This is a genomic window from Ensifer oleiphilus (assembly GCF_013371465.1).
Taxonomy (GTDB): domain Bacteria; phylum Pseudomonadota; class Alphaproteobacteria; order Rhizobiales; family Rhizobiaceae; genus Ensifer; species Ensifer oleiphilus.
Window position 1 is genome coordinate 1 of record NZ_JABWDU010000004.1, and the last position, 230,686, is coordinate 230,686.

Consider the following 230,686-nt stretch of genomic DNA (forward strand, 5'->3'; position numbering starts at 1 on the left):
AGCCCCTTCGGCAGGCCGGCACGTTCGGCAAGAATGGCGATCGCAATGGCCGAGAACGGCGTCTGTGCCGCTGGCTTCAGCACCATGGCGCAGCCGGCGGCAAAGGCCGGACCCGCCTTGCGGGTGATCATCGCATTGGGAAAGTTCCAGGGCGTGATCGCGGCGACGACGCCGATCGGCTGCTTCATTACCATGATGCGCTTGTCCGGCTGGTGGCCGGGGATCAGATCGCCATAGATGCGGCGCCCCTCTTCGGCGAACCACTCGACGAAGCTGGCGCCATAGACGATTTCGCCGGTCGCCTCGGCGAGCGGCTTGCCCTGTTCAAGCGTGAGGATGCGGCCGAGATCGTCCTTGTTCTCGATCATCAACTCGAACCAGCGGCGAAGCACGCCGGCGCGGTCCTTGGCGGTGCGAGCAGCCCAGCCCTTCTGCGCCAGACGCGCCGCTTCGATCGCAGCCTTCGTCTCTTTGCCTCCAAGCTTCGGCACGCGCCCGACAAGTTCGCCCGTCGCCGGGTTGGTTACATCGATCGCATTGGCGGCATCCGCTTCGATCCATTCGCCACCAATCAGGGCAGCCTGGCGAAACAGTGACGGGTCCTTAAAAGTCATCGCACGTCCTCTCTCCGAAAAATCTACAGAACTTATACAACTTTTTTATCAAACTCGACAATCACCCGAAACACCGTTTCTGCATATTCCGTTATCAAGTAGCGGATCGAGCCGGAAAAACGATCAACGGTGCCGGCGCAAAGCCGGTTTCATCGGCGCATGAACCCATGTAGCGTCGGCCGCGAATCTCGCCAACCGCCTCGCTTTGCCGCCCGGTCGTCGTCAATGGCAGCGCTCCTCCCACGGGATTCCCGACACGATAAAAGAGGTATGTTCATGACGGAAAGCAACCATAGAACCGCCGACCACCCGATCGACACCATGTTCCTGAAACGCTGGTCGCCACGTGCGTTGACCCAGGAAGAAATCAGCGAGAAAGACTTGCTCTCACTGCTCGAAGCCGCCCGCTGGGCGCCGTCTGCGAGCAACAACCAGCCCTGGCGATTCGTCTATGCCCGCCGCGGGACGGAGCATTTCGCGCGCCTGCTGGATATCTTGAACGAGAGCAACCAGCGCTGGGCCAAGCATGCCGCCGCGCTGGTGATCGTCATCTCCAAGACCCACACCCAGGCGGCCACAGGCGAAATGCGGGCCGCCTACACCCATGCCTTCGACACCGGCGCCGCATGGTTCAGCCTTGCGCTGCAGACGACCGTTTCCGGCTGGCACGCACACGCGATGGCCGGCATCGATCGTGACAAGGCAATGATCACCCTCGGCGTCCCCGAGCACCATCGGGTCGAAGCCGCGGTGGCCATCGGCCGGCTTGCCGACCCCTCGACGCTGCCGGACGATCTGCGCGAACGGGAGAAGCCGAGCCAGCGCAAACCGCTTGCGGAACTCGCCTTCGAAGGCCGCTTCAAGGCGGAATAGACAAAAAAGACCCCGGTGCCTTGCGGCACCGGGGTCTCAAGATATCGAAGATCGTGTCTCGATCAGATGTCGAGGTTGGCCACGTTCAGTGCGTTTTCCTGGATAAAGTCGCGGCGCGGCTCGACCTCGTCGCCCATCAGACGCGAGAACAGTCCATCGGCGTCGGTCGCATCGTTCACCCGGACCTGCAGCAGCGAGCGCACGTTCGGATCGAGCGTCGTTTCCCAAAGCTGCTCGGCATTCATTTCGCCCAGCCCCTTGTAGCGCTGCATCGAAAGCCCCTTGCGGCCTGCCGCGAAGATCGCATCCAGAAGCGCGCGCGGGCCGCTGATGTCCTGTGCGCCATCTCGGCGGCGAAGCACAGGGGGCGCGGAGTAGATTTCCTTGAGCCTCGACGTCAGCTGATCAATGTGACGGGCATCGGACGAGCCGATCAGAGCCATGTCGAGGACGGCAACTTCCTTGACGCCGCGAACCATACGCTCGAGCTTGAGGCCGCCTTCGGCCGTAACCGCTCCGATCCAGCCGCGTTCGGTCTCTTCGGCGATGACGTCGAGCCTGCGAGCCACTTCGATCGCGACCTGCGCGTATTGTTCACGCTGACCGTTCAGTTCGACGTTCAAGGCGCCGGCAATTGCCGCCTGCTCGACAATGGAGCGATTGTAGCGCGAGTGAAGACCATCCATCAGGTTGCGCACGCGAAGCGCATCGTTGATGACTTCGCGCAGGTCCTGGCCGGCGCGAACTTCACCTGACGCAAGCTGGAGCGTCGCTTCTTCGAGACCCATGGAGATCAGGTAGTCTTCCAGTGCCTGCTCATTCTTCAGGTATTGCGCCGACTTGCCGCGCGTCACCTTATAGAGCGGCGGCTGGGCGATATAGAGATGACCGCGTTCGATCAACTCCGGCATCTGCCGGAAGAAGAAGGTGAGCAGCAGGGTGCGGATATGGGCGCCATCGACGTCAGCGTCCGTCATGATGATGATCTTGTGATAGCGCAGCTTGTCGGCGTTGAACTCGTCCTTGCCGATCGATGTGCCGAGCGCGGTGATCAGCGTGCCGATTTCCTGGCTCGAAAGCATCTTGTCGAAGCGCGCGCGTTCGACGTTGAGGATCTTGCCGCGCAGCGGCAGGATCGCCTGGTTTTCGCGCGAGCGTCCCTGCTTGGCCGAGCCACCTGCCGAATCGCCCTCCACCAGGAAGACTTCGGACTTTGCCGGATCGCGTTCGGAGCAGTCGGCCAGCTTGCCCGGCAGCGAGGAAATGTCGAGTGCGCCCTTGCGACGTGTCAGTTCGCGTGCCTTGCGCGCTGCCTCGCGTGCGGCGGCCGCTTCGACGACCTTGCCGACCAGGATCTTGGCGTCGGAAGGATGTTCCTCCAGCCAGGTGCTCAAGGCTTCGTTGACGAGGCTTTCGACAACAGGACGGACTTCCGAGGAAACCAGCTTGTCCTTGGTCTGCGACGAGAATTTCGGATCCGGTACCTTGACCGAGAGAACGGCGGTCAAGCCTTCGCGGCAGTCATCGCCGGTCAGCGTCACCTTTTCCTTCTTGGTGATGCCGGATGTTTCGCCATAGGAGGTGATCTGCCGGGTCAGCGCGCCACGAAAGCCGGCCATATGCGTGCCGCCGTCGCGCTGCGGAATGTTGTTGGTGAAGCAGAGCACATTCTCGTGATAGCTGTCGTTCCACCACATAGCGACTTCGACGGTGATGCCGTCCTTTTCGCCGCGGATCGAAACCGGCTTCTGCACCAGCGGCTTCTTGGCGCGGTCGAGATAGGCGACGAAGGCCTCGAGGCCGCCGTCGTACATCATCTCGTCCTGGCGCACGTCCGAATGGCGCTTGTCGGTCAAGACGATGCGCACGCCGGAATTGAGGAAGGCGAGTTCGCGCAGGCGGTGTTCAAGCGTGCCGTAGTCGAAGTCCGTCTTGGTAAAGGTTTCCGTGCTCGGCAGGAACGTCACCTCGGTGCCCGTATCGCTGCCGGCGTCGCCGATCACCTTCAGCGGAGCGTCTGCGACACCATGGGTAAAGCTCATCTCGTGGATCTTGCCCGCGCGGCGGATCTTCAGCCGCAGCATGACGGACAGGGCGTTGACCACGGAAACACCGACGCCGTGCAGGCCGCCGGAAACCTTGTAGGAGTTCTGGTCGAACTTACCGCCGGCGTGGAGCTGCGTCATGATGACCTCAGCCGCCGAGACGCCCTCTTCCTTGTGGATGTCGGTCGGGATGCCGCGGCCGTTGTCGGTGACCGTCACCGAGCCATCCGCATTGAGCGTCACCGTGACGATATCGGCGTGTCCCGCCAGCGCCTCGTCGATCGCGTTGTCGACCACCTCATAGACCATGTGGTGCAGACCGGAGCCGTCGTCGGTGTCACCGATATACATGCCCGGCCGCTTGCGCACGGCATCCAGGCCCTTCAACACCTTGATGGAGTCGGCACCATATTCGGCGGCGGCGCCGGTATCGGTTTCAGGAATATCGGTCATTCGGCTTCGGGTCTTTCCAGGTTCTTCGGACGTGGTGATTCGTTGCGAATCACGTCTCGGACGCCTCGCGGACTATAGAAAATTTGTCCACGGTTCCAAATCCCGGACCGCGCGGAGCGGCCGGAAAACAGCTGTTCATCCCCTGTCATTAGCAGGAAATGTGGCTTTTTCCAAAACATCTTCCAGGGCGCGTATCGTGTCGACGGACAAATCGCGGATTTGTCCGCTCAAGCGGTTGGCAAAGGCGGTATATTCGGGCGCCAGTCCCGACGTATCCAGCACCACCTTCGGGGCGGAGACATGGGCGATCTGGAACAGTTCCTCCGCCTCGTCCCAGATGACGTTGAAATAGCCCGCCACCCTTTGCAGGAAATCGAAGCTCGGAGCGCCGCGTTTTCCATGCTCGAGCGCTGAGAGATAGGCGGCCGACACGCCAATCGCCGCGGCCATCTGTTTCTGCGACACGCCCTTCTTGCGCCGCAAATCTCGCACCGCCGCGCCGAAGGGGGTCACGTCGCGCTCCCTTTGCGTGCCAGGCGGACATAAAGAGCGCCATCGCCACCATGGTTGCGCGCAGCCGGCTCGTAGCTCGAGATCAACGAACGGAACTCCGGCAGCGAGAACCAGAGCGGAACGGCGCGTTTCAAGGCGCCATCGCTGCCGATCGACGTTCCCTTGCCGGTGATAACAAGAACATGGCGCAGCCCGCGCTCATGGGCTCTCAGAAGAAAATGCAGGAGGAAGCCATGGGCCTGGCTCTGGATCATGCCATGCAGATCGATCCGCGCTTCGAGCGCCAGATGCCCCTTCGACAGCTTGCGCTTGACCGGTTTCTCCAACGGGTAGTGGTGTCGGCCATTCGGAGTGTTGCTGAGAGCAATTCCCTGCTGTTCTTCGGCAGCGCCAGCGGGGGCTGCGACTTGCGGCTTTGGCAGTTCGTCCTTGGGCGAGACAGGCGCATCCTCACCGAGAAACTCCCGGAGATCGTCGAGGCGGCCGGGCATGGGCCTGGTCGTGCGTGCGACCTTTCCCCACAGTATCCGCTCTTCGGCTGAAAGCTTCTTGCCCCTAGCCATTGCCGTATCTTGCCGCAGCCGCACGGGGAATGAAGATGTAAAAATCGGCGTCGTTGCGAACGGCACCCGCAAGCTCGCCTGCCGCGTCGCCCGATCCGGTGAAGATGTCGCCGCGAGCCGGGCCGACGATCGCCGATCCGGTGTCGAGCGCCAGCATCAGGTGCCTGAACGGCTGCCCGGCATCAAGACGCGTCAGGCTGTCACTGGAGATGAAGAACGGTACTCCGAATGTATGGATCAGCCGATCCACGGCAAGCGAGCGCCCCGGTTCCAGCGAAACCTTGGCGGCAGCGACCGGTCCCAGCCGCTCGTCATGCACATCAGCCTCGCGGAAGAAGATGAAGGAGCGATTGTGCCAAAGCACCTCGTCGACCTGATCCGGATGGGCAGCCAGCCAACCGCGGATGCTCATCATTGAAACGGTGGCGGCATCGATCTCGCCGCGATCGATCAGCAGCTTGCCGATGGGGGAAAAATAATGGCCGGTCTTGGCGGCATAGGTAATGCGCCGGCGCGAACCGTCGGGATAGACGAGCCGGGCCGCTCCCTGAACATGCACGAAAAACACATCGACCTTGGATCTGGCATAGGCGATTTCCAGACCGCGTCCCGCCAGAAAACCCTGCTCGATCGCGGGGCGATCGGGATACTCGCCGACCACTCCATCATGCAGGCGACCGAAGGCGAAATAGGGATCCATGTCCGTGGGCCGGTTGGTATCGTCGATATCGACGAGATCAATCGGACGGCGGTAGATCGGGTATCGGAAGACATCGTCAGGTGTCGCCTGCACCTCGATCTCGGGCTCGTAGAACGCGGTCACGAAACCGGTCTTGCCCGTTTCAGGCCGGATCCTGAAGGCGACGAACTGTTGCTCGAAAAATGCACGCGCCGAAGCAGCATCGGCTACGTTCACGCTCGCAGCCGAAAATGCCGGCATCAAATCATCGACGGAAATGCCAAGCGAACCAGTGCGATACGGCTTTGCCGTGGAGACATGGTGATGACAGCGGCGTAGCGCTTCAATCACCGCAGTCGGATCGTCGTCCTGCCACCCCGGTACATCGGAGAAGGTGACAGGCTCAAGTCGAAGCGTCATGGTCGCCCCTTCCGATCAGTTTTCGGATTCGGTCGCGATCAGCTTCCAGTTCGGGTCCCGCGAGCGAATGTCGCGCGAGAAGGTCCAGAGATCGTTGACTTCGGCCACCGACTCCGCGTCGCCATCGATGATGGCGCCTTGCTTGTCGTAGGTCGCCGAGATCAGCTGGCTGACGATCCGGATCGTGATGTTTTCTTCACTGTCCCTGACTTCGGCGTGGACGATGTCGGCCTTCTCGATGCCGACGAAGGTGGATTTCACCACTTCGCCCTTGCGCTCGCGCTCGGCAATCGCGGCGTCGAAGCCTTCATAGACCTCGCGCGACAGAAGGTTTTTCAGCGTCTTGCGGTCGCCGTCGGCAAAAGCCATGACGATCATCTCGTAGGCCATCTTCGCGCCGTTGACGAACTCTTTCGGGTCGAAGCCATTGTCGGCGTCAGTCAGCGAACGGAGCTGATCGTTGAGCGGCGTTCCCGCCTTGGCGAAGGCGTCGATCGCTGCGTAGCGCGCCGAATCATCCTCGACATTGTCGCGGCGCGGCAGTTGGACGACCTTGCCATTGTCGGCCTTTTCCGGCCCTTGGCTCATGTCCCGCGGAGAATAGGGATCAAACGGTGGCCGCTCGCTGCCGGTCCGGCGACCGAGAACGCTGCGCAACTGCAGGAAAATGACCACTGCGGCGATCAAGAAAAAAAACGTGATGAAGTCGAAAGAGCCCATTTCCACCTGAAACCGCTGTTAGAATTTCTCGTAGCCATTCCATATAGTCCGCAAGGATAGATCATTCAAACTGCGTTGTCGCACCCTTAGATCGGAGGTGACGATGCGAAGACCCTTTCAGGCACCGATAATGCGCTCAATTTTCATTCCCCTGGTCATTCTTGGACTGCCCCTTGCCGAGATTGCCGGCTTCGTCATCGTCGGCCGCGAGATCGGTCTCGCCATGACGCTTTTGCTCGTCCTGTTGAGCGCGATTGCCGGGGTCATTCTGCTTCGCTTTCAGGGCTTTGCCGTGATCAGGCGTGTTCAGGAAGCAACGCGCACCGGCAGCGATCCCGGACGCGAGGTCATCAGCGGCGCCTTGATGTTCGTCGCGGCACTTTTGCTCATGGTGCCGGGCTTCATCAGCGACATCTTCGGTCTACTTCTGTTCGTGCCACCAGTCCGGCAGGCGATCGCCGGCTATCTCCGGTCAAGAATGACTGTCGTGACCGCCGCTTCGAGCCAGTCGTGGCGCGGGCCGAGCCATGCGCCGCAGGAGCGCAGCCAACCACGCGTCATCGACCTTGGCGAGGGCGAGTTCTCAAGGGCCGACGACGACGAAACCAACCCCTCCGAAGAGCGCCGGCAGCAATAGCAAAGGCCTGTGGCGCAGGGTTGTAAGCCCTATGACGAAATGCTAGATGGCCTCACCGAATTGAAGTCGAGGAAACCCTTATGACGACTGATACCGCATCCAACGGCAACGGCAGCGCGCAGCAGAGCCCGTCGCTCAACATCCTCGCCCAGTATGTCAAGGATCTCTCTTTCGAGAACCCGGGCGCACCGCGTTCGCTGCAGGCCCGCGACAACGCACCGTCGATCAACATCAACGTCAACGTCAACGCCAACCCGCTTGCCGAGAACGATTTCGACGTCGTGCTTTCGCTGAACGCGGAAGCCAAGGATGGCGAGCGCGTCCTGTTCAACGTCGAGCTTTCCTACGGCGGCGTTTTCCGTGTTGCCGGCTTCCCGCAGGAACACATGCTGCCGCTGCTCTTCATCGAGTGCCCGCGTCTGCTGTTCCCGTTCGCGCGCCAGATCGTTGCCGACGCGACCCGCAACGGCGGCTTCCCGCCGCTGATGATCGACCCGATCGATTTCGCTCAGATGTTCGCCCAGCGCATGGCCGAAGAAAAGGTCCGCTCGCAGGTGGCAAACGCCAATGAGACCGCCAACTGATCTCTCTTCAGTCTGGATCGTCATCAGGAAAAAGCCCGGAAAAACCGGGCTTTTTTCATTTCGGCGGGTCGTATTTGGCCCAGATCGCCTTGGCCCCCATCTTGGCGACCAGCGCGGCATGCGCCGCTTCATCGGCCTGCGACAGACGGTTGGGCAATGGCCGCGGGCGTTGCGCGATGGCGATCGGCGCATCGTCGTGCTCGACGGTTTGTCCCACCACCTTGTTGCTCGACACCAGGCCGAGGGCCGCCTGGCGACCGCCGAGCATCTCGATATAAACTTCCGCAAGAAGCTCTGAGTCGAGAAGCGCGCCGTGCTTGGCGCGATGGGAATTGTCGATACCGTAACGCCGGCAGAGCGCATCGAGCGAGTTCGGGCCCATCGGGTTTTTGCGCCGGGCAAGTGCCAGCGTATCCGTCACCCGGTCGCCGGCAATGGCGGGAAGCCCGATGCGGCCGAATTCGGCATTGATGAAGCCCATGTCGAAGGTCGCATTGTGCGCCACCCAGCGGGCATCACCAAAGAAGTCGATGATCTGCTGGGCCACATCGGCAAAAGGCGGCTTGTCCTTCAGGAACTCGTCCGTGATGCCGTGAATGGCAAGCGCATCCGGATGAACCTTGCGATTGCCGGGATTGATGAAGATGTGCAGCGTGCGGCCGGTCGGAAACTGGTTTTCCAGCTCGACGCCCCCGATTTCGATCACCCTGTCCTCGCGGTTGTCGAGGCCGGTCGTTTCCGTATCGAAGATGATCTCACGCATCGAGCGCTCCATTTTTGGTGAGATCGTCGACGACTGCCCTCACCTGTTGGCGTGTGTTGTCGAAGCTGTGGCTGGTATCGACGATGTAATCGGCGCGTTCGCGCTTCTGGCTGTCCGGCACCTGACGCGCCAGGATCATGGCAAATTTCTCTTCGGTCATCCCTGGACGTTTCATCGCCCGCTCTCTTTGAAGGTCGGGTGCGCAGCTGACCACGACCACCCGATCGACACGCGCCTCGGCCCCCGTCTCAAACAACAGGGGAATATCGAGCACGACAAAGGGGACATTGGCCGCGGCATTCCTGTCAAGGAACTCGCGTTCCTTCTGACGAACAAGTGGGTGCACGATGCTTTCGAGCTCGCGCAGCCTTTCCGGTGTTGCCAGGAGCTGACGTGACAGCTCGGCCCTATCGATCGCCCCATCCTTCACTGTTCCCGGAAAAGCTGCCTCGACAGGAGCAACGGCCTCATCACGATAGAGCGCATGCACCACTTCATCGGCGTCGTTGACCGGCACCCCGAACTCGCGAAACATCTGCGCCGTCGTCGACTTGCCCATGGCGATCGATCCGGTCAGGCCGACGATCATCATGCGTGCGACCCCATGTCATCGATGACGAGTTGGCGAAGGTTGGCGTCGACGACAGGCCGGCGGCCGAACCAGAGTTCGAAGCCGGGCACTGCCTGGTGCAGCAACATGCCAAGCCCATCGACGATGGCAAAGCCCTGTTGCTCGGCCTGGCGAAGCAAAGGCGTCTTCAACGGCACATAGACGATATCGGTGACCACGGCATCGCTCGCCATGACGGTGAAATCGATCTGCGGCGCTTCCTGTCCGTCCATGCCGAGCGATGTTGTGTTGATGAAGAGGCCGGCGCCCCTCATCACTTCGCCCAATGCCTCCATTGGATGGGCGTGCACGGTCGATCCAAAACGGTCGGACAGCTCTTTCGCCCTTGCCACCGTACGGTTGACGACATGGATCGTCTTGACGCCCCGGTCGCGCACGGCCTGGATGACGGCGCGGCTGGCGCCGCCGGCGCCGAGCACCACCGCGGTCGAACAGTGGTCCCAACGATCAGCGCGCTCGTCGAGATTGGCGACGAACCCGCGGCCATCGGTATTGGTCGCGTGAACTTGGCCGGCTTCGATCCACAGCGTGTTGGCAGCGCCGAGTTCCAGACAGAGATCATCGGGGCGGTCAGCCAGGCGATGGGCAACTTCCTTGTGCGGAATGGTGACGTTGCCGCCGCAAAAGCCTGACGTGCCTTGTTTCAACTCCGCGATGAAGGCGGAAAAATCTTCCGGCTTCACTTCATGTGCGCGATAGCTGCCCTCGATCCCGAGCTGTTTCAGCCAATAACCATGGATCAGCGGCGACCTCGAATGCTTGACCGGGTAACCGGTGACGAAGGCGTGGTTAACAAATGTTTCACGTGAATCACGCATCGATCGTTCCCAATTCCCGGAGTTTTGCGAGCAGCGGCAGCATCGGAAGACCGAGGATGGTGAAGTAGTCGCCGTCGATCTTTTCGAACAACTGGATGCCCTCGCCCTCCAATTGATAGGCGCCGACGCTGGACAAGGCCTTGATGCCGACACGCTGCAGATGGCGATCGACGAATTCCGGCGTCAGCGCGCGCACAGACATCTGTGCTGACGAGACGTGGCGCCAGAGAACCGCGTCGTCGCGGATGAGGACGACCGCACTGTTCAGGCGATGGGTCTTGCCCGAAAGCGACAGGAGATGTTGTCCGGCTTCCGCCATGTCCTTCGGCTTGTGGTAGACCCTTTGGCCCAGAGACATGGTCTGGTCGGAGCCGATCACCAATGCTCCGGGGAAATGCCCGGCGACATCTCTCGCCTTGGCTTCGGCGAGACGCATCGCCACCTCTTCAGGTGCAGAACCCGCTTCCTCGAGTGGCTTTTCAAGCGCGCGCTCGTCAATCTCGGCAGCGCGTGCGGCAAAAACCAACCCTGCATTTTCCAGAAGCGCGCGACGGAACGGGCTTGCCGAAGCCAGGACGAGTGAAGGTGTCATCATCGAAGTTCCCGAATTGTTCGGATTCGCTCTATCGCAGCCGCGGACGCAGGGCAACAATGGCAGCGGCGGTTTCCTCGATCGAGCGTCGGGTCACGTCGATCAGCGGCCAGTTGTTGCGCGCGCAGAGCGCGCGAGCATATTTCAGCTCTTCGGCGATGGCGGCCCGATCCGTATATTGATCGCCGTGAAAGCCCTGCGTGGTGCCCAGCACCCGATGTTGACGAACCTGCGAAATGCGATCGGCGGTCGCGATCAGGCCGACGACCAAAGGCTTGGTGGCCGCCAACAGTCGATCGGGAAGCGGCACGCCCGGAACGATCGGAATGTTGGCCGTCTTGATGCCGCGGTTGGCCAGATAGATCGATGTCGGTGTCTTCGAGGTGCGGCTGATGCCGATCAGGACCACATCGGCGTCATCGAAGTCGGCCGGCAGCTGACCGTCGTCATGATCCATGGTGAAATTCAAAGCGTCGATCCGCGCGAAGTAATCGGCGTCCATCACATGCTGCGCGCCGGAACGGCGCCGCGACGGCGAGCCGAGATAGGACTGGAACAGTTCGATGATCGGATCGAGCACCGACACGCACGGCACGCCCATCTCACGGCAGCGCTGGTCAATGATGCCGGCCAGCTCGCGATCGACGATCGTGTAGAGCACAATGCCGGGGGCTCCATCGATGGCGTCGAGAACCTGCAGCAGCTGTCGGCGATTTCTGATCAGCGGATAGACGTGTTCGAGCGCATGCGACGCCTGGAATTGCGCGGCGGCCGCGCGCCCCGCGGCGATCAACGTCTCCCCTGTCGAATCGGAGATCAGATGCAGGTGGAAGTAGTTTTTCTTGTTCTCCACGCTATTCTCCGGGTGCTGTTGATAAACCGGGATAAGAACCGCCGATGACGCGCCGTCGGCTCCGGCGACGGGAAAACCTCTGACTTATTCACAATTGGTCCAGCGCGGAAGAAAGCTTCGCGGAGCTTGTGGACAAGACTCATGGCGATGACAAAGTGTCACGTGTTTCCGTTCGTTGTCCACAGGTATGCGCACTTTTTCGAACGCAGCAATCGCCTGATTCCCATCGGCTTTTTGTACTTATCCACGAGATGCGGGCGGCTGTGCGGTACTGGCTCCCGCCCGGCTCTCTCCGATCGGGTCGCCGTGGATGACGTGTGGTCATCTTTTAATCCTTGATACCCACCGACTCTAAGAAATAGAAAGAGTCTAAATACCTTTGTTTATATATTGGGAGAGACCATCCGTGGCCGAGACACGAAGGAAAGTTCTGGAGGTTTTGGACGGGAAGACAGTCAGTCCCCCTCCCATCTGGCTCATGCGCCAGGCCGGTCGCTACCTTCCGGAATATCGGGCAACGCGCGCGGTTGCGGGAAGCTTCCTCGATCTCTGTTATACGCCGGATCTGGCCGTCGAAGTGACGCTGCAGCCGATCCGACGTTATGCTTTTGATGCAGCCATTCTCTTTTCCGATATCCTCGTGATCCCAGATGCCCTGAAGCGGAATGTTCGCTTTGAAGAGGGTCACGGACCGAAGATGGATCCGATCGATGTCGACGGCATCAGGGCTCTGAAGGCTGACGGTATCTCCAATTATCTGAAACCGGTGTTCGAAACGGTGTCCCGTTTGCGCGCCGAACTCCCGCGGGAAACGACGCTGCTCGGTTTCTGCGGTGCCCCCTGGACGGTCGCGACATACATGATCGCCGGTCATGGAACGCCCGACCAGGCCCCTGCCCGGCTGTTCGCCTATCGGAACCCGGAAGCCTTCCAACGGCTTTTGACGTTCCTCGCCGAGGTGTCCGCCGACTATCTGGTCGAACAGATCGATGCCGGCGCCGACGCGGTGCAGATTTTCGATTCCTGGGCCGGGGTTCTCGGCGAGGAGGAATTCGAGCGTTTTGCGGTCAAGCCCGTCGCCCGAATGATTGCGTCGGTGAGAGCACGACGTCCACAGGCGAAGATAATCGCCTTTGCCAAGGGCGCAGGGCTTCTCCTGAAGCAGTATCGCCAGAAAACGGGTGCCGACGCCATCGGCCTCGATTGGACCGTCCCCTTGTCCTTCGCTGTCGATTTGCAGAAGGACGGACCGGTGCAGGGCAATCTCGATCCGATGCGGGTCGTTTCCGGCGGCGCTGCGCTGGATCAGGGGATCGATCGTATTCTCGATGCGCTCGGCAATGGGCCGCTGATTTTCAACCTTGGACACGGGATTACGCCGCAGGCTGATCCGGAAAACGTCTCGGCCCTTGTGTCGCGGGTTCGCGGGGAACCCTGATGAGCGAACGCCAGACGGATAGCGCTCCCGGAAACAGGGCGCGGCTGAGGGCGATGATCGCGCTTGGCGGTTTTACCGCGCTGCTCGTCGGGCTTTTCGTCTGGCAGCCGGAGAGCCTCTACCTCTGGATCAAGGCGCTGCACGTGATTGCGGTGATGTCGTGGATGGCAGCGCTGCTCTACATGCCGCGGCTGTTCATCTACCACACTGACGCAGCGCCTGGATCGGAACAGTCCGAGACGTTCAAGATGATGGAACAGCGTCTGCTGAAGGTCATCATGAACCCAGCGATGATGATTTCCTGGGTGCTCGGGCTCTACCTCGCCTGGAGCGTCTATGGTTTTCAGGGCGGCTGGCTTCACGCCAAACTCCTGTTCGTGGTGATGCTGACCGTGGTCCATGTGGGCTTCAGCCGGGCGGTGCGGACCTTCCAGAGGGATGAGAATCGTCGCACTGCACGGTATTGGCGCTTGATGAACGAGGCCCCGACGCTGCTGATGATCCTGATCGTCATCATGGTCGTGGTGAAGCCGTTTTGAATTTTATCGATTGCTAATTGTAAGAGTTGTCGCTAATTTTCGACAACCCCTTGCGGCGTTTCACGTGAATCGCTATTTTCTGCCATCTCCTCTTCATGGCTTGTGACAAAGACCAGAGCCTGCCCCCTGCCGCAGCTCCCTTCAGAAAACACGCCGTCTTCCCATTCCCGTACGAAACATGGATCCTTCATGGCTGAAATGAAGCTACAAGAACTTAAGAACAAGACGCCGACCGATCTTCTGGCATTTGCCGAAGAGCTCGAGGTGGAAAACGCCAGCACCATGCGCAAGCAGGAGCTGATGTTCGCCATCCTCAAGATGCTCGCGGCTCAGGATATCGAGATCATCGGTGAAGGCGTCGTCGAGGTTCTGCAGGACGGTTTCGGCTTTCTGCGTTCTGCCAATGCCAACTACCTGCCCGGTCCTGATGATATCTACATCTCGCCTTCGCAGATCCGCCGCTTCTCGCTGAAGACCGGCGACACGGTCGAGGGACCGATCCGCGGACCGAAGGAAGGCGAACGCTACTTCGCACTGCTCAAGGTCAACACGATCAATTTCGACGATCCGGAAAAGATCCGTCACAAGGTTCACTTCGACAACCTGACGCCGCTCTATCCGAACGAGCGTTTCAAGATGGAACTCGAGATCCCGACGTCGAAGGATCTGTCTGCCCGGGTCATCGACCTGGTCGCCCCGCTCGGAAAGGGCCAGCGCGGTCTGATCGTCGCTCCTCCGCGCACCGGTAAGACGGTTCTCCTGCAGAACATCGCCCACTCGATCACCGCCAATCACCCTGAATGTTATCTGATCGTTCTCTTGATCGACGAGCGCCCGGAAGAAGTGACCGACATGCAGCGCTCGGTTAAGGGCGAAGTTGTCTCCTCCACCTTCGACGAGCCGGCGACGCGCCACGTTCAGGTTGCCGAAATGGTGATCGAGAAGGCGAAGCGCCTGGTCGAGCACGGCCGTGACGTCGTCATCCTGCTCGATAGCATCACCCGCCTCGGCCGCGCCTACAACACCGTCGTTCCGTCATCGGGCAAGGTCCTGACGGGTGGTGTCGACGCCAACGCCCTGCAGCGTCCGAAGCGCTTCTTCGGTGCCGCCCGTAACATCGAGGAAGGCGGATCGCTGACGATCATCGCGACCGCGCTGATCGACACCGGCAGCCGCATGGACGAAGTCATCTTCGAAGAGTTCAAGGGCACCGGCAACTCGGAAATCGTGCTCGACCGGAAGGTCGCTGACAAGCGCATCTTCCCGGCCATGGACATTCTCAAGTCCGGGACGCGTAAGGAAGACCTGCTGGTTCCGCGCCAGGATCTGCAGAAGATCTTCGTTCTTCGCCGGATTCTGGCTCCGATGGGAACGACCGACGCTATCGAGTTCCTCATCGACAAGCTGAAGCAGACGAAAAACAACGGCGACTTCTTCGACTCGATGAACACCTGATACGGTCAGGCTACCTCATGACAATCAAGACCGGGCAATCAGCTTGCCCGGTTTTTTCGTTTCTACCGACTATTTCATTAGCCGGATTCGCTCGACGACGGCCGGTCAGAACGCGATTTTTGATTCGCCATCGCAACGATTTTGAGCGGCTCGTCTCGAGGCCATCTGGCTGTGTTTGGTGATTCACGTGAAACACAATCGCCGAGCGGCCTCAGACTTGATCTTTCCATGACTATTCGGCATAAGCTCGCAACCGCTCTTAACCTCTGCGCTTTCGGGGAACGCGACTGTCGCGTCTCATCCCGCTACCGACAAAGAGGGTCAGAAGAACACGCCTGAACCATTTCCGGGGCCGGGCGTGCACAGAGCGATCAGTCTCATTTGGGCCCAGGTGAAAACAATGCCATCCGTGGATACGATCTATGCGCTTTCCAGTGGGGCGTTGCCGGCAGGCGTGGCGGTCATCCGCATCAGTGGAACACGGACGATAGAAGTCGTCGAGTCCTTGTGTGGCGCAGTTCCGGCGCCGCGCGTTGCGTCATTGAAACCGATTCGGGCCCGCAACGGTTTGACGATCGACAGCGGCCTGGTCATCTACTTCAGCGGCCCTGCCTCCTTTACCGGCGAAGATTGCGCCGAACTGCAGGTCCATGGCAGCCGTGCCGTCGTCCAAATGCTGTTGCACGAATTGTCCGGCTTCCATGGCTTGCGTCACGCGGAGGCTGGAGAGTTTTCACGGCGTGCCTTCCAGAACGGGAAGATGGATCTCGTCGAAATCGAGGGCTTGTCGGACCTCATCGTTGCCGAGACGGAAATGCAGCGTCGTTTGGCGCTGGAGCATTCCGAGGGTGGCCAGTCGAAGGTCTATGACGGTTGGGCGAAGCGCTTGATCCACGCGCGGGCGATGATCGAAGCGGAGCTCGATTTCGCTGACGAGGAAGATGTCCCGGGCTCGGTCAGTGAACGGATCTGGAACGACATGGAACTGCTGCGCGATGAGATCGACGCCCATATCGCCCAGGCGCCTATCGGCGAGATTATTCGCGACGGCCTGAAGATCGTTATTGCCGGCGAACCCAATGCGGGCAAATCCAGTTTGCTCAATGCACTGGCAAAACGGGATATCGCCATCGTCACCGAAATTGCCGGGACCACGCGCGACGTGCTTTCGGTCGATCTTTCCTTAGCCGGATTCTCTGTCAAGTTGTTCGACACTGCCGGCCTGCGCGAGACTGACGAGACGGTTGAGCGCGAGGGCATTCGCCGTGCCCGCGACGTGATCTCGCGGGCCGACCTCGTTCTTCTCCTGTCGGAAACGAAGATGGGCTTTGATACTCTGCAGGAACTCAATCTGGCCGAGATTCCAGTATTGAAGGTTGCAACGAAGTCTGACAGGGAAGACATCGATAGCGATGTCGGCGCCGATGTCGCGATTTCGACCAGGACTGGCGCGGGAATGGACCATCTCTTGCATGCTATTGCCAGTTATCTCCCTGATTTATCTGGTGTAACGGCGCTTTCCATCCCCTCACGGCGCAGGCATGTGGATGCCCTGCGCCAAGCCAGTATCGCGCTATCGGACAGCCTGACACTCGACCAGCACGGACTGGACATACGTGCGGAGCTGCTCCGCGTCGCCGGGGATGCGATCGGCCGCATCACTGGCCGAGTGGATGTTGAAAACCTGTTGGATGTGATATTTTCCGAATTCTGTATCGGTAAATGACGCCTGACTAAAACAATGCAACGCTAGCGAGTCATGCGACGTGTTTCACGTGAAACGATTCGAAGCCGGAATGCGTTTGATCGGAGAGTGCAACAATGGTCCATTTTGACGTCATCGTCATTGGTGGTGGTCACGCCGGCTGCGAGGCTGCAGCCGCTTCCGCGCGTCTTGGAGCACGAACCGCTCTGATCACACACAAGGCATCGACGATCGGCGTGATGTCCTGCAATCCCGCGATCGGTGGACTTGGCAAGGGGCATCTCGTGCGTGAGATCGATGCGCTTGACGGTCTCATGGGGCGGATGGCAGATGCTGCCGGTATCCAGTTTCGCCTGCTCAATCGACGCAAGGGTCCTGCCGTTCGCGGCCCTCGCACCCAGGCCGACCGCAAACTCTATCGCGAAGCCATGCAGCGCGAGATTGCGGTTACGGAAAACCTGAGCGTGATCGAGGGTGACGCCTTCGATCTCATAGAGCAGAACGGACAGATTGCCGGCGTCGTCATGAAGGACGGTCGGTCCTTCAGCGCCACCGGCGTGGTGCTGACAACAGGCACCTTTCTGAAAGGGCTGATCCATATTGGCGATCAAAAGATACCGGCTGGCCGTGTCGGTGAAGAGCCATCCCTTGGTCTCTCCGCCACCCTAGCGCGCTTTGGTCTTCGCTTGGGACGACTGAAGACCGGGACCCCGGCGCGCTTGGACGGCAAGACAATCGATTGGGATCGTGTCGGCCGGCAGGGTCCGGATGAGGATCCGGTGCCCTTCTCCTTCATGACCGATCGGATCACCAACCGGCAGATCGATTGTGGCGTCACGCGCACGACAGACGCGACACACAAGATTATCGCCGATAACATCGGCAAGTCGGCGATGTATTCCGGGCAGATTGAAGGGGTCGGTCCGCGCTATTGTCCTTCGATCGAAGACAAGATCGTTCGCTTCGGCGAACGAGACGGCCATCAGATCTTCCTTGAGCCGGAAGGCCTGGATGACGACACGGTCTACCCAAATGGTATTTCAACGTCTTTGCCGGCGGATGTCCAGGATGCGTTCATCCGGACAATCCCTGGTCTCGAGGATGTGTCGATCCTGCAACCGGGTTACGCGATCGAATATGACCATGTCGATCCACGTGAACTGGATGCGACACTGGCGGTGCGCAAGATGCCGGGTCTGTTCCTCGCAGGCCAGATCAATGGCACCACCGGCTATGAGGAGGCTGGCGCTCAAGGTCTGGTCGCTGGCCTGAATGCCGCAAAAGCCGCGATGGGACGCGAGGCGGTCTTATTCAGTCGTACCGATTCCTACATCGGTGTGATGGTCGACGACCTGACCTCGCGAGGCATCACCGAGCCCTATCGGATGTTTACGTCGCGAGCCGAATACCGCTTGTCACTGCGGGCCGACAATGCGGACATGCGCCTGACGCCCAAGGCGATCGAGATCGGTTGTGTCTCTGAAGCGCGACGGGAACGCTTTGAAGAATGGAAAACACAGTTTGACAGCGGACGAGCGTTGCTCAAGCAATTGTCCGTCACGCCCGCCGAAGGAAACCGCCACGGGCTCAAGCTGAACCAGGATGGCCAGCGGCGAACCGCGTTTGAGATCCTGTCCTACCCGGACCAGACAATCGATGCGCTCATGCCGCTGTGGCCCGAGCTGAAGGACATTCCGCGTGCGGTGGTCGAACCACTCGAAATCGATGCAGCCTACGCCGTCTACATGGATCGCCAGACATCGGACATTGCTGGGATCCGTCGCGAGGAGACGATGGTCATTCCTGCGGATTTTGACTTTGCATCCCTCGCTGGCCTGTCGAATGAACTGAAGCAGAAGCTGACGTTGCACGCGCCACGAAACCTGGCACAAGCGCTCAAGGTCGACGGAATGACCCCCGCCGCGGCCTCGTTGATCTTGGCTTGGTTGAAACGAATGAACCGCTCAGCGGGACGAGACGAGAAGGTAAGTGCGCAATGAAAACGAGTCCTTTCGTTGGCTTGAACGGACTGCGTGTTTCACGTGAAACGCATGAACGTCTTGAGCACTTCGCTATGCTGTTCCAGAAGTGGGCGAAGTCGATCAATCTCATTGCCCCCTCGACCCTCGATGACCTATGGCGTCGCCACATCGTCGATAGCCTTCAGCTGGTGCAGCTGTCGCCGGGTCCGAAGACCTGGGTCGACCTTGGCAGCGGTGGCGGATTTCCTGGTGTCATTACGGCCATCTATCTTTCCGATTTTTCCGACGGCTGGGTGCATCTGATCGAGAGCAACAACAAGAAGGCTGCATTCTTGCGTGTCGCGCTGATGGAAACCGGTGCGCGCGGGTCCGTTCATCCGATTCGAATCGAAGACGCGAGTTCCGTTGCGCCGAAATGTGATGCGATTTCGGCGCGTGCGCTGGCTGACCTCAGCCTGTTGCTTGACTATTCGTCGCCCTGGATGATGGCCGAAGGCGGCAAAACAGTCGCTTACTTCCATAAAGGGCGGGATTACCAGCGCGAGATCGACAAAGCCGTTGGCCGCTACGACTTTGATCTGGTAAAACACCCAAGCATTGTCGAGCCAGATTCTGTCGTGCTCGAGATCGCAAATCTTTCGCGAAGAACTCAGTGATTGGCGAGCGGAAACATGTTTGGCGCAAAAAACCGGATCATCACGATAGCAAACCAGAAGGGTGGTGTCGGCAAAACGACGACCGCGATCAATCTGGCAACCGCTCTGGCGGCCATTGGCGAGAAGGTTCTGATCGTTGACCTGGACCCGCAGGGCAATGCGAGCACGGGTCTCGGCATTCAGCGCCGCGACCGCCATCTTTCGTCCTATGAGCTGATGGTCGGATCGCATTCGATCGCCGAGATCGTTCAGCAGACAGCCGTGCCGAACCTAGCTATCGTTCCGTCGACGATGGACTTGCTCGGCGTCGAGATGGAGATCTCAAAGGAAGCCGATCGCGCCTTTCGTTTGCGCAAGGCCTTGGCCAGCCCGGAGGCGCTGGAATACTCCTACGTTCTCGTCGACTGCCCGCCGTCGTTCAACCTCCTGACGATGAACGCCATGGCGGCCGCGCATTCGGTGCTGGTGCCGCTGCAGTGTGAGTTCTTCGCACTGGAAGGCCTTAGCCAACTGCTGGAGACGGTCGATCAGGTGCGCAGAACCGTCAATCCCAGCCTCGATATCCAGGGCATCGTCCTGACGATGTTCGATTCGCGTAACAATCTGGCGCAGCAGGTGGTGAGCGATGTTCGCACCCACCTTGGGGATAAGGTCTACCACACGCTCATTCCGCGCAATGTTCGTGTCTCCGAGGCGCCATCTTATGGTAAGCCGGCCATCCTTTACGATCTGAAATGCGCCGGTAGCCAGGCTTATCTTCAGTTGGCATCGGAAGTGATCCAGCGCGAGCGGCAGCGCAAGGCTGCATAATTGTTTCGGTACCGGAATTAAAATCGGGTGATACTATGAACGACGATAGCTCGAAGAGACGGCTTGGTCGCGGACTGGCTGCATTGATCGGCGAGATGGACCAACCGATCCAGGCGGGCGCTGCCCCTGCCCCAGTCAACCCTGATCGGCGGGTGCCGATCGAGTTCGTGTCGCGAAACCCGAGAAACCCCCGTCGGCAGTTCGATGAAGGTGAGTTGCAGGACCTCGCCAACTCTATCCGGCAGCACGGCATCGTTCAGCCGGTCGTTGCCCGCACGATTGGCACGGACCGCTACGAGATCATCGCCGGCGAACGCCGTTGGCGCGCAGCGCAGCTGGCGGGCTTTACCGAAATCCCGGTTATTATCCGCGATGTTGACGATCGGACGGCGCTGGAGATCGCCATCGTCGAGAACGTGCAGCGCTCAGACCTCAATCCACTCGATGAAGCGCTTGGCTACGAGCAACTGATTGCCGAGCACGGCTACACACAGAACGATCTCGGTGAGATCATCGGCAAGAGCCGCAGCCATGTGGCCAACAGCCTGCGGCTGTTGAAGCTGCCCGAGCCCGTGCGCGACATGCTGTCCGAAGGAAGCCTTTCGGCCGGCCATGCGCGCGCATTGATCCCGACATCGGACCCTGCAACGCTGGCCCGCAACATCGTCGCAAAGGGCCTTTCGGTCCGCGACGCGGAACGACTGGCGCAGAACGATATTCGTGCCCAGAACGACCCCAACTACGCCAAGGCCGCGCGCCGGGACGAGAAGGACGCCGATACGCTGGCGCTTGAGCGGACGTTGTCCGATAGCCTCGGGCTCGAAGTCACTGTCAGCCACAAGGCTTCCGGGGGCCACCTCAGGATTTCCTACAAGACCCTTGATCAGCTCGAAGAGATCTGCCGGCTGCTTGAACGCCGCTGAGCGCGCGCAGCTTCTACAGGCAACGATCATTTTTCCATGAAGGTGTTGACCCGCGGATGCGCGCGCTCAACGTCTGGCTGACTGCACGGCGATCGCCATCAGGTTCTGCAGCACCATGCTCTCCTCTAGGCTCTGGCGGGTGCGGCTCTGAAAAATCGTATTCTGCAACCGCGTCAGCTCGCGGCGGATCGCCGGCGAAGACCAATGCCGAAGCGCTGCCTCGATGATGGGTTTGCGGCGAAAGTGCAGGTGCCGACCCATGGTCGCGATCACCTGACCGGCCTGCTGGCGCGATGAATCCATCTCGGCGCGCATCAGATCGAGCTGCTGAAACTGCCGCAAGCACCCTTGCAAAACAAGGAAAGCCGGTGTTTTCGACGTGGTAATCTTCTGCATTGCGTGCAGAAGGCCGTCAAGATCACCTTTCAACACGGCATCGACCGCATCATCAACGGAGATAGCGCTGGCATCGCCAACGATGTCGGTGACATCCGATTCATCGACGGTCGTCTTGCCTCGGCAATAGAGCGCCAGCTTGCGGACTTCGTTGCGCGAGGCCAGCCGGTCACCGCCCAGCGCCTCCATCAGTCTTTCGCGTGCAGCCGGTGTTATGCCGAGCTTTTCCTCGCCGAGTTCCTTGTCGATCAGGGTCTGCAGACTGCGGGCATCGTCGCTATAACAGGCGATGGTCGCGATGGAACGGGCGGTCTCGGCGACCTTGCGCAGCGCCGATCCCTTCTTGAGATCCCCCGCTTCGACGAGGACGTAGCTACCGGTGGGAAGTTCGCCGGCCAGGATCTGCAACGCATCGACGAGCGCCTTCTCGTTGGCGGCTCCGCGCACCCAGACGAGCTTTTCACCGCCGAATAGGCCGATCGAGTTGACCTCGTCGAGAAGACGGCCGGGGCTCTGCTGCAGATCCCCGGCGTCGAGCTTGGTGATTGAGAAAGGGTCGTCGAGCGGAACGCCGCTGAGCGACGCGATCGCCCCTGCCCGCTCCGAGACCAGACCGCGGTCCGGACCGTAGAGGACAAAGAGGCGATAGAGGCCCGCTGACTTCTGAAGGAAAGAGTCGAACTCGTGCGACTTGACTTCGCTCATTCCAGCACCGCCTAGCGGCTGAGGGCCGCGGCGATGTCAGCCCGGATCAGCTCTGCCAGTTCCTTTGCAGCGCGGTTTTCGCCGTCGCGCACGGCGCGAACCTTGGCGAACTCCTGCACCGGGAAGTCGACAAGTGCGACAGCGGTGCGATTGCCCGACTTAATGGTCTCGCCGGTTCCGATCTTGGAGAGATTGTAGTCGGCCTTGACGACGATACGGCCAGCTCCTGCCCGATCCCGCGCCTGATCGTAGAGTACGCCCATAGTGCGGCTCGTAACCGTCAACGCCAGATGATACTGCGGGTTGACCGGTTCTCCCTGGCCGCCGGCGACGAGGAAGATCAGGGCATTGCGCACTTCCTGCTCGACGCGCTCTTCGGCGTCGGAGATTTCGATCGACGCCAGCGCCGCGGGTGTGCCGACTGCATCGGAATAAAGCGGCCTGACCTGGCAGCCGGCGAGCGCGGTCAACATAAGAACACCAGCCAGCATCGGGATCGACCGGATGCGGGAGCCAGCTCTATCAGACAACGACATTGACGATCCTCTGAGGCACGACGATGATTTTCTTGGGGCTGCTGCCGTTGAGTATGGTCTTGACGGCATCGAGAGCGAGAACTGCATTTTCGATTGCAGTCTGATCTGCATCGCGCGCGATTGTCAAATCCGCGCGCTTCTTGCCGTTGACCTGAACCGGGAGCGTGACTTCATTCTCGACGACGAGCGCGGCATCGAATTTCGGCCAGCCGCTTTCAGCGATCAGGCCCTTGCCGCCGATCGCCTGCCAGCACTCCTCGGCCAGGTGCGGCATCATCGGCGCGATCAGGCTGATCAGGATCGACGTTGCATCCTTCGCCGCACCGGCGAGCGCTGCATCGGCCTTGCCGGTGGCGACCTGGGTCAGCGGGGCTGCAAGCACGTTGACGAGTTCATAGATGCGCGCCACGGCCTTGTTGAAGGCCAGCTTGTCGTAATCGGCCTCGACAGCGCGCAGCGTCCGGTGGGCCGCCTGCGAGACCGCCAGGCCGGCACCGTCATGTGCCGGTGCTGCCTCGAACGTGCGAAGCGTGTCCGCCGCCTCGCCGATCAGGCGCCAGACGCGCTGAACGAAGCGATGGGCACCTTCGACACCGGCCTCGGACCAGATGACGTCGCGGTCGGGCGGTGAGTCGGACAGCACGAAGAAGCGTGCCGTGTCGGCGCCGTAGGAGGCGATGATATCGTCGGGATCGACGACATTCTTCTTCGACTTCGACATCTTCTCGATCGAGCCGATGGTGATGTCCTCGCCGGTTTCGAGCAGCACGGCGCGGCGCTGTCCATCGACTTCGTCGATGCGGATTTCCGCCGGCGTGATCCACTCGCGCTGGGCGCCCTCGCCACGGCTGTAGGTCTCGTGCACGACCATGCCTTGCGTGAACAGGCCCTTGAACGGCTCGTCCAGCGCAACGTGACCGGTCGCCCTCATCGCGCGGGTGAAGAAGCGCGAATAGAGCAGGTGCAGGATCGCGTGCTCGATGCCGCCGATATACTGATCGACGGGCAGCCAGTGGTTGGCCGCCTTCGGATCGGTGGGGTTGTCCTCCCAAGGTGCTGTGAAGCGCGTGAAGTACCAGGACGAATCGACGAAGGTGTCCATGGTGTCGGTTTCGCGACGGGCGTCCTTGCCGCAATGCGGGCAGGCCACGTGCCGCCAGGTCGGATGGCGGTCGAGCGGGTTGCCCGGCTTGTCGAAGGTGACATCCGGCGGCAGGACGACCGGCAGGTCGGCCTTGGGAACGGGAACGACGCCGCAGTCATCGCAATGAATGACCGGGATAGGGCAGCCCCAATAGCGCTGACGGGAAATGCCCCAGTCGCGCAGGCGGAAATTGACCTTGCGTTCGGCGCGCGGCGAACCGGCCAGCTGTTCTTTCTCCAGCTTCGACGCCACTTTTTCGAAGGCGTCTTCCGTTGACAGGCCATCGAGGTCGCGCGAATTGATCATCACGCCGTCGCCGATATAGGCCTCGTCGCCGATCGCAAAGCTCGCCGCGTCGCCGTCGCGCGGCATGACCACCGGAACGACCGGAAGGCCATACTTGCGGGCGAAGTCGAGGTCGCGCTGGTCGCCGGACGGGCAGCCGAAGATCGCACCCGTGCCGTAGTCCATCAGCACGAAGTTGGCGACGTAAACCGGCAGTTCCCAGCTCTCGTCGAGCGGGTGTCTGGCGCGGATGCCGGTGTCCATGCCCTTCTTTTCAGCGGTCTCGAGCGCTGCGAGCGACGTGCCGGCGCGGCGGCACTCCTCGCAGAATGCTTCGATTGCCGGATCCTTTGCCGCAGCCTGACGGGCCAGCGGGTGATCGGCGGAAATCGCCAGGAACGACGCGCCGAACAGCGTGTCCGGACGGGTCGTGTAAACAGTCAGCTCGGTGGCATCCGCGTCGGCGGTGCCTTCGACGATCTGCCAGCGGATGGACAGGCCCTCCGAGCGGCCGATCCAGTTCTTCTGCATCAGACGGACTTTTTCCGGCCACTGGTCGAGCGTATCCAGGGCGTCCAGCAGCTCCTGGCTGAAGTCGGTAATGCGGAAGAACCATTGTGTCAGCTCGCGCTGTTCAACGAGCGCGCCGGAACGCCAGCCGCGGCCATCGATGACCTGCTCGTTTGCGAGAACGGTGTTGTCGACCGGGTCCCAATTGACCTTGGATTGCTTGCGATAGACCAGGCCCTTCTCGAGGAAATCGATGAACAGGTGCTGCTGGCGCTGGTAGTATTCAGGATCGCAGGTCGCAAATTCGCGGTTCCAGTCGAGCGACAGGCCCATGACCTTCAGCTGCGCCTTCATCGAGGCAATGTTCTGGTAGGTCCAGGTCGCCGGATGTACGCCGCGCTCCATGGCGGCGTTTTCCGCCGGCATGCCGAAGGCATCCCATCCCATCGGGTGAAGCACGTTGAAACCGCGGGCCCGCTTGTAGCGGGCAACGACGTCGCCCATCGTGTAGTTGCGCACATGGCCCATGTGGATGCGCCCGGACGGATAGGGAAACATCTCGAGCACGTAATATTTTTCGCGCGGGTCGTCGTTCTCGGTCTGGAAGACCTGGCCGTTTTCCCATTCCTGCTGCCAACGCGGCTCGGCATCACGCGGATTATATCGTTCGGTAGACATGTCTTTTAGGTGTTCCGGAAGTTCTGCGGGGCAAGGAAGCGCCCTCATGATAGTTGGGGTGACCTTCATCATGAAACCGCTTGATGGTCAAGTTTTCGAAGGGTTTGGCGCGACACTTTGGCGGATTTGAGCCGGGGCGTGCGGTGATGGCCTTGGCAAGGCGCCCAAGTTTGCCTAATCCGCTAGATATCGTCCGAAAGGTCGTCATGTCGGAGAATAGGTCAATGGAAGTTCAAGAGCGGTTGCAGGATGTCGTGAGCCGGATTCACGCGGCGGAGAAGGCGGCAAAGCGTCCGAAACATGCCGTCAGCCTCGTTGCCGTTTCCAAGACATTCGACGCGGATGCGATCCGTCCGGTAATCGAGGCCGGCCAACGTGTGTTTGGCGAGAACCGCGTGCAGGAAGCCCAGGGCAAGTGGCCGTCGCTGAAGAGCGAAACGTCGGATCTCGTGCTGCATCTGATCGGGCCGTTGCAGTCCAACAAGGCGGCCGAAGCCGTTGCCCTTTTTGACGTGATCGAGACCGTCGACCGCGAGAAGATTGCCCGGGCGATCTCGGCGGAAATGAAGCGTCAAGGCAAAACGCTTCGTCTCTATGTCCAGGTCAACACCGGGCTGGAGCCGCAGAAGGCCGGCATTGCGCCCAAGGAAACCGTTTCCTTCGTGACCTTCTGCCGTGAAGAACTCGATATGGCGATCGACGGGCTGATGTGCATTCCGCCGGTCGAGGAGAATCCCGGCCCGCATTTTGCGCTGCTGGCGAAGCTTGGCCGCGAGTGCAAACTCGACCGGCTTTCGATGGGCATGTCCGGGGATTTCGAAACGGCGGTGCAGTTCGGCGCCACCAGTGTTCGGGTCGGCTCGGCGATCTTCGGCTCGCGTTGAGGGCGAAAACGCCGCATTACGCTTTCGTCGGGGTTCACCTTCGTTCTCATTAGCCTATCCTTGTGCATGAGGAGGCCGGGCATTGCCTGGCATGCATTGGGAGGAGAACGGATATGGCGAGCCGCTATTCCGAAGTGTACGGCGCGTGGAAGACGGATCCGGAGAGGTTCTGGTCAGAGGCGGCCGAGGCGATCGACTGGTTCGAGAGGCCCGAGCGGGCTTTCGACGCAGAACGCGGCATCTATGGCCAATGGTTTCCCGATGGGCTGACCAACAGCTGCTACAACTGCCTCGACCGGCATGTCGAATCCGGTCGCGGCGAGCAGACAGCCTTCATTTACGACAGCCCGGTGACCAACACCATCGAGCACATCTCCTATGGTGCGCTGCTCGACGACGTTAAGGCATTGGCGGCGGTCTACCGCAAGCTCGGCATCGACAAGGGCGACCGCATCATTATCTACATGCCGATGATCCCGCAGGCGGCCGTCGCGATGCTCGCGGCCGCGCGCATCGGCGCTGTGCATTCGGTGGTGTTTGGCGGCTTTGCCGCCAATGAACTTGCCGTTCGCATCGAGGATTGCCGCGCCAAGCTCATCGTTTCCGCCAGTTGCGGCATCGAGCCCGGCCGGACGGTCGCCTACAAGCCACTGCTCGACGCCGCGATAACGATCGCCGAACACAAGCCGGCGCATTGCCTCGTTTACCAGCGCGACATGCTCACGGCCGAGATGGTGCCGGTGCGCGACATCGACTACGCCGCAGCCCTTACGGCGGCGAAGGAGGCCGGCGACGAAGCCGGCTGCACGCCTGTGGCCTCCACCGATCCGCTTTACGTTCTCTATACGTCAGGCACCACCGGCCAGCCTAAGGGCGTGGTGCGCGACAATGGCGGCCATATGGTTGCGCTGAAATGGTCCATGCAGAATTTCTTCGGCGTTCAGCCGGGTGAGGTGTTCTGGGCCGCATCCGACATCGGCTGGGTCGTGGGGCATTCCTTCATCGTCTACGGCCCGCTTCTCAACGGCAATACCTCCATCCTGTTCGAAGGCAAGCCCGTCGGTACGCCGGATCCCGGCACCTACTGGCGCATCATTGCGGAGCACGGCGTGTCCGTGATGTTCACGGCGCCGACGGCGCTGCGCGCTATCCGCAAGGAAGATCCAGACGCGGCGCTGGTGGCGAAATATGATCTTTCCGGCTTTCGCGCATTGTTTCTCGCTGGTGAGCGCGCCAATCCCGATACGATCCGCTGGGCCGAGAAGGCTCTGGGCGTTCCGATCATCGACCATTGGTGGCAAACGGAAACGGGGTGGCCGGTCGCCGGCAATCCACTCGGGCTCGGGCTTTTGCCAGTAAAGTATGGCTCTCCCGCCGTGCCGTTACCCGGCTACGATGTTCAAATCCTCGACGACGCCGGTCACCCGGTCGAGGCGGAGATACTGGGCAATGTCGTGGTCAAGCTGCCCCTGCCCCCCGGATGCCTGCCGACGCTGTGGAATGCCGATCACCGCTTTCGTGCCGCCTATCTCGACGAATTTCCCGGCTACTACAAGACGGCCGATGCCGGCTATCTCGACGAAGATGGTTATGTGTTCATCATGGCGCGCACTGACGACATCATCAATGTCGCCGGCCACAGGCTATCGACGGGCGCCATGGAGGAAGTCTGCGCCAGCCACCCGGATGTGGCGGAATGCGCCGTCATCGGCATCGCCGATGCGCTGAAGGGCCAGATCCCGGCCGGATTTCTGGTCATCAACTCGAATGTTTCACGGGAAACATCCGAGATCGAGCGGGAGGTGATCAGCCTCGTGCGTGATCGTATCGGCCCGGTTGCCGCATTCCGAACGGCCATGTGCGTCAAGCGGCTGCCGAAGACTCGATCCGGCAAGATCCTGCGCGCCACGATCCAGAAGATTGCCGATCGCCAGCCCTGGAAGATGCCGGCCACGATCGACGATCCCGCGATCCTCGACGAGATCGCGGCCGTACTTCACGCCAAGGGCATCGGCATCTGAACGCGCCGACCGGGTGCTTTTGTCGAACCAGCGTCCAGGCCGGTTCCACCACAAACAAAAAAGCCCGGATCGAGCGATCCGGGCTTTTCATCATCTCATGACAAGGCGATCAATACTGATCGTCTTCGTCCTCGTCCTTGCGATCCGACTTAAGTGACTTGAGCTTGGCGAAGACGGCATCGGCATCGATTTCCTTCTCTTCTTCGCGCTCGTAGCTGAAGTTGAGCTTTTCGGTCTCCTGTGCGGCTTCGAGCGTCGCGCCGAGTTCGGCGGCTGTCGGCAGCGGGCGGCCCTTGGCAGCGCGTTCGACCTCGAGGTCGAGATCGATCTGCGAGCACAGGCCGAGCGTAACCGGATCCATCGGTGTCAGGTTGGTCGAGTTCCAGTGGGTGCGCTCGCGGATCTGCTCGATCGTCGACTTGGTGGTGCCGACAAGACGGGAGATCTGCGCGTCCTTCAGCTCGGGATGGTTGCGAACCAGCCAGAGAATGGCGTTCGGGCGATCCTGGCGCTTGGAGACCGGCGTGTAGCGCGGGCCCTTGCGCTTGCTGTCAGGCACACGGACCTTCGGCTCCGAAAGCTTCAGCTTGTGGTTCGGATTTCCCTCTGCGCGGGCGATCTCGTCGCGCGAAAGCTGACCGGTTGCGATCGGATCTAGACCCTTGATGCCCTGCGCCGATTCACCGTCGGCAATCGCCTTCACTTCGAGCGGGTGCAGCTTGCAGAATGTGGCAATCTGTTCGAACGAGAGTGCGGTATTGTCAACGAGCCAGACGGCTGTTGCCTTGGGCATAAGCAGTTGCTGAGCCATGGATATAGTCCTTTTGTCCGCCGCGCCGGTGTCGCGGGCCGTGGAGTCTACCACTGATTTCCGGGAATTGAGCGCCTCTATAACGTCGTTGTCTCAAAATTGCAATTCTCCAGTTCCAAATGTCCTTTTGTCTAATTGCGGCGTGGCTTTGACCTGCTATGTATCGTCGCCGAGGCGGGGTGACCCGGAGGGAACCCCAGACAGGAATGCGCAGGGAGGAAAGAATGTCCGCCAAGATCTATCCGGTGTTGAAGTCTGCCAAGAGCCGGACGCTGCTCGACAACACGACCTATCTGAAGTGGTACGAGGAGAGCGTCTCCGACCCCGCCAAGTTCTGGGGTAAACACGGCAAACGGATCGACTGGTTCAAGCCCTATACCAAGGTCAAGAACACCTCCTTCAAGGGCAAGGTCTCGATAAAGTGGTATGAGGACGGCCTCACCAACGTCTCCTACAACTGCATCGACCGCCACCTGAAGACGCACGGCGAAAAGACGGCGATCATCTGGGAAGGCGACAACCCCTATATCGACAAGAAAATCACCTACAACCAGCTTTACGAGCAAGTTTGTCGCCTGGCCAACGTGCTGAAGAAGCACGGCGTCAAGAAGGGCGATCGCGTCACCATCTACATGCCGATGATCCCGGAAGCATCCTATGCGATGCTGGCCTGTGCGCGCATCGGCGCCATCCATTCGGTCGTCTTCGGCGGCTTCTCGCCGGACGCGCTTGCCGGCCGCATCGTCGACTGCGAGAGCACTTTCGTCATCACTTGTGACGAGGGCGTGCGCGGCGGCAAGCCGGTGCCGCTGAAGGAAAACACCGACACAGCCATCGATATCGCCGCCAAGCAGCACGTGATCGTCAACAAGGTTCTGGTCGTGCGCCGTACCGGCGGCAAGACCGCCTGGGCCCCCGGCCGCGACCTCTGGTATCACCAGGAAATCGCCACCGTGAAGCCGCATTGCGAGCCGGCGAAGATGAAGGCGGAAGACCCGCTGTTCATCCTCTACACCTCTGGTTCCACCGGCAAGCCGAAGGGCGTGCTGCACACCACCGGCGGCTACCTCGTCTACGCCTCGATGACCCACGAATACGTCTTCGACTATCGCGACGGCGATATCTATTGGTGCACGGCGGATGTGGGCTGGGTGACCGGCCATTCCTACATCGTCTATGGTCCGCTCGCCAATGCGGCGACCACAGTGATGTTCGAGGGCGTGCCGAATTTCCCCGACGCCGGCCGCTTCTGGGAAGTCATCGACAAGCACAAGGTCAATGTCTTCTACACCGCGCCAACCGCGATTCGCTCGCTGATGGGCGCCGGTGACGATTTCGTCAAGCGCGCTTCGCGCTCGTCGCTGCGCCTGCTCGGCTCGGTCGGCGAACCGATCAATCCCGAAGCCTGGGAGTGGTACTACAACGTCGTCGGTGATCAGAAATCGCCGATCGTCGATACTTGGTGGCAGACGGAAACCGGCGGTATCCTGATCACGCCGCTGCCGGGCGCGACCGACCTGAAGCCCGGTTCGGCAACCCGTCCCTTCTTCGGCGTCCAGCCACAGCTGGTCGACAACGAAGGCAACGTGCTCGAAGGGGCGGCCGACGGCAATCTCTGCATCATCGATAGCTGGCCGGGCCAGATGCGCACGATCTATGGCGATCATGCGCGCTTCGGCCAGACCTACTTCGCCACCTACAAGGGCAAGTACTTTACCGGCGACGGCTGCCGCCGCGACGAGGACGGCTACTACTGGATCACCGGCCGCGTCGACGACGTGCTCAACGTTTCGGGCCATCGCCTCGGCACAGCCGAAGTCGAATCGGCGCTGGTCTCGCACCATCTGGTGTCGGAAGCCGCCGTCGTCGGCTATCCGCATCCGATCAAGGGGCAGGGCATCTATTGCTACGTTTCGCTGATGGCGGGTGAAGTCGGAAACGACGAGCTGCGCCAGGCCCTGGTCAAGCACGTCCGCTCGGAAATCGGACCGATCGCCACGCCGGACAAGATCCAGTTTGCCCCAGGCCTGCCGAAGACGCGTTCGGGCAAGATCATGCGCCGCATCCTGCGCAAGATCGCCGAGGACGATTTCGGCGCGCTCGGTGACACCTCCACGCTCGCCGATCCGGCGGTTGTGGACGACCTGATCGCCAACCGGCAGAACAAGGCTTAACAAGCGACAGATTGCGAAAAGGGCGGCATCGGCCGCCCTTTTTGATTCATGCTCTCTTCCGACCGCGGCCTTGAACGCGGCCGAAGATCAAATCACCGCTCGACTTTCTGAGCCGGATTCCAATTACAAATGTCGAACGAAAACAGGCGTGCGTTGCGGCAGGCATTGTCTGCCTGCGGGCAGAAGAAGGAAAATATTCCACAAGCCTAAACCGGCGAGATTTCAGAAATCGATCGCCCGTCCCTTGATTTCCCAGTCGCCGAAGCGTGCCGGGTCGGCGCCGCCGCGGCCGCCGATTTCTGTCGGCAGCACCTTATCCGCTTCTGCCTGCCGCCGTTCCTCGGCTTCCTTCAGCGCGCGCAGGGCAGCGGCCGGTAGCGGCTTTTTCGGGCGGTCGGTGGCATTGTCGTTGTCGTTCTGCATCTCGCCAGTATCCGGATTCGTGCATCTGTATTGAAGAACGGGGCATTTGCACCCATCATATAAGGCGCCGTTGCCTCAACGGAAACCCTGATTCACGTGAAACGTAGACGACCCGGAGCCCACCATGAACCTCGTTCGCACCGCCATGCTGCTCGCAGTGATGACCGCTTTGTTCATGGCGGTCGGCTTTGCCATCGGCGGACGTGGCGGCATGATGATTGCCTTCGTCATGGCGGCCGGTATGAATTTTTTCTCCTACTGGAATTCCGACCGCATGGTGCTGCGCATGTACCGGGCGCAGGAAGTCGATGAACGCAGCGCGCCGGAATACTACGGCATCGTGCGCGATCTCGCCGCCAATGCCGGCCTGCCGATGCCCCGGGTCTATGTGATCGACAGCCCGCAGCCGAACGCCTTTGCCACCGGGCGCAACCCGGAGAATGCCGCCGTTGCCGCCTCGACCGGCCTGCTCCAGGCCCTTAACTATGACGAGGTAGCAGGCGTCATGGCGCATGAACTGGCGCACGTCCAGAACCGCGACACCCTGACGATGACGTTGACGGCGACACTTGCCGGCGCGATCTCGATGCTCGGCAATTTCGCCTTCCTGTTCAGCGGCAATCGCGAAAACAACAATAATCCTCTGGGGTTCGTCGGCGTGCTGATCGCGATGATCGTCGCGCCGATTGCGGCCATGCTGGTGCAGATGGCGATCAGCCGCACGCGAGAGTATTCCGCCGACCGCCGTGGCGCCGAGATTTGCGGCAAGCCTTTGGCTCTGGCTTCGGCTTTGCAGAAAATCGCCGGCGCCGCGCACCGGATTCACAATGACGATGCTGAGCGCAACCCGGCGACTGCCCATATGTTCATCATCAATCCGCTCTCCGGTGAGCGCATGGACAACCTGTTTTCCACCCATCCGGACACCGAAAACCGGATCGCCGCCCTGCAACAGATGGCCCAGGACATGTCCATGGGGTCGACGCCGCCGGTTCGGGCTGATAATCCCGTGCGCAAATCGCGCTCTGTTCCCTCTACCGGTTGGGGTCGCGGTGGTTCCGAACCGCCGAAAGGTCCCTGGTCCTGATGTCTGCCGAAAACAACAACGATTCACGTCCGAAACAAAACCGCTCGCACAAGCAGCCGGTCAGGTCGAAAAGGCCTGCACAACAGGAGCGCGGCCCTGAAAAGCCCGGTCTGCGTACGCGGCAGGCGGCAGCCAAGATTCTCGGCGCGGTCGTCGATCGCAAGACCTCGCTCGATGGCATGCTCGATCATGAGCACGGAAATCCGGCCTATCGCGAGTTGAACGAGGCCGATCGGGCGTTGGTGCGCGCCATTCTCAATTCCGCATTGCGCCACCTGCCACGCATCCAGGCGGCAATCGGTTCGATGCTGCAGACCCCCCTTCCGGAAGGCGCACGCGCTCTCGACCATGTTCTGGCGGTGGCTGCCGCACAGATCCTCTATCTCGACGTTCCCGACCATTCCGCCGTCGACCTTGCGGTCGAGCAGGCGCAGGCCGACCCGCGCAACCGTCGTTTTGCCAATCTGGTCAATGCGGTGCTACGCCGCCTGTCGCGGGAGAAGGATGCAATCCTCGAAAGCCAGCGCACCCTTCCAGCAATGCCGGACTGGTTCTTCGACAGGTTGGTCGAGCGTTATGGGCGCGAGCAGGCCAATCTTATCGCCGAAGCGCAACTGACGCCGGCGGCGATCGACCTCACTGTCAAGTCGGACGCCAACGGCTGGGCTGCCCGGCTTGGCGGGACGGTCCTGCCGACAGGGTCTGTCCGCCTTGCCGAATTCTCCGGCTCTATCCCTTCCTTAGCCGGATTCTCCGATGGCGAATGGTGGGTTCAGGACGCGGCCGCATCGATCCCGGCCCGCCTGTTCGGATCGCTTGCCGGCAAGAGTGTCGTCGATCTCTGTGCCGCGCCCGGTGGCAAGACGGCGCAACTCATCCTGGCCGGCGCCAACGTCATGGCGCTTGATCAGTCCTCAAGCCGCCTGAGACGCCTGAAGGGCAATCTCGAGCGTCTGGGCCTGGAGGCACAGACGAAGGAAACCAACATGGCCGACTTCCGGCCGGACGAACTCTTCGATGCCGCCTTGCTCGATGCTCCCTGTTCGTCGACCGGAACGACCCGCCGCCACCCGGACGTGCTTTGGACCAAGGGGCCGGAAGACATCGAGAAGCTCGCGCTTCTGCAGGAGCGTTTGCTGCGCCACGCGCTGACGGTGGTCAAGCCTGACGGCATCGTCGTCTTCTCAAATTGCTCGCTTGACCCGCGCGAAGGCGAGGAAGTGGTTGCCCGGGTGGTTGGGGCCGGCGCTGACTATGAACGTGTTCCGGTTCTGGCCAAGGATTGGCCGGGGCTGGAAGATGCGATCACGCCGCTCGGTGAGGTGCGCACCACTCCGTCGATGTTCCCGCTCGATCCGCCTTTCGCCGGTGGGCTCGACGGTTTCTACGCCGCCGTGATTCGCCGCAAATAAGTCTGCAAAAGTGGAATTGCCTTCCGGAATGCCTCGGATGCAGGCTGTTTTGTCGCGTCAATTGACGCTTTAAGGCCACAAGCCTATCAAAGGCGACATAATTGATAAAAGTTTAATGATCTTTCCGGCACCATACGGAGTTGACGCTGAGCGCCGCCTGACCATTGGGACAGACAAAGACGCTCTGACATTTTGAAACGGCGCATGGTGCGTCCCGAAAATCGAACACGGATCTTCGGGAGGCGCTTGCGTTATCGATACTGGCGCGAAGCCGACGCATCCGTTCGACGAACTCGCACGGCTTGCTTCAGGAATGAGGAAACCGGCGGGCGTTGATGGTGTTTTCCGGCAGGCGAAGGCTTTCCTATCTGTATGCGCGTGAGGGTTGGCGCCGCGTGTCGCGCCGGCTTTCGGTCGGCCGCGTCTCGTCGCTGCGCTTTACCGGTTCGACGCCCAGCCGCCTGATCGTCGCACCGACGGACCTCAGGGCTGTCGATCCCTTCGTTGCCGAAGAGATCCTCGAGGGCCGTTTTCCGCTGGCCGGCCGCGTGCTCGACACTGAAGGTGAATCGCCTTTTGAAATCGATCTGCCGTCGCTTGAATTCGCCGTCCGGCTGCATTCGTTCGGCTGGCTCCGGCATTTGCGGGCAATCCGGGAAGATGCCGGCTTTGTGCGCCTGCGACAGATCGTTGACGACTGGATCGCCACTCACGGTCGCAACTTGGGCGGCATTGCCTGGGATGCCGATGTCATTGCCCAGCGCATCATCGCGTGGCTCTCGCACTCGCCGGTGGTCCTGCGCAATGCGGAGCATGGCTTCTATCGCCGTTTCCTGAAAAGCCTGGCTTTCCAGGTCCGTTATCTCCGCCACATTGCCGAAACGGTCAGCGATGGCGAGGCGCGCCTGCGTGTCCGGATGGCGCTTGCCATGGCGTCGGTCTCGATGCCGTCGACGCCCTCGGCCATTCGCAAGGCGTCGCGCCATCTCGATTTCGAACTCGACCGGCAGATCCTTGCCGATGGCAGTCATTTCTCGCGCAGCCCGCGCGCCGGGCTCGAACTGCTGCTCGACCTGCTGCCGCTGCGCCAGACCTATGTCAATCTCGGACATGACGTGCCGTCGCGCCTCATTCCCTGCATCGACCGGATGTATCCGGCCTTGCGCTTCTTCCGCCACCAGGGCGGCGAACTGGCGCTTTTCAACGGTGCGACCTCGGTGTTGGCGCATGAACTGGCTTCGGTGCTGCGCTACGACGAAACAGCCGGCGAGCCGTTCCGTTCACTGCCGCTTGCCCATTACGAGCGCCTGTCGATCGAAAATACCGTCGTCATCGTCGATACCGGTCGGCCGCTTTCGGTCGATCTGTCGCGCAGCGCTCATGCGGGTTGCCTTTCGTTCGAAATGTCCTCCGGCAAGACGCGGTTCGTGATCAATTCGGGCGCGCCGAAGTTTGCCGGCGAACGATTCCGCCAGATGGCGCGGATGACTGCCGCACACTCCACCGTCACCGTCAACGACACGTCGTCCTCGCGCTTTTCGCAGTCACGGTTTCTGGGACCGATCATGACCAGCGGCGTCTCGCGCGTCGTGGTCGAGCGGAAGGACGAACCGGGGCGCCTCGAATCCGTCACGGCAAATCATGACGGTTATCTCGCGTCGTTCGGGCTCCTGCATGAGCGCGACATCGGTGTGCTGAACGGCGGCCGGATGATCCGCGGGCGCGACCGGCTTTCGCGCGCCGACGGCAGCGATCCCGAGGAAACCAACACGGCCGTGGCTGTCGCCCGCTTCCATATCCACCCGGCCGTCACTATTCGCCAGAACAATGGTCGCGAGATCTACCTCACCGCACCCGATGGCGAGGTCTGGCTGTTTGCCTGCCAGGACGGCGAGCTGGCGGTCGAGGAAGACATCTTCTTTGCCGATCCCTCGGGCATCCGCGCCTCGTCACAGCTGACGGTCACCTTTGCCGTTGCCAGGCAGCCCGAGATCCAGTGGACCTTCTCGCGCACAAACTGAGCTTATTTTAGGATGTGGGCTTACCGAGGTTTCTTCGGCCGGCAAGCTATGCTAACGGGCAGCCATCCCAATGCCGGAGCATCCTCCCCGCGCGTCCGGCGCCGCCACAGGAGCATGGTTGATGGCTGTCGCCTCCAAGAAAATTCCCGCCCCGAACGAGGTTCCAGTTCGGACCGCCCTCCTCTCCGTGTCCGACAAGACGGGCGTCGTCGAGCTTGCCCGGGCGCTGCATGAAAAAGGCGTACGCCTGGTTTCGACCGGCGGCACGCACAAGGCGCTGGCGCAGGCAGGCCTTCCGGTCAGCGACGTTTCGGAGCTGACGGGCTTCCCCGAGGTCATGGACGGTCGGGTCAAGACCCTTCACCCGGGTGTCCACGGCGGCCTGTTGGCGATCCGCGACGATGCCGAGCACCAGGCGGCGATGTCGGCGCACGGCATTACCGCGATCGATCTGGCGGTGATCAATCTCTATCCCTTCGAGGAAGTTCGCGCGCAGGGCGGTGACTATCCGACGACGGTCGAAAACATCGATATCGGCGGCCCGGCCATGATCCGCGCATCGGCCAAGAACCACGCCTATGTCACGATCGTCACCGATCCGGCGGATTATCCGGTCCTCATCGAAGAGTTGGCGTCGGGTACCACGACCTACGCGTTCCGCCAGAAGATGGCTGCCAAGGCCTATGCCCGCACGTCCGCCTATGACGCTGCCATCTCCAATTGGTTTGCCGAGGCGCTCGACACGCCCATGCCGCGTCACCGCGTTCTCGGCGGCGTCTTGAAGGAAGAGATGCGCTACGGCGAAAACCCGCACCAGAAGGCGGGGTTCTACGTCACCGGCGAAAACCGCCCGGGTGTTGCCACCGCTCAACTGCTGCAGGGCAAGCAGCTTTCGTACAACAACATCAACGACACCGATGCAGCTTTCGAACTGGTGGCCGAGTTCCTGCCGGAAAAGGCACCGGCCGTTGCCATCATCAAGCATGCCAACCCGTGCGGTGTAGCGACGGCCCCGACGCTGGTGGAGGCCTATCGGCGGGCGCTTGCCTGTGATTCCACCTCCGCCTTCGGCGGCATCATCGCGCTCAACCAGATGCTCGATGCCGAGACCGCCGAAGAGATCGTCAAGCTCTTCACCGAGGTCATCATCGCGCCTGAGGTCAGTGACGAGGCGAAGGCGGTTATTGCACGCAAGCCGAACCTGCGGCTGTTGACCACCGGCGCCCTGCCCGATCCGCGCATCCCCGGCCTGTCGGCCAAGACCGTGTCGGGCGGTCTTCTCGTCCAGACCCGCGACAACGGCATGGTCGAGGACCTGGAGCTGAAGGTGGTGACCAAGCGCGCACCGACCGCACAGGAACTGGAAGACATGAAGTTTGCCTTCAAGGTGGCAAAACATGTGAAGTCGAACGCCGTCGTCTACGCCAAGGACGGCCAGACGGCCGGTATCGGCGCCGGACAGATGAGCCGCGTCGATTCCGCCCGCATCGCCGCGATCAAGGCGGAAGAAGCTGCCAAGGCGCTGGGCCTGGCAACGCCGCTGACGCGCGGCTCGGCCGTCGCCTCCGAAGCTTTCCTGCCGTTTGCCGATGGATTGCTCTCGGCGATTGCTGCAGGCGCCACCGCCGTGATCCAGCCGGGTGGCTCAATGCGCGACGAGGAGGTCATTGCCGCCGCCGACGCTCATGGCGTTGCCATGGTGTTTACCGGCATGCGCCACTTCCGCCACTAGCATAGTCCGGGACGGGCGCTTCACGCCGGTCCCGGTTTTCAAAGCGGACCTGAGACTATCAGAAGCCGTCGCGTCCCCAGGATGCGGCGGCTTTTTTGCGCCCGTCATCCGCCGGATAAGGCGTGCGCAGCAGGATCAGGAGGCCGACGACCAGAAAGGCGATAAGCGCCATCATGCCGATGCGTGCCGAACCGGTGGCAAGCGTGATCGTAGCGACCGATGCAGGCGCAAGGAACGATGTCGCCCGACCCGAAAGCGCATAGAGCCCAAAATAGCGGCCGGCCTCGTCAAGGCTGACGCTGCGGGCGAGATAGGAGCGCGATGAGGCCTGAACCGGGCCGAAGGCGATGCCGACCAGCAGACCGTAGAGGATGTATGCCTTCTCGGCAGCGGTGCCGAACAGCCCGCCGGAATCGTCTGTCGATAGCGGCATGAGGCCGAACAGAGTGAAACCCGGTCCGGTCGAGACGATGCCGATGGTGGCCAGTGTCAGGCAGACCAGGCTGGCGGTGACGATGACCTTGGAGCCGAGACGCGTGTCGAGCCGGCTTGCATAGAGGCAGCCGCCGATGGCGACGACGTTGAGGATAATGCCGTAGATGCCCAGTTCCAGGGTTCGCCAACCGAACATGGCCGCGGCGAAGGTGCCGCCGAGCGCCAGCAGTCCGTTGACGCCGTCCTGGAAGATCATGCGCGCGATCAGGAAGCGCAGGATGCCCAATCTTTCCTTGAGTTCGCCGAGTGTGCCTTTCAGTTCGCGAAGACCGGTGACGGTCGCCTTTCGCAGCGACATGGTCGCCTTGGTGGCGTCGGGTGTGAAGAGGAACATCGGAATGATGAAGATGAAGTACCAGAGCGCCGATATCGGCCCGGTGATGCGCGCATCTTCGCCCTTGGCGGGATCGAGGCCGAAGAGCGGGTCGATGCCTGCGGCAGTCTTGCCGGTTTCCGGATTTGCAGCCAGAAGCGCCACAACGGCGATCAGCACGATCATGCCGCCGAGATAACCGAGCCCCCAGGCAACGTTGGAAATGCGGCCGACATCCTTCTCGTCCACCAGCCGCGTCATCATCGAATCATTGAAGACGATCGAAAACTCGGCGGCGACCGTCGCCAGCACGATGAAAAAGGCGGCGTAGATGATCGGCGATCCGGGGGCGGCAAACCAGAGCATCGCCAGCGAGATGATCTTGATGACGGCGAAAAAGCCGATCCAGGGTTTACGCGGCCCGGTGGCGTCGGCGATCGAGCCAAGAACGGGCGAGAGAATGGCGATGATGATGCCGGAAACGGTCAGCGTATAGCCCCACATCGCCTGGCCGACGGCATGGTCCTCCGTCAGTCGCGAGACAAAATAGGGTCCGAAGATGAAGGTGGTGATGACCGTGAAGAAGGGTTGCGCCGCCCAGTCGAACAGCATCCAGCCGGCAATGCCCGCGCGCGACACGCGCGGCCGTTCGTCAGTCCTGTCGGCTGAAATCTGCAAGTGCCCCTCCCGAAAAAGACTGCGCCGCGCATCCCCTCGAACGCGCGGCGCAGACTATCTTCATTCCGATCGATTCCAAAAGGCCCGGAGCGACACACGGGCGAAAAAACTGCCCGCATGTTGCTGCCTACTGTCGATCAATTCCGCAACAAGAGCTCACCTCGCCCTTCCGCGTGCCAGGTCGTTCAGAAGGCCCGCGGCAACCGTGATCTTGGCAAGTGTCGTCTCGCCCTTCTCGGTCAACAGGCGCAACTGGCTCGTTGCCTGCGCGACGCGCTCGCGCTCGTTTTCCTCCCAGGCCGCGACCGGATTGCGTTCCTTCTTCTGCTCGCGCAGCGCTGCCGCGGTGATATCGCGCCGGGCGGCGGCGATATCGGAGACGGCCCGCGAAAGAGCCATCGCTTCGAACTGCTCGGTTGCCGGCACACGATCGGAGGCGGCGAGCAGCCGGTTGATCCGAAGCGTGTCGGTGACGGCAAAGTAGCCCTGCGCAGTGCGGCTCAGCGTCTCGCCGGTTTCGGCGGATATCTGCATGATTTCCGGCACCAGCGTCATCAGCGCCAGTTCAGAAATCTCCTCGGCGAGCTTGGCCGGCACGCCACCCTCGACGAAGGCAGCGGTCTTCAGCTGTGCCTCGTCGGCGCTCTCGCCGGACACGGCAGTCCGCATCGTGCCGCGCAACTTCTGTAGACCGTCGCGCAGCCGCGACACGGCTTCGGAAACCGAGCCGGTTGCAGCATGGGTGCGCAGCGCCCGCTCGGTCACGAGCGTGAAGATGCGGCCGACCTCCTGGTAGAGGACGTTCTGCAGGCCGCCGCCAATCTTGTTGTCGAGCGCGTCGATCTCGTCATAGATCCGCGGCAGATCGAAGCCGTCAAGCGCCAGAACCGCCGCCTTGACCACGTCAGCCGAGAGGAAGCCCGTCGCATCCGTCAAGGTCGAGACGAAGGCAGGGCCGCCACGGTTGATGACCTCGTTGGCAAGGATGGTCGCGATGATCTCGCGGCGCAGCCGGTGGCCATGGATATCGCCGGCATAGGTCTTGCGCATCTTGCCGGGGAAGTAGCGCTCCAGTGTTGCCGTGAAATACGGGTCATCGGGAAGCTCGCTGGCGATCAGCTCGTCGAACAGAACCAGCTTGGAGTAGGAGAGCAGCACGCCGATTTCCGCGCGGGTCAAGGGCTTGCCCGCCTGGTAACGCTCGGTCATCGCCTGGTCTGTCGGCAGCGTCTCGACCTTGCGGTTGAGATGACCGTCCGCCTCCAGCCGCGTCATCAGTCGGCCAAGCGTCGTGCGATTGCCGGCTCCCTGCATGGCGGTCAGCGAGATCGCCAGGGACTGCTCGTAGTTGTTGCGCAGGACGAGATGGCCGACTTCTTCGGTCATCGACGCCAGCAACGTATTGCGCTTCGGCCGGGTCAGGCGGCCGTCGCGCATGGCAGACGCCAGCGCGATCTTGATGTTGACCTCGACGTCGGACGAGTTGACGCCCGCCGAGTTGTCGATGGCGTCGGAGTTGCAGCGACCGCCGTTGAGGCCGAAGCCGATGCGGCCCTTTTGGGTGACGCCCAGGTTTGCGCCCTCGCCGATGACACGGGCGCGGACCTCTTCGGCGGCGACGCGGATCGCGTCATTGGCGCGGTCGCCGACTTCGGCATCCGTCTCATTGCTGCCGCGCACATAGGTGCCGATGCCGCCGAACCAGAGCAGATCCACCTGGCTCTTCAAGATCGCGTTCATGATCTCGAACGGCGTCGCCTTCTGCTTGTCGATGCCGATCGCCGCCATCGCTTCCGGCGTCAGCGTCACCGATTTTTCGGCGCGGGAAATGATCATGCCGCCTTCCGACAGCGTCTTGCGGTCGTAATCCTGCCAGCTCGAACGCGGCAGCGCGAACATGCGCTTGCGCTCGGCGAAGGACACGTCGGTATCCGGATTGGGATCGATGAAGATGTCGCGGTGGTCGAAGGCTGCAAGCAGTCGGATCTTTTCCGACAGCAGCATGCCGTTGCCGAAGACGTCACCCGACATGTCGCCGACGCCGGCGACGGTGAAGGGGGTCGTCTGGATGTCGATGTCCATCTCGCGGAAGTGGCGCTTGGCTGTTTCCCAGGCGCCGCGGGCGGTGATGCCCATCTTCTTGTGGTCGTAACCGGCCGATCCGCCCGACGCGAACGCGTCGTCAAGCCAGAAGCCGGCTTCCTGGGCAAGGCCATTGGCGGTGTCGGAGAACGTCGCCGTGCCCTTGTCGGCGGCGACAACGAAGTAGGGATCGTCACCGTCGCGGCGCAGCGTGTCCACCGGCGGCACGACATCCTGGCCGACAATGTTGTCGGTGACCGACAGCATGGTACGGATGAAGGTCTTGTAGGCTTCGGTACCGGCCTTGAACACCTCGTCGCGATTGCCGCCGACCGGCAGCTGTTTCGGATAGAAGCCGCCCTTGGCGCCGACGGGCACGATGACGGCGTTCTTGACCTGCTGTGCCTTTACCAGACCGAGCACTTCGGTGCGGTAGTCCTGTGCCCGGTCGGACCAGCGAAGACCGCCGCGCGCGACCTTGCCGAAGCGCAGGTGCACGCCTTCGACCTCGGTGCCGTAGACGAAGATTTCGCGGAACGGACGCGGCTCGGGGAGGCCCTCGAGCTGCTTGGGGTCGAGCTTGAGGGCAAGCACCGCACGCGGCTTTCCGTCGGCGTCCTTCTGGAAGTAGTTGGTCCTGAGCGTCGCCTCGATGGCGTTGACGTAACGGCGCAGGATCCGGTCCTCGTCGAGACTCGGGACAGAGGACAGCGCGGTCTCGATCGAGGCGATGAGCGTGTTGCACTTCTTGGCCCGTGGCTTCTCTTCGAGCGCCGGGTCCATGCGGGTGACGAACAGCTTGAAGATATCGGCGGCAATCGCCGGATACTTGTTCAGCGTGTCGGCGATGTACCCTTGAGAATAGGTGATGCCGGCCTGGCGGAGGTAGCGGGCATAGGCGCGCAGCACCGTCACTTCGCGGGCGTTGAGGCCCGAAAGCAGGATCAGCCGGTTGAAGTTGTCGTCCTCGATCGTGCCGTTCCAGGCGGCGAGGAAGGCTTCTTCGAGTGCTGCACCCGACTTGTCGAGATTGAGCGCAAGGCCGTCGCGATGGATCAGCTCCATGTCGTGCAGCACGACGCGGTGCTTGTCTTCGCCGTGCTTGCCGACATTGAGGTCGTAAGTCTGTTCGCTGATGACGCGGAAACCGAGGTTTTCGAGCAGCGGCACGCGGCGCGACAGCGACACGGGCTCGCCGGCATGGAAGATCTTCAGCTCGGCCGTGTCCGGACGGTTGATCGGGCGGTTGTAGTTGTAGAACGAGATCCGGATCGGATCTTCCGCCTTGCAGGCAGCGATGTCAGCGAGGTCCGCATAGGCTTCGGCCGGCGTGAAGAACGATTGGTAGGCGCCGTCGACATCAAGCTCGATGCCGTCCTTGCGGGCAAGCAGGTCGAACCGATCGATCCAGCGCGTGACGATGCCGCGCACGGCTTCTTCGAGCTTGGCCTGCGGGATGCGCGGGGTCTTGCCGCTGGTGCGGCCGATGATGAAGTGCACGCGCGCCAGACCGCCTTCCGGGAACGCCGGGTAGTAGGCCGAAACGCGGCCGTCATAGGCCGTCTTCAGGTAATCGCCGATCTTTTCGCGCACGTCGGAATCGTATTGTTCGCGCGGCACGAAGACTATGACCGAAACGAAACGGTCGAAATGGTCGATGCGCGGCAGCACGCGGATGCGCGGGCGGTCGCCCAGCTCGTTGATCTGTTCGCAGAAGGCGGCCAGCAGTCCGACATCGATCTGGAAGAGATCGTCTCGCGGGTAGGATTCGAGCGTGTTATCCAGCATCTTGCCGGAGTGGCTCTGCGGATCGTAGCCGAAGTGGTCGACGATCTTCTCGATCTTGTGGCGCAGCAGCGGGATTTCCGCGGCCTGGCGGGTATAGGCCGACGAGGTGAACAGGCCGACGATGCGCAGCTCGCCGGCGACATTGCCGTCGGCATCGAAACGCTTAACGCCGATATAGTCCATATAGGCGCGGCGGTGCACTACCGATTTCACGTTGGCCTTGGTGACGATCAGGAAATCCGGGCTTTCGAGGAAGGCCAGAATTTCCGGAGTCGTCAGAACCGCGTCCTTGCCCTGGCGCAGTACGCGCACATCGGGGTTGGAAAGGATGCCGAGGCCCCTGCCTGTGCCGCGCTCGACGGAGGCTTTCCCGCCCTTGCCCGAATAGGTGTACTCGCGCATGCCGAGGAAGGTGAAGTTGTTGTCCCGGAGCCAGCGGAGGAAGGCGAGCGCTTCGTCGCGGTCGCTTTTCTTGCGCGAGGCATTGTAGTCCTCGAGTTCCTGCATCGCCTGATCGAGCAGCGTCGTCATCGCCGGCCAGTCGTGCACGGCCTGATGAACCTGCTCCAGAACGTCGCGGATACGGTTGCTCAGCGACTGCGCCTCGACCGGCGTCAACTTGTCCAGGTGGATCTGGATATGGCTGACCCGGTGCGCCGGGTCGCTCGGTTCGTCTGGATCGAACAGCTTGGCGGGCTTGCCCGGCTCCTGGACCAGAATGGGATGGATCGCGAGATGGATGTCGCGGTGCGTGCTTGTCACTTCGCCCATGACCGAATCATAGAGGAACGGCATGTTGTGTTCGGTGACGGCGATGATCGAAACCTCCGTGCCGCCAGGCGCGACGCCGGGCACGATTTCGACCGAAACCTGAGGTTTTCCGCCGTCCCAGCGTGCGAGTTCGCTTCTCGCATGGGCCGCAGTCAGTGCCAGCATGTCCGCCGAATAGAGATCGAGGTCGTCGTTGCTGGCCCCGCCGAAGAGGATCTCCGGCGCCAGCGCGTCGGTGCCCAGTTTGATGGCGGCCGCCTTCGCTGCGTCGATGTGTCTGTCCCGCTTCGGATTGTATTTCACGCCCATGAAGTTTCTCCCATTCATGATAGGCTAGACCCTATCAGAACCATGGCTAATGGCGACCGCTTTTTATGACGATTTCGGCAAAAACGAGCCCAAAATCGGAGAATCTCACGCGAAAACAGCTTAAATCCATTTAAATCGAAGGCAAATTGGCGAAAATTGCTCGAATTTCGATGAAAAAGCACGAAAACGCCAGCGGCTTGTGCGGAACCTGTCTGGCATAGGCTGTTGACATGGCGGTGACAGTCGGTGATCAGAGGTCAAATCGAAGGATTGGACTGGCCGATGCCCGAAATGCCCTCCTTGCCTGGTGCCGTCATCGTCATTTCCAGTCACGTGGTGCGTGGTACCGTCGGCAATCGGGCGGTTGTCTTCGCCCTGGAGACGCTTGGGCATCCCGTATGGGCGCTGCCGACCGTCATCCTGCCCTGGCATCCCGGCCATGGCCGCTCGACCCGTATCACCATCCCCGATGCCGAATTCCAGTCGGTCATCGACGATCTCGCTCAGGCGCCTTGGGCCTGCGAGGTCCGGGCGGTGCTCTCAGGCTATCTTGGCTCGGCGGGACAGGCGGACGGCGTTGCCCGGCTGGTGACTGCGCTTCGCGCCCGCAACCCCGATCTCGTCTATGCCTGCGATCCTGTTATCGGCGACGCCGAAGGGCTCTATGTGCCAGAAGCGACGGCTTCTGCCATCCGTGACCGACTGCTGCCGCTGGCAAGCCTTGCCACGCCCAACCGCTTCGAACTGGCCTGGCTCGCCGGCGCTGCGCTCGAGACGAACGCGGCCATCCTCGACGCGGCGCTCGGGCTTGGCCCATCACGAATGTTGGTGACATCGGCAATCCCGATGATGAATGGCGGCACGGGAAACCTGTATCTCTCCGGCAACCATGCGCTTCTTGCCGAACATCGGCTGATCGAGAACCCGCCGAACGGCACGGGCGATCTGCTGACGGCGGTGTTCCTGGCGCGATTGCTCGAAGGGCTTTCGGAGGAGCGTGCGCTGCAGATGGCGACGGCCAGCGTCTTTGAAATCATCGCACGCACGGTGAAGCGCGGTGCCGATGAGCTGACGCTGGAACAGGATGCGTCGAGCCTCTCGACGCCGATGGCGATGGTCCAGATGCGGCGCTTGCTGCATCCGAGCCAGATGCGCCGGAAATAGAAGAAGCTGTTCACGGCTTGCCGTCGAATGGCTTGGTGGATTGAAATCTCGACAACAGCGGGGTAACCGATGGATATGCAGCGTTTTCCGGACCACCTTCTGAACGGCTATCATAACTTCATGAATGGCCGCTTCAGCGAACAGCAGCAACGTTACAAGACATTGGCCGACAGCGGGCAGAAGCCCAAGACCATGGTCATTGCCTGTTGCGATTCCCGGGCAGCCCCCGAGACGATCTTCGACAGCGGCCCCGGCGAACTTTTTGTCGTGCGCAACGTCGCCAATCTGATGCCACCCTACGAACCGGACGGCCATTATCATTCGACCTCGGCAGCCCTCGAATTTGCCGTGCAGTCGCTGCGCGTCACCGACATCGTCGTCATGGGGCATGGACGCTGCGGCGGCATCAAGGCGGCACTCGATCTCGACGCCGAACCCTTGTCGCCGGGCGATTTCATCGGCCGCTGGATGCACCTCTTGAAGCCTTCGGCCGAGCAGATCCAGAGCAACGAGGTGATGACCCAGGCCGAGCGTCAGCGGGCGCTGGAACGCGTCTCCATCCGCAACTCGATCGCCAATCTGCGCACCTTTCCCTGTGTCCAGATCCTCGAAGCGAAGGGCAAGCTCAACCTGCACGGTGCATGGTTCGACATTTCGACCGGCGAGCTCTGGGTGATGGATCCGAAGACCGGCGATTTTGCCCGACCCGGCATGTGACGGCAGCCACAGCAAAAAGCCCGGTCCTTTCGAACCGGGCTTCCAAATCTGCAGTCTTGTAACGGTCGCGATCAGTCGCCGTCGATTTCTGCGCCGATGATGGCGATTGCCTGCTGGTAGACGCTGGCGGCGTTCCAGCCCTGGATCGCGCCAAAATTCGCCTGTCCCTGCTGGTATCCGGCGCCCGGCTGCCAGCCGTGGCCACGCAGGAAGTTTGCGGTCGACGCAAGCGCGTCGGCCTTCGAGCGGACCATGTCGACGTGGCCGTTGCCGTCGCCGTCGACGCCGTACTTCAAGACGTTTGCCGGAAGGAACTGGGTCTGTCCGATTTCGCCATGGGCAGCGCCGCGCGCGTCCGGGCTCAGGTCGCCGCGCTGGACGAGCTGGAGTGCGGCGTAGAGCTGGTTGGTGAAGTAGTCGGAACGGCGGCAGTCATAGGCGAGCGTCGAAACGGCAGAGAGCGTGTGCTCCTTGCCCATGAAGCCGCCGAAGCCGGTTTCCATGCCCCAGATGGCAATCAGCGGGCCGGCCGGCACGCCATAGCGCTGCTCGATGCTGTTGAAGAGCGCCGCGTTCTGGGCCTTCATCTTCTTGCCGCGCGAAATGATCGTCTGGCCGCCACGCTTCTGCATGAACTGGCTGAGTGAAAGCTTGAAGCTCTTCTGGCCGCGGTCGGCGCGGATCGTCGCCTTGTTGTAGGAAACGTTAGAGAGCGCCTTGTTCAGCACCGCAGGGCTGATGCCGTTGCCGGCGGCTTCCTGCTTGAACTGCGTCATCCAGGCGGCAAAGCCGCTGCCGTCGTTGCCGCACTGTGCCGCGGAAGCAGTCGCCGGAAGGACTGCCGTTGAAATCAGGGCCGCAAGCCCAATAGCTACGCACTTTGCCGTGTGCATGAAAAACCCCGTGATTGCCCGAATCTGGTTGCCGTTACAAAGATGCCAGCCTTTGCCGGCACTGTCACCCGCCACTCAATGGCGGAAAATACCTAACGGTTTCACGTGAATCCGATCAATTCTTCACACGGATCCGTGAAACAGCAAACCCCGCAGGCCGATAACGGGCCAGGCGGGGTTCTTATTTGTGTCTTACCGTCTGTTTGTTCAGGCGGCCTGCTTCTTGGCGCGGATCAGGCCGCGGTTGATGAGCAGCTCGGCGATCTGGATCGCGTTGAGTGCCGCACCCTTGCGCAAGTTGTCGGAAACGACCCAGATGTTGAGGCCGTTCTCGACCGTTGCGTCTTCGCGGATGCGCGAGATGTAGGTGGCATCTTCGCCGGCGCACTCGTATGGCGTGACGTAGCCGCCGTTCTCGTGCTTGTCGACAACCAGGCAACCCGGCGCTTCGCGCAGGATATCGCGCGCCTCGTCAGCGGTGATCTCGTTTTCGAACTCGATGTTGACCGATTCCGAATGGCCGATGAAGACGGGAACGCGCACGGCCGTGCAGGTCACCTTGATCTTCGGATCGAGCATCTTCTTGGTCTCGGCCAGAACCTTCCACTCTTCCTTGGTGTAGCCGTCTTCCATGAAGACGTCGATATGCGGAATGACGTTGAAGGCGATGCGCTTGGTGAACTTCTTCGATTCGATCGGGTCGGCAACAAAGACTGCCCGGGTCTGGTTGAAGAGTTCGTCCATGCCGTCCTTGCCGGCGCCGGAAACCGACTGGTAGGTCGACACGACGACGCGCTTGATCTTGGCGTAGTCATGCAGCGGCTTCAGCGCGACGACGAGCTGCGCGGTCGAGCAATTCGGGTTGGCGATGATGTTCTTCTTGGTGAAGAGCGAGATCGCGTCGGGGTTCACTTCCGGCACGATCAGCGGCACTTCGGAATCGTAGCGCCAGGCCGAGGAGTTGTCGATGACGACGCAACCCTGCTGGCCGATCTTCGGCGAATACTTCAGCGAAACCGCGCCGCCGGCCGACATCAGGCAGATATCGGTGTCGGAGAAGTCGTAGTTTTCGAGGTTCTTGACCTTGAGCGTCTTGTCGCCGAAGGAAACTTCCGTGCCCTGGGAACGGGCGGAAGCAAGGGCGACCACCTCATCGGCGGGAAAGCCGCGTTCCGAAAGGATGTTCAGCATCTCCCGGCCGACATTGCCGGTAGCGCCTGCGACTGCAATCTTGAAACCCATGATCTAAGCTCTCTTTTCTGTCTCTCCTCGTCGGGTGGAGGGGGAAACCGCGCGATCCGCCGCGAGGGTTCCTGTCCCCGGCCAAACCGGGGAGAGAGCGGAGGGCCAGAGACGTCAGACGGTTTTCGTCGTCGTTTTGGCCGTTGTTTTGAAGGAAGCTGGGAAACGCATATTCCGCCCGGCGATTTCTGCCAGGATGCTGCTGTCAGCGAAGTTATGTTCGCGGCGAAGCATGGAATGCCTTCCTTTCCGAGGCTCCTAATAATTGTTTCTATCGGCGAGTCAAGCGTACGATGCTCGGCGCCCGCAAACGTGATCGTTATGTCACGTCGCTGTCATCGCCGGGCGTTAGGACCGCGACATCCGACACCTCAAAGGGACGATCGCCATGCGCACGCTTCTTGTAACCCTCTTTGCCACAACGGTTCTGGCCCAGGCAGCCCAGGCTGCGGACGTCTATCCGATTGATCGTGCAACGATTCTCGCCGGCTCGCCGTTTGATTTCAAGGTCGAGCTGAAGGGAGCCGTGAAGGCGGAAGACATCACGGTGACCGTCAACGGTCAGGACTACAAGGCAGCGCTCGGCTCCGAGGCCACCTATGTCGCGATGGAAAAGGGCAAGGAAGACAAGGACCTCGGTTCGGCCCTGCTCTTGCGCAATGCCGTCATCGGCGCGCCGGGCAGCTACGAGGTCAGGGTGACGGCGGGCGAACAGACGAAGACCGTGACCTGGGACGTCTTTGCCACCGCTGAACAGCCGAAGGCCAAGAATATTATCTTCCTGCTTGGCGATGGCCTTTCGGTCGCCCATCGCACCGCTGCGCGCATCATGTCGAAGGGCATGACCGAGGGGAAGGCCAATGGCCGCCTCAACATGGACGATCTCGAGCGCATGGCCTTTATCGGCACGTCGGCCACCAACTCGATCGATACCGACAGCGCCAACACCATGTCGGCCTATATGACTGGCCACAAGACCGTGATCAACGCCGTCGGCGTCTATGGCGACCGCACGCCCGACAGCCTCGATGATCCGCGTGTCGAAACCATTGCCGAAGCGCTGCGCCGCCAGACGCAGAAGTCGATCGGCCTCGTCACCACCTCGGAAATCGAGGATGCGACGCCTGCCGCCGTCGTCTCCCACACCCGCAACCGCAACGACAAGGCCGAAATCGTCGGCATGATCTACGACGTCAAGCCGGAGGTGATCCTTGGCGGCGGCTCGGCCTATTTCCTCGGCAAGGAGACGCCCGGCTCCAAGCGAAAGGACAATCAGGACTATATAAAGCTGTTCCAGAACGCCGGCTACGCGCTTGCCACCGACAAGACCGAGCTTGCCAATGCACCTGCCGACGGCAAGCTTCTCGGCCTGTTCCACACCGGCAACATGGACGTGACGCTCGACCGTGAGTTCCTGAAGAAGGGCACGGCCGAAAAGTTCCCGGGCCAGCCCGGGCTCGTCGAGATGACCAAGACGGCGCTCGACCGGCTGTCCAAGAACGAAAACGGCTTCTTCCTGATGGTCGAGGGTGCCTCGATCGACAAGATGAGCCATCCGCTCGACATGGAGCGCGCCGTGGTCGAGACCATCGAGTTCGACCAGGCGATCGGCGTTGCCCGCGAATTTGCCAAGAACAACGCGGATACGCTTGTTGTCGTCACCGGCGACCATACCCACGGCGTCTCGCTGCTCGGCATCATCGACGACACGGTCGAGGGCAAGGAAGGCCGCGACAAGGTCAAGACAGGCGCTTCGGCAGGCTTCCCGAACTACACCGACGAAAACAAGGACGGCTTCCCCGACAAGATCGATGCCAGCCGCCGTCTGGCGATGTTCGTCTCCAATTTCCCCGACTACTACGAAACCTTCAGCCCCAAGCTGGATGGCCCGTTCGAGCCGGCGGTGAAGAACGAGAAGGACGAGTATGTCGCCAACGAAGCCTACAAGGACATGCCGGGCGCCGTGTTGCGTGTCGGCATCCTGCCGAAGGACGAAAGCACCGGCCAGCACACGGTCGATGATGTCGTGCTGCAGTCGGAAGGTCCTGGCAGTGAAGGCTTCAGGGGCTATATGGAGCAGAGCGACGTCTATCGCGTTCTCGTCGACGCGCTCGCTCTCGGCGTGAAGCAGACCAACTGATGGCTCGAAATCTGCCTCCTCCCTGCAAAGGGGAGGAGGCATCGCGCTGACGTTTCTTCCCGGCCTTTTGCCGATGCGCTGCCGGGATACCAAATAGCGATAAGACGATGTCCCTATCGAGCCCCATCTCCCTCAGTCGACGCGCCCTGCTTGGCCTGATCGCCGGCGCGGCCGTTGCGATCGACGGGCGTGTTGCCCAGGCGGACGCCAGCCTCACCTTCGATGAGCTTTATGGCAAGGTCAGTGTACTCGGTCTCGAATTCTCGCAGAAGGCAAAGAGCCTTGCCGGCCAGAAGGTGCGCATGCGCGGCTTCATGGCGCCGCCGCTCAAAGCCGAGGCTGCCTTCTTCGTCCTGACGGAAATTCCGATGGCGCTTTGCCCATTTTGTTCGTCGGATTCCGATTGGCCTGATAACATCGTCGTCGTCTATCTCGGCGAGAAGCAGACCTTCGTACCGCCCGGCCAGACGATCGAGGTGCGCGGGACGCTGGAGATCGGCTCCTGGACTGATCCGGAGACCGGTTTTGTCAGCCTGCTGCGCCTTAGGTCATCCGAGTTTTATACGGTCTAGCCAATGCTCGGTCTTCAGCTTCAAGGGATCGACGTGCGCTTCCCCGGATTGGCCGCCCCTGCCCTTGCGATCGACAACCTCAGTATCGCCGCCGGCAGCCGCGTGGCGCTCACCGGTGCGTCCGGATCCGGCAAGAGCACGCTGATCAGTATCCTGACCGGGCTGGAACGGGTCGGACAGGGCCGCGTGCTTTGGGGCGATATCGACATCTGCACGCTCTCCGAAGGCGGTCGTGACCGTTGGCGTGGCGCCAATATCGGCCTCGTCCTCCAGGATTTTCATCTCTTTCCCGGTTTGAGCGCGCTGGAAAACGTGCTGCTGCCGGCAAGGCTTGCCGGCGCCCTGACCCGCGACATCGGCGCCCGAGCGCTGGATCTGCTGTTGCGCGTCGGACTTGCCCGGCCAACGCAGATGATCGAGACCATGTCGCGCGGCGAGATGCAGCGCGTGGCGATTGCCCGGGCGCTCTTGCGCCGGCCCGGCGTGGTCATTGCCGATGAGCCGACCGCCAGTCTCGACAGCGAGGCCGGCGATGCCGTTGGCGACCTGCTGCTTGAGCTTTCCCGCGAAAGCGGCTGCACGCTTGTTGTGGCGACGCATGACCTGGCGCTCTCGCGGCGTCTGGACCGCCGCATCCGGCTTGCCGCCGGGCGCATCGTCGAAGACGGGACGATTGCGGAGCGCGCGGCATGATCGGCTTTATCCTTGCGGATCTGCGGCGTCTGTGGGCCGGCTCGCTCGTCGTCGTGCTCTTGGTGGCGCTGGCAACGGCGCTCGGCGTTGCCGTCACCTTGCAGGAGCGCGCGCTGCGACTTGGCAGCGCACGCGCTGCCGACAAGTTCGATCTCGTGATCGGCGCCCCCGGCAGCGAGACGCAGCTCGTGTTGTCCTCGATCTTTCTGCAGCCCTCGCCGCTGCCGTTGATGGCCGGTACGGTTCTGCCGCGTCTTCTTGCCGATCCGCGCGTCGCCTCCGCTGCACCCGTCGGCTTCGGCGACAGTTTTGGCGGCTATGCCGTGGTCGGCACGTCCACGGGCATGGTCCGCGAACTTGAACAGCTTTCCGAGGGCCGCGTCTTTACCGTCCTCGGCGAGGCGGTTGTCGGTTCTGCCGTCGATCTGCCGCTCGGCTATGCGGTGAAGCCGACCCATGGGCTTGCCGAACTCGGCGGCCACGCCCACACGGAGCTCGCCTACCGCATCGTCGGGCGCCTCAAGCCGACCGGCACCGCCTGGGACCGCGCCATTCTCGTGCCGATGCAGGCCGTCTGGGCGCTGCATGGAATGGAAGTCGAGCACGACGAGGCCGAGGCACGCCACGACCACGCTCATGACGAGGCGGCATCCGGTGGCGAAGCCGGTCCTAAGCATATCGATGCGGATGCGGCGCTGAACGAGGATTGGAGCAAAGTCACGCCCGGCCTGCCGGCGATCCTCGTCAGACCGAAATCGATCGCCGACGCCTACAAGCTCCGGCAGGATTATCGCGATAGTACGACGCTGGCGGTTTTTCCGGGCGAGGTGCTGACGAACCTCTATGCCACGCTCGGTGATGCCAAGCGGGTGCTCGTCGGCGTGACGACAGGCGCCCAGGTTCTGGTCGCAGCCGCGATCCTGCTCGTCACCATCCTGCATGTCGGCCAGCGCCGGCGGCAGATCGGGGCGCTTCGGGCCTTCGGGGCACCGCGCAGGGCGGTGTTCATCATCGTGTGGAGCGAATTGTTTGCGCTGATCGCATCCGGCGTGCTTGTCGGTTTCGGGCTCGGCTTCGCTGCCGCGAAATTCATAGCTGGATATCTTTCCGGCGAGAGTGGTGTTGCCATGCCGGTGACGGTCGCGGCGGGCGATGGACTCCTTGTCTCCATTCTTCTTACTTTTGCCGCCGGTCTTGCCGTTCTTCCGGCCATGCTTGCCTACATGCAATCGCCGGCAGCAGCGCTTCGCGCCTGAGATCCCGGGCTTTCTTAGACGAAAGTCATAAGCCCAAAGCATCCCTGCCTGCGGCCCTTGTTTTCTGACATCCTGTGATCAGGCGCACCACGTTCGAACGTTCTTGGGAGGAATGTCCGAGCCAGCCAATGGGCGCTCCAATGGGCTGTTTTGGAGTGGAGGATAAACAAAATGGCAAATGTCGCGACTGCGGACGACGCAAAAACGCGTCCGATGACCGGCGAGGAGAAGAAGGTCATCTTCGCCTCGTCGCTTGGTACCGTCTTCGAATGGTACGATTTCTATCTCTACGGTTCGCTCGCCGTTTACATCGGCGCGACCTTCTTCAGTTCCTACCCGGAAACGACGCGGAACATCTTCGCGCTTCTGGCATTTGCCGCGGGCTTCCTGGTTCGCCCGTTCGGCGCTCTGGTCTTCGGTCGCCTGGGTGACCTCGTCGGCCGCAAGTACACCTTCCTGGTGACCATCCTGATCATGGGTCTGTCGACCTTCCTGGTCGGCATCCTGCCCGGCGCTGCCCAGATCGGCATTGCCGCACCGATCCTGCTCATCGTCCTGCGCATGCTGCAGGGCCTGGCGCTCGGCGGTGAATACGGCGGTGCTGCCACCTACGTGGCTGAACATGCGCCAAACGGGCGCCGCGGCTACTTCACCTCCTGGATCCAGACCACGGCGACGCTCGGTCTGTTCCTGTCGCTGGTGGTGATCCTGCTCGTGCAGTTCGCTCTCGGCAAGGAAGCCTTTGCGGCCTGGGGCTGGCGCATTCCGTTCCTGCTGTCGTGCGTGCTTCTCGGCATTTCCGTCTGGATCCGCCTGAAGATGAACGAATCGCCGGCCTTCAAGAAGATGAAGGAAGAGGGCAAGGGGTCCAAGGCTCCGCTGAAGGAAGCCTTCGGCCAGTGGAAGAACGCCAAGATCGCGCTTCTGGCACTGTTCGGCGCCGTCGTCGGTCAGGCCGTCGTCTGGTACTCGGGCCAGTTCTACGCCCTGTTCTTCCTGACGGGCGTGCTCAAGGTGGATGGTCAATCGGCCAACATCATGGTCGCCATTTCGCTGCTGCTCGGCACCGGCTTCTTCGTGTTCTTTGGCTGGCTCTCCGACAAGATCGGCCGCAAGCCGATCATCATGGCCGGCCTGCTGCTTGCCATGCTGACCTACTTCCCGCTGTTCAAGGCGCTGACCTGGGCCGGTAACCCGGCACTCGCACAGGCCCAGGCAACGGTACGGGCAACCGTGACCGCCGCACCCGATGACTGCAAGTTCCAGTTCAACCCGACCGGCACGGCGAAGTTCACGACCTCGTGCGACATCGCAACCGCGTTCCTCACCAGGAACTCGGTTCCCTATGACGTCGTCACGACGGCCGCCGCCGGTACCCCGGCAACGGTCAAGATCGGCGAAGCCACGATCAACAGTTACGATGCCATCGCTGCCGGTGATGGCGCCAAGGCTGCCGGCGCCGCCTTCGAAAAGCAGACCAACATGGCGCTTCACGATGCCGGCTACCCGCTGGTTCGTGGCGCGGCAAAGGTTCCTGAATCCAAGCTTGACGGCTTCGTTGCCGCCAACCCGGAACTGGCCCTTGATGCTGCCGCCGTTCGCGGTGGTGAAAAGACCGTGGTTCCGGCCGACAAGCTCATCGCCGACAAGCTCCTGACGAAGGATGAAGTCGGCGCTGCCACCGAAATGGCGGTCTATACGATCGCTGGTGGCGGTACCTACGCAATGGTGGCGGATCCCGCCAACGTCAACTGGACGACGATCATCGCGGTCCTGACCGTTCTCGTCATCTACGTGACGATGGTCTACGGCCCGATCGCAGCCCTGCTGGTCGAAATGTTCCCGACTCGCATCCGCTACACCGGCATGTCCCTGCCCTACCATATCGGCAACGGTTGGTTCGGCGGTCTGCTGCCGGCAACGGCCTTCGCGATGAGCGCGGCCCAGGGCGATATCTACTACGGTCTTTGGTACCCGATCATCTTCGCGGGCATCACCCTTGTGATCGGCATGCTGTTCCTGCCGGAAACGAAGGATCGCGACATCCACGCGATGGACTAAAAACTTCCCCGAGAGGCATCACGGCTCTCCTGACTCCGGCGCGGTCTTCCGCGCCGGCTTTTTTATGGGCGGGTGCCCGAGCGTTTGGGGATCGGCCAGCCCCCCTCGTCGGCGCGGAAAAGCCAACCGCGCTTGGCGAACAGAAACGCCACCATGAGCGAGGTCCACAGGCCCAGCAGCAGCCCGGCGGCAACGTCGCTCGGATAGTGGGCGCCGACGATGACACGCGAGATCCCGATCACCAGCGCCAAAGCGAAAAAGACCGGACGAAGCCTGGGTAACAGCATGGCAAAGACGCCGAAGAAGGCGCCGGCTGCGGTCGAATGGCCCGACGGAAAACTCTCGAACAGATTGTCGCCGGTAAACGGCGTCAGGCTGTAGGCGCCGAGATCGACCAGAAGTTCGGGCCTTGCCCGTCCGATCAGGAATTTTAGCGCATGCACGAGCACGCTGGCGGTGCCGATCGTCAGCAGGAAATAGGCGGCAAGATTGCGCACCGTGCGAGCCCTGCGCTGAAGTGGCGCCTGGCGAACGAAGCGCCGCAGGATGAAGGCGCTGGCGAGCACCAACCCTGAGAGATAGATCATCCACCCGAAGGTGCCGAAGTCGGTGATCAGGCGGTTGAACTCGACGACGCTTTCCGGCAGGGCCTGCGCCCGTGTCGAAAGAAACGGATCGAGCGGGATGAAGGCGAGCACGAGGATCAGCGTCGTGACAAGGATCCATCCGGTTGATGCGAGCGGTCGATTCATGTTTGCCTTTCCAAGCGGTCTGCATGCGCAAATGCGCCTCGACGTGGCGCGGTCCTTCTCCACACCGATGGCTCGCGGCGGATTTGCCTGCATGTGTCGGTTCGGCGGCCAAATTCAAGGCCGCCGAACGCAAAACACCTCCGGATCGCTCCGGAGGTGTCGTAAAAAATGCGCCGCCCGTGGGCGCGCGCCCTTCGCAGGTCAGGCCGAAAGTGCCTTGAACTCTGTGAGGATGGCTTCGCCCATCTCGATGGTTCCGACCTGGCGGGCGCCTTCGGCCATGATGTCGCCGGTGCGGATGCCCTTGTCGAGCACGGTGGCGATCGCCTTTTCCAGATTGTCGGCTTCCTTCGTAAGGTTGAAGGAGTAGCGCAGGCACATGGCAAAGGAGGCGATCATGGCGATCGGGTTGGCGATGCCCTTGCCGGCAATGTCGGGCGCCGAGCCGTGCACCGGCTCATAGAGCGCCTTGCGCTTGCCGGTAACGGCATCCGGTGCCCCGAGCGAGGCCGAAGGCAGCATGCCGAGCGAGCCGGTCAGCATCGCCGCCACGTCCGACAGCATGTCGCCGAACAGGTTGTCGGTGACGATGACGTCGAACTGCTTGGGTTGGCGCACCAGCTGCATGCCGCCGGCGTCCGCCAGCATATGCTCGAGCTGAACGTCGGAGTATTTTGCCTTGTGGGTCTCGGTCACTACCTGGTTCCACAACACGCCCGACTTCATGACGTTGCGCTTTTCCATCGAGCAGACGCGGTTGTTGCGGGTGCGCGCCAGTTCGAAGGCAACACCGGCGATGCGCTCGATCTCGTAGGTATCGTAGACTTGGGTATCGATGCCGCGCTTCTGGCCGTTGCCGAGGTCGATGATTTCTTTCGGCTCGCCGAAATAGACGCCGCCGGTCAGCTCGCGCACGATCAGGATGTCGAGGCCCTCGACCAGTTCGGGTTTGAGCGACGATGCGGCGGAAAGGGCGGGGTAGCAGATCGCCGGGCGCAGGTTTGCGAAGAGCTGCAGGTCCTTGCGCAGCCGGAGAAGGCCGGCTTCGGGGCGAACCTCGTAAGGAACGGCATCCCACTTCGGACCACCGACGGCGCCGAACAGCACGGCGTCGGCGGCAAGCGCCTTTGCCATGTCCCCTTCCGAAATCGCCTGGCCGTGGGCATCATAGGCCGAGCCGCCGACAAGGCCTTCGTCCGTCACGAAGCCGGCGCCAAGCTCGGCGTTCATGTAGGCAATGATTTTGCGGACTTCCGCCATGGCTTCCGGGCCGATGCCGTCGCCGGGCAGAAGGAAGAGATTGCGCACTGTCATGGAAAGTCCTTCTCGCGGGGAAAACTCGCGCGCGTCTTAGCGCAACTTCGTATCGAGGGAAATGATCGCAACGAAAGAATTGTGCGTCGCCGTCTCTGTCCTGCGCCCGTTACCGGAGAAACAGCACGCAGACCGAAAGGATGGAATTCTCACATCCACGGCCTGAAGCCGCCAACGCCGAACACCCGGCCCTAACACCCGGAAGGACCTGGACCATGCGTACTTTCACTCACGAGATCACCGCACTTCTCGGCGCCAGCATCAACACCCTTATCTTCGGCAACCGCCGGAAGGAGGCCCTCCATCGCTGACGCTGTTTCTTCGCGCGGCCACTCTTCGGACGAAGCCCATTTTCGTTTCGACATTCGCCAACGCCTTGCCTTTCCGCTTGACGGAATCGATGGCGGGGGATCGAATGGCCGCTGAAACAATCGGGGACCTGCCATGTCCGAGACGCTGTTGATCGGTGCCTTTCTCGCCGCCCTTTCCTATACGCTCATTCCCGGGCCGGCCTTTCTCGCCTTGCTCGGCATCGGCGCTGGCCAAGGGCGCAAGGCAGGGGCGCTGTTCATGGGTGGGCACCTCGCCGGCGACATCCTCTGGTCGGGGCTGGCGCTGGTCGCCATCATTGGCGCGCGTTCCGTCGGCACGACGGTCTTCGATATTCTCGGCCTCTTCTGCGGCCTCTATCTCGGGTGTATCGGCTGGACCGCCCTGCGTGCCCGGCCGAAAGCCGATAACCGGGCGCTGATCACCGTAGAAAAGCCGCTTCGGCGCGGGCTGATCTTCGGCCTGACCAATCCCAAGGGATATCCGGTGGCGCTCGCCACCTTCACCGCCCTGCTCGCAGGCTCGGCCAACGCCTTGGAATTCGACGCCCTGCCGATGCTGCTCGGTGTCTCGCTCGTCGGCTTTCTCGTCGCCGACCTGATCCTGATCGTCATCATCGGTGCTTCCGTCGTCAGGCGCTTCTACCGTCGGCATGAGCTGGCCATCGTCCGGCTGTCGGGCCTGCTGTTCATCGGCTTTGCCGTCCAGGCCGTGTGGCATGCCGCGCCCGGTCTTCTCGGTTTGCGCAAGCCCTGACGTCAATGCCTTGACGCCCAAGCCCTGACACTCGAGCCTTGACGGCGGGGCCGTCAGCGACCACCTCAAGCTCTTCCGCCTGACATGCCCGACAGCTTTTCAGGCGCTTCCCTCCCCGGCCTTGGGCCGGCATCCCCATGCGAAAGGATCCTTGATGACCGCCAGCACCCCGCTCAATCCTGCCCTGACGACCTGGACCGGGCATGAGGGCTTGCCCCGCTTCGATCTGGTGAAGGACACGGATTTCGCGCCGGCCTTCGAAGCTGCCTTCAAGGCGCATGAGGCGGAGATCGACGAAATCGCTGCAAACCATGAGGCGCCGACCTTCGACAACACCGTGATTGCGCTCGAGATCGCCGGCGACGCGCTGTCGCGCATTTCCTCGATCTTCTGGAACAAGGCCGGTGCAGACACCAACGAAACCATCCAGGCGCTGGAACGCGACATCGCACCAAAAATGTCGCGGCATTATTCGAAGATCGGGATGAATGCGGCACTGTTCAAGCGGATCGACACGCTCTGGGAAAACCGCGACAGCCTCGGTCTCGACCTCGAGGCGACGCGTGTCCTTGAGCGGCACTGGAAGGGTTTCGTCAAATCCGGCGCCAAGCTTGCCAAGGACGATCAGGAGCGGCTGGCGGCGATCAACGAGACGCTCGCCGGCCTCGGCGCCAAGTTCGGCCAGAACGTGCTTGCCGACGAGAAGAGCTGGGCGCTGTTCCTTCAGAGCGAAGAGGATCTGGCCGGCGTTCCCGATTTCCTGCGCGACGCGATGGCCGCTGCCGCCAGCGACCGTGGCGAAAAGGGCAAATACGCGGTGACGCTGTCGCGCTCGATCATCGAGCCGTTCCTCACCTTCTCCGACAATCGCGAGCTTCGGGAAAAGGCCTTCCGCGCCTGGATCGCCCGTGGCGAGAATGGCGGCGAAACCGACAATCGCGGCCTCATTGCGGAAACTCTGGCGCTCAGGGCCGAGAAGGCCAAGCTGCTCGGCTATGCCAACTACGCGGCGCTGAAACTCGACAATACCATGGCCAAGACGCCGGAAGCGGTGAACGGACTGTTGATGCAGGTCTGGGAAAAAGCCGCTGCCCGCGCCCGGGAGGAAGAGGCCGATCTTGCCAAGCTGGTTGCCGCCGAGGGGCGCAATCACGACGTCATGCCTTGGGATTGGCGCCACTATGCAGAGAAGCTGCGCGCCGAAAAGTTCAATTTCTCCGAAGGCGAACTCAAGCCCTACCTGCAGCTCGAAAAGATCATCGATGCCTGCTTCGATGTCGCCCAGCGGCTGTTCGGTATCACCGCGACCGAGAAGAAGGGCATTGCCGGCTATCATCCTGACGTGCGCGTCTTCGAGATCCGCGATGCCGGCGGAAAGTTGGTGGCACTGTTCCTCGGTGATTACTTCGCACGGTCGTCGAAGCGTTCCGGCGCCTGGATGAGCGCCTTCCAGTCGCAGCACAAGCTGACGCTGAAGAACGGTGCCGTCGGCGAGCTGCCGATCATCTACAACGTCTGCAACTTTGCCAAACCCGCCGAAGGCAAGCCGGCGCTGCTGTCGCTGGACGACGCGCGCACCCTCTTCCACGAGTTCGGGCATGCGTTGCATGGCATGCTATCCAACGTCACCTACCCCTCGGTCTCCGGAACGGGCGTGTCGCGCGATTTCGTCGAACTGCCGTCGCAGCTCTACGAACACTGGCTGACGGTGCCGGATATCCTGAAGCGCTATGCGGTGCACTATCAGACCGGCGAACCGATGCCCGAGGCGTTGCTCGACAAGGTGCTTGCCGCGCGCACCTTCAACTCCGGCTTTGCGACCGTCGAGTTCACCTCGTCTGCCCTGGTCGATATGGCCTATCATACGGCTGAAACGCAGAGCGAGCCGATGGCGCTCGAAGCGGCGACGCTTGAAAAGATCGGCATGCCCCAGTCGATCGTCATGCGCCACCGCAGCCCGCATTTCCTGCATGTGTTCTCCGGCGACGGCTACTCCGCCGGCTACTATTCCTACATGTGGTCGGAAGTTCTGGATGCGGATGCGTTCGCTGCCTTCGAGGAGACGGGCAATCCGTTCGATCCCGGTATGGCGCAGAAGCTCAAGGACAATGTCTATTCGGTCGGCGGTTCGATCGATCCGGAAGACGCCTACAAGGGGTTCCGCGGCAAGCTGCCGAGCCCGGATGCCATGCTCGCCAAGAAGGGGCTGGCGGCCTGAGCTTCGTCGAAAGGTTTATCGCGCCATCTGGCGCGAGCGGCCTGTCCAAAGCGCCCGCGCCGCCTCGCAGGCGGTCTCGAAGTCAGAGGTATTGCCCAGGCTGAGAAGGGCTGCGGCTGTCGTGGTGAGGATCGTCGTCTCGGCACGTTCGTCGCGGGCCGCCCCGGTCCAGACCGCCTCCCAATATTCGCGGGTACTGAGGCCTGTGCGTGCCTCGGCGGGTGGTGTCGGCAAGGCGGGAACGACGAGGTCGGCGGGCTCGCCGCCGACCAGGCGAAACAAGGGCGTCTGGCGATAGGGCGTGAACTCCGCATGGTCGCGGGTGTTGCCGAGGATCGTCAGATCCTTCACCCCCAGCAAAAGCGCAATGTCCCGGCTCAGCGTCCGGGCAGCTGAGTTCGCGACCCCAAGCAGGCTCGTGCGTGCGCCTAAGGGATTGATCAGATGCACGGCGGAACCGAGCGGGATGCGCATCTCCATCAACCCGTAAAGACCGAGCAGTCGGAAGATTTGCGGCGACAGTGCCGGTAACGGCAGATAGGCGATCCCGGTCCTTGCCAGCACCGCGTTGGCATCCTCAAGCGATGCGCAGACGGTGATCCCGTTGCGTGCGGCGGCGATTTCGAGCTTGCCGCGCTCGGCGCTCTCCTGGCCATAATGTCCATGCAGCATCACGCGGTAGCCCGCACGTGCCACCAGCCTTGCCGCGTGCAGGAACCATGGCGCGGTCTTCAGTTTCGGCGAGAGATAACACGGCCAGTCGAGATCTGCCGCACCGCTGCCGGCGGCCACTGCGCCGACATGGCGACGGATCGCGCGCACGAAGCCGGCGATCTCGACCGCGGTCGCACCGCGATATTGCAGCGCCGCCATCAGGGCGCCGATCTGCACCGGATCCGCCTCACCGGCAAGGATGATCGTCAAGGCATCTTCGGCTTCCGCCTCGCTCAAGGGGCGGCTGCGGCCGGCGCCGGTGCCGATGGTCGCGATGCTGCGGGCAAGCCGGCGTTGCGGGGCGGCATCGTCGCCGATGCGCGCCAGCTTGGCGGCAAAGGCTTCCGGTGTCGGTTCGCCGTCCAGCATCAGGCTCGGTCGAACGGCGAGCGGCGGCGCTGCGATCAGCCCTGCCCCCTCCCAGCCGCTAGGCTCCTGCGGATTGGCCGCTGTGGCCGGACCTGTTCGTTCGAAAAGCGCCTCCGTCTCTGCGGCAAGGGCGCGCACCCGCAGTCTCAGCGTTTCGGCAAAAGGCGTTGGGCGCAGGCCGTGTCCTGTGCGCAGGAACAGCGGGTCGCCATATTCTTCGCGCAGCTGGGACAGCAGCCGGCTCATTGCGGAGGGCTGCAGGCCGACGCTTGCAGCGGCCCGGCTGACGCTGTTTTCGCGCAACAGCGTATCGAGCGCCAGCAGCAGGCGCAGCCTGCCCATATCGGTCTGCCGTTCGTGCGGGGGTAAAGACGCTTGCGCTTGAACCTTCATCGCTGCCGTCCCCTCAATCAAGGCTCCGGCATATTCGAAACCTGTGTTTTGCGCTCATTCACATTTAGAGCAGTTCTAAAACAGTGTCGTTGTCACCCATGCCGCCAATAACTAAGTGGATCAAAATACTCAAGTTATTTGTGGGGACAGAAATGAGCATTGAGGCACGCGGCCTGGTGGATAAAGGCACTGAGCGACACACATTCGCGTTACCGGTTGGGCGCAAGTCCGCGCAGCGCTCGTCGGAGCGTCGTCGGCACTTCGTCTACGCCTGCCTGGCGGGCGCGGCGCTGACGGTGCCGATGGAAGCGCAGGCGCAGAAAGCCAAGGACAAGGAGAAAGACACCGAGCTGGAACAGATCGTCGTCACCGCGACCGGCTTCGAGCAGAACGTCAAGGATGCGCCGGCCAGCATCACCGTGGTGACCGGTGAAGAACTGGAAAAAGGCTCGTTCCGCGACCTGACCGACGCGCTACGCGATGCTCAAGGTGTGGCGGTAACGGGCGTTGCCAACGAGCGCGACATCTTCATCCGCGGCCTGCCCGGCTCCTACACGCTGATCCTCGTCGACGGAAAGCGCCAGAGCACGCGCGACGCCCGCACCAATGGCAATTCCGGCTTCGAGCAGAGTTTCGTGCCGCCGGCCGCCGCAATCGAGCGCATCGAAATCGTGCGCGGGCCGATGTCGTCGCTCTATGGCTCGGATGCGATGGGCGGCGTCATCAACATCATCACCCGCAAGGTCTCCGATACCTGGAACGGCTCGATCACCACCGACGCGACGGTGCAGCAGCATCAGCGTTACGGCAATTCCGGCCAGCTGTCGTTCTATGCCAACGGCCCAATCCTGAAGGACACGCTCGGCATGCAGATCTGGGGGCGTGGGCTGAAGCGCGGTGAGGATAAGTTCCTGTCCGGCATCACCGGCGCGCGCGAGCATGACCTCACCGCGCGGCTTGCCTATACGCCGAACGAGGACCACGACTTCTACCTCGAGGGCGGAACGGCGAGGCTGCGGCGCGAGGCCAATGTCGGCAAGACGATCGAAACAGGTCCAAGGGCCGTCAGCACCTACAACGACAATGATCGCGACCACTGGTCGTTTTCCCACACCGGCCGCTGGGGACCGACCACATCCGATTTCTCGATCCTGCAGGAATGGGCAGAGCGCCGGAACTACAACTACAATGCAGCGCAAGGCCGCTTCGAAAAGCAGGCCCGGGCGCCCGAGGTTCGCAACACAGTGATCGATGGCAAGTTCACGACGCCGTTCGACCTCGGCGGCAGCCACACACTGGTAACGGGCGGCCAATTCTTCGAAGCGCGTCTGTCAGACCAGAACCCCGGACGGCGCACCGGTCTCACCGAAAAATTCTCGGCGACACAGTGGGCGCTGTTTGCCGAGGACGAATGGCGCATGATCGACACCTTCGCATTGACGGGCGGCCTGCGCCTCGATCATCACGAAGAATATGGCTATCACCTCAGCCCACGCCTCTACGGTGTCTGGAATGCAACCGACAGCCTGACGGTCAAGGGCGGCATCTCCACCGGCTTCCGCGCGCCAGACATCCGCAGCATTGCGCCGGGCTATGCCTACACGACGGGCGGCGGCGGTTGCTCCTATGGCCCGGCCGGTACCTGCGGCGTGATCATCGCCGACCCGAACCTCAAGGCAGAATCGAGCACGAGTTATGAAATCGGCGCCGTCTGGGACAATGGTGACGTCATCCTGGGCGGCACCTATTTCTACACCGACTTCAAGGACAAGATCTCAAACTCGCTCGTGCTCGACGCGGCAGGAAATCCGGTGCGCTGGAGCGAGGATCCGAACTATCGGCTCTGGTACAACTACAATATCGACGATGCCGTCATCCAGGGCGTCGAACTGACGGCGACCTGGAACGCGACCGCCGACCTGACGCTTCGTGGCAGCTACACCTACACGCAGTCCGAACAGATGACCGGAACCTATGCCGGCTTCCCCTTGGCGCGCACGCCGGAACATATGGCCAATCTCAGGGCCGACTGGTTCACGCCGGTCGAAGGTTTGGAAGCCTGGGCCTCGGTGAATTATCATGGTGAAGAGATCGCCGCGGGCGCACGTATCGGCACCAACGGCAAGCCGGTGACGATCAACGGCCAGCAGGGGCGGAAATACGACGCCTACACCACCGTAGACATCGGCACGAAATATGCGCTCGGCGAAGGCCTGACGTTGAATGCGGCCGTCTATAACCTTCTCGACAAGACGGTCGAGCAGACCGACTTCAACACGGTGATGGAAGGTCGCCGTTTCTGGATGAGCCTGACGGCGACGTTCTGAGGCAAGTCGGCAAGGTCTCTGCCCCGGCTATCGACGGCGCCCCTTGCGGGCGCCGTTTTTTGACTAACCGGGCTGTTCGACGCCGAGGGTCGCGAGCAGGCTCTGCATCCGTTTTAAGGCAAGGTCCGGTCGATCAAGCACATTGGCCTTGTCGGCCAGCCGGAAGATGTCGGCATAATGAAGAAGGCCACGGGCGGATTGCATGCCCGCCGGCATGGTGAAATGGTTCTGGTGGCCGTTCAGCCAGGCAAGGAAGACGACGCCGGCCTTGTAATACTGCGTCGGCGCCTCGAAGATCTTGCGCGACAGCGGCACCGTCGGCTCGATGACGCCGCGGAAGGTGGCGACGTCGCCCTTGGCCAGGGCGGCAAGTGCCTTCGAGGCGGAGGGCGCGACCGCATCGAAGATGCCGAGCAGCGCGTGGCTGTATTTTTCCCCGTCGCCCTCGATCAGCTCCGCATAGTTGAAGTCGTCGCCGGTAAAGCAGAGCACGCCTTCCGGCAGACGGTTGCGCAGCGCGACTTCCCTGGCGTTGTCGAGCAGCGAGATCTTGATGCCTTCGACCTTGTCGCGGTTGGCCGCGATGATCGACAGCACCGCGTCGAGCGCCTCGTCGAAATCGTCCGATCCCCAATAACCTTTCAGCTGTGGATCGAACATGTCGCCGAGCCAGTGCAGCACCACCTTGTCCTTGGTCTGGCGCAGGATATGACCGTAGACGTGGCGATAATCGTCGGGCGAGCGGGCGACGCGGGCAAGTGCCCGGCTTGCCATCATGATGGCCCGGCCGCCCTCGCCCTCGACGAAGCCGACCTGCTCCTCATAGGCGGTAATGACGTCATCGAGGGACCGGGCATCAGCTGGCGAAAGGTGATCGGTGCCGGCGCCGCAGGCAAGATCGGCGCCTGGCACGGTTCGCGCCTCGGCCAGCGAGCGGCGGATCAACTGCTGCGCGCCCGGCCAGGCCAGGCCCATGCCGCGCTGAGCGGTATCCATCGCCTCGGCAATCTTGAAGCCCAGGCTCCAGAGATGGTGGCGGAAGGCCATCGTCTGATCCCAGTCGATGGCGGCGTTGCCCCAGGGGTCGGCATCGCGAAGCGGATCGGAGACCACATGGGCGGCCGCATAGGCGATGCGATTGAAGGTCGGCGCCGCGTGGGGTCGCTCGATCGGTGTGCCGGTCAGCCGGTATTGCTCGAGTGAACCATCGTGGTGTGGCAACGTCAGGCTTGTCATCGGCTTTCGTCTCCTCCTCGGACCGTTGCATTCGAATAATTTAGATCGTTCCAAATTTCAAGCGACAATTCTTCGTTTCGACCCGTAAGGCTCGGTGTTCGTCAAGTGCGTGGGGCGCCAATTGCATCTTAAGTGCATGTAATTAAAGAAAACTGACTTGCGGTAATATGCGATATGCTCACCGTTTATCTCTTGAAATTCGCCGACGGAGTCCATGCCCAGCATCGTCGAAATCAAAATGTGAACGAAAAGCTCTTGACGAATTTGGATCGTTCCAATTATGAATGAGGAAATTAAAGCGCCTTTGGGAGGATACTGTGGTCAAGGAGCGGGTAACGGTGGTGGATATCGCACGCGCAGCCGGCGTGTCGAAGTCGACCGTGTCGCTCGTCCTGCAGGGCAGCTCGTTGGTCAACGAGGTCACGCGCGCCAAGGTCAATGCGACGATTCGCGAGCTTGGCTATGTCTACAATCGCAGCGCTGCCAATCTGCGCCAATCGAAATCAAAGATCATCGGCATCGTCGTCAACGACCTCACCAACAGCTTCTTCGCCGAGCTGGCGGTCGGCGTCGATACCGTCGTGCAGTCGGCCGGCTTCGTCCAGTTTCTCGCCAACACCAGCGAAAAGATCGAGCGCCAGCGCGAGGTGGTGGCCTCCATGCGCGAGCATGGGGTGTCCGGGCTGATCATTTCCCCGGCGCGCGGCACCGAGGCTGCCGATCTGGCGCCGCTGGTCGAGAGCGGCATTCCCGTCGTGCTCGTCGTTCGCGATATCGCCGATGCCGGCGTGTCCTCACTGACATCGGACAATCATGCCGGCGCCATGGCGGCCGTGCGGCACCTGATCGAGCGCGGTCATCGTCGCATCGCCTTCCTCGGCGGCTTCCCGGATACGGCAGTATTCGAGGCGCGCATGCGCGGATACCGCGACGCCTTGCTTGAGGCGGGGCTCGACGCGGCGGACGGGCTCGTCATCGGTTCGGCGCCATCGCGTGCCGGCGGCGTGACCGCCATCGAGCAGGCGATGATGCTTTCCGAGCGACCGACGGCAGCGCTGTGTTTCAACGATGCGGTCGCCTTTGGCGTCTGCGACGGTCTGCGCGCGCGGCGGCTGGAGCCGGGCGCGGACTTTGCCGTGATCGGCTTCGACGACGTGATCGAGGCGAAAACGGCGGTGCCGGCGCTGACCACCGTGTCGGTCGATCCGCAAGGCATGGGGCAGAGGGCAGCGGAATTGCTGCTGAAGCAGATCAATGCGGGCAAGGCGGAGGCGGAATCGATTATCGGTTCGGTGCGTCTCGTCGTTCGCCAGAGTTGCGGTGCTGCGATCGAGCGCAGAACGAGGGAGGCATTGTCATGACGGGATGGGGGCTGATCGGCGCGAGCACGATCGCGCGCGAATGGGTGATCGGCGCAATCCGCGCGACGGGTGGCGAGGTTATCTCGGTGATGAGCACCAGCGCCGAGCGCGGCGCGCTCTACGCCACGGAAAACGATATCGGCAAATCGGTAACTTCGGTCGAGGAACTGGTCGGCGATCCCGACGTCAAAGCCGTCTATGTCTCGACCACCAACGAGCTGCACCGCGAGCAGACGCTGGCTGCCATCCGCGCCGGCAAGCATGTGCTGTGCGAAAAGCCACTGGCGATGACGCTGGAGGATGCGCGCGACATGGTGGTCGCTGCGCGCGAAGCCGGCGTGGTTCTCGCCACCAATCATCACCTGCGCAACGCCGCCGCCCACCGGGCGATGCGCGACGCCATTGCCGAAGGCCGGATCGGCCGGCCGATCGCGGCGCGGGTTTTTCATGCCGTCTATCTGCCGCCGCATCTGCAGGGCTGGCGGCTGGAACGGCCAGAAGCCGGGGGTGGCGTCATTCTCGACATTACCGTGCACGACGCCGATACCTTGCGCTTCGTGCTCAACGACGATCCGGCCGAAGCCGTGGCCATCAGCCACAGCGCCGGCATGGGCAAGGCGGGGCTGGAGGATGGCGTCATGGGTGTGCTGCGTTTCCGTTCCGGCGTGATCGCCCAGTTCCACGACGCCTTCACCACCAAATTTGCCGAAACCGGTTTCGAGGTGCACGGCACGGAAGGATCGCTGATCGGCCGCAATGTCATGACGCAGAAGCCTGTCGGCACAGTGACCCTGCGCAATGCCGAGGGCGAAAGCCTGCTGCCGCTCGATGCGGGCAATCTCTATGAGACGGCGCTCACCGCCTTCCATGCCGCGGTCGAAGGCAACGGCCAGCCGTCGGCGACCGGCGAAGATGGCGTCTGGTCGCTGGCAACCGGCCTTGCCGTCGTCAAGGCTGCGGCGACCGGCCAGGCGGTTGCGATCGAAACGGGACTTTGAGTTGATGTCGATGAACAAGCATATTTCACCCGCCGACGCCGCCGCGCTGATCCCGGATGGGGCCGTCGTTTCGGTCTCGTCCTCGAGCGGCCTTGGCTGCCCGGACCTGATGCTGAAGGCAATCGGCGAGCGGTTCGAGACGACCGGCCACCCGCGCGACCTGACGACGCTTCATCCGATCGCTGCCGGCGACATGAGCGGTATCAAGGGTGTCGACTACATCGCCAGGAAGGGCCTCCTGAAAAAGATCATCGGCGGATCCTATCCCTCGGGTCCGTCGAGCGCCGAGCCGCCCCTGATCTGGCAGATGATCGGCGCCGACGAGGTGGCCGCCTATAACGTACCCTCCGGCATTCTCTTCGACATGCACCGCGAGGCGGCGGCCAAGCGTCCCGGCGTGATGACCAAGGTCGGGCTCGACACCTTCGTCGATCCCTCGCGCGAAGGCTGCGCCATGAATGCGTCGGCTGCAGCCGAACCTGTGGTCAAGAAGGTCTCGTTCGAGGGCGAGGACTGGCTCTATTTCAGGGCAATCGCGCCTCAGGTGGCGATCATCCGCGCGACCACGGCCGACGAGCGCGGCAATCTCACCTATGAGCACGAGGGCGCCTATCTCGGCGGTCTCGACCAGGCGCTGGCCGCCCGCAACAATGGCGGCATCGTCATTGCCCAGGTCAAGCGCATTACCAAGGAAGGCTCGCTGAAACCCCACGACGTGCGGGTGCCCGGCGTGCTCGTCGATTATGTCGTCGTTGATCCCGACCAGAAGCAAACGACGCAGACGCTCTACGACCCCGCCATCTCCGGCGAAATCTTCCGGCCGCTCGACAGTTTCCGCGTGCCTGAGTTCAACATCCAGAAGGTGATTGCCCGCCGGGTGGCACAGGAGCTGCAATCGGGCAGCGCCGTCAATCTCGGCTTCGGTATTTCGGCCAACGTGCCACGCATCCTGCTGGAAGAAGGCCTGCATGGCGCGGTCACCTGGGTGATCGAACAGGGTGCCGTCGGTGGCGTGCCGCTCTTGGATTTTGCCTTCGGCTGTGCCTCGAACGCTGATGCCTTCATGCCGTCGCCCTATCAGTTCACCTATTTCCAGGGCGCGGGCTTCGATGCCTCGCTGCTCTCCTTCCTCGAAATCGACCGCAATGGTTCCGTCAATGTCTCGAAGCTTTCCTTCCGGCCGCACGTGACGGCCGGTGCCGGCGGCTTCGTCGACATCACCGCGCGGGCGAAGAAGATCGTCTTTTCCGGCATGTTCAATGCCGGCGCCAAGCTTGCCGTCGAAGGCGGCAGGCTGGTGATAGAGAAGGAAGGCAAGCTGAAGAAGCTGGTCAACGAGGTCGAACACGTCACCTTCTCCGGCCGTCGCGGCATCGAGCAGGGCCAGGACATCACCTATGTCACCGAGCGCTGCGTGATGAAGCTGACGCCTGAAGGCGTGATGCTGACCGAGATTGCGCCGGGCGTCGACCTGCAGGCGCATATTCTCGATCAATCCGAGTTTCCGCTGATCGTGTCCGATCGGTTGAAGACGATGGATGCGGCGCTGTTCCACGAAGCGCCGATCGGCCTGGCTTTGCCGGCAAAGACTGCCCGTACGCTTGGTGGAGGCGCCCGTGTCTGAGGATCGCATCCGGATCGAAGTCGACGGCGCGGTCGCAACAATGACCGTCGCCCGTCCGGAAAAGCTCAATGCCTTCGACATCGACATGCTGAAGGCGCTGTCTGCGGCCTGCGACAACGTCGAGATGATGCGCGAGGTTCGCGTGCTGATCCTGACGGGTGAGGGCAAGGCGTTTTCGGCCGGCGGCGACATCAAGGCCTGGGGCGGCATGGATGCGGCCGCCTTCGGTCATGACTGGGTGCGCTTCGGCCATCGCGTGTTCGAGCGGCTGGCAACCCTCAGAATGCCCGTCATCGCGGCGCTCAACGGTCATGCGCTCGGCGGCGGCCTGGAACTGGCCGCCGCGGCCGACATCCGCATCGCCGAAAGCCAGATCAAGATCGGCCTGCCGGAAACGAGCCTCGGCATGGTTCCCGGCTGGTCGGGCACGCAGCGGCTTGTCACCCGGTTCGGCGCGCAGATCGTGCGCCGCATGGTGCTCGGCGGCGAGATGTTTTCGGCCGAAACCGCGAAGGCCGAAGGCCTGGTCGATGCCGTTGTCGAGACCGGTACGGTGATGCAGGCGGCGCGGGACTATGCAGCGCGGGTTGCCAAGCGCGGCCCGGCCGCACTCGAAATTTCAAAGCTGATGATCGCTTGCGCTGATGGCGAGGACAAGGGGGCTGCGGTCGAAGCGCTCGGCTCCATCCTCGTCGCCAAGACCGGCGATCTCAGGGAAGGTGTCGCGGCTTTTACCGAAAAGCGCGAAGCCCAGTTCAAGGGAGAATGGTAATGACGGTTCTGATGAGGCCCAAGGCACTCAGCGATCACAAGGTGCGCACGTACCAGATGCTGATCGACGGCAAATGGCTCGACAGTCAAGATGGGCGCACGCTCGAACGTGTTGCCCCCGGTCACGGCGTCGTCGTCAGCCGCTATCAGGCGGCCTCCGGCGTCGATGCCGAACGGGCGATTGCCGCTGCCCGACGTGCTTTCGACGCCGGCCCCTGGCCGCGCATGACGGCATCCGAGCGCTCGCTGATCCTGCTCAAGGCGGCCGACATGATTGCCGCGCGCGCCGACGAGCTCGCCTTCCTCGATGCCATCGAATCCGGAAAGCCGATCAGCCAGGCCAAGGGCGAGCTCGGCGGGGCTGCCGATATCTGGCGCTATGCGGCAGCTCTTGCCCGTGATCTTCACGGCGAAAGCTACAATACGCTGGGCGATGGCACGCTCGGTGTCGTCCTGCGTGAAGCAATCGGCGTCGTTTCGATCATCACGCCGTGGAACTTCCCGTTCCTGATCGTCAGCCAGAAGCTGCCTTTTGCGCTTGCTGCCGGATGCACCACTGTGGTCAAGCCTTCGGAGCTGACCTCCGCCTCGACGCTGGTTCTCGGCGAAATTCTCGAAGCCGCCGGCGTGCCGGCGGGTGTCGTCAACATTCTCACCGGCACCGGTCCCGAGGTCGGCGCGCCGATGACGACGCATGGCGATGTCGACATGATCTCGTTTACCGGTTCGACCGGCGTCGGCCGCCTGACGATGGCCAATGCCGCCCGGACCTTGAAGAAGGTCTCGCTCGAGCTCGGCGGCAAGAACCCGCAGATCGTCTTTCCCGATGCCAATCTCGAAGAGTTCATCGATGCCGCCGTCTTCGGCGCCTATTTCAATGCTGGCGAATGCTGCAATGCCGGATCGCGGCTGATCCTTCATCGCGATATCGCCGAAGAGGTGACGGCGCGCATCGCGGCGCTCTCGGCCAAGGTGAAGGTCGGCGATCCGCTCGATCCGGAAACCCAGGTCGGTGCGATCATCACGCCGCAGCACCTGGAAAAGATTGCCAGCTATGTTTCTGCCGCATCGAAGGATGGTGCCGCGGTCGCTCATGGCGGCGAAGCCCTCGATCTCGGCATGGGCCAGTTCATGGCGCCGACCATTCTTTCTCAGGTCCGGCCCGACATGGCCGTCGCCTGCGAGGAAGTCTTTGGGCCTGTGCTGTCAGTGTTGACCTTCGAGACCACCGACGAGGCGATCCGTATTGCCAACTCCATCGACTACGGTCTGTCGGCCGGCGTCTGGAGCCGCGACTTCGACACGTGCCTCACGATCGGCCGCCGCGTGCGCGCCGGCACCGTCTGGATGAACACCTTCATGGATGGCGCGTCCGAGTTGCCGTTCGGGGGCTATCGCCAGTCCGGTCTCGGCCGTGAACTCGGCCGCCATGCGGTCGAGGACTATACCGAAACCAAGACGCTCAACATGCATATCGGCGCGCGCACCGGTTGGTGGATGCCGCGCTAATTGCGGGATGTGAGGAGACGGATGATGAGGGCAGGGATCGCAACAACGAAACGGGACGAGGCGCCATCGCGCGCCGCGGGCCTGCCGTCGTTGTGCGCCTCGGCACGGTATCTACCAGTTGGCGGGAATCTGCGGAGAAAGCAGCAGCTGCAACTTGCTGACGTCGGTTTCGCCGCCGATACGCTGCAGCAGCACGTGGCCCATGTCTTCGCCGGTAGCCGTCAGGTCCTCGTAGATCGTCTCCACCTGGGGCTGGATTGCGCCCAGCAGGTGCGACGTCTGCTTGGCGACGATGTCGTACTCGCGCCCAAGCGTGAGGCCGCAATCGCTCATGCCGGTGATGGTGGCGAGCGCGCAGACTTCGCCGCCGCACATGAAGCTGTCAGGCGGATGGGGCTCGGTGTAGCGCTGGCGCACACGGTCGCGAATGTCGCCGGCGGGGCTGTCGAGATCGATGCCGGTGAGGATTTCATAGGCGCAGCCCGCCTCGCGCACGGCGGTCATGAAGCCGTGCTGCAGATGGCCGGCGAAGGTGAAGTCGGCCGGACCGCTGATCAGCGCTGGCTTGCGACGTCCCTTGGCGATCAGCCGGCGCGTCGCTTGGTACGAGAAGGTGAAGTTGTCGTAGTCGACATAGGCGTGAGGCGTCGAAAGCTCGGTGCGCCCGTGGGTCACGAACGGAAAGCCGATCTCCGAAAGCAGCATGACGCGCTGATCGAGCGGTTCGGTGCGCGAGAAGATCACGCCGTCCGCCATGCTGTTGCGGGTGATGTAATTCACCGCCTCGACATTGGTCGTGTTGAGGAAGTTCGGCATGACGATCACATGGTAGGAGGTGCCCTGCAGCGCCTTGGATATGCCGCTCATGATCGAGGTGCCGTAGCCGAGGATTTCCTCGTGCGGGTCGAGCAGAACGGCAATGACGTTGGTGCGCCCGGTCTTCAACCGTTGGGCGGCGCGGTCGGGCGAATAGCCGATCTCGATCGCCACCTCGCGCACCCGTCTGCGCGTCTCGGCGGAAATCTGCGGCGCTTCGGCAAGCGCGCGCGAAACGGTGGTGACCGCAAGCCCGGTGATCTCGGCGATCGTGCGAAGGGTCGGCTTGCCGCGTCTGGCGGTCAGGCCATTGTCTTCGGAGCGGGCGGGCTTGGAGGGATCGGCCAATGCTAGTCATCCTCAAGGCGGTCAGGAGCGGTTTTTGTAACGTGGCACGAACGCTTAAGCAATCGAATCATGAAAACGTTTTAAATCTCGCTTTGCGGCATGATTTGCTGCACTGCGGAAGACATGAAGTTGCATATAATTCAGCAAATTCAATTGCTTCTTGAGGTGAAGAAGCGCACGCGTGCGGAATGCTTGACTTGCTGAATTTATAACGTTTTAAATTGGGCCAGCCGCCGCCTTAGGCGGTGCGATATCCGAGGCGGGAGGAGGTTCCGCTTCGATAACTTGCAAACGGGAGGATAACGATGCGCAAGTTGATGACGACGACGGCTGTTGTGGCGCTGATGATGGCGGCCACTGCCGCGCGCGCAGCAGAGAACGTGGAAGTTCTGCACTGGTGGACATCCGGCGGTGAAGCCGCGGCACTCGACGTCCTGAAGAAGGATCTCGAAGGCAAGGGTATTTCCTGGACCGACATGCCGGTCGCCGGCGGCGGCGGCACGGAAGCCATGACCGTGCTTCGCGCCCGCGTCACCTCGGGCAACGCCCCGACCGCTGTGCAGATGCTCGGCTTCGACATTCTCGACTGGGCCAAGGAAGGCGCGCTCGGCAACCTGGACGAAACCGCATCCAAGGAAGGCTGGGACAAGGTCATCCCGACGGCCCTGCAGCAGTTCTCGAAGTTTGACGGTCACTGGATCGCCGCGCCGGTCAACGTCCACTCGACGAACTGGGTTTGGATCAACAAGGCCGCCCTCGACAAGGCCGGCGGCAAGGAGCCGACGAACTGGGAAGAGCTCATCGTCCTTCTCGACAACTTCAAGGCTCAGGGCATCACGCCGATCGCCCATGGCGGCCAGCCGTGGCAGGATGCGACGATCTTCGACGCCGTCGTGCTGTCGCTCGGCAACGACTTCTACAAGCAGGCCTTCATCGATCTCGACCCGGCAGCGCTCGGCGGCGACAAGATGAAGGAAGCCTTCGATCGCATGACGAAGCTGCGTTCCTATGTCGACGACAACTTCTCCGGCCGCGACTGGAACCTTGCTTCGGCAATGGTCATCGAGAACAAGGCCGGCATGCAGTTTATGGGCGACTGGGCCAAGGGTGAGTTCCTGAAGGCGAAGAAGGTGCCCGGCACCGATTTCGTCTGCATGCGCTACCCAGGCACGCAGGGCTCCGTTACCTTCAACTCCGACCAGTTCGCGATGTTCAAGGTTGCTGACGACAAAGTGCCGGCACAGCTCGCCATGGCATCGGCGATCGAAAGCCCGACCTTCCAGTCGGCCTTCAACGTCGTCAAGGGATCGGTTCCGGCCCGCACCGACGTTCCGGACACGGACTTCGACGCTTGCGGCAAGAAGGGCATCAAGGATCTCGCCGAAGCCAACACCAACGGCACGCTGTTTGGCTCCATGGCCCATGGCCACGCCAACCCGGCCGCCGTCAAGAACGCGATCTACGACGTCGTGACGCGCGAGTTCAACGGTGAACTGACCTCCGACGAGGCCGTCAAGGAACTCGTCGCCGCCGTCGCGGCTGCGAAGTAACGGGCAAGACCCGGTCCGGGACGCGAAACAGGCGTCCCGGACACCCATTCTGACATGCAAGCGTCTTTCAAGCGCCGCGTTTCATCGCGGACGCAGCGAAGCCTTTTGATACCAAGAACCTGCGTGGATGCCGTACCGGGGAGGGTCCCTCACGGCTGAGCGCCAGAAGTGGTGAACGTTCATGGATAACCGCAGTCGCCTGCAGGACCTGATACCGAAACTGGTCCTTGCCCCGAGCTTCGTTATCGTCCTGATCTTTGTTTATGGCTTCATCGCCTATACCGGCTTCCTGTCGATGACGGACAGCAAGATGCTGCCGTCCTACAATTTTGTCGGGTTCAGCAATTATCAGAAGCTCTGGGCCTTGCCGCACTGGTGGCGGGCGGTGAGCAATCTGGCGATCTTCGCCTCGCTCTACATCGCCATCTGCTCGGTGCTGGGGCTCGCCCTTGCGATCCTGCTCGACCAGAAGATCCGGGCGGAAGGGTTTCTGCGGCCGATCTATCTCTATCCGATGGCACTGTCGTTCATTGTCACCGGCACGGCCTGGAAGTGGTTTCTCGATCCCGGCATCGGCCTTGAAAACACGATGCACCTCTGGGGCTGGGAGAGCTTTTCGTTCAACTGGATCAAGGACCGCAACTACGCGATCTACTGTGTGGTGATCGCGGCCGTGTGGCAATCGACCGGCTTCATCATGGCGATGTTCCTTGCGGGCCTTCGCGGCGTCGACAACGAGATCATCAAGGCGGCGCAGATCGATGGTGCGCCGACGGCGACGATCTACCGGCGGATCATCATTCCGCTGATGCGGCCGGTGTTTCTCTCCGCCTTCGTCGTTCTCGCGCATCTCGCGATCAAGGCCTACGACCTGATCATCGCGCTGACGGGCGGCGGGCCGGGGCAGGCCACCGAACTGCCGGCGACCTTCATGTATTCCTACACCTTCACCCGCAACCAGATGGGCATCGGCGCCTCGTCGGCCATCATCATGCTGGTGATGATCTTCTCGATCATCGTTCCCTATCTCTACTCCGAAATCCGCGGAGGAAAACGCTCATGAGCGCCCCCAGCCCAGACAATGTCATCTCGCACAACCGCCTGATGCGGGCGCTGATCTACACGATCCTGATCGTCTTTGCGCTCTATTCGCTGCTGCCGCTCTACGTGATGCTGGCCAACTCGCTGAAGCCGCTTGACGAGATCCGCCAGGGCGGCATGCTCAACCTGCCGCAGACGCTGACGTTCGAGCCCTGGCTCCAGGCCTGGTCGACGGCGCAGATCGGCGTGCAGCCGACGGGCCTGAAGCCGTTCTTCATCAACTCCATCCTCATGGTGGTGCCGGCTGTCGCGATCTCGACGATCATCGGCGCGCTCAATGGCTATGTGCTGACCAAGTGGCGTTTCCCCGGTGCCAACATCTTCTTCGGCATGCTGCTTCTGTCGTGCTTCATCCCGTTCCAGATCGTGCTAATCCCGATGGCGCGCGTGCTGGGCATCACCGGCCTTGCCGGCTCGATCTGGGGCCTGATCTTCGTCCACGTGATCTACGGTCTCGGCTTCACCACGCTCTATTTCCGCAACTACTACGAGGCCTTCCCGACCGAGCTGGTGCGCGCCGCCCAGATTGACGGCGCCAGCTTCTTCCAGATCTTCTGGCGCATCATGCTGCCGTCGTCAGGCCCGATCATCGTCGTCTCGGTCATCTGGCAATTCACCAACATCTGGAACGACTTCCTGTTCGGGGCGTCCTTCTCCGGCGCGTCCTCGACGCCGATGACGGTGGCGCTCAACAACCTCGTTTCGTCGTCGACCGGCGTCAAGGAATACAACGTTCACTTCGCGGGCGCGATCCTCGCCGCCCTGCCAACGCTCATCGTCTACATCGTGTCCGGCCGCTACTTCGTGCGCGGGCTGATGTCCGGCGCCGTGAAAGGATAAGCCCATGTCTTTCCTCAAAATCAGCAACCTGCGCAAATCCTACGGCTCGCTCGAGATCCTGAAGGACATCAACCTGGAAATCGACGAAGGCGGCTTCCTCGTGCTCGTCGGCCCGTCGGGCTGCGGCAAGTCCACGCTGCTCAACACCATTGCCGGGCTCGAGCCGATCACCTCGGGCGAGATCGCCATCAATGGCCGTTCGGTCGCCGATCTGCACCCTTCCAAGCGCGACATCGCCATGGTGTTCCAGTCCTACGCGCTCTATCCGAACATGACGGTCGCCGGCAACATCGCCTTCGGCATGGAAATCCGCGGCGTTCCGAAGGACGAGCGCGAAAAGGCGATCAAGCAGGTCGCCGACATGCTGCAGATCGGCCATCTGCTCGATCGTAAACCCAGCCAGCTGTCCGGCGGCCAGCGCCAGCGCGTCGCCATGGGCCGCGCGCTCGTGCGCAATCCGCAGGTGTTCCTGTTCGACGAGCCGCTGTCGAACCTCGACGCCAAGCTGCGCGTCGACATGCGCACCGAGATCAAGCGTCTGCACCACCGGATGAAGACGACCATCGTCTACGTCACCCACGACCAGATCGAGGCGATGACGTTGGCGACCAAGATCGCCGTCCTCAAGGACGGCGTGCTGCAGCAGTTCGGAACGCCGGCCGAGATCTACAACAATCCGTCCAACATGTTTGTCGCCGATTTCATGGGATCGCCGGCCATGAATCTTTTGACCGCGCGGATCGAAAAGAACGGCGCCGATGTTGCCGTCACCCTGGCGCGCCCGAACGCCGAGCCGATGAAGCTGACGGTGCCGCATGCCAGCGGCGCACTCTCCGGCTATGCCGGCAAGGACGTCGTCTTCGGCATTCGTCCGGAAGCGCTGACCGACCCTGATGGAGCCGACCGCAATGCCAAGGCGATCGTCGAGGGCGAATGCCTGATCGAGGTGGTCGAGCCTGCCGGTTCGGACACGTTTGCGGTCACCCGGCTGGGCGGCAAGGAAGTCGTTGCCCGCCTGCGTGCCGATGCGCGCATCGCGCCCGGGCAGACGTCGCAGCTCGCCTTCAATCTCGACAAGGCGGTGTTCTTCGACCCTCAGACGCAGCAGCGGATCGCGTAACGAACGATGCAGCAGCCGGATATCGTCATCATCGGGTCGGGCATTGGCGGTTCCACCGTGGCGGCGGGGCTTGCCGGCTCCGGCGCGCGCATCGTCATCCTCGAGCGCGGCGAACGCCTGCCCGACACGCCGGAAGCGCGTAGCTACAGCTCGATCTTCGTCAAGGGCCATTTCCGCCCGAAGGAGATGTGGCGCGAAGCTGACGGCACCGAGTTCAATCCGGGGAATTTCTATTTCGTCGGCGGCAATTCCAAACTGTTCGGCGCGGTGCTCCTGCGCTACCGCGCCGAGGACTTCACCGAGATGCAGCATCTTGGCGGCGTCTCGCCCGCCTGGCCTTTCCCCTATGACGAGCTGGAGCCGTGGTACGGCAAGGCCGAGCAATTGTTCGAAGTGCGTGGCGAACTGGGCGACGACCCGACGGAGCCGTTCCATGCCTCGCCCTATCCTCACGGCCCCGTGCCGGACGAGCCGGCCATTGCCCGCGCCCGCGCCGAGCTGAAGGCGCAGGGGCTCCATCCGGCGACGCTGCCGCTCGGCGTCGACATCGACACTTGGCTCGCCGGTGGGCGCACGCCCTGGGACGGGTTTCCCAACACCGGCAAGGGCAAGAAGGACGCCGAGACGGCGTCGCTCGCCGCCGCGCTGAGCGACCCCAATATCGAACTGATCACGTCTGCGCATGTCGACACGCTGGAGGCAGGTCCGGGCGGCCGGATCGAGGCGATCAACTACACTGAGAGGGGCGAGAAGAAGCGGCTGACGCCCAAGCTGGTGATCCTGTCGGCGGGCGCGATCAACTCGGCCGCACTCCTGCTGCGCTCCGGCGACGGCAAGGGGCTCGCCAACGCTTCCGACCAAGTCGGTCGCAATTTCATGAACCACAATTGCAGCGCCATGCTGGCGATCAATCCGTTCCGGCGCAACGACAGCATCTACCAGAAGACGCTGATGCTGAACGATTATTACCTGACCGGTGGCAGGGACGGCCTGCCGCTCGGCAATGTGCAACTGCTCGGCAAGATCAACGGCGACATCCTCAAGGCCAATGCGCCGAAGTGGGCACCGCGTTTCGCTTTGGACTTCATGGCCGGCCACGCGGTTGACTGGTACATGATGACGGAGGACCTGCCGAACCCGGAAAGCCGCATCATGGTCGACGGCCGCGGCATCATCATGCAGTGGCGGCGCTCGAACATGGAGGCGCTGTCTGGGCTCGAAGCCAAGATGCGCGGGCACTTCAAGGCCGCAGGCTATCCGATCGTGCTGTCCCAGGCCTTCGACAAGCGTACGCCGTCGCACCAGTGCGGCACGGTGCGAATGGGCACCGATCCGGCACAGGCGCCGCTCGACGTCTATTGCCGTGCCTTCGACCATCAAAACCTCTTTGTCGTCGACGCCGGCTTCCTGCCGACCTCGGCCGCCGTCAACCCGGCGCTGACGGTCGCGGCGCAGGCGCTCCGCGTCGCCGACCATATCGTTGCCAAGGAGCTGAGCGCATGACGACACCCAAGCGTCCCGTGGCGATCGTGACCGGCGGCCGGCGCGGCATCGGCCTTGGTGTTGCCCGCGCGCTGGCGCGCGACGGCTTCGATATCGCCCTGACCGGGCTTGGTGCCGCGGACCAGACGACGGAAGCGACAGTTGACGAGCTGTCGGCGCAGGGTGGACGTGCGATCTATCTCGAGGCCAATCTCGCCGAGGTCGGCGCCCATGCGCAAACCGTCGAGCGTATCCGCAAGGAACTGGGGCCGATCTGCTGCCTCGTCAACAATGCCGGCATCGCCTCGGTGGTGCGCGGCGACTTCCTCGATCTCCAGCCGGAGAATTTCGACACGATCGTCGCCACGAACCTGCGCGGCACGGTGTTCTTCACGCAAGCGGTGCTGCGCTCGATGCTGGCCGACGAGCCCGGCGCGGCGGCACGCTCGATCATCAATATCACCTCGGTTTCGGCGGCCATGAGTTCGCCCGAGCGGCTCGACTATTGCATGAGCAAGGCCGGTCTTGCCGCCTTCAGCCAGGGACTTGCCCTGCGATTGGCCGACACCGGCATCGCCGTCTTCGAGATCCGGCCGGGCATCATCCGGTCCGACATGACCGCCGGCGTTTCGGCGAAGTACGACGCCCTGATCGACGGTGGCCTGGTTCCGATGAAGCGATGGGGTGAACCCGAGGACATCGGCAATATCGCCGCCAGCCTTGCCGGCGGAAAATTCGGTTTTGCCACCGGCTCGGTCATCCAGGCGGATGGCGGCCTGTCGATCGGAAGACTCTAGGAAAAGTGCAGTCATTCATCAGCTCGCACGGGCGAGCAAAGTTCGGGTTTGTCACGTCGGAAATTTGGATCGTTCCAAATGGTCGGGCCGTGGAGGAAGACAGCAAATGACATACGACTACATCATTACCGGCGCCGGCCCCGCGGGCTGCGTTCTCGCCAACCGCCTTTCCGAGGATCCGTCCGTGCGCGTGCTGTTGCTGGAGGCGGGCGGCGGTGACTGGAACCCGCTGTTTCATATGCCGGCCGGTTTTGCCAAGATGACTAAGGGCGTTGCCAGCTGGGGCTGGGAGACCGTGCCGCAGAAGCACATGAAGGGTAGGGTGCTGCGCTATACGCAGGCCAAGGTCATCGGCGGCGGCTCGTCGATCAATGCCCAGCTCTATACCCGCGGCAATGCCGCCGATTACGACCTCTGGGCGTCGGAAGACGGGTGCACCGGCTGGGACTACCGCAGCGTTCTCCCCTATTTCAAGCGCGCCGAAGACAACCAGCGTTTTGCCGACGATTATCATTCCTATGGCGGGCCGCTCGGCGTCTCGATGCCCGTGGCGACACTGCCGATCTGCGACGCCTATATCCGCGCCGGCCAGGAGCTCGGCATTCCCTACAATCACGATTTTAACGGTCGCCAGCAGGCGGGCGTCGGCTTCTACCAGCTGACGCAGCGCAATCGCCGCCGGTCGAGCGCGTCGCTTGCCTATCTCTCGCCGATCAAGGATCGTCGCAATCTGACGGTGCGCACCGGCGCGCGCGTCGCCCGGATCGTGCTGGAGGGCACCCGTGCCGTCGGCGTCGAGGTTGTAACGGCCAAGGGTAGCGAAACCATTCGGGCGGAGCGCGAGGTCCTGGTCACCTCCGGCGCGATCGGCTCGCCGAAGCTGCTCTTGCAGTCGGGTATCGGGCCTGCGGATCACCTGAAATCGGTGGGGGTTGGCGTCAAGCACGACCTGCCGGGTGTCGGTGGCAATCTGCAGGATCACCTCGATCTGTTCGTGATTTCCGAGTGCACCGGCGATCACACCTATGATGGCGTCGCGAAACTTCATCGTACGCTATGGGCAGGTCTGCAATATGTGCTCTTCCGCTCGGGCCCTGTGGCATCCTCGCTCTTCGAGACCGGCGGCTTCTGGTACGCCGATCCAGACGCCCGCTCGCCGGATATCCAGTTCCATCTCGGACTCGGCTCCGGCATCGAGGCCGGCGTCGAAAAGCTGAAGAACGCTGGCGTGACCTTGAACTCCGCCTATCTGCATCCGCGCTCGCGCGGCACCGTCAGGCTCTCCGCAGCCGACCCGGCCGCAGCCCCGCTGATCGACCCCAATTACTGGGAAAACCCGCACGATCGGAAGATGTCGATCGAAGGGCTTAAGCTCGCCCGTGAGATCATGCAGCAGGCGGCACTCAAGCCGTTCGTGCTGGCCGAACGCTTGCCGGGCAATAGCGTCGTCTCCGATGAGCAGTTCTTCGATTACGGCTGCGCCAATGCCAAGACCGACCACCATCCCGTCGGCACCTGCAAGATGGGCACCGACGCCATGGCCGTCGTCGGGCTCGATCTGAAGGTGCGTGGGCTCGACGGTCTTCGCGTCTGCGACAGTTCGGTCATGCCGCGCGTTCCCTCTTGCAACACCAATGGGCCGACGATCATGATGGGCGAAAAGGGCGCCGACATCATTCGCGAGCGCCAGCCCCTGCCGCCGGCGATCTTCGCCCATGAACGAAACGATATCAGGCCGCGTGCCCGCGCCGAAATCCGCTGAGGAAAATCATGATCCGCCACTGTGTCTTCATTCGCTTCCGTCCGGAAATTTCGGCGGAGGAGAAAACGTCGATCTTCGCCGAGATCGCCGGGCTGAAAAGCCGGCTTCCTGGCCTTCTTGCGACCCATGAGGGTGCCAATGTCAGCCCGGAGATCGGTATGGACAAGGGCTATGCCGAAGGCTTCATCGTCGACTTCGCCGATGCCGGCGCGCGCGATGCCTATCTCGCCGATCCGGAGCACCAAAAGACCGGCGCGAAGATCGTTGCAGCCGCAGAGGGCGGCATCGACGGCATCTTCGTCTACGACCTCGAAATCCCGGATTGACGGATATGGCAGATTTCGATGCGCGTGCCTTTCTCACCACTCTTTTCGAGGCGGCCGTGCGTGCTGCCGACCCTTATGAGGCGATCCGTGCGCATCTGCCGGAAAAACCGAAGGGGAGAACGGTCGTCGTCGGGGCTGGCAAGGCCGCAAGCCAGATGGCGGCGGCCTTCGAGAAACTGTGGGATCACCCGCTGACAGGCACTGTCGTTGCCCGCCACGGGCCGATCGAGCCCTGCGAGCGCATTCGCGTGCTGCAGTCGGCCCATCCGGTGCCGGATGAGGCGGGCTTGCGGGCGTCTGAAGAACTGCTGAAGCTGGTGGAAGGCTTGACCGCAGACGATTTGGTCGTTGCGCTGATCTCAGGCGGTGGGTCGTCGCTGCTGCCGGCGCCGCCGGAGGGCATGACGCTTGCCGACGAGATCGCCGTCAACCGGGCGCTGCTTGCCTCCGGCGCGCCGATCTCGGCGATGAACGTCGTGCGCAAGCATGTGTCGCGCATCAAGGGTGGGCGCCTGGCTGTAGCCGCCGGTCCGGCCCTTCTCGTCACCCTCGTCGTCTCCGACGTGCCCGGCGACAATCCCGCTTTCGTCGCCTCCGGCCCGACGGTGGCGGACGGCTCGACAGTGAAGGAAGCGCTTGAGATCGTCGATCGCTATGGCATGGTCCTTCCCGAAGGCGTGATGGCGCATCTGCGATCCGAACGAGCGCATGCGCCCGATCCATCGGATGCGATTTTCCGCAGGCACGAATGCCATGTGATCGCTTCGGCGAGCGTCTCGCTGCAGGCGGCCGCGGGCAGGGCTAGAGAGTTGGGCGTCGAGGCCCGCATTCTGTCGGATGCCATCGAAGGCGAGGCGCGGGATATCGGCCGCATGCATGCCGCTCTGGCGCGTGAAGTCGCGCTGCGCAATCGGCCGTTCGAAAAGCCGGTCGTGCTCCTGTCCGGCGGCGAGACCACGGTGACGATAACAGGCAAGGACTACGGCAAGGGCGGCCGCAACAGCGAATTGCTGCTGTCGCTGGCGCTCGACATCGAGGGGCTCGACGGGGTCGACGCTCTTGCAGCGGACACCGATGGCATCGACGGCTCGGAGGACAATGCCGGTGCCTTTGCCGATGGCAAAAGCGTTGCCCGCATGCGGGCTGCGGGCGCCGATCCGCGCGCGCATCTGGCCCGCCACGACGCCTGGTCGGCATTTTCGGCGAGCGGCGATCTGTTCGTACCCGGCCCGACCGGAACCAACGTCAATGATTTCAGGGCAATGCTGATCCGTTAGAGCATCTGCTCTCAGGTGTTAGCTTTGAATGCAGATAAGAAGCTCCAGCAGCAACGACCGAAAACGCCATGCATTCGGACGAACGCATGGCGTTTTACGAAAATAGATTAGCCGGATTCTCGCGCAGCGACGACATTGCGACGCAGCCGCCGAGGTCTTCGGCGGCTGTGTCTTTTTTGCGTTACTTGGCGCGCTTCAGCGCATCGCCGAGGATCGAGACGATTTCGCCGAAGTGATTTTCGTCGGCAATCAGCGGCGGCGAGAAGGCGATGATGTCGCCTGTCACGCGGATCAGCAGGCCCTTTTCGAAGCAATCGACGAAGACGTCATAGGCGCGGGCGCCGATGGCGCCGTCGCGCGACTGCAGCTCGATGCCGGCGATCAGGCCGATGGTGCGGATGTCGATGACATAGGGCAGGCCCTTCAGCGAATGCATGGCGTCGTGCCAGGCGTCCTGCAGCTCGGCGGCGCGGGTCATCAGGCCCTCGTCGCGGTAGATGTCGAGCGTCGCGATACCGGCGGCGCACGCGGCCGGGTGGCCGGAGTAGGTATAGCCGTGGAACAGCTCGATCGCATTTTCCGGGCCGTGCATCAGCGCGTCGTGCACCTTGCGGCTGGCAAAGACGGCGCCCATCGGGATCGCGCCGTTGGTCAGCCCCTTGGCCGCCGTCACCATGTCGGGCGTGACGCTGAAGAAGTCGGTGGCAAAGGGGGCGCCGAGGCGGCCGAAACCGGTGATGACTTCATCGAAGATCAGCAGGATGCCGTGTTTGTCGCAGATGGCGCGCAGGCGTTCGAGATAACCCTTCGGCGGGATGAGCACGCCGGTCGAACCGGCAACCGGCTCGACGATGCAGGCGGCGATCGTCTCGGCGCCATGCAGTGCCACCAGCCGCTCGAGATCGTCGGCAAGCTCGGCGCCGTGCTCCGGCTGGCCCTTCACGAAGGCATTCTTGGCGGGGTCGTGGGTGTGACGCAGGTGGTCGGAACCGGGAAGCTGCGGGAAGACGCGGCGGTTGTTGAGGATGCCGCCGACGGAAATGCCGCCGAAGCCGACGCCGTGATAGCCGCGCTCGCGGCCGATCAAGCGCGTGCGCGTGCCCTGGCCGATCGCGCGCTGATAGGCGATCGCCATCTTCAGGGCGGTGTCGACCGATTCCGAGCCCGAGCCGGTGAAGAAGACGCGGTCGAGCTTCTGGCCGTCCGGTCCCGGTGCAATCTCGGCGAGGCGCTCGGCAAAGTCGAAGGCGATCGGGTGGCCCATCTGGAAGGACGGCGCGAAATCCATCGTCGTCAGCTGGCGTTCGACCGCAGAGGCAATCTGTCGGCGGCCGTGGCCGGCGTTGACGCACCAGAGGCCGGCGGTGCCGTCGAGGATCGTGCGACCATCGGTGCTGGTGTAGTGCATGCCCTCGGCCGAGGCGAGCAGGCGCGGGGCCGCCTTGAACTGCCTGTTGGCGGTAAAGGGCATCCAGTAGCTGTCGAGTACGGGGGCGTTGGGCTTGGTGTGCTGGTTCATGGCGTCCTCCTGAGGTCGGCGATTGACGCCATGATTTGATTTGCCAAACAAGTCCTTTTCTGCTGTCGTTCAAGTCATTGAATTCTATACAATGAAAGTTTCAAAGTTGCGGTATTTCGAACAACCTGAACACTGGAATGGACAGCCATGAGCGTCGACATCGGAAACCGGCTGCGTCACCTCCGGCTGATGCACAATCTCTCGCAGCGCGAACTGGCGAAGCGCGCGGGCGTGACCAACTCGACGATCTCGCTGATCGAATCGAATGCCTCCAATCCTTCCGTCGGCGCGTTGAAGCGCATCCTCGACGGCATTCCGATCGGGCTTGCGGAATTCTTCTCCTTCGAGCCTGAGCGGCCGCGCAAGGCGTTCTATGCGGCGGAGGAACTGGTCGAGATCGGCAAGGGCCCGATCTCCTATCGCCAGATCGGCGAAAACCTCTTCGGCCGCAGCCTGCAGATCCTGAAGGAGTGTTACCAGCCGGGCGCGGACACCGGGAAAGTGCCGCTTGTGCATGACGGCGAGGAGGGCGGCATCGTGCTGTCGGGGCGCATCGAGGTTACCGTCGACGACGAGCGGCGGATCCTCGGGCCGGGGGATGCCTACTATTTCGAAAGCCGCAGGCCACATCGGTTTCGCTGCGTTGGGCCGGTGCCTTGCGAAGTGATCAGCGCCTGCACGCCGCCAACGTTTTGAGTGGGTATGGCAGAACCGAGATCGGAAAAGCCCCTCATCCCGCTGCCGCGACCTTCTCCCCGCAGGCGGGGCGAAGGGACATGCGGCGTGCTCCGTGATCCCTCTCAACTTTCTCAGAGGTTTCGGGGATGCGCCGTGCGAAGCGACGGCGATTGGAAAAGGTGTCATTGCAGGCGGAAAGGGGCGTTGCAGCGGACTCGACGCTGTCCCCTCGCCCCGGGTGCGGGGAGAGGGCTAGGGTGAGGGGCCTACCGCCGAGTTACGAAAGCCGCGCGCAGGCGTCGGCGATGCGCGTCAGCGCTTCCTTCAGTTCCGCTTCCGATGTCGCGTAGGAGATGCGGAAGAACGGCGACAGGCCGAAGGCCGAGCCGGGGACGACGGCTACATGGGCATCGTCGAGCAGGTAGGCGCAGAAGTCCGTGTCCGTCTCGATGGTCTTGCCAGATGGCGTGACCTTGCCGAGCATGCCGGCGCAGCCGGAGAAGGTGTAGAAGGCCCCTTCCGGAACGCGGCAGTCGAGACCGTCGATGGCGTTGAGGCCGTTGACGACCAGATCGCGGCGGCGCTGGAAGCTGGCCGTGCGTTCCTTCAGGAACTCCTGCGGGCCGGTCAGCGCTGCCACCGAGGCGGCCTGGCTGACTGACGAAGGGCAGGAGGTCGCCTGGCTCTGGACGACGGCCATAGCCTTGATCAGGTCGCGCGGGCCGCCGGCATAGCCGATGCGCCAGCCGGTCATGGCATAGGCCTTGGAGACGCCGTTGACCGTCAGGGTGCGGTCTTTCAGGCGCGGCTCCAGCTGGGCCGGCGTGACGAAGCGGAAGCCGTCATAGACGATGTGCTCGTACATGTCGTCGACCAGCAGCCACACATGCGGATGGCGCAAGAGCACGTCGAGCAGCGGCCGATAATCGTCGGCGCTGTAGGCGGCGCCCGAAGGGTTGGACGGCGAGTTCAGGAGCACCCAGCGCGTCCTAGGCGTGATCGCCGCTTCGAGCTTATCGGCTGTCAGGCGAAAACCCGAGGCCGCGTCGCAAGGGATCAGTACCGGCTTGCCTTCGCAGATCTGGACGATATCCGAATAGGACGTCCAGTAGGGCGTGGGGATGACGACTTCGTCGCCGGCATCGATCGTCGCCATCATGGCGTTGAACAGGATCTGCTTGGCGCCGGTGGCAACCGTGATCTCGTCCTGCTCGTAGGCAAGGCCGTTCTCGCGCTGGAACTTTTCGCGGATCGCCTTCTTCAGTTCCGGGGTGCCGTCGAGTGCCGTGTACTTGGTTTCGCCGCGCTTTATCGCCGCGCAGGCGGCATCCTTGACGGTGTCAGGCGTGTCGAAGTCCGGCTCGCCGGCGCCCAGAATGATGACCGGCTTGCCTTCGCGCTTCATGGCTTGCGCGCGCGCGCCGATTTTCAGGATTTCGGATACCCCGATCGAGGAGATCCGCGAGGCGGGCTTGAAGCCCGCCTCCTTGACCGTTGCGTTGATGGTCATCGCTTGTGTCCTACTCGATGTCGCCGGTTATTCGATGTCGAACGAAACGCCCTGCGCCAGCGGCAGAGCCTTCGAGTAGTTCACGGTATTGGTGGCGCGGCGCATATAGGCCTTCCAGGAATCGGAACCCGATTCGCGGCCGCCGCCGGTTTCCTTTTCGCCACCGAACGCGCCGCCGATTTCAGCGCCCGAGGTGCCGATGTTGACGTTGGCGATACCGCAGTCCGAGCCGTCGACGGCCAGGAACCGTTCGGATTCCTGCATGTCGCGGGTGAAGATCGACGAGGACAGGCCGGCTGCGACCGCATTGTGGTCGGCAACGACGGCGTCGAAATCGCTATACTTCATCACGTAGAGGATCGGCGCGAAGGTTTCCTCGAGAACCGGGCCTGCCTGCTTGGGCATTTCGACCAAAGCGGGCTTGGCGTAGTAGCCGTTGGCATAACCGAGCTCGACGCGTTCGCCGCCGGTGACGGTGCCGCCATGGGCCTTGGCTTCGTCTATTGCCTTCTGCATGCCGTCGAAAGCGGCCTTGTCGACCAGCGGGCCGACGAGGGCGGTGGATTCGAGAGGGTTGCCGACGGAAACCGAACCATAGGCCTTCTTCAGGCGCGGAACGAGCTGGTCGTAGACGCTTTCATGCACGAACAGGCGGCGCATGGTGGTGCAGCGCTGGCCGGCGGTGCCCATGGCGCCGAAGGCGATGGCGCGCAGCGCCATGTCGAGATCGGCCGACGGGCAGACGATACCGGCATTGTTGCCGCCGAGTTCGAGGATCGCGCGGGCAAAACGCTTGGCAAGGCGCGGGCCGACGTCGCGACCCATGCGGGTGGAACCGGTTGCCGAGACCAGCGGGACCTTCGGGTTGTCGACGAGCACTTCACCGACGGTGCGGTCGCCGATCAGAACCTGCGACAGGCCTTCCGGCGCATCGCCGAAGCGGGCGAGGGCGCGCTCGAAGATAGCCTGCGATGCAAGCGCGGTGAGCGGGGTCTTTTCCGACGGCTTCCACACAACGGAGTTGCCGCAGACGAGCGCCAGCGCCGTGTTCCACGACCAGACGGCAACCGGGAAGTTGAAGGCGGAGATGACGCCGACGACGCCGAGCGGATGCCAGGTTTCCATCATGCGGTGGCCGGGGCGCTCGGTGGCGATCGTGAGACCATAGAGCTGGCGGGACAGGCCAACTGCGAAATCGCAGATGTCGATCATTTCCTGGACTTCGCCGAGACCTTCGGAGGTGATCTTGCCGGCTTCGATCGAAACCAGGCGGCCGAGGTCGGCCTTGAAGGCGCGCAGCTCTTCGCCGAGCAGGCGGATCAGTTCGCCGCGCTTCGGCGCCGGAACCAGACGCCAGGCCTTGAAGGCTTCATGGGCCTGGTCGATCTTGGCGGCCGCTTCTGCGGCCGAAACCGTCTTCAGGCTGGCGATCTGCTCGCCGGTGACCGGGCTGAAGGACGGCATGTCGCCGCCGGTGTAGAGTTCCTTGGCGACGCCCATCTTTTCGAGAAGCGCTGCGGCTTCCTTGGTCACGTCGACTTTCTTAGTTGCGATGTTCATGGTCTGACTCCCGTTTTATTGGCTTAGATCATTCGCTGGACTGGAATGCGGGCGGAAAACCGCACACACTTTTGCTCATTCCGCTCTGGCCTTACCCGAAGCGCACGCTGCCGAGTTTTCCCGGTGAGGTGAGCGTCTTCAAGCCTTTGGCCATGTCCTTGAGTTTGTCGGTTGTATAAAGGTCGTAATAGGCCTGGTTGCGGCGGCCGATCGCATGTTCCGCGCTGAAACTGCCGTGATACTCCTCGACGGCCACGGCGAAAACCCATTCTCTCAAACGCGGCTCGAATGTCGGATCGCCAAGAAGCGGGCTGTCCTTCGCCACCACGAGATTGAAGTGTACACCACCATCGCCGATATGGCCGAAGTCACAGACGGTGACACCGGGAAACTTCGCCGGCATTTCGGCTTTCATATGGTCGCAGAAGGCCATGATGTCACCCCGGTTGAAGGAGACGTCGAAGGCGATCAGCTTGCCGAGGTGTTTCACGCCCTCCGAAAGCGCGTGGCGCAGCGCCCAGATTTCATGCGGCGGGCCGACGAAGGCGTCAGCAAGCGGTGCCGTTTCCATCTCCCAGATCTCTGCCAGCACCGTTTCGAGCACGGCGTCGAGCGATTGCTCGCCTTCGCGCGGTGCCCAGGTGCGGCTGATCTCGGTGAGAATGACGTAATCCGGGACATGTCCGCCCTGGAACGGGTTCTTCAGCGAAGGCACATGCGCGAACGCCGCCTTGACGGCGTTGCTCGACATGCCCTCAAAGGCCGAGAGATAGGCGCCGAGCCGCTCTTCCATGGCGCGCAGCAGCGGCATCACATGGGCGCCGCTTGCCGGCACCAGCAGCGCCGTCGCCGTCTGCTGCGGCAGGCGCTCCAGATTGAGTACGCAATCGGTGACGACGCCGAAGGCGCCCGACGTGCCGACAAAGAGCTGCTTCCAGTCGACGCCGGTGTTGTTCTTGCGCAGGTCGCACTGAAGATTGAGCACGGTGCCGTCTTCATCGGCGAGAACCACCGTCATGCCCAGCACATTGCGGCGCACGTCGCCGTACTTCAGGAAGCGCGAGCCGCCGGTGTTGGTGGCGATCATGCCGCCGATGCGCGGATCCGCGCCGAGATCGATCGGGAAGAACAGGCCGTGTTCTTCCAGCCGGCGGTTGAGATCGGAAAGCCGGAAGCCGGCATCGACCCGCACCGACCGGTTGTCGAGATCGAGTTCGAAGGTTTTCGTCAGACGGTCGAGGCTGAGGATCGCCTCGGTGCCGGACGCGTCGGGCGTCGAGCCGGAGACAAGTCCGGTGTTGCCCGACTGTGGGATCAGGGTGATGCCGTGGCGCACGCAATAGGCGACCGTCGTGGACGTTTCTGCCGTCGTTGCCGGCCGCAGCACGACCGAGGCCAAGCCGTGATCGTAGCGGGCGCCGGTCTCGTAGGCTTGCCTGTCTTCAGCGCGCGTGACCACACCCTTGTCGCCAAGGATGCCGGTCAGCGCGTCGATGTGTGCCTGTTCGATCATCGGGACGACATCATTCCGCAGCGATGGCTGCGGTCAAGGCCCGCAGGCAGCTTTCGATCGATGCCGCTTCGATGCCGGCATAGTGATCGAACTCGTTGAGCACGGTGGCGCCGAGGTCGATCTCGAAACGCTTCTGGTTCGGGCTTGCGACAAAGTCCTGCTGCGCGCCGTCGCCGAGATTGGATTGGAAGATGCCGGCGGCGCTGACCGGCAGGAAGTCTTCGTAGACGATGGCGTCGAACTGAACGAGGCCGTCGGCGATCAGAGCGTCGACATCGCGGCGGTCGGAGATTCTGGTCTTCAGGCCCTTCTCGGTCAGCGAGTAGCTGAAATAGCCGAGACCGGCTTCGCGAATTCCTGCCCAGGTATCCGGGAAGCTTTCGAAGGCCTTGGCAAGAGCTGCCTCGTATTCGCGGGCGTTGGAGCCGTCGGCCGCGGGGCGGACGATCTTGCGCGAGGCTTCCAAGAGTTCGTCATAGAGCGCGCGGCCCTTGGGGGTCAGCGCAATGCCGCGCTGCTCGATCTCGCCGAAGCGGGCGGTGTGCGAGCCGGCCTTCCACTCGCCATCGGCATCGCGGTAGGAGACGGCTTCTTCCAGCGCCTTGAATGAGGTCTGGCGAAGCAGGATCGGGCATTTGCGCGTCGGCGGTCCCTCGACGACGGCTTTCGGGGCGATACCATATTCCGGCATCAGCGCCTGGACCTGGTCGATATCCAGAGTGCGTGGCGTCAGGTGGTTGATGTGCGGGCCCTTGAACGACACGACGTCGGCGATCAGCCGGTGGGCATCATGCAGGCGCTTGTACATGTCGGCGCTGACATTGGCCTTGTCGTGCCAGCGGAAGGTTTCCAGCACCTCGGAAACGAAGCGTTCGGCGTCGGTCTTGTCGAGGCCGCCGTCCCGTTCGGCTTTTTCGGTGAGCTCGACGGCGACGGGCGTAAAGATCCGGCGCTCGGCAAGAATGGCTGCCGATTCAGCGCGCAGGCTCTCGTCGGCGATCAGGTCGAGGCGGAGAAGCGATGTGAAGACGCGGAAGGGATTGCGCTTCAAAGCGGCGTCGCCGACCGGGCGGAAGGCGGTCGAATGCACCGGCACGCCGGCGGTCGACAAATCGTAGTAGCCGACCGGATACATGCCCATGACGGCATAGACGCGGCGCATCATCGACAGTTCGGCGGGTGTGCCGAGGCGGATCGCGCCGTGGCGCTCCTCGGAGATGCGATCGAGCGAATCCGTCGCATCGAGGCGTTGCTTGAGGGCCGGATCGGCACTGAGCGTATCGTCGTTGACCTTGGCAACCAGCTCCATCAGCGTGCCGTAGGCCGGCACTTCCTCTCGGTACATGACCGACATGGCTGCGGAAAAGGCCGAACGGATGTCATCGGCAGATACGAAACTATTCTCTTTCACTGGGGCTCGCCTCGCGCTATGGGTGAAGGACAAGGTCATTCTCATTTCGGATCATATCCGAAGGAACTGGGCATTGATCGCGTTGCTTGTGACTATGTTGATGCGAGGCTGGAATGAAGTTAAGCCGCAGACTGGTTCCTGATGTTACGACGCTGCAGGCTTTCGAATGCGCGGCCCGGCACGGCAGCTTCACGCAGGCGGCTGCCGAGCTCAATCTCACCCAGAGCGCCGTCAGCCGACAGATCAAGGATCTGGAAAACCAGCTCGGCGTCTTGCTGTTCGAGCGTGTGCGCCAGCGCGTCATACTCTCGGAAGCCGGGCAGAAGTTCCTGCCCGAGGTTCGCCGCCTGCTCAACCAGACGGAAGAGCTGATGGTGCGGGCGATGGCCTCGGCGCGCGCGGACTCAACCCTGTCGATCGCATCGCTGCCGACTTTCGGCAGCCGCTGGCTGGTGCCGCGGCTGCCCGATTTCCTTCGCCATCACCCAGACACGGTGGTCAATATCGCCTCGCGCTCGGCACCGTTTGATTTCGACGAGCAGAATTTCGATATCGCCATCCACTATGGCCAGCCTGTGTGGGCGCATGCGACCTGCAGCTATCTCTGCAGCGAGATCATCGTACCGGCTGCGAGCCCGAAGCTGCTTGCCGCCAAGCCGGTGTCGACGCTGGAGGATATCGTCGGCGGTCCGCTCCTGCACCTGGCGACACGACCCAAGCTCTGGGCGCAATGGTTCGAGGCCAACGGCATGGACGGCCGGGGCGCTTATCGCGGCAACCGCTTCGATCAGTTTTCGATGGTGATCGAAGCGGCGACCGCCGGTCTCGGTTTCGCCTTGCTGCCCCGCTATCTGATCGAACAGGAGCTGGCAGCGGGAACATTGCGCATCGTTCTCGATCGGCCAATGCAGACGGAGAACAGTTACTATCTCGCGGTTCCGGAAGGCAAACTCGAAAACCCGATCAGCCTCGCCTTCCGCGAATGGATCACCGAGCAGGTCGGCTAAGTTTACCGCTCTCGATCCTGTTTCGATCGATGGCCCGGAACCTTCCTTGCGCCCTCGGCGTTTGGCGACGGACTGCTACCCAGAGATGCGCGGGGAAGGGGCAAAGTTGAGCGATAGATTTGAGGGGGCCATCGGCGGGTGTGGGCGCTTCCGTCTTCGCCCGATGGGCGTGTGCGCAATTCGTTCAAACTTGCGCCGCCGATCCTTGCAAGCTGTTGGCAGCACGGCTAAAAAATGCCACTTTCATGCATCACGCGGCCTTGAAAACCAATGCGCCGCCGGCTTTGCTTTCTCCGATGCCCAGTTCGAGGGCGGCGCCAGTTTCCGCCAGTTTCCGGTTATCCGGAAAATGACGGCGGATGGGAGGACACATGACCGTGTCTAGCAACGCGCCGGCCAAGCCTGGAACCTCAGGACCGCAGCCAACCCGGCACAACAACGAGAGCCGGGCCGATCAACCCCGGTTGGATTCAGAACCAGCACCCATGCCCCTTCATAACACGCCGTCCTCATCTTCTCGCGAACCGGAAGCGAAACAGATCGATTACAACGATTCGATCCGCTCGACCTTTTTCTCGATGGAGGATTTGCGGCAATGCGGCGAGACCCTTGCGCTCAAGGGCGCACCGTCCCTGCCGGGCTTCTTCCCGTTCGAATTTCGTCCGCGCCACCGCGAGAATGAAAACGAAATTCTGAGGGTGTATCGGGCGACGGCGGCCGACGTCGAAGCGGGGGCGTCGATCACGCCGGCCGCCGAATGGCTGCTCGACAACCATCACGTGGTCGAGGAAGCCATCCAGGAAGTCCGTCGCGACTTCCCGCGCAAGTTCTATCGCCAGCTGCCGACGCTGTCGGTTTCCGGAACCGTCATTCCGCGCACCATGGCGCTTGCCTGGCTGTATGTCGCCCATACGCACAGCACGGTCTCGCGGGAAAGCATCACCGCGATGGTCGAGGGCTTCCAGAAGCACGACACATTCAAGATCGGCGAATTGTGGGCGTTGCCCTCGATCCTGCGCTTCGTTCTCATCGAAAATCTCAGGCGCATCGCCATCCGCGTCGAGCGCTCGCGCGGCATGCGGCGCAAGGCGAACGACATCGCCGACCAGATCATCCGGCACAACGACCCGGAAAAGTGCCGGGCGCTGCTTGCCGAATCCCAGGCGCTTGCGGCCGACAATACCTTCGTTGCCCAGCTGCTCTACCGCATGCGCGATGGCTCGCAGACCTCCGGCTCTGTTATCGCCTGGATCGAGGAACAGCTCGAGAAGCGCGGCAGCGACGTCGAGGACGCGCTGGTCGCCGAGCAGAACCGCCTGTCGTCCGGCAATGCGACGATGAGCAACATCATTCGCAGCCTGCGCGAGATCGACGACACGGACTGGGCCGTGTGGTTCGAAAGCGTCAGCAAGATCGATGCGGCGCTGCGCGACGGCTCCGACTATGCGGCGCTCGAATTCGGCTCGCGCAACAAGTACCGCGATACGATCGAAAAGCTGGCGCGCCGCTCCGGCCACAGCGAATACGAAGTCACCCAGATCGCCATCGAGATGGTGAAGGAGGCGGAAGCCGCCGCCGCCGTCGAGCCGCAGCTTCAGGAGCCGAACGTCGGCTCCTTCCTCGTCGGCAAGCAGCGCAAGGCGCTGGAGCAGAAGATCGGCTACCGCCCGTCCCTGCTGCAGAGCATCATCCGCCTCAGCCGCAAGCTCGACTGGTTCGCGATCGCCGGGCCGAACATCCTGTTGACGATTCTGGCGATGTTTGCCGTCTATTCCTTCGTCAGCCCGATGGATATTCCGAACGGCGCCAAGCTGATCATGCTCTTGCTGTTTGCGCTGCCGGCATCCGAAGGCGCAATGGGCCTGTTCAACACGTTGGTCACGCTCTTCGTCAAACCGTCGCGGCTGGTCGGCTACGAGTTTCTCGAGGGCGTTCCGGAATATGCCCGCACGCTCGTGGTCGTGCCCTGCCTGATCTCCAAGCGCGATCATGTCGACGAACTTGTGCGCAATCTCGAGGTTCACTACCTCGCCAACCCGCGTGGCGAGATCTATTTTGCGCTGCTCAGCGACTGGGTCGACAGCAAGTTCGAGGAAACCTCGGCCGATACCGACGTTCTCGACTATGCCCGGCGCGAGGTTGCCGAGCTTTCGGCGCGGTACGCCTATGACGGCAAGACCCGCTTCTACCTCCTGCACCGCCGTCGCCTCTTCAACGAGGCGGAAGGCGTGTGGATGGGCTGGGAGCGCAAGCGCGGCAAGCTGCATGAGCTGAACCTGCTCTTGCGCGGCGATCGCGACACCTCGTTCCTCCAGGGCGCCAACACCGTGCCGGACAACGTCCAGTACGTCATGACGCTCGATGCCGACACCCGCCTGATGCGCGATGCGGTAACGAAGCTCGTCGGCAAGATGTACCACCCGATCAACCGCCCGATCGTCGACCCGCAGACGCAGAAGGTGATCGCCGGCTACAGCCTGCTGCAGCCGCGCGTGACGCCGTCACTGACGACAGGCAGTGAAGCTTCTGCCTTCCAGCGCATCTTCTCGGCCAACCGCGGCATCGACCCCTACGTCTTCACCGTTTCCGACGTCTACCAGGACATCGCCGGCGAGGGCAGCTTCACCGGCAAGGGCCTCTATCACGTCGATGCCTTCGAGGCCGCGCTCAAGGGCCGGATCGAGGAAAACGCCGTTCTCAGCCACGACCTGCTCGAAGGCTCCTACGTGCGCTGCGCGCTCGTGACCGATGTCGAGCTGGTCGAGGATTTCCCGACCCGCTACGAGGTCGAGATGTCGCGCCAGCATCGCTGGGCCCGCGGCGACTGGCAGCTTTTGCCCTATATCTTCAATCCGTCGAACGGCCTGTCGATGCTCGGCCGCTGGAAGATGTACGACAACCTGCGCCGCTCGTTGATCCCCTGCGCCTGGCTCGTGGCTTCCGTCATGGGCTGGTACTACATGCAGCCGACCGAGGCGCTTATCTGGCAGATCGTGCTGATCTTCAGCCTGTTCGTCGCCCCGACGTTGTCGCTGATCAACGGCCTTTTGCCGCGCCGCAACGACATCGTCGCGCGCGCCCATCTCCATGCGGTGCTGACGGAAGTTCGCGCCGCCAATGCCCAGGTAGCCCTTCGCATCGTCTTCATCGCCCACGGCGCGGCGATGATGGGCGACGCCATCGTTCGCTCGCTCTACCGCACCTTTGTCAGCCGCAAGCTGATGCTGGAATGGCGCACTGCCGCTCAGGTGCAAAGTGCGGGACACGGAAGCATCGGCGACTACTACAAGGCGATGTGGATTGCGCCGGCGCTGTCGGCGGTTTCGTTGGCGCTTGCGGCCATTTCCGATACCGGCCTGCCCTTCATCGGCATTCCCTTTGCCCTGCTCTGGGCGCTGTCTCCCGCCGTCGCCTGGTTCGTCAGCCAATCGGCCGAGACCGAGGACCAGCTGGTCGTTTCCGATGAGGCGATCGAGGAAATGCGCCTGATCGCCCGGCGCACCTGGCGGTACTTCGAAACCTTCGTGACGGCCGAGCAGAACTTTCTGCCGCCGGACAATTTCCAGGAAACACCGCAGCCGGTGCTGGCCGAGCGCACGTCCCCGACCAATATCGGCGTCTACCTGCTTTCGGTGATGTCGGCCCGCGACTTCGGCTGGATCGGCTTCGAAGAGACGATCAACCGTCTGGAGCAGACGATCGCGACCATCGACCGCATGCCGAAATATCGCGGCCACTTGTTTAACTGGTATCGCACCAACACGCTTGAAACCATGGAGCCGCGCTACATCTCGTCGGTCGACAGCGGCAACCTTGCCGGCCACCTGATCGCCGTGTCGTCCATGTGTCGGGAATGGGCCGAAGCGCCGTCGGCGCATGTCCAGGGCAGTCTCGACGGTATCGGCGACGTGGTCGCGATCCTTGCCGAAGTGCTGAAGGAACTGCCGGATGATCGCAAGACCGTCCGCCCGCTGCGCCGGCTCATCGAGGAGCGCATCGTCGGCTTCCAGAACGCGTTGGCTGCCGTCAAGCGCGAGCATGAATTCGCATCGATCCGGGTGATCAACCTCGCCGTTCTGGCGCGCGACATGCACAAGCTGACCGTCAACCTCGACCATGAGGTGCGCACGGGCCAGAGCAGCGAAGTGACGAAGTGGGCAAACGCGCTCGTCGCCACCTGCGAGGCGCATATCGCCGACGGCGTGTTCGACCTCGGCGCCATCGAAGCGCTGCGCCAGCGGTTGGTGGTTCTGAAGGACCGCGCCCGCGACATCGCTTTCTCGATGGATTTCGGCTTCCTGTTCCGGCCGGAACGCCGCCTACTTTCGATCGGTTTCCGCGTCAACGCCAACGAGCTCGACGAGGCCTGCTACGATCTTCTGGCGTCGGAAGCGCGCCTGACGAGCCTGTTTGCCATCGCCAAGGGCGACCTGCCGACCGAACATTGGTACAAGCTCGGCCGCCCGATCGTGCCGATCGGCGCGCGCGGCGCTCTGATCTCCTGGTCCGGCTCGATGTTCGAATATCTGATGCCGCCCCTGGTCATGCAGGAGCGCCAGGGCGGCATCCTGAACCAGACCAACAATCTGGTGGTCAAGGAGCAGATCAATCACGGTCGCCGCCTCGGGACGCCGTGGGGCATTTCGGAAGCGGCCTTCAATGCCCGCGACCATGAACTGACCTACCAGTACACCAACTTCGGCGTGCCGACGCTCGGCCTCAAGCGTGGCCTTGGCCAGAACGCCGTCATCGCCCCCTATGCCTCGATCCTTGCCTGCATGTATGATCCGAAGGCGGCGCTCGCCAATCTCGGCCGTCTGCGCGAAGTCGGTGCGCTCGGCGTCTACGGCTTCCACGATGCCGTCGACTTCACACCGACGCGCGTGCCCGAGGGGCAGAAATGCGCCGTCGTTCGCAACTACTATGCCCACCACCATGGTATGTCGATTGCAGCCGTCGCCAATGTCGTCTTCACCGGCAAGCTCAGGGAATGGTTCCACGCTGATCCGGTGATCGAAGCCGCCGAACTGCTGCTGCAGGAAAAGGCGCCGCGCGACATTCCGATCATGAACGCCAAGCGCGAGCCGGAATCGCTCGGCAAGGGACAGGACGACCTGTTGCGTCCGGAAGTGCGGGTCATCGAGAACCCGCTCGCCCAGGACCGCGAAACCGTGTTCCTGTCGAACGGCCACTATGCCGTGATGCTGACGGCAACCGGTGCCGGTTATGCCCGCTGGAACGGCCAGTCGGTCACCCGCTGGAAGCCGGACCCGGTCGAGGACCGCACGGGCACCTTCATCTTCCTGCGCGATACGACGACGGGCGACTGGTGGTCGGCGACAGCGGAGCCGCGGCGTGCCGTCGGCGAAAAGGTGCAGACCCGGTTCGGCGACGACAAGGCCGAATTCGTCAAGACCGTCGGCGATCTCATCAGCGAGGTGGAGTGCATCGTCGCCACCGAACACGATGCCGAAGGCCGCCGCGTCATCCTGCTCAACACGGGAACGCAGGACCGCTTCGTCGAGGTGACCTCCTACGCAGAGCCGGTGCTTTCGACCGACGAGGCCGACAGCGCGCATCCTGCCTTCTCCAAGATGTTCGTACGCACGGAAATCAGCCGCCGCGGCGACGTCATCCATGTCAGCCGCAACAAGCGCAGCGCCAGTGATCCGGATATGGAAGTGGCGCATCTCGTCACCGACAATGCCGGCAGCGACCGTCCGACCGAGGCCGAGACCGATCGTCGCCGCTTCATCGGCCAGGGACGCACGCTTGCCGAGGCTGCCGCCTTCGACACGGACGCGGTGCTTTCCGGAACCGATGGCTATACGCTCGATCCGATCATGTCGCTGCGCCGTGTCGTTCGGGTTCCGGCCGGCAAGAAGGTCAGCGTCGTCTTCTGGACGATCGCGGCCCCGAACCGCGAAGCGGTCGACCGTGCCATCGACCGCTACCGGCACACGGAAACCTTCAATCACGAGCTGATTCATGCCTGGACGCGCAGCCAGGTGCAGATGCGCCATGTCGGCGTGACCTCCCAGGAGGCGGCAAGCTTCCAGATGCTCGGGCGTTATCTCGTCTATCCCGACATGCACCTGCGCGCCGATACCGCAACGGTTCAGGCGGGGCTGGCATCGCAGTCGACACTTTGGCCGCTGGCGATCTCAGGCGACTTCCCGATCTTCTGCCTGCGCATCAATGACGACGGCGACCTCGGCATTGCCCGTGAAGCCCTCAGGGCGCAGGAATATCTGCGTGCGCGCGGCATCACCGCCGACCTGGTGATCATCAACGAGCGGGCCTCGTCCTATGCGCAGGACATGCAGCACGCGCTCGATTCCATGTGCGAGAACCTGAGGCTCCGAGGCCTTTCCGACGGGCCGCGCCAGCACATCTTCTCGGTGCGCCGCGACCTGATGGAGGCGGAGACCTGGTCGACGCTGCTGTCGGCTTCGCGCGCCGTCTTCCACGCTCGCAACGGCACGATCTCCGACCAGATCGCCCGCGCCAATTCGCTCTATTCCACGCCACCGGTTAAGGGCAGCGACAACAATGTCCCCATGCTGGCAGCGCCGCAGCAGCCGGCCGACGCCGTCGATGCGGAGATCGTCGGCGATGGTCTCGACTTCTGGAACGGCTATGGAGGCTTTGCCGAAGGCGGGCGCGAATATGTCGTGCGCCTGCGCGGCGGCGAGGCGACGCCTCAACCGTGGATCAACGTCATCTCCAACGAGCAGTTCGGCTTCCACGTCTCGGCCGAAGGCGCGGCCTTCACCTGGAGCCGCAATTCCCGCGACTACCAGCTGACGCCGTGGGCCAACGACGTGGTCGTCAACCGCCCGGGCGAGGCGATCTTTATTCGCGACATGGCGAGCGGCTCGGTGCTGACGCCTTACGCTGCCCTGTCACGTAGCCGGTCTGTCCTCTTCGAGACCCGTCATGGACTTGGCTATTCGACCTTCCGCAGCACCCAGGACGATTTCGATATCGAGGCGACGCACACGGTGCATCGGACCTTGCCGGCGAAGCTCGTGCGGATCTCGATCCGTAACCGCTCGACGGCTGCCCGCCAGCTCAAGATCTACGGCTTTGCCGAATGGGTGCTCGGCAACAACCGCGCCCGCATGGCGCCGTTCGTGCTGTCGAAATGGGACGAGGCTTCGGACGCGCTGGTTGCCACCAACCCCTACAGCATCGACTATTCCGGTCGTTCGGCCTTCTTTGCGGTCGAGGGCGGGGAAGGCGTGAGCCACACGGCAAGCCGCCGCGAGTTCCTTGGGCGGGTCGGCGGAATTCTGGTGCCGCAGGCGGTTCTTGCCGGTGCTGAGCTGTCCGGCTCGGTTGATGTCGACGGCGATGCCTGCGCGGCGCTTTCGACCGATCTCGTCATCGAGCCCGGTGCCGAAAAGCAACTCACCTTCATCCTCGGCGATGCCGACAATGACGAGCAGATGCGCTCGGTTCTTGGCGAGTTGCGTCAGACCGCGTTCGATACGGTCATAGACGCTGCGAAAACCTTCTGGAGCGAGTTTACCGATATCGTGAAGGTGGAAACGCCGGACAAGGCCTTCAACGCCATGATCAACAACTGGCTGCCCTATCAGAGCCTCGGTTGCCGGATCATGGCACGCTCGGCCTTCTACCAGGCGAGCGGCGCCTTCGGCTTCCGCGACCAGCTGCAGGACACGCTGGCGTTCCTCATCCATCGTCCGGAACTGGCGCGGGCGCAGATCCTCAATGCAGCTGCGCGGCAGTTCGTCGAGGGTGACGTGCAGCATTGGTGGCTGCCGGGCACCGGTGCCGGTGTGCGCACCATGATCTCGGACGACGTCGTCTGGCTTGCGCATGCCGTCACGCATTACTGCGAGGTGACGGGCAACGCCGACATTCTCGGTGAGAAGGTCGCCTTCATCACCGGCCCGGCGCTCGAGGAAGGCCAGCACGACAGCTTCTACAAGCCGGAGATCTCCGACGAGATCGCCGACGTCTACGAGCACTGTGCCCGGGCACTCGATCTCGCGATCAAGCGCAGCGGCGAAAACGGCCTGCCGCTCATTCTCGGCGGTGATTGGAACGACGGCATGAACCGGGTCGGCATCGCCGGCCGCGGCACCAGCGTCTGGCTCGGCTGGTTCCTGGCCGGCACGTTGCGCGGCTTCCTGCCTTTTGCCCGCGAGCGCAAGGACAAGGCGCGCGTCGGACAATGGGAGACGCATCTTCTTGCCTTGAAAAAGGTGCTGGATGAGGCCGGCTGGGATGGCGACTACTACCGTCGCGGCTATTACGACGACGGCGCGCCGCTCGGCTCGAGCGAAAGCGACGAATGCCGGATCGATTCGATCGGCCAGTCCTGGAGCGTTCTGTCGGGCGAAGGCGACGAGCAACGATCGCATCATGCGATGGATGCGGTCATGGCCGAGCTCGTCGACCCCGATCGTCGCATCGTCCGGCTGTTCACGCCGCCGCTCGAAAGAACCAGACAGGACCCGGGCTATATCAAGGCCTATCCGCCCGGCGTACGTGAAAACGGCGGGCAATATACCCACGCAGCGACCTGGGTGGCGCTGGCCTTTGCCGAACAGGGACGAGCCGAGGAAGCCTGGCGCGTCTTCCAGATGCTGAACCCGGTCTCACATGCGCAGAACCGCGAAGACGCCGATCATTATAGGGTTGAGCCCTATGTGGTTGCCGCCGATATCTACGGCGAAGGCGCGCTTGCCGGGCGCGGCGGCTGGACCTGGTATACCGGGTCGGCCGGCTGGCTCTACCGCGCCGGCGTCGAGGGTATTCTCGGCATTCGCCGGCAGGGAGAAAAGCTGGTGATCCGGCCGGTTCTGCCGGAGGCCTGGGACGGCTACTCGGCCGAAGTGACGCTCAACGGCGCGAAGCACAAGATTTCGGTCAGCAGAGATGCGAAAAGTCGCGAGCCGATCGTCAGCATCAATAATAGTGTCACAAAAAACGCGCATGAAGGCATTTTGCTGTAACTGCCGGCGCTGAATGAACGTTGAAACCGGCTTTGCACCCGAACGGGCAAGGCCGGTTTTTTCTTGCAGATTTGCCGGTGGCGCGAACCGTTTACGCATCGATCGACGGCATCGGAACATTCATCTGCTTTGGCGGCAGTGGACATTCCGGTGCCTGTTTCAACAGGGGTGGGGCAGGGGCGCCAGATCCCGGATACCAGACCGCATGCTGCAGAAGACATTTGGGGGCGGCCCGAACCTGACGATACCCGCCCGCATGGTTGCCAAGGAGCGCGACACGCGTCTCGACGTGTTGCGGGCGCTCTGCCTGCTGACGATCTTCGTCAACCACGTTCCCGGGCAATATCTCGAATATCTGACCCACAAGAACTTCGGCTTCTCCGATTCGGCCGAGGCTTTCGTCCTGATCTCCGGTCTCTCCGTCGGGCTTGCCTATGGCGGCAAGTTCGTCACCGGCGCGCGCCTGGCGCTGACGCTGAAGGTCTGGCGGCGGGCGCTGGCGCTCTATGTCGCCCACATCATGACCAGTATCGTCACCCTGGCGATCTTTGCCGGCGGCGCGCTCTATTTCGGCAGGCAGGACCTGATCGGCGAGATCAACATCCGGCCCTTCGTCGAGCAGACCGAACAGGGCATCGTGGCGATGGTGCTGCTCGGGCACCAGCTCGGCTACAACAACATCCTGTCGATGTATGCGGTGCTGTTCCTGATGTTGCCCGGCATTCTCTGGCTGAACAGCATCAGCAGCCGGCTGCTGCTGATCTGTTCCGCAGTGCTCTGGCTTGTGGCCGGGGTGTTCATGCTGGTGCCCTCCAACTTCCTCGACGAGGGCTATTGGTTCCTCAATCCGTGGTCCTGGCAGTTCCTCTTTGTCATCGGCATCGTCGCCATGACGGCGACCCGCAGGGGTGTGGTGCTGCCGCGAAGCCCGCTGCTGATCGCGATTGCTGCGATCTATCTTGTCGTTTCAGCATTGTGGGTGCTGTTCTCCTGGTGGAGCATCGACCTGTCCTTCGGCCTTCCTGCGGTGCTGACCGGCTTCGACAAGACCTTTCTGTCGCTGACGCGGCTGACGCACGTTCTGGCGCTCGCCTACCTCGTCGCGGTGCTTCCGGCCATCAATCGCCTCGCGAGGCTCGATGCCGATCATCCGCTGGCGATGCTCGGGCGCCACTCGCTGCCGATCTTCATCTTCGGCACCATCCTGGCAATGGTCGGTCAGGTCCTGTTGTTCGTGACCGGTCGCAACCCGATCGCCGGCACGCTCTTCGTCATCGTCGGCATCGGCCTGCACTTCGTCTACGGCTACTATCTGGAGTGGCTCAGGGGCCTCGCCAATGCCAAGCCGGTGCGGGCGACGTGAACGAAAAAAGCCCCGGAGACGATCCGGGGCTTTTGGCAGTGTAATCTCTATGAGGCGGCGGTTCAGGCTGCCGTGTGGCTCATGCGGACGTCTTCGTCCGTCAGGATGCCGCTGGCGCGCAGCAGGGCGGCGAAGCGGCCGTTGCTTGCGCTGAGCTCGTTGAAGCCGCCCATCTCGACGATCCGGCCCTGATCCATGAAGATCACCAGATCGGCCTCGCGCACCGTCGACAGGCGGTGGGCGATGATGAAGGTGGTGCGATCCTTGCGCAGCGCATCGATCGCGTCCTTCACCCGTGCCTCGGTCTCGACGTCGAGCGCGCTGGTCGCCTCGTCGAGCACCAGGATCGGTGCGTTCTTGAGGATGGCACGGGCGATCGCGACGCGCTGGCGCTCGCCGCCCGACAGGCGGTTGCCGCGCTCACCGACGACGGTATCATAGCCATTGTTGCGGCTCTCAATGAAGTCGCTGGCGGCAGCCGCTTCGGCAGCAGCCATGACTTCGTCGAGCGATGCGTCGTCACGGCCAAGCCGGATGTTCTCGCAAATCGAGCGGTTCATCAGGCCGGCGTCCTGGAAGACGGTGGCGATCGAGCGACGCAGCGACTTGCGCGTCACCTTGGCGATATCGACGCCGTCGATCAGGATCTGGCCGTCACGCGGCTCGTGGACGCGCTGAAGCAAGTTGACGAGCGTGGTCTTGCCGGCGCCGGTCGGGCCGACGATCGCGATCGTCTGGCCGGCCTTTGCCGTAAAGGATACGTTGCGCACGCCCTGGGTGGTGTTGGCGAAGTCGAAGGAGATATCGCGGAATTCCACTTCACCCTTGACCGTACCCAGCTCCATCGCGCCGGCCGGCTCTTCGCGTTCGCGTACCGAATCCTCAAGCTGGAAGAAGTCTTCAAGCTTGGCGCGGGCCTCGAAGATCTGCGTGACGAAGGCCTTCATCTGGTCGAGACGGCCGATCAGCAGGTTGGCAAAGCCGATGAAGGCAATGACTTCGCCGACGCGCAGTTCGCCGCGCTGGACCAGCACCGTGCCGATGACGAGGATCACCATCATCGAGATCGTCGAGGCGACGCGGTTTAGCGCGCTTGCCAGCGCCCACCAGTCGAGAACCGGGAACTGGGCCGAGATCAGGCGTTCGGTGAACTTCTTCAGTTCGCGGGTTTCGGCTTCGATGCGGTTGTAGCTGTGCACGACCGACACGTTGCTGATGGCGTCGGAAACGTGGGAGAAAACCGTGTGGTAGTGGTTCTCCACCGAGGCTTGGCCCTCCTTGGTGCGGTTCATCACCGCCTTGCTGACCAGGACGTAGGACACGCCGAGGACGACGAGCACCAGCGACAGTCGCACATCCATTGCAAAGGCAGTCGGGATCAGGAGGACGAGGGCGACAGCCGTCGCCAGGTGCTGGCGCATGAATTCGAGCCAGAGGCCGAACAGCGTTTCGCAGGCGCGAAGCAGCGTGTGCAGCGCGTTCGACGTGCCGCGCTGGCTGTGCCAGGAAAGCGGCATCGAAACGATGCGGCCGAAAGCTTCGGTCAAGAGCGTGGCGCGGCGGCCATGGGCCAGCCGATCGGCTTCGCGGGCAACGAGGACGAAGGCGACGGTGTTGAACACCCCGAGGCCTGCCCACATCAGCAGCATCGGCGTGACCGCGCCCTTGGAGGAAATGGCGTCGATGATGCGGCCGAACAGGATCGGCTCGGCAATCGTGATGACGGCGAGCACGACGTTGGCGAGCACGATCGCCGAGACACGGAACTTGTGAACCGCAAGATACTGGAGCGCTCTCGCATACACTTGGAACAATGACACTGTCTCACCCCTTCCGGGTACCGGATTGTGCGCCGCACCAAACATTCGTGCGGCAAATGCGTCACGCCTCAACAAACTCCGGCAGTCGGGCGTAAGGCTCGATTCTGCCGGCCGTCAAGGCCGCTGTGGGACGATCGTTGGCGATATCCTAGGGAAATCAGAAGCTTGAGACGGCTTTGACGGCGGAACCCCGTTTGCCCATCGGTGGGCTTGGTGCGGGTATTCATAGTTTGCTATCTTTTCCGTCCAATTCCGATTTCTTGCGATTTCCGCACAAGACCGGGCATGGTATGTCCAATTATCGCGGGTGCAACATGAATGGCCCCTGAACGGTTCATTCATGTCCGGTTTGCGGGCCCCGCACGCCTGCTCTACCTGGAAGGTGATCGATGAATATCACGCTGCTTGTGCAATTTCTTGCGCTGATCGAAGAGATGAAGACGCGCGAAGAAATCGTGCCGGAATTCGAACGGTTGCTCGACCGCTGCGGCTTCGACTTCTATGGTGTCGTCAGACAGCCGAAGCCTCACGAAAATCCGCTGAGGCTGCTGCTGGCCGGTCGCTGGCCCGAAGGCTGGCCACAGATCTACATCCGCAAGAAATATGTGGTGATCGATCCGACCATCCGCTACCTCGGCCACGCCCAGCGCGGTTTCCGCTGGCGCGACACGCTGTTTGCCTTCCGCTCCGATCCGCATCGCAAACGCATGGAAAGCATGATGATCGAGGGCCGCAACCATGGCCTTCACGATGGTTACATCTTTCCGGTGCATGGCCGCCGCGGCCTGCTGGGCAACCTGACGGTCGGCGGTCGCGTCGTCGACCTGAGCCCGATCGAGATCAGCCTGTTCGACCAGATTGCCAAGCGCCTGTTCTGGAAGCTGCTCGAATTGACCGACCCGGAGATTTCAGCGGAGCTCGCATCCCGCGTCGAAGTACAGATGACGCGGCGCGAAATGGAAGCGCTCAACTATCTCGCCGATGGCATGACCTCGAACGATATCAGCAAGGTGCTCGATATCTCCAGTCACACCGTCGATTGGTACATGAATGGCATCCAGGAGAAACTGAAGGGCAAGAACCGTCACCACGTCGTGGCGATTGCCTTCCGGCTAGGACTGATTTCCTGATCCAATTCTCTCGGATTTCCGCTCGACTCTGAAATTGCGCTTCATTCTGCGACCCGCTAATACTTCATTTCGCGGGTGCAGCATTTCCCGCGTTTCAAGTCTTGAGGAGTCCGACTTGCCCATCTCTAAGATCCTTGTTGCCAACCGTTCTGAAATTGCAATCCGCGTGTTTCGCGCGGCCAATGAACTAGGTCTGAAAACGGTCGCGATATGGGCTGAAGAGGACAAACTGGCGCTGCACCGCTTCAAGGCGGACGAAAGTTACCAGGTCGGCCGCGGCCCGCATCTGGCGCGCGACCTCGGTCCGATCGAAAGCTATCTGTCGATCGAGGAAGTCATCCGCGTCGCCAAGCTCTCCGGAGCCGATGCCATCCACCCTGGCTACGGGCTCCTGTCGGAAAGCCCCGAGTTTGCCGAGGCCTGCGCGGAGGCGGGTATCACCTTCATCGGCCCGAAGCCCGAAACCATGCGCCAGCTCGGCAACAAGGTGGCCGCCCGCAACCTGGCGATCTCGATCGGCGTCCCGGTGGTGCCGGCAACCGAACCGCTGCCCGACGACATGGCCGAAGTGGCCAAGATGGCCGAGGCGATCGGCTATCCGGTGATGCTGAAAGCCTCCTGGGGCGGCGGCGGGCGCGGCATGCGCGCCATCCGCGACCCGAAGGATCTCGCCCGCGAGGTGACGGAGGCCAAGCGCGAGGCCAAGGCCGCCTTCGGCAAGGACGAGGTCTATCTCGAAAAGCTGGTCGAGCGGGCACGCCACGTTGAGAGCCAGGTGCTCGGCGATACCCACGGCAATGTCGTTCATCTGTTCGAGCGAGACTGCTCGATCCAGCGGCGCAACCAGAAGGTCGTCGAACGCGCACCGGCGCCCTATCTCAGCGCCAGCCAGCGCGAGGAGCTTGCCGCCTATTCCAAGCGCATCGCCGAGGCGACGAACTATATCGGCGCCGGCACCGTCGAATATCTGATGGATGCCGACAGCGGCAAGTTCTACTTCATCGAGGTCAATCCCCGCATCCAGGTCGAGCACACGGTGACCGAGGTCGTCACCGGCATTGATATCGTCAAGGCGCAGATCCATATCCTCGACGGCTATGCTATCGGCACGCCGGAATCGGGCGTTCCCTCGCAGGAAAATATCCGCCTCAACGGTCACGCGCTGCAGTGCCGCATCACCACGGAAGATCCGGAACAGAACTTCATTCCGGACTATGGTCGCATCACCGCCTATCGCGGCGCCACCGGCTTCGGCATCCGTCTCGACGGCGGCACCGCCTATTCGGGCGCGGTCATCACCCGCTACTACGATCCGCTCTTGGAGAAGGTCACCGCCTGGGCGCCGAACCCTGATGAGGCGATCCAGCGGATGATCCGTGCGCTGCGCGAATTCCGCATCCGCGGCGTGGCGACGAACCTGACCTTCCTCGAAGCGATCATCAGCCACCCGAAGTTCCACGACAACACCTACACCACCCGCTTCATCGACACGACGCCGGAGCTGTTCCAGCAGGTGCGCCGCCAGGACCGCGCGACCAAGCTGCTCACCTACCTTGCCGACGTCACTGTCAACGGTCACCCGGAAGCCAAGGGTCGTCCGCGCCCGTCGGACGAGATCGCAGCCCCGGTCGTTCCGTTCATCGGCGGCGACATCAAGCCGGGCACCAAGCAGAAGCTCGACGAGCTCGGGCCGAAGAAATTTGCCGAATGGGTACGGGCGCAGCGCCAAGTGCTCATCACCGACACGACGATGCGCGATGGCCACCAGTCGCTGCTCGCCACCCGCATGCGCACCTACGACATCGCCCGTGTCGCCGGCACCTATGCGCGGGCGCTGCCCAACCTGTTCTCGCTCGAATGCTGGGGTGGCGCGACCTTCGACGTCTCGATGCGTTTCCTCACCGAAGATCCGTGGGACCGGCTGGCGCGCATCCGCGAGGACGCGCCGAACCTGCTCCTGCAGATGCTTCTGCGCGGCGCCAACGGCGTCGGCTACAAGAACTACCCTGATAACGTCGTCAAATACTTCGTGCGTCAGGCGGCACGGGGCGGCATCGACGTCTTCCGCGTGTTCGACTGCCTCAACTGGGTCGACAACATGCGCGTGTCGATGGAAGCCGTCGCCGAAGAGAACAAGATCTGCGAGGCGGCGATCTGCTATACCGGCGACATTCTCAATGCCGCCCGTCCGAAGTACGACCTCAAGTACTATACCGCGCTTGCCGCCGAGCTGGAAAAGGCCGGTGCCCACATCATCGCGGTCAAGGACATGGCCGGTCTGCTGAAGCCGGCGGCGGCTCGCGTTCTGTTCAAGGCGCTGCGTGAAGCGACCGACCTGCCGATCCACTTCCACACCCACGACACCTCGGGCATCGCCGCTGCAACCGTACTGGCGGCCGTCGATGCCGGCGTCGATGTCGTCGATGCGGCGATGGATTCGCTGTCCGGCAACACCTCGCAGCCCTGCCTCGGCTCGATCGTCGAGGCGCTTCGCGGCTCCGAGCGCGATCCGGGCCTCGATCCCCAATGGATCCGCCGTATCTCGTTCTACTGGGAAGCGGTGCGCCACCAGTACGCCGCCTTCGAAAGCGACCTCAAGGGTCCGGCGTCCGAAGTCTACCTGCATGAAATGCCGGGCGGCCAGTTCACCAACCTCAAGGAGCAGGCCCGCTCGCTCGGTCTCGAAACCCGCTGGCACGAGGTGGCGCAGGCCTATGCCGACGCCAACCAGATGTTCGGCGACATCGTCAAGGTGACGCCGTCCTCGAAGGTGGTCGGCGACATGGCGCTGATGATGGTCAGCCAGGACCTGACGGTTGCCGACGTCGAGAACCCTGCCAAGGACATCGCCTTTCCGGAATCGGTCGTGTCGATGCTGAAGGGCGATCTCGGTCAGCCCCCGGGCGGCTGGCCCGAAGCCCTGCAGAAGAAGGCGCTGAAGGGCGAAAAGGCCTATGTGGTGCGCCCCGGTTCGCTGCTCGAAGCCGCCGACCTCGATGCGGAGCGTAAAGTCATCGAAGAGAAGCTCGAGCGCGAGGTCAACGACTACGAGTTCGCCTCCTATCTGATGTATCCCAAGGTCTTCACTGACTACGCGCTGGCGGCCGAGACCTACGGCCCCGTCAGCGTGCTGCCGACGCCGGCCTATTTCTACGGCATGGCGCCGGGCGAGGAGCTGTTCGCCGACCTCGAAAAGGGCAAGACACTCGTCATTCTCAACCAGACCCAGGGCGAGATCGACGAGAAGGGCATGGTCAAGGTGTTCTTCGAACTCAACGGCCAGCCACGTCCGATCAAGGTTCCCGATCGCAACCGCGGTGCGTCCAGCGCCATCCGCCGCAAGGCGGAAGCCGGCAACGCCGCGCAACTCGGCGCGCCGATGCCGGGCGTGATCTCGACGGTCGCCGTCCATGCGGGCCAGGCGGTCAAGGCCGGCGACGTGCTCTTGTCGATCGAGGCGATGAAGATGGAAACGGCGCTGCACGCGGAGAAGGACGGCATGGTTGCCGAAGTTCTGGTGCGCGCGGGCGACCAGATCGATGCCAAGGACCTGCTGATCGTCTTTGGCGGCTGAGGTTTTCGGCGAGGCGAGACAGGTGCGGCCGGGCGCGAGTCCGGCCGTTTTTTATGGCGGAATGGAAGGGAACTCGCCCTCCATCCACCATGCCCCCTGAGGCGCAGCTCAGATATCGTAGCTGTGCGGCGCGCTCAGCGAGGCGATGAACTTCTTGGTGCGCTCGCGCTCGGGCGTCGAGAAGATCGTCTTCGGGGCGCCGCTTTCGACGATCACGCCGCCGTCGAGGAACACCACCTTGTCGGCGACGCGTGAGGCAAGCCGGAGGTCGTGCGTTGCCATCACCATCGTCGTGCCTTCGCGGGCAAGCCGGCTCAGCACTTCAACTACTTCTTCCGCCAGTTCCGGATCGAGAGCCGAGGTCGGTTCGTCGCAGAGAAGGACGCGTGGCGACGGGGCCAGCGCGCGGGCGATCGCCACGCGTTGCTGCTGGCCGCCGGAAAGTGTGGCTGGCCAGGCATCGGCCTTGTGCGCCATGCCGACCTTTTCGAGCAGTTCCATAGCGCGGGCGCGCGCCTTGTTGGCGGGCCATTTCAATACGGTGACCAGGCCTTCCATGACATTGCCGAGTGCGGTCTGGTGCGGGAAAAGCTGGAAATTCTGGAACACCATGCCGGTCTGGCGGCGCAGTCGCTGGATCGCCGGCCAGCCCGTCTTGCGTCCTGACTGAAACTCGATCTTGTCGTCGCCGAGCCGGATCGAGCCCGACGTCGGGATCTCCAGAAGGTTGATGCAGCGCAAAAGCGTGCTCTTGCCGCCGCCGGACGGGCCGACCAGCGCCGTCACCGTACCCTCCGCCAGCGTAACGGAGATATCCTTCAGCACGAGATTATCGCCGAAGCGCTTTTCGATATGGGAAAGCTCGATCATGTGCGCGCCTCCAGGAAGCCGCCATAACGGGCGAACCGGCGCTCCAGCCGCACCTGCAGGGCTGACAGTACCGAGCTCATGGCGAGATAGATCAGTGCCGCCTCGATATAGAGGATCAGCGGCTCGTAAGTGGTGGCGACGATGCGCTGAGCCGTCTGGAAGAGCTCGGGAACGGTGATGGCCGCGGCCAGCGACGTATCTTTTACCAGCGAGATGAAGGTGTTCGACAAAGGCGGCACGGCAACGCGGGCAGCCTGCGGCAGGATCGTGCGCCGCATCGCCTGGCTCCAGCTCATGCCGATGGAGTCGGCGGCTTCCCACTGCCCGCGTGGCACGGACGAAATCACCGCGCGGATGATTTCCGAGGTATAGGCGCCGACATTGAGCGTGAAGCCGATCAGGGCTGCCGGGAAGGCATCGAGCAGGATGCCCATGCTCGGCAGTCCGTAGAAGATCACGAACAACTGGACGAGCAACGGCGTGCCGCGGATCACCCAGACGTAGAAGCGAGCGATGGCGACGACGGGCGCCGGGCCGAACAGGCGGGCGATTGCCGTCGCGAGGCCCAGCGTCAGCCCGAGAATGAAGGAAAGCAGCGTTAGCGGGATGGTGAATGTCAGCCCGGCCCACAGCAGGGACGGCAGCGAATCCAGCATGAGTTGGAGCCAGGTGGGCAAGGGACAGCCTTTCGAAAAAGCGCGATCCGCTCCGGGGGCCGGAACGGATCGCTTTTCATAACCGAGAATGACCGGCGGAGAAACCGGCGCTGATCTCAGCGCGATGTTACTTCGACACGTCGGCGCCGAAGTACTTCTGCGAGATCTTCTCGTAGGTACCGTCTGCCTTGATGTCGACCAGTGCCTTGTTGATGGCTTCGAGCAGTTCCGGCTCATCCTTGCGGATGATGATGCCGGAATAATCGGCGTCGGCCTTCTCGGCGGCGATCTTCACGTTTGCATCCGGCTTCTGCTTCTTGAAGTCGAGGAAGGAGAGGCTGTCATTGATCGTGGCGTCGGCGCGGCCGGTGAGCACGAGCTGGATCGACTGGTCGAAGCCGTCGGTGCCGACAAGCTCGGCGCCGGAAGCCTGCGCCAGCTTGCCGAAGTTGCTCGTCAGCGATTGGGCGGACTTCTTGCCCTTGAGGTCGGCGAAGTCCTTGATCTCGGCATCGTCGCCCTTGACGATCAGGACGGCCTTGGAGGCGATGTAGGGCTCGGAGAAGTCATACTTCTTCTTGCGTTCCTCGGTGATGCCGACCTGGTTGATGACCGTGTCGTAGCGGTTCGCGTCGAGGCCGGCGATCAGGCCGTCCCACTTGCCTTCCAGGAACTCGGCCTTGACGCCCAGCTTCTCGGCGACAGCCTGGCCGATCTCGACGTCGAAGCCGACGAGCGCGCCCGACTTGTCGTGATAGGTGAAGGGCGCATAGGTGCCTTCGGTGCCGATCTTCAGCACGCCGGCGGATTTGATCTGGTCGAGGTTCTCACCAGCCTGGGCGGGCACGAGGGCGGCAACCTGCAGGAGGGCGGCGGTCAAGAGCGTGGGGAGGAGTTTCATCGTGTCTTTCCATCTTTCTGATGTTCCGGCCCGTCGTCCGGATTGAGGGGAGAATCGCACAAAAAAACCGGCACTTGAGCGCATAAAACTCCAATTCCTGAGCGTTTTGATGAAGATTTTTCCCCGTATCGGGAGAATTTTCATCCAAAATGCGCGCCTGTCGCCAAATCTGGCCGTTTTCGATTTTGTCGCATGAGTGCGGTTGAAATCGCTTTCAAAATTCGTTATGCACATTTCCATCGATTCATGCACGTTTATGCACGATTGGAAAAATGTCGACAGATCTGCTTCTTCGCGAACGCAAGACACTCATTCAGGAACGGCTGAAGAGCGACGGCCGGGTGCTGGCCGCCGACCTTGCCGCCGAGCTCCGGGTCTCCGAGGATACGATCCGCCGTGACCTGCGCGAGATGGCGGCAGCGGGCCTCTGCGAACGGGTCTATGGCGGGGCGCTGCCGTTAGCGCCGAGTTCGCTGTCCTTGAGCCAGCGTGTGGCCATGGCGCCTGAGCGCAAGGCAGCGCTTGCCCGGGCGTCGGTCGGCTTCATCGTGGCTGGAAGCACGGTCTTCCTCGACGCCGGCTCGGCCAACCTGGCGATCGCCCAGCTGATCGATCCGGAACTGAAGGCGACCATCGTCACCAACACGCCGCTGATTGCAGCTGCGCTGATGGAGAAGCCAGGCATCGACCTGATCCTGGTCGGCGGCCCGCTCAATCGCGCCGTCGGTGCGGCCGTCGGTGCGCGGGCGCAGCGCGATATCGAGCAGCTTCGACCTGATGTCTGCATCCTCGGAACCTGTGGCGCCGATACCGAGGCGGGCCTGACAGCGATCTATTTCGAAGATGCCGAGTTCAAGCGGCTGGTGGCATCGCGCAGCCGCGCCCTACTCGTCGCCGTCACCAACGACAAGCTCGGCATGGCTGCGTCCCATACGGTCGTCGGCATCGACCAGGTAACGACGCTGGTGCTGGAGGCCGATGCCCCGACGCACCAGGTTGCCGCCTTCGAGGCATCAGGAACGACCATTATTAAGGCGGAGGCAAGTGACCGATGAGCATCGCGCATGTGGCGCTTTGGACGCGGGACCTCGAGACGGTCGCGTCCTTCTGGTCGCGCTTTCTTGGAGCCAGCGTCGGCGAGATCTATGAAAGTCGCCGTCGGCCGGGCTTTCGCTCCCGCTTTCTGACGCTCGGCGAAGGGCCGGCCATCGAGATCATGGAGGGGCCCTGGGTGGCTCCGGCCGATCCCGAAGGCGTCGAACGTGCAGGCTTTGCCCATATCGCCGTTTCGCTCGGCAGGGAGGCGGCCGTCGACGCAATGGCGGCCCGGGCTGCGGCCGAGGGCATTCTGGTATCGCCGGCGCGGTGGACGGGAGACGGCTTCTACGAGGCGGTGCTTCGCGACCCCGACGGCAATCTGATCGAAATCACCATTTGAGCCGGCTGCTTCCGGCATAGAGGCATAGATCCATGGACCAACGTTCCGCTCCCACTGCCGTTCGGCAGGGTTACATGACCCGCAATCGGCTAGCCGTGTCGCTGCTGTTCCTGATGAACGGTTTCGTCACGGGAAGCTGGGCTCCCAAAATCCCGGAATTCAAGGATCGGTTGGGCATCAGCGAAAGCGTGCTCGGCCTGCTTATCCTGATGTTCGGCATCGGATCGCTGGTGCTGATGCCGATTGCCGGCGGCTTCATCGCCCGCGTCGGATCGCAGAAGGTGGTCAAGGTCACGGCCATCCTGTTGTCGCCGCTGCTCCTGCTTCTGACGCTGCTGCCGAATGTCTGGGCGGCGGCCGTCGGCATGTTCCTGCTCGGCGGTTTCGTCGGCGCGATGGACGTGGCGATGAATGCCAATGCGGTCGAGGTCGAAAAGTCGATGCGCCGCGCCATCATGTCCTCCTGCCACGCCTATTGGAGCCTCGGCGGCCTGATCGGCGCCGGCATCGGCGGCTTCCTGATGGCGCGCTTCGGCGTCCTTCCGCATGTCCTCGTCGTAACCGTGCTTTCGCTGACGGTCATTGCAATTGCCTGGCCGATGATCCTCGCCGACAAGCCGCATCCGGCGGCGACCAAGGAAAAACTGCGCCTGCCGATGACGCCGCTTCCCTGGCTGATCGGAATCATGGCGCTGTTTTCGATGGTCCCGGAGGGAACCGTTCTCGACTGGGGCGCGCTCTACCTGCGCAATGAACTCGGCGCTTCGGTCGAACTGTCGGGCTTCGGCTTTGCCGCCTTCTCGGCGACCATGGCGACGATGCGTTTTGCCGGAGACCATGTGCGCGATCGTTTCGGCGCCAAACGCACGCTGCGCATCTGCACGGTCACGGCTCTTGTCGGCATGGTGCTGGCGGGGCTCGCGCCCAATGCCTACGTCGCTATCCTCGGTTTTGCGATTGCCGGCATCGGCATCTCCAACATGGTGCCGATCGCGTTTTCCGCCGCCGGCAACATGCCGGGCCTGCAGCCGGGCATCGGCCTTTCGGTTGCAACCTTCATGGGCTATTCCGGCATGCTGTTTGCTCCGTCGCTGATCGGCTTCGTCGCCGAGCATACCGGCTTTGCCATCATCTTCGCCTCGGTGCCGGTGCTGTTCATCGTCGTGCTCATGCTGTCGCACCACGCGCATCACGCGGACCACGCAAAGGCGCATTGAGGCCGGGCACCTGCCATCAAATCGCCGTCAGGGCATGATGTCGCCGTTGACAACGATGCTTTCCTCATCCACCTGATGGACGAAAAGCGAGAGCGGGACAGAGAGAATCCAAGCGGTTTCAATCTGCATCCCGCGCTGAAACGACGAGACCGGGGCACGGGATGTGACCCGGGGGACCAAGAGGCCTTCATGTCTGCCGCCTTCGATTTTGATCCGCAGCCCCGCCGCGCGTCCGTCGCCGTCGATGTCGGCGGCGTCATAGTGGGCGGCGGAGCGCCGGTGGTCGTCCAGTCGATGACCAATACCGACACGGCCGATATCGATGGAACGGTGGCGCAGGTGGCCGCCCTGCACAAAGCGGGCTCCGAGCTGGTGCGCATCACCGTCGACCGCGACGAGAGTGCGGCGGCAGTACCGAAGATCCGCGAGCGGCTCGAGCGCCTTGGCCTCGACGTGCCGCTCGTTGGCGATTTTCATTATATCGGCCACAAGCTGCTGGCCGATCATCCGGCCTGCGCCGAAGCTTTGGCGAAGTACCGCATCAATCCGGGCAATGTCGGCTTCAAGGACAAGAAGGACAAGCAGTTCGCCGAAATCGTCGAGATGGCGATCCGCTACGACAAGCCGGTGCGCATCGGCGTCAATTGGGGCTCGCTCGACCAGGAGCTGTTGACGCGGCTGATGGACGAGAACCAGGCGAACGGCTTTCCGCTGACCGCCCAACAGGTGACGCGCGAGACGATCGTGCAGTCGGCGTTGCTGTCGGCCGAGCTTGCCGAAGACATCGGCCTTGCCCGCAACCGCATCATCCTCTCGGCCAAGGTTTCGGGCGTGCAGGACCTGATCGCCGTCTACGCCATGCTGTCGACGCGCTCCGACCATGCGCTGCATCTCGGCCTCACCGAAGCCGGCATGGGCACCAAGGGCATCGTCGCCTCTTCGGCCTCGCTCGGCATTCTCATGCAGCAGGGCATCGGCGACACCATCCGCATTTCGCTGACGCCGGAGCCGGGCGGCGACCGCACCCGCGAGGTGCAGGTGGCGCAGGAGCTGCTGCAGGTCATGGGCTTTCGCCAGTTCATTCCCGTCGTTGCCGCTTGTCCCGGATGCGGACGCACGACCTCGACGGTGTTTCAGGAACTGGCCCAGAAGATCCAGGACGACATTCGCCGCAACATGCCGGTCTGGCGCGAGAAATATCCGGGCGTCGAAGGCCTCAAGGTCGCGGTCATGGGCTGCATCGTCAACGGCCCCGGCGAAAGCAAACATGCCGATATCGGCATCTCGCTGCCGGGCACCGGCGAAACGCCGGCGGCCCCCGTTTTCATCGATGGCCAGAAGGCGATGACACTGCGCGGCCCCAACATTGCCGGCGATTTCGAGACGCTCGTTTCCGACTATATCGAGAAGCGTTACGGCCAGGGCCAGGCAGCGGCCGAGTAGGCGCTTTCGTCAGAACAACGCCAAGAGACATGTGAACGCATTCCGTCCGGAGTTGCGCTACAGCCGCGATGTCAGCAGCTTCAAGCCAGCAAAGGCGAAGAAGCCGGCCATCAGGCTTTCGATCAGCCGCTTCGATTTGAGATAGGCACGGTGCACCGGCGACAGCGAGAAGACGATCGCGAAGCCGCAGAACGTGATCAGGCCGAGGATCATGCAGCCGCCGATAAAGGTGGCGGTGACGCCGACGGGAGCGCCTTCGGGCATGCCGAGCGAGACCAACATGATCCAGGAGAAAATCGCCTTCGGATTGGTCAGGTGAATGCCGAGCCCCTTGAGGTAGAGCCGCTTCAGCGATGTCTGCGCCTTCGCCACGGCGACGATCTCGTTTCTGTCGCTTCGCATGGCTGCGCGCAGCGCATTATAGGCGAGCCAGAAGAGATAGCAGGCGCCTGCGATCTTGAGCACGATGATCGCGTGTCCATAGGCGCGGATCAGCGCCGAGAGGCCGGAAGCCGTCAGCATCGCCCAGGTATAGCTTCCGGTGAGAACGCCCAGGGCGAGCGCAAGGCCGGCCTTGCGGCCCTCACTAACCGAGGTGGTGATGATCGCGAGGATCGCCGGCCCGGGCGAAGCGGTCGCGATCAGATAGGCTGTCCAGGCGATAAGAAGCTGCGGCAGATAGGGCGTCGGGTCGAACATGCGAAAAGGCTCCAGCTCGTTCGCCGCAGGCTAGATCAGTTCATCGTCTGTTTGAAACGGCGAAATGTGACCGTGACAAGATCTCACAGGATCTCGTCGAGCGCCTCGATCAGCCGGGCGCATTCGGCGTCGGTGCCGATGGTGATGCGCAGGAAATCGGCGATCCGTGGCTTGGCGAAATGGCGCACGAGCACGGCACGCTCCCGTAGCGCCTGCATCAGCACTTCGCCGGAATGGCCGGGATGGCGGGCGAAGACGAAATTCGCCTGAGATGGAAGCACCTCGAAGCCGCGCTCGGTCAGCCGCTCGGTGAGGCGCTCACGCGATGCGATGATCTTCTGGCGGGTCGCCTCGAACCACGCTTCATCCTCGATCGCGGCGGTCGCTCCAGCCTGGGCCGGGCGGCCGAGGGGATAGGAATTAAAACTGTCCTTCACCCGCTCCAGCGCCTCGATCAGTGGCCGCTGGCCGATGGCGAAGCCGATGCGCAGGCCCGCAAGCGCGCGGGATTTGGAGAAGGTCTGCACGACCAGCAGGTTTTCGTATTTCGGCACCAGCGCGATCGCCGACTGGCCGCCGAAGTCGATATAGGCTTCGTCGACGACGACGGGCTGGTCCGGATGGGCGGCAACGAGCCGCTCGATCTCGGCAAGCGGCAGGCCGATGCCGGTTGGCGCATTCGGATTGGGCAGGATGATGGCGCCGCAGGGCCTGTCGTAGTCGGCAAGATCGATCCGGAACTGGGCGTCGAGCGGCACTTCCACGGCGTCGATCGCAAACAGCCGGGCATAGGTCGAGTAGAAGCTGTAGGAAATGTCCGGGTAGAGCAGCGGAGCGTCGTGCTTGAGCAGGCCGGCGAAGATGTGGGCGAGAACCTCGTCGGAACCGTTGCCGACAAAAACCTCTCCCGTTGTGAGGCCGTGACGGGCGGCGATGGTTTCACGCAGGCGAAGCGCCAGCGGATCCGGGTAGAGCCTGAGATCGGTATTGGCGGCGGCAGTGACGGCGCTCAGAACCTTGTCCGACGGGCCGTAGGGGCTCTCGTTGGTGTTGAGCTTGACGAGGTTTGCGATGCGCGGCTGTTCGCCCGGCACATAGGGCTTGAGCGTCGAAACGATGGGCGACCAGTATTTGCTCACGGTTCAATTCCTGCGATTGGCGATGAAGCGGGCGGTTTCGGCGAGGATCGACGAGCGGGCGCCATAGGGCTCAAGCAGCGCTTCAGCTTCCGCCACCAACTGCTCCAGCCGGCTTTCGGCCCAGGGCTGCCCGTGGAGGGCGACGAGCGTGCCCTTGCCGCGCGCGGCATCCTTGCCGGTTGCCTTGCCCATGGTCGCGGCGTCGGCCGTAAGATCCAGCAGGTCGTCGGCAAGCTGGAAGGCGAGGCCGATCTTTTCACCGAAGCTGCGCAGATGCTGACGATCGACGGGACCGGCGCCGGCGACGATCGCGCCCGCCTCACAGGCAAAGCGCAGCAGCGCGCCTGTTTTCATCGCCTGGAGGGTGACGATGCCGGCTTCATCGGGGGCGGCTTTTTCCGCCGCAAGGTCGAGCGCCTGCCCGCCCGCCATGCCGCCATGGCCGGCAGCGCGTGCTAGCGCCAAAACGAGTGCGGTCTTCTGCGCGTCGGCAAGCGGCGTTTCCGGCGAGGCGATGATATCGAAGGCGAAGGTGAGCAGGCTGTCACCGGCAAGGATCGCGGTTGCCTCGTCGAAGGCCTTGTGCACGGTCGGCTGGCCGCGGCGGATGTCGTCGTCGTCCATTGCCGGCAGGTCGTCGTGTACCAGCGAGTAGCAATGGATGCATTCGAGCGCCGCACCGACACGCAGTGCCGCCTCGACGCTGCCGCCGAGCAGGCTGGCGCATTCGATCACCAGAAACGGGCGCAGCCGCTTGCCGCCGTTGAGCACGCCGTGACGCATCGCGACGAGCAGGTTTTCAGGCCGCGCAATCTCGTCGGCTTCGACGCTCAACCCAAGCAAGCGTCCGAGCAGCGCCTCGATCGCAAGCGCATTGTGTTTCAGTCGGGTCTCGAAGGTCGCTGTTTCCTGTCTCATGCAGCGCTCTTTGGCATGGGCGAAAGGCGCTTTCAACGGGCTTTCGTGTCGCGGGGTCGCGCTTTGTCGAGGACAGAGCTGTGAGTGCCTTGCCTTTTGCCAGAAAGCCCGTTCAACTTTGTGAGCCCATGCACTAAGAGAAACGGATGGACAGAGAGGTGGACAGTCAGGCCGTGGACATCGTTCCCGAGGCGCGAGAGGAGGGCGATATGCCCGCCAGTCGTTGGTCGTCCCTCCGTCGGACGTGGCGTCTGCATCGCCGTCGCATCGTTCTTGCCGTTGTCGGCCTCGTGCTTCTGCCCTACGCGCTGATTGCGCTCTACCTCATCGACTTCATTCGCCCGGTCTCGACGCTGATGCTGCGCGACCTCGTGCTTTTGCGCGGCTATGACCGGCAGTGGGTCGAGTTCGACCAGATCGCGCCGGTCTTGGTGCAATCGGTGATGATGTCGGAGGACGGCCAGTTCTGCATCCACGACGGTGTCGACTGGGGGCAGATGCGCGGCGTGGTCGAGGATGCGCTCGAGGGGGAATCGACGCGCGGCGCCAGCACTATCCCGATGCAGACGGTGAAGAACCTGTTTCTCTGGAACGGCCGCTCTTTCGTGCGCAAGGCGATGGAACTGCCGCTTGCGATCGTCGCCGACTTCGTCTGGAGCAAGCGGCGGATGATGGAGATCTATCTGAACGTCGCCGAGTGGGGTGATGGCATCTACGGTATCGAGGCGGCCGCGCGTCATCATTTCGGTGTTTCCGCCGCCAAGCTTTCGCGTCGGCAGGCCGCACTTCTTGCCGTTTCGCTGCCCAACCCGAAAGAGCGCAATGCCGGAAAACCGGGGCGCGGCCTGAAGCGTCTGGCATCGCTGATCGAGCGCCGGGCCAGCCGGTCGGGTGGATACATCACCTGCCTTTATGATTGAGATGACGTCTATTCATTGGTCCTGATGTTCGCCTTGGCTTAAGGGTTGCGGCAGAAGCGCAGGGAGACCCAATGATGGACAAGCTCGTCCTTTACGTCGGTAACAAGAACTATTCGTCCTGGTCGTTGCGGCCGTGGCTGGCGCTGGAGGCTGCCGGCATTGCCTTCGACGACGTGGTGATTCCCTTCGATTTTGCCGCCGGGAACCCGAAGCTGCGGGAAATTTCGCCGACTGGTCGCGTGCCGCTTCTCATCTATGGCGACACGAAGATCTGGGAATCGCTGGCGATCATCGAATATGTCGCCGAACTGTTTCCCGAGGCGGGTCTCTGGCCGTCAGACCAGCAGGACCGGGCGCGGGCGCGCAGCTATGCCTGCGAGATGCTGTCCGGATTCCGCGCCTTGCGTAGCGCCTGCCCGATGAACATTCGCCGAAAGAAGCAGGCGCTGGTTGTTTCCGACGAGGTGCGCGCTGACGTCGCGCGGATAGAAACGATCTGGGCGGAGGCGCTGGCGCGCTCCGGCGGCCCGTTCCTGTTCGGGTCGTTTACGGCGGCCGATGCGATGTACGCGCCTGTGGTTAACCGCTTCGACGTCTACAATCTCGTTCGCGAGCCCACGACTTTGGAGTATATGGAGCGGGTAAAGGTGCATCCGGCGTTCCGGAAATGGGAAACGGCCGCACGAGCGGAGCCGTGGATCGTTGCCGAGGACGAAGTTTGATTCGACTTCCTCGAACGAGGAGTCGAAAAATTGCGCTCGGGGACTGGTCAAGCGGCAGTTCGCCATGTATAAGCGCGCCAAATTTCCGTGATTAACATCTGTTTTATACGGCCATTTCGGCTGCTGAACAGTGTTTTGCCCGATAAGTGGAGAATGAAATGGCTGTACCTAAAAGAAAAACGAGCCCGTCCAAGCGTGGCATGCGCCGTTCTGCCGACGCCCTGAAGACGCCGACCTACATCGAAGACAAGAACTCCGGTGAACTGCGTCGTCCGCACCACATCGACCTGAAGACCGGCATGTACCGTGGTCGCCAGGTTCTGACCCCGAAGGAAAGCGCATAAGCGCTGACATTGGCGGACCGAGTTAAAGGGCTGGCTTTGCCAGCCCTTTTCTTTTGCGGGGTCTGACACCGTCTCGACGGAGAGGTTGGGTTACACCGATACCGGTTGGTTCTGCAGCGCCGCGCGCCCGTTCAGGCGGGCAAAGGTCGCTGTGGCACGTTGATCTGCTGCAGCATGCAGCAAGCGAGCTGGTGATCTCGGGCGTCACGGGGCGCATGGCGATCACGCATCGAAGAGGGAGCGCATTTTTCCATGCTTGCCGCCATTCCATTGCTGATCCTGCCCTTTGCCATCTACAATCTTGCCATGCTCGGCCTCTTCGGCGGCACGGCCGGCCTTGATGCCGGCGTGATGTCGCTGTCGATGCTCTCCGGTGCCACATGGGCCATGAGCTTCGGCGACCTCCTGATCGTCGTGGCATTGCTTCTGCTTTTCGTGGAAATTCTCAAAGCCACCCGCACCGGCACGCGCGCGCTGATGGACCATCTGCTATCGATGGTGCTGTTCATCGCGTTCCTGGTCGAGTTCCTGCTGGTCGCACCTGCGGCAACCCAGATCTTCTTCATCCTGATGACGATCAGCTTCATCGACGTCATCGCCGGTTTCTCCGTGTCGATGCGCTCGGCCGGCCGGGATGTCTCGATCGGTCTTTGAAGTACACTGAGGAACGTTACGCCGCGCCTCGATGAGGATCGCGGCGTTGTCGCGACCGGCTTAGCCGAGATTGTCGAGCTTGGTCTGAAGGGCGCGCAATTGCTCCTTCAGTTCGTCGATATCCTTGGCTTCAGCCTTCTTGGTTTCCTTGACCGGAGGTGAAGCGATGAACGGCGAAAACATCTGCATCGCCTGATGGAACATCTCGGTGTTGCGGCGAACCTGTTCTTCGACCAGTTGCAGCGGGGCCTGCAGGTTCTTGCCAAGCGGTGTGTCGCCGAAGGCCTTGTTGATCTGCTCGCGCATCTGCACCTGCTGCTCGGTAAAGGCCTGCATCGAGTGCTCGAGATAGCTCGGCACGACCATCTGCATCTGGTCGCCATAGAACGAAATCAGCTGGCGCAGGAACGAGATCGGCAGCAGCGTGTTGCCGGTCTTGGATTCCTGCTCGAAGATGATCTGCGTCAGGACCGAATGGGTGATGTCTTCGCCTGATTTGGCGTCCTGTACGGTAAATTCGTCGCCCTTCTTCACCATCACTGCCAGGTCGTCGAGCGTGACGTAGGTGCTGGTCCCGGTGTTGTAGAGCCGCCGGTTCGCATATTTCTTGATTACGATCTGGCCGTCGTTCTTCGCCATCAGGCTCTCCTCAATTACCCGCGGTCCGTCTTTTTCTACTTTTCAGAGTATCCGCAAACGAATGCCGCTGACAATGTCTTTGTGCGATGCGACGACGCAAGTGCGAAAACTCACAGTCGGCAGCGCATGACGGTTTTGCGGCGGTGCATCAAGGCGTTTGACTTGCGCTCCGCGCTTTGCCAGTCTGCTGTCGAACCGCCAAGAAAAGCTGAGGAAACGTCCCCATGAGCAATCCCTCCATCGTGATCGCCAGCGCGGCCCGCACCGCCGTCGGATCCTTCAACGGTGCCTTTGGCAACACGCCGGCCCATGAGCTTGGCGCCGCCGTCATCAAGGCTGTGCTCGAACGCGCCGGCGTCGAGGCGAGCGAGGTCGACGAGGTGATCCTGGGCCAAGTGCTGCAGGCCGGCGAAGGCCAGAACCCTGCCCGCCAGGCCGCGATGAAGGCGGGCATTCCACCGGAAAAAACCGCCTGGGGCATGAACCAGCTCTGTGGCTCGGGCCTGCGCGCCGTCGCCCTTGGAATGCAACAGATCGCCAATGGCGATGCCGATATCATCATTGCCGGTGGCATGGAATCGATGTCGATGGCGCCGCACTGCTCGCACCTGCGCGGTGGGGTGAAGATGGGCGACTTCAAGATGGTCGACACGATGATCAAGGATGGCCTGACGGACGCCTTCTACGGCTACCACATGGGCATCACCGCGGAGAATGTCGCGCGCCAGTGGCAGCTGACCCGCGAGGAGCAGGATCAGTTTGCGCTCGCCTCGCAGAACAAGGCTGAGGCCGCGCAGAAGGCGGGCCGCTTTGCCGACGAGATCGTTCCCTTCGTGGTCAAGGGCCGCAAGGGCGATGTCGTCGTCGACCAGGACGAATATATCCGCCATGGCGCGACGCTCGACCAGATGACCAAGCTGCGCCCGGCCTTCGACAAGGAAGGGACAGTCACCGCCGCAAACGCGTCGGGTCTCAATGACGGTGCCGCCGCCACCCTGCTGATGACCGAAGCAGAGGCCGCCAAGCGCGGTATCAAGCCGCTCGCGCGCATCGTTTCCTGGGCAACGGCCGGCGTCGATCCGCAGGTGATGGGTACGGGCCCGATCCCGGCTTCGCGCAAGGCGCTGGAGAAGGCCGGTTGGGCAATCGGCGACGTCGAGCTCGTCGAAGCCAACGAAGCCTTCGCGGCGCAGGCCTGCGCGGTCAACAAAGACCTCGGCTGGGATCCGGCGATCGTCAACGTCAACGGCGGCGCGATTGCAATCGGCCATCCGATCGGCGCGTCAGGCGCCCGTGTTCTCAACACGCTGCTGTTCGAGATGAAGCGCCGCGGCGTTTCCAAGGGGCTGGCGACCTTGTGCATTGGCGGCGGCATGGGCGTCGCTATGTGCGTCGAGCGCCTCTGACCGGCCCGGCCTCATGCGCCATGTGAGCGGATTGATCCTTTCAGTCCTGTTCGTCGCTTCTTCGACGGCGCATGCGCGTGCGACATCGTCGCCGTTCGAACAGGCCAGGGTGGTCCAGTGCATGCTGGACCACCCGACGGCCGATGACGAAACCGTTTTCAAGAACCTGATTGTCGCTGCCCTCAACGACGAGAGCGACAGCGTCAAATCGCATATCGTTCAGGTGAGCAGCATCATGATGAACCTCGCGCTCACCAAGTGCGAGGTCGGAATGTCCATGCTTGCCGATCCGCAGTTTCAGGCCGCGGCCGCGACCTACGGGCAGCATCTGGGCGAAAATTGATGAAAAATGCCTTTGATAAACTGAATTAATCACGTGGGAGGCGAACATGAGCAGGGTAGCATTGGTTACGGGCGGGTCACGCGGCATTGGCGCTGCGATTTCCATCGCGCTGAAGAATGCAGGATACAAGGTTGCTGCCAACTACGCCGGCAATGACGAGAAGGCAGAGGCCTTCAAGGCGGAGACCGGCATTCCGGTCTACAAATGGGACGTCTCCAACTATCAGTCCTGCGTCGAGGGCATCGCGAAGGTCGAAGCCGACCTCGGACCGATCGAGGTGCTCGTCAACAACGCCGGCATCACCCGCGACGCGATGTTCCACAAGATGACGCCGGAGCAATGGGGCGAGGTGATCAACACCAACCTGACCGGCCTGTTCAATATGACCCACCCGGTCTGGACCGGCATGCGCGACCGCAGCTTCGGGCGGGTGATCAACATTTCGTCGATCAATGGCCAGAAGGGCCAGATGGGACAGGCAAACTATTCCGCCGCCAAGGCCGGCGATCTCGGCTTTACCAAGGCGCTCTCCCAGGAAGGCGCTGCCAAGGGCATTACCGTCAACGCGATCTGCCCGGGTTACATCGGTACGGAAATGGTGCGGGCGATCCCGGAAAAGGTCCTCACCGAACGGATCATTCCGCAGATCCCCGTCGGTCGCCTCGGCGAGCCGGAGGAGATCGCGCGTTGCGTGGTTTTCCTCGCATCCGACGATGCCGGTTTCATCACCGGTTCGACGATCTCTGCCAACGGCGGTCAGTTTTTCGTCTGATCCGCGGATCGCTCACAGTTTCGACGGCGCTCCCGCGGGAGCGCCGTTTTGTTTTTCAGCGCTACCGCATGCGACGATGGAAGGTTAACGGCATGCAGGAATTCCATCCGGGATCGGCAGGAAATCGGTCCTGCGCCTGTTGCTCACTATGGTCCTGGATACTATATCTTGTGGAGAACAAAAATCGAACGCCAGGATGTCAACGATTCGTCGTCGATTCGTTCCGGCTTTGGTCGAAGTGTTAATGCAGCGATTCCCATTCCCTGAATCGGGCGATTCCGTCAGATTCTTCGGTTAAAATTTCCTAAACTTTCCAGAGTCTTGGATTCCGAATCCTTTGTCCCTTTTAACGCTTCGGCAGCAAAGATTAACGCCTGCCACACGCTCGGCACACCCTGTTGGCAAAGTGATTCAGCATCTGGTGCGACATTGGCAGTTGAAATCTATATGTAGCCGTGAACATACAGTGAATCGACTGGAGTCAGCGATTCGTCGCCGATTCGTTCCATGGCTGTTCCAGACCTTAATTTTGCGCCTCCAGATATGGTGGTGCGGGCCGGCGCTGATTTGCCGTGAAGCTGTTTTAGTTGCCTGCGCCCCTTGCGTTTGCTGCGGTGCGTGGGCATGTGTTTGCCGCCGGCGCTTCAAGGCGCCTCTTATGTTTCTGACTGCCCGGGATCGATGACGTGTCCGTTCACCCCATGATCCTGAGCGGCCGCGGTGTCACCGCGGTGCTCGGGCCAACCAATACCGGCAAGACGCATTATGCGATCGAGCGCATGATCGCGCACGACAGCGGCGTCATCGGGCTGCCGCTGCGCCTCTTGGCGCGCGAGGTCTATACGCGCCTGGTCGAAAAGGTCGGTCATCACAACGTCGCGCTGATCACCGGCGAGGAAAAGATCACCCCGCATCGTGCCCGCTATTCGGTCTGTACCGTCGAGGCGATGCCGCGCGAGACGACGGCATCTTTCGTCGCGATCGATGAAGTGCAGCTTGCCGGCGATCTGGAGCGTGGCCACATCTTCACCGACCGGCTGCTCTATCTGCGCGGTCGCGGCGAGACGCTGCTTTTGGGGGCTGCGACCATGCGGCCGATCCTCGAGCAGCTGTTGCCGGGCATCACCGTCGTCGAGCGCCCGCGCATGTCGCAACTGCTCTATGCCGGGTCGAAGAAGATCACCCGCCTGCCGCATCGCACGGCGATCGTCGCCTTTTCGGCCGACGAGGTCTATGCGATCGCCGAGCTGATCCGCCGCCAGCGCGGCGGTGCTGCCGTCGTGCTCGGCGCGCTGTCACCGCGCACGCGCAACGCTCAGGTCGCGCTCTACCAGGAAGGCGACGTCGAATTTCTGGTGGCGACCGATGCGATCGGTATGGGCCTGAACCTCGATGTCGACCATGTCGCCTTTGCGCAAGACCGCAAGTTCGACGGCTACCAGTTCCGAAACCTCAATCCGGCCGAGCTGGCGCAGATCGCCGGACGCGCCGGGCGGCATCTGCGCGATGGCACGTTTGGCGTTACCGGCCGGGTCGATCCGTTCGACAACGAACTGGTGCACCGCATCGAGGCGCATGAATTCGATCCGCTGAAGGTGCTGCAATGGCGCACCAAGGCGTTCGACTATGCGTCGCTTGCCGCCCTGAAGCGCAGCCTGGACGCCGCGCCGACAATTCCGGGGCTTGCGCGCGCACTACCTGCGGTGGATCAGCAGGCGCTCGAACATTTGTCCCGCTATCCCGAAGTGATGGATCTCGCGACCACACCGGACCGGGTGGAGAAATTGTGGGAAGTCTGCGCATTGCCGGATTATCGCCGCATTACACCGGCTCAACACGCCGATCTGATCTCCACGATCTATATTGATGTTGTCCGTCGGGGTGCCGTGAACGAGGATTTCATGGCAGAACAGGTCCGACGAGCGGATTTTACCGATGGCGAGATCGACACACTTTCGGCGCGAATCGCGCAGATCAGAACCTGGACCTATGTGTCGAACCGGCCCGGATGGCTTGCCGATCCGACACACTGGCAAGAAAAGACGCGGGAAATTGAAGATCGATTGTCCGACGCACTACATGAACGGTTGACGAAACGCTTTGTTGATCGCAGGACATCTGTGCTCATGAAGCGCCTGAGAGAGAATGCTATGCTGGAAGCTGAAATCAGTGTGAATGGTGACGTCTTCGTTGAAGGCCATCACGTAGGACAACTAACCGGTTTCCGGTTTACGCTGGCGACCGGCGGAGACGGACCGGACGCCAAGGCTGTGCAGGGTGCTGCGCAGAAGGCGCTGGCGCTCGAGTTCGAAGCGCGTGCGGCGCGTCTGCACGCCTCCGGCAATGGCGACCTTGCGCTGTCGTCCGACGGCCTTGTGCGTTGGCTCGGAGATCCCGTGGCCCGGCTGACCGCCAGCGACCACGTCATGCGTCCGCGTGTCATCCTGCTTGCCGATGAGCAGCTGCAGGCCAATGCGCGCGAGCATGTGGTTGCCCGCATCGAGCGCTTCGTGAACCATCATATCGGCACCGTGCTGAAGCCGCTCGACGATATCTCGCGCGCCGAGGATCTCGAAGGTCTCGCCAAGGGTCTTGCCTTCCAGCTCGTCGAAAATCTCGGCGTCTTGTTCCGCCGCGACGTCGCCGAAGAGGTGAAGTCTCTGGACCAGGACGGCCGCGCCTCCATCCGCAAGTATGGCGTCCGCTTCGGCGCCTACCACATCTTCCTGCCCGCTCTGTTGAAGCCGGCTCCGGCCGAGCTGATCACGCTGCTGTGGGCGTTGAAGAATGACGGCCTCGACAAGGCGGGCTACGGCGATCTGATCCCGATGCTGGCTGCCGGTCGCACGTCTGTTGTCACCGACCCCTCGTTCGAGCGGACTTTCTACAAGCTCGCGGGTTTCCGTTTCCTCGGCAAGCGTGCCGTTCGCATCGATATCCTCGAGCGTCTGGCGGATCTCATCCGTCCGTTGCTGCAGTGGAAGCCGGGTGCGCAGCCGCGTCCGGAAGGCGCCTATGACGGCCGGCGCTTTACCGCGACGACCTCGATGCTCTCCATTCTCGGCGCAACGCCTGACGATATGGAAGAAATCCTCAAGGGTCTTGGCTACCGCGCGGACAGCGTGAAGGCCGAAGACGCAGCCACGTTCCTGGCAAGCCAGGGCGGCGCTGTTGCCGCTCAGGCCGAGCCTGCTGCCGAAGTGGCTGCCGATCACGACGATGCGGATGCAAGCGCCGACGCCGAGCCGGCGGCCGAAGCTGAGGCGCCTGCCTCTGCGGAGCCTGTGGCCGTCGAAGGCGAAGCGGTTGCTGCTCATGCGCCTGCGGAAGACGGGGCCGAGGCTGTCGAAGCCAAGCCGGTACTCCTCTGGCGTCCGGGCACCCGCCAGGACAACCAGCGCCAAGGTGGCCGCCCTCAGGGCGATCAGCGCCGTGGCGGCGGTCAGCGCCAGGGGCACGGACAGGGACAAGCCCAGGGCGAGGGACGTGAAGGCGGCGGCCGCAAGGGCGGTGCACCGGCCCGCGGCAAACGCCACGACGGCAAGTCCGAGGGTGGCCAGCGTCAGGATCGCCATGATCGCCACGATCGTGGCGGCAAGCCCAACGCGGCCAAGTTCGAGGCCCGCCCGCCGCGCAAGGAGAAGCCGATCGATCCGGATTCGCCCTTTGCCAAGCTTGCTGCTCTCAAGGAGCAGATGAAGAAGTAGGACCGCCATGGAGAAACAGTCAGCGTCCAACCCGGCATCGCGCCAGCGTCTCGACAAATGGCTGTTCTTCACGCGCCTCATGAAATCCCGCTCGCTCGCCCAGAAGGCGATCGAGGCGGGGCACATCACCGTCAATGACGAACGGGTCAAGCAATCCTCTGCCCAGGTGAAGGCCGGCGATGTGCTTACCGTGTCTCTCGAGCGGCGCGACGTGATCGTGCGCGTGCTTGCCTCCGGCGATCGGCGCGGTCCCTACGAGGAAGCACGGCTTCTCTACGAGGACCTGACGCCCGCGCAGCCGCGGGAAAAGCTGTCTGCTTTCGATCTCGCCACGCGCGAGCCTGGGGCTGGGCGCCCGACCAAGAAGGAGCGGCGCGAAATCGACCGGCTGAAGCCCGGTTTCAATCCGCTCGACGATTAGAAAACTCTGCCTTCAGCGCGGCGTTTCGCGCATTGAATATTCTTGCAAAGGGTCCATAAAGCCTTTACCTGACAACCCACGTTGGGTGCATCGGTCCTGCTTCGGCAGCTATGCGCGCCGGACATTCCTAGCATGCGCGGACACGAGCATCACCATTGATTGCGGTCTGCCATCAAACGTGAGCCTTGGCTGGAGTACCTCATGACGTATGTCGTGACCGACAATTGCATTCGCTGCAAGTACATGGATTGCGTTGAAGTCTGCCCCGTGGACTGCTTCTACGAAGGCGAGAATTTTCTCGTCATTCATCCCGACGAATGCATCGATTGCGGCGTCTGCGAGCCGGAATGTCCTGCCGAGGCCATCAAGCCTGATACCGAGCCGGGCCTTGATATGTGGTTGAAAGTGAACGCTGATTTTGCCACCAAGTGGCCAAACGTGACCATCAAGCGCGATGCGATGCCGGAAGCCAAGGAAATGGATGGGGTCGAAGGCAAGTACGAGAAGTACTTCTCCGCCGAACCCGGCCAGGGCGATTGAGGCACCCGGTTCCGGCCCGCTGATCGGCGTGACGGAACCATGGCGAGCCCGGCGTCAAATCTGGGGAAAATCACGCTCTGCGCTCGCAGCTGCGAGAATGGCGGCTTGATGGCTGCCATGCAGCAAATTATTGATTTCCGCAGTTTTTTGTGATAGGGTCCTTCTACTGATCCACAGAGGGTGTTTTTGCGCGCCCGAAAACCTCACGAAAGCAAACGTTCTCCACACCGCGGCTTTTCAAGATACGCACCGTTGCGTTTCTCTTTTGTGACCGCGTTTGATGGGATTGTTTGCGTTCTTGGACGGACCAGGATGGACCCACCCGGCGGTATCCCCGTCTATCCCGGGCCTCACTGACCCGGCCCCGGCCAACAATGGCCGGGTGCGAAACAGGGAGTTTTTGAAACGAATGACGACCCAGCAGAAAAAATCTTCGACACGCCACGGCTTCAAGACCGGTGAATCGATTGTCTATCCGGCCCATGGCGTCGGACAGATTGTTGCTATCGAGGAGCAGGAAGTTGCCGGCATGAAGCTTGAGCTTTTTGTCATCGATTTCGAAAAGGACAAGATGCGCCTGAAGGTGCCGGTCGCCAAGGCCGTCAGCATCGGCATGCGCAAGCTCTCGGAGACCGATTTCGTCGATCGCGCGTTGAAGGTTGTGCAGGGCAAGGCTCGCGTCAAGCGGACCATGTGGTCGCGCCGCGCACAGGAATATGATGCCAAGATCAACTCCGGCGATCTGATCTCGATCGCAGAGGTTGTGCGCGATCTTTACCGCGCAGAAAACCAGCCGGAACAGTCCTATTCCGAACGCCAGCTCTATGAAGCTGCGCTCGACCGCATGGCGCGCGAAATCGCGGCCGTGAACAAGATGTCCGAGACCGAGGCCGTTCGCCTTGTCGAAGCCAATCTTAACAAGGGTCCGAAGCGCGGCAAGGCGATCGAAGAAGACGACGCACAGGACGAGGCAGCTTAAAGAGCGCCAGTCCCCACCACGACAAGACAAAGCCCGGCCATCGCGCCGGGCTTTTTCGTTTTCAGCGTCGTTGCTCGCAGCTTTCTCGTCCGGGCGAGGGAACTTTTCTCGCCGCCGCGCATTTACCGAAGCCGGCAGGGATGCGCCGCCTTCCTGCCGGGGCGATCTGGGCTCTGTGATCTCTTGTCAGAATTCAGCTTCGTAGTTTGGAAGTAGGGCGCCTCACCGTTTCTTCAAGTTTCGGTGTCGCCGCACACGCCGCCGCCGGCGCCGGTCGGGTTCTTCCGTCCGGCCCTTGGACTTCACCCGCAAGCGGCGTCCAGGCGCCCGCCATGGAGCGATCGATGAGGACTCTCACAGCAGACAGGCGCATGATCAAGATTGCGATGGAGGCACCTTATCTCGAGCGTGAAGAAGAGCACGCCCTGGCAAAGGCCTGGCGCAACGATCATGATCAGGATGCCCGCAACAAGATCGCCATGTCGCATATGCGACTGGTCATCTCCATGGCGGCAAAGTTCCGCAATTTCGGCCTGCCGATGGGCGACCTCGTCCAGGAGGGGCACATAGGCCTGCTCGAAGCCGCCGCACGCTTCGAACCCAGCCGCGAAGTCCGCTTCTCCACCTACGCCACCTGGTGGATCCGCGCCTCGATGCAGGACTACGTGCTGCGCAACTGGTCGATCGTTCGCGGTGGCACCAGTTCGGCGCAAAAGGCACTGTTCTTCAATCTTCGCCGGCTGCGCGCACGGCTGGCGCAAGGGGATCGTCAGCTCACATCGCAGGCTATGCATGAGGAAATCGCCGTGGCGCTCGGCGTCAGTATCGCCGATGTCCAGACCATGGATGCCCGCCTGTCCGGCAGCGACACGTCGCTGCAAGCACCCGTCGGCGGTCCGGATTCCGATGGGGGAGAGCGCCTGGACTTTCTTGCAAGCGATGCGCCCCTGCCTGACGAACAGGTCAGCGACATGATCGACGGAGAGCGTGCCCGCATCTGGCTCCATGACGCCATGGGTGCGCTGACCGAGCGCGAGATGAGGATTATCCGCGCACGGCGTCTGTCGGAAGAGGGTGCCACGCTGGAAGAACTCGGTCTCGACCTCGGGATCTCCAAGGAGCGGGTTCGCCAGATCGAAACGCGGGCACTTGAAAAGCTGCGCGCGGCACTGGCAACCAAGGCCCCAGCGCTGACATCCGTCGTGCACTGAGGCGTTTCCGGCAACTCGCCAGGCTGTTCTGCGTCAGAGACGGGTGGCGCGTGTGAGGCAAGGCTGGTGATTGCTGGACGCGAACGCATACGGCAATTTGCCCAGGGCAAATGCATCTTCCTTGCACAGACACAGAACAGCGTCGAACCGGAGATTGTGCGGCGCCATCGGCGTCTATTCGGAAATGATCTTGACCCGATCGCCTGGCTTGATCGTCGAGGTGACCTGCATGGCGTTGATCAGTCGGAACAGATCGAGCTTGCGGTCGGTGCCCATCATCCGGGCTGCCAGCGAGGCGATCGTTTCTCCGGGCTTGACCACGGCGACGCGGATACGCAGCGGCTTCAGGGACTGGGCTTCGGCTGGTGTCATCTTGCGGAAAGAAGTGCGCAGCTGGTTGGCTGTCGGCTCCAGCGCACGCGATCCCTTCGGAACGGCTGTCAGGAAGCGGTAGATGCGATTGTCGATGCGTACCACGGTGACGTCGAAGTCCCAGCGATCGGCGGACGCTCGCGCCGTTGCCGCCTCAAGGCCGTTGACGCTGATCGGGCGGATGGTGTCGGGCTGCAGGCCCGTTACCCAACCGCTGGCGATGTAGTCCGTCAGGCTCTTGCGGGCCGTGTCGGCAATGCCGTCGAACCGGACCGCCACGTCGCCGGGGCCCGTCGCCAGGACTGCCTCCGCCTTGTTGTCGATCTGGAAGCCAGGCGGCACATCGAAGCGGATGCCGAGCTGTCCGTGCATGAAGGTCTGGCCGCGGACATAGCCTTCCTGCGGACTGTCGCCATAAAGCAATCCGTCGATGCCGGCGAGATAATAATCGCGCCCGCGGTCACCGCTCGTGCCCTCGGCGCCAAAGGCCCGCGCGTGCCGGCGCGCGAGATCGACGCGCTGCGGCGCGTTCGGGTGACTCGAGAGGAAGTCGAGGCTCTGGTCGGCTTCCGGATCAACGGCGGAGAAGCGGCTGTAGGCCGCCATCGAATCGAGGAAGCGCGCCGCCGCATACGGGTCGTAGCCGGCTTCTCCGAGCATGCGCACGCCGATGACGTCGGCCTGGAGCTCCTGGTTGCGGGAGAAGGCGGCGAGCCGCAGCTTGCCGCGCGCCAGCGCCTGCTTGCCGGCGAGATCCGAGGACAACACTTCGGAGACGACGCGGCTGGCGATGACTTCCGCCTCCTCGCGTTGCTGGCGCTCGATGCCGTGATTGGCGGTGACGTGTGCCATTTCATGCGACAGCACGGCTGCAACTTCGGACGCGTCATTGGCGAGCGCTAGCAGGCCGCGGGTGACATAGAGATAGCCACCGGGCAGCGCAAAGGCGTTGATCGCCGGGGAATTGAGAATGGTGATGCGGTAGGACTGCTGCGGATTTTCCGAGACGGCCGTCAGCGCGCCGGCGATGCGGGCGACCAGCCGCTCCGTCTTTGCGTCCTTGTACTCCCCGCCATAGCTGGCGACGATGCGCGGATGTTCGCGCGCGCCGAGCTGGGCACGGGGGTCGTTCTTCTGGACTTCGTCGACGATCTGCGGATTGGAGGACGGCGATACGGTCGGCTCGTAGGTCTGCTCGATCACCGACTGGCAGGCGGAAAGCAGCGTTGTCGCAAGCAATGCAACCACAGCACGTGTCCGGAGGCCTCCGCGCTTGGGCGGGAACCGGTCGTTTCTGACTGTATGACTTTCCATGCCTCAGCCCGTTTCCCGTCCAACGCCACTCCACCATTCGAACTCGGTGGCGTTGAAAGTCTTACTTTTTCAGCCGGATAGGTTCGATCCGGCACGCGTATTCCAGCCCAGGTCTTGCTGTATCTATTTCAGCGCCACCTGCCTAGTTTACCCCCACAGAAATAGTTGCCCCGTGGTATCACGGCAACGGATACGCGAATATTCGTGCCTCTTGCGCCGGATAATCCGCGCGTCGCATGGCGCGGCGGTCAAATTGTGGCGAAGTGCCGCGTACGTCACGATTCTAAGCCGCATTACTCGTTGCCGAGAAAGCGGTTGATCGCCGCCACGTCGCGCCGCTCGAGGAAGCGTTCGACTGGATCATGGGCGATGATACGCCCCTGGTCCAGAAAAAGCACGCTATCGGCCAGCGCCCTCACGTCATCGGGATGGTGCGTGATCATCAGGATCGTGTTGTTTTCCTGCTCGTGGAGGTCACGCAACAGTGCGCGCATGCCTGATCTCATGCCGGGATCGAGGGCGGCAAATGGCTCGTCCAGCAAAAGCAGTGGGCGATGTCGAACCAGAGCGCGGGCCAGCGCCACACGCTGACGTTCGCCGCCCGACAGCGTCGAGGGCAGACGCTTGCCGAAACGGTCGAGCCCGACGCGGCCAAGGGCATCATCGATCCGCACCCGATCACCCGTGGAAAGGCGAAGCGAGGGGCTGATGCCGAAGCCGACATTCGTGGCAATGTCTAGATGTGCAAACAGGTTGTTGTCCTGGAAGATGACGGATACCGGCCGTTCCGACGGTGCCTGTCCCGACATCGTCTTGCCGAGAATGCGAACCTCGCCCCGATCCGGCTCCTCGAAGCCGGCGATGACGTGGAAGAGCGTCGACTTTCCGGAGCCGGACGCGCCGGCAACGGCGACGATGCCGCCTGACGCAACGGCGCAGTCGAAATGAAGCGCTGTCGTGTCATAGAGGATATCGACGCCGACGAGCTCGACCGCGTTTTCCGGATTCATGCGTTACGTCCTTCCGGCACGCGCCTGTCGCCGGCCGTGCCGAGCATGGTGAAGATCAGGCAGAGCAAGCCGAGGAACAGCGCCAGCCCGGCTGCATCGGCGGTGCGATAGCTGCCCATCCGGCTATAGAGCAGCCACGGCAGCGTGACCATGTCCTGCGAGCCGAACAGAGCCACGGCGCCGAGGTCGCCGAGCGATAGCGCCATGGCGAACGAAAAGGCCATCAGCAGGGGTTTTTTGAGCGCCGGCAGATCGATCCATCGCAGGCGCTGGAAGCCGCGGATGCCGAGGCTTGCCGTCAGCCGGTCGGTGCGCGCCGCATGGGTTGCCATCGCCGGAGCCAGGATGCGATGGACGAAGGGCAACGCCATCAAGGCATTGATGGCAACGACGATGGCGGGGGCAAACCGGGCGACATCGCCGAAGGGGCGCAGAAGCAGGAACCAGCCCGCTCCAAGCACGACCGGCGGCACGAGCAGAACCAGCGAGGAGCTGGCCGTGACCGCGCCTGCGAAGGCCCTTGCAACGGGCGGGACGTGGCGGCGCGCGGTCGCGGTGCCTGCGGCCCGGATCATTGCAGTGGCGATACCGACACAAAGCAATGCCGAGCCGACGGCGATGGCGATACTTGTAAGAAGGGCGCGACGCACGGTCGGATCGCCCGCCAGCTTCATCAGGTCGGCGCGCAGGCCTGAACCGACAACGGCGGTCAGTGGCGCACCGATGAAGACGAGCGCGAACAGGATCCAGCCGGTATCGGACAGGCCGGAGAGGCCGGTTTCTGCATCGTACCGCCTTGAGGCTCGACCGCCGGTGACGCTTTGCGCCGGCTCCGTCGCGACACGGGCGAGGACCAGGAGCAGCGCGCCGGTCATGACGATCTGCAGGGCAGAGAGGGCAATCGCCCTCTGAGGATCGAAATCGAAGCGCAGCGCCTGGTAGATCGCCACCTCGATGGTGCTGGCGGCAGGTCCGCCACCGAGTGTCAAAACCAGCGTAAAGCTGGTGGCGCAGAGCATGAAAACGAGGCCGGCGGCCCCCGGCAGCAGTCCGCGAAGGACAGGCCATTCGACAAAACGAAAGAGGGCGGCGGGCGGCATGCCGAGATTGGCGGCGGTCCGCCAATATTCCGAGGGGATGCGTTCGAGCCCTGCGAGAAAGAGGCGTGCGACCAGCGGCATGTTGAAGAAGACGTGGGCAAGCAGGATGCCGAAGAGGCCGTAGATGCTGACGGGCTGCTTGAGCCCGAGCCCGGCCAGAGCCGTGTTGAGCACACCCTGCCGGCCCCAGATCTCGATCAAGCCCAAGGCGCCGACCAGAACAGGAAGGCCGAGCGGCAGGGCCATGAGCCGCAGCACCCAGACGCGGCCGGGAAAGGTCGCCCGACGCGCCAGTGCGCGGGCGATCGGAATGGCGAGCGCAACGGAGAGCAGGGTCGAAAGGCTCGCCTGCAGCAATGTGAAGCGCGTGACCCGCCAGATATAGGCATCGAACAGCGCGTCGTCGCCGAAGTCGCCGCTCTGAAAGAGAAGCGCTGTAATCGCCAGGCAGACGAACAGAAGGATGCCGCCGAGGCCGAAGGCCCCGGCGGTGATCGTGATCCTGTTTTCGGCCGGTGCGAACAAGCGCGCCTCAGTTCTTGCTCATGGCCGCGAGCCATTCGTCGATCCAGGCCTTGCGGTTTGCCGCCACCTCTTCCGACGGCAGCAGGAAGGTCTTTGCCGGATTGACCAGCTTGCCGAAGGCGTCGGGCAGCGGCTCCTTGGTGGCCGCGACAGGCATCATCCAGTTGGTGGTCGGGATGATCGACTGGAACTCCGGTCCGGTCATAAAGCCGAGAAACTCTTTGGCGAGCTCTGGCTCCTTGGCGCTCTTGGTCATGCCGGCGACTTCGATCTGGATGTAATGGCCTTCCGAAAATTCGGCCGCCTGGTAACGGTCGGTGTTCTCAGCCACCATGTGGTAGGCGGGAGACGTGGTGTAGGAGAGCACCATCGGCGCTTCACCCTTGGTGAAGAGGCCATAGGCTTCCGACCAGCCGGGTGTCACGGTCAGAACCCGGTCCTTGAGCTTGGCCCAGGCGGCACCAGCTTCGTCGCCATAGACGGCCTTGACCCACAGAAGCAGACCGAGGCCCGGCGTCGATGTGCGCGGATCCTCGATGACGATTTTCTGCGAGGGGTTGCCTTCGACCAGGTCCTTGAGGCTCTTCGGCGGCGTCTTCAGGGTCTCAGTGTCGTAGACCACGGCGAAATGGCCGTAATCATAGGGAAGGAAGGTATCGTCGGTGAAGTCGCCCGGAACCTTGACGTTTGCCGCTTGGATGCCGTGCGGCGCGAAGAAGCCGGTGGCCTTGGCCTCGGCGACGAGGTTGGTGTCGAGGCCAAGCACGATGTCGGCCTTGGAGGCTGCACCTTCAAGCTTGAGGCGGGTCAGAAGCTCGACGCCATCGGCGACGCCGACATAGCTGACCTTGCATTCGCAGGTCTTTTCGAAGGCTTCGGCGACCTTGGCGCCCGGGCCCCATTCGGTGATGAAGCTTTCATAGGTGTAGACGGTCAGCGTCTTGTCGGCTGCGACAGCCCCGGTTGTGAAAACCAGGCCGGCAGCAGCGGTGAGCGCTAGCCGGCTAAGGAGCTTCAGTTGCGGAAAATTGGACATGGCAGGCACCTCTCCCTAAAAATGATATTGCACGGGAAAAGGGCGTATCGATCCGATCGCGTCTAATCCCTCCGCCGGTATGAGCCGGATCAGGTTCCGCGGGTTGGCGTTAAACGCCTCTCAGCCTTCGGCCAGCATGTGGTCGGAAGGCACCCCGTTAGAGCGGGTAGAGATTTACCGCCGCGACGGTTTGATGGCAAGCGAAGTTTGAACGCTGGCATCCTGCAGTCCGACGCTCGCGATGCTGCGAAGCCTGATGACATCAGCGCAAAATCACCGGATCGCCCCGTCGTTCGGTTTTCTTGCTTTTCCTTGGCCGTGCCTTTGCGCTATGGGCTTTGCCATGGCCCGATCCACCTTCACCATTCTGCTCGGCGGTGCGCTCACCCCCACCGATCGCCTTGCGCGCCAGCTTGCAGGCAGCCGCTTCGTTGCGGCCGATGGCGGCATGCGGCATGCGCGCACCCTGTCGGTGACGCCCGACGTCTGGGTCGGCGATTTCGACTCGACCGAGGAGACGCTGCTTGCCGAGTTTCCCGGCGTCCCGCGCGAACCCTATCCCGCCGCCAAGGCGGCGACCGATGGTGAAATCGCCGTCGAGGCCGCGGTTTTGCGCGGTGCGGGAGCCCTGATCTTTGCCGGTGCGCTCGGCGGGTCCCGCAGCGACCATGCCTTCCTGCACCTGCTTCAGGCCGTTTCGCTCGCCGAGCGCGGGTTGCCGGTGTTCATGACGTCGGGCGAGGAAGAGGCCTATCCGTTGCTTGCAGGCGAGATCGATATCGATCTGCCTAAGGGCAGCCTGTTCTCGATCCTCGGCCTGACCGATCTTTTCGGCCTGACGATCGTCAATGCGCGTTACCCGCTCACCGATTTCACCTTGCCGTTCGGGTCCTCCCGAACCGTTTCCAATGTTGCGGAGGGTCCCCTTCGCATTTCCCTCGACACCGGCCGGGCGATCGTTCTCGCTCGCCCCTATGACCTTTCCGGAGCCTGAGCCTTGGCGCCTCCCATTTTGAAACTCGACGATATCTTCCTGACCTACGGGGGCACGCCGCTTCTGGCCGGCGCCAACCTGCAGGTGGAGCCGGGAGACCGCATCTGCCTTGTCGGGCGCAACGGCTCCGGCAAATCGACGCTGATGAAGATCGCCGCCGGTCTTGCCGAGGCGCAATCGGGCGAGGTGTTCCGCCATCCGTCCTCGACGGTGCGCTACCTGCCGCAGGCGCCGGATTTCGAAGGCTACGACACGGTGCAGGCCTATGCCGAATCGGGCCTCGGCCCGAGCGATGACCCCTACCGTGTCGCCTATCTGCTGCAGCATCTGGGTCTGACCGGCGAGGAGGATCCGACGCGGCTTTCCGGCGGCGAGGCGCGGCGTGCAGCTCTTGCCCGGGTGATGGCGCCGGAGCCGGACATTCTTCTGCTCGACGAGCCGACCAACCATCTCGACCTGCCGACGATCGAATGGCTCGAAGACGAGTTGACCCGCAGCCGCTCCGCCCTGGTGCTGATCTCGCACGACAGGCGGTTCCTGGAAAAGGTATCGACCGCGACGGTCTGGCTCGACCGCGGCCAGTCGCGCCGGCTCGACCGGGGCTTTGGCCATTTCGAGGCCTGGCGCGACGAGGTGCTGGAGGCCGAAGAACTGGAGCAGCACAAGCTCGGCAAGGCGATCGAGCGCGAGGAGCACTGGCTGCGTTACGGCGTGACCGCCAGGCGCAAGCGCAACATGCGCCGCCTCGGCGAGTTGCAGGACATGCGCTCGCGTCACCGCGGCCATAAGGGGCCGCAGGGCTCCGTCCAGGCGAGCGCGTCCGACGCCAAGGAATCGGGCAAGCTGGTCATCGAGGCGGAAAAGATCACCAAGGTCTATGGCGATCGCACGATCGTCGCGCCGTTTTCGATCCGCGTGCATCGCGGCGACCGGATCGGCCTAGTCGGGCCGAACGGCGCCGGCAAGACCACGCTGTTGAAGATGCTGACCGGCCAGATCGAGCCGGATACCGGCACGGTGAAGCTCGGCACCAATCTTGAAATGGCGACGCTCGACCAGAAGCGCGAGGATCTGAACCTCGAGGATACGCTCGCGCATTACCTGACCGACGGGCGCGGCGAAAGCCTGATCGTCAACGGCGAGCAGCGCCATGTCACCGGCTACATGAAGGACTTCCTGTTCCAGCCGGAGCAGGCCCGCACGCCCATTCGCGAGCTTTCGGGCGGCGAGCGTGCGCGGCTGATGCTGGCGCGCATTCTTGCCCGCGCTACCAACCTCTTGATCCTCGACGAGCCGACCAACGACCTCGATATCGAGACGCTCGACCTACTGCAGGAGGTCGTTGCCGGATTTGCCGGAACCGTCATTCTCGTCAGCCACGATCGTGACTTCCTCGACCGCACCGTCAGCTCGACCATCGCGCCAGGCAATCCGGAAGCGCCTGATGGTCGCTGGATCGAATATGCCGGCGGCTACACCGACATGATGGCGCAGCGCAAGGGCGCCATCGAGGAACGCCGCAAGGCCGAGAAGGCGGAAAAGGCGAAGGTGTCCGACGCTGCGGCCCCTGCAGGCGAAACGTCGAAGGCCAAGGGCAAGCTGTCCTACAAGCAGAAATTCGCGCTCGAAAACCTGCCGAAGGAGATCGCCAAGGCGGAAGCGGAAGCTGCCAAGCGCGAGGAACGGATGGCCGATCCCAATCTCTTCGCCAAGGATCCGAACACGTTTGCGAAGCTGGCGCAGGAGTTGGAGAAGCTTCGCGGCGATCTCGCGCGGATGGAAGAGGAATGGCTGGAGCTGGAGATGCTGCGCGAGGAGCTCGAGGGCTGAGCCTCGCCGGCTCCCACGTTGAAAGTTGGCAAGGAGTATGGTAAGGAAAGCTTATTATATCTCTTGTGAACGATGCTGATGCCGACGAAACTCGAATCCGAAACCATCGGCATGTTGCTGACCGATGTCTCCCGCCTGCTGCGCGGCGCCTTTGACCGCAAGGTCAATGCGATGGACCTCGGCATTACGCCCGGCGAGGCCCGCACGCTGATCCAGGTGGCGCTGACCGAGGGCATCAAGCAGGCGGAAATTGCCACCCGCATGGGCATAGAGCCGATGACGCTGTCGGCTTACCTTGACCGGCTGGAGGCGATGGAGCTTGTCGCCCGTCTGCCAGACCCGGCCGACCGCCGCGCCAAGAACGTCGTCATCACCGACAAGGCCGATCCGTTGCTTTCCGAGCTGATGGCGGGCCTTCGCGAAATGATGAATGCCTATACGGCTGGGCTCGACGAGGCGGCGCGCGAGATGCTCCGCGGCAACCTGCGCATCCTGCGTGAAAATCTGCGCCGGCTCGACCCCTGCGTCGCCGGCAAGGAGAAGGGTGCGAAGGAATGACGCGCCGCATGAGCGAACGGCGCACCAGCATCATCGGCGCCTTCCTGGTGGCCCTCGGCCCGGTCTCGATGGCGCTTTATACGCCGGCCATGCCCGAGCTGGTGCGCGCCTTTTCCACCAGCGAGGCAGCGATCAAGATGACGCTGTCGCTCTATTTCGCCGGCTTTGCCTTTGCCCAGCTCGTTTCCGGCACGCTTTCCGATGTCATTGGCCGCCGCCGCGCGACGCTGATCTTCATGGGGATCTATCTCGTAGGCAGCCTGATGGCCGCCTTTGCGCCCTCGGTCGCGGTGCTGCTTGCGGGCCGCCTGGTGCAGGGTATCGGCGCTTCCGTCGGCATGACGGTGGCCCGCGCGATCGTGCGCGACCAGTTCACGGGACTTCAGGCAGCAAGGATCATGAACATGATCGGCATGATGCTGGCGCTCGGGCCGGCCGTTTCGCCGACGCTCGGCGGCCTGGCGCTCGGCCTCTTCGGCTGGCAGTCGATTTTCCTGCTGATGCTCGGCTTTGCCGCCATGGCTTGTATTACCGTGCAGTTCTTCATGGCTGAGACGGCGGCACCCGATCCGGCCAAGGGGCACCTGAAGCCGATCCTTGCCGCCTATCGCAGGTTGGTGAGCGACAGCCGTTTCATTTCCTCGACGCTCGTCATCGCCGGGGCGGTCGGCGCGCTCTATGCCTGGGCGACGATGCTGCCCTTCGTGCTTATCAACGAAGTCGGGCTGACGCCGACGGAGTTCGGCGTCGGCATGCTGATGCAATCGGGTCTCTTCTTTTCGGGAACGGTGGTGGTGCGCCTGCTGATGCGCCGCTTCACGCCGCAGGCACTGGTGCCGGCGGGCCTCGTCTTCATCGGTTTGGCCAGCCTCGTGCTCGCCTACACCATGCACGCGCTTCCGCCGAGCTTCCTTTCGGTCATGCTGCCGATCGGCGTCTATGCCTTCGGCATCGCCTTCGTCATGCCTTATATGATGACCGCGGCCATGGCACCCTTTCCGGAGATCGCCGGCACGGCATCGGCGATGATGGGCTTCGTCCAGATGGGCTCCGGTCTGCTCGGCGGGGCCATCGCCGCTGCCGTGGGTGTCCCGGTGCTGGCACTCGGCACGATCATTCCGAGCTTCGGCCTTCTCTGCGTGCTCAGCTATCTCTGGTACAGGCGCACCGTGCGGCTGATGTCATTGGCGGTGCCGGCAGATGGCAAGCAGGCCTTGCCGGAAGCGGCTGAGTAACAACGGTCGACTGGTTGCAAAGGCACATGAAAAAGCCTCCGCGACGCGGGTCGCGGAGGCTTTGTTTTTGGGCTCTCGCAGTTTAGCGGTTGCGCGCAGCCAGCGTGCGCAGGCGCAGCGCGTTGAGTTTGATGAAGCCGGCGGCATCCTTCTGGTCATAGGCGCCCTGGTCGTCCTCGAAGGTGACCAGCTTGTCGGAATAGAGCGACTTCGGGCTTTCGCGGCCGGTGACCATCACGTTGCCCTTGTAGAGCTTCAGCGTCACTTCGCCTTCGACATGCTCCTGGCTGCGGTCGATCGCCGCCTGCAGCATCTCGCGTTCCGGCGAGAACCAGAAGCCGTAGTAGATCAGCTCGGCATAACGCGGCATCAGCTCGTCCTTGAGGTGGGCGGCACCTCGGTCGAGCGTGATCGATTCGATCGCGCGGTGCGCCGACAGCAGGATCGTGCCGCCGGGGGTCTCGTAGACGCCGCGCGACTTCATGCCGACGAAACGGTTTTCGACCAGGTCGAGGCGGCCGATGCCGTTGTCGCGGCCATAGTCGTTGAGCTTGGCCAGCAGATTTGCCGGCGACAGGCGCACGCCGTTGATCGAGACGGCGTCGCCGCGCTCGAAACCGACCTTGATGACGGTCGCCTTGTCGGGAGCCGCTTCCGGCGAAATCGTGCGCATGTGCACGTACTCGGGCGCTTCCTGCGACGGATCTTCCAGAACCTTGCCCTCGGACGAGGAGTGCAACAGGTTGGCGTCGACGGAGAACGGCGCCTCGCCCTTCTTGTCCTTGGCGACCGGGATCTGGTGCTTTTCGGCAAATTCGAGCAGGTCGGTGCGGCTCTTGAACGACCAGTCGCGCCAGGGCGCGATGATCTTGATGTCGGGGTTCAACGCATAGGCCGACAGCTCGAAGCGAACCTGGTCGTTGCCCTTGCCGGTGGCGCCATGGGCGATCGCGTCGGCGCCGGTCTTCTTGGCGATGTCGATCAGGTGCTTGGAAATCAGCGGGCGGGCGATGGAGGTGCCGAGCAGATAGACGCCCTCATAGACGGCATTGGCGCGGAACATCGGGAAGACGAAATCGCGGACGAACTCTTCGCGCACGTCCTCGACGTAGATTTCCTTGATGCCGAGCATCTCGGCCTTCTTGCGCGCCGGCTCCAGTTCTTCGCCCTGGCCGAGGTCGGCCGTAAACGTCACGACTTCGGCGCCGAGTTCGGTCTGCAGCCACTTCAGGATGATCGAGGTGTCGAGACCGCCCGAATAGGCGAGAACGACCTTTTTCACGTCTTTATGCGATGCCATGGTTTCCGTCCGTCTGGTCTTGGGAGAGGGCGGCGCGCCGCCTTGGAAATTCTGCGGCACTTTATCCAGAACACGCCTGGATTCAAGCGGAAGAACACGGCATCGGTCGAATCCGCTGGCAAAAGCCGAGGTGCCGGAATACGAGGGGCGACCGAGTGACCCCGGGGATCGCACACATGGACTTTCTTCCCAGCCTGCCAACGCTGTTCGGCTTTGCTGCCGCCACGCTTCTGCTTGCCGCAACGCCCGGGCCCGACATGACACTTTCGATCAGCCGTGCGCTGTCGCAGGGCAAGAAGGCAGCCCTGTTCGTGGTGCTGGGGACGAGCTTCGGCATCGTCGTCCACACGCTGCTGGTCGCCTTCGGTATCTCGGCGTTGATCACGGCCTCGCCGACGGCATTTCTGGTGTTGAAGACCGGCGGCGCCGCCTATCTGCTCTGGCTCGCCGTTCAGGCGATCCGCCACGGATCGACGCTTACGGTCAGGAAGGTGGATGGCGCCGGCGGTACGGCTCTTTCCAACATCTCGTCGGGTTTCTGGGTGAACCTGCTCAATCCCAAGGTCATCATCTTCTTCATGACCTTCCTGCCGCAGTTCGTCAGTGCCAACGATGCGTCGGTGACGGGCAAGCTTCTGTTTCTGGGTGCGCTGTTCATCGTCATCGGCATGCCGGTGAACATGCTGGTGGTGTTTACCGCCGACTGGCTGTCCTCCTGGCTGCAGCGCAACAAGGGTTTCATGCGGGCGCTCGACTACAGCTTTGCCGGCGTCTTCTCGGTGTTTGCCGCGAAGATCTTCATGACGACGGCGCGGTAAGGCGTATCGGACGGTTAGCCCCTCATCTGCCTGCCGGCAACTTCTCCCCGCGCGCGGGGAGAAGAGCGTTTGCCGCATCGTTGTCCGACATCGGCCGTTGCTGAAACATCGTCTGGAGAAGTGTGAAACGGTCTTTGGGTGGGCAACCTACGTCACTGGCCGGAGAGGGCTGAGTGATCGCCACGTGTCTCTTCTCCCCGTCGTGACGGGGAGAAGATGCCTGCAGGCAGATGAGGGGCAAGCTCCGACGCCGCCCGCGGCCGACGCGATCAGCCGATCAAAAGCGCGTCGTCGTCGAGCGTCTGGCCGCGGATGCGGCGGAACATGGCGATGAGGTCCTCGACCTGCAGTTCCTTGCGGCTGTCGCCGGCGACGTCGAGCACAATCTCGCCGCCATGCAGCATGACGGTGCGGTGGCCGTAGTCGAGCGCCTGGCGCATCGAGTGGGTGACCATCATCGTCGTCAGCTTGCGCTCGGAGACGATCTTCTGCGTTAGGTTCATGACGAACTCGGCCATCCCAGGGTCGAGAGCTGCGGTATGCTCGTCGAGCAGCAGCACTTCTGAGCCGGCAAGCGTCGCCATAACCAGCGAGACCGCCTGGCGCTGGCCGCCCGAAAGCAGGTCCATGCGGTCGCCCATGCGGTTTTCGAGGCCGAGATTGAGTTCGGCGATGCGCTCGCGGAAATGCTCGCGGCGCTTCGGGCCAAGCGCTGCCATCAGGCCCCGCGCTTCGCCGCGCTTGGCGGCAAGCGCCAGGTTTTCTTCGATCGAAAGTGCACCGCAGCTTCCGGTCAGTGGATCCTGGAACACGCGGGCGACGAGCCCGGCGCGAGCGGCGGTGCCCTTTCGGGTGACGTCGGTCTTGCCGATCGTCACCTGGCCCGCACTCGGCAGCACGTCGCCGGCGAGAACGCCGAGCAGCGTCGACTTGCCGGCGCCGTTGGAGCCGATGACGGTGACGAAGGAGCCTTGCTCGATCGTCAGGTCGACGCCGTTCAGCGCCTGCTTCTGCAGCGGCGTTCCCTTGCCGAAGACGACCTGGATGTTCTTGACGCTGATCATGCCGCACCTCCGCGACGAAGACGGGGAAGGACGAGAGCGAAGGTCACGAGCACCGCGGTGACGAAATTGAGATCCGAGGCCTGCAGGCCGAGCATGTCGGTCGACAGCGCCAGCTGGATGGCGATGCGGTAAAGGATCGAGCCGAGCACGCAGCCGATCAGCGCGATCAGGATGCCGCGGGCGCCGAGCAGCGTCTCGCCGATGATGACGGCGGCAAGGCCGACGACGATGGTGCCGACCCCGGAAGTAACGTCGGCAAAGCCGTTTGTCTGGGCAAACAGCGCGCCGCCGAAGGCGACGAGTGCGTTGGAGATCGCCATGCCGAGGTAGATCTGCTTGTTGGTGTCGACGCCCTGCGCGCGCGCCATGCGCGCATTGGCGCCGGTTGCCCGCATCGCAAGGCCGGCATCGCTTTCGAGGAAGCGCCAGACGACGATGACGGCCACGAGCACGAGCACACCGATGAACAGCGGGCGAACGTAGAACTCGCGAAGCCCCAGGCCGAAGAAGGGCGAAAGCATCGTATCGGCATTGATCAGCGCGACGTTGGGTTTGCCCATCACGCGCAGATTGACCGAGAACAGCGCGATCATCGTCAGGATCGAGGCGAGCAGATTGAGGATCTTGAAGCGCACATTGAGCATCGCCGTGACGATGCCGGCGGCAGCACCCGCCACCATGGCGACGCCGGCGGCGATCCAAGGGTTGACGCCGGCGATGATCAGCACGGCGGTGACCGCAGCACCGAGCGGGAACGAACCGTCGACCGTCAGGTCAGGGAAATCAAGAACCCGGAATGCGAGAAAGACGCCGATGGCCACGAAGGCGTAGACCAGCCCCAGCTCGACGGCGCCCCATAAAGCGATTTGACTCAAATCCCCGACCCTCTTTTTCCTGCCGCGCGCTTCAAGCTTTTTATATCGGCGCGGCGTCCCCGGTTTGCGCAGGACGCCCGAAGATCCGGCGTCGGCGCAGCTTCAAACTCTACAGCGCCGTGCACCCCGAGGGAAACACGGTGCTCCAATAACGAACCGCCCTCGTATGGAACGAGGGCGGCCAAAACGCAATAAACTTGAACCTGAAAAGGCTCGAAGCCTTATTCTACAACGCGTGTGGCGCGCTTGACGACACTTTCCGGAAGGGTGACGCCCATCTTTTCGGCGGCCTTCTTGTTGATCACCAGGTCGGAACCGGCGGCAACCTTGACGGCGATATCACCCGGGTTTTCGCCCTTGAGGATGCGAACGACGATTTCGCCGGTCTGCTTGCCGACGTCGTAGTAGTTGAAGCCGAGGGCTGCGAGCGAGCCGCGCGAGACCGAATCCGTGTCGGCGGTGAAGAGCGGCAGCTTGGCTTCCTCGGCCACGGCAACCGCACCTTCGAGCGCGGAGATGATGGTGTTGTCGGTTGGAACGTAGATCGCGTCGGCACGGCCAACGAGCGCGCGGGCAGCACCCTGGACTTCGGCCGACTTCGTCGCGGCGGACTCGACCACAGTCAGGCCGGCCTTTTCCGCTTCGGTCTTCAGCACCGCCAGAAGCGATACGGAGTTGGCTTCGCCGGAGTTGTAGAGGTAGCCGATCGACTTGACGTTCGGCAGGATCTCCTTGATCAGCGCCACGTGTTCGGCAACCGGCGACATGTCGGAAAGGCCGGTGACGTTGCCGCCCGGCTTGTCCATGTCCTTGACCAGCTGTGCGCCGATCGGGTCGGACACGGCGGTGAAGACGACGGGGATGTCGCGCGTCGAGGAGACGACTGCCTGGGCCGAGGGGGTGGAGATCGGAACGATGACGTTAGGCGCTTCGCCGGCGAACTGGCGGGCGATCTGCGCAGCGGTTGCCGGATTGCCCTGGGCCGACTCGTAGAGGAACTTGAGGTTCTCGCCTTCCTTGTAGCCGGCGGCCTTCAGCGCGTCCTTCACGCCGTCGCGGGCTGCGTCGAGAGCCGGATGCTCGACGATCGCGGTTACGGCGACAGTCACCTCATCGGCGCGTGCGGGCAGGGTAAATGCCACCGTGGCGGCAAGGGCGATGAGAAGTGAGCGCATGGGTTTCCTCCTGGATTGATTGCCCGCTTTCTTAGGAAACCGGGGCCATGAAATCAATCGATAGGAATTGCATCATTCATCAAAGTTCTTCATCGATCACGGCATGCCTACGGTTGCGGAGGCGCGGATCCACACAATCCGCGGGCGTCGCAATCTCGTCCGATGCGTGAAACGGGAGATGCGGGCGGAAAACCGCGCCGCATCTGCCTCTTCCCTCAGTCCTCGCCGTGATTGGCGATCATCATCGCTTCGAAGGCGAGACGGTCGACCTTGCGCATGCGCTCGGATTCGGACTTCAGCTGACCGCAGGCGGCAAGGATATCGCGGCCGCGCGGCGTGCGGATCGGCGAGGCGTAGCCCGCCTGGTTGATGAAATCGGCAAATTTCTCGATCTGCTCCCAGTCGGAACACTGGTAGTTGGTGCCCGGCCACGGGTTGAACGGGATGAGGTTGATCTTCGCCGGCACGCCCTTCAAGAGCTTGATCAGCTCCTTGGCATCCTCGAGGCTGTCGTTGACGTCCTTCAGCATCACATATTCGAAGGTGATGCGGCGGGCGTTCGACAGGCCCGGGTAGGCGCGGCAGGCGTCCATCAGTTCCTTCAGCGGATACTTCTTGTTGATCGGCACCAGCATGTCGCGCAGGTCGTCGCGCACGGCGTGCAGCGAGATCGCCAGCATGACGCCGATCTCTTCGCCGGTCCTCAAGATTTCAGGCACGATGCCGGAGGTCGACAGCGTGATGCGGCGCTTGGAGAGCGACAGGCCCTCGCCGTCGGAGGCGATCAGAAGGGCGGTCTTCACCTCTTCGAAATTGTAGAGCGGCTCACCCATGCCCATCATGACTATGTTGGTGATCTTGCGGCCTTCGGCCGGCACGATCGCGCCCTGGGGTGTGTCCCGCTCGGGGAAATCGCCGAGCCGGTCGCGTGCCAGAAGCAGCTGCGCCAGGATTTCCTCAGCCGTCAGGTTGCGCACCAGCTTCTGCGTGCCGGTGTGACAGAAGGAACAGGTGAGCGTGCAGCCGACCTGGCTGGAGATGCACAGCGTGCCGCGGCCTTCCTCGGGAATGTAGACCGTTTCGATCTCGACCGGGCGGCCGGCGCCACGGGCAGGAAAGCGCAGCAGCCACTTGCGGGTGCCATCGCCGGAGGTCTGCTCCTCGACGATCTCGGGCCGGGCGATGGTGAAATGCTGCTTCAGCATCTCGCGCATGTCCTTGGAGACGTTCAGCATCTCGTCGAAATCGGAAACGCCGCGCACATAGAGCCAATGCCAGAGCTGGCTGACGCGCATCTTCACCTGACGCTCGGGAACGCCTTTTTCGACCAAGACCTTGGCCATGTCCTCGCGCAAGAGCCCGATCAGCGAAGGCTTTTCGGCCTGCGGCGCGATGCGCGCCTGCGGTGCCCTGACGGTATCCACCCGGTTCAAGATTTCAGTGGCTGCCATGCTCTGGTGTCCTGTCGTACAGAAAACGCCCGTCCGGAGAAGGGTCCGGAGATTGTCCTGATGCTCGAATTGAAATCGGTCGAGCCTTCAAGCGCGGCCAATGGGGCGCGGGGGCTCTGAATTTTCCGGGGCTGTAGCATTGTTTTGGCCCGGAGTCACGCGCAGTCGATCCTGAATGCAAAAAGGCCGGCGTCGGGCGCCGGCCTTCCACTTTGCCTCAGGGGCGAAAGCTTACTTGCAGGCTTCGATCTGCTTCAGCGCAGCCGAGATGCCCGACAGCGAATAGGCGTAGGTGGTCGTGGTGCCCTTGCGCGACTTGGCGTTGACCGACATCGCCTTGCCGGACTTCATCGCCGCGACGAGCGCCGGCTCTTCGGCGGCGTTCTCGACCCAGGCGGAGTTGCCCTTGGTGAACATCACGAAGGTGCGGCCGTCGATGACGACGTTGACCTTGGAGTTCTCCTGCAGCGGATAGCCCATCATCGCCTGCGGCTCGTAGCTGATGTTCTGGCCCGGGCGCTGGGAAACGAGGAAGAAGATGTCGCCGTGGTCGACGCCAGCAGGGCTCTTTTCCTTCGGCACCGACAGCACGTAGCAGACCTTGCCGCCGCCGGAATTGTAGGAATAGGCGCCCCAGGCGTTGAACTGCTGGATGCGCGTGGGAGACTGGGCGGCAGCCATGCTGGCGGTTGCCAGAACGAGTGCGATTGCGGTTGCGATCTTTCTTACAAACATGAGGTCCTGCCGCTTTTCTTGCTTTTCGATCACCCGAAACAGGTCAGACGGGCGACGCGTAGTCATGATTTCATTTGTTGTGACTTAATTCAGGTTACCAAACCGTCAACGAGGGCCAAAATCCGCTGGTTTCAGCCCCGAAACGAAGCATTTCTGGGCTTCGCTCCAGCATCCGCAGATCCGCCGTCCGTTGATTTTCGAAGCACTCCCTAGGCGTCGACTATTCGCCGCCTCGGATCGCTCTTGCGGATGGTTTCCTGCCACAAGCCATTCCAGACAGCGTTTCGCCTCAACCAAGACGCTTCGACGTGCGCTGCCCCGAAATGTCTATGCCACAAAGATTCGGGCAAGAGTTTGACTTTTGGGCAGGAATACGGCGGCCATGCGGATGGGCCGCGTTTTCCGCGGTCATTCCCCGGGATTGTCGGCCAGGGTTTCGTCGGCCTTGAGGTAGTGGGTTTCCTTGATCTGCCCACTGATGGCGGCGAAGGCGGCGGTCAGAACCGCGACGTCATCGGAAAAGCCGACGACGGCGAGGAAATCGGGAAGGAAGTCGAGTGGCAGCACGAAATAGGCGAGCGCCGCCAACAGGATGCCGCGTGTGCGCGTCGGCGTCTTTGGGTCGATGGCGCAGTAATAGGCGGCGACGAGTTCGCGGCTGAACGGTATCTGCCGGGCGGCGCGGCGGAAGGTCGGCCAGAAACGTCGCTTGACGCGCTTTTCCCTGCGCTCCTGTTCGGACTCTTCGCCGGGCAGGAGAATTTCACCAATCTTTACGTCGTCCATCGCCTCTTTCCGATGTTGCAACGCTCACAATATGGGACGTGCCGGCGTTATTTCAAATGGTCGGGCATGCGACCGGCGGCCGCCTTGTCCATTCTGGTGGCCAGCTTGAAGTCGAGATCCGTCAGGCCGCTGGCGTCGTGCGTCGTCAGCGTGACGTCGACGCGATTGTAGACATTGAACCATTCCGGGTGGTGATCGAGCTTTTCGGCAACGATCGCCATCTCCGTCATGAAGCCGAAGGCCTCGACGAAATTCTTGAAGCGAAAAGCCTTCCAGATGGAGGCGCCGTCTTCGGCCCTGACCCACCCTTCCATCTTGTGCAAATTCTCCGCGATCGTCGCCTCGTCGAGTTTCTCCGGCCTCATCCGTTCCTCCCAGCTCAATCCCTGTTCGAAGGCTGCATGGCCGCGTATATGTCGACCTGCCCCTATCTCCTTGAAATGGATAGCATGAAACCGATCCGAATTCTTTTCGTTTGTCTCGGCAATATCTGCCGTTCACCGCTGGCCGAAGGCGTGCTTCGCGAATGCGCCGCACGGCAAGGGTTGGGTTCGCAGATCACGGTCGATTCGGCGGGCACGGGCGCATGGCATACCGGCGATCCGCCGGATCGCCGGTCGATCGAAGCGGCCCGTCGCCACGGTATTGATATTGCGGGGCTTCGCGGACGCAAGGTTTCGAAGGCCGACTTCGAGGCTTTCGACCTCATTCTCGGCATGGATAGAGAAAACGTCAGCACTCTTCGCCAGATTGCGCCGACCGGTCTCGACGGCAAAATCGACCTGTTTCTCGCCTACGCCTCGGGGCGGGACCAGGACGTTCCTGATCCCTATTATGACGGCCCTGAAGCGTTCGAACGGCTCTACCAGATGTTGGAAGCCGGATGCTCGTCGTTGCTCGACAGGCTCGAAGAACGGGCCTCGTGAAGCGGAAACACCTCTTCGGTGAGGTAAGGTCCGCCGCCGACCGAATCGCGTGACGACAACAGCACGAAGCGTGAAACGGTGAAGGGCGAGGCCATGAAGTTGCCGCGGCCGGAGAGATATTCGACCACATCCTCGACGCGGCTGGAGCGCAGCCTTGCAAGCGTGACATGCGGCGTGAACTTGCGCGGATCCGCCGGCAGCCTGAGCCGCTGGCAGATGCGCTCGATTTCGGCCTGCAGCGCATACATTTCCGGGTGATTGCTGACCCCGGCCCAGACGGAATGCGGTTTCTTCGAGCCGAAGGCGCCGGTGCCGGTGAGTTGCAGCTGGAACTCCGGTCTTTCGATCCGGTCAAGCTTGTCGATGATCTCGTCTGCGGTGCGCCAGTCGACATCACCAATAAAGCGCAAGGTGATGTGGTAGTTCTCCACATCGATCCAGCGAGCTCCGGGAAGTCCTCCGCGCAGCAATGAAAGACTCATCGCAACATTGCGCGGAATTTCGAGGGCGGTGAATAGTCTCGGCATGGCGAGCTCCCCGAATCTCTTGCAGATGTCTCAGCGAATCACGCATCGAGTCTGCAGGCAACTACTATTTGACGCTTGCGAATATTAACACTCTCTTAACTGTGGATGATTTGTTCACTCCGCCTTTGCCAATGTTGCGATGAAACGTTCGACGGTGGGCAGCGCCTTCTCGACCATCATGCCGACGCCGTTGCCGTTCGGGTGCATGCCGTCTTCAAGCTTGAGAGCCGTGTCTGTGACCACGCCATCAAGGAAGAACGGGTAGAGTTCAAGGCCGTATTTTTCTGCAAGTTCCGGATAGATCGGGTTGAAGCGGGCGGCATAGTCGGCGCCCATGTTCGGCGGTGCCATCATGCCTGCGAGCAGGACAGCGATGCCGCGCTCCTTCAGCCGCGCGATCATTGCCTCCATGTTCTTCCGGGTTTCCTCCGGCGGGATGCCGCGCAGCGCGTCGTTGGCGCCAAGCTCAAGGATGACGCCCCTGGTGCCATCGGGGATCGACCAGTCGATGCGGGCGAGCCCGCCGGAACTGGTGTCGCCGGAAACGCCGGCGTTGGCCACAGTCACATCGAGCCCCTTTTCCTTCAGCGCCTTTTCAAGTCGGGCCGGGAAGGCATCCTCGGGCGGCAACTGGTAGCCCGCCATCAGGCTGTCGCCGAAGCCGACGAGGCTGATCGTTTCGGCCCGTGCGGTCGCTGATAACGCAATTGTCATTGCGAGCCCCAAGAAAAACCGTTGAAAACCTTTTAATGCCATGGGTCTGTTCCTAAATCGCGGGAGCCGTTTTCGTGTCCTCTTTCCGTTTCATATAGGGTTATTTCGCTTGGCCAGTACCATCATCGAGCTCAAAAATGCCGACCTCACCCTCGGCGAGGCCGCAGCCTCGGTGCATGTGCTGAAAGGCATGAGCCTGACCATCGATGCGGGACAATCCGTCGGCATCGTCGGGCCCTCCGGTTCGGGCAAGTCGACGCTGCTCATGGTGCTGGCCGGTCTCGAACGGTTGGACCGCGGCGAAATCGTCATCGATGGCACGCCGCTGCACCGGCTGAACGAGGACCGGGTCGCCGATTTTCGCGGGCGCAACATCGGCATCGTCTTCCAGTCCTTCCATCTCATCCCCAATATGACGGCACTCGAAAACGTTGCTGTCCCCCTCGAGCTTGCGAATGTTCCCGGCGCCTTCGACATCGCGCGCAAGGAACTCGTCGCAGTCGGCCTCGGCGAGCGGCTCAGCCACTATCCCGGCCAGCTCTCCGGCGGCGAGCAGCAGCGCGTGGCGATCGCCCGCGCGCTTGCGCCGTCGCCGAAGTTGCTGATCGCCGACGAGCCGACCGGCAATCTCGACGCCGAGACGGGCCGGCAGATCGCCGACCTGCTTTTCGCCGAACAGCGTGACCGTGGCATGACACTGGTGCTGGTGACCCATGACGCGGCGCTGGCCGCCCGCTGCTCGCGGCAGGTGCGGGTGCGCTCCGGCGAGATCGTCTCCAGCGGTGCCCCCGAACCGATTGTCGAAACCCACAGGCAGGAAGCGGCATCCGCATGAGCGAGGGTGCCTCCATTCGTCTGCGTCCTCTGCTCGCCCTGCGGCTGGCCCTGCGTGAAATGCGCGGTGGCCTCAAGGGGTTTTATATCTTCCTCGCCTGCATCGCGCTCGGCACGGCTGCGATCGCCGGGGTCAACTCGCTGTCGCAATCGATCACCGCGACGATCGCGTCTCAAGGCCGCGAACTGCTTGCCGGCGACATCCGCTTCGAGCTGAACAATCGTGTGGCAACGGCAGAGGAACGGGCGTTTCTCGACGGGCTCGGGCCGGTCTCGGTTTCTTCCGGGCTGCGCTCGATGGCCCGTTTGCCCGATGGCTCGAACCAGGCGCTCGTCGAGTTGAAGGCCGTCGATGCGGCCTATCCACTCTACGGCAAGCTTGAAAGCCAGCCGGATCAGCCGCTGAGTGACTTGTTGGCGCAACAGGGCGACGGCTTCGGGGCTGTCGCCGCGCCCTTGTTGCTCGACCGTCTTGGCATATCCGTTGGCGACGAGATCCTGCTCGGCAATGCCCGCATCCGGATTTCAGGCACGATCGTTCGCGAGCCGGACGCGCTTTCCGACGGTTTCGGCTTTGCGCCGCGGTTGATGGTGTCCGCCGAAGCGCTCGATGCCTCGGGTCTTGTACAGACGGGAAGTCTGGTCGAGCACGGCTACAAGGTGAAGATCAGCGATCCGGCGCGGGTGGCCGCTGTGCGCACTGACGCCGAGACGCGCTTTCCGTCGGCAGGCTGGTCGATCCGTACCAGCTCCAATGCCGCGCCGTCGCTGACGGCCAACATCACCCGCTTCTCGCAATTCTTGACGCTTGTGGGCTTGACGGCCCTGATCGTCGGCGGCGTCGGGGTTGCCAATGCCGTGCGTGCCTATCTCGACCAGAAGCGCAGCGTCATTGCCACCTTCAAGTGCCTCGGCGCGCCGGCCTCGCTTGTCGCGATGATCTATCTTGCGCAGATCCTGCTGATCGCGCTGATCGGCATTGCGATCGGGCTTGTTCTCGGTGCGCTGATCCCCTTCGTTGCCGCACAGTTCTTGGCCGATCTTCTGCCGATTTCGACCGAGTTCCGGCTCTATCCGGGCGCGCTCGGCATTGCCGCACTTTTCGGTGTGCTGACCGCGCTGGCCTTTGCCATCCTGCCGCTCGGCCGGGCACGGGGCATTCCGGCGACTGCGCTCTTTCGCCAGCAGGGCTTCGATCCCTCGGGCTTTCCCGCGTGGCCGTATCTCATCGGTGCGCTCGCCTGCCTTGGCGCGCTTGCAGGTCTTGCTATCTTCACCGCCTACGACCGCTACATCTCGCTGGTCTTTCTTGGGGCGATTGCCTTTGCCTTCATTGTCCTGCGTGCCGTTTCGCTGCTGATTTCCTGGCTTGCGCGCCGCGCTCCGCGCGTCAGCTCGCCGGCGTTGCGGCTGGCGATCGGCAACATCCATCGGCCAGGGGCGCTCACGCCCTCGGTGGTGCTGTCGCTCGGCCTCGGCCTTGCGCTGCTCGTTACGCTTGCGCTGATCGACGGCAATCTGCGCCGCGAGCTCACCGGCAGCATGGCCGAGCGTGCGCCCAATTTCTTCTTCGTCGATATCCAGGGCAGCGAAATCGAAGGATTCCGCACGTTGCTCGAGGGGGCGATGCCTGACGGTAAGGTCATCGAGGTGCCGATGCTGCGTGGCCGCATCATTGCCTTCAACGGCGAGGACGTGAACGCCCGCAACGTGCCGCCGAGCGGCCAATGGGTGCTGCGCGGCGACCGCGGCATCACCTATGCCAAGAACAAGCCCGAGAATTCGACGCTTGCCGAAGGCAGCTGGTGGGCGCCCGATTATAGCGGCGAGCCGCTGGTATCGTTTTCGGCGGAGGAAGCGCGTGAACTGGGCTTGAAGATCGGCGACATGGTCACCGTCAACGTGCTCGGCCGCAACATCACCGCCAGGATTGCCAACTTCCGCAATGTCGAATGGGAATCGCTGTCGATCAATTTTGTCATGGTGTTCTCGCCCAACACCTTTGCCGGCGCGCCGCATGCGTGGCTGGCGACGGTGATCGATCCGGGTGCGACGCCGCAGGAAGAGGCGACCGTGCTGAAGGCGGTCACGAACGCCTATCCGACGATCACCAGCGTGCGGGTGAAGGATGCTCTCGATATTGTGAACGCGCTTCTCGGGCAACTGGCAACGGCGATCCGGGCCGCGGCGGCCGTGGCCCTGGTCGCGTCCGTGCTGGTGCTCGCCGGCGCGCTTGCCGCCGGAAACAGGGCACGCATCCACGATGCCGTCGTGCTCAAGACGCTCGGCGCCACGCGCGCGACGCTGATCCGTGCCTTCAGTTACGAATACATCATCCTTGGCCTTGCAACCGCGGTTTTTGCGCTGTTTGCCGGCGGTGTTTCCGCCTGGTTCGTCGTCAGCCGGATCATGAAGCTGCCTTCGAGTTTCCTGCCGGATGTCGCCGTCGCGACTGTTGTCATCGCGCTGGTGATGACGGTCGGCATCGGGCTGGCCGGGACCTGGCGCGTGCTGGGCCAAAAGGCGGCGCCGGTTCTGCGGGAGCTTTGAGCGGCGAAGTTAACCGTAAATCCCTGTCCTGCAAGGCCATAAACGCTAAGGCTGTACCGAATCAGGGGGCCAAAGGTCTTGTACCAAAAGGCTTTCGGCATCATATTTATCCACAGGCATGCTGGAGCCCCGCAGCGGCGCCTGGGCATGGGATGGCGACCTCTCGTTGGGTCTGAGGTCATCCGCCCGACACCGTAAGTTCAACCGGGGCTTAAATGAGGAAACAATGGCTGATCTGAGAAACTACCAAACCCGAATGTCGCCTGCCGGCGCTCAGGCGGGTGCCATGATCGACGAAGGCCTTCGCACCTATATGCTGAAGGTCTACAACCTGATGGCCCTGGGCCTGGCGATCACCGGCCTGGCAGCTTACGGAACATTCGCGCTTGCCGTCTCCAATCCGGCATTCGCCCAACTTCTTTACGCGTCGCCCCTGAAATGGGTCGTCATGCTCGCTCCGCTGGGTCTCGTGTTCTTCATGAGCTTCCGCATTAACAGCATGAGCGTTTCTGCCGCGCAGATGACGTTCTGGGTTTATGCGGCACTGATGGGCGTTTCGCTGTCGTCGATCTTCATGGTCTTCACCGGCCAGAGCATCGTGCAGACGTTCTTCGTGACCGCCGCCTCCTTCGGTGCGCTGTCGCTCTACGGCTACACCACGAAGAAGGACCTGTCCGGCATGGGCTCGTTCCTGATCATGGGTCTGTTCGGCGTCATCATCGCGTCGATCGTCAACATCTTCCTCGCCTCTTCGGCGCTCGGCTTCGCGATCTCGGTGATCGGCGTGCTGATCTTCGCAGGCCTCACCGCCTACGACACGCAGAAGATCAAGGAAATGTACTACGATGCCGATGACAGCACCGTTGCCGGCCGTAAGGCGATCATGGGCGCCCTGACGCTCTACCTCGACTTCATCAACCTGTTCATGTTCATGCTTCAGTTCATGGGCAACCGGAACAACTAAGCTTGAATGCACAGACGGAAAAGGCGGCTTCGGCCGCCTTTTTTGTTGTCCGCAAAGGGCTTGATCGACCGGGGCTATCCGTGTGACTGAATGGAAAACCGGACCTTCAAGATCTTCCCATGCCCCTGACCTTACGCGACGCTACCCCTTCCGATCTGTCGGCCATTACCGAGATCTACCGTGAATCCGTTCTGAACGGTGTCGCCACCTACGAGATCGTGCCTCCCTTAGAGGCGGAGATGACGGCGCGCTTTTCCACCATCGTCGATCACGGATATCCCTACATCGTCGCCACTGACGAGGCCGGCACGATTGTCGGCTATGCCTATGCCTCCGCATTCCGCACGCGCGCTGCCTACCGTTTCCTGGTCGAGGACTCGATCTACCTGGCGCCGTCGGCACGGGGGAAGGGCGCCGGCAAGATGCTGTTGATCGAGCTCGTCCGCCGTTGCACAGAGCTCGGGTTTCGCCAGATGGTGGCGGTCATCGGTGGCGCCCATCCCGCATCGATCGCGGTTCACCGCTCTGTTGGCTTCGAAGATCAGGGGTTGATGAAGGCGACAGGCTTCAAGCATGGGCGCTGGCTCGATACGGCGATCATGCAGCTGGCGCTTGGCGGGGGATCGACCGGCGATCCGTCCGAGGGCGTCTACCCTGATACCCTCTATCAGGACTGAGAGCGGGCGTTAAAGAGCGTCGCGATCTTTCAGATTCGCTTGGCGCGCTTTAAGGTCTTGTTTTCACGCATGTCGTTATCGCAAAACCGCGGAACACTTTTGCACTACATGCTTTAGGAAGCGTGCGAAGCATTCCGTCGGGAATGGCTTGAAAACATGGCGTCGCATGGCTTTCGGGACACCTTCGAAGGAAGGAGAAGTCGGTACACCCTCCCCGGCGGGTTGCCAGGTTCGCACCTCCGATCGGCTTGGAACCGGCCTTTCAGGTTTCGATCAGCTTCAGCACTTTGTCAAAAACCTTCAGCACCTGCCCGAGTTCATGTCCACGCTTCAGGATCGTGCCGTGCGCGTTGAGAACGCTAAAGGCACCCTGCTTGGCAGCAAGCTTCGGGCTTTTCTCGATGCGGTAGAGCGGCATCTCACCCGATCGCTTGAACACGGAGAAGACGGCCCGATCCTTCAGGTGGTCGATAGCGTAGTCGCGCCATTCGCCTTCGCCGACCATGCGGCCATAGACCCACAGGATCTGGTCGAGTTCGCGGCGATGGAAGGTGACGGGGGGAGCGTTCCGGGCGTTCTTGTATTCCGAGAGATCAACGACCACTTCGGATGTGGCCTGGCGCTGATGTCGCGCCTCGCCTCGCGGCAAATCCGGCTCATCGGTCATCGGCAATCCGGCCTTCTGTTGTGACAGAACGATAACAGTTTGCCTGACACGAGCCGAAAAGCAAGCCGGAAGCATCCGGAGCCGTTGGGCGCAGACGGCATTTCTTGCCTCTGCCCCATTTCAGTCAAATCGGCGCCCCAATTCACCGCAAAACTCGCGGGCGCTGACGGGCAGAGTCGTTGCCACCGTATGCCCGTTCAGATCGTCATGCTGCGTGACCTTCAGAGAACGCAGTCATGGCCGGTTCGGTCCGGTAACTTCGAACCCTCAGCCCCAGCCCCTCGATGCTGCCGGGCCGAACCACCCCTTATGGCTTCGTGCACCAAAATGCACGTGGCAACGGTGCTGCTGCGCTCAAGCCTTTGCTTGCCAAACGGATGTCGATCAAGGCGTTGCCGCCGCTCACAGTTTGCCCTGGGGCCCCGCGAGCACGGCCGTGGCGCCGATGATCGGACCCGGGGTTTCGGCATCCTTCATAGACTGCAACAGCACCGCGCAGCCGCTTTTGCCACGCTGCTCCGTCAGAACCGTTGCCGGAAGGGTGAAGGTCGCGGGCTTGCCATCCCACATGCCGATGGTCTGGATGTCGCGCACCGCGTGCCAGTAGGAAATCTTCTTTCCGCTGTTTTCGCCCTTCTCGACGTCGACGACCTTCGCCCGGTCGAAATAGACGACGACGACATTGGCCTTGCCGTCACCCGCCCCGACCTTGATCGAGATCTCCTCGCCGTTGATCTTCGCCTCTACCGGAACGGCCAGCCCCTTGCCGGCGGCTTTCATCGTGTCGAGCCGGGATTTGATCGCCTGCAGATTGGCGCCGTTGACATGGTCGCGGCCGTTGAGGATCGCCTGCGGCGTGTAGACGCCGTTTCGCCCCAGCATACGGGCATAGGCATATTGGCGGTCGGTGTTGTCGCTGGAGGCCAGCGTGTCCTTCCAGCCGAGATAGTTCCAGTAGTCGACGTGATAGGAAAGGGCGACCACGTCGCCGTCATCCACCAGCTTCTTCAAGGCGGCATCGGCCGGTGGGCAGGAGGAGCAGCCCTGGCTGGTGAAGAGTTCGACGACGCCCTTGATGACCTTGCCGTCTTCCGCCATCGCCGGAACCGACGCTGCCGCAAAGAGCCCGAAAGCCAGTGCAACAGGGCGAAGGAAATATCTGTCTGCGAATGTCATGGCGTCACTTCATTGGCGGCCGACAGGCCTACTTCACGGGGAAGTCCATTACATACGACGCTGTTGCTTCAACGGGAAGTCACGTTGGAGTGAGGATATGGGCAGGCAACCTGCAGGAAATGTGAAAGGGCCGGGACACCTTGCGGTATCCCGGCCCTTTCATGCTTCAGACAACCGGTGCGATCAGGCTGCGAGGTCGCGCAGAACCGTCTGCAGGATGCCGCCGTTGTTGACATAGGTCACTTCGTCGAGCGTATCGATGCGGCAGACGAGCGGAACGTCCTTCACGCTGCCGTCGCCATAGGTGATCTTGGCAACGCGCTTTTCGCGCGGCTGGACATTGGCGAGGTTGTCGATCGTGACGATCTCGTCGCCCTTAAGGCCGAGCGATTCCCAGGTCGTGCCTTCTTCGAAGACGAACGGGATGACGCCCATGCCGACCAGGTTCGAGCGGTGGATACGCTCGAAGGACTGGGCGACAACAGCCTTGACGCCGAGCAGGTTGGTGCCCTTTGCGGCCCAGTCGCGCGACGAGCCGTTGCCGTATTCGACACCGGCGAAGATGACGAGCGGAACGCCCTCTTCCTTGTACTGCATGGCGGCGTCGTAAATCGACATCTCTTCCTTCGACGGATAGTGGATGGTGTAGCCACCTTCCTTGCCGTTCGGGCCGAGCATGTGGTTGCGGATGCGGATGTTGGCAAAGGTGCCGCGCATCATCACCTCATGGTTGCCGCGACGCGTACCGTACTGGTTGAAGTCGGCAACGCCGACGCCATGACCGATGAGGTAAGCACCGGCCGGCGAGGCAGCCTTGATCGAACCGGCCGGGGAGATGTGGTCGGTGGTGATCTTGTCGCCGAACAGGCCGAGGACGCGCGCGCCCTTGATGTCGGAGATGCCCGAGCCGGACTTGCCCATGCCGACGAAGTAGGGCGGGTTCTGCACGTAGGTCGAACCGTCGTCCCAAGCGTAGGTCTGGCCCGGAGGAACCTGAACGGCCTGCCAGTTTTCGTCGCCCTTGAACACGTCTGCATACTTGCTCGCGTAGAGTTCGCGCGTGACGTACTTGAAGATGAACTCCTGGATCTCCTTGGAGGTCGGCCAGATGTCCTTGAGGAAGACCGGGTTTCCGTCCCGGTCTTCGCCGAGCGGCTCGTTGGTCAGATCCTTCTGGACCGTACCGGCGAGCGCATAGGCAACGACGAGCGGCGGCGAGGCGAGGTAGTTCGCCTGGACGTCAGGCGAGATACGGCCTTCGAAGTTGCGGTTGCCGGAGAGAACGCCGGCGGCAATCAGGCCCTTGTCGTTGATCGTCTTGGAGATCGGCGCCGGCAGTGGACCGGAGTTGCCGATGCAGGTCGTGCAGCCGAAGCCGACGAGGTTGAAGCCGAGCGCGTCGAGGTCCTTCTGCAGGCCGGACTTGGCAAGGTATTCGCCGACGACCTGCGATCCCGGCGCCAGCGAGGTCTTGACCCAGGGCTTGGACTTCAGGCCCTTGGCAACGGCGTTGCGGGCGAGAAGGCCGGCAGCGATCAGGACCGACGGGTTGGAGGTGTTGGTGCACGACGTGATCGCAGCGATGGCAACGTCGCCATGGCCGAGATCGAAATCGGTGCCTTCGACGGCATAGCGGTTCGAAAGCTGGCCCGGCTTCTTGTAGTCTCCTTCAAGCGCCGTTGCGAAGCCCGAGGCAATGCTTTCGAGCGGGATGCGGCCTTCCGGACGCTTCGGACCGGCCATGGCCGGAACGACTTCGCCGAGGTCGAGTTCGAGCGTGTCGGTAAAGACCAGCTCCGAGCCGTCACCGTCGCGCCACATGCCTTGCGCCTTGGAGTAGGCTTCGACAAGCGCGATGCGCTGCTCTTCGCGGCCGGACATGGTGAGGTAGTTGATGGTTTCGCCGTCGACCGGGAAGAAGCCGCAGGTGGCGCCGTATTCCGGACCCATGTTGCCGATGGTGGCGCGATCGGCGAGCGTCATGTTGTCGAGGCCCGGGCCGAAGAATTCGACGAACTTCGAAACGACGCCCTTCTTGCGCAGCATCTGCACGACCATGAGAACCAGGTCGGTTGCGGTGACGCCTTCCTTCAGCTTGCCGGTCAGCTTGAAGCCGATGACCTCAGGCAGGAGCATGGAGACCGGCTGGCCGAGCATGGCTGCTTCAGCCTCGATACCACCGACGCCCCAGCCGAGAACGCCCAGGCCGTTGATCATCGTGGTGTGGCTGTCGGTGCCAACGCAGGTGTCCGGGTAGGCGGTGATTTCGCCGTCTTCTTCACGGGTCCAGACGGTCTGGCCCAGATATTCCAGATTGACCTGGTGACAGATACCGGTGCCGGGCGGCACGACGCGGAAGTTCTTGAACGCCTGCTGGCCCCACTTCAGGAAGCGGTAGCGCTCGCCGTTGCGCTCGTATTCGAGCTCGACGTTGCGGGCAAAGGCGGTGGGCGTACCGAATTCGTCGACGATGACGGAGTGGTCGATGACGAGGTCGACGGGGACCAGCGGGTTGATTTTTTCCGGATCGCCGCCGAGCGAAACCATGGCGTCGCGCATCGCAGCGAGGTCGACGACGGCGGGAACGCCGGTGAAGTCCTGCATCAGCACGCGGGCCGGGCGGTAGGCGATTTCGTTTTCGGCAGTGCCCTTGTCGTTCAGCCAGGCTGCGACGTTCTCGATGTCCTTCTTGGTGACGGAGCGACCGTCTTCGTTGCGCAGCAGATTTTCGAGCAGCACCTTCATCGAGTAGGGCAGCTTCGAAACGCCGGCGAGACCGTTCGCCTCAGCCTTGGGCAGGCTGTAATAGACGTAGTCGACACCGTTGACGGTGAGCGTGGAGCGACAATTAAAACTGTCTAGGGACTTGGACACTGGATAATACCCCGTTCCGTCTGATCGCCAAAAAACTGACGTACGAACGCCCGAGCGCAATGAAGCGCGAATTGGGATGCGGGTGCGGCCATTTCCGCTGTCCGTACGTGGAAATTCATTCCATGTTCGGCGCTAGGATGAAATTCACGCCGACCGCTGGCGTGTTGGCCGCCTTATAGATAATTTCTCCAAATCGTGCCAGACCAACCAAGGTCCAATCGGGACTTTTTTTTGCCTTGCGGCAAAGAGCGTAAAGGGAAGCTGAAAATTGATGCGCCTGCTGGCTGAAGGTCTGAGTGCGAGGCGAGGCGAGGATTTGATTTTTAACGATATTTCCTTTGCGCTCGGTGCCGGTGAAGCCCTTGTGGTGACGGGCCCGAACGGGTCTGGAAAGTCTACTTTGCTGCGGGTTCTGGCCGGTCTGCTGATGGCCGAAAAGGGCCGTCTCAAACTTGAGAATGGCCCTCCTGAAATACGCCATCCGTCGGAGCTCAGCCACTATCTCGGCCATCGAAATGCGATGAAGCGCGAGCTGACCGTCGCGGAAAATCTTTCCTTCTGGAAAAACTTCATGGGTGATTCGCCCGGGGGATCGGGCAGGAACCTTGTCGAAGCGGTGGAGGCCGTCGGGCTTCGAGGTATCGCGCACCTGCCCTTCGGCTACCTGTCAGCCGGCCAGCAGCGCCGCATGGCGATGGCCAAGCTCATCGTCGCCTACCGCCCGATCTGGATTCTCGACGAACCGACGGCAGCACTCGATGCCGGTGCCGACAAGCTTTTTGCCGGCCTGGTCAATGCGCATCTCGATACGGGTGGCATCGTCATCGCGGCGACACACCAGCCGCTCGGGCTTGAGCGCGCCAGGCAATTGCAGATGACCGGCTTTGTCGGCATCGATGGAGGCCTGTGGCATGACGCTTGAACTGGCGACCGGCGGCAAAGAGATGACGAGGGCACGTAAATGATTGCGCTCTTCCTCCGCGACCTCAAACTCTCCATCCGCGCCGGCGGTGGTGCGATGATCGGCGTCCTGTTCTTCATGACCGTCGTCGCCGTCATTCCCTTCGGTGTTGGCCCCGACCTCAACCTGCTCGCGCGCATTGGCCCTGCAATCCTGTGGATCGGCGCGTTGCTCGCATCGCTTCTCGGTCTCGACCGACTGTTCCAGGCGGAGCGCGAAGACGGGTCGCTCGATCTGATGCTGATGCAGGAAACGCCGCTGCTCGTCACCGTGTTCGTCAAATGCGCCGCCCATTGGGCTGCCACGGGCCTGCCGCTTGTCATTGCAGCGCCCTTGCTCGGCCTGTTCATGAATATGGACGCGCTCGCGATTGGCGCCACCATGTTGACGCTCCTGGTCGGAACGCCGGCAATCACCTTCATCGGCGCGGTCGGCGCGGCCGTGGCAGTGTCGCTGCCGCGCGGCGGCCTGCTGGTGTCGATCCTGGTGCTGCCGCTTGCCATTCCCGTGCTGATCTTCGGGGTCAGCGCCGTCTATGCGGCAATCGAGGACCCGGCTCCATTCCTGCCGCCGCTGATGATCCTTGCGGCGATCACCCTGTTTTTCGCCGTCATCGGGCCGGTTGCTGCCGCTGCAGCACTTCGTCATGCGTCCGACTGACGCGGATCAAGCGGGATAGGGATAAACTGTTTGCGGTTTTCGGGCGCGTCCCGCTCTAACCCTTTAATATCGAAGGCGTTTACGGTGGCATGGTCGATACGGCGCAAAACTCATCGTGATCGCGTGTTTGACGGGGATCAATTGCAGCAACAGGCCTTAAGCGTTAAAGAGCGATCATGAGCGAAAACAGCCTTGCCATCCGCAAATTCAGCGACCTCGCCAACCCGACGCGGTTTCTGGCGCTGGCCGATCGCGTGCTGCCATGGCTTGCCGCGCTGACGGCGCTCTTCTTCGTCGTCGGCCTGTGGCTGTCGTTCACGACGGAAGGCGACTACCAGCAGGGCGAGACGGTGCGCATCATGTATGTGCATGTGCCGGCCGCCTGGCTGTCGATGATGTGCTATTCAGTGATGGCGCTTGCCGCCCTCGGCACGCTCGTCTGGCGACATCCGCTCGCCGACGTGTCGTCGCGGGCAGCCGCTCCGATCGGTGCCTGCTTTACCTTTCTCGCTCTTGTCACGGGCTCGCTCTGGGGCAAGCCGATGTGGGGCGCCTGGTGGGTGTGGGACGCGCGGCTGACCTCGGTCTTCGTGCTCTTCCTGATGTATCTCGGGCTGATGGCGCTCAACCGTGCGATGGACGATCCGGCGCGCTCGTCGCGGGTCTCGGCCGTGCTGGTGCTGGTCGGCTTCGTCAACATTCCGATCATCAAGTTTTCGGTCGAATGGTGGAACACGCTGCACCAGCCGGCGAGTGTGCTGAGGCTCGACGGCCCGACGATCGACCCGGAGTTTCTCCGCCCGCTCGTCGTAATGGCTATCGCCTTCACGCTGCTGTTCTTCACGCTGCATATCGCCGCCATGCGCAACGAGATCTGGCGCCGGCGCGTGACGTCGCTTCGCCGTCTTGCAGCCCGCAGCGCCGGCCGGGAGATGTGACCTTATGATGAGCCATGCCGCTTATGTCTTTGCCAGTTACGGCATTGCGACGCTGACCGTCGCCGGCCTCTGTCTCTGGGTGATCGCCGACGGACGGGCGCGCCAGCGTGAACTGCGCGAACTCGAAGCATCGGGCGTGCGTCGGCGCTCGGCGGAAGCATCAACCGGAGAGGCACGATGAGCAGCACTCCTGCACCGGGCAGCGAAGAGCGCAAGCCGGGGCTCTTGCGCGTCGGTCTGGCCCTCCTGCCGCTCGCGATCTTCGCGGCCCTTGCCACCATTTTCTGGAGCCAGCTCAATTCGGGCAAGGATGTGAGCGAGATCCCTTCGGCTCTTATCGGCACCAAGGCGCCGATGCTCGACATGCCGCCGCTTGAAGGTGCTACGCGAAACGGCCAGCCGATGCCGGCGCTGACGGATGCGGCAATCAAGGGCAAGCTGACGCTGGTCAATGTCTGGGCTTCCTGGTGCGTGCCGTGCCGGCAGGAGCATCCGTTCATTCTCGAACTGTCGAAGGATGAGCGGCTGACGGTCGTCGGCATCAACTACAAGGACCAGAACGAAAACGCGCTGAGGTTTCTCGGCGAACTCGGCAACCCCTTTGCCGCGGTCGGCGTCGATCCGCGCGGCAAGGCGGCGATCGACTGGGGCGTCTATGGCATCCCCGAATCTTATCTCGTCGGCGCCGACGGCACGATCCTCTACAAACGCGTCGGCCCTTTCGACGACAGAAGCGTGAAGGAAGGGCTGATGCCGGCGATCGAGAAGGCTGCTGCGGGTTCGTAACGCTTAGGCACGGCAGCGCCGGGTTAGGGCTTGCCCCTCATCCGGCCTGCCGGCCACCTTCTCCCCGCAGGCGGGGCGAAGGAGACACGCGGCACCGGATTGCCCCAAGCAGTCGCATAGCATCGGCGGAACACAACAGTGTTTTCTCTGCGGGGTCATCGTGGAACGAGGCGAGTGCCCCAAGTCCCTTCGCCCCGCTTGCGGGGAGAAGGTCGCAGCAGCGGGATGAGGGGCAAATCATCCGCAAGGATGAGGGCCGCGACGGCGCCGGGTAAGCGCGATTAAATCCCCGCCTGCCACTCGCGGACCGCATCCAGCGGCCAGACGAGCATCAGCACGTTGAGCGTGAGATTGTCGCGGATCAGCCAGCCGGTGAAAAGCTCGAAAGCGATGGCGATCGTCACCGTCAGCCAGACGGGCATGCGGGCGGCAAAGATGAAGCCGGCGACCATGGCCAGCGTGTCCATCGTCGAATTCAGGATGCTGTCGCCGAAGTAGTCGAGCGAGATCGTCGCCGAGCGATAGCGATTGATGATCATCGGCGTGTTTTCTGCGATCTCCCAGGCGGATTCGATCACCATCGCCAGGAACAGCTTGGCGCTCAGCGGTTTGCCGCGAAGGAGCAGATGGCTAAGGCCATAGAACAGGAAGCCGTGGATGATGTGCGATGGCGTGTACCAGTCGGCGATATGCTGGGAGTTTCCGCTGGATTTGACAACGGGTTCGAACAGTTTGACGTAGCCGCAATCGCAGATCCAGATGCGGCCCATCAGATGCTGGGTAATGACCTGGATCGCGAGAACGCCGATACAGGCTATGAACCAGAGGAGCGCATGCCGGTTCTGACTGTCGTTGCCGTCGATGGCTGTGCTCACTTGGCGCTATCCTGATCGAGCGAATGCTTCATGATCAACGGCATTTGCGCCAGTGTAAACAGGATGGTGATGGGCATCGTGCCCCAGACCTTGAAGGCCACCCAGAAATCGGTGGAAAAGGAGCGCCAGATGACCTCGTTGAGCACTGCGAGGACCAGGAAAAACAAGCCCCAGCGCAGTGTCAGCTTGCGCCAGCCGTCTTCGTCGAGCTTGAAGGCAGAGTGGAAGACGTAGCCGAGCAGCGACTTGCCGAAGAGGAGGCCGCCGAGCAGGATGGTGCCGAACAAGGTGTTGACGATCGTCGGCTTCATCTTGATGAAAGTGTCGTTCTGCAGCCAGAGCGTCAGCGCGCCGAAGACGAGGACGACGATGCCCGAAATCAGCGGCATCATCGGCAGCGTGCGGGTAAGCATCCAGGAAACGACGAGCGCGATGGCGGTGGCGGCCATGAACAGGCCGGTCGCGATGAAGATCGGGCCGCCAAGTTCGGAGAGCGTCGGAAAATGCCCGGCCAGCCACTCGCCGCGGGAATTGGCGAAGAAGAAGACCATCAGCGGGCCTAGTTCCAGCACCAGCTTCAACAGCGGGCTGACTTCCTTCTGCGGCTTGGTAGCCTCGATCGTCGACATTTCGGGATCCTGTTTTTGCATCTGCCTGCCGCTCATAACACCAGCTTTGCGGCAAAACCATATCAAGGCAGCCGCCTTGCGCAAACGCCCAGGCACAATTCCGTAAACCGGAGCCGATTTACGGGCACATCATGCGGCCGGGCACAGGCTCCCGTCAGGCGGCGACGCCGGCGATCGCCTCGGCGAAATCCTTGGCCTCGAACGGTTCGAGATCGTCGATGCCCTCGCCGACGCCGATGAAATAGACCGGCAGCTTGTGCTTTGCCGAGATGGCGACGAGAATGCCGCCGCGCGCCGTGCCGTCGAGCTTGGTCATGATCAGCCCACTCACACCGGCAACGTTGCGGAAGATTTCCACCTGCTGCAGTGCGTTCTGGCCGGTCGTGGCGTCGAGCGTCTGCAGCACCGTGTGCGGCGCATCCGGATCGAGCTTGCCAAGCACGCGCACGATCTTTTCGAGTTCCGCCATCAGCTCGGTCTTGTTCTGCAGCCGGCCGGCGGTGTCGATGATCAGCACGTCGGCCTTCTTTTCGCGCGCCTGCTGAAAGGCTTCGTAGGCAAGGCCGGCGGCATCCGCACCGAGCTTGGAGGAAACGATGTCGGACTTGGTTCGCTCGGCCCAGATCTTCAGCTGTTCGATGGCCGCTGCGCGGAACGTGTCGCCGGCGGCGAGCATGACCTTGAGGCCGGCCCCCGACAGCTTGGCCGCGAGCTTGCCGATGGTGGTGGTCTTGCCGGTGCCGTTGACGCCGACCACCAGAATGACATGCGGCTTGTGGCTGAGGTCGAGTTCCAGCGGCTTGGCGACGGGCGAAAGCACCTTGGTGATTTCACCGGCCATGATGCGCGAGACGTCCTCGCCGGACACGTCCTTGCCGTAGCGCTCGGAGGCGAGCGTGTCGGTGATCCGCATGGCGGTCTCGACGCCGAGATCGGCCTGGATCAGCAGATCCTCCAGATCCTGCAGCGTCGCCTCGTCGAGCTTGCGCTTGGTAAAGAGGCTGGCGATCTGGCCCGTCAGTTGCGACGAGGTGCGGGCAAGCCCGCGGCGCAGCCGCTGATACCAAGTGAGCTTGGCCTGCGGTGCTGCAACGGGCTCTTGCCTGGGGCGCTCGGCGGCGCTCGCAAAACCCTTGGGAAGGTTGGCGGCAACGGGCGCTTCCGCGACAGGTGTTTCGAGGATCGGTTCTTCAACCACAGGCTCTTCCGCAGCCGGCGTTTCGACGACTGGCGCCTCGGGAGCATCGGCTGCTGTCGCGGCAACGTTTTCGACGGGCTCGGCGTCGGAGGCCGATGTGTCGCTCGTTTCTTCGGCAACCGGCTCAGCTTCGAGGGCCGCGATTTCGGCCTGCTCGGCCAGTGCCTCCGGCTCGACGGACGGTTCCTCGGCCCCGGTCTCCTGGAGGGCTGCGTAGGCGTCGAGCGCCTCTTGCGCTGCCTCCGACAGCTGTTCCGGTTTCTCCGCCTGCTCGACGGGCGCGGCTTCGTCGATGACGGGCGCGTCGGCGCGCGCGTCATCCGGAGCCGGTCCACCTGCGGTCTCGATTTCGGCCGGCAGGATCGGGTCCTCGACGGCAACCGGGAGGGCTTCGACATCCGACAGCGGCTCAAGCAGCGTTTCGGATGGCTCTTCGGCTGGCGGCTGCTCGGCGGCGGGTGCTTCGGCAGTCCGGTCGATCGGAGCGATCTCCTCGGAGGGCGCCGGCTCCGGTGCGGGCAGGGCTTCGGCGGCAACCGCAGCTGCGACTTCCGCTTCCGGCGCGGCATCCTGCGGCTTGGTTTCCTCGACAGTGCCCTTGCCGAAGTTGAAGATCTTCTTGATGAAACCGATTGCCATTCAGGGATTCCGCATGAGTCAGGCCGCAGCCATCTGTTTTACCTGCATCGTCAGGTGCTTGCCATTGTGGCCGGTGATCGTGACCGGCACAAGCGCACGGGGTTTGAGGCCGGCGGCATCGACGAGCGTGAAATTTTCGGTGTGGGCGAGGCCGTTGTTTTCGACCAGCAATGTCTGTTGGCTGCCGACCATGCCGTCGAGGTGGCGGGCATGGAGTGCCGCACCCATTGCGCGAAGCCGGGCGGCGCGATCCTTGACCAGCGCACGGTCGAGCTGTGGCATGCGTGCGGCCGGCGTGCCGGGGCGGGGGCTATAGGGAAAGACGTGCAGATGGGCGATGCCGCAATCCTCGGCGAGCCGCACGGCGTTTTCGAACATCTCTTCGGTTTCGGTCGGGAAGCCGGCGATCATGTCGGCGCCGAGGCTGATCTCGGGGCGCAGGGCACGGACCTGATCGGTGAACGCGCGGGCGTCAGCGCTCGAATGCCGACGCTTCATGCGCTTCAGGATCATGTCGTCGCCATGCTGCAGCGACAGGTGGAGGTGCGGCATGAAGCGCGCTTCATCGGCAATAAGATCGAACAGATGGCTGTCCGCCTCGATGCCGTCGATCGAGGAAAGGCGCAGGCGGCGGATATCCGGAACCTGCTTGAGCAGCGTCTTTGCCAGCAGGCCTAGCGTCGGTGTTCCCGGCAGGTCTGCGCCATAGCTCGTCGCATCGACGCCGGTGAGCACGATCTCGCTGTAGCCGCTCTCGACAAGCTTGCGTGCTTGCTCGACCACCGCCCCCATCGGCACGGAGCGCGAATTGCCGCGGCCGTAGGGGATGATGCAGAAGGTGCAGCGGTGATCGCAGCCGTTCTGGACCTGGATGAAGGCACGCACGTGGCCGTCGATATGCTTGACCATCTGCGGTGCGGTGGCACGCACACTCATGATGTCGTTGACGCGCAGTTTTTCTTCCGCCGAGACGCCGAAATCGGGCAGCGAGCGATAGGAGGCGCTTTTCAGCTTCTCCTCGTTGCCGAGCACGGCGTCGACCTCGGCCATGCCGGCGAAGGTTTCCTTCTCCGTCTGGGCAGCGCAGCCGGTGACGATGATGCGGGCATGCGGGTTGTCGCGGCGGGCACGGCGGATCGCCTGGCGCGCCTGGCGCACGGCCTCGCCGGTCACCGCGCAGGTGTTGACGAGGATGGCGTTGTTCAGCCCCGCCTTTTCGGCTTCCGCCCGCATCACTTCGGATTCGTAGGTATTGAGACGGCAGCCGAAGGTTATGACCTCGACGCCGCTCAAAGCGCCCGGGCCCCTGCAGGCCCCGGTTGGGCTTCATCGCGTTGCCAGGTGCCGGTCGCGGGATCGACGGTTCCCGACCATTCCCATTCGGCAGGACCGGTCATGACGACATGGTTGTCCTCGCGCCATTCGATCGACAGCGGGCCGCCGGGTACATTGACGACCACCTTGCGGTCGGTGCGGTCGGTCCTAGCGGCATTGACCGCCGCGGCGCAGGCGGCAGAACCGCAGGCGAGCGTCAGGCCGGCGCCACGTTCCCAGGTTCTCAGGTCCATCTCACCGCTTGAAAGCACGCGCGCGATCGAGATGTTGGCGCGCTCGGGAAACATCGGGTGGTTTTCGAGCAAGGGTCCGAAGCGTTCGAGATCGTAGGACCAGACGTCGTTGTCGACCCAGAAGATCGCGTGCGGATTGCCCATGGAGGCGACTGACGGCGAATGCAGCACGGGATTGTCGATCGGGCCGATCTGCAGTTCGATGCGGCGCGTGTCGTGAAACTCTTCCGACAGCGGAATTTCGTTCCAGCCGAACCGTGGTTTGCCCATGTCGACGGAAATCGTACCGTCGTCGTGTTCCTTGGCTTCGAGCAGGCCGGCGACCGTATGGAAGAGAAAGGCCTTCTTGCCGGTTTCGGCGGCAAGCGCCTGGACGACGCAGCGGGTGCCGTTGCCGCAGGCCTGCGCCATCGAGCCGTCGGAATTGACGATATCGATCCAGGCGTCGGTGCCGGCAGCCTTCGGGTCGTGGATCGCCATGATCTGGTCGAAGGCGGTTGCCGGATCGGCGTTGAGCGCGATGGCTGCCTCAGGCGTCACGCGGTCGCGGCGGCCGCGCATGTCGACGACCAGGATCTTGTTTCCGAGCCCGTTCATTCTGGCAAATTGCACGTTGTCGGCCATGTCGCGATTGTCCAAACAGGCCTCGCCAAGCGGAGGCACCCTTCATTCGGGCTGTATATGGCGGAAAAGCCCGGAAATTACCAGTGCCGGCTTCCCGGTGTTGGCTTCATTGGCCCGTGGGTGGAGAGGGCGGCACATCGAAGATTTCGCCTGGGCGCAGGGCCCGGAAGCGGGTGGGCGCAATCTCGGCCTCCTCAAGCGCCTGCTCAAGCGCGCGCAACGGAGCATCGACGCCTTCGTCGGTCAGGCGGAACGTTCCCCAATGGTGCCCGGCCACGTGTTCGGCAGCGCAGTCGATCATGCCCTGGACTGCCTCCTCCGGGTTCTGGTGATGATCCTGCATGAACCAGCGCGGCTCGTAGGCGCCGAACGGCAGGTTGGCGAGACGGAAGCCGCCATGCTTTTCGCGAGCGGCGCGATAGTTGATGCCGCCTTGAAAGCCGGTATCGCCGACATGGTAGATCTTGCCGACCGGCGTTTCGATGACGAAGGCCGCCCAGAGCGCCATCCGGCGATCGCGGGAGCCGCGCGCCGACCAGTGGTGACAGGGCTCCGCATGGATCGTGAGCTCGTCTTCCAGCTCCAGCCGGCCGCCCCAGTCGAGAACCGATATGTTGGCCTCGGGGGCCGCGCGGCGGATGATCGTATCGTTGCCGAGCGGCGTCACGATCAGCGGACTGTGCTCGTCGTTGAGCGCTGCCAGCGTGTCGAGGTCGAGGTGGTCGTAGTGGTTGTGGGTGACGAGCACGAGATCGATCGGCGGCAGATCGTCCATCTCGATGCCGGGCGCGTTGTATCGTGCCGGACCGACGAGGGCAAAGGGGCTCGCCCTGTGCGCCCAGACGGGGTCTGTCAGGATGTTGAAGCCATGCACCTGGATGAGCAGCGTCGCGTGCCCCACCATCGTGACGCGCAGGCCGGCGGCCTCGATGCTCAACTCCGGCTTTGCCTGCTGAAATGGGCTTGGATAATGGTTGGGCCACTTCACCTTGCCGCGGCCGAGTTGCCAGCGCAGGAGGTCGGCCATGCCCCGCGGCTGCCGGCCGTTGGGGTTGAAGAATCGCGTTCCGTCGAAGTGGTCGGAGGTGGGTCCCCGATAATAGGCATTGACCTTCGGCATCGTCGTTCTCTCGGCGATTGTTCGGTAGCTTTCGATGGAAAAAGATAGGCGCTTTGAAGCCGTCGTCACAGGGTGCAGGCGCAGAGCTTAAGAAATTCTTGAATATGGCAACTCGATTGCTATTGTTCGCTATGCAAGTTCGCTTCGACAAACAGGAACGTCTCTACAAGGCCATCAAACTGGTTCGGCCGATCCATCTCAATGTGCACCGTTCGATCGAACGCATGCTGGAAGGCTCGGGCATATCGGTTGCCGAAAGAGCCGTGCTCGAGCTCCTCTGCGGCGGGCCGTTGACGGTGCCGGAGGCGGCGCGGCGATTGTCGATGAAACGGCAGTTCGTGCTGCGGATCGTCGTCGGCCTGTTGGCAAAGGGGTTTCTGGAGAAGCAGCCGAACCCCGAACATCGGCGCGCCTATTTCTGCGCGCCGAGCGCTGCCGGTCGTGATCTGTTCGAGGCAATTCATCGGCGGGAACTCGAGTTGCTGCACGCGGTTCTGGGCGATATCAACCAGACCGAAGTGGTGGCGGCGCTCAGGGTCATGACGCGCGTCGCGACTGCCTTCGAAGACCTTGCGCGCGAACTCGGCGCACCGGATACAAACGAAGGCCCATGATCTCGCTGCTCTGCGGGCCTGTCGCGGTCGTCACCGCCACGGATGACGTCGATGACTGAAGTCCTTGCTGCGGGATTTGCCTGCCGTTCTTGACTTTTCGGGCGCTTTCCTGTTTATCGCGGCAAATTCCTTCGCAAGTGATGACTTCGAAGCCACCGACCCGGCCCCGTCAAGGTATAAAGAGAGCCAGGAGGTCAACACCCGACAGCGCGTTGCGCCCTCGGGTGGTTTTTGGCTTTGCGCCTTGTTTTTCGGGCGAAGGAACCCACGTTTCCGGCTAGTTTGCATGCTGCCGGAAACCAGAAGGAAGTGAGAATGTTCGAGAGCCTCCAGGACCGCCTTGGTTCCATATTGAATGGACTGACCGGCCGCGGCGCATTGTCGGAAGCAGATGTTTCCGCGGCGCTTCGCGAGGTTCGCCGTGCGTTGCTCGAAGCCGACGTCGCGCTCGACGTCGTGCGCTCCTTCACTGAAAAGGTTCGCGAGAAGGCGGTCGGCACCGAGATCCTGAAATCGATCAAGCCCGGGCAGATGGTCGTCAAGATCGTCCATGACGAGCTGGTCGACATGCTGGGTTCCGAGGGCGTTCCGATCGACCTCAATGCGCCGGCGCCGGTTGTCATCATGATGGTCGGTCTGCAGGGCTCGGGCAAGACGACGACCACCGGCAAGATCGCCAACCGGATGAAGACGCGGGACAAGAAGAAGGTCCTGATGGCTTCGCTCGACACGCGTCGTCCGGCTGCCCAGGAACAGCTTCGCCAGCTCGGCGTGCAGACCGGCGTCGACACGCTGCCGATCATCGCCGGCCAGTCGCCGACCGATATCGCCGCGCGTGCCGTACAGGCCGCCAAGCTCGGCGGCCACGACATCGTCATCCTCGACACCGCTGGCCGCACGCATATCGACGAACCGCTGATGATCGAGATGGCGGAAATCAAGCGGAAATCCAATCCGCATGAAATCCTGCTGGTCGCCGATGCGCTGACCGGCCAGGATGCCGTCAATCTCGCCCGCAACTTCGACGAACGCGTCGGGATCACCGGCCTCGTGCTGACCCGTATGGACGGCGACGGCCGCGGCGGCGCAGCGCTTTCGATGCGCGCCGTCACCGGCAAGCCGATCAAGCTCATCGGCGTCGGCGAAAAGATGGGCGAACTCGAAGAGTTCCACCCGCGCCGTGTCGCCGACCGTATCCTCGGCATGGGCGACATCATCTCGCTGGTCGAAAAGGCTGCCGAGAACATCGACGCCGAAAAAGCGGCCGCCATGGCCGCCAAGATGGCCAAGGGCAAGTTCGACCTGAACGATCTTGCCGACCAACTCGCCCAGATGCAGAAGATGGGCGGCATGGGCGGTATCATGGGCCTGATGCCCGGCATGGCCGGCATGAAGGACAAGATGGCTTCGGCCGGTCTCGACGACAAGCTGTTCGGACGCCAGATCGCCATCATCTCCTCGATGACCAAGGCCGAGCGCGCCAACCCGGACATGCTCAAGCATTCCCGCAAGAAGCGCATCGCCGCCGGTTCCGGCACCGATGCTGCCGACATCAACAAGCTTCTGAAGATGCACCGCCAGATGGCGGACATGATGAAGATGATGGGCGGCAAGGGGAAAGGCGGCATGATGAAGCAGATGATGGGCGGCCTTGCCAGCAAGATGGGCCTCGGCGGCCTTGGCGGCGGCGGCATGCCCGATCTGTCGAACCTCGATCCCAAGCAGCTCGAAGCACTGCAGAAGCAGGCGGAAGCGGCCGGCCTCAAGCCCGGCGGCATGCCGGGCCTCGGCGGCGGTGGGCTTCCCGGTCTCGGCGGCGCCAAGCTTCCGGGCCTTGGCGGTTTCCCCGGCCTTCCCGGCCTGCCGAAGAAGAAGTGAGGATCGCTTGAGAGATGATTGATCCCGAGATCAAACGAGAATTGGCGGGTTACCGGCAGTCGATCGACAACATCGATGCCGCGCTCGTCCACATGCTGGCCGAACGGTTCCGCTGCACCCAGGCGGTCGGCGTTCTCAAGGCCAAGCACAATCTGCCGCCGGCCGATCCGGCGCGCGAAGAATACCAGATCGAACGTCTTCGCCATCTGGCGAAGGATGCCAATCTGGATCCGGATTTCGCCGAGAAGTTCCTGAACTTCATCATCAAGGAAGTCATCCGGCATCATGAAGCCATCGCCGCCGATCGCTCGCAGTCCGCGGGCACCGTTGGCACCACCCATTCCGCTTGAACGAAGCGGTCAAGAAAGCCTGCAAGGAGTTACTCAAATGGCACTGAAAATTCGTCTCGCCCGTGGCGGTTCCAAGAAGCGTCCTTACTACCAGATCGTCGTTGCCGACGCCCGCAGCCCGCGCGACGGCCGCTTCCTCGAGAAGATCGGTTCCTGGAACCCGATGCTCGGCAAGGACGACGAGAAGCGCGTCGAGCTGAACGCCGAGCGCATCACCCACTGGATCGCCCAGGGCGCCCAGCCGACCGACCGCGTTCTGCGCTTCCTCGACCAGGCCGGTATCGCTCAGCGTCCGGCTCGCGCCAACCCGAACAAGGGCCTGCCGGGCAAGAAGGCTCAGGAGCGCGCTGCTGAAGCCAAGCAGAAGGCCGAAGACGCTGCTGCTGCTGCCGCAGAATAAGTTCCGGCAAACGGATGAAGGAAACGGGCGGCATTTCCATGCCGCCCGTTTTCCGTTATGTGCACCCTGAAATCCCCAAATGGATACGGATGATGAGCAAACTCGAAAACCCGGTTCTGATGGCGACTGTCGGCGCGGCCCAAGGCCTGCGCGGCGAGGTCAGGGTCAAGTCCTTCACCGACGACCCGACGGCACTCGGCGACTACGGCCACCTTCATAGCGCTGACGGGCGCGTGTTCGAGGTGCTGGAAATCCGCGAGGCCAAGAACGTGGTCGTCGTCCGGTTTCGCGGCGTCAACGACCGCAACGCGGCAGAGGCGCTGAACGGTCTCGAACTGTTCGTCGATCGCGACAATCTGCCCGACGACGATCTCGACGAAGACGAATTCTTCTATGCCGACCTTGAGGGTCTGGAAGCCATCGACGGCAGCGGCAAGAGTTATGGCACCGTGACTGGCGTGTTCGATTTCGGTGCCGGCGACCTGCTCGAGCTCAAGGGGCCGGGCAAGCGTCCCGTGCTCATTCCCTTCACCGAATGGTCCGTTCTGGAAATCGATCTGGAAGGCGGCAAGCTGCTGGTGGATCCGCTGGCCGCTGGCCTTATCGACGACAAGGATGAGCCGGGCAACCCGTTTTCGGCCAAGCGCAAGTGAGCGGCAAGGCAATGTCCTTCCGCGCAACGGTGCTCACGCTCTATCCTGAAATGTTTCCCGGCCATCTCGGCGCCTCGCTTTCCGGCCGGGCACTGGAGCGCGGCCAGTGGTCGATCGATGCCGTCCAGATCCGGGACTTTGCTGAAGACAAGCACCGCACCGTCGACGATACGCCGGCCGGCGGCGGCGCCGGCATGGTGTTGAAGCCCGACGTTCTCGCCCGCGCCATCGACGCGGTGTCCAAGGACGATCATCGCCCGCGGCTGTTGATGAGCCCGCGCGGCCGGCCGTTGACGCAGAAGCGCGTGCGCGAACTTGCCGACGGTCCCGGCGTGGTCATCGTCTGCGGGCGGTTCGAAGGCGTTGACCAACGCGTCATCGACGGACGCGAACTCGAGGAAGTGTCGATCGGCGATTACATTCTTTCTGGTGGCGAGCCGGCGGCGCTGACGCTGCTCGATGCCGTCGTGCGCATCCTGCCGGGCGTGATGGGCAACGAGCTGTCCGGCGTTCACGAGAGCTTCGAGGGCGGGCTGCTGGAGCACCCGCATTATACCCGGCCGCAGGTTTTCGAGGGCAGGGAGATCCCGCCTGTTCTGACCTCAGGCAACCACGGTGCCATCGCCAAGTGGCGCGAGACTGAGGCCCGTCGGCTGACCGAAGAGCGTCGGCCTGATCTCCTTTTTCAACCTGTGAAGAAATAGTAGGCGGCGAGCAGCAACCCGATCGCCACGACCAGGGCCCGGATCACCGCCTGCGGCACGCGCCGCGCGGCCCAGACGCCGAGATAACCGCCCAGGGCTGCTCCTGGAACCATGACCGCTGCGTGCAGCCACGAGACGACACCGCCGGCAGCGAAGACGACGATCGCGATGGTGGCGATGACGATCGAGATGAAGTTCTTCAGCGCGTTCAGGCGGTGATAGCCGCCGCCGGTTGCAAGCCCCAGCACTGCCAGCATCATGATGCCCATGCCGGCGCCGAAGAAGCCGCCATAAATCGAGGTTACGAACTGGCTGACGATGCCGGCCGGGCTGATCGCATGCTCGTCTATGCGCGCCTTGGGCTTCAAGAGCGGTCCGGCAGCGAAGATCGCCGTCGCGGCGATCAGCAGCCACGGGACGAGCGCGCGAAACGAGGCGTTCGAGAGCGAGATCAGCAACACGGCGCCGGCAAGCCCGCCGACCGCCGAGATGACGCCAAGTTGGATCGCCTGGCGGCGGTCGGCGCGGATCTCCTTGGCATAGGCAAGCGCCGAGGTGATGTAGCCGGGAAGCTGGATGATCGACGACGTCGCATTGGCGACGATCGGCGGCAGGCCGCCAAGGGTCATGGCGCCGAAGGTAAGGAAGGTGCCGCCACCGGCAATCGCGTTGACCACGCCCGACAGGAAACCGGCGATGAAAAGCAGAAGTATTTCGAAGAAATGCATGGTCTCCCCCCATTGCGCAAGCCCGGCATAGCCCGCAGACTTTTCTGCCGCAAGCCCGCGGTCACCTGCATTTCCATGCGCGTTCATTCGAAATCTCTGATAGAATTCGCGCCGAACGCCTCCATGGCCCGGAAAATATGGCTTTCGGGGATGACAAGCGGAGTTTCTTCGTGTAAGTGCCGCCCCGGTTCGGGTTTTTGCCCGTCGACCACCAACAAAGAATGGTGAATTCGCTCCTGCCGGGTCCGGCAACATCTGAAGGCATGTCCGACAGGTCGATCGAGAGCGCTCTGGCTGTTTCAGAAGAACTTGAAAGGTTAACCCGATGAACATCATCCAGCAGCTGGAAGCCGAACAGGCCGCCAAGATTGCCGCCAAGCGCACGCTCCCCGATTTCTCCGCAGGCGACACGTTGCGCGTCAACGTCCGCGTTGTCGAAGGCACGCGTACCCGCGTTCAGGCCTATGAAGGCGTTTGCATCGCTCGTTCGGGCGGCGGCATCAACGAAAGCTTCACCGTTCGCAAGATCTCCTACGGCGAAGGCGTCGAGCGCGTATTCCCGGTTTACTCGCCGCTCGTCGAGAGCGTTGAAGTGGTTCGCCGCGGTAAGGTCCGTCGCGCCAAGCTCTACTACCTGCGCGATCGTCGCGGCAAGTCGGCTCGTATCGTTGAAAACACCGGTACGCGCGCCCGCAAGCTGAACGACGCCGAGCGCCAGGCCGTTGCCGAGGAAAAGGCACGCATCGAAGCTGAAAAGATCGCAGCAGCTCAGGCACTCGCCGCCGAAAAGGCAGCAGCCGAAGCAGCAGAAGCCAAGGCAGCAGCAGAAGCCGCCAAGGCAGCTGAAGCTGCAGCGGAATAAGATTTCAATCCGCTCGGATTGTTGGAAAGGCGGCCTTGGGCCGCCTTTCTTTTTTGGTACTATGCGCTTGTCTTTTCTCTACAATCCGTGACATTTTTCGCTGCCACACTTTTCGGGAGCTCTTCCAATGACAATCCGTCGCCATGTGCTTGCGGGCATCGCAGCCGCACTTGCCGTTCCATTTGCTTTTTCTGCACCGGCTTTCGCCAGCGACCTGCCGGATCTCGGCGGCAAGACGGTTGTCGTCGTCACGGAAAATGCCTATCCGCCGCTGCAGTTCGTCGATCCGAAGACCGGCGAGGCGATCGGCTGGGAATACGACGCGATGAACGAGATCGCCAAGCGTCTGAACTTCAAGGTCGAGTACCAGAACACCAGCTGGGACGCGATGATCCAGGCGGTGCATGACGGCCAGTACCAGATCGGCATGACCGGCATCACCATCAAGGACGACCGCAAGGAGAAGGTCGACTTCTCCGACCCCTATATGCGCTCGCAGCAGTTCATGCTGGTGCGCGGCGATGAGACACGCTTTAACGACGGCAAGAGCTTCGGCGCCTTTGCCGACGGTCTCGTCGGTGCGCAGCCGGGCACCTCGCCGTTCTATACCGCCGTTTACGAAATGCTCGATGGCAACGAACAGAACCCGCGCGTCAAGCTGTTCGAAACCTTCGGCGCGACGGTGCAGGCACTGAAGGCCGGTGACGTCGATGTCGTCCTCACCGATAGCGTTGCCGCCAAGGGCTATGTCGATTCGTCGGAGGGCAAGCTGAAGGTCGTCGGCGGCCCGCTCGGCACCGAGGATTTCGGTTTCATCTACCCGAAGGGTTCCGATCTGGTCGCTCCGATCAACGCCGCGATCAAGGCGCTGAAGGCCGATGGAACCTTCGACGCTTTGGACAAGAAGTGGTTCCTCGACTACAAGATGGGCGGCTGATCACAGGCAATGGCCGCCCCACAATCTTCTGACATGTCCGCAAAGGGCGACTACCCCTGGTGGCTGGTCGCCCTTCTGGTGATTGCCGTGGCGCTCGCCGCAATCATCGTCACCAACGATATCTACACCGAAGTCTTCAACGTTGTGCTCAAGGGCATCGGCGTGACCGTCTTCGTGACCCTGATGGGCTTCGTGCTCGCCACCACGCTCGGGCTCGGCATCGCGCTGATGGCGCTGTCGGAGCATGCGGCGCTGCGCCAGATCGCGCGCTTCTACACCGAGGTCATTCGCGGCGTTCCGATCCTCGTGCTGCTGTTCTACATCGCCTTCGTCGGCGCTCCGGCGCTTGTCACGATCGCCAACTTCGTCACTGCGCCGCTGATATCGGCGGGCTGGATGGAGCCAGTGGTGGTGCGCGACATCTCGTTGATGTGGCGGGCGATCATGGCGCTGATGATCGGCTATTCGGCCTTCATCGCGGAAGTGTTTCGTGCCGGCATCCTCTCGGTCGACAAGGGACAGGTCGAGGCGGCCAAGGCGCTGGGCCTGACGCGCTACCAGCGGTTTCGCCTGGTGATCTTCCCGCAGGCAATCCGCGTGATCCTGCCCCCGCTCGGCAACGATTTCGTCGCCATGGTCAAGGACTCATCGCTGGTTTCGGTGCTTGGCGTCGCCGACATCACCCAGATGGGCAAGGTCTACGCTTCCGGCTCCTTTCGCTTCTTCGAGACCTATTCGATCGTCGCCTATGTCTATCTCGTCCTCACCATCGGGTTGTCGCTGGGCCTGAGAGGACTGGAGCGTCGGTTGCGGCGCGCGGAACAGCGTTGAGGCGGCTTCCACCGATTGCCGAAGTGTCAAAAAATTGATATGTACGGCCTCATGGAATCCAAGTTCGGATGTCGAGAGCAGAAAATCGTCGTGCTGCAGGACCACAAGCGTCTGCCGGCACGCTTTTTCGCGCGCGTATCCGGGGCGCTGACAAGCCTCCTATCCTGATCCCTTGATCAGCGTTTCCGGCCGCCTTGCTGCCGGCTTTTCCCTTATTTACGAAAACTCGATGGATATATCGCCATGAGCGCACCGCGTACTCTCTACGACAAGATCTGGGACGACCACCTGGTCAACAGCCAGGACGATGGCACCTGTCTTCTCTACATCGATCGTCATCTCGTTCACGAGGTGACGAGCCCGCAGGCTTTCGAAGGCCTGCGCATGGCCGGCCGCAAGGTCCGCGCTCCGGAAAAGACGCTTGCCGTCGTCGACCACAACGTGCCGACCTCGCCCGATCGCCATCTCGGCATCAAGAACGAGGAAAGCCGCATCCAGGTCGAGGCGCTCGCTACCAACGCGGCCGAGTTCGGCGTCGAATATTACTCCGAGAATGACAAGCGCCAGGGCATCGTGCACATCGTCGGCCCAGAGCAGGGCTTTACGCTGCCGGGCATGACCATCGTTTGCGGCGACAGCCACACTTCGACGCACGGCGCCTTCGGTGCATTGGCGCATGGCATCGGCACATCAGAAGTCGAGCACGTGCTGGCGACCCAGACGCTGATCCAGCAGAAGGCCAAGAACATGCTGGTGCGCGTCGACGGCCAGCTGCCGCCTGGTGTCACCGCCAAGGACATCATCCTTGCCATCATCGGCGAGATCGGCACTGCCGGCGGCACCGGCCACGTCATCGAGTTTGCCGGCGAAGCGATCCGCTCGCTGTCGATGGAAGGCCGCATGACCATCTGCAACATGACGATCGAAGGCGGCGCCCGCGCCGGCCTGATCGCGCCTGATGAGAAGACTTTCGAATACATCAAGGGCAAGCCGCGCGCGCCGAAGGGCCAGGCGCTGGAGATGGCGATCGACTATTGGAAGACGCTGCACACGGACGAGGGCGCACACTTCGATCGCGTCGTCGTGCTCGACGCCGCCAATCTGCCGCCGATCGTGTCTTGGGGTTCGTCGCCCGAGGACGTGATCTCGGTTCAGGGCATCGTCCCTAACCCGGATGAGATCCCGGAAGAAAACAAGCGCAGCTCCAAGTGGCGCGCGCTCGACTATATGGGCCTGAAGCCCGGCACCAAGATCACCGACATAGCGATCGACCGCGTCTTCATCGGCTCGTGCACCAACGGCCGCATCGAGGATCTGCGCGCCGTTGCCGCCGTGGTCGAGGGCCGCAAGGTTGCGTCCACCGTTTCGGCGATGATCGTTCCGGGCTCCGGCCTCGTCAAGGAGCAGGCGGAAGCCGAAGGCCTCGACAAGATCTTCCGCGAAGCTGGCTTCGACTGGCGCGAGCCGGGCTGCTCCATGTGCCTGGCGATGAACGACGACCGGCTGAAGCCGGGCGAGCGTTGCGCCTCGACCTCCAACCGCAACTTCGAAGGACGTCAGGGCTTCAAGGGACGCACGCATCTGGTGTCGCCGGCAATGGCGGCAGCCGCGGCCGTCGCAGGACATTTCGTCGACATCCGCGAGTGGAAGTAAGCCTGCGCGTACCAAAATAAGCCGGTTCTTGAGCTTTTCCGGCGTTGATGGCCGCCCCTCGGGGCGGCCTTTTTTATGGTCCACTCTTGCGGGGACAAAATGGCGGTGTGATGCCAGAATAGCCCCGTACCTGTCAGCGAGGATCGCACGTCGTTGCGAGGGAGAACGTGGTGGCCAGGGATCACAGTACGCAGACATACCGCCTGATGCTGTTGCGCCATGCCAAGTCCGCCTGGCCCGAAGGTGTTGCGGATCACGATCGCCCGCTCGGCGAACGCGGCCGCAACGCGGCACCGCTGGTCGGCGCCTACATGGAGCGAAAAGGGTTGATCCCCGGGCTGGCGATCGTTTCCACGGCGCGGCGGGCGCGGGAAACCTGGACGCTGGTCAAGGGCATCCTGCCGCCGCCAATCCCCGCCCGTGAGACACGCGACATCTACGAAGTTGCAGCACCCGGCATTCTGGCCACCATTCGCGCGGTCGACCCGGCCATCCGCAACCTGCTTGTCGTCGGGCATAATCCGGGCATGGAGGATCTCGCCCATCAGCTTGCGGGTTCGGGCAAGCAAGAGGCGCTTGCGCGCATGCAGCAGAAATTTCCGACGGCGGCGCTTGCCGTATTCGAGTTCGACGGTTCCGGCTGGGAGGACCTTGCCCCGGACGGATGCCGCCTCATCGATTTTGTCACGCCCCGTCAGCTCGCTTGAGAAGCCTGCTCGGCCCGGATCTTTCGCGTGACAAGCTTTTGCATCCAGCGGGCAGGCAGACGCTTGGCCACGGCCTTGGTCATCGGAAGCAGTCGCTCCAGCACCAGTGCGCGCATCAGCCGGCCGCGCCACGAGAATGCGGGGGCATAGTCCCTGATTGCGACATGTCCATCGGCATGCTGCATCTTGTAAGCGTCCGCCGGCGCCAGCAGGTCGAACACACGATTGCCGCGATGGGCTGCTGCTGCGAATGTCCTGTGGATCAGCAACCGTCCCAAGCCCTCGCCCTCATAGCCGGAGGCGGCTGCAAGCACATGGCCGAACGTATGGCCCTTGCAATCGAGGGCGAGGTCGATACCGACAGGCTGCCCATCACAGGCCACTGCCGTGACGTGGAGGCCGGCCGCGGCATCACCGGCCAGATCTTCGAAGAACGTCTGAAAACGGCTGTCCATGACGGCCGGAGACAGGATGGCTTTTTCAAGCAACCAGTTTCTCTTGATGGCAATGGCGGCCATTGCCGCCCGCGCGGCGGCCTGCCCCGAAACCGGCTCGCTGAAGGTGATTTCACCGCGTTCGCGAAGCCTTCGCAGGCGGCGCCGGAAGCTCGATCGCTCGCGCGGGGAATAGGCGATGCCAGGGCCGTCGGCCGATACCCGCCGCGCCAGGCTTGCGAAGGGCGCCTGCATGTCTCCAGGCAAGGCGGCTGCCATCGGCACAGGCGCACCGCACAGGGCGGCATCCGCCCTTACCCGCCGCGCCTCGAAAAGGTCGGCGCCAAGCGCTGTCACGGCATTCCAGCCGGCCTGGAGCAAGGCAGGTCTGCCGTCACCGGCCTCGACCAGCACATCGCCGAACTGCGCCACCGGCGCGCCCATGAAGGAGAGCGCATCCACCCCCAACTTGCGCCGACGCACAAGCGGCCAGACCGTTACGAGGCGTCCATCGACACGGCCGGTGAGAATGCAGAGCTGTGTCTTTGGGTCGAGATAGTGTCGTGCCCAGTAGCGCAGGAAGATATGGCGCTGAAAGACCTGCTGAGGCGCAGCCGCCCGCTCGAACAGATCGTCCCAATCCTCCTGCAAGGCCATGAAGCCGTCGAGGCTTGTGACGACGCTGATATCAAGGTCGTCCGCAGAACGGCAGGGGCTTGCAATCCTCTGGATTGTCTCGGCGATCGGCGACGTCGCTCGGCTGGGCATGGTTCAGCGGCTTCGGAAGTGATTGACGAGCCGCTGCGTTCCCTTGATCGGAAAACGGGCGAGATAGGCAACCATGAGAGCGGGATGGAGAGCGGCAAACGGGGCGTCGTTTTCGACCAGATGCCGGATCGCCAGGACCGGCATCGGCGAGCGCAACGGCCGGAAGTCCGGGTTCCACAGGCCACGATCCTGCGACCCCGCGTGCATCATGCCGATCATCCGGGCGCGCGCGAGCGAATAGAACCTATGCCGCCGCTGGATCCGCTTCAACATCGCGATCCCATCCCGATCGTCGCAATCTGGAAAGCCGACGATAACGGTGCGGAAATGCTTCATCGTAGGCTTGCAGGGGATCGCTTCAAGCGCGTCGAACGCGCCACGGATGAGGGTGAAAGCGTCGTCTTCGTCACTGGCGCGCGCGTGGGAAACCGCGAGGCGAACCGTATCGATCTTGGCGGCCTGGCGGGTGAAAGGGCAAACGGCGCCGGTTCGTCCGAGATCGGGATGACTGTTCATCAGATAGGATTCGACCCAGTCGAGCAGCCTCGCAATGTGGGAATCTTGCGAGGCGCCGTCCGCAAGAGCGCGAACTTCCTCTATCCCGAGGAAGCGTCCATCGGTCGCCGGTATCGCTTTGGCCATCGTCGTCAGCATCGGCTGCACTCGCCCTGCAAATCTTGCTGGAGGCTACATAGACGTCAGAGCTTGCGGAAGTGTTTATGGTTGTGCACGGCGAGAATTCTCGCTCGGGTTATGCTTTCCGAATTCTCATGCCGATCGCCGGTATCGGGGCATATTGGCGCAGATGCGGCGGCGTCACAGGACCTTGACGATGGTGCCGCGACGCAGGTGCGGGATCAACCGGCGCATCGAAGCCAGGCTGATGGCGACACAGCCCGCAGTCGGCACGTATCCGGGGCGAATGAGGTGGAAGAAGATCGCGGAGCCGGCATGACGGCGGCGACTGGTCAGGTTCCAGTCCATCACAAGGCAGACGTCGTAGAGCCCGTCGTCACGCATCAGTTCCTCGTGGCTCGGCGCGAATGGCGCCTTGGCCGGGCGATTGTAGCGGGCGTGACTAGGTGCATCGCACCAGAGCATTTCCTTGCGGGTTGCCTTTGTCGGCAAGGGCGTCGGCGGCAACGCGATCCGGTCGCGCCTGACATAGCCGCCGATGAGCTTCATCGCGGCGCGTGGTGTCGCGCCGTCGCCCTCGCGCTTGCGGCTGGTGATGCCGCTGCGGCCGATGGCCGCTTGCTCCGTGCGGCCATCGAAGGTAACCAATGCACGCCTGCGATCAAGCGGGGCAGGTCGGACGGTGATGACGGATTTGACTGGCCTTCTTCCCGACGTTTTCTTGCGCATCTCTCTCACAGATTTTTGAATTGTCCGTGATTTGGCGGGCACCATAAGCACGGTTGCATATATAACGCGGTTCCAAAACCGGTTCGCTTGCCAACACGGGCATTTGAGCTAGTTTGAAACCGGAAGCAAACAGGAATTGTCCCATGGCGACCCGTACCATTCTTCTTGTCGACGACGACAATGACCTGCGCGAAACGTTGGTCGAGCAGCTTTCGCTCTACGAGGAGTTCGATCTTCTTCAGGAAGCGTCTGCCGGCAAGGGCATACAGGCGGCGCGCGCCCAGCAGGTCGACCTGTTGATCATGGATGTCGGCTTGCCCGACATGGATGGGCGCGAGGCGGTCAAGCTCCTGCGCAAGGGCGGCTTCAAGGCGCCGATCATCATGCTGACCGGCCACGATACCGATTCGGATACGATCCTCGGTCTGGAAGCGGGTGCCAATGATTACGTCACCAAGCCATTCCGCTTTGCCGTGCTGCTCGCCCGCATCCGTGCGCAGCTGCGCCAGCACGAACAGAGCGAAGATGCGACGTTCAGCGTCGGCCCCTATACGTTCAAGCCCAGCCAGAAGCTGCTGACGCTCGAAAACGGCCAGAAGATCCGGCTGACCGAAAAGGAAGCGGCGATCATCCGCTATCTCTATCGCGCCGACCAGAAGGTGGTGACGCGCGACGTGCTGCTTGAGGAAGTCTGGGGCTACAATTCCGGTGTGACGACGCACACGCTCGAAACGCATGTCTACCGGCTTCGCCAGAAAATCGAGCGCGACCCTTCCAATGCCGAGATTTTGGTGACAGAGAACGGCGGCTATAAGATCGTTCCGTGAGATGGCGACGTCGGATGACTTTCCGCATGTCAGTCACTTGGGACTATTCGCATCGATCGCCATGCGCTTGGGGAGCGAACCCGAAGGCATCGTGATTCAGGGAGGTTAGCCGCTTGGCGCTCAACGACGACATCGTTCTTCTGTCCAATGTGCCGCTTTTTGCCGATATCAGCGAGGACAAGCTGAGGCTGATCGCCTTTGGTGCGGAGCGTCGCCGGGTGTTCAAGGGGCAGGAGCTGTTTCGCGAAGGTGCGCCGGCCGATTGCGCTTATGCCATTGCCAGCGGCAGCCTCTCGCTTTCGAAGGCCAATGCCGATGGCGCGATGGAGGAGATCACCACCGTCGGCCGTGGCGCGCTTCTGTCCGAGCTGGCGCTGATCTCGATGGTGGAGCGCAAGTTCACCGCGACCGCCGACGAAGACAGCGAAGTGATCCGCATCAATCGTCCGCTCTTCCGGCGCATGCTGGAGGAGTACCCGGAAGTTGCCGCCCTCGTCGAGGCGCGCATCCGCGAGAACCTGCAGGCAATGATCCGCCGCGCCGGCGCGCTTGCGAGCCGATTCGCCTGACGCACCCCCGATAAACGGCCGAACGTCTGGCGACCGATCGCGCTAGATGTCGAAATGCGCGATCACCGGCACATGGTCCGACGGCCGCTCCCAGCCGCGTGCCTCGCGCAGGATATCCACCTGCGTGAGCTTCGGCGCGAGGTCGGCTGAAGACCAGATATGGTCGAGGCGCCGGCCGCGGTCGGCGGCCTCCCAATCCTTTGCGCGGTAGCTCCACCAGGTGTAGAGCTTGGTCGGTGACGGCGTGTGCTGGCGCATCAGATCGACCCAGGCGCCACCATTCATCACCGTGGTCAGGCCCTCGGTTTCGATCGGCGTATGGCTGACGATCTTCAAGAGTTGCTTGTGCGACCAGACGTCGTCCTCGAGCGGCGCGATGTTGAGATCGCCGACGAGGATCGACGAGATGCCGGCATCAGCCTCGGCGTGCAACAGCTTCATCTCTTCCACGAAATCGAGCTTGTGGCCGAACTTTGGATTGATCGAGCGGTCCGGTTCGTCGCCGCCGGCCGGAACGTAGAAATTGTGCAGCCGGATTTTTTTGCCGCCGGCTTCAAACACCACCGAGAGGTGGCGCGCATCGCCGACGCCGCAATAGTCGCGGCGATCGCTGAGTTCGTGCAGCGGCAGGCGCGAGATCGTCGCGACGCCGTGATAGCCCTTCTGGCCATGCATCTCGATATGGTTATAGCCGAGCGCTTTCAGCGGCTTCGATGGAAACTGGTCGTTTGGGCACTTGGTTTCCTGAAGGCAGAGAATGTCGGGCTGCCAGGTCTTCAAGAGGTGCTCGACCAGCGGCATGCGCAGGCGAACGGAGTTGATGTTCCACGTGGCGACGGAAAGGGCCATTGCTCATTCCCCATGATCGGGTAGGTCCGGGCGTTCGACCGATGGGAAGCCGGCTCAGGACGGGTGTATTCTCGATGTCCGAGCGGTTTAAGCAGGTCCGGCGGCCGGCGACAAGGAAGGCATGAAAAAGGCCGCCTAAAGGCGGCCGATGTCCACAAGCACGGCTGACGAAAAGGCCGTCAACGGCCCTTGTTGCGCACTTCGTCGTAGGGGATCTTGAACACCTTGTCGTCCAGCGCCATGCCGGTCTGGACGTTGAAGATCATCACCGAAGTGTCCTTCTTCTGCGCGTCGGTAATCGTCCACTGGCGCAGGTCGTAGGTCTTCGGGTCGAACATCATGGTGATGGTCGAATCGCCGAAGATCGAGCGGTCGCCGAGCACGATGGTGATGAGATCGGACTCTTCCTTGACGCCGCGCACCATCTTGCCTCGCAGGTCGATCCGTTCGCTGAGCAACAGGTTGAGCGGCGTCTTCGACAGCGGGTAGATGTCCCATGTCTTCAGCTTCATGTTGCCGATGACCACCGACTTGCCGTCGGCGATCACGCGCATGGGCGAAGGCGCCTCGTAGTTGAAGCGGATGCGGCCGGGGCGGCGGATGTAGAACTTGCCGCCGGTCTGCTCGCCGCGTGGCCCGAATTGCACGAATTCGCCGGCCATGGTTTTGACGGACGAGAAATGGTCGGCGATCTTCTGGGCGGAGCCCGTCGCCTGCGCAAAGGCTTTCGTGACGTCAAGACCGGCGCCACCCATGCCCGCGAGCGCCGCGAGGCCACCAACGAATACGCGGCGCGATATCGCCGGATTGTTGCCCTGGGTGGTTTTCGTTTCTGTCATCGCAGTCTCCTTCATTTCCTAGATCATCTGGAGCGCAAGTGCGGCACCTTCAAGGCGTTTTTCATGGCCTTCGAGGCGCTGCGCTCTCACATGACCGTTACCGGGCTGCCGTTTTGTCGCCCCGCTGAGGATCGGGCTTATCGGCCGGTGATTTCCGCTTCGGTCGGCACGAGAATTTCCCGTTTTCCGGCGTGGTTCGCCGGGCCGATGATGCCTTCCTGCTCCATGCGCTCGATCAGCGACGCGGCCCTATTATAGCCGATCCCGAGGCGACGTTGCACGTAGGATGTGGAGGCCTTGCCGTCGCGCAGCACGATCGCCACGGCCTGGTCATAAGGGTCGTCGGAATCGGCGAGATTGGACGTGCCGGCCGGGCCGCCGCCATCGTTGTCCTCGTCGTCATCTTCGGTGATCGCGTCGAGATATTGCGGCGTGCCCTGGGTCTTCAGATAGGCGACGACTTCCTCGACTTCGGTGTCGGAGACGAACGGACCGTGGACGCGCTGGATGCGCCCGCCGCCGGCCATGTAGAGCATGTCGCCCATGCCGAGCAGCTGTTCGGCGCCCTGTTCGCCAAGGATGGTGCGGCTGTCGATCTTCGAGGTCACCTGGAAGGAGATGCGGGTCGGGAAGTTGGCCTTGATCGTGCCGGTGATGACGTCGACCGAGGGGCGCTGCGTCGCCATGATCACATGGATGCCGGCGGCGCGCGCCATCTGCGCCAGCCGCTGCACTGCGCCTTCGATGTCCTTGCCGGCGACCATCATCAGGTCGGCCATTTCGTCGATGATGACGACGATATAGGGCATCGGCGACAGGTCGAATTCCTCGGTCTCGTAGATCGCTTCGCCGGTCTGGCGGTCGAAGCCGGTCTGCACCGTGCGGGTGATCGCATCACCCTTGGCCAGTGCCTGCTCGACGCGGGTGTTGAAGCCGTCGATGTTGCGCACGCCGATCTTCGACATCTTCTTGTAGCGCTCTTCCATCTCGCGCACCGTCCACTTGAGCGCGACGACCGCCTTCTTCGGGTCGGTCACCACGGGCGAAAGCAGGTGCGGAATGCCGTCATAGACGGAGAGTTCGAGCATCTTGGGATCGATCATGATCAGCCGGCACTGGTCGGGACGCAGGCGGTAGAGCAGCGACAGGATCATGGTGTTGATTGCCACCGACTTGCCCGAGCCGGTGGTGCCGGCGACGAGCAGATGCGGCATCTTGGCGAGATCGGCGACCACGGGTTCGCCACCGATGGTCTTGCCGAGCGCCATGGCCAGGCGCGCCTTGCTCGTCTCGAAGTCACGCGATCCGACCAGTTCGCGCAGATAGACGGTTTCGCGGCGCTGGTTCGGCAGTTCGATACCGATGGCGTTGCGGCCGGGAACGACGGCGACGCGGGCAGCGATCGCGCTCATCGAGCGGGCGATGTCGTCGGCAAGCCCGATGACGCGGGAGGATTTGATGCCCGGCGCCGGCTCCAGTTCATAGAGGGTGACGACCGGACCGGGGCGAACGTGGATGATCTCACCCTTGACGCCGAAGTCCTCGAGCACGCCCTCGAGCATGCGGGCGTTCTGCTCCAGCGCGTCGGCGGAGAGCGAGGCATCGCGGGTGACGTTCTTCGGCTCGGCGAGGAAATGCATCGGCGGCAGCGCGAAATCGCCGTCGTCGTCTTCGACGAAGGAGCGCTGCGCTTCGCGTTCGAGCCGCTCGCTCGTCTTCGGGCGAGGGGGCGGCGTCGCAACCCGCGAACCGGCCTTCTGCAGACCCTGCTTCGGCGGTGCGGATTTCGGTGCCCAATCGGATGCGATGTCGTCGTCTTCGTCATCCGGCAGAATGCCGGCGGGGCGGCGCTCGTCCATGTCGAAGGGCATGTCGTCATCGTCGTCGGCCATGATCGGCGGCGGCGTGACGACGCGGCGCTCGGAGCGGTCAAGTGACCGCTCGGAGCGGTCGAGGGAAGGTTCGATGCGGTCGCCCGCGGCCATCGGCTTCGGCCGGGCCGGCTCGTTCAGCGTGCCGAATTCGTCATTGTTGAAATCGTAGGGTTCGTCGTACTGGCGCTTGGTCGGGGTGCGGGTGCCGCTCATGCCGAAGATGCGGCGCACGCGCGCCTGGACCGTATAGCGCATATGCGCGAACGAGCCCATCAGCAGCGTGAAGGGGCCTTCGCTGTCGTCTTCATCCAGTTCGTCGCGCACGGTGCGCGCCTTGCTCGGCGTCGGCTCTTCGATCTCGTCTTCGTCCTCTTCCTCGCCGACACCGATCAGACCGGCGCTGTAGATCAGGCACCAGGCGGCCGGGGCGGCAAAGATGCAGGCGAGCACGGTGGCGAAGGTGCCGGTCGGGAAGGCGCCGGTGAAGAGCGCCGGAAAACGCAGGATCATGTCGCCGAAGACGCCACCGAGGCCATTGGGCAGCGGCCAGGTGATCGGCGCAGGCACGCAGCTCAAGGCAGCGCCGGCAAGCACCGATCCGACGAACCAGAGGGCGAGACGCTTGACGATCTTGTCGAAGCGCTTGCCGCCGATCAGCACCAGTGCCCAGGCGACGGCCGGGAGCAGCGCGACGACGCTTGCAAGCCCGAAGAACTGCATGAAGATGTCGGCAAACGCTGCGCCCGCATAACCAAGCACATTGGTCGGCTCGTCCGAGGTGGCATAGGAGAAGCTCGGATCGGCAACGTTCCATGTCGACAGCGCGGCGATGGCCAGCGCCAGCGCGCCAAACAGCGCGAAGCCCGCCAGCGACGCGATCTGTCGCCAAACGAAAGTGGTTAGCACGAACCGGTTGGAACGGCTGTCAAGCGTTGCCGGATTGCTTCTGCTCATGTTGCCTGCTGCCCGTCTCGATCTTAAAGGCACATTGCGCGCCATGGAATCAACCTAAGCGAAGCACGGTTAATGCGACATTAACCATGCGCGTGTGCTGCTAAAATACCGAGGGCGAAGGTCCGAAACCCGCGCAATTCAGCAAAAAAGCCCGGATCTTTCGATCCGGGCCAAAGGCGATCCGCATCAGACGGACCGCGACGGGACGGTGAGCGGCGCCTGTGGACGGCGCCGCAATTGGCTTAGTTGTGATAGGCGGCTTCGCCGTGGGACGAGAGGTCGAGACCTTCGCGTTCGGCTTCGACCGAAACCCGGAGCCCGACGATCGCGTCGACGACCTTGTAGAGGATGGCCGAGACCACGCCGCACCAGACGATGGTGATGGCGACGGCGGTCAGCTGGGTCATGAACTGGCCGCCCATGGTGACGCCGTCTGCGTAACCGATGCCGCCGAGCGACGACGAGGCGAAGATGCCGGTCGCCAGCGCGCCGAAGAAGCCACCGACGCCATGGACGCCGAAGACGTCAGCGGTGTCGTCGTAACCGAACTTGTTCTTCACCACCGAGACGAAGAAGTAGCACAGCGGCGAAACGATCAGACCCATGACGATCGCGCCCATCGGACCGGCAATGCCGGCAGCCGGCGTGATGGCGACGAGGCCGGCGATCATGCCCGAGGCGGCGCCCAGCATCGAGGCCTTGCCGCGGGTAAAGGTTTCGACGACCGACCAGGAGAGGATGGCCGCTGCTGTTGCAAGGAAGGTGTTGACGGTTGCGAGCATCGCGCCGCCTGACGCTTCAAGGTTGGACCCGGCGTTGAAGCCGAACCAGCCGAACCACAGCATCGCCGCACCGACGAGTGTCAGTGTCATCGAATGCGGTGCCATCATGTCCTTGCCGAAGCCTGTGCGCTTGCCGACCATGATCGCGCCGATCAGGCCCGCAACGCCGGCATTGATGTGTACGACGGTGCCGCCGGCAAAATCGAGAGCGCCCATGCCGAAGAGCAGGCCGTTGCCGTCCCAGACCATGTGGGCGATCGGGAAGTAGACGAAGGTTGCCCAGAGCACGGAGAAGAGTACAGCTGCGGAGAACTTGATGCGCTCGGCAAAGGCGCCGATGATGAGGGCCGGCGTCAGCGCCGCGAACGTCATCTGGAACAGCATGAAGATGTATTCCGGAATGACCACGCCTTCGGAGAAGGTGGCCGACGTGCTGTCAGTCGAGACGCCTGCCAGGAACATCTTGGCAAAGCCGCCGAAGTAGGGGCTGGTCGAGCCGCCGAAGGCGAAGGAATAGCCGTATACGACCCAGACGATCATCATCGTTGCGCCGATGACCGTGCACTGCATCAGCACCGACAGCATGTTCTTGGCGCGTGCGAGGCCACCATAGAACAAGGCGAGGCCCGGGATCAGCATGAAGAAGACGAGCAGGGTGGAGATGAACATGAAGGCCGTGTCGGCCTTGTCGGGAACGGGCGCTGCGGCCGTGGCAGCGGCTGCTGCCGGTGCGGCTTCCTGGGCAAAGGCGACGACCGGCGAAAGAAGGGCGGCAGAGGCTGCGCCGATCCTGACCAGAGAGGTAGAAAGTTTGCTTGACGACATCGAATAGTGCTCCCTGAACGGCGTGGCTTACAACGCTTCTGAATCGGTTTCGCCGGTGCGGATGCGCACGGCATGGTCAATCGAATAGACAAAGATCTTGCCGTCACCGATCTGGCCGGTCTTGGCGGCGGCGGCGATCGCTTCGACGGCCCTGTCGACGAGCTCCGAGGGGACTGCGATCTCGATCTTCAGCTTTGGCAGGAAGCTCACGGCGTATTCGGTGCCGCGATAGATTTCGGTATGTCCCTTCTGGCGGCCGTAGCCTTTGACCTCGGTTACAGTCAGGCCCTGGATGCCAACAGCAGTGAGGGCTTCGCGAACCTCATCGAGCTTGAACGGCTTGATAATGGCCATCACAATTTTCATCGGTTTCCCATCCTTGTTCGCCTCCGGCCGGAGGCCATCTCTCCTTGCTGCGAACGCTGAAAGCGCCTTGCAACCGGACAGCTACATTCAAGGGGCGTGCCAGATTCGTTGCGATGAGCTAAGATCATGAAAAGGCATGGGAAAATTATCGCGCGCAGCAAGTGTGCCGCGACGCGCTAAAAAATCGTCACTTTAGAAGATCAAAAAATAGGCAGAAAAGATTAAGCGCCTTATTTTTGTTCAAGTGCCTTTTTCCGGATCAGGCCTTCCTGCGCCACCGAGGCAATCAGCACGCCGGAGCGATCAAAAAGGCTGCCACGGGTCATGCCGCGGGCACCATGGGCGCTGGGGCTGTCCTGGGTGTAGAGCAGCCAGTCGTCCATCTTGCAGGGGCGATGGAACCACATGGCGTGATCGAGGCTTGCAACCTGCAGGTTGCGATCGAACACCGACGTGCCATGGGCATAGAGCGAGGTGTCGAGCAGCGTCATGTCGGAGAGGTAGGCAAGCACGGCGGCCTGCAGATGGCGCTCGTCGGGCACCTGGCCGACGGCCTTGACCCAGACGTCCTGGGTCGGCTTGCCGTCGTTGCGGGCGAAATAGTGGGCGAGCGAGACCGGCCGGATTTCGATCGGCCGCGGCCGTTCCCAGTAGCGGCGGATCGCTTCGGGTGCATGCGCCAGGAACTTGTCCTTCAGTTCCTGTTCGCCCGGCAGAGTTTCCGGCATCGCCACATTGGGTATGTCGATCTGATGCTCGAAGCCGTCCTCGTCATACTGGAACGATGCCGACATCGAGAAGATTGCCTTGCCATGCTGGATGGCGACGACACGGCGGGTGGCGAAGCTCGAGCCGTCGCGAATGCGGTCGACCTCGTAGATGATCGGCACCGAGGGGTCGCCGGGGCGCATGAAATAGGCGTGCAGCGAGTGCACGTAGCGGCCTTCGTCGACGGTGCGCTGGGCTGCGACCAGGGCCTGGCCGATCACCTGGCCGCCGAACACGCGCTGCCAGCCGACCTGGGGACTGCGGCCACGGAACAGGTTCTCCTCAAGCTTTTCGAGGTCGAGTGTGGCAAGCAGCGCATCCATAGGCGTTGCGGTCTCAGTGGGGCGCGACATTTCGGCTGTCTCCAACGGTAGGAACGGCGATGGCATTGATCTATATAGGCATGAAACGATGCTCAAGTGCGACGGGAGAAAGCGGATGATCGATGTGTTGATTGCCGGTGGCGGCTATGTCGGCCTTTCGCTCGCGGTGTCGCTGAAGAAGGCGGCGCCGCATCTGGCCGTCTCCGTCATCGACGGTGCGCCGGAGGGCGCCTGGAAGCGCGACGAGCGCGCGTCTGCCGTCGCTTCCGCCGCCGAGCGCATGCTTGACGTTCTCGGCGTCTGGCAAGCGATTGCGCCGGAGGCCGAACCGATCCGGCGCATGGTCATCACCGATTCGAAGACGTCGGATCCGGTGCGGCCGGTTTTCCTCACCTTCGACGGCGAAGGCGAGGAGGGCAGGCCCTTTGCCCATATGGTGCCGAACACCGCCATGGTCGGTGCGCTGCGTGATGCCTGCGAGGAATTGGGCGTTGTCGTGCGTCAATCGACGATGGTCGAAACCTTCGAAAGCGGCGATCATGCGGTTGCCGTGACGCTTGCCGGCGGCGAACAGCTGGAAGCCCGGCTGCTGGTTGCCTGCGACGGCGTGCGCTCGAAGCTGCGCGATGCGGCCGGTATCAAGACGGTCGAGTTCGACTACGGCCAGTCTGGTATCGTCACGACCGTCGAGCATGAGCGTCCGCATGAGGGCACGGCCGAGGAGCATTTCCTGCCGGCCGGTCCTTTCGCCACGCTGCCGCTCAAGAACAATCGCTCGTCGCTGGTGTGGACCGAGCGCACCGCCGATGCCGAGCGCCTGGTCAAGGGCGACGATTTTCTGTTCGAGGAAGAGCTGGAGCGCCGCTTCGGCCACAGGCTCGGCCATCTTAAGGTCGTGGGCGGTCGCCGCGCCTTTCCGCTCGGCCTGACGCTGGCGCGCGATTTCGTCAAGCCGCGGTTTGCGCTTGCGGGCGATGCCGCCCACGGAATCCATCCGATCTCCGGCCAGGGCCTCAATCTCGGCTTCAAGGACGTGGCGGCGCTGGCCGAGACGATCGTCGAGGCGGACCGCCTCGGGCTCGACATCGGTTCGCTCGCCATCCTTGAGCGCTACCAGAGCTGGCGCCGGTTCGACACGTTCCGCATGGGGGTGACGACCGATGTGCTCAACCGGCTGTTTTCGAACGACATCACGCCGGTCCGGATCGCCCGCGATTTCGGCCTCGGGCTCGTCGACCGGCTGCCGTCGCTGAAAAGCTTCTTCATCCGCCAGGCTGCCGGCATTGCCGGCGACGCGGACCCGCGGCTGCTATCCGGTCAGGCGATCTGATCCGCAAAGCGCGGCATTCCTGGGTTTGCCCCTCACCCTAGCCCTCTCCCCGCAGGCGGGGCGAGGGGACGCGGGAAACGGACACGCTATAACGCTGGTTTGCCATCGAAGACGAGCAGTCGCCGTGAGAACGGGCGGACGCCGCGGGTGTCCTTCTCCCCGCATGCGGGGAGAAGGTGGCCGGCAGGCCGGGTGAGGGGGAAGCAGACGTAGGCTGGCCATGGCCGGCCCGTCTGCCTGCGTCAGTCCTCGATCTTGCGCGCCTCGGAGATCAGCATGATTGGGACGCCATCGCGGATGGGATAGGCGAGCCGCGCCTTTTCCGAGATCAGCTCGCCTGCTTCGGCGTGATAGCTCAGCCGGCCCTTGGTCAGCGGGCAGACGAGCAGTTCGAGCAGTTTCGGATCGACCTTACTGGCGTTGACGTCCACGAGCCCTCGCTTACTGCAGGATGTTGTCGACATCGCCGAAATTGCGCGCGAGCACGATCTCGGTGATGGCGATCAGCGTCTCGGCGCGGGTCTTGAGGTCGGGGGCTTCCAGCAGCGCCTGTTTCTCCGCAGGCCCATAGGGCGACATCATTGCCATGGAATTGACCAGCGTGCGGTTGCTGGCGCGCTCGACACTCTCCCAATCGGCCTTCAGCTTGTTGGCCTCCAGATAGGCCCTGAAGGCTGCCAGCAGCGCCGAACGGTCGACAAGGCTTTCATCGTCGCGATTTTCAAGGTCGGCGGTGAACGGTCCGATACGGAAGCGGCGGTAGCCGCGCGTGCCGGCGACCTCGTTAAACAGCCGGTAGCGGCACACGCCCGTCAGCGAGGTGATGTAGCGGCCGTCGCCGGTTTCGGCAAAGGAGGTGATACGGCCGATGCAGCCGACCTGACAGAGTGCGGGAACCGGCCCGACGCCGATATCGTTGCGGCCTTCGCAGAAGGAGGGCTGCACGATCCCGATCAACCGATTGCCGGAAAGGGCATCGTCGAGCATCGCCAGGTAACGCGGCTCGAAGATGTTGAGCGGCAGCTGGGCGCCAGGCAAAAGCAGCGCGCCGGTCAGCGGAAACACCGGAATGATCTCCGGCAAGTCCTGCGGACCTAGATAACGTGCATTTCCGACATGCATTCCGATCGACCTTGCAGATGTCCGGTCTCGCCCCCGCCACGCATCGCAGCGTGGCCAACCAGATCAAGAAATGGTGCGCCCCTTGAAAATCTCAAGGGAAAAACGCACCGATCTTGCTGCGTGGTTCAGGAAAACAGGATCGACGACAGCTTGCGGCGGGCGGCGATCGTCGCCGGGTCTTTCGGACCCCAGACTTCGAAGAAGGAGACGAGCTCGCGGCGTGCGCCGTCATCGTCGAAAGCCCGGTCGCGTTTCATGATCGTCAGCAGGTGATCCGCCGCGCCATTGCGGTCGCCTTCGACGTTGCGGATCTTGGCCAGCATCAGGCGGGCTTCATGGTCGTCGGGATTGGCTGCCAGGCGCTGTTCCAGAGCATTGGGATCGCCGAGCTTGCGGGCTTCCTCGATCTGGTTGAGCTTCTTGGCAACCGCGCTGATGCCGGCGTCCTTGGCAAGATCTTCCGGCAGGCTCGTCAGCGCTTCGCGCGCTTCGACAATCTGGCCAAGGGTGATCATGCAATCGACCATGCCGGCAATCGCTACGGTATTCTCCGGGTCTGCCTGCAGCACGGCGCCGAAGAGGCCGGCGGCGTTTTCGGCATCGCCCGTTTCCAGCAGAGCCTTGGCATCGGCAAGCACGGCCTCGATCTCGGCCTTGCTGTCGTCGACGGCAGGGCCGGCGATCTTTTCGATGAATTGCTTGATCTGGCTCTCAGGCACCGCCCCCATGAAGCCGTCGACCGGTCGCCCGCCGACGAAGGCGATGACGGCGGGGATCGACTGGATGCCGAGCTGGCCGGCGATCGACGGATGGTCGTCGATGTTCATCTTGACGAGCTTCACGCGGCCGGCAGCTTCGGTCACGACCTTTTCGATCACCGGGGTCAGCTGCTTGCACGGACCGCACCAGGGTGCCCAGAAGTCGACGAGAACAGGCTGCTGGCGCGACGCGTCGAGCACATCCTTGGCGAAGTTGGCGGTCGTCGTTTCCTTGATCAGATCGCCGCTTGGGGGCGCGGCTGCCGGCGGCTGGCCGCCAAAGGAAGCTGAAGCGGTCATCTGGTTGCCGAAGGACCCTGCATAGGGATTGTCGTTGCCCGTCATTCTTCTCTCCTCGCCGGCTCTTCATCCGGCTTCCTGCATTCGCGCCAAAGATCGTATGTCAGGCTGTCACTTTCAAGACAAGCGGTTCATGTCCCGTGGCTTCCATGAAGCGCAACAGGTCCTTCGAGCCGATCGAGGTCGTCGCGTCGTTGGAAAGCGGGTGGCAGTTGATAACATCGAACGCCATCAGGTCTTCGTCGATGATCACCTTGACGTTGCCGCCGGTGTCGTTGATCGCGCCGAGCGCGGTGACCGCTCCCGGAATGACGCCGAGATATTCCATCAGCTTTTCCGGCTTGCCGAAGGAAACCTTGCTGGCGGCGCCGATGACCTGGTGCACCGTCTTCAGATCGACAGTCGCGTGTTCTTCGACGGTCAGGAGGAAATAATTGTCCTTCTTGTCCTTCACGAACAGGTTCTTGGTGTGGCCGCCGGGGATTTCGTCACGCAGCGCCACCGATTCGGCCACGGTGAACACGGGCTCGTGTTTTTTTGTGCTGTGTTCGATGCCGAGATCGTCGAGAAAGCGAAAAAGGTCGTCCGCGGTCTTCGGTTGCGCGTCGTTCATCGGGGTGATTCTCCTGCCGATCGATTTTTTTCCAGTCTGCTTTAGGGGAGAACGGCCGCGCCGTGCAATCTCAGAGACGGCGGCGCGGGGCGAAAACGCGGCATTTGCGGGCTTCCTGAGGAGGCTCCCAAAAAATATTCGATTTCTCGACATTTCCCTGTTGCATTCCAAAATCGCTTAGGCCATATAGCGCCCGTCGCCGCAAGTCAGCGGCACCCACGGTCCACCGACTACCCCCGGACCGAGGTAATGAGCGGGTGTAGCTCAGGGGTAGAGCACAACCTTGCCAAGGTTGGGGTCGGGCGTTCGAATCGCCTCACCCGCTCCAATTTTCCCAACCGATTGTAATATAAATATTCTTCGCCTCGGGCGAAGCGCTGAATAATTCGGACAGGCGTCAGCCGTGCGGCTAACGTTCGCGGCAATGCACGCGTCACCGATCGTCTCGGCAAAAATCCTCAGCTCTTCATGAAGACGTAATCCGTTTCCTGGCGACGGGTCTCGCCGGGACGCAGAACGGCGTTCGGAAAGCCCTGGTGATTGACGGCATCCGGCCACACCTGGGTTTCCAGGCAGAAGCCGGCAAAGGCGCCATAGCGGCGTCCTTCGAGGCCGGGCACCGGCACGTCGAGCTTGAAGCCGGTATAGAGCTGGACGCCGGGCTCGGTCGTCAGCACTTCCATCGTCACGCCGGAATTGAGGCTGCGTGCAAGAGCGACGGAATGTTTTGCCATGCGCTCCGGCGAAAGACAGAAATTGTGATCGTAGGCGATGCGTTTACCCTCGGTCTGGCGCCTGAGCGATGTCATCTCCCTGAGATCGAAGGCAGTGCCTTCGACCGGGCGGATTTCACCGGTTGGGACCTGGCGTTCGTTGGTCGGCAGATAGTGGTCGGCGGCAATCATGATATCATGGCCGAGCGCTTCCGCGCCGCCATCGAGATTGAAGTAGCTGTGCTGGCAGACATTCGCGAGCGTCGGCCGGTCCGTCTCCGTCTCGTAGACGACGCTGAGCACGCCGCCGGGCTTCAGCTGGTAGGTGCAGCGGGTTTGACAGTTGCCAGGATATCCAGCGCGGCCATCCGGGTCGATGATCTCCAGCGTGACGCTGTCGCGCGTCCGCTCGACGATCGTCCAGTTGCGCTTTCCGATGTTGTCGCTGCCGCCGTGCAGGTGCGTCACGCCCTTTTCGTTCAATTCGAGCTGATGGGGCTCGCCATCGAGCATGAAGCGCCCGTCGCCGATGCGGTTGGCACAGCGGCCGGGCGTCGCGCCGAAATAAGGGGAATGGGCGACATAGCTTTCGAGATCGGTAAAGCCGAGCACCAGCGGCGGCTCATGGCCCTCCAGCCGCAGGTCCTGGATCACGCTTCCCCAGGTAAGAATATGGGCGGTCAGGCCGCCACCGGAAAGTGCAACACGGTGAACAGGCTCACCCGATGACAGGTGTCCGAAGATATCCGTGTCCGCATGCTTGTCCATCGTCTGGTTCTCCCCGTCCTTGCGGCAAGCAACCTGCGTCATTTCCTGGGGATCGGCAACCGGAAATCGAGATTTTCTGCGGTAGATTCAGCGCGATAGTTGTTTCGTCGCTTCCTGCAGTCCGGCAAGCGTCAAAGGAAACATGCGGCCTGCGAAGAGGGTCCTGATCATGCCGATCGACTGGGTATGGCGCCAGTGCTGCTCTGCAACGGGATTGAGCCAGATGGAGCGGGGAAAGTGGGCGGCGATGCGCGAGAGCCAGAGGCCACCGGCCTCGTCGTTCCAATGCTCGACCGAGCCGCCGGGATGGCTGATCTCATAAGGGCTCATCGAGGCATCGCCGACGAAGATCGCGCGGTAGTCGCTGCCGTAGGTGCGCAGCAGCTCCGTCGTGCGGGTGATGTCGGCGCGGCGGCGGCGATTGTCCTTCCACAGGCCTTCGTAGACGCAGTTGTGGAAATAGAAATGCTCCATGTGGCGGAATTCGCCGCGCGCGGCCGAAAACAGCTCCTCGACGATGCGGATATGGTCGTCCATCGAGCCGCCGACGTCGAAGAACATCAGGAGCTTGACGGCGTTGCGTCGTTCCGGCCGGGTCACGACATCGAGATAACCGTGCTCGGCGGTGGCACGGATCGTGCCGGAAAGGTCGAGTTCGTCGGCAGCACCTTGGCGCACCCAGCGCCTGAGCCGCTTGAGCGCCACCTTGATGTTGCGCGTGCCAAGCTCGACCGTGTCGTCGTAATCCTTGAACTCGCGCCGGTCCCAGACCTTGACGGCACGGCGGTGGCGCGAGCCGTCCTGGCCGATCCTGACCCCTTCGGGATTGTAGCCATAGGCGCCGAAGGGTGAGGTGCCGGCGGTGCCGATCCATTTTGAGCCGCCCTGGTGGCGCCCCTCCTGCTCGCGGAGCCGCTGGCGCAAAGTCTCCATCAGCGTCTCGAAGCCGCCGAGGCTTTCGACCAGGCGTTTTTCTTCTTCCGTCAGATACTTCTCGGCCAGCTTGCGCAGCCATTCCTCGGGGATCGCCGCCTGCTCGAAATCATCAGCGGGGGTGATGGCCTCAAGGCCGGAAAAGCAATGCCGAAACACGCCGTCGAAGCGGTCGATATGGCGTTCGTCCTTCACCAGCGCCGTGCGGGCGAGAAAGTAGAACGCCTCGATATCGAAGGTGGCGATACCCGCCTCCAGGCCCTCGATCAGGGACAGGAATTCCCGGAGCGTCACCGGGATCTTCGCAGCCTTCAATTCGAGGAAGAAGGGGATGAACATTTGGCTTCAGTCTTGTTCTTTGCCGATCAGGTCCATGTCGTAAGGGGTCGTCTGGTACATCTCGTTGATCCAGTTGCCGAAGAACAGATGCGCGTGGCTGCGCCAGCGGTTCTGCGGCGGCAGGGTCGGATCGTTGTGCGGGAAATAGTCGTGCGGCATCTTGATCGGCACGCCCGCATCCACGTCCCGGAAATACTCGTCCGACAGCGAGGTGGAATCATACTCCACGTGATTGAACATGTAGAGGCGCTTGCCCTTCTTCTCGTGCACGAGGCAGACGCCCATCTCCTTCGATTCCATCAGGATCTCGAGGTCGGCGACCCCATTGATGTCGGCGCGGCGCACTTCGGTCCAGCGCGACACCGGCACGGCGAAGTCGTCGGAAAAGCCATTGAGATAGACGGAGGAGGGCTGCAGGTTCTGGTGGCGATAGACGCCGAAGGCTTTCTCCTTAAGCAGGTATTTCGGCACGCCGTGGAAATGATAGATCGCCGCCATCGCGCCCCAGCAGACGTTGAGCGTCGAATGCACGTTGGTCGTCGTCCAGTCGAGGATGCGCTTCAACTCGTCCCAGTAGGTGACGTCCTCGTATTCCAGTGTTTCGACGGGCGCACCGGTGATGATGAAGCCGTCGAACTTGCGGTCCTTCACCTCCTCCCAGGTCTGGTAGAAAGCGAGCAGGTGTTCCTCGGACGTGTTCTTCGCCCGGTGCGCGCCGATGCGGATCAGCGACAGCTCGACCTGCAGCGGCGAGGCGCCGATCAGGCGCGCCATCTGGATCTCGGTCTTGACCTTGTTCGGCATGAGGTTGAGGAGCCCGATCTGGAGCGGACGGATATCCTGACGGATCGCCACGGTCTCGGTCATCACCCGCACGCCCTCGGTCGCGAGGGTTTCGAAGGCGGGCAGCGTATCGGGTATCTTGATGGGCATGGGGCTTCCACTCGATCAATACAAAAAAACCGGCGGCGATTGATCGCGACCGGTCCTCGGAAAATCCACGTTTCCTCGGCCCTTTAGCGATTTGTTTAACGTGGCTGCAAGCCGGCCGGCCAAATCACCACGGATTATTTGATAGCGCGGCAGGGGCGCGGGGGTCAATGAAAAACGATTCGCCGGCTAGAAGGCCCCTCATCCCGCTGCCGCGACCTTCTCCCCGCAGGCGGGGAGAAGGACCAATGCCGCGGCCGCTTTGTTCCATTTTAGGCTTGCAGCAGGCGGCGAGCTCACCGGCTGCCTGCGTCCCCTCGCCCCGCCTGCGGGGAGAGGGCTAGGGTGAGGGGCAATCTCGCAGCAAGTGCAGAGCGTCCTGCATGCCATAGCCGAGCCGGGGCGCGGCCTCATCAAAACCGAGCCAGAAGAAGTGAAAACGGATCGGCTCGCCGCCGCCGAAAGGCGTCATTTCCTGATGCAACCAGGTCTGCCGATGTTCGCCGGCAAGCGCGACGTGAAAATAATGTCGGCGATGGCAAATGGCCCGGCCATCTTTCAGGAAGGAATAGTCCTGCGTGAAGAGGTGGACGAGCCTTTCTGGCGGCGCCAATCCGGTCTCCTCGACAAATTCGCGCAAGGCGGCGTCTTGCGGGCTTTCGCCGGGCTCAATCGTGCCGCCCGGGACCTGCAGGTCCACATCGGGAAAGTCCGGCTCGTCGAAAACGAGCAGCTGCTCCTGCCAGGTGGCGTAGATCAGCACCTTGTGCGCGTCGGGCCTCACTGGTCGCGGCGCGCCATGAAGGCCAAGCGTTCGAAGAGGTGGACGTCCTGCTCGTTCTTCAAGAGCGCACCATGCAGCTTCGGCAGCATGGTTTTCGGGTCGGCGCGCAGGTCGGCCGGGTCGATCTCGTCGGCGACGAGCAGGCGGATCCAGTCCAATGCCTCGGAAGTCGATGGTTTTTTCTTCAGCCCCGGCACCTGGCGGATGTCGTAGAAGGCGGCAAGGGCTGCCGAAAGCAGGGTTTTGCGAATGCCGGGATAGTGCACCTCGACGATGCGGGCGAGCGTGTCGGCATCTGGAAAGCGGATATAGTGGAAGAAGCAGCGGCGCAGGAAGGCGTCCGGCAGCTCCTTCTCGTTGTTGGAGGTGATGATGACGATCGGCCGCTGGCGGGCCCGGATCGTCTCATTGGTCTCATAGACGTGGAACTCCATGCGGTCGAGTTCCTGCAGCAGGTCGTTCGGAAACTCGATGTCGGCCTTGTCGATCTCGTCGATCAAAAGCACCACCCGTTTGCCGGCCTCGAATGCCTGCCAGAGCTTGCCCTTGCGAATGTAGTTCTTGACGTCGTTGACGCGCGCGTCGCCGAGTTGGCTGTCGCGCAGGCGCGAGACGGCGTCATATTCATAGAGCCCCTGCTGCGCCTTGGTTGTCGACTTGACGCTCCATTCGATGAGCTCGAGACCGAGGGCGGCCGCAATCTGGCGGGCAAGTTCGGTCTTGCCGGTGCCGGGCTCGCCCTTGACGAGCAGCGGCCGTTCCAGCCGGATCGCGGCGTTGACCGCGATCATCAGGTCCTTGTCGGCGATATAGTCGGCGGTGCCTTCGAATTGCATGGGCTTCTTCCGGTCGTGGCGATGCACACGATGGGTCTGCGGTGAGACCCGTCGTCATACGTCTGCAGTAGCGCATAAGCGGGGTGGGTGCCAATGCCGTGTCGTCTGCCGCTGGCCACAGGTCAACCGCGGAAGGCGGTGACCTCGATCTCGATCAGCATTTCCGGGCGGATGAGATCGCAGACGATCATGGTGGCGGCCGGGCGGATCTCGCCGAACATCTCGCCGAAGATCGGGAAAACCCGATCGGCGAAGCTGGCATCGGTGACGTAGTAGTGGTTGCGCACCACGTCCGAAAGCGAGAAGCCCGCCTCCTTCAGCGCGCCCTCGATCGTCTTCAGGCAATTGCGTGCCTGGTCTTCCACCGTTTCCGGCATGGTCATGGTGGCGTAGTCGTAGCCGGTGGTGCCGGAAACGAAACACCAGTCGCCCTTGGCGACGGCACGCGAATAGCCTGCCGTCTTCTCGAAGGGCGACCCGGAGGAGATGAGCTTGCGCGTCATCCCTTCAGCTCAGGCCCAGGGGCGCGAGGCGGCGGTCGACTTTTCGAAGCTGTCGATGGCCGTTGCCTTCTCCAGCGTCAGGCCGATATCGTCGAGGCCGTTCAGCAGGCAGTGGCGCTTGAAGGCATCGATCTCGAACTTGACAGTGCCGCCATCAGGGCCGGTGATTTCCTGGGATTCCAGGTCGATCGACAGGATTGCGTTGGAACCGCGCGATGCGTCGTCCATCAGCTTGTCCAGGTTCTCCTGGCTGACGACGATCGGCAGGATGCCGTTCTTGAAACAGTTGTTGTAGAAGATGTCGGCAAACGAGGTCGAGATCACGCAGCGGATGCCGAAGTCGAGAAGCGCCCACGGCGCATGCTCGCGCGAGGAGCCGCAGCCGAAGTTGTCGCCGGCGACCAGGATCTTGGCGTTCTGGTAAGCGGGCTTGTTGAGCACGAAGTCCGGGTTGACCGAGCCGTCTTCGTTGTAGCGTGCTTCGGCGAAAAGCCCGGTGCCGAGGCCGGTGCGCTTGATCGTCTTCAGGTAATCCTTCGGAATGATCATGTCCGTGTCGACGTTGACGACGGGGAGGGGAGCGGCGACGCCGGTGAGCTTGACGAACTTTTCCATAACTTCAGGCCTTCGATTTCAGCGAAATGTTGCGTAAGCGTTTAGATCAGTTTTGCGCCGAAATGAAGGAAAATCTATCCCGAAAATGCTTGCCGGGCGGGGGAAATCGCCTGCCCGGCAAGTGTTGCAGCGGCTGTTGTCTGCGTTGGAGCGCCTTGGCCGCTCGGCTTTGCGGACACCGGCCGGATTCTGGTGCGGGTTTCAACCTGCTTTGGGTGCGTTCAGCGCCCAGAGCACGCCGAAGGGGTCGCGCAACTGTCCGTAGCGGTCGCCCCAGAACATCAGCTCGATCGGCATCACGACTTCGGCGCCTGCGGCGACGGCTTTGCTCCACCACGCGTCGATATCGTCGACCGGCAACATCAGGCTGAATGCCTGCGGTTTCTCCAGTGGATGGCCGTATTCCGGGTAGGCGTCGCTCAGCATCAGCGAACTGCCGTTGATGTGGAGGTGGATGTGCATCGTCCGACCCTGGTCGTCGACCGGTTGCCGATAGGCTTCCTTGGCGCCGAAGGCGTGCTTGTAGAATTCCGCTGCCTTGGCCGCGCCATTGACCTGGAGATAGGGCACCAACCCGTTAAGCGCCTGAGGCAACTGGTTTGCGTCTGTTTTCTGCGTCGTGCTGTCCATGTCATGCTCCTATTGGGGAATGATAACGTGGCCAGGATCTTTGCTGGCCTGATCCAAGGACGAACGCAGAAGGGACTTGCCGACAGGGGTATCGAAAAAAAATCGCACGGGTTGAGCTGCCGCGCCGGACAGCGCTTCAGCGCGTCGAGGAATCGCGAAGCGATTTTCCGTCAGGAAATGTGCAGAAACGAGAAGTTGGAGCGCTTCCGTGCCTCGGTCTGAAGCAAGCCGGAAACGCTCTTTGGGGGGGGAAGCGATCCCTAGAGATCGATGATCGTGCCGCGACCGTCGTTCCAGATGCGCATTTCGCGCGGCGCGGGGCCGGAGGTCGGGCGGGCCGTTGCGCGGGCGGTTTTGAAATTCAACCGGGCTGCTATGGCACTGCCGATCGCGACAACGGCAGCGATGCCGGCGAGCGCAAGCGCAAGCGATGCAGTGAAGACGAAGGCCGCCAGCGTGATGGTGATGGCGAGGGCCGTAAAGAGAACAGAACGTATGCTTTGCATGATCGTCACCTTTCTGGTCCCGATGTGGGTGTTGCCGTCGCGGCTTGCAAGAGAGGTGCGGCGGTTCGCCTCGCCTTGCGGAAAAAATGAAAGGCGGGCACAACTGCCGCATGACAAAACCGATCGAACATCACCCCGTTCGCCTGCGCCGTTCGGTGCTTTGCGTCCCGGCAGACAATGTCCGCGCGTTGGCGAAAATTTCGGAACTGGCCATCGATGCCGCGATATTCGACCTCGAGGATGCGGTGGCCCCCGAGCGCAAGGCCGAGGCCCGGGACGGGCTCGTTCGCTACCTCAGCGAAAACCGGCCGGATTGCGAGATCGTCATCCGCATCAATGCGCTCGGATCGGGCTTCGGCCAAGACGATCTGGCGGCGGCTCTTGAGGCAAAGCCCGATGCGATCCTCTTGCCCAAGGTCGAAAGCCCTGGTGATATCCAGATCGCTGCCGACTGGCTGGCGGACAACGGCGCGCCGGAGGACCTGCGCCTGTGGGCGATGATCGAGACGCCGCGTGGGGTCGTCAATGCGCCTGCGATCGCCGAGACCGGCCGCACCTTCGGCGGCAGGCTCGATTGTTTCGTCGTCGGTCTCAACGACCTGCGCAAGGAAACCGGCGTTCCCGATCGTCCGGGCCGGCCGTACCTGATCCCCTGGCTGATGCAGATCCTGCTCGCCGCGCGCGGTAGCGGCCTCGACGTCATCGATGCGGTGTTCAACGACTTCCGCGACACGGACGGTTTCGACGAGGAATGCCGGCAGGGGCGCGACATGGGCTATGACGGCAAGATGCTTATCCACCCGTTGCAGATCGGCCCGGCCAACGAGCGCTTCGGCGTCGAGCAGGCCGCCGTTGATGAGGCGCGCGCCATCATCGCCGCCTTCGCGCTGCCGGAGAACGCAGCCAAGGGCGTCATCAATCTTCACGGCCGGATGATCGAGCGGCTGCATCTCGATCAGGCCCTGAAGCTTGCCGCCAAGGCGGACACGATTGAAAAACGAAAGGCAAGACTTTGAAACTTTACCGCTTCCTCACCGGCCCTGACGATGCGTCCTTCTGCCATAAGGTGACGGCGGCGCTGAACCAGGGCTGGTCCCTGCACGGCTCGCCGACCTACGCGTTCAATGCGGATACGCAGCACATGCAATGCGGACAGGCCGTATTCAAGGAAGTCGAAGGCAAGGATTATAATCCCGACATCAAGCTGTCGGAACAGTAAAGCGAGCCGTTAGGCACGTTTGGTCCCTCACCCTAGTCTCCCCGCAGGCGGGGGGAGGGGATGTGGGCGAAGCTCCGTCGTCCCGTGGTGTCGTCCCTCTGCGCAGATGATTTCATAGAAGCGAGCGGGTGCCGCGATGTTCCTTCTCCCCGCCTGCGGGGAGAAGGTGCCGGCAGGCGGATGAGGGGCAAAATATCGGGCGGGTTCGTTATCCGCCCACGTGCTCCACGCTCGCCTCGATCCGCTCCATGTCGTCGTCGGAGAGGCCGAAATGGTGGCCGATCTCATGGATCAGCACGTGGGTGATGATGTCACCCAGCGTTTCCTCGTTCTCCGCCCAGTAATCGATGATCGGGCGGCGATAAAGGGTGATCCGGTTCGGAAACTCGCCCGTCTCCATGGTGAAGCGTTCGGTAATCCCGCGGCCTTCGAACAGGCCGAGCAGGTCGAACGGCGTTTCCAGCGCCATGTCCTCGAAGACGTCGTCGCTGGGGAAATCGGCAACCTCGATGATGAGGTCGGTCGTCAGCTTGCGGAATTCCTGCGGCAGGTGGCCATAGGCTTCCACTGCGAGCTGTTCGAATGTCGTGAGCGTCGGTGCGTGGCGTTCCCGCCAATCATCGGTCTGGTCAATGCGGGCCATAGGCACTCCTTATTGTCCTCCATATAGCGATTTTGCCTTTGTTTTTCGAGTGTTGAATTCCTGATGCGAGGGTCAAGGAATAAATTCTTAAATTTGGTTATTGACTCCTCCTGATGGCTCTGGAATCTATAAGAACATAACAGGAACATCTTAAATGGGAGTTGACCGTCATGGCCGAGAACGCCGTGCAGCGGGAGACCGTTCTTTCGCTTCGCGAAACCATAGCCCGGATCGAAAATCGCAGGCTTGCAGGCGTCGTGAAGACAGTCAAGGCGGCCGATCCAGCAGGCTTCCGGAGCAGGAAAGAGGGTAGCCAGTCTTCCGGCCGCAAGGTCCTGCCGCTCGGCATTCCCGAACTCGACGCTATCCTCGAGGGCGGGTTGCCGCTCGAAGGCATGACGGAAATCCGCAATTTCGAGACGCGCGATGCCGGCGCTGCTGCCGGATTTGCAACCGCGCTCGGTGCCCTCTGTCAGCAGGCGCGCCAGCAGAAGGGCGACGATCGAGCACCGGTTCTGTGGATCAGCCAGTCGCTCGCCTCGACCGAGGCGGGCCTGCCCTATGGCCTCGGCCTCAAGGCGTATGGGCTCGACATTCGAAGCCTGATCCTCAGCCTGCCGCGCACGGTCAAGGACGCGCTCTGGATTGCCGAGACGGCGCTTTCCGTTTCGGCCTTCTGTGCCGTCATTCTCGAAATTCGCGGCAATCCGGCATCGTTGGCCTTGAGCGAAAGCCGGCGCCTGCATGTGCGCGCCCGCGCCGGTCGTATTCCTCTTCTGCTTCTGCGTCAGTCCGGCCACGAGGAGGCGAGCAGCGCCTTCTTCCGGCTTCATATCGAACCGGCGCCCGCCCGCGAGCGCCCCCTCCCTGACGGCTCGATGCTTTGCGGCAGCATCGGCCATCCCGTCTTTCACGTCATTGCCGAAAAAAGCAGGTCTCCTGCCCCCGTCGGCCTCTTCCTGGAGTGGAACCCCCATGACCGCCGCTTTTACCCCGTCGAGCCCCTACCAGCCGCTGCTGCGGCAAATCCAGAACCAGCGCATTCTGTCGCTCGACTTTCCGCATCTTCCGGCCGACCGGGTGGCGCGGAGCCGCTGGGGCACCTCCTGGCTTTCCCGCGGGCGTCCTGAGCATCCGCCTGTCGTCTTTGCCGACCGCGTCAGGAATGCCATGCGCCTCGTCGCGCTCGATGGCCTTGCCGAAAAGTCCGGCTTCCAGCTGGGCCAGGGCGTTGCCGAGGCGCGGGCCATGTGTCCCGAGGTCGATGTGCTGCCCGCCGACCGGGCGGCGGATCGCGCCCTTCTCGACGGGCTTGCCGACTGGTGCAGCCGCTATACCCCGCTGGTGGCGCTCGACGGCGACAGCGGCCTTTATCTCGACATCACCGGCTGCGCCCATCTCTTGGGCGGAGAGAAATCGCTTCTCGACGACCTGCTCGCCCGGCTCTTTCATCTGGGTATCGAGGCGCGTGCGGCGATCTCGTCTTCAGCCGGGCTCTCCTGGGCCGTGGCGCGCTTCGGCTCGCAAGGCGTGATCGCTCCGGATGAGGCGGCACGCGTGCTGGCGCCGCTGCCGATGGCGGCTCTCAGGCTTACGTCCGACATGATCGAAACGCTCGGCCGGGTCGGGCTCAAGCAGGTCGGCGACATCATCGAGGCGCCGCGGGCGCCGCTTGCCCGCCGCTTCGGGGCCACGCTGCTGTTACGCCTCGATCAGGCCATGGGGCTGGAAGACGAGCCGCTTTCGCCGCGGCTTCCCGTTGCCAGCCTCTCGGCCGAGCGGCGGCTTTCAGAGCCGGTCCAGGGCGAAGACGATATTCTCGTGCTGACGCAGGAGCTGGCGGCACGGCTGAAGCCGGAACTGGAAAAGCGTGGGCAAGGCGGACGGCTGTTCGAGCTCTTGCTCTTTCGTGTCGACGGCCGGGTCTTTCGCATCGCTGCCGGAACCTCTTCGCCGCTGATTGAACCGGGCCGCATTGCCGGCCTGTTCCGCGAGCGGCTGCAGGCGGTGCATGACGATCTCGATGCCGGCTTCGGCTTCGAGATCCTGCGGCTGTCGGTTCCCAAAAGCGAAAAATACGAGGTGATGCAGGAGGATTTTTCTGGCACGCCGGACCGGCAGCGGCCGCTTGCGGCCTTTGCCGACAGGGTCATGGCGCGGCTGGGCGCGGAAAGCCTGTTTCTGCCCGTCCTGTCTGAGAGCCACGTGCCGGAGCGTGCCGCCGTCTTTCAGCCGCTTGCGGATGTGGGAATGCTGAAGACGGCAGAGGAGGGTGCCTGCTCTGTTCCGGCCAGCCTTCTGGCGGCCTCCGTTCGGCCGCAGCGGCTGTTTCAAAGTCCGGAACCGGTGGAAGCCGTGGCCGAGGTGCCGGAAGGGCCGCCCAGAAGCTTTCGCTGGCGGCGGAGCCTTCACCGCATCGCGCGCGCCGAGGGGCCGGAACGGATTGCGCCGGAATGGTGGCTCGATGGCGAGACGGCGGCCGAGCGGGATTATTTCCGGGTGGAGGATGAGAGAGGCCGGCGCTTCTGGCTGTTTCGCGAGGGACATTACGGCGGGCCGACGCAGCCGCGCTGGTTCATGCATGGGGTCTTCGCGTGAGCACGCCCTATTTCGAGATCGGCGCCTGGTCGAATTTCTCCTTCCTCGAAGGAGCCTCCCATCCGGGCGAGATGATCGTTGCCGCCAGCCGGCTCGGCATTTCCGGCCTCGGCGTCGCCGACCGCAATACGGTCGCGGGCGTGGTGCGCGCCCATGCGCAGGCGAAGGTGGAAGGATACGCCTTCCAGCCCGGCGCCCGGCTTTGTTTTGCCGAGGATATCCCGGATGTGCTCGCCTATCCGCGCAACCGCCGCGGCTGGGGCAATCTCTGCCGCATGCTGAGTGCCGGAAACCTCCGGTCGACAAAGGGCGACTGCACGCTCTACGAGGCCGATCTTGTCGAGTGGGGTGAGGATATCCTCCTTGCCGTCGTGCCCGATCCGGTGATCGGAGCGCCGGAGGCCAACAAGCTTTCGGCGTTCCTGAAGCGGCTGAAGCCGCAGTTCGCCGATCGGCTCTATCTGGCGCTGGTGCCACGCTATGATGGTTTCGACCAGCTGGTCTTTGCCGGGTTGGCCACCATCGCGCGCAATGCGGGCACGCGGCTGATTGCCACCAACAGCCCGCTGTTCCACGGGCCGGCACGCCGGCCGCTCGCCGATATCGTCACCGCCATTCGCGAGCATGTGACGGTGGCGCAGGCAGGGTTCCGGCTTCAGGCCAATGCCGAACGGCATCTGAAACCGTCGGGGGAAATGGCGCGCATCTTTCGCGACTACCCGGAAGCGATCGCCAATACCGGACATTTTTTCCGCCGGTTGGATTTCACCTTGGCGCAACTCGAATATCAGTATCCCGACGAGAGCTTTGCCGGCGAAACGACGACTGAGACCCTCAGGCGACTGACGATGGAAGGCGCCCATCGACGCTATCCCCGCGGTATTCCCGAGAAGGTCTCGAACCAGATCGAATACGAGCTCGATCTGATCGCCGACAAGCGCTACGAGCCCTATTTCCTCACCGTGCGCAACATCATGGAATATGCGCGAAGCGTCGACATTCTCTGTCAGGGGCGCGGGTCGGCGGCGAATTCGACGGTCTGTTATTGCCTTGGTATTACCGAGGTAAACCCACTGAAGACCACCCTGCTCTTCGACCGTTTCCTGTCGACCGAGCGCGACGAGCCGCCGGATATCGACGTCGATTTCGAGCATGAGAAGCGAGAAGAGGTCATCCAGCATATCTATCGGACTTACGGCAAGGAGCATGCGGGGCTGACCGCGGCCGTCATCAGCTACCGGGCGCGCTCGGCCGGCCGCGAAACGGCAAAGGCCTTCGGCTTTTCGGAGGACGTACAGTCGGCGCTTGCCGGCTCTGTCTGGGGGTGGTCGGCCGCCGACCTGTCGGAGCGGGAGGCGCAGGCCGCCGGCCTCGACACCAAGGATCCGACGACGGTGCGGGTTCTCGACTATGCCACCCAGCTGATGAGCTTCCCCCGGCATCTCTCCCAGCATGTCGGCGGTTTCGTCATCACCCGCGACCGGCTCGACGAGGTGGTGCCGATCATGAACACGGCGATGCCCGATCGCTACATGATCGAGTGGGACAAGGATGACCTCGATACGCTGAAAATCCTGAAGATCGACGTCCTGGCGCTCGGCATGCTGACCTGCATCGCCCGGGCCTTCAAGCTTCTCGACCGGCATTATGGCGTGAAGAAAGACCTGCACACGCTGTTCAAGGATGAGCAGGAGGCCGTCTACGACATGATCTGCCGGGCCGATACGATCGGCGTCTTCCAGATCGAGAGCCGGGCGCAGATGAGCATGCTGCCGCGGCTCAGGCCCCGCATCTTCTACGACCTCGTCATCGAAGTGGCGATCGTGCGGCCGGGACCGATCCAGGGCAACATGGTGCATCCCTATCTGAAGCGGCGGGAGCAGCGCCGTCACAACATCCCGATCGAATATCCGAGCCCGGAGCTGCAAGTGGTGCTGGAGCGGACCCTCGGCGTGCCCCTGTTCCAGGAGCAGGCGATGCAGATCGCCATCACCGCGGCAAAATTCACGCCCGGCCAGGCCGATCAGCTCAGGCGGGCGATGGCGACCTTCAAGCGGACCGGCACCATTCACACCTTCGAGCAGAGGATGGTCGAGGGCATGGTCGACAATGGTTACGACAGAGATTTCGCCGTTCGCTGCTTCAAGCAGATCGAGGGCTTTGGCGAATACGGCTTTCCGGAAAGCCATGCGGCGTCCTTCGCGCTGCTCGTCTATGTCTCTTCCTGGCTGAAGACCTATTATCCCGACGTCTTCTGCGCGGCACTCTTGAACTCGCAGCCGATGGGCTTTTACGCTCCTGCGCAATTGGTGCGGGATGCGCGCGAGCATGGCGTGCGGGTGATGCCGGTCGATATCAACCATTCGGACTGGGATTCGGGCCTCGAGGACGGCGGGCACGACAGGCGCGCGGTGGAGCCACGCCATCGCGACATGCTGGGGGTGATCAGGACGGAAAAGGTCATCCGCATCGGCTTCAGCCTGGTCAAGGGTCTCCGAGAGGCCGACATCATCGACAAGCTCGTCGCCCGTCGCGGTGCCGGCTATACGTCGGTTCGCGATCTCTGGCTGCGCTCGGGACTGCCGCGGCCGGTGCTGGAAAAGCTTGCCGATGCGGATGCGTTCCGCTCGATCGGCCTAGATCGCCGCAACGCGCTCTGGGCGGTCAAGGCGCTGGACGAGAAAAGCGCTGCCGAGCGGCTGCCGCTGTTCGAGCAGGTGACGCAGGACGAATTCCAGCTGGAGCCGGCGATGTCGTTGCCGGTGATGCTGGAGGGCGAGCAGGTCATCAACGATTATCGCGCTCTCACATTCTCGCTGAAGGCGCATCCGGTTTCCTTCCTGCGGGCCGAGTTTTCGGCGCAGGGGCTGGTCGAAAGTCGCGCTCTTGCCACCGCACCCGTCGGCCGCAGGGTGACGGTTGCCGGGCTGGTGCTCGTTCGCCAGCGTCCGGGCTCGGCCAAGGGGGTCATCTTCATGACGATCGAGGACGAGACCGGCGTTGCCAACGCCATCGTCTGGCCGAAGGTCTTCGATCAGTATCGCCCGGTGATCATGGGCGCGCGTCTCGTCAAGATCCGGGGCCGGCTTCAGCGCGAAAGCGAGGTCATCCATGTGGTGGCGGAATATATCGAGGACATGACCCCGATGCTCGGACTGTTGCGCAAGGAAGCGCGGCACTTCGGCGCCAACGACCGTGCCGACGAGGTGCTGCGGCCAACGGCCGACGCAAGAGAGAAAAAGGTGCTGAAGGACCTGCGCCTCGCGGCCGCTCGCCGTGCCGCCGGTGCCGATCAGCAGGCCGTTGCGACAGAGGTCGCCGACGTCATGCCGAAGGGGCGTAATTTCCACTGACACAGGGGTAATGTTCGGTTCGAACCATGCAAGCGACCGGCAGCAGCTCTTGCGCGAAACTGCGTGCAGGACAAAGCCATTGGTAAGTCGCGGAGATGACGGCTGCGTCCAAGGCGTATTTCAGCGCTGAATCCTGGTGGAGATCGCCCGGCCGGGAACATCGCCTGAGGACTGCGTAAAAATGTCGCAGTCTACCAGCGGGCTTGCATAGAAATCCACAGCCGAAAAGGTCATCGGCGTGGAGCTAATATTATGAAAATACGATGTTTTCCATCATGTTTGGATTCGTTCTAATCGACGTGCAACTTCCACTCGCGGAGTTTTTTGTTGACAGTAAATGTCCTCTTTTGCTTTATGAGCGAATTCAGGACGTTGCGTTACACAGGCAAGACGACATGCTGGTTTGCAGCTGCAATTTCATCACGGAAAAAGACATCGAAGATACGATCGTAGCCCTCCTCGATGAGGACTGTTGGCAGCTGATCGTGCCGGCGAAGGTCTATCACGCGATGGAGAAACGCGGTCGCTGCTGCGGTTGTTTCCCCAATGTCGTCGACATCATCATCCGTACCACCGAGCAATATCACGGCCGTCGCGACTCGACGGACGTCGAGATATTTGATTTCATGGCCCGCCTCAAACAATTCCATGAAGACAACCGGAGGGCGGATCTTGAAAGGCGACAAAAAGGTCATCGAGCAGCTTAACGAAGCGCTCTATCTCGAACTCGGTGCCGTCAATCAGTACTGGCTGCATTTCCGCCTTCTCGAAGATTGGGGCTACACGCTCCTGGCCAAGAAGGAACGTGCCGAGTCGATCGAGGAAATGCACCACGCCGACAAGCTCGTGGCGCGAATCATCTTCCTCGAAGGTCATCCGAACCTGCAGACGGTAGGTCCGCTGCGCATCGGTCAGAATGTCAAGGAAGTGCTGACAGCGGATCTCGCCGGCGAATACGACGCCCGCAAGGCCTACAAGAAATCCCGCGACATCTGTCACGAGGCCGGAGACTATGTCTCCATGAAGCTGTTCGAAGAGCTGCTGGCCGATGAGGAAGGTCACATCGACTTCCTCGAAACCCAGCTCGAGCTGCTTGAGAAGATCGGCGAAGAGAAGTACGGCCAACTCAATGCCGCACCGGCCAACGAAGCCGAAGTCGACTGAGCGCCCCGCACCCTTCAAGCAAAAGGCCGTCGATCATTTCGGCGGCCTTTTCGTTTTAAAGCATGTCGCGCAAAAGTGTGCCGCGGTTTTGCGGTAACGACATGCGTGAAAACAAGATCTTAAAGCGCTCTAGGCTCAGTCCAGGGAGATCTTTGATGCGCCCGCCGCCGATGGCGTTCAAGGGGTGGATGCGAAGGCTGCTGGTTGCCATGGGCGTGGCGCATCCCGATAAACCTGATCGAAGCTTGCGAAACCTCTGATCGGGTGCATCCAACCTTCCCCCTTCAAGTGGCACGGCGACCCTGCGCGCAACCGGTCCGGCTCGAACAATCCCGGAGCGACACCAACCTCTGCGCTGCCACTGACGTCTTGCGCCACAGCGACTCTTCCTTCCGGTAACGACAAAGCGGCAACCGGGGTCAAGCGGCTCTCACAGGGGCTATAAGGTGGTAGGACGTCGTGCCTTCCGCTGGGTCGTCCGCAAGCCATCGGCGGCGGCAATCGCAGGCCGATGCAAAGATATCGCTCCGCAGCCCGCTCCTTGCCGGCGGCCGGCCCGACGCAATCGGTCATCGGCGCAGGTTGGTATCACCCGCGCTGGTCAACGCCTGTTCAACAAGGCGCAGTTACGGCGCCAGATGGGCGAAGCTGGCGACGACCTCTTCATAGACCTTGCGTTTGAACGACACGATCATGTCCGGCAGGTCGCGCATCGGCTTCCAGTCCCAGGCGTCGAATTCCGGCTCGTGGCCGCCGGGCGGCGGGTTGATGGCGATCTCGCTCTCATCGCCCTCGAAGCGGAAGGCATACCAGCGCTGCGTCTGGCCGCGAAATTTGCCCTTGAGGCCGATGCCGATCAGATGCGATGGCAGGTCGTAGTTGATCCAGCCGGGCGCTTCGGCGAGCAGCGAGACCGTGCGCATGCCTGTCTCTTCATAAAGCTCGCGATAGGCGGCTTTCAGCGGATCCTCACCCTTGTCGATACCGCCTTGCGGCATCTGCCACTGCTGCGGCGAGCCGTCATATTCGGAATTGCCGACGGCAATCCGGTGGCCGGCCCAGACGAGGCCGGCGCGGTTCAGCACCATGATGCCGACGCAGGGGCGATAGGGCAGGTCTTCCGGCCGGAGGGTCTTGTCATTGTGCTTGCTCATCCGCTGTCCTCTCCTGGCTCACGGCGCAACGCGACCGCCTGGTCGCAATCCAGCGCCGCCCTGAAATGTTCGAACCGTTTCGATGTCTCATCGCACCCCGGTTCCGGGTCCGCAATGGTTTCTTGCGGTTCGCCATCAGCGCCGGGCCTCAGATGGGAGGCAAACGCTCCGCCAGCTTCCGGCCAACGTCTCTCCTATCCGCCGGATCCAGGAAACTCCGCACCCGCCGCTCGATCACCAGCCGGTTTGGCGGCCACGCCCTCGCTCCGCACCTATCTCTCCTGCGGATCCTTGACGAGCGCCGAGACGCCGACGATCTCGATGCCGCGTCCCTGTGCCTCGCCCGCCCATTGCGCTATCGCAGCGACGCTCTCGTCGAAGGCCGAGGCAACGCCGATAGCCGTGCCATTGCGCCGGGCGATGCGCTCCAGTTCATCGAGCTTCTTCAGGATGGCATTGCGGCTGAGTTCGCTGTCGACCGTCATATCGGCAAAGCCGTGGGGAACATCGAAGGCGTCCGCAAGCTTGCCGGACAGCGATTGGGCCGACGTCCCGTCGTCGAGGAAAAGCACGCCCCGCTTGCCGAGATCGCGCATCACCGGCTCCAGCGCATCGGCATCGGAGAGAAAGCGTCCGCCGAGATAGTTCATGATGCCGGTATAGTTGGTGATCTGCGCCATGTTCTTGTGCAGCGCGGCCAGGTTCTTCGCAGGCCCGAGCGAGAGGCGCAGCGCGTTCGGCCCCGGGTCGTTGTCGGGGTAGTCGAACGGCTCCATCGGGATCTGCAGCAGGACCTCGTGACCGCTGCGCCTTGCCTCCTGCATCCAGCGCTGCAGGCTGTTGCCGGCGGCGGCAAAAGCAAGTGTCACATCCGGCGGCAGGTCGCGGATGGCCTTCTGCGTTCCGGTCTGGCTGAGCCCAAGGCCGCCGACCACAAGGGCGATGCGGGTGCCGCGCGCGCCCGACCAGGGGCGGGCATATTGATCCATCGGCCGCAGCCCGTCGGCGCCGGTGATCGGCAGGCGGCCCTCGGCACTGTCTTCCAACAGGTCGTCATTCGGAAGGGCAGCCATGCGCGGATCCTGGCCGCGGATCGGGCCGACATTGATCAATGCTGGGCCGCTGCCGTCACGCTGGCGCGGTGTGAACTTGGTGACAGTGGTGCCGTCGTTCGTCAGGGTTTCCTCGACATGGGCGCCGGAAAAGGCGCTGCCCGGCTTCAGCGTACCGCCGCTGGTGTTCGATGCCTGGCCGCTTACCGGATTGGGTGTCTTTTCCGCTGTTTGTGCCGTTTCTGGCGCTGCCTCGCCTTCAGTTGAGGCTTGCCTGCGCAATCCATCTGGAGAGATGGCGTTCCAGGCGGAAAGGCCGACTAGGCAAGCAGTGATGACGCCGACAAGCGAATAGCTGAGCACGCGACGCCGGTCGCGTTTTGGCGCGGGTTTTTCCCGGCGGTTCTGGCCAAGGGGGGCATTGAGATCTGTTCCCAAACGGAGCCTCGGTCGACCTGAAGGAGCGTTGCCGGTGAGGGATGCGCCGTCTTTGAGAGAATCAGCGGTTTCCGGCAGCACCTGCTGCCGACATAGTATAAAGGCGCCGGGTTGACCAGCCCGGCGCCTTCAATGGCTTACTTCTTGAGCTCTGCCTGCTCCGGGCTTGCCGGAAAGGCCGGATCGGACTTCGTGCCGCGCAACAGGTCGAGCGCGTAGTTGAGCTGAAGGTCGTCCTTGGTTTCCGGCGGCACATAGGCAACCGAGCCGGACCCTTCGTCGGTTTCGCTCTGTCCCTGGATGTGACCGCGCAGATCGGATTCGCCCTGGGCTTCGACCTTGCCGAGCAGTTCCGGCGGCAGCGGCTGTTCGACCTTGATGTCGGGCGTGATGCCCGTACCCTGGATCGATTTGCCCGACGGCGTGTAGTAGAGCGCCGTCGTCAGGCGCAGAGCGCCGGCTTCGCCAAGCGGAATGATCGTCTGCACGGAGCCCTTGCCGAAGGAACGCGTGCCGAGAACGGTCGCGCGCTTCAGATCCTGCAAGGCGCCGGCAACGATTTCCGATGCGGAGGCCGAGCCGCCGTTGACGAGAACGACCACCGGCTTGCCGTCGGTCAGATCGCCAGGTGTGGCGTTGAAGCGTCGGGTCTCGTCCGGATTGCGGCCGCGGGTCGAAACGACCTCGCCACGCTCCAGGAAGGCATCCGAAACGTTGATCGCCTGATCAAGCAGACCGCCTGGATTGAGGCGCAGGTCGAGGACATAGCCCTTGAGCTTGTCGGCCGGCACTTCGGACTTGATCTTTTCGATGCCCTTCTTCAGGTCGTCATAGGTCTTCTCGGTGAACGAGATCACGCGGAGATAGCCGACGTCGCCTTCGGTGCGGAACTTGACGGCGCGAACAGCGATCACGTCACGCACGATCGACAGTTCGATCGGCTTGTCGGCGCCCTTGCGCAGGATCGTCAACTTGATCGGGGTGCCCACGGCGCCACGCATCTTTTCGACCGCATCCTCGAGCTTCAGGCCACGAACGTCCTGGCCATCGATCTTGGAAATGAAGTCGCCGGCGAGAACACCGGCGCGGGCGGCCGGCGTGTCGTCGATCGGGCTCGTCACCTTGACGAGGTCGTCTTCCATCGTCACTTCGATGCCGAGGCCGCCGAATTCGCCACGGGTCTGGGTGCGCATGTCCTCGGCGTCTGTCGAGTTCATGTAGCTCGAATGCGGATCAAGCGACGAGAGCATGCCGTTGATGGCATTCTCGATCAGCTTGTCATCCTGCGGAGGGGTGACGTACTGCGCGCGCACGCGCTCGAACACGTCGCCAAAAATCGCCAGCTCGCGATAAGTCGAGGTATTGGCGGCAACAGCTGGAACGACAGCCGAATAAACGACGCCCATAGCGGTTGCACCCATCAGCGCCCCGACCAGAACAAGTGAAGCCCTACGTATCATTTCGCGCCTTTCCAACCTCAGCTGCGGTCCACCACGGTCGGGAATCAACCGGTTTTCCGTCTTTTCGGAATTCAATGTAAAGCGTCGGCCGGTCCGTTTCCAGCGCCAAGGCCGCAGCACTTGCGACTCTTTTTGCACCCATCGTCGCAAGCGGTTCTCCCGCCACGACAAATTGTCCGGTCTGCACGCTCACCGTCTCCATGCCCGACAGTACCACATGGTAGCCGTCGCCCGGATTGAGAATGATCATCTGCCCATAGCTGCGGAAATTGCCTGCATAGACGATCCAGCCATCTGACGGCGCAGTCACCAGCGCGCCGGGGTTGGTTTCCAACATTATCCCTTGCAGGGAGTGCCCTGTACCATCGGCATCACCGAACTTTCGCAAAAGCGATCCCGCGGCCGGATAGGCAAGCTTATTCCTCAGCTCCGAGAAGACGTATGCTGGCGCAATGCGGTTTTTGTCAGGCACGGCGCTGCGGGCCAGCTCGCGCGCGGCTTCGCGCTCTGCCTCGCTCATGCGCAGGCGCTCTTCCTCCTGGGCGCGGGCGGCGGCCGCCGCATCGCGCACCGAGGCGATCTCGTTTTCGAGCGAACCGATGAGCCCTTCGAGATTGGTCGCCTGGGAGGCCAGTTCCTGGGCTTTTCGCTGCTCGGCGGCAAGTTCCGCCTCGCTCTTCTGGCGCAGTTTTTCCTTTTCAGCGACGAGCATCGACATGCGACGCTCTTCCTCGGCATTAGCCGTCATCGCTGCCGTCAGCTCTTCACGCTGCTTGCCGATGCCGGCGCGGATATCGGCAAGCGCCTTCAGGTCGGCGACGAGGTTATCCGTTTCCTCGCGAATGCCGGGCACGACGGCGCCGAGCAGAATGGCGCTGCGAACGGAGCCGAGCGCATCCTCCGGTGTCACCAGGATCGCCGGCGGCGGGTTGCGGCCCATGCGCTGCAGGGCTGCCAGCACTTCAGCCAGAACACCGCGCCGCGCGCGCAACGATCGGCGCACGGTATCTTCCTTGGCGCGCAGATCGCTCAGCTTCTTTTCGCCATCGACGATCTGCTGCTCCAGATCCTGCCGTTTTTTGGCGGAATCGACGATGGCGCTGCGCAGCGCCTCATTGCTCTTGTCGATCTCGGCAATGGTTGCCGCCAGCTCGTCGGCGCGCTCCTGCGACAGCGTGATCGTTTTCGACAGCGCATCGAGTTCGCTGCGGGTGCTGTCGCGACGAAGCGTCAGGTTTGCTGCCGGATCGGGTGGCCCCTGCTGCTGATCCACGCCAGACGTGCCAGGCGTCGCGGGGACGTCCTGAGCGGACGCGGGAAGGGCGACGGCAAGCCCGAGCGCCAGCAGCGCCGCAGCGCGGGCGGGCCGCCATACATCGCCACCGATCTTTTCGAAAGCGCTGATCATGCTTCGGCGCGTCATTCGTCCCTAGGCGTCCAGCCGACAATAGCTGCACTCATGCCTGCCAACAGAAACCGGTTGTCGGAAAACGGCACGTGCAGTTTCAATGCTTCGGAGCGTTGGCCGGGCATTCCTGCCGGGCGCGTGACACTCTTCTCAAAAAGCCTAATCTGATTTGGCGGATGCGACCAACACATATTCTCGTTATCGCCGGCTTGATCGTGCGCCTCAGACACGGTGATAGGGGTGGCCGGAAAGGATGGTCACGGCGCGATAGAGCTGCTCGGCGATCAGAATGCGCACGAGCTGATGCGGCCAGGTCATCTTGCCGAGGTTGAGCACGGCGTCGGCGCGCGAATGAAGGCTTGGGTCGAGCCCATCGGCGCCGCCGATGGCGATCATCAGGTCGCGTTTGCCGCTGTCGCGAAAGGTGCCGAGCAGCGATGCGAAGCCTTCGGAATCAAGCGCCTTGCCGTGTTCGTCGAGCAGCACTAGCAGGCTGCCGTCGGCCAGCGCTTTTTCGAGCTGCGCTGCCTCGTCGCGCTTGCGCGTGTCGGAGTTGGACGCACGGCTTTCGTTGACTTCGACCACGCGGGAAAGCTCGAGGCCAATTGCCGGACCGGCCTTGGCAAAACGATCGAGATAGCGAGCCGCAAGGTCCTTTTCCGGCCCCGCCTTGAGGCGGCCGACTGCGAAAAGTCCGATACGCATGACCCAATCGTCTCCGTCTGCGCTGGACCGCGCGTTGCACACCTCCTGAAACCGGGGTCGATTCAAGGAGAAGATCATGCAGCGCTCTAGAGCCTGACAGCGACCTTTGCGCGTCATACCAGACGGGCGGCGCTGCAGCTACGATCAGTCGCAACAATCATCTCGGCTGTGATGCGCCCTTTCGGCGATGACAGCCACATTCCCAACATGCATGACCGCAACCCGGCTCGCGCGACGGCTCAGACGTCCGACGAACCCGACGGTCTCAATGCAGCGTGCCGTCCTCGATTTCCGGTGTCGCCCACATCTTTTCGATGTTGTAGAACTCCCGGATTTCCGGCCTGAAGATGTGAATGATCACATCGCCGGTATCGATCAGCACCCAGTCACCTGTTTCCAGACCTTCAACGCGGGCGTTGCCGAAGCCCTCGTCCTTCAGGTCGGTGGTTAGATGGTCGGCAATCGCCGCGACATGCCTGCTCGATCGCCCGGAGACAACGACCATGAAGTCTCCCAGCGCCGACTTGCCGGCAATGTTGATGGTGACGATATCTTCTGCCTTCGAGTCCTCTAGGCTTTCGAGGACCAGGTTAAGCGCACGGACAGCGGCTTCGTCGCTAGATCCCGTGCTGCGTGGGAACGCGGAGGCCGCATATCCCTTGGCGTGTGCTGTTGTCAGGGTCTTTCCTTTCCAAGTGAACAGAACAGGCACTTCCGATTCGACTGTTTCGCTCGAACCGTCAGTAAATGTAGGCATCAAACCACAGTGGTTTCAAGACGCGAGAAATGAATCATTCGATTTCACGCCGTCCTGGCGGACCGAAGGGCCGTCGAACTCATGGAAGAGCGCGGCCCGTGGATGAAGGTCCAGGCGGGTGCCCGGTGAAAAGCAAGGCGGCGGGCGTCGTCCTCGTCGATGCGGGCGTAGTCGAAGGTTTTTGCCATGCGCGAGGAGAGATAGGCAAGCGTCGAGCCTGGGCGGTCGATGACGGCAATCGGGAAGGTGCGGGCAATCTTCTGCCAGTTCTGCCAGCGATGAAAGCTCTTGAGGTTGTCGGCGCCCATGATCCAGACAAATCGGATATCGCGGTTGCGCGCCTGGACCATCGCAAGGGTGCGGGCGGTATAGCTCTGCCCCAGCGCCTTTTCGAAGGCGGTCACCTTGATCCGTGGATCGGGGGCGATCTTTTCGCTGAGCGCGATGCGGTCGGCAAGCGGCGCGAGATTGTTATGGTTCTTCAGCGGGTTTCCTGGCGTGACCATCCACCAGAGCTGGTTGAGGCCGAGGCGCTGGATCGCCGTTTCGGCCACCAGCACATGCCCCTCGTGCGGCGGATTGAACGAGCCGCCGAACAGGCCGACCACCATGCCGCTTTCGACATGGGGCATGCGCAGATAGCGGCCGTTCACGTCCGAAAATGTCACGTCAGGGCCTGACCTGTCCGGCGCCGCGCACGCGATACTTGAACGACGTCAGCTGCTCGACGCCAACCGGGCCGCGAGCGTGCATCTTGCCGGTGGCAATGCCGATCTCGCCGCCCATGCCGAATTCGCCGCCGTCGGCAAACTGGGTGGAGGCATTGTGCAGGAGGATGGCCGAATCGATCTCGGCGAAGAACCGTTCGACGACTTCGGCATCCTCGGCGATGACAGCCTCGGTGTGCGCCGAGGACCACGTGTTGATGTGCTCGATCGCGCCGGAGATGCCGTCCACCAGCCGGACCGAGATGATCGCGTCGAGATATTCCGTCGACCAATCCGCGTCGGTCGCGGGTTTCAATCCGTCGATGCTGCCGGCAAGCTCGCTCGACACCCGCACTTCGCAGCCGGCCGAAAGAAGTGCCTGAAGCAGCGGCTTTGCCAGCCTGTCGGCAGCATTTCTGTCGATCAGCAGCGTCTCGGCAGCGCCGCAGATGCCGGTGCGGCGCATCTTGGCATTGACGACGATCTTTTCGGCCATGGCGAGATCGGCCGACGCGTCGACATAGATGTGGCAGAGGCCTTCGAGATGGGCGAACACCGGCACGCGTGCCTCGTTCTGGACCCGGGCAACGAGGCTTTTTCCGCCACGCGGAACAATGACGTCAATGCAGCCGCCGAGGCCGGAAAGCATGGCGCCGACGGCGGCGCGATCGGCAACCGGCACCATCTGGATCGCATGCTCGGGCAGGCCGGCGGCCTTCAGGCCCGCGACAAGGCAGGCATGGATGGCGCGCGAGGAGTGGAAACTGTCGGAGCCGCCGCGCAGGATGACGGCGTTGCCGGCCTTCAGGCAGAGGGCACCTGCGTCGGCCGTCACGTTGGGCCGGCTTTCATAGATCACGCCGATGACGCCGAGCGGCGTGCGGACGCGCTCGATGTGCAGCCCATTGGGGCGGTCCCATTCGGCGATGATATCGCCAACCGGATCCTTCAAGTCTGCAATCGCGCGAATACCGCTTGCCATGTCGCGGATGCGCTCTTCGCTCAGAGTCAGGCGGTCGATGAAGGAGGCTGCAACGCCGGACTGGCGGGCGTTTTCAAGGTCAATCGCATTGGCAGCGAGAATCTGGTCGCGGCGGTTGACGATGGTCTCGGCCATGGCGACCAGCGCCGCATGCTTGCGTTCGGCAGTGGCGACGGCAAGCGGACGGCTTGCGGCTTTCGCCTGGCGGCCGATCTCGAGCATGACGCTCTCGACGTCATCCGTCTTCCTGACTTCATCAAGCATGGACTTCATCCCTCCGGCCGTCCTTCTCTTCGGCGCGTTTGCCGGTCATCACCAGATCGTCGCGGTGCACCATGGCGGCGCGGCCGGCGTACCCAAGGATCGCAGGGATCTCGGCGGATTTCTTGCCGGCGATCTGGCGGGCCTCGTCGGCGTCATAGCCGGCAAGCCCTCGGGCGATCTCGCGGCCCGATGCACCGAGAATGGCAATGGTGTCGCCACGGCTGAAAGTGCCCTTCACCTCGCGCACACCGGCAGGCAGCAGGCTTTTGCCCGATCTCAGTGCCTCTTCGGCGCCGGCATCGATCGAGAGCGTTCCGGCCGGAAGCAGCTGACCGGCGATCCAGGTTTTTCGCGCGGTGACCGGCGAGCCTGATGGAGCGAACCAGGACGAGCGGGCGCCGTCTTCGATGGCGGCCAGCGGATGGTTCGGTTTGCCTGAGGCAATAATCATGGCGCAGCCGGCAGTGGTTGCGATCTTGCCGGCGTCGATCTTGGTGCGCATGCCGCCGCGCGACAGTTCGGACGCCGCACCGCCCGCCATCGCCTCGATCTCGGGCGTGATCTCGGCGATCGTGTCGAGGAACCGGGCGTCGGGGTCGAGATGCGGGGGGGCGGTATAAAGGCCGTCGATGTCGGACAGCAGCACCAGCAGGTCGGCGCCGACCATGGTGGCGACGCGGGCAGCCAAGCGGTCGTTGTCGCCGTAGCGGATCTCGGTGGTGGCGACCGTATCGTTCTCGTTGATGATCGGCACGGCGCCGAGCTTGAGGAGCTGGTTGATCGTGGCGCGGGCATTGAGATAGCGGCGGCGCTCCTCGGTGTCGCCGAGCGTCAGGAGCACCTGGCCGGCGACGATGGCGTCGGTCGAAAGGCTTTCCGACCAGGCGCGGGCGAGCGCGATCTGGCCGACGGCGGCAGCCGCCTGGCTCTCTTCGAGCTTCAAAGCCCCTGCCGGTAGCTTCAGCACCGTGCGGCCAAGCGCGATGGCGCCGGAGGAGACGACGAGAACGTCGACGCCCCTGGCCCTGAGCGCGGCAATGTCGGCGCACATGGCGTCGAGCCAGGCCTTTTTCAGCCCGGTCGCGCGATCGACCAACAGCGCCGATCCGATCTTGATGACGACCCGGCGATACTTCTGAAGCGGCTTGCGGGTCTTCGTCATGTCAGGCGCTTTCTTCTCCGGACTTTGCTGCGACAATGACGGTGCGCAGCGCCCGCAGTGCCTCGGTCATGCCCCTGCTGGTGGCGGCGGAAAGCAGAAGGGGTTTTTCGCCGCAGGCCTTCGCCAGCGCCTTGGCCTTCACCTTCAATTCATCCTCGTCGAGCACGTCGATCTGCGACAGGGCGACGATCTCGGGCTTGTCTTCGAGACCGCCGCCATAGGCTTCGAGCTCGTGCTTCACGGTCTTGTAAGCCTTGGCGACGTCCTCTTCCTGGGCGGAGACGAGGTGGAGCAGCACGCGGGTGCGCTCGACATGGCCGAGGAAGCGGTCGCCGATGCCCACGCCTTCATGCGCACCTTCGATCAGGCCGGGAATGTCGGCGATGATGAATTCGTTGCCGTCGATGGTGGCGACGCCGAGGTTCGGATGCAGCGTGGTGAAGGGGTAATTGGCGATCTTCGGCCGGGCCCGGGTGCAGGCGGCAAGGAAGGTCGACTTTCCGGCATTGGGCAGGCCGACGAGACCGGCATCGGCGATCAGCTTCAGCCTGAGCCAGACGGTCTTTTCTTCGCCTTCGAGACCGGGATTGGCCCAGGTTGGCGCCTGATTGGTGGCCGACTTGAAATGGGCGTTGCCGAAGCCGCCGTTGCCGCCGGCGGCAAGCCGGTAGCGCTGGCCTTCGGCGACCATGTCGACGATCAGCGTCTCGCTGTCTTCCTCGAAGATCTGGGTGCCGACCGGAACTTTCAGCGTCACGTCGGCGCCACCGGCGCCGGTGCGGTTGCGGCCCATGCCGTGCGTGCCGGTCTTGGCCTTGAAATGCTGCTGGTAGCGGAAGTCGATCAGGGTGTTGAGGCCGTTCACCGCCTCCACCCAGACGTCGCCCCCGCGACCACCGTCGCCGCCATCCGGTCCACCGAATTCGATGAACTTTTCGCGACGGAACGACACGGCGCCTGCGCCGCCGTCGCCGGAGCGTATATAGACTTTCGTTTCGTCGAGAAATTTCATTGGTCTGCCATCTGTTTTGTGTATTTGCGCGGTCGTATTTTGCCGCCATCGATATAGGCGGTTCATCCGGAGGTCAAAGAATATCGTGCGTTTTGCCAGCTACAACATCCAATACGGCATCGGTCTTGACGGCAAGTTCGACCCCGAACGCATTGCTGCGTCGCTCGAGGGTGCCGACATCATTGCGCTGCAGGAAGTGACGCGCGGTTTTCACCGCAACGGCCATGTCGATCTGGTTGCCCGTTTCGAGGCGCTTTTCCCCGGTCACTTCGCCGCCTTTCACGCCCCTTGCGACATCGATATCGGCTCGTCGATCGAAGACGGGCGCGCCGTCAACAGACGTTTCCAATTCGGCAACATGATCCTGTCGCGCTGGCCGATCCTGTCGACCCGGTTGATTTCGCTTCCCCGCACCCGCACCATCAGCCCGATGAACCTGCAGCGCGGCGCCACCGAAGCGCTGATCGCCACGCCGGGCGGACCGCTGCGGGTCTATTCCGTGCATCTCGACCACGTTCTTCCGGCCGAGCGCATCGCCCAGATCCGGTTCTTGAAGGAGCGGATGCTCGGCTATCCACTCGAAGGCGGCAGCATTAGCGGGGCAGCCGATTTCGGCCTTGCCGAGCCGCCGCATCCGGAGGATTTCGTCGTCATGGGCGATTTCAACATGGAGCCGGAAACGCCTGAATATTGCGCCATGGTCGGCTCTCGCGACGTTTATTACGGACGCTCGCTCAGGCTCGAAAATCCGGTCGATGCACTCGCCCATCTCGGTCGCTTGACGCCGGAAAGCTATAGCTGGGTTCATCCGGACAATCCTCAAAAGCGCATGCATCTCGACTATGGCTTCATCAGCGCCGGGCTTGTGCCGCGGCTGACGGACGCCTGGACCGATTATGACGCCAAGGGGTCTGACCATCTGCCGATCGGTTTCGAACTCGACTGACAAGGCTCCCCCCGGGACGGCATGCCCCGCGGGGGAGTTTTTCTTCAGTTCGGCCGGCGCAGATCTGCCGCGGTCAGCCGTGTCTCGATATGGGCGACCATGGCGTTGCGGGCGAGCGCATAAACCTGGCTGCACCCGGTCACCTGGAAGCCGAGCTTCTCCTGGACCTTGAGCGACCCCGGATTGTCGGCGAAGACGCCGGAATGCAGGGTCGTTTCCGGCATGCGCCGGAAGAAGCGCTCGATCGCGGCATAGGCTGCCTCGCTCGCCAGGCCCTTGCCCCAGTAGAACCGGTTCAGCCAATAGCCGACGTGCCATTGGCCGTGCATGAGCTCGATGCCGATGCAGCCGATATGCACGTCGTCACCGGTGGTGATCGCCAGCGTCCAGTCGGGGGTGAGCCCCGAGGTCTGGCTTGCCAGCCAATCGAGCGCATCCTGCTGGTCATAGGGGGCGGGCACACGCGAGAGCATGCGCGCCACCTGGAAATCGCCGAGCGATTGGGCGATCGCTCCGGAATCACCTTGCCGGTGGGGCCGAAGCACAAGCCGCTTTGTCTCGATGACAGGGCAGGGCCCGGGGCCGGGGCGGATCGCGGTGCGCGAGCGTTCGGAAGTGAGCGCGTTCATCGCATGCCTCCCCAGCTTCTCAAGGAAACCCAGGTCTTGCGGTCGAGCCGGTACCATTCGACGGAGATCGAGCCGCCCAGCGCCAGGCTGCCGACCATGCCGCTGCCCTGGAACTGGAAGCCGCACTTCTGGATGACCCGGCGCGACGCCAGGTTCATGACCCGGCAGCGCGCATCGATCTGGTCGATGTCGCGGGTGCGGAAGGCCATGTCTGTCAGCGCCTGGGCTGCCTCGGTGGCATAGCCCTGGTTCCAGTAAGGCTCGCCCAGCCAGTAGCCGAGTTCCGCCGTCTTGCCATCGGGATGCGGCTCGATACCGCAACAACCGAGAAATGCGCCATTATCCGCTTTGGTAATCGCATAGACGCACTTGCCAATCGTGCCGGCTTTGGCGCGTCGCACGAAATCGGCGGCATCGGCCGTCGTATACGGGTGCGGCATGCGCGAGACCATGGTGGCGACATTGGCATTGTTGGCAAGATGGGCAAGGGCGTCGATATCGTCTTCATGGGGCGCGCGCAGAACGAGCCGGGGTGACAACAATATCGGGCAATCGGTCCTTGACCTCTGGGGCCTCAGCCTCTGTTCGGGAGACCGTGATTGGTCTTCCCTCAACAATTCGGTTTGCATGGTTCGTCCTCCAGAACGAGAAAAAGGGGAGTTGGGTATTGCCCCATCTCCCCTTTTCAGGTCTGGCTTGGAACCATCAGGTGCGCCAGCCGGGTCGATGAGACGCCGGCTGTTTTAGAGCGCTACCGGCTTATTCCGCTGCTTCCGCTTTCGGCATTACAGACACGTACACGCGGCCATTGGCCTTCGTACGGAAGTCCACGTTACCCGCCGTAAGCGCAAAAATCGTGTGGTCCTTGCCGAGGCCGACATTGGCGCCCGGATGCCACTTGGTGCCGCGCTGACGCAGAATGATGTTGCCGGCGATGACCTTCTCGCCGCCGAACTTCTTCACGCCAAGGCGCTTGGACTCAGAATCGCGACCGTTGCGCGACGAACCGCCAGCTTTTTTGTGTGCCATTGGTGTTCTCCTTTAAACCTTCGATCCCAAAACTCAGTTTGCAGCTTCAGCGGCGGCTTCAGACTTCTTGGAAGCCTTCTTTGCCTTGCCACCGGCAGCAGCGATGTCCAGGATGCGGACGGTCGTCTGGTGCTGGCGGTGACCGCGCGAGCGCTTGGAGTTCTGGCGGCGACGCTTCTTGAAGGCGATGACCTTCTTGGCGCGGCCCTGTTCAACGACTTCGGCGCTGACGACAGCACCTTCGACAAACGGAGCGCCGATGGTTGCATCGGCGCCGACGCCGACCATCAGGATCTCGGTGAATTCAATCTTGTCGCCTGCAACGCCTTCCAGCTTTTCGATGGTTACGACGTCGTTGGCTGCCACGCGGTACTGCTTACCGCCGGTCTTGATGACTGCGAACATTCTTTATCCTTTCATGTTCGGGCCGGCTCTTTACCCCCAGGGGGCAAGGCCGTCTTTTTGTCAGTCGACTTTTAGCAGGATTTTCGGGATCATTCCCGAGGCCCTGCCGGTGAATGGGCGCAAATCACACCCGCTGCGGTGAGGGCAAGCCACACCACTTCCATTGCGCGAATTAAGGGAAACGCTCCTTTCTGTCAAGAAGAAGCCACGCGCCACATTGGATAATCTTCATCGAGGCTCTTGCCAGCACCCGAATCTGCCGCTATGAACCCGACCGCGCTAACCAAGCGCCGACCGACTATGCGGAGAGGTGGCAGAGTGGTCGAATGCACCGCACTCGAAATGCGGCATACCTGCAAGGGTATCGTGGGTTCAAATCCCACCCTCTCCGCCATCGGGACTTCGATCCTGCCCCAGCCCAAATGTCTTCCGTCTCGCCAGAGTAACCTCAGGCGACGGTGAACTGTTGCCGGCGATCCAACGTCAGGCGACTTTCAACGCCGCCGATATTTCCGACAGGGTCGCCTTCTCCGCATCGCTGACGGCCACGCCGCCGAAACCCAGGAACCCGCCCTCCTTGGCGGCTTCCGCCACGCGCTGGCTGATCTGGTACAGCCAGGCGGTGAAGGCGCCGGCATCATCAGGCGCCTTGGCTTCGACGACCGCGCGGGCCTGTTGCAGCGTTTCGATGCACTTGGCTTTCATGTCCTCGGGCTTGGCGCCTTTCAGCTTTGCCTGCAGGCCGTCGCGGGCTGTGGTTCGCCCTTGCGATGTTTCGAAGTCGGCCACGAGCGCTTTGACCAGCGGATTTGCGGCCGCGTCGGTTTTTGCCTGCAGCAGCGCGCTGCTGTTGGCAAGGCCCTCCTTCAGCATACCCCACAGGCCGCTCGGCTCCGCCGCAGTCACGGCAATGCCCGCCATCATCACGCTTTCCAGAAGCAGCGTCCATTCGTCCGGCGTGAATGTCGATTTGTCAGCCATGGCTGAGCCTCCTTCGTTCGATCTCTTGCACAGCACAGGAATTGCCGGAGCCCCAGGGGAGCGCCGGCTGTGGGCGATTGCTTGCAGCATCAAGCCGAAAGGGTGGCAAGCTTTGTCTTCAACGCATCGATCGCGGGTTTCAGGATGTCCGAAACGCCGGGAATGGCGAGCACCTTGTCGAACAGACCATTGAGCGTCGACATCGTCGGGGTGATCAGGGCCGCAAGGGCCGCCTTTTGCTCGGCCGAAAGTTGCCCGGCCACGCCGGTGACTTTGTCGAGCCCGGTCGAGACGTCCTCGAGCTTCGGCAGGGCGGCGGTCGCCGAGGCAGCGTCGGTAACGCCTGTCAGCGTCGTCTGCAGGCTGGCCATGCTGTCGCGCACCTGCTGGCCGACATCGATGCCGCCCACGGTCAGGCTCGGCTCCGGTGTACCGGCTTGGGGCGTGACCTGCTCGGGTGTCGCGGCCTGGGGCACAACCTGCTCGCCCGGCCGGCCGAAGAGGTAGAAAAGGACGCCAGCGATCACCAGTGCGGCGATTACCCAATAGAGCCAGTTGCGCGACGAGGTCGGAGCCGCTGCCGCTGCCGCGCGCTGGCTCGCGCCGCTTGCGGCGGCGGCCGAGGCGGAAGCGCTGCGGGCGGCTTGGCTTGCTGCCTGACTTGCCGCTTGACTGGCGGAGGCTGCAGCGGTCTGCGCCGAAGCGCCGAGCGAGCCGAGTGACCCGAGCAGGCCGGTGCCGCCAAGCAAATCTCTAACGCCCGCCGGCAATGCGGCGGCGATATTGTCCTTCTGACTGGCAAGCAGTCCGGCGATGCCGTTGGCGCTCAGGTCTCCGCCGCTCTGCCGGGCAAGGCCGCCCATCACCAGAGGAGCAAGCGTTGCAAGCAGCGAGCCGCTCGCTCTTTGATCAATGCCGGAAGCCCCGCCGATGGCGTTTGCGAGCGCACTGCCGTCCTTGGCACCAAACAGCGATGAAATGATCTGGGATCCGCTCTGGGCAAGTGATGTCTGGTCGCCGCCTGCAAGCATTCCCCGCCTTGTTGCTTGGCGGTATCGGCGATTTTTTGCGCGCCGCCGGGTTGGGCGGCTATGCCGGTCAGTCCGGCGAGCACTGCAGGTACGGCAGCGGCAACAGCGCCCTGCACCTTGCTGCTATCGAGCCCCAGCGCCGAGGCGATGCGGGCGATCATGTCAGGGGTAAGCATCTGCGCGATGTAGGAAACAAGATTGCTGGCCATTGGCTTTTCCTCCACGTTGATGTCGCCGAAAAACGACTCTGCTCATCGAGCGGGGCTCGACGGCGCGGCAATTGGCTGCAAGCAATTCGCGTTTATCTGATTATCGACTGCGAGATTTGTTCGCCAGGAACCCTAGGCGCCAAAACATTAGCACCTGTGGATGTATTGCGCCAGTTCCTGGCAACCCTTGGGAACAAGAGGGTTGTCGCCGATGCGAAAGCGCGCCTGCATTGCCACGCCGCTACTGCTTGTTCGCCTCGTCTCCCGGAGGGCCGGCACAGAACGGTGCTCCGGAGCATTTGCAACCGGCTTTGGGGGGCTTCATTTCATCCCCTCTGCATATCGGCGGCATGCTTCAACGCGCAGACAGCTGCGCCGGGCTCACCAGAAGT

The 230,686-nt window shown here is 62.5% G+C and carries 201 protein-coding genes, 2 tRNA genes, 1 pseudogene and 2 riboswitches; of the genes and pseudogenes, 103 read left to right on the forward strand and 101 right to left on the reverse strand.

The window, feature by feature from the left end:
* On the reverse strand, nt 1–614 hold a 614-nt coding region (locus tag HT585_RS17680; protein WP_176354233.1), incomplete at its 3' end, for an aldehyde dehydrogenase family protein.
* 276 nt (nt 615–890) lie between these two features.
* Between HT585_RS17680 and HT585_RS17685 the strand changes: the two genes are divergently transcribed.
* The gene (locus tag HT585_RS17685) at nt 891–1,487 is read left to right on the forward strand and encodes a nitroreductase family protein (RefSeq protein ID WP_176354234.1); all 597 of its coding nucleotides are present in this window, start codon (nt 891–893) and stop codon (nt 1,485–1,487) included.
* Nucleotides 1,488–1,549: 62 nt separating this feature from the next.
* On the opposite strand, the gene gyrB is transcribed toward HT585_RS17685, so the two are convergent.
* The 5 genes from gyrB to HT585_RS17710 all read right to left on the reverse strand — a co-directional run bounded on the left by gyrB (nt 1,550) and on the right by HT585_RS17710 (nt 6,880).
* Nucleotides 1,550–3,985: a DNA topoisomerase (ATP-hydrolyzing) subunit B gene (gene gyrB, locus HT585_RS17690; RefSeq protein WP_176354235.1), complete on the reverse strand. Its 2,436-nt coding sequence runs from the start codon at nt 3,983–3,985 to the stop codon at nt 1,550–1,552.
* Between the two features lie 135 nt (nt 3,986–4,120).
* A complete protein-coding gene (locus HT585_RS17695) occupies nt 4,121–4,498 on the reverse strand; it encodes a helix-turn-helix domain-containing protein (RefSeq protein WP_077504713.1) in 378 nt (125 codons plus the stop codon).
* Entirely contained in the window at nt 4,495–5,061 is a 567-nt protein-coding gene (locus tag HT585_RS17700) for a Smr/MutS family protein (protein WP_176354236.1), read from the reverse strand. Before HT585_RS17700 ends, HT585_RS17695 begins: the two co-directional genes overlap by 4 nt.
* Nucleotides 5,054–6,160 (reverse strand): murein transglycosylase A, encoded by a 1,107-nt coding sequence (mltA, locus tag HT585_RS17705; RefSeq protein ID WP_176354237.1) that lies wholly within the window; start codon nt 6,158–6,160, stop codon nt 5,054–5,056. The genes HT585_RS17700 and mltA overlap by 8 nt, the downstream gene beginning before the upstream one ends.
* 15 nt (nt 6,161–6,175) lie before the next feature.
* On the reverse strand, nt 6,176–6,880 hold the full coding sequence (locus HT585_RS17710; RefSeq protein ID WP_176354238.1) for a Tim44/TimA family putative adaptor protein: 705 nt from the start codon (nt 6,878–6,880) through the stop codon (nt 6,176–6,178).
* A gap of 130 nt (nt 6,881–7,010) precedes the next feature.
* Here HT585_RS17710 and HT585_RS17715 point away from each other — a divergent pair, with 130 nt between their 5' ends.
* Together HT585_RS17715 and secB are read left to right on the forward strand one after the other, a co-directional pair.
* Complete coding sequence (locus HT585_RS17715; protein WP_176354239.1) at nt 7,011–7,517, forward strand: FxsA family protein; 507 nt, start codon at nt 7,011–7,013, stop codon at nt 7,515–7,517.
* A gap of 80 nt (nt 7,518–7,597) precedes the next feature.
* A complete protein-coding gene (gene secB, locus HT585_RS17720; protein WP_077504718.1) occupies nt 7,598–8,101 on the forward strand; it encodes a protein-export chaperone SecB in 504 nt (167 codons plus the stop codon).
* A gap of 55 nt (nt 8,102–8,156) precedes the next feature.
* Here the strand turns inward: secB and dnaQ are convergent, their stop codons facing one another.
* From dnaQ to HT585_RS17745, 5 genes are read right to left on the reverse strand one after another with little or no spacing between them, the layout of a single operon-like run.
* Nucleotides 8,157–8,864 carry a DNA polymerase III subunit epsilon gene (dnaQ, locus tag HT585_RS17725; RefSeq protein WP_176354240.1) on the reverse strand — a complete coding sequence of 236 codons (708 nt, stop codon included), beginning with the start codon at nt 8,862–8,864 and terminating at the stop codon, nt 8,157–8,159.
* Nucleotides 8,857–9,456 (reverse strand): dephospho-CoA kinase, encoded by a 600-nt coding sequence (gene coaE / locus HT585_RS17730; RefSeq protein WP_176354241.1) that lies wholly within the window; start codon nt 9,454–9,456, stop codon nt 8,857–8,859. The genes dnaQ and coaE overlap by 8 nt, the downstream gene beginning before the upstream one ends.
* Nucleotides 9,453–10,313, reverse strand: coding sequence for a shikimate dehydrogenase (locus HT585_RS17735; RefSeq protein ID WP_176354242.1), 861 nt, complete (start codon nt 10,311–10,313; stop codon nt 9,453–9,455). Before HT585_RS17735 ends, coaE begins: the two co-directional genes overlap by 4 nt.
* The gene (locus HT585_RS17740) at nt 10,306–10,905 is read right to left on the reverse strand and encodes a Maf-like protein (RefSeq protein ID WP_176354520.1); all 600 of its coding nucleotides are present in this window, start codon (nt 10,903–10,905) and stop codon (nt 10,306–10,308) included. The genes HT585_RS17735 and HT585_RS17740 overlap by 8 nt, the downstream gene beginning before the upstream one ends.
* 31 nt (nt 10,906–10,936) lie before the next feature.
* Nucleotides 10,937–11,758, reverse strand: a complete 822-nt coding sequence (locus HT585_RS17745) for a pyruvate, phosphate dikinase/phosphoenolpyruvate synthase regulator (RefSeq protein ID WP_176354243.1) — start codon at nt 11,756–11,758, stop codon at nt 10,937–10,939.
* Between the two features lie 406 nt (nt 11,759–12,164).
* On the opposite strand from HT585_RS17745, the gene hemE reads away from it, so the two are divergent.
* The 8 genes from hemE (at nt 12,165) to HT585_RS17785 (ending at nt 21,266) form a co-directional block, all read left to right on the forward strand.
* Nucleotides 12,165–13,196 (forward strand): uroporphyrinogen decarboxylase, encoded by a 1,032-nt coding sequence (gene hemE / locus HT585_RS17750; RefSeq protein WP_176354244.1) that lies wholly within the window; start codon nt 12,165–12,167, stop codon nt 13,194–13,196.
* Nucleotides 13,193–13,735, forward strand: a complete 543-nt coding sequence (hemJ, locus tag HT585_RS17755) for a protoporphyrinogen oxidase HemJ (RefSeq protein WP_176354521.1) — start codon at nt 13,193–13,195, stop codon at nt 13,733–13,735. Before hemE ends, hemJ begins: the two co-directional genes overlap by 4 nt.
* Before the next feature lie 189 nt (nt 13,736–13,924).
* Nucleotides 13,925–15,190 (forward strand): transcription termination factor Rho, encoded by a 1,266-nt coding sequence (gene rho, locus HT585_RS17760; RefSeq protein WP_115418875.1) that lies wholly within the window; start codon nt 13,925–13,927, stop codon nt 15,188–15,190.
* A gap of 400 nt (nt 15,191–15,590) precedes the next feature.
* Nucleotides 15,591–16,916: a tRNA uridine-5-carboxymethylaminomethyl(34) synthesis GTPase MnmE gene (mnmE, locus tag HT585_RS17765; RefSeq protein ID WP_176354245.1), complete on the forward strand. Its 1,326-nt coding sequence runs from the start codon at nt 15,591–15,593 to the stop codon at nt 16,914–16,916.
* Nucleotides 16,917–17,011: 95 nt separating this feature from the next.
* A complete protein-coding gene (gene mnmG / locus HT585_RS17770) occupies nt 17,012–18,895 on the forward strand; it encodes a tRNA uridine-5-carboxymethylaminomethyl(34) synthesis enzyme MnmG (protein ID WP_176354246.1) in 1,884 nt (627 codons plus the stop codon).
* On the forward strand, nt 18,892–19,533 hold the full coding sequence (gene rsmG / locus HT585_RS17775) for a 16S rRNA (guanine(527)-N(7))-methyltransferase RsmG (RefSeq protein WP_176354247.1): 642 nt from the start codon (nt 18,892–18,894) through the stop codon (nt 19,531–19,533). The genes mnmG and rsmG overlap by 4 nt, the downstream gene beginning before the upstream one ends.
* A 15-nt stretch (nt 19,534–19,548) precedes the next feature.
* Nucleotides 19,549–20,343 carry a ParA family protein gene (locus HT585_RS17780; protein WP_173418454.1) on the forward strand — a complete coding sequence of 265 codons (795 nt, stop codon included), beginning with the start codon at nt 19,549–19,551 and terminating at the stop codon, nt 20,341–20,343.
* A 35-nt stretch (nt 20,344–20,378) separates the two neighbouring features.
* Nucleotides 20,379–21,266 (forward strand): ParB/RepB/Spo0J family partition protein, encoded by an 888-nt coding sequence (locus HT585_RS17785; protein WP_176354248.1) that lies wholly within the window; start codon nt 20,379–20,381, stop codon nt 21,264–21,266.
* Between the two features lie 66 nt (nt 21,267–21,332).
* On the opposite strand, the gene holA is transcribed toward HT585_RS17785, so the two are convergent.
* Genes holA through leuS form a run of 3 tightly spaced genes read right to left on the reverse strand, consistent with a single transcriptional unit; the run spans nt 21,333 to nt 25,520 of the window.
* On the reverse strand, nt 21,333–22,367 hold the full coding sequence (holA, locus tag HT585_RS17790; RefSeq protein ID WP_176354249.1) for a DNA polymerase III subunit delta: 1,035 nt from the start codon (nt 22,365–22,367) through the stop codon (nt 21,333–21,335).
* Between the two features lie 11 nt (nt 22,368–22,378).
* The gene (lptE, locus tag HT585_RS17795) at nt 22,379–22,903 is read right to left on the reverse strand and encodes an LPS assembly lipoprotein LptE (RefSeq protein ID WP_176354250.1); all 525 of its coding nucleotides are present in this window, start codon (nt 22,901–22,903) and stop codon (nt 22,379–22,381) included.
* On the reverse strand, nt 22,890–25,520 hold the full coding sequence (gene leuS / locus HT585_RS17800) for a leucine--tRNA ligase (RefSeq protein ID WP_176354251.1): 2,631 nt from the start codon (nt 25,518–25,520) through the stop codon (nt 22,890–22,892). Before leuS ends, lptE begins: the two co-directional genes overlap by 14 nt.
* Before the next feature lie 224 nt (nt 25,521–25,744).
* Here leuS and HT585_RS17805 point away from each other — a divergent pair, with 224 nt between their 5' ends.
* Together HT585_RS17805 and HT585_RS17810 are read left to right on the forward strand one after the other, a co-directional pair.
* A complete protein-coding gene (locus HT585_RS17805) occupies nt 25,745–26,404 on the forward strand; it encodes a YggS family pyridoxal phosphate-dependent enzyme (protein WP_176354252.1) in 660 nt (219 codons plus the stop codon).
* A 113-nt stretch (nt 26,405–26,517) separates the two neighbouring features.
* Nucleotides 26,518–28,425: an AMP-binding protein gene (locus HT585_RS17810; RefSeq protein WP_176354253.1), complete on the forward strand. Its 1,908-nt coding sequence runs from the start codon at nt 26,518–26,520 to the stop codon at nt 28,423–28,425.
* Nucleotides 28,426–28,534: 109 nt separating this feature from the next.
* On the opposite strand, the gene HT585_RS17815 is transcribed toward HT585_RS17810, so the two are convergent.
* Nucleotides 28,535–29,236, reverse strand: a complete 702-nt coding sequence (locus HT585_RS17815) for a DUF1013 domain-containing protein (RefSeq protein WP_112810452.1) — start codon at nt 29,234–29,236, stop codon at nt 28,535–28,537.
* Nucleotides 29,237–29,460: 224 nt separating this feature from the next.
* Between HT585_RS17815 and acs the strand changes: the two genes are divergently transcribed.
* Complete coding sequence (gene acs, locus HT585_RS17820) at nt 29,461–31,410, forward strand: acetate--CoA ligase (RefSeq protein WP_176354254.1); 1,950 nt, start codon at nt 29,461–29,463, stop codon at nt 31,408–31,410.
* A gap of 222 nt (nt 31,411–31,632) precedes the next feature.
* Here acs and HT585_RS17825 read toward each other — a convergent pair whose 3' ends face one another.
* Nucleotides 31,633–31,833, reverse strand: a complete 201-nt coding sequence (locus HT585_RS17825) for a DUF1674 domain-containing protein (RefSeq protein ID WP_176354255.1) — start codon at nt 31,831–31,833, stop codon at nt 31,633–31,635.
* Nucleotides 31,834–31,957: 124 nt separating this feature from the next.
* Between HT585_RS17825 and htpX the strand changes: the two genes are divergently transcribed.
* From htpX to purH, 4 genes are all read left to right on the forward strand, one after another.
* Nucleotides 31,958–32,920, forward strand: coding sequence for a zinc metalloprotease HtpX (gene htpX, locus HT585_RS17830; RefSeq protein WP_176354256.1), 963 nt, complete (start codon nt 31,958–31,960; stop codon nt 32,918–32,920).
* On the forward strand, nt 32,920–34,332 hold the full coding sequence (locus HT585_RS17835) for an RsmB/NOP family class I SAM-dependent RNA methyltransferase (protein WP_176354257.1): 1,413 nt from the start codon (nt 32,920–32,922) through the stop codon (nt 34,330–34,332). The genes htpX and HT585_RS17835 overlap by 1 nt, the downstream gene beginning before the upstream one ends.
* Before the next feature lie 335 nt (nt 34,333–34,667).
* Entirely contained in the window at nt 34,668–36,353 is a 1,686-nt protein-coding gene (locus tag HT585_RS17840; RefSeq protein WP_176354522.1) for a heparinase II/III family protein, read from the forward strand.
* 121 nt (nt 36,354–36,474) lie between these two features.
* The gene (purH, locus tag HT585_RS17845) at nt 36,475–38,085 is read left to right on the forward strand and encodes a bifunctional phosphoribosylaminoimidazolecarboxamide formyltransferase/IMP cyclohydrolase (protein WP_176354258.1); all 1,611 of its coding nucleotides are present in this window, start codon (nt 36,475–36,477) and stop codon (nt 38,083–38,085) included.
* 58 nt (nt 38,086–38,143) lie between these two features.
* Here the strand turns inward: purH and HT585_RS17850 are convergent, their stop codons facing one another.
* Together HT585_RS17850 and HT585_RS17855 are read right to left on the reverse strand one after the other, a co-directional pair.
* The gene (locus HT585_RS17850; RefSeq protein ID WP_176354259.1) at nt 38,144–39,571 is read right to left on the reverse strand and encodes an MFS transporter; all 1,428 of its coding nucleotides are present in this window, start codon (nt 39,569–39,571) and stop codon (nt 38,144–38,146) included.
* Nucleotides 39,572–39,727: 156 nt separating this feature from the next.
* Nucleotides 39,728–44,521: an NAD-glutamate dehydrogenase gene (locus HT585_RS17855; RefSeq protein WP_176354260.1), complete on the reverse strand. Its 4,794-nt coding sequence runs from the start codon at nt 44,519–44,521 to the stop codon at nt 39,728–39,730.
* A 282-nt stretch (nt 44,522–44,803) separates the two neighbouring features.
* On the opposite strand from HT585_RS17855, the gene pdxY reads away from it, so the two are divergent.
* Entirely contained in the window at nt 44,804–45,685 is an 882-nt protein-coding gene (gene pdxY, locus HT585_RS17860; protein WP_176354261.1) for a pyridoxal kinase PdxY, read from the forward strand.
* A 69-nt stretch (nt 45,686–45,754) separates the two neighbouring features.
* Nucleotides 45,755–46,402 carry a carbonic anhydrase gene (locus HT585_RS17865; RefSeq protein WP_173418437.1) on the forward strand — a complete coding sequence of 216 codons (648 nt, stop codon included), beginning with the start codon at nt 45,755–45,757 and terminating at the stop codon, nt 46,400–46,402.
* Between the two features lie 71 nt (nt 46,403–46,473).
* On the opposite strand, the gene HT585_RS17870 is transcribed toward HT585_RS17865, so the two are convergent.
* Nucleotides 46,474–47,295 carry a lytic murein transglycosylase gene (locus tag HT585_RS17870; protein ID WP_176354262.1) on the reverse strand — a complete coding sequence of 274 codons (822 nt, stop codon included), beginning with the start codon at nt 47,293–47,295 and terminating at the stop codon, nt 46,474–46,476.
* Between the two features lie 207 nt (nt 47,296–47,502).
* Nucleotides 47,503–48,537: an aspartate-semialdehyde dehydrogenase gene (locus tag HT585_RS17875; protein ID WP_173418435.1), complete on the reverse strand. Its 1,035-nt coding sequence runs from the start codon at nt 48,535–48,537 to the stop codon at nt 47,503–47,505.
* A gap of 388 nt (nt 48,538–48,925) precedes the next feature.
* On the opposite strand from HT585_RS17875, the gene HT585_RS17880 reads away from it, so the two are divergent.
* The 5 genes from HT585_RS17880 (at nt 48,926) to HT585_RS17900 (ending at nt 55,259) form a co-directional block, all read left to right on the forward strand.
* The gene (locus HT585_RS17880) at nt 48,926–50,677 is read left to right on the forward strand and encodes an alkaline phosphatase (protein WP_176354263.1); all 1,752 of its coding nucleotides are present in this window, start codon (nt 48,926–48,928) and stop codon (nt 50,675–50,677) included.
* Nucleotides 50,678–50,784: 107 nt separating this feature from the next.
* Nucleotides 50,785–51,249, forward strand: a complete 465-nt coding sequence (locus HT585_RS17885) for a hypothetical protein (RefSeq protein WP_176354264.1) — start codon at nt 50,785–50,787, stop codon at nt 51,247–51,249.
* Nucleotides 51,250–51,252: 3 nt separating this feature from the next.
* The gene (locus HT585_RS17890) at nt 51,253–51,942 is read left to right on the forward strand and encodes an ABC transporter ATP-binding protein (RefSeq protein WP_176354265.1); all 690 of its coding nucleotides are present in this window, start codon (nt 51,253–51,255) and stop codon (nt 51,940–51,942) included.
* Nucleotides 51,939–53,198 carry an ABC transporter permease gene (locus HT585_RS17895; protein WP_176354266.1) on the forward strand — a complete coding sequence of 420 codons (1,260 nt, stop codon included), beginning with the start codon at nt 51,939–51,941 and terminating at the stop codon, nt 53,196–53,198. Before HT585_RS17890 ends, HT585_RS17895 begins: the two co-directional genes overlap by 4 nt.
* 171 nt (nt 53,199–53,369) lie before the next feature.
* Nucleotides 53,370–55,259 carry an MFS transporter gene (locus HT585_RS17900; protein ID WP_176354267.1) on the forward strand — a complete coding sequence of 630 codons (1,890 nt, stop codon included), beginning with the start codon at nt 53,370–53,372 and terminating at the stop codon, nt 55,257–55,259.
* A 62-nt stretch (nt 55,260–55,321) separates the two neighbouring features.
* Here HT585_RS17900 and HT585_RS17905 read toward each other — a convergent pair whose 3' ends face one another.
* A complete protein-coding gene (locus HT585_RS17905) occupies nt 55,322–56,011 on the reverse strand; it encodes a phosphatase PAP2 family protein (protein ID WP_176354268.1) in 690 nt (229 codons plus the stop codon).
* A gap of 201 nt (nt 56,012–56,212) precedes the next feature.
* On the reverse strand, nt 56,213–57,325 hold the full coding sequence (leuB, locus tag HT585_RS17910; RefSeq protein ID WP_176354269.1) for a 3-isopropylmalate dehydrogenase: 1,113 nt from the start codon (nt 57,323–57,325) through the stop codon (nt 56,213–56,215).
* 444 nt (nt 57,326–57,769) lie between these two features.
* On the opposite strand from leuB, the gene HT585_RS17915 reads away from it, so the two are divergent.
* A complete protein-coding gene (locus tag HT585_RS17915; RefSeq protein WP_176354270.1) occupies nt 57,770–58,411 on the forward strand; it encodes a LysE family translocator in 642 nt (213 codons plus the stop codon).
* Nucleotides 58,412–58,565: 154 nt separating this feature from the next.
* A complete protein-coding gene (locus HT585_RS17920; RefSeq protein WP_176354271.1) occupies nt 58,566–60,629 on the forward strand; it encodes a M3 family metallopeptidase in 2,064 nt (687 codons plus the stop codon).
* A gap of 15 nt (nt 60,630–60,644) precedes the next feature.
* Here HT585_RS17920 and HT585_RS17925 read toward each other — a convergent pair whose 3' ends face one another.
* Nucleotides 60,645–62,054, reverse strand: coding sequence for a glycosyl transferase family protein (locus tag HT585_RS17925; protein WP_246707796.1), 1,410 nt, complete (start codon nt 62,052–62,054; stop codon nt 60,645–60,647).
* Between the two features lie 353 nt (nt 62,055–62,407).
* On the opposite strand from HT585_RS17925, the gene HT585_RS17930 reads away from it, so the two are divergent.
* Entirely contained in the window at nt 62,408–64,432 is a 2,025-nt protein-coding gene (locus tag HT585_RS17930; RefSeq protein ID WP_246707809.1) for a TonB-dependent receptor domain-containing protein, read from the forward strand.
* A gap of 63 nt (nt 64,433–64,495) precedes the next feature.
* Here the strand turns inward: HT585_RS17930 and HT585_RS17935 are convergent, their stop codons facing one another.
* A complete protein-coding gene (locus tag HT585_RS17935) occupies nt 64,496–65,668 on the reverse strand; it encodes a dihydrodipicolinate synthase family protein (RefSeq protein ID WP_176354274.1) in 1,173 nt (390 codons plus the stop codon).
* Nucleotides 65,669–65,985: 317 nt separating this feature from the next.
* Between HT585_RS17935 and HT585_RS17940 the strand changes: the two genes are divergently transcribed.
* From HT585_RS17940 to HT585_RS17960, 5 genes are read left to right on the forward strand one after another with little or no spacing between them, the layout of a single operon-like run.
* Complete coding sequence (locus tag HT585_RS17940; protein ID WP_176354275.1) at nt 65,986–67,029, forward strand: substrate-binding domain-containing protein; 1,044 nt, start codon at nt 65,986–65,988, stop codon at nt 67,027–67,029.
* Complete coding sequence (locus HT585_RS17945; protein ID WP_176354276.1) at nt 67,026–68,027, forward strand: Gfo/Idh/MocA family protein; 1,002 nt, start codon at nt 67,026–67,028, stop codon at nt 68,025–68,027. Before HT585_RS17940 ends, HT585_RS17945 begins: the two co-directional genes overlap by 4 nt.
* A 4-nt stretch (nt 68,028–68,031) precedes the next feature.
* Nucleotides 68,032–69,651: an acyl CoA:acetate/3-ketoacid CoA transferase gene (locus HT585_RS17950; RefSeq protein WP_176354277.1), complete on the forward strand. Its 1,620-nt coding sequence runs from the start codon at nt 68,032–68,034 to the stop codon at nt 69,649–69,651.
* Nucleotides 69,644–70,423 carry an enoyl-CoA hydratase-related protein gene (locus tag HT585_RS17955; protein WP_176354278.1) on the forward strand — a complete coding sequence of 260 codons (780 nt, stop codon included), beginning with the start codon at nt 69,644–69,646 and terminating at the stop codon, nt 70,421–70,423. Before HT585_RS17950 ends, HT585_RS17955 begins: the two co-directional genes overlap by 8 nt.
* A complete protein-coding gene (locus HT585_RS17960) occupies nt 70,423–71,931 on the forward strand; it encodes an aldehyde dehydrogenase family protein (RefSeq protein WP_176354279.1) in 1,509 nt (502 codons plus the stop codon). The genes HT585_RS17955 and HT585_RS17960 overlap by 1 nt, the downstream gene beginning before the upstream one ends.
* A gap of 111 nt (nt 71,932–72,042) precedes the next feature.
* On the opposite strand, the gene HT585_RS17965 is transcribed toward HT585_RS17960, so the two are convergent.
* Complete coding sequence (locus tag HT585_RS17965) at nt 72,043–73,095, reverse strand: LacI family transcriptional regulator (RefSeq protein ID WP_176354280.1); 1,053 nt, start codon at nt 73,093–73,095, stop codon at nt 72,043–72,045.
* A 317-nt stretch (nt 73,096–73,412) separates the two neighbouring features.
* On the opposite strand from HT585_RS17965, the gene HT585_RS17970 reads away from it, so the two are divergent.
* From HT585_RS17970 to HT585_RS18010, 9 genes are all read left to right on the forward strand, one after another.
* Nucleotides 73,413–74,645, forward strand: coding sequence for an ABC transporter substrate-binding protein (locus HT585_RS17970; protein WP_425513765.1), 1,233 nt, complete (start codon nt 73,413–73,415; stop codon nt 74,643–74,645).
* Between the two features lie 181 nt (nt 74,646–74,826).
* Nucleotides 74,827–75,708 (forward strand): carbohydrate ABC transporter permease, encoded by an 882-nt coding sequence (locus HT585_RS17975; RefSeq protein ID WP_176354282.1) that lies wholly within the window; start codon nt 74,827–74,829, stop codon nt 75,706–75,708.
* Nucleotides 75,705–76,586: a carbohydrate ABC transporter permease gene (locus HT585_RS17980; RefSeq protein WP_176354283.1), complete on the forward strand. Its 882-nt coding sequence runs from the start codon at nt 75,705–75,707 to the stop codon at nt 76,584–76,586. The genes HT585_RS17975 and HT585_RS17980 overlap by 4 nt, the downstream gene beginning before the upstream one ends.
* A gap of 4 nt (nt 76,587–76,590) precedes the next feature.
* A complete protein-coding gene (locus tag HT585_RS17985) occupies nt 76,591–77,706 on the forward strand; it encodes an ABC transporter ATP-binding protein (protein ID WP_115418910.1) in 1,116 nt (371 codons plus the stop codon).
* Between the two features lie 6 nt (nt 77,707–77,712).
* Entirely contained in the window at nt 77,713–79,209 is a 1,497-nt protein-coding gene (locus HT585_RS17990) for a GMC oxidoreductase (protein WP_176354284.1), read from the forward strand.
* A complete protein-coding gene (locus HT585_RS17995; RefSeq protein WP_176354285.1) occupies nt 79,206–79,985 on the forward strand; it encodes a 3-ketoacyl-ACP reductase in 780 nt (259 codons plus the stop codon). The genes HT585_RS17990 and HT585_RS17995 overlap by 4 nt, the downstream gene beginning before the upstream one ends.
* A gap of 106 nt (nt 79,986–80,091) precedes the next feature.
* Nucleotides 80,092–81,747 carry a GMC family oxidoreductase gene (locus HT585_RS18000; protein ID WP_176354286.1) on the forward strand — a complete coding sequence of 552 codons (1,656 nt, stop codon included), beginning with the start codon at nt 80,092–80,094 and terminating at the stop codon, nt 81,745–81,747.
* A gap of 8 nt (nt 81,748–81,755) precedes the next feature.
* Nucleotides 81,756–82,073 carry a Dabb family protein gene (locus HT585_RS18005; RefSeq protein WP_176354287.1) on the forward strand — a complete coding sequence of 106 codons (318 nt, stop codon included), beginning with the start codon at nt 81,756–81,758 and terminating at the stop codon, nt 82,071–82,073.
* A gap of 5 nt (nt 82,074–82,078) precedes the next feature.
* On the forward strand, nt 82,079–83,350 hold the full coding sequence (locus tag HT585_RS18010) for a glycerate kinase type-2 family protein (protein ID WP_176354288.1): 1,272 nt from the start codon (nt 82,079–82,081) through the stop codon (nt 83,348–83,350).
* Nucleotides 83,351–83,531: 181 nt separating this feature from the next.
* Here the strand turns inward: HT585_RS18010 and aptA are convergent, their stop codons facing one another.
* Nucleotides 83,532–84,869 (reverse strand): omega-aminotransferase AptA, encoded by a 1,338-nt coding sequence (gene aptA / locus HT585_RS18015; RefSeq protein ID WP_176354289.1) that lies wholly within the window; start codon nt 84,867–84,869, stop codon nt 83,532–83,534.
* Nucleotides 84,870–85,016: 147 nt separating this feature from the next.
* Here aptA and HT585_RS18020 point away from each other — a divergent pair, with 147 nt between their 5' ends.
* Nucleotides 85,017–85,565, forward strand: coding sequence for a cupin domain-containing protein (locus HT585_RS18020; protein ID WP_065794728.1), 549 nt, complete (start codon nt 85,017–85,019; stop codon nt 85,563–85,565).
* 259 nt (nt 85,566–85,824) lie between these two features.
* On the opposite strand, the gene HT585_RS18025 is transcribed toward HT585_RS18020, so the two are convergent.
* From HT585_RS18025 to hglS, 4 genes are all read right to left on the reverse strand, one after another.
* Entirely contained in the window at nt 85,825–87,057 is a 1,233-nt protein-coding gene (locus tag HT585_RS18025; RefSeq protein ID WP_176354290.1) for a pyridoxal phosphate-dependent aminotransferase, read from the reverse strand.
* A gap of 27 nt (nt 87,058–87,084) precedes the next feature.
* Nucleotides 87,085–88,617 (reverse strand): L-piperidine-6-carboxylate dehydrogenase, encoded by a 1,533-nt coding sequence (gene amaB, locus HT585_RS18030; protein ID WP_176354291.1) that lies wholly within the window; start codon nt 88,615–88,617, stop codon nt 87,085–87,087.
* 91 nt (nt 88,618–88,708) lie between these two features.
* The gene (locus HT585_RS18035; protein ID WP_176354292.1) at nt 88,709–90,130 is read right to left on the reverse strand and encodes an FAD-binding oxidoreductase; all 1,422 of its coding nucleotides are present in this window, start codon (nt 90,128–90,130) and stop codon (nt 88,709–88,711) included.
* 10 nt (nt 90,131–90,140) lie between these two features.
* Nucleotides 90,141–91,541: a 2-oxoadipate dioxygenase/decarboxylase HglS gene (gene hglS / locus HT585_RS18040; protein ID WP_176354293.1), complete on the reverse strand. Its 1,401-nt coding sequence runs from the start codon at nt 91,539–91,541 to the stop codon at nt 90,141–90,143.
* A gap of 113 nt (nt 91,542–91,654) precedes the next feature.
* Between hglS and HT585_RS18045 the strand changes: the two genes are divergently transcribed.
* The 3 genes from HT585_RS18045 to HT585_RS18055 all read left to right on the forward strand — a co-directional run bounded on the left by HT585_RS18045 (nt 91,655) and on the right by HT585_RS18055 (nt 102,898).
* Nucleotides 91,655–92,548, forward strand: coding sequence for a LysR family transcriptional regulator (locus HT585_RS18045; RefSeq protein WP_176354294.1), 894 nt, complete (start codon nt 91,655–91,657; stop codon nt 92,546–92,548).
* A 371-nt stretch (nt 92,549–92,919) separates the two neighbouring features.
* Nucleotides 92,920–101,535, forward strand: a complete 8,616-nt coding sequence (gene ndvB, locus HT585_RS18050; protein ID WP_176354295.1) for a cyclic beta-(1,2)-glucan synthase — start codon at nt 92,920–92,922, stop codon at nt 101,533–101,535.
* A gap of 205 nt (nt 101,536–101,740) precedes the next feature.
* Nucleotides 101,741–102,898 carry an OpgC family protein gene (locus HT585_RS18055; protein WP_176354296.1) on the forward strand — a complete coding sequence of 386 codons (1,158 nt, stop codon included), beginning with the start codon at nt 101,741–101,743 and terminating at the stop codon, nt 102,896–102,898.
* 62 nt (nt 102,899–102,960) lie between these two features.
* Here the strand turns inward: HT585_RS18055 and HT585_RS18060 are convergent, their stop codons facing one another.
* The gene (locus tag HT585_RS18060) at nt 102,961–104,718 is read right to left on the reverse strand and encodes a glucan ABC transporter ATP-binding protein/ permease (protein ID WP_176354297.1); all 1,758 of its coding nucleotides are present in this window, start codon (nt 104,716–104,718) and stop codon (nt 102,961–102,963) included.
* 389 nt (nt 104,719–105,107) lie between these two features.
* Between HT585_RS18060 and HT585_RS18065 the strand changes: the two genes are divergently transcribed.
* Entirely contained in the window at nt 105,108–105,848 is a 741-nt protein-coding gene (locus HT585_RS18065; protein ID WP_077500898.1) for a helix-turn-helix transcriptional regulator, read from the forward strand.
* A 115-nt stretch (nt 105,849–105,963) separates the two neighbouring features.
* The gene (gene pyc / locus HT585_RS18070; RefSeq protein WP_176354298.1) at nt 105,964–109,422 is read left to right on the forward strand and encodes a pyruvate carboxylase; all 3,459 of its coding nucleotides are present in this window, start codon (nt 105,964–105,966) and stop codon (nt 109,420–109,422) included.
* 108 nt (nt 109,423–109,530) lie between these two features.
* Here pyc and HT585_RS18075 read toward each other — a convergent pair whose 3' ends face one another.
* The 3 genes from HT585_RS18075 to HT585_RS18085 all read right to left on the reverse strand — a co-directional run bounded on the left by HT585_RS18075 (nt 109,531) and on the right by HT585_RS18085 (nt 111,849).
* Entirely contained in the window at nt 109,531–110,292 is a 762-nt protein-coding gene (locus HT585_RS18075) for an amino acid ABC transporter ATP-binding protein (protein WP_176354299.1), read from the reverse strand.
* The gene (locus tag HT585_RS18080) at nt 110,289–110,969 is read right to left on the reverse strand and encodes an amino acid ABC transporter permease (protein WP_176354300.1); all 681 of its coding nucleotides are present in this window, start codon (nt 110,967–110,969) and stop codon (nt 110,289–110,291) included. Before HT585_RS18080 ends, HT585_RS18075 begins: the two co-directional genes overlap by 4 nt.
* Before the next feature lie 106 nt (nt 110,970–111,075).
* Entirely contained in the window at nt 111,076–111,849 is a 774-nt protein-coding gene (locus tag HT585_RS18085; protein WP_176354301.1) for an amino acid ABC transporter substrate-binding protein, read from the reverse strand.
* Nucleotides 111,850–112,121: 272 nt separating this feature from the next.
* Between HT585_RS18085 and HT585_RS18090 the strand changes: the two genes are divergently transcribed.
* The 4 genes from HT585_RS18090 (at nt 112,122) to ispG (ending at nt 115,947) form a co-directional block, all read left to right on the forward strand.
* Nucleotides 112,122–112,904, forward strand: coding sequence for a DeoR/GlpR family DNA-binding transcription regulator (locus HT585_RS18090; RefSeq protein WP_176354302.1), 783 nt, complete (start codon nt 112,122–112,124; stop codon nt 112,902–112,904).
* Nucleotides 112,901–113,287 carry a VOC family protein gene (locus HT585_RS18095; protein ID WP_176354303.1) on the forward strand — a complete coding sequence of 129 codons (387 nt, stop codon included), beginning with the start codon at nt 112,901–112,903 and terminating at the stop codon, nt 113,285–113,287. The genes HT585_RS18090 and HT585_RS18095 overlap by 4 nt, the downstream gene beginning before the upstream one ends.
* Nucleotides 113,288–113,319: 32 nt before the next feature.
* A complete protein-coding gene (locus HT585_RS18100; protein ID WP_176354304.1) occupies nt 113,320–114,504 on the forward strand; it encodes an MFS transporter in 1,185 nt (394 codons plus the stop codon).
* A gap of 189 nt (nt 114,505–114,693) precedes the next feature.
* Nucleotides 114,694–115,947, forward strand: coding sequence for a flavodoxin-dependent (E)-4-hydroxy-3-methylbut-2-enyl-diphosphate synthase (gene ispG / locus HT585_RS18105; RefSeq protein ID WP_176354305.1), 1,254 nt, complete (start codon nt 114,694–114,696; stop codon nt 115,945–115,947).
* A gap of 57 nt (nt 115,948–116,004) precedes the next feature.
* Here ispG and HT585_RS18110 read toward each other — a convergent pair whose 3' ends face one another.
* From HT585_RS18110 to HT585_RS18120, 3 genes are all read right to left on the reverse strand, one after another.
* Complete coding sequence (locus HT585_RS18110; RefSeq protein WP_176354306.1) at nt 116,005–116,646, reverse strand: LysE family translocator; 642 nt, start codon at nt 116,644–116,646, stop codon at nt 116,005–116,007.
* An 83-nt stretch (nt 116,647–116,729) separates the two neighbouring features.
* Complete coding sequence (gene hisC, locus HT585_RS18115; RefSeq protein WP_176354307.1) at nt 116,730–117,785, reverse strand: histidinol-phosphate transaminase; 1,056 nt, start codon at nt 117,783–117,785, stop codon at nt 116,730–116,732.
* A 3-nt stretch (nt 117,786–117,788) separates the two neighbouring features.
* Entirely contained in the window at nt 117,789–118,703 is a 915-nt protein-coding gene (locus HT585_RS18120; RefSeq protein ID WP_176354308.1) for a polyprenyl synthetase family protein, read from the reverse strand.
* A 173-nt stretch (nt 118,704–118,876) separates the two neighbouring features.
* On the opposite strand from HT585_RS18120, the gene mtgA reads away from it, so the two are divergent.
* From mtgA to HT585_RS18140, 4 genes are all read left to right on the forward strand, one after another.
* Entirely contained in the window at nt 118,877–119,623 is a 747-nt protein-coding gene (gene mtgA, locus HT585_RS18125; protein ID WP_176354523.1) for a monofunctional biosynthetic peptidoglycan transglycosylase, read from the forward strand.
* Nucleotides 119,624–119,697: 74 nt separating this feature from the next.
* Complete coding sequence (locus tag HT585_RS18130) at nt 119,698–120,345, forward strand: glutathione S-transferase family protein (RefSeq protein WP_176354309.1); 648 nt, start codon at nt 119,698–119,700, stop codon at nt 120,343–120,345.
* A 158-nt stretch (nt 120,346–120,503) separates the two neighbouring features.
* Nucleotides 120,504–120,689 carry a 50S ribosomal protein L32 gene (gene rpmF / locus HT585_RS18135; RefSeq protein ID WP_025425225.1) on the forward strand — a complete coding sequence of 62 codons (186 nt, stop codon included), beginning with the start codon at nt 120,504–120,506 and terminating at the stop codon, nt 120,687–120,689.
* A gap of 252 nt (nt 120,690–120,941) precedes the next feature.
* Nucleotides 120,942–121,343, forward strand: coding sequence for a hypothetical protein (locus tag HT585_RS18140; RefSeq protein WP_176354310.1), 402 nt, complete (start codon nt 120,942–120,944; stop codon nt 121,341–121,343).
* Nucleotides 121,344–121,403: 60 nt separating this feature from the next.
* On the opposite strand, the gene phaR is transcribed toward HT585_RS18140, so the two are convergent.
* Nucleotides 121,404–121,982: a polyhydroxyalkanoate synthesis repressor PhaR gene (gene phaR / locus HT585_RS18145; RefSeq protein WP_077500885.1), complete on the reverse strand. Its 579-nt coding sequence runs from the start codon at nt 121,980–121,982 to the stop codon at nt 121,404–121,406.
* 224 nt (nt 121,983–122,206) lie between these two features.
* Here phaR and HT585_RS18150 point away from each other — a divergent pair, with 224 nt between their 5' ends.
* From HT585_RS18150 to HT585_RS18185, 8 genes are all read left to right on the forward strand, one after another.
* On the forward strand, nt 122,207–123,388 hold the full coding sequence (locus HT585_RS18150) for an acetyl-CoA C-acetyltransferase (protein ID WP_176354311.1): 1,182 nt from the start codon (nt 122,207–122,209) through the stop codon (nt 123,386–123,388).
* 31 nt (nt 123,389–123,419) lie between these two features.
* Nucleotides 123,420–123,731, forward strand: coding sequence for a hypothetical protein (locus HT585_RS18155; protein ID WP_176354312.1), 312 nt, complete (start codon nt 123,420–123,422; stop codon nt 123,729–123,731).
* 46 nt (nt 123,732–123,777) lie between these two features.
* Nucleotides 123,778–124,503, forward strand: a complete 726-nt coding sequence (gene phbB, locus HT585_RS18160; RefSeq protein WP_176354313.1) for a beta-ketoacyl-ACP reductase — start codon at nt 123,778–123,780, stop codon at nt 124,501–124,503.
* A 686-nt stretch (nt 124,504–125,189) separates the two neighbouring features.
* Nucleotides 125,190–128,210, forward strand: coding sequence for a helicase-related protein (locus tag HT585_RS18165; RefSeq protein WP_176354314.1), 3,021 nt, complete (start codon nt 125,190–125,192; stop codon nt 128,208–128,210).
* Nucleotides 128,211–128,217: 7 nt separating this feature from the next.
* Nucleotides 128,218–128,631, forward strand: a complete 414-nt coding sequence (locus HT585_RS18170) for an RNA-binding S4 domain-containing protein (protein WP_176354315.1) — start codon at nt 128,218–128,220, stop codon at nt 128,629–128,631.
* A gap of 201 nt (nt 128,632–128,832) precedes the next feature.
* Complete coding sequence (gene fdxA, locus HT585_RS18175; RefSeq protein WP_025425217.1) at nt 128,833–129,171, forward strand: ferredoxin FdxA; 339 nt, start codon at nt 128,833–128,835, stop codon at nt 129,169–129,171.
* Between the two features lie 409 nt (nt 129,172–129,580).
* Nucleotides 129,581–130,150 carry a CarD family transcriptional regulator gene (locus tag HT585_RS18180; protein WP_025425216.1) on the forward strand — a complete coding sequence of 190 codons (570 nt, stop codon included), beginning with the start codon at nt 129,581–129,583 and terminating at the stop codon, nt 130,148–130,150.
* A gap of 344 nt (nt 130,151–130,494) precedes the next feature.
* A complete protein-coding gene (locus tag HT585_RS18185; protein ID WP_176354316.1) occupies nt 130,495–131,361 on the forward strand; it encodes an RNA polymerase factor sigma-32 in 867 nt (288 codons plus the stop codon).
* Between the two features lie 174 nt (nt 131,362–131,535).
* On the opposite strand, the gene HT585_RS18190 is transcribed toward HT585_RS18185, so the two are convergent.
* From HT585_RS18190 to thiB, 4 genes are all read right to left on the reverse strand, one after another.
* Entirely contained in the window at nt 131,536–133,047 is a 1,512-nt protein-coding gene (locus HT585_RS18190; protein ID WP_176354317.1) for a M48 family metalloprotease, read from the reverse strand.
* A gap of 293 nt (nt 133,048–133,340) precedes the next feature.
* Complete coding sequence (locus HT585_RS18195; RefSeq protein ID WP_176354318.1) at nt 133,341–134,057, reverse strand: thiamine ABC transporter ATP-binding protein; 717 nt, start codon at nt 134,055–134,057, stop codon at nt 133,341–133,343.
* Nucleotides 134,054–135,658: a thiamine/thiamine pyrophosphate ABC transporter permease ThiP gene (thiP, locus tag HT585_RS18200; RefSeq protein ID WP_176354524.1), complete on the reverse strand. Its 1,605-nt coding sequence runs from the start codon at nt 135,656–135,658 to the stop codon at nt 134,054–134,056. The genes HT585_RS18195 and thiP overlap by 4 nt, the downstream gene beginning before the upstream one ends.
* 31 nt (nt 135,659–135,689) lie before the next feature.
* Nucleotides 135,690–136,718 carry a thiamine ABC transporter substrate binding subunit gene (thiB, locus tag HT585_RS18205; protein WP_176354319.1) on the reverse strand — a complete coding sequence of 343 codons (1,029 nt, stop codon included), beginning with the start codon at nt 136,716–136,718 and terminating at the stop codon, nt 135,690–135,692.
* 49 nt (nt 136,719–136,767) lie between these two features.
* Nucleotides 136,768–136,885: riboswitch (TPP riboswitch) on the reverse strand.
* Nucleotides 136,886–137,061: 176 nt separating this feature from the next.
* On the opposite strand from thiB, the gene HT585_RS18210 reads away from it, so the two are divergent.
* From HT585_RS18210 to HT585_RS18225, 4 genes are all read left to right on the forward strand, one after another.
* Nucleotides 137,062–137,712 carry a thiamine diphosphokinase gene (locus HT585_RS18210; protein ID WP_176354320.1) on the forward strand — a complete coding sequence of 217 codons (651 nt, stop codon included), beginning with the start codon at nt 137,062–137,064 and terminating at the stop codon, nt 137,710–137,712.
* Between the two features lie 3 nt (nt 137,713–137,715).
* Entirely contained in the window at nt 137,716–139,542 is a 1,827-nt protein-coding gene (locus HT585_RS18215) for an ABC-F family ATP-binding cassette domain-containing protein (protein WP_176354321.1), read from the forward strand.
* 78 nt (nt 139,543–139,620) lie between these two features.
* A complete protein-coding gene (locus HT585_RS18220) occupies nt 139,621–140,100 on the forward strand; it encodes a MarR family winged helix-turn-helix transcriptional regulator (protein ID WP_176354322.1) in 480 nt (159 codons plus the stop codon).
* Nucleotides 140,097–141,335: a multidrug effflux MFS transporter gene (locus HT585_RS18225; RefSeq protein WP_176354323.1), complete on the forward strand. Its 1,239-nt coding sequence runs from the start codon at nt 140,097–140,099 to the stop codon at nt 141,333–141,335. The genes HT585_RS18220 and HT585_RS18225 overlap by 4 nt, the downstream gene beginning before the upstream one ends.
* Nucleotides 141,336–141,417: 82 nt before the next feature.
* Here the strand turns inward: HT585_RS18225 and HT585_RS18230 are convergent, their stop codons facing one another.
* Nucleotides 141,418–142,635 carry an argininosuccinate synthase gene (locus tag HT585_RS18230; RefSeq protein ID WP_077500872.1) on the reverse strand — a complete coding sequence of 406 codons (1,218 nt, stop codon included), beginning with the start codon at nt 142,633–142,635 and terminating at the stop codon, nt 141,418–141,420.
* 176 nt (nt 142,636–142,811) lie between these two features.
* On the opposite strand from HT585_RS18230, the gene HT585_RS18235 reads away from it, so the two are divergent.
* Entirely contained in the window at nt 142,812–143,453 is a 642-nt protein-coding gene (locus HT585_RS18235; RefSeq protein WP_176354324.1) for a LysE family translocator, read from the forward strand.
* 269 nt (nt 143,454–143,722) lie between these two features.
* On the opposite strand, the gene HT585_RS18240 is transcribed toward HT585_RS18235, so the two are convergent.
* From HT585_RS18240 to HT585_RS18270, 7 genes are all read right to left on the reverse strand, one after another.
* Entirely contained in the window at nt 143,723–144,517 is a 795-nt protein-coding gene (locus tag HT585_RS18240) for an ABC transporter ATP-binding protein (RefSeq protein ID WP_112806617.1), read from the reverse strand.
* Nucleotides 144,514–145,392, reverse strand: a complete 879-nt coding sequence (locus HT585_RS18245; RefSeq protein ID WP_176354325.1) for an ABC transporter permease — start codon at nt 145,390–145,392, stop codon at nt 144,514–144,516. Before HT585_RS18245 ends, HT585_RS18240 begins: the two co-directional genes overlap by 4 nt.
* A 221-nt stretch (nt 145,393–145,613) precedes the next feature.
* On the reverse strand, nt 145,614–146,567 hold the full coding sequence (locus HT585_RS18250; protein WP_077500869.1) for an ABC transporter substrate-binding protein: 954 nt from the start codon (nt 146,565–146,567) through the stop codon (nt 145,614–145,616).
* Between the two features lie 215 nt (nt 146,568–146,782).
* The gene (rlmN, locus tag HT585_RS18255; protein ID WP_176354326.1) at nt 146,783–148,018 is read right to left on the reverse strand and encodes a dual-specificity RNA methyltransferase RlmN; all 1,236 of its coding nucleotides are present in this window, start codon (nt 148,016–148,018) and stop codon (nt 146,783–146,785) included.
* Between the two features lie 231 nt (nt 148,019–148,249).
* Entirely contained in the window at nt 148,250–148,753 is a 504-nt protein-coding gene (locus HT585_RS18260; protein ID WP_112806760.1) for an invasion associated locus B family protein, read from the reverse strand.
* A 408-nt stretch (nt 148,754–149,161) separates the two neighbouring features.
* Nucleotides 149,162–149,539 carry a YkvA family protein gene (locus HT585_RS18265; protein WP_176354327.1) on the reverse strand — a complete coding sequence of 126 codons (378 nt, stop codon included), beginning with the start codon at nt 149,537–149,539 and terminating at the stop codon, nt 149,162–149,164.
* A gap of 47 nt (nt 149,540–149,586) precedes the next feature.
* Nucleotides 149,587–149,904 carry a 4a-hydroxytetrahydrobiopterin dehydratase gene (locus tag HT585_RS18270; RefSeq protein ID WP_115418948.1) on the reverse strand — a complete coding sequence of 106 codons (318 nt, stop codon included), beginning with the start codon at nt 149,902–149,904 and terminating at the stop codon, nt 149,587–149,589.
* 84 nt (nt 149,905–149,988) lie between these two features.
* On the opposite strand from HT585_RS18270, the gene HT585_RS18275 reads away from it, so the two are divergent.
* Nucleotides 149,989–150,465, forward strand: a complete 477-nt coding sequence (locus HT585_RS18275) for a low molecular weight protein-tyrosine-phosphatase (RefSeq protein WP_176354328.1) — start codon at nt 149,989–149,991, stop codon at nt 150,463–150,465.
* On the opposite strand, the gene thpR is transcribed toward HT585_RS18275, so the two are convergent.
* Nucleotides 150,402–150,992 carry an RNA 2',3'-cyclic phosphodiesterase gene (gene thpR, locus HT585_RS18280; protein WP_077500866.1) on the reverse strand — a complete coding sequence of 197 codons (591 nt, stop codon included), beginning with the start codon at nt 150,990–150,992 and terminating at the stop codon, nt 150,402–150,404. The genes HT585_RS18275 and thpR overlap by 64 nt on opposite strands.
* Nucleotides 150,993–151,106: 114 nt before the next feature.
* Nucleotides 151,107–151,748 (reverse strand): arylesterase, encoded by a 642-nt coding sequence (locus HT585_RS18285; RefSeq protein WP_176354329.1) that lies wholly within the window; start codon nt 151,746–151,748, stop codon nt 151,107–151,109.
* Between the two features lie 67 nt (nt 151,749–151,815).
* Here HT585_RS18285 and HT585_RS18290 point away from each other — a divergent pair, with 67 nt between their 5' ends.
* The 4 genes from HT585_RS18290 to HT585_RS18305 all read left to right on the forward strand — a co-directional run bounded on the left by HT585_RS18290 (nt 151,816) and on the right by HT585_RS18305 (nt 156,731).
* A complete protein-coding gene (locus HT585_RS18290) occupies nt 151,816–152,541 on the forward strand; it encodes an ABC transporter ATP-binding protein (RefSeq protein WP_176354330.1) in 726 nt (241 codons plus the stop codon).
* Nucleotides 152,538–155,090 (forward strand): ABC transporter permease, encoded by a 2,553-nt coding sequence (locus HT585_RS18295; protein ID WP_176354331.1) that lies wholly within the window; start codon nt 152,538–152,540, stop codon nt 155,088–155,090. The genes HT585_RS18290 and HT585_RS18295 overlap by 4 nt, the downstream gene beginning before the upstream one ends.
* Nucleotides 155,091–155,316: 226 nt before the next feature.
* Nucleotides 155,317–156,054: a Bax inhibitor-1/YccA family protein gene (locus tag HT585_RS18300; protein WP_077500863.1), complete on the forward strand. Its 738-nt coding sequence runs from the start codon at nt 155,317–155,319 to the stop codon at nt 156,052–156,054.
* A 119-nt stretch (nt 156,055–156,173) separates the two neighbouring features.
* Nucleotides 156,174–156,731, forward strand: coding sequence for a GNAT family N-acetyltransferase (locus tag HT585_RS18305; RefSeq protein ID WP_176354332.1), 558 nt, complete (start codon nt 156,174–156,176; stop codon nt 156,729–156,731).
* A gap of 262 nt (nt 156,732–156,993) precedes the next feature.
* Here HT585_RS18305 and HT585_RS18310 read toward each other — a convergent pair whose 3' ends face one another.
* The 3 genes from HT585_RS18310 to acnA form a co-directional block, all read right to left on the reverse strand.
* The gene (locus HT585_RS18310) at nt 156,994–157,398 is read right to left on the reverse strand and encodes a DUF2794 domain-containing protein (RefSeq protein ID WP_176354333.1); all 405 of its coding nucleotides are present in this window, start codon (nt 157,396–157,398) and stop codon (nt 156,994–156,996) included.
* 402 nt (nt 157,399–157,800) lie between these two features.
* Complete coding sequence (locus HT585_RS18315) at nt 157,801–158,574, reverse strand: DUF1223 domain-containing protein (RefSeq protein WP_176354334.1); 774 nt, start codon at nt 158,572–158,574, stop codon at nt 157,801–157,803.
* A 183-nt stretch (nt 158,575–158,757) separates the two neighbouring features.
* The gene (gene acnA / locus HT585_RS18320) at nt 158,758–161,448 is read right to left on the reverse strand and encodes an aconitate hydratase AcnA (RefSeq protein ID WP_176354335.1); all 2,691 of its coding nucleotides are present in this window, start codon (nt 161,446–161,448) and stop codon (nt 158,758–158,760) included.
* A 271-nt stretch (nt 161,449–161,719) separates the two neighbouring features.
* Between acnA and ccmA the strand changes: the two genes are divergently transcribed.
* The 5 genes from ccmA to HT585_RS18345 all read left to right on the forward strand — a co-directional run bounded on the left by ccmA (nt 161,720) and on the right by HT585_RS18345 (nt 164,793).
* Nucleotides 161,720–162,370, forward strand: coding sequence for a heme ABC exporter ATP-binding protein CcmA (gene ccmA, locus HT585_RS18325; protein ID WP_176354336.1), 651 nt, complete (start codon nt 161,720–161,722; stop codon nt 162,368–162,370).
* A gap of 39 nt (nt 162,371–162,409) precedes the next feature.
* Entirely contained in the window at nt 162,410–163,069 is a 660-nt protein-coding gene (ccmB, locus tag HT585_RS18330; protein ID WP_176354337.1) for a heme exporter protein CcmB, read from the forward strand.
* A 176-nt stretch (nt 163,070–163,245) separates the two neighbouring features.
* Nucleotides 163,246–164,007 (forward strand): heme ABC transporter permease, encoded by a 762-nt coding sequence (locus tag HT585_RS18335; RefSeq protein WP_176354338.1) that lies wholly within the window; start codon nt 163,246–163,248, stop codon nt 164,005–164,007.
* Nucleotides 164,008–164,011: 4 nt separating this feature from the next.
* A complete protein-coding gene (gene ccmD, locus HT585_RS18340; protein WP_176354339.1) occupies nt 164,012–164,188 on the forward strand; it encodes a heme exporter protein CcmD in 177 nt (58 codons plus the stop codon).
* Nucleotides 164,185–164,793: a DsbE family thiol:disulfide interchange protein gene (locus HT585_RS18345; protein ID WP_176354340.1), complete on the forward strand. Its 609-nt coding sequence runs from the start codon at nt 164,185–164,187 to the stop codon at nt 164,791–164,793. Before ccmD ends, HT585_RS18345 begins: the two co-directional genes overlap by 4 nt.
* Nucleotides 164,794–165,074: 281 nt before the next feature.
* Here HT585_RS18345 and HT585_RS18350 read toward each other — a convergent pair whose 3' ends face one another.
* From HT585_RS18350 to HT585_RS18375, 6 genes are all read right to left on the reverse strand, one after another.
* Nucleotides 165,075–165,668 carry a DUF2585 family protein gene (locus tag HT585_RS18350; protein ID WP_176354341.1) on the reverse strand — a complete coding sequence of 198 codons (594 nt, stop codon included), beginning with the start codon at nt 165,666–165,668 and terminating at the stop codon, nt 165,075–165,077.
* Nucleotides 165,665–166,297 carry a septation protein A gene (locus tag HT585_RS18355; protein ID WP_176354342.1) on the reverse strand — a complete coding sequence of 211 codons (633 nt, stop codon included), beginning with the start codon at nt 166,295–166,297 and terminating at the stop codon, nt 165,665–165,667. The genes HT585_RS18350 and HT585_RS18355 overlap by 4 nt, the downstream gene beginning before the upstream one ends.
* A gap of 154 nt (nt 166,298–166,451) precedes the next feature.
* Nucleotides 166,452–168,134 (reverse strand): signal recognition particle-docking protein FtsY, encoded by a 1,683-nt coding sequence (ftsY, locus tag HT585_RS18360; protein ID WP_176354343.1) that lies wholly within the window; start codon nt 168,132–168,134, stop codon nt 166,452–166,454.
* 18 nt (nt 168,135–168,152) lie between these two features.
* Nucleotides 168,153–169,427: a tRNA (N(6)-L-threonylcarbamoyladenosine(37)-C(2))-methylthiotransferase MtaB gene (mtaB, locus tag HT585_RS18365; protein ID WP_176354344.1), complete on the reverse strand. Its 1,275-nt coding sequence runs from the start codon at nt 169,425–169,427 to the stop codon at nt 168,153–168,155.
* Nucleotides 169,424–170,326 carry a diaminopimelate epimerase gene (dapF, locus tag HT585_RS18370; RefSeq protein ID WP_176354345.1) on the reverse strand — a complete coding sequence of 301 codons (903 nt, stop codon included), beginning with the start codon at nt 170,324–170,326 and terminating at the stop codon, nt 169,424–169,426. Before dapF ends, mtaB begins: the two co-directional genes overlap by 4 nt.
* A 106-nt stretch (nt 170,327–170,432) precedes the next feature.
* On the reverse strand, nt 170,433–171,446 hold the full coding sequence (locus HT585_RS18375; protein WP_176354346.1) for an MBL fold metallo-hydrolase: 1,014 nt from the start codon (nt 171,444–171,446) through the stop codon (nt 170,433–170,435).
* 104 nt (nt 171,447–171,550) lie between these two features.
* On the opposite strand from HT585_RS18375, the gene HT585_RS18380 reads away from it, so the two are divergent.
* From HT585_RS18380 to trmD, 6 genes are all read left to right on the forward strand, one after another.
* Nucleotides 171,551–172,060, forward strand: a complete 510-nt coding sequence (locus HT585_RS18380) for a MarR family winged helix-turn-helix transcriptional regulator (RefSeq protein ID WP_246707797.1) — start codon at nt 171,551–171,553, stop codon at nt 172,058–172,060.
* Between the two features lie 315 nt (nt 172,061–172,375).
* Complete coding sequence (gene ffh / locus HT585_RS18385) at nt 172,376–173,938, forward strand: signal recognition particle protein (RefSeq protein WP_176354347.1); 1,563 nt, start codon at nt 172,376–172,378, stop codon at nt 173,936–173,938.
* A 14-nt stretch (nt 173,939–173,952) separates the two neighbouring features.
* Nucleotides 173,953–174,288, forward strand: a complete 336-nt coding sequence (locus tag HT585_RS18390) for a chorismate mutase (RefSeq protein ID WP_176354348.1) — start codon at nt 173,953–173,955, stop codon at nt 174,286–174,288.
* A gap of 37 nt (nt 174,289–174,325) precedes the next feature.
* The gene (gene rpsP, locus HT585_RS18395) at nt 174,326–174,688 is read left to right on the forward strand and encodes a 30S ribosomal protein S16 (RefSeq protein WP_176354349.1); all 363 of its coding nucleotides are present in this window, start codon (nt 174,326–174,328) and stop codon (nt 174,686–174,688) included.
* 92 nt (nt 174,689–174,780) lie between these two features.
* Complete coding sequence (gene rimM / locus HT585_RS18400; RefSeq protein ID WP_176354350.1) at nt 174,781–175,341, forward strand: ribosome maturation factor RimM; 561 nt, start codon at nt 174,781–174,783, stop codon at nt 175,339–175,341.
* A gap of 11 nt (nt 175,342–175,352) precedes the next feature.
* Complete coding sequence (trmD, locus tag HT585_RS18405; RefSeq protein WP_176354351.1) at nt 175,353–176,045, forward strand: tRNA (guanosine(37)-N1)-methyltransferase TrmD; 693 nt, start codon at nt 175,353–175,355, stop codon at nt 176,043–176,045.
* Here the strand turns inward: trmD and HT585_RS18410 are convergent.
* The gene (locus HT585_RS18410; RefSeq protein WP_176354526.1) at nt 176,027–176,773 is read right to left on the reverse strand and encodes a sulfite exporter TauE/SafE family protein; all 747 of its coding nucleotides are present in this window, start codon (nt 176,771–176,773) and stop codon (nt 176,027–176,029) included. The genes trmD and HT585_RS18410 overlap by 19 nt on opposite strands.
* A 325-nt stretch (nt 176,774–177,098) precedes the next feature.
* On the opposite strand from HT585_RS18410, the gene rplS reads away from it, so the two are divergent.
* The 5 genes from rplS (at nt 177,099) to HT585_RS18435 (ending at nt 181,763) form a co-directional block, all read left to right on the forward strand.
* Nucleotides 177,099–177,635 carry a 50S ribosomal protein L19 gene (gene rplS, locus HT585_RS18415; protein WP_176354352.1) on the forward strand — a complete coding sequence of 179 codons (537 nt, stop codon included), beginning with the start codon at nt 177,099–177,101 and terminating at the stop codon, nt 177,633–177,635.
* A 127-nt stretch (nt 177,636–177,762) separates the two neighbouring features.
* Nucleotides 177,763–178,572: a transporter substrate-binding domain-containing protein gene (locus tag HT585_RS18420; RefSeq protein WP_077500846.1), complete on the forward strand. Its 810-nt coding sequence runs from the start codon at nt 177,763–177,765 to the stop codon at nt 178,570–178,572.
* A gap of 9 nt (nt 178,573–178,581) precedes the next feature.
* Nucleotides 178,582–179,403: an amino acid ABC transporter permease gene (locus HT585_RS18425; protein WP_176354353.1), complete on the forward strand. Its 822-nt coding sequence runs from the start codon at nt 178,582–178,584 to the stop codon at nt 179,401–179,403.
* Nucleotides 179,404–179,646: 243 nt separating this feature from the next.
* A complete protein-coding gene (gene leuC / locus HT585_RS18430) occupies nt 179,647–181,056 on the forward strand; it encodes a 3-isopropylmalate dehydratase large subunit (RefSeq protein WP_176354354.1) in 1,410 nt (469 codons plus the stop codon).
* Between the two features lie 170 nt (nt 181,057–181,226).
* Nucleotides 181,227–181,763, forward strand: coding sequence for a SixA phosphatase family protein (locus HT585_RS18435; protein WP_425513764.1), 537 nt, complete (start codon nt 181,227–181,229; stop codon nt 181,761–181,763).
* Here HT585_RS18435 and HT585_RS18440 read toward each other — a convergent pair.
* From HT585_RS18440 to HT585_RS18450, 3 genes are all read right to left on the reverse strand, one after another.
* Nucleotides 181,751–182,965, reverse strand: coding sequence for a GNAT family N-acetyltransferase (locus tag HT585_RS18440; RefSeq protein WP_176354355.1), 1,215 nt, complete (start codon nt 182,963–182,965; stop codon nt 181,751–181,753). The genes HT585_RS18435 and HT585_RS18440 overlap by 13 nt on opposite strands.
* Nucleotides 182,966–182,968: 3 nt before the next feature.
* Nucleotides 182,969–183,619 (reverse strand): DUF6875 domain-containing protein, encoded by a 651-nt coding sequence (locus HT585_RS18445; protein ID WP_176354356.1) that lies wholly within the window; start codon nt 183,617–183,619, stop codon nt 182,969–182,971.
* Between the two features lie 162 nt (nt 183,620–183,781).
* Nucleotides 183,782–184,330, reverse strand: a complete 549-nt coding sequence (locus HT585_RS18450) for a L,D-transpeptidase family protein (protein ID WP_176354357.1) — start codon at nt 184,328–184,330, stop codon at nt 183,782–183,784.
* Nucleotides 184,331–184,473: 143 nt separating this feature from the next.
* Between HT585_RS18450 and HT585_RS18455 the strand changes: the two genes are divergently transcribed.
* Together HT585_RS18455 and HT585_RS18460 are read left to right on the forward strand one after the other, a co-directional pair.
* Nucleotides 184,474–185,157, forward strand: coding sequence for a response regulator transcription factor (locus tag HT585_RS18455; RefSeq protein ID WP_077500839.1), 684 nt, complete (start codon nt 184,474–184,476; stop codon nt 185,155–185,157).
* A gap of 113 nt (nt 185,158–185,270) precedes the next feature.
* Nucleotides 185,271–185,726 carry a cyclic nucleotide-binding domain-containing protein gene (locus HT585_RS18460; protein ID WP_176354358.1) on the forward strand — a complete coding sequence of 152 codons (456 nt, stop codon included), beginning with the start codon at nt 185,271–185,273 and terminating at the stop codon, nt 185,724–185,726.
* Nucleotides 185,727–185,768: 42 nt separating this feature from the next.
* Here the strand turns inward: HT585_RS18460 and HT585_RS18465 are convergent, their stop codons facing one another.
* From HT585_RS18465 to tesB, 6 genes are all read right to left on the reverse strand, one after another.
* Nucleotides 185,769–186,575 (reverse strand): exodeoxyribonuclease III, encoded by an 807-nt coding sequence (locus tag HT585_RS18465; protein ID WP_176354359.1) that lies wholly within the window; start codon nt 186,573–186,575, stop codon nt 185,769–185,771.
* Between the two features lie 179 nt (nt 186,576–186,754).
* The gene (locus tag HT585_RS18470) at nt 186,755–187,414 is read right to left on the reverse strand and encodes an outer membrane lipoprotein carrier protein LolA (RefSeq protein WP_176354360.1); all 660 of its coding nucleotides are present in this window, start codon (nt 187,412–187,414) and stop codon (nt 186,755–186,757) included.
* Nucleotides 187,415–187,551: 137 nt separating this feature from the next.
* Nucleotides 187,552–190,242, reverse strand: a complete 2,691-nt coding sequence (locus tag HT585_RS18475; protein WP_176354361.1) for an FtsK/SpoIIIE family DNA translocase — start codon at nt 190,240–190,242, stop codon at nt 187,552–187,554.
* Nucleotides 190,243–190,484: 242 nt separating this feature from the next.
* Nucleotides 190,485–191,849: an ammonium transporter gene (locus tag HT585_RS18480; protein WP_176354362.1), complete on the reverse strand. Its 1,365-nt coding sequence runs from the start codon at nt 191,847–191,849 to the stop codon at nt 190,485–190,487.
* Nucleotides 191,850–191,876: 27 nt separating this feature from the next.
* A complete protein-coding gene (locus tag HT585_RS18485) occupies nt 191,877–192,215 on the reverse strand; it encodes a P-II family nitrogen regulator (protein ID WP_077500834.1) in 339 nt (112 codons plus the stop codon).
* A 230-nt stretch (nt 192,216–192,445) separates the two neighbouring features.
* Entirely contained in the window at nt 192,446–193,336 is an 891-nt protein-coding gene (gene tesB, locus HT585_RS18490) for an acyl-CoA thioesterase II (RefSeq protein ID WP_176354363.1), read from the reverse strand.
* Nucleotides 193,337–193,421: 85 nt separating this feature from the next.
* On the opposite strand from tesB, the gene HT585_RS18495 reads away from it, so the two are divergent.
* Entirely contained in the window at nt 193,422–194,636 is a 1,215-nt protein-coding gene (locus tag HT585_RS18495) for a ubiquinone biosynthesis hydroxylase (protein WP_176354364.1), read from the forward strand.
* 242 nt (nt 194,637–194,878) lie between these two features.
* On the opposite strand, the gene HT585_RS18500 is transcribed toward HT585_RS18495, so the two are convergent.
* From HT585_RS18500 to HT585_RS18515, 4 genes are all read right to left on the reverse strand, one after another.
* Entirely contained in the window at nt 194,879–195,067 is a 189-nt protein-coding gene (locus tag HT585_RS18500) for a Trm112 family protein (RefSeq protein WP_077500831.1), read from the reverse strand.
* Between the two features lie 10 nt (nt 195,068–195,077).
* The gene (locus HT585_RS18505) at nt 195,078–195,758 is read right to left on the reverse strand and encodes an LON peptidase substrate-binding domain-containing protein (protein WP_176354365.1); all 681 of its coding nucleotides are present in this window, start codon (nt 195,756–195,758) and stop codon (nt 195,078–195,080) included.
* Between the two features lie 125 nt (nt 195,759–195,883).
* Nucleotides 195,884–196,861 carry a thioredoxin gene (gene trxA / locus HT585_RS18510; protein WP_176354366.1) on the reverse strand — a complete coding sequence of 326 codons (978 nt, stop codon included), beginning with the start codon at nt 196,859–196,861 and terminating at the stop codon, nt 195,884–195,886.
* Between the two features lie 58 nt (nt 196,862–196,919).
* On the reverse strand, nt 196,920–197,429 hold the full coding sequence (locus HT585_RS18515) for a prolyl-tRNA synthetase associated domain-containing protein (protein ID WP_176354367.1): 510 nt from the start codon (nt 197,427–197,429) through the stop codon (nt 196,920–196,922).
* 253 nt (nt 197,430–197,682) lie between these two features.
* Between HT585_RS18515 and HT585_RS18520 the strand changes: the two genes are divergently transcribed.
* Nucleotides 197,683–197,757 (forward strand) — tRNA-Gly (locus tag HT585_RS18520).
* A 130-nt stretch (nt 197,758–197,887) separates the two neighbouring features.
* Here the strand turns inward: HT585_RS18520 and HT585_RS18525 are convergent.
* The 9 genes from HT585_RS18525 to HT585_RS18565 form a co-directional block, all read right to left on the reverse strand.
* Nucleotides 197,888–198,910 carry an aldose epimerase family protein gene (locus tag HT585_RS18525; protein WP_176354368.1) on the reverse strand — a complete coding sequence of 341 codons (1,023 nt, stop codon included), beginning with the start codon at nt 198,908–198,910 and terminating at the stop codon, nt 197,888–197,890.
* Nucleotides 198,911–198,997: 87 nt separating this feature from the next.
* Nucleotides 198,998–200,182 (reverse strand): vWA domain-containing protein, encoded by a 1,185-nt coding sequence (locus tag HT585_RS18530; protein ID WP_176354369.1) that lies wholly within the window; start codon nt 200,180–200,182, stop codon nt 198,998–199,000.
* A gap of 6 nt (nt 200,183–200,188) precedes the next feature.
* Nucleotides 200,189–201,115 carry a homoserine O-acetyltransferase MetA gene (gene metA, locus HT585_RS18535; RefSeq protein WP_176354370.1) on the reverse strand — a complete coding sequence of 309 codons (927 nt, stop codon included), beginning with the start codon at nt 201,113–201,115 and terminating at the stop codon, nt 200,189–200,191.
* Nucleotides 201,116–201,178: 63 nt separating this feature from the next.
* Nucleotides 201,179–201,256: riboswitch (SAM riboswitch) on the reverse strand.
* A gap of 196 nt (nt 201,257–201,452) precedes the next feature.
* Nucleotides 201,453–201,896, reverse strand: a complete 444-nt coding sequence (locus HT585_RS18540) for an NUDIX domain-containing protein (protein WP_176354371.1) — start codon at nt 201,894–201,896, stop codon at nt 201,453–201,455.
* Nucleotides 201,893–202,732: an AAA family ATPase gene (locus HT585_RS18545; RefSeq protein WP_176354372.1), complete on the reverse strand. Its 840-nt coding sequence runs from the start codon at nt 202,730–202,732 to the stop codon at nt 201,893–201,895. Before HT585_RS18545 ends, HT585_RS18540 begins: the two co-directional genes overlap by 4 nt.
* A 122-nt stretch (nt 202,733–202,854) precedes the next feature.
* Entirely contained in the window at nt 202,855–203,235 is a 381-nt protein-coding gene (locus HT585_RS18550; RefSeq protein WP_176354373.1) for a RidA family protein, read from the reverse strand.
* Between the two features lie 9 nt (nt 203,236–203,244).
* Nucleotides 203,245–203,850, reverse strand: a complete 606-nt coding sequence (gene leuD, locus HT585_RS18555; RefSeq protein ID WP_053249188.1) for a 3-isopropylmalate dehydratase small subunit — start codon at nt 203,848–203,850, stop codon at nt 203,245–203,247.
* Nucleotides 203,851–204,051: 201 nt separating this feature from the next.
* Nucleotides 204,052–204,480: a VOC family protein gene (locus HT585_RS18560; protein WP_176354374.1), complete on the reverse strand. Its 429-nt coding sequence runs from the start codon at nt 204,478–204,480 to the stop codon at nt 204,052–204,054.
* 260 nt (nt 204,481–204,740) lie between these two features.
* Nucleotides 204,741–204,986, reverse strand: coding sequence for a hypothetical protein (locus tag HT585_RS18565; RefSeq protein WP_176354375.1), 246 nt, complete (start codon nt 204,984–204,986; stop codon nt 204,741–204,743).
* 110 nt (nt 204,987–205,096) lie between these two features.
* On the opposite strand from HT585_RS18565, the gene HT585_RS18570 reads away from it, so the two are divergent.
* Nucleotides 205,097–206,002, forward strand: a complete 906-nt coding sequence (locus tag HT585_RS18570) for an HpcH/HpaI aldolase/citrate lyase family protein (RefSeq protein ID WP_176354376.1) — start codon at nt 205,097–205,099, stop codon at nt 206,000–206,002.
* Nucleotides 205,999–206,205, forward strand: coding sequence for a DUF1737 domain-containing protein (locus HT585_RS18575; RefSeq protein ID WP_173418315.1), 207 nt, complete (start codon nt 205,999–206,001; stop codon nt 206,203–206,205). The genes HT585_RS18570 and HT585_RS18575 overlap by 4 nt, the downstream gene beginning before the upstream one ends.
* 208 nt (nt 206,206–206,413) lie before the next feature.
* On the opposite strand, the gene HT585_RS18580 is transcribed toward HT585_RS18575, so the two are convergent.
* Entirely contained in the window at nt 206,414–206,848 is a 435-nt protein-coding gene (locus tag HT585_RS18580; protein ID WP_173418314.1) for a metallopeptidase family protein, read from the reverse strand.
* Nucleotides 206,849–207,018: 170 nt separating this feature from the next.
* Between HT585_RS18580 and HT585_RS31770 the strand changes: the two genes are divergently transcribed.
* From HT585_RS31770 to bfr, 5 genes are all read left to right on the forward strand, one after another.
* Nucleotides 207,019–207,978 carry an ImuA family protein gene (locus HT585_RS31770; protein WP_246707798.1) on the forward strand — a complete coding sequence of 320 codons (960 nt, stop codon included), beginning with the start codon at nt 207,019–207,021 and terminating at the stop codon, nt 207,976–207,978.
* Entirely contained in the window at nt 207,929–209,446 is a 1,518-nt protein-coding gene (locus HT585_RS18585; RefSeq protein WP_343214043.1) for a Y-family DNA polymerase, read from the forward strand. The genes HT585_RS31770 and HT585_RS18585 overlap by 50 nt, the downstream gene beginning before the upstream one ends.
* A complete protein-coding gene (locus HT585_RS18590) occupies nt 209,443–212,799 on the forward strand; it encodes an error-prone DNA polymerase (protein WP_343214035.1) in 3,357 nt (1,118 codons plus the stop codon). Before HT585_RS18585 ends, HT585_RS18590 begins: the two co-directional genes overlap by 4 nt.
* A 263-nt stretch (nt 212,800–213,062) precedes the next feature.
* A complete protein-coding gene (locus tag HT585_RS18595) occupies nt 213,063–213,506 on the forward strand; it encodes a (2Fe-2S)-binding protein (protein ID WP_246707799.1) in 444 nt (147 codons plus the stop codon).
* Nucleotides 213,472–213,963 carry a bacterioferritin gene (bfr, locus tag HT585_RS18600; protein WP_176354378.1) on the forward strand — a complete coding sequence of 164 codons (492 nt, stop codon included), beginning with the start codon at nt 213,472–213,474 and terminating at the stop codon, nt 213,961–213,963. Before HT585_RS18595 ends, bfr begins: the two co-directional genes overlap by 35 nt.
* Nucleotides 213,964–214,589: 626 nt before the next feature.
* Here bfr and HT585_RS18605 read toward each other — a convergent pair.
* The 10 genes from HT585_RS18605 to obgE form a co-directional block, all read right to left on the reverse strand.
* Entirely contained in the window at nt 214,590–215,117 is a 528-nt protein-coding gene (locus HT585_RS18605) for an RNA pyrophosphohydrolase (protein ID WP_176354379.1), read from the reverse strand.
* A 272-nt stretch (nt 215,118–215,389) separates the two neighbouring features.
* A complete protein-coding gene (locus HT585_RS18610) occupies nt 215,390–216,607 on the reverse strand; it encodes a divergent polysaccharide deacetylase family protein (RefSeq protein ID WP_176354380.1) in 1,218 nt (405 codons plus the stop codon).
* A gap of 137 nt (nt 216,608–216,744) precedes the next feature.
* On the reverse strand, nt 216,745–218,067 hold the full coding sequence (locus HT585_RS18615) for a S41 family peptidase (protein WP_176354381.1): 1,323 nt from the start codon (nt 218,065–218,067) through the stop codon (nt 216,745–216,747).
* Nucleotides 218,057–219,490, reverse strand: coding sequence for a murein hydrolase activator EnvC family protein (locus HT585_RS18620; protein ID WP_176354382.1), 1,434 nt, complete (start codon nt 219,488–219,490; stop codon nt 218,057–218,059). Before HT585_RS18620 ends, HT585_RS18615 begins: the two co-directional genes overlap by 11 nt.
* A 207-nt stretch (nt 219,491–219,697) precedes the next feature.
* Nucleotides 219,698–220,180, reverse strand: coding sequence for a 23S rRNA (pseudouridine(1915)-N(3))-methyltransferase RlmH (gene rlmH, locus HT585_RS18625; RefSeq protein WP_176354383.1), 483 nt, complete (start codon nt 220,178–220,180; stop codon nt 219,698–219,700).
* Between the two features lie 265 nt (nt 220,181–220,445).
* On the reverse strand, nt 220,446–220,937 hold the full coding sequence (rsfS, locus tag HT585_RS18630) for a ribosome silencing factor (protein WP_077500806.1): 492 nt from the start codon (nt 220,935–220,937) through the stop codon (nt 220,446–220,448).
* A 44-nt stretch (nt 220,938–220,981) separates the two neighbouring features.
* Nucleotides 220,982–221,590 (reverse strand): nicotinate-nucleotide adenylyltransferase, encoded by a 609-nt coding sequence (locus HT585_RS18635; protein WP_176354529.1) that lies wholly within the window; start codon nt 221,588–221,590, stop codon nt 220,982–220,984.
* 16 nt (nt 221,591–221,606) lie between these two features.
* Nucleotides 221,607–222,890, reverse strand: coding sequence for a glutamate-5-semialdehyde dehydrogenase (locus HT585_RS18640; protein ID WP_176354384.1), 1,284 nt, complete (start codon nt 222,888–222,890; stop codon nt 221,607–221,609).
* On the reverse strand, nt 222,883–224,052 hold the full coding sequence (gene proB, locus HT585_RS18645) for a glutamate 5-kinase (protein ID WP_176354385.1): 1,170 nt from the start codon (nt 224,050–224,052) through the stop codon (nt 222,883–222,885). Before proB ends, HT585_RS18640 begins: the two co-directional genes overlap by 8 nt.
* Nucleotide 224,053: 1 nt before the next feature.
* On the reverse strand, nt 224,054–225,064 hold the full coding sequence (obgE, locus tag HT585_RS18650; RefSeq protein WP_176354386.1) for a GTPase ObgE: 1,011 nt from the start codon (nt 225,062–225,064) through the stop codon (nt 224,054–224,056).
* An 85-nt stretch (nt 225,065–225,149) separates the two neighbouring features.
* Here obgE and HT585_RS18655 point away from each other — a divergent pair, with 85 nt between their 5' ends.
* Complete coding sequence (locus HT585_RS18655; RefSeq protein ID WP_176354387.1) at nt 225,150–226,010, forward strand: endonuclease/exonuclease/phosphatase family protein; 861 nt, start codon at nt 225,150–225,152, stop codon at nt 226,008–226,010.
* A 44-nt stretch (nt 226,011–226,054) separates the two neighbouring features.
* Here the strand turns inward: HT585_RS18655 and HT585_RS18660 are convergent, their stop codons facing one another.
* The 4 genes from HT585_RS18660 to rplU all read right to left on the reverse strand — a co-directional run bounded on the left by HT585_RS18660 (nt 226,055) and on the right by rplU (nt 228,073).
* Nucleotides 226,055–226,639 (reverse strand): GNAT family N-acetyltransferase, encoded by a 585-nt coding sequence (locus HT585_RS18660; RefSeq protein ID WP_176354388.1) that lies wholly within the window; start codon nt 226,637–226,639, stop codon nt 226,055–226,057.
* Nucleotides 226,636–227,268, reverse strand: coding sequence for a GNAT family N-acetyltransferase (locus HT585_RS18665; RefSeq protein ID WP_025425120.1), 633 nt, complete (start codon nt 227,266–227,268; stop codon nt 226,636–226,638). The genes HT585_RS18660 and HT585_RS18665 overlap by 4 nt, the downstream gene beginning before the upstream one ends.
* Before the next feature lie 130 nt (nt 227,269–227,398).
* Complete coding sequence (gene rpmA, locus HT585_RS18670; RefSeq protein ID WP_025425119.1) at nt 227,399–227,668, reverse strand: 50S ribosomal protein L27; 270 nt, start codon at nt 227,666–227,668, stop codon at nt 227,399–227,401.
* A 33-nt stretch (nt 227,669–227,701) separates the two neighbouring features.
* A complete protein-coding gene (gene rplU / locus HT585_RS18675) occupies nt 227,702–228,073 on the reverse strand; it encodes a 50S ribosomal protein L21 (protein ID WP_025425118.1) in 372 nt (123 codons plus the stop codon).
* Nucleotides 228,074–228,377: 304 nt separating this feature from the next.
* Between rplU and HT585_RS18680 the strand changes: the two genes are divergently transcribed.
* Nucleotides 228,378–228,467: transfer RNA gene (locus HT585_RS18680), tRNA-Ser, on the forward strand.
* A gap of 89 nt (nt 228,468–228,556) precedes the next feature.
* Here the strand turns inward: HT585_RS18680 and HT585_RS18685 are convergent.
* Both HT585_RS18685 and HT585_RS18690 read right to left on the reverse strand, forming a co-directional pair.
* Complete coding sequence (locus HT585_RS18685; RefSeq protein WP_176354389.1) at nt 228,557–229,054, reverse strand: hypothetical protein; 498 nt, start codon at nt 229,052–229,054, stop codon at nt 228,557–228,559.
* 89 nt (nt 229,055–229,143) lie between these two features.
* Nucleotides 229,144–230,294, reverse strand: a pseudogene (locus HT585_RS18690) (DUF937 domain-containing protein).
* Between the last annotated feature and the right edge of the window lie 392 nt (nt 230,295–230,686).

Coding starts and splice junctions, on each gene's coding strand:
- HT585_RS17685 (WP_176354234.1), top strand. CDS start 891: ATGACGGAAAGCAACCATAGAACCGCCGACCACCCGATCGACACCATG.
- gyrB (WP_176354235.1), bottom strand. CDS start 3,985: ATGACCGATATTCCTGAAACCGATACCGGCGCCGCCGCCGAATATGGT.
- HT585_RS17700 (WP_176354236.1), bottom strand. CDS start 5,061: ATGGCTAGGGGCAAGAAGCTTTCAGCCGAAGAGCGGATACTGTGGGGA.
- mltA (WP_176354237.1), bottom strand. CDS start 6,160: ATGACGCTTCGACTTGAGCCTGTCACCTTCTCCGATGTACCGGGGTGG.
- HT585_RS17710 (WP_176354238.1), bottom strand. CDS start 6,880: ATGGGCTCTTTCGACTTCATCACGTTTTTTTTCTTGATCGCCGCAGTG.
- HT585_RS17715 (WP_176354239.1), top strand. CDS start 7,011: ATGCGCTCAATTTTCATTCCCCTGGTCATTCTTGGACTGCCCCTTGCC.
- secB (WP_077504718.1), top strand. CDS start 7,598: ATGACGACTGATACCGCATCCAACGGCAACGGCAGCGCGCAGCAGAGC.
- dnaQ (WP_176354240.1), bottom strand. CDS start 8,864: ATGCGTGAGATCATCTTCGATACGGAAACGACCGGCCTCGACAACCGC.
- coaE (WP_176354241.1), bottom strand. CDS start 9,456: ATGATGATCGTCGGCCTGACCGGATCGATCGCCATGGGCAAGTCGACG.
- HT585_RS17735 (WP_176354242.1), bottom strand. CDS start 10,313: ATGCGTGATTCACGTGAAACATTTGTTAACCACGCCTTCGTCACCGGT.
- HT585_RS17740 (WP_176354520.1), bottom strand. CDS start 10,905: ATGACACCTTCACTCGTCCTGGCTTCGGCAAGCCCGTTCCGTCGCGCG.
- rho (WP_115418875.1), top strand. CDS start 13,925: ATGGCTGAAATGAAGCTACAAGAACTTAAGAACAAGACGCCGACCGAT.
- mnmE (WP_176354245.1), top strand. CDS start 15,591: ATGCCATCCGTGGATACGATCTATGCGCTTTCCAGTGGGGCGTTGCCG.
- mnmG (WP_176354246.1), top strand. CDS start 17,012: ATGGTCCATTTTGACGTCATCGTCATTGGTGGTGGTCACGCCGGCTGC.
- rsmG (WP_176354247.1), top strand. CDS start 18,892: ATGAAAACGAGTCCTTTCGTTGGCTTGAACGGACTGCGTGTTTCACGT.
- HT585_RS17780 (WP_173418454.1), top strand. CDS start 19,549: ATGTTTGGCGCAAAAAACCGGATCATCACGATAGCAAACCAGAAGGGT.
- HT585_RS17785 (WP_176354248.1), top strand. CDS start 20,379: ATGAACGACGATAGCTCGAAGAGACGGCTTGGTCGCGGACTGGCTGCA.
- holA (WP_176354249.1), bottom strand. CDS start 22,367: ATGAGCGAAGTCAAGTCGCACGAGTTCGACTCTTTCCTTCAGAAGTCA.
- lptE (WP_176354250.1), bottom strand. CDS start 22,903: ATGTCGTTGTCTGATAGAGCTGGCTCCCGCATCCGGTCGATCCCGATG.
- leuS (WP_176354251.1), bottom strand. CDS start 25,520: ATGTCTACCGAACGATATAATCCGCGTGATGCCGAGCCGCGTTGGCAG.
- HT585_RS17805 (WP_176354252.1), top strand. CDS start 25,745: ATGGAAGTTCAAGAGCGGTTGCAGGATGTCGTGAGCCGGATTCACGCG.
- HT585_RS17810 (WP_176354253.1), top strand. CDS start 26,518: ATGGCGAGCCGCTATTCCGAAGTGTACGGCGCGTGGAAGACGGATCCG.
- HT585_RS17815 (WP_112810452.1), bottom strand. CDS start 29,236: ATGGCTCAGCAACTGCTTATGCCCAAGGCAACAGCCGTCTGGCTCGTT.
- acs (WP_176354254.1), top strand. CDS start 29,461: ATGTCCGCCAAGATCTATCCGGTGTTGAAGTCTGCCAAGAGCCGGACG.
- HT585_RS17825 (WP_176354255.1), bottom strand. CDS start 31,833: ATGCAGAACGACAACGACAATGCCACCGACCGCCCGAAAAAGCCGCTA.
- htpX (WP_176354256.1), top strand. CDS start 31,958: ATGAACCTCGTTCGCACCGCCATGCTGCTCGCAGTGATGACCGCTTTG.
- HT585_RS17835 (WP_176354257.1), top strand. CDS start 32,920: ATGTCTGCCGAAAACAACAACGATTCACGTCCGAAACAAAACCGCTCG.
- HT585_RS17840 (WP_176354522.1), top strand. CDS start 34,668: ATGGTGTTTTCCGGCAGGCGAAGGCTTTCCTATCTGTATGCGCGTGAG.
- purH (WP_176354258.1), top strand. CDS start 36,475: ATGGCTGTCGCCTCCAAGAAAATTCCCGCCCCGAACGAGGTTCCAGTT.
- HT585_RS17855 (WP_176354260.1), bottom strand. CDS start 44,521: ATGGGCGTGAAATACAATCCGAAGCGGGACAGACACATCGACGCAGCG.
- pdxY (WP_176354261.1), top strand. CDS start 44,804: ATGCCCGAAATGCCCTCCTTGCCTGGTGCCGTCATCGTCATTTCCAGT.
- HT585_RS17865 (WP_173418437.1), top strand. CDS start 45,755: ATGGATATGCAGCGTTTTCCGGACCACCTTCTGAACGGCTATCATAAC.
- HT585_RS17870 (WP_176354262.1), bottom strand. CDS start 47,295: ATGCACACGGCAAAGTGCGTAGCTATTGGGCTTGCGGCCCTGATTTCA.
- HT585_RS17875 (WP_173418435.1), bottom strand. CDS start 48,537: ATGGGTTTCAAGATTGCAGTCGCAGGCGCTACCGGCAATGTCGGCCGG.
- HT585_RS17880 (WP_176354263.1), top strand. CDS start 48,926: ATGCGCACGCTTCTTGTAACCCTCTTTGCCACAACGGTTCTGGCCCAG.
- HT585_RS17885 (WP_176354264.1), top strand. CDS start 50,785: ATGTCCCTATCGAGCCCCATCTCCCTCAGTCGACGCGCCCTGCTTGGC.
- HT585_RS17890 (WP_176354265.1), top strand. CDS start 51,253: ATGCTCGGTCTTCAGCTTCAAGGGATCGACGTGCGCTTCCCCGGATTG.
- HT585_RS17895 (WP_176354266.1), top strand. CDS start 51,939: ATGATCGGCTTTATCCTTGCGGATCTGCGGCGTCTGTGGGCCGGCTCG.
- HT585_RS17900 (WP_176354267.1), top strand. CDS start 53,370: ATGGCAAATGTCGCGACTGCGGACGACGCAAAAACGCGTCCGATGACC.
- HT585_RS17905 (WP_176354268.1), bottom strand. CDS start 56,011: ATGAATCGACCGCTCGCATCAACCGGATGGATCCTTGTCACGACGCTG.
- leuB (WP_176354269.1), bottom strand. CDS start 57,325: ATGACAGTGCGCAATCTCTTCCTTCTGCCCGGCGACGGCATCGGCCCG.
- HT585_RS17915 (WP_176354270.1), top strand. CDS start 57,770: ATGTCCGAGACGCTGTTGATCGGTGCCTTTCTCGCCGCCCTTTCCTAT.
- HT585_RS17920 (WP_176354271.1), top strand. CDS start 58,566: ATGACCGCCAGCACCCCGCTCAATCCTGCCCTGACGACCTGGACCGGG.
- HT585_RS17925 (WP_246707796.1), bottom strand. CDS start 62,054: ATGGGCAGGCTGCGCCTGCTGCTGGCGCTCGATACGCTGTTGCGCGAA.
- HT585_RS17930 (WP_246707809.1), top strand. CDS start 62,408: ATGGAAGCGCAGGCGCAGAAAGCCAAGGACAAGGAGAAAGACACCGAG.
- HT585_RS17935 (WP_176354274.1), bottom strand. CDS start 65,668: ATGACAAGCCTGACGTTGCCACACCACGATGGTTCACTCGAGCAATAC.
- HT585_RS17945 (WP_176354276.1), top strand. CDS start 67,026: ATGACGGGATGGGGGCTGATCGGCGCGAGCACGATCGCGCGCGAATGG.
- HT585_RS17950 (WP_176354277.1), top strand. CDS start 68,032: ATGTCGATGAACAAGCATATTTCACCCGCCGACGCCGCCGCGCTGATC.
- HT585_RS17960 (WP_176354279.1), top strand. CDS start 70,423: ATGACGGTTCTGATGAGGCCCAAGGCACTCAGCGATCACAAGGTGCGC.
- HT585_RS17970 (WP_425513765.1), top strand. CDS start 73,413: ATGACGACGACGGCTGTTGTGGCGCTGATGATGGCGGCCACTGCCGCG.
- HT585_RS17975 (WP_176354282.1), top strand. CDS start 74,827: ATGGATAACCGCAGTCGCCTGCAGGACCTGATACCGAAACTGGTCCTT.
- HT585_RS17980 (WP_176354283.1), top strand. CDS start 75,705: ATGAGCGCCCCCAGCCCAGACAATGTCATCTCGCACAACCGCCTGATG.
- HT585_RS17985 (WP_115418910.1), top strand. CDS start 76,591: ATGTCTTTCCTCAAAATCAGCAACCTGCGCAAATCCTACGGCTCGCTC.
- HT585_RS17990 (WP_176354284.1), top strand. CDS start 77,713: ATGCAGCAGCCGGATATCGTCATCATCGGGTCGGGCATTGGCGGTTCC.
- HT585_RS17995 (WP_176354285.1), top strand. CDS start 79,206: ATGACGACACCCAAGCGTCCCGTGGCGATCGTGACCGGCGGCCGGCGC.
- HT585_RS18000 (WP_176354286.1), top strand. CDS start 80,092: ATGACATACGACTACATCATTACCGGCGCCGGCCCCGCGGGCTGCGTT.
- HT585_RS18005 (WP_176354287.1), top strand. CDS start 81,756: ATGATCCGCCACTGTGTCTTCATTCGCTTCCGTCCGGAAATTTCGGCG.
- HT585_RS18010 (WP_176354288.1), top strand. CDS start 82,079: ATGGCAGATTTCGATGCGCGTGCCTTTCTCACCACTCTTTTCGAGGCG.
- aptA (WP_176354289.1), bottom strand. CDS start 84,869: ATGAACCAGCACACCAAGCCCAACGCCCCCGTACTCGACAGCTACTGG.
- HT585_RS18020 (WP_065794728.1), top strand. CDS start 85,017: ATGAGCGTCGACATCGGAAACCGGCTGCGTCACCTCCGGCTGATGCAC.
- HT585_RS18025 (WP_176354290.1), bottom strand. CDS start 87,057: ATGACCATCAACGCAACGGTCAAGGAGGCGGGCTTCAAGCCCGCCTCG.
- amaB (WP_176354291.1), bottom strand. CDS start 88,617: ATGAACATCGCAACTAAGAAAGTCGACGTGACCAAGGAAGCCGCAGCG.
- HT585_RS18035 (WP_176354292.1), bottom strand. CDS start 90,130: ATGATCGAACAGGCACACATCGACGCGCTGACCGGCATCCTTGGCGAC.
- HT585_RS18045 (WP_176354294.1), top strand. CDS start 91,655: ATGAAGTTAAGCCGCAGACTGGTTCCTGATGTTACGACGCTGCAGGCT.
- ndvB (WP_176354295.1), top strand. CDS start 92,920: ATGACCGTGTCTAGCAACGCGCCGGCCAAGCCTGGAACCTCAGGACCG.
- HT585_RS18055 (WP_176354296.1), top strand. CDS start 101,741: ATGCTGCAGAAGACATTTGGGGGCGGCCCGAACCTGACGATACCCGCC.
- HT585_RS18065 (WP_077500898.1), top strand. CDS start 105,108: ATGAATATCACGCTGCTTGTGCAATTTCTTGCGCTGATCGAAGAGATG.
- HT585_RS18075 (WP_176354299.1), bottom strand. CDS start 110,292: ATGATCGAGCTTTCCCATATCGAAAAGCGCTTCGGCGATAATCTCGTG.
- HT585_RS18085 (WP_176354301.1), bottom strand. CDS start 111,849: ATGAAACTCCTCCCCACGCTCTTGACCGCCGCCCTCCTGCAGGTTGCC.
- HT585_RS18090 (WP_176354302.1), top strand. CDS start 112,122: ATGTCGACAGATCTGCTTCTTCGCGAACGCAAGACACTCATTCAGGAA.
- HT585_RS18095 (WP_176354303.1), top strand. CDS start 112,901: ATGAGCATCGCGCATGTGGCGCTTTGGACGCGGGACCTCGAGACGGTC.
- HT585_RS18100 (WP_176354304.1), top strand. CDS start 113,320: ATGGACCAACGTTCCGCTCCCACTGCCGTTCGGCAGGGTTACATGACC.
- ispG (WP_176354305.1), top strand. CDS start 114,694: ATGTCTGCCGCCTTCGATTTTGATCCGCAGCCCCGCCGCGCGTCCGTC.
- HT585_RS18110 (WP_176354306.1), bottom strand. CDS start 116,646: ATGTTCGACCCGACGCCCTATCTGCCGCAGCTTCTTATCGCCTGGACA.
- HT585_RS18120 (WP_176354308.1), bottom strand. CDS start 118,703: ATGAGACAGGAAACAGCGACCTTCGAGACCCGACTGAAACACAATGCG.
- HT585_RS18130 (WP_176354309.1), top strand. CDS start 119,698: ATGGACAAGCTCGTCCTTTACGTCGGTAACAAGAACTATTCGTCCTGG.
- rpmF (WP_025425225.1), top strand. CDS start 120,504: ATGGCTGTACCTAAAAGAAAAACGAGCCCGTCCAAGCGTGGCATGCGC.
- HT585_RS18140 (WP_176354310.1), top strand. CDS start 120,942: ATGCTTGCCGCCATTCCATTGCTGATCCTGCCCTTTGCCATCTACAAT.
- phaR (WP_077500885.1), bottom strand. CDS start 121,982: ATGGCGAAGAACGACGGCCAGATCGTAATCAAGAAATATGCGAACCGG.
- HT585_RS18150 (WP_176354311.1), top strand. CDS start 122,207: ATGAGCAATCCCTCCATCGTGATCGCCAGCGCGGCCCGCACCGCCGTC.
- phbB (WP_176354313.1), top strand. CDS start 123,778: ATGAGCAGGGTAGCATTGGTTACGGGCGGGTCACGCGGCATTGGCGCT.
- HT585_RS18170 (WP_176354315.1), top strand. CDS start 128,218: ATGGAGAAACAGTCAGCGTCCAACCCGGCATCGCGCCAGCGTCTCGAC.
- fdxA (WP_025425217.1), top strand. CDS start 128,833: ATGACGTATGTCGTGACCGACAATTGCATTCGCTGCAAGTACATGGAT.
- HT585_RS18180 (WP_025425216.1), top strand. CDS start 129,581: ATGACGACCCAGCAGAAAAAATCTTCGACACGCCACGGCTTCAAGACC.
- HT585_RS18185 (WP_176354316.1), top strand. CDS start 130,495: ATGAGGACTCTCACAGCAGACAGGCGCATGATCAAGATTGCGATGGAG.
- HT585_RS18190 (WP_176354317.1), bottom strand. CDS start 133,047: ATGGAAAGTCATACAGTCAGAAACGACCGGTTCCCGCCCAAGCGCGGA.
- HT585_RS18195 (WP_176354318.1), bottom strand. CDS start 134,057: ATGAATCCGGAAAACGCGGTCGAGCTCGTCGGCGTCGATATCCTCTAT.
- thiB (WP_176354319.1), bottom strand. CDS start 136,718: ATGTCCAATTTTCCGCAACTGAAGCTCCTTAGCCGGCTAGCGCTCACC.
- HT585_RS18210 (WP_176354320.1), top strand. CDS start 137,062: ATGGCCCGATCCACCTTCACCATTCTGCTCGGCGGTGCGCTCACCCCC.
- HT585_RS18220 (WP_176354322.1), top strand. CDS start 139,621: ATGCCGACGAAACTCGAATCCGAAACCATCGGCATGTTGCTGACCGAT.
- HT585_RS18225 (WP_176354323.1), top strand. CDS start 140,097: ATGACGCGCCGCATGAGCGAACGGCGCACCAGCATCATCGGCGCCTTC.
- HT585_RS18230 (WP_077500872.1), bottom strand. CDS start 142,635: ATGGCATCGCATAAAGACGTGAAAAAGGTCGTTCTCGCCTATTCGGGC.
- HT585_RS18235 (WP_176354324.1), top strand. CDS start 142,812: ATGGACTTTCTTCCCAGCCTGCCAACGCTGTTCGGCTTTGCTGCCGCC.
- HT585_RS18240 (WP_112806617.1), bottom strand. CDS start 144,517: ATGATCAGCGTCAAGAACATCCAGGTCGTCTTCGGCAAGGGAACGCCG.
- HT585_RS18250 (WP_077500869.1), bottom strand. CDS start 146,567: ATGCGCTCACTTCTCATCGCCCTTGCCGCCACGGTGGCATTTACCCTG.
- rlmN (WP_176354326.1), bottom strand. CDS start 148,018: ATGGCAGCCACTGAAATCTTGAACCGGGTGGATACCGTCAGGGCACCG.
- HT585_RS18260 (WP_112806760.1), bottom strand. CDS start 148,753: ATGTTTGTAAGAAAGATCGCAACCGCAATCGCACTCGTTCTGGCAACC.
- HT585_RS18265 (WP_176354327.1), bottom strand. CDS start 149,539: ATGGACGACGTAAAGATTGGTGAAATTCTCCTGCCCGGCGAAGAGTCC.
- HT585_RS18270 (WP_115418948.1), bottom strand. CDS start 149,904: ATGAGGCCGGAGAAACTCGACGAGGCGACGATCGCGGAGAATTTGCAC.
- HT585_RS18275 (WP_176354328.1), top strand. CDS start 149,989: ATGAAACCGATCCGAATTCTTTTCGTTTGTCTCGGCAATATCTGCCGT.
- thpR (WP_077500866.1), bottom strand. CDS start 150,992: ATGCCGAGACTATTCACCGCCCTCGAAATTCCGCGCAATGTTGCGATG.
- HT585_RS18285 (WP_176354329.1), bottom strand. CDS start 151,748: ATGGCATTAAAAGGTTTTCAACGGTTTTTCTTGGGGCTCGCAATGACA.
- HT585_RS18295 (WP_176354331.1), top strand. CDS start 152,538: ATGAGCGAGGGTGCCTCCATTCGTCTGCGTCCTCTGCTCGCCCTGCGG.
- HT585_RS18300 (WP_077500863.1), top strand. CDS start 155,317: ATGGCTGATCTGAGAAACTACCAAACCCGAATGTCGCCTGCCGGCGCT.
- HT585_RS18305 (WP_176354332.1), top strand. CDS start 156,174: ATGCCCCTGACCTTACGCGACGCTACCCCTTCCGATCTGTCGGCCATT.
- HT585_RS18310 (WP_176354333.1), bottom strand. CDS start 157,398: ATGACCGATGAGCCGGATTTGCCGCGAGGCGAGGCGCGACATCAGCGC.
- HT585_RS18315 (WP_176354334.1), bottom strand. CDS start 158,574: ATGACATTCGCAGACAGATATTTCCTTCGCCCTGTTGCACTGGCTTTC.
- ccmA (WP_176354336.1), top strand. CDS start 161,720: ATGCGCCTGCTGGCTGAAGGTCTGAGTGCGAGGCGAGGCGAGGATTTG.
- ccmB (WP_176354337.1), top strand. CDS start 162,410: ATGATTGCGCTCTTCCTCCGCGACCTCAAACTCTCCATCCGCGCCGGC.
- HT585_RS18335 (WP_176354338.1), top strand. CDS start 163,246: ATGAGCGAAAACAGCCTTGCCATCCGCAAATTCAGCGACCTCGCCAAC.
- ccmD (WP_176354339.1), top strand. CDS start 164,012: ATGATGAGCCATGCCGCTTATGTCTTTGCCAGTTACGGCATTGCGACG.
- HT585_RS18345 (WP_176354340.1), top strand. CDS start 164,185: ATGAGCAGCACTCCTGCACCGGGCAGCGAAGAGCGCAAGCCGGGGCTC.
- HT585_RS18355 (WP_176354342.1), bottom strand. CDS start 166,297: ATGTCGACGATCGAGGCTACCAAGCCGCAGAAGGAAGTCAGCCCGCTG.
- ftsY (WP_176354343.1), bottom strand. CDS start 168,134: ATGGCAATCGGTTTCATCAAGAAGATCTTCAACTTCGGCAAGGGCACT.
- dapF (WP_176354345.1), bottom strand. CDS start 170,326: ATGGCCGACAACGTGCAATTTGCCAGAATGAACGGGCTCGGAAACAAG.
- HT585_RS18375 (WP_176354346.1), bottom strand. CDS start 171,446: ATGCCGAAGGTCAATGCCTATTATCGGGGACCCACCTCCGACCACTTC.
- HT585_RS18380 (WP_246707797.1), top strand. CDS start 171,551: ATGGCAACTCGATTGCTATTGTTCGCTATGCAAGTTCGCTTCGACAAA.
- ffh (WP_176354347.1), top strand. CDS start 172,376: ATGTTCGAGAGCCTCCAGGACCGCCTTGGTTCCATATTGAATGGACTG.
- HT585_RS18390 (WP_176354348.1), top strand. CDS start 173,953: ATGATTGATCCCGAGATCAAACGAGAATTGGCGGGTTACCGGCAGTCG.
- rpsP (WP_176354349.1), top strand. CDS start 174,326: ATGGCACTGAAAATTCGTCTCGCCCGTGGCGGTTCCAAGAAGCGTCCT.
- rimM (WP_176354350.1), top strand. CDS start 174,781: ATGAGCAAACTCGAAAACCCGGTTCTGATGGCGACTGTCGGCGCGGCC.
- trmD (WP_176354351.1), top strand. CDS start 175,353: ATGTCCTTCCGCGCAACGGTGCTCACGCTCTATCCTGAAATGTTTCCC.
- HT585_RS18410 (WP_176354526.1), bottom strand. CDS start 176,773: ATGCATTTCTTCGAAATACTTCTGCTTTTCATCGCCGGTTTCCTGTCG.
- rplS (WP_176354352.1), top strand. CDS start 177,099: ATGAACATCATCCAGCAGCTGGAAGCCGAACAGGCCGCCAAGATTGCC.
- HT585_RS18420 (WP_077500846.1), top strand. CDS start 177,763: ATGACAATCCGTCGCCATGTGCTTGCGGGCATCGCAGCCGCACTTGCC.
- HT585_RS18425 (WP_176354353.1), top strand. CDS start 178,582: ATGGCCGCCCCACAATCTTCTGACATGTCCGCAAAGGGCGACTACCCC.
- leuC (WP_176354354.1), top strand. CDS start 179,647: ATGAGCGCACCGCGTACTCTCTACGACAAGATCTGGGACGACCACCTG.
- HT585_RS18440 (WP_176354355.1), bottom strand. CDS start 182,965: ATGCCCAGCCGAGCGACGTCGCCGATCGCCGAGACAATCCAGAGGATT.
- HT585_RS18445 (WP_176354356.1), bottom strand. CDS start 183,619: ATGCTGACGACGATGGCCAAAGCGATACCGGCGACCGATGGACGCTTC.
- HT585_RS18450 (WP_176354357.1), bottom strand. CDS start 184,330: ATGCGCAAGAAAACGTCGGGAAGAAGGCCAGTCAAATCCGTCATCACC.
- HT585_RS18455 (WP_077500839.1), top strand. CDS start 184,474: ATGGCGACCCGTACCATTCTTCTTGTCGACGACGACAATGACCTGCGC.
- HT585_RS18465 (WP_176354359.1), bottom strand. CDS start 186,575: ATGGCCCTTTCCGTCGCCACGTGGAACATCAACTCCGTTCGCCTGCGC.
- HT585_RS18470 (WP_176354360.1), bottom strand. CDS start 187,414: ATGACAGAAACGAAAACCACCCAGGGCAACAATCCGGCGATATCGCGC.
- HT585_RS18475 (WP_176354361.1), bottom strand. CDS start 190,242: ATGAGCAGAAGCAATCCGGCAACGCTTGACAGCCGTTCCAACCGGTTC.
- HT585_RS18480 (WP_176354362.1), bottom strand. CDS start 191,849: ATGTCGTCAAGCAAACTTTCTACCTCTCTGGTCAGGATCGGCGCAGCC.
- HT585_RS18485 (WP_077500834.1), bottom strand. CDS start 192,215: ATGAAAATTGTGATGGCCATTATCAAGCCGTTCAAGCTCGATGAGGTT.
- tesB (WP_176354363.1), bottom strand. CDS start 193,336: ATGTCGCGCCCCACTGAGACCGCAACGCCTATGGATGCGCTGCTTGCC.
- HT585_RS18495 (WP_176354364.1), top strand. CDS start 193,422: ATGATCGATGTGTTGATTGCCGGTGGCGGCTATGTCGGCCTTTCGCTC.
- HT585_RS18505 (WP_176354365.1), bottom strand. CDS start 195,758: ATGCATGTCGGAAATGCACGTTATCTAGGTCCGCAGGACTTGCCGGAG.
- trxA (WP_176354366.1), bottom strand. CDS start 196,861: ATGACGGGCAACGACAATCCCTATGCAGGGTCCTTCGGCAACCAGATG.
- HT585_RS18515 (WP_176354367.1), bottom strand. CDS start 197,429: ATGAACGACGCGCAACCGAAGACCGCGGACGACCTTTTTCGCTTTCTC.
- HT585_RS18525 (WP_176354368.1), bottom strand. CDS start 198,910: ATGGACAAGCATGCGGACACGGATATCTTCGGACACCTGTCATCGGGT.
- HT585_RS18530 (WP_176354369.1), bottom strand. CDS start 200,182: ATGTTCATCCCCTTCTTCCTCGAATTGAAGGCTGCGAAGATCCCGGTG.
- metA (WP_176354370.1), bottom strand. CDS start 201,115: ATGCCCATCAAGATACCCGATACGCTGCCCGCCTTCGAAACCCTCGCG.
- HT585_RS18545 (WP_176354372.1), bottom strand. CDS start 202,732: ATGCAATTCGAAGGCACCGCCGACTATATCGCCGACAAGGACCTGATG.
- HT585_RS18550 (WP_176354373.1), bottom strand. CDS start 203,235: ATGACGCGCAAGCTCATCTCCTCCGGGTCGCCCTTCGAGAAGACGGCA.
- leuD (WP_053249188.1), bottom strand. CDS start 203,850: ATGGAAAAGTTCGTCAAGCTCACCGGCGTCGCCGCTCCCCTCCCCGTC.
- HT585_RS18560 (WP_176354374.1), bottom strand. CDS start 204,480: ATGGACAGCACGACGCAGAAAACAGACGCAAACCAGTTGCCTCAGGCG.
- HT585_RS18565 (WP_176354375.1), bottom strand. CDS start 204,986: ATGCAAAGCATACGTTCTGTTCTCTTTACGGCCCTCGCCATCACCATC.
- HT585_RS18570 (WP_176354376.1), top strand. CDS start 205,097: ATGACAAAACCGATCGAACATCACCCCGTTCGCCTGCGCCGTTCGGTG.
- HT585_RS18580 (WP_173418314.1), bottom strand. CDS start 206,848: ATGGCCCGCATTGACCAGACCGATGATTGGCGGGAACGCCACGCACCG.
- HT585_RS31770 (WP_246707798.1), top strand. CDS start 207,019: ATGGCCGAGAACGCCGTGCAGCGGGAGACCGTTCTTTCGCTTCGCGAA.
- HT585_RS18595 (WP_246707799.1), top strand. CDS start 213,063: ATGTTTTCCATCATGTTTGGATTCGTTCTAATCGACGTGCAACTTCCA.
- HT585_RS18605 (WP_176354379.1), bottom strand. CDS start 215,117: ATGAGCAAGCACAATGACAAGACCCTCCGGCCGGAAGACCTGCCCTAT.
- HT585_RS18615 (WP_176354381.1), bottom strand. CDS start 218,067: ATGATACGTAGGGCTTCACTTGTTCTGGTCGGGGCGCTGATGGGTGCA.
- HT585_RS18620 (WP_176354382.1), bottom strand. CDS start 219,490: ATGACGCGCCGAAGCATGATCAGCGCTTTCGAAAAGATCGGTGGCGAT.
- rlmH (WP_176354383.1), bottom strand. CDS start 220,180: ATGCGTATCGGACTTTTCGCAGTCGGCCGCCTCAAGGCGGGGCCGGAA.
- rsfS (WP_077500806.1), bottom strand. CDS start 220,937: ATGCCTACATTTACTGACGGTTCGAGCGAAACAGTCGAATCGGAAGTG.
- HT585_RS18640 (WP_176354384.1), bottom strand. CDS start 222,890: ATGCTTGATGAAGTCAGGAAGACGGATGACGTCGAGAGCGTCATGCTC.
- proB (WP_176354385.1), bottom strand. CDS start 224,052: ATGACGAAGACCCGCAAGCCGCTTCAGAAGTATCGCCGGGTCGTCATC.
- obgE (WP_176354386.1), bottom strand. CDS start 225,064: ATGAAATTTCTCGACGAAACGAAAGTCTATATACGCTCCGGCGACGGC.
- HT585_RS18660 (WP_176354388.1), bottom strand. CDS start 226,639: ATGAACGCGCTCACTTCCGAACGCTCGCGCACCGCGATCCGCCCCGGC.
- HT585_RS18665 (WP_025425120.1), bottom strand. CDS start 227,268: ATGCAAACCGAATTGTTGAGGGAAGACCAATCACGGTCTCCCGAACAG.
- rpmA (WP_025425119.1), bottom strand. CDS start 227,668: ATGGCACACAAAAAAGCTGGCGGTTCGTCGCGCAACGGTCGCGATTCT.
- rplU (WP_025425118.1), bottom strand. CDS start 228,073: ATGTTCGCAGTCATCAAGACCGGCGGTAAGCAGTACCGCGTGGCAGCC.
- HT585_RS18685 (WP_176354389.1), bottom strand. CDS start 229,054: ATGGCTGACAAATCGACATTCACGCCGGACGAATGGACGCTGCTTCTG.